Origin of the sequence: Winogradskyella costae, assembly GCF_013403865.1 — a bacterium.
Taxonomy (GTDB): Bacteria; Bacteroidota; Bacteroidia; order Flavobacteriales; family Flavobacteriaceae; genus Winogradskyella; species Winogradskyella costae.
In genome coordinates this window covers 57672-228058 of sequence record NZ_JABFDK010000005.1, presented here as the reverse complement: position 1 = coordinate 228058, position 170387 = coordinate 57672, and the positions used below count along the sequence as shown (strand labels likewise).

The following is a 170387-nucleotide window of genomic DNA, read 5'->3' as shown; positions in this document are numbered from 1 at the left end:
CAAATTCATTGTTTTTAAACTGATAATAATTACCATCAGAATCGGTGACATCGAAAACTAAATGACTAATGTCAATTTATTCATCTTTTATTATTTTATTAATAGGAATTCATGATGTGCTTCGCAGTTCAAAATATTTAATATCTTTATTCATAAGAAAATGTTTTTTTTGAAAGGACAATCTAACCGAGTTTCAACGACTTAAAATCGAGGTCTTAAAGCCTCATAGAACTGTACGAAATCTGTGTAGAAAAGAGAGGGGATTTTCAATGTTGACGAAGTCTTAAGCTTCTGAGTGTATATTAACCTTACTCCTCTCTTTTGTCTTTTCTGATTTATCCTTAAATTTAATGAATTGTAAACTTAAGACGTGTATAATTAATTGCTTTTTACGTGCTTACTTGCGAAAATTCTTGTGGAATTTTCACGGGTTCGTAAATGTTACTAACTTAGTTGCTTAACCACGCAACTAACCATACACAAGACCGTTGTGCATAATGCGAAAATCGTGCTAAAATTGAACATTTGAATTAAAAACCCCAACGCACAAATAGCACATCTATTTTTTTCCAACACTCAAAACCAAAAGAATGAACACCTTCAACGACATAAAAGAATTAGTTACCGCTCTGAAAAGAGAGGAAAAACTAATCTCTGAAATGTTTAGTAAAAGGAAATCCATTGATTACAGATTGAGTGATGCTCTAGAACTTGTCGATTATGAAGAAAGTCGTATTGATTTATTAATACAAAAATCTGTAATTAGAGAAAATGGAGGTCTTTTAGAACTTGATGGTCAATTTCTGGAATTTTTCGAGCAAGTACTTTATGTAAGTGAAGAAATCAACTTGTCTTATATTGATGAAAACATCAGAAAAATCAAAGAAAACATAGATTATTTTTTAAACGAGAATAACGAAAACAGAAAATATGGTTATTTAAGGTTTATAAAAAAGACATTTAGGAAAATGGGAGTTATTACACTTAGAAGTGTGGTTGATTTAAGACGAAATATAGAGAATACCTTTAAGAACGAAACGAATTACAAAAACAAACAACTAAAGTTAGAAAACCTTGATGAAAAAAGAACAGTAGTGACAAATTTGATTCAGCAAACATTGTCCCTCATTAACGAAGAAGAAATCACTTTTTTTAATAGAGCCTTAGATGAGGAATTAAATAGAATTATTATTGAATTAAAACATCAACTAGGAGAATGCTCGCACAACCTAATTGAAATAGAAAAACAAATAATTGATTATCTAAACCAAATAAAACAACAAGGAAAATTTTTAGAAAAATTACGAAAACTAAAATATCTAAAAGACAATTTTACTATTGAAGCAGAAACTGACATCAAACAAATTATATCAACTAGAAATCACGTGATTTTTGATGCAAGAACAAATCAACCTTTAAACTTATCTATTAATTTCCTTAGAGAAAGTGAGAGAGCTTTTGAAGCAATTAAAAGAATTGCTAAAAATCATAAAGATAGATTACTCTTAAAACCAGAAATAGCAGAGCGTATTTCTAATGAATTTCTTGAAAACAATATTGATGAAGAAATAATGATAAATCTAGAAGAAGTAAGAAATCGTTTCATTGCTACAAGTGATAATTTATTCAATTTTATCGTAAATTATGATTTTTTAAAAGAAGTAGATTTTAATGAACGAGTGACAATATTTTGTCAAATCATTTCACAATATGAACAAGAATTAAAAATAAAAGACAATTACCAAATCACCAATGGCATTGAATACGCCATGGTATTTTCAAAATAAATTTTAATGTTTACAAAATATACATCAGAAATATTTGACGTGCTACGCAAAGGACAATTCATCTGCTCAAACAGTCCTGATGATGAAATTCAAAAACTTTATAAAGTTCTAGAAGATGAGGAGACTTTTGAGGATTTACACGAATATTTTCATCAAATCAATTACGTATTAGAGCAAGGCAATGAATATTTCTATTTCAGTCGAACAGAAAATAATGTTGACTTAGACAGGAAACTAGAAAAAGCATTCAATTGGATTGACATACTAGACTTTTTTAAAACTTTTGATTCTTCTTTTGATGTAGGCTTTAGGTTTTCACCATCTGACATTATAAATCAACTAAAGAACAATGCAGATTTGAAAACCAAACTAGAGAAATTAAAGAAAATAGGAATTGACAAAAAAAGCTACTCAGAAAGAATAAAAAAATTAATTGAAAAACTTGAAAAAGATAATTTTATTACTTTAGAAAATGAGATTTCGGAAACTTATAAAGTACTTACCTCTTTAAATTATCTGAAAGATATTATAACAGCTATTAATATTCCCGAAGAAATAGAAAATGAGATACCTGAATAAAATAGTTTTCATAAATAGTGCATCTGTAAAATACGCTGAAATTGAATTAGACGGAAACGTTCATTTAATCGGGACACAAGGCGTAGGTAAAAGCACCTTACTACGTGCAATCTTGTTTTTTTATAATGCAAATAAAACTAAACTTGGGATACCGAGAGAAAAAAAAGGTTTTGATGATTACTATTTTGAATATCAGAACTCATATATTATTTACGAAATCATAAAAGACAACATTCCTTTCTGTGTCTTAGCATACAAAGTGAATGGAAAGGTTGCCTTCCGATTTTTCAATTCTGAATATAAACGAGAATTATTTATTGACAATGATAATAGAGCTTTTGAAAATTGGGATAAAATAAGAAATGCTTTTGGAAAAGAAATTTATTACACTCATTTAATAAAAAGTTATGAAGACTTTCGTAGAATTATTTATGGAGATAATGCTGGATTAAAGCCAGAGCTTAAAAAGTACGCTTTAATAGAAAGTAGACAATACCAAAATATACCAAGAACTATTCAAAACGTACTTCTAAATACCAATTTAGAAGCAAAATTCATTAAAGACACCATCATAAATTCTCTAAATGAAGAAGAATTTGTTATAGATATCGAAAACTACGCTAAGAATCATTTACGTGATTTTGAATCTCAGATTAACGATATTAAAATATGGTTCAAGGAAAATAGAAAAGGGCAAATTGTAGTTAGAAAGCAAGCCGACAAAATTATTGACAGATATAGATTTTTCAATTTCCTAAAAAGAGAAAAGAAAGAATTAACGTATGAACTAGCATCTAGGTTAAATTATATAGAAAACGAAAAGTCAATTTTACACTCTAATTTTTCAAAAGAAAACAACGAGCTAACCGAGATTTTTAAAAAAAGAGAAAACTTAGCAAAAACGCATCGAAGAAGAGAACAGGATATTGTTTCGGATATTAAACTTATCACCACAGATTTAGCAAAAGCAAAGCAAAAGAAAGAGGAATACGATATCCAAAATATCAATCAAATAATTTCAAAAGTTTCAAAGAAAGATTCTTTCATTACAGAGCAAAAGACTTTAGAAGAAGAAAAAAATCTGCTAACCTCTAAATTCGCAGAAATTAGTCAAAGATTCCAGGCACTCATTACCCAAATTCAAAATCGACATCAAGAGTTTGCTAATGGAAAGAATGCAGAAATCAATAAAATACAAAGTGCTTTTGCAGATAATAAGACTGGAGTTTCCGATACCTATCAAAAATTGATAAATCAAATTAAAGAAGAAAACAAAGATGAAGTAGATAAAGGTTACAATGTTTTAGAAAAAATAAAAGAAAATGAAAATAGCCTAAAGAGAAACAAATCAGAATTAAAACATAAAACCTTTTTTTCATCAGAAATAAAAAAATGTGAAGACGATAAAAAAGCTATACATAGCAAAATTTCAAGTTCAAAAACCATCATTCAAAATGCAACAAACCAAACGGTTATAATTCGTAAAGAATGGGAATTAGAAGCCAAGGAAGTAGAAAGGATTCATAACGCATCCGTCCAAAAAGAAAAAGAAAAAATTGAAAAATTGGTTTCAAAAATTGAGACCATTGAAAATAAAATCCAACAAAGTAAATCTTCTCTCTATGGCTGGTTAAACGAGAATATTGATGATTGGCAAAATAGCATTGGAAAAGTAATTGATGAAGAAAACGTTTTGTTCAACACAGAACTAAATCCTAAACTAATTGATAGCAATTCCACTACTCTATTTGGTATAGAGTTAAACTTAAACACTTTAAAAAACAGTATTAAAACGGTCAAAGAGTACAATCAAGAAATTGAGGAGTTTAAAGTTAAAATTATTGAAATTCAGAGTACTATTAAGCAACTTAATGTAAATAAAGAAGATAGTTTACAAAAACTTAAAAGAAAGTTCAGGAAACAATTAAACAGTTTCAAGGAAGTTATTGCTGAAAATGATTACACTATTTCTCAAAACCAAGAAAAATTAAAGAAAAATAAGATTGATTTAGATGAATGGGTTTCAAAAGCAAAATTGGAAAAAGAAACTATTTTACAAAAACTAGAAAGTGATTTAGATGAAATTGCGTCAAAGAAATTAAAAGCTCAAGAAGACCTTGAAGTTCTTAAAAACGGAATAAAGCGTAAAATAAGTTTAAAAGAAAATGAACGAAATACTGAAATTGAATCTTTGGAGGAGATTAAAAACAAGTCAATTTCCGAAATAAACATTTCTATTTCAAGTGGTAAAGACGAATCAGATAAACGAATTCAACAGCTAAAAAAAGAACAAACCTCAGAATTAGGCAACAAAGGTGCTGATACGAAAAGGCTGAATATTATTGATAATAGATTACAAGAAATAGAAAAAAACTTAGATTATATAAAAGGAAACGAAACTATTGTTATAGAGTACAACAAAGATAAAAGAGAACTCTTTGATAAAGTTCCTCAATTAAAAGTTGACAAAACGAGTTTAGAAAAAAAACAAACTTCAATAATTAGTGAACATAAAATTGAGTTGAATAAAATCAGTACAAAATATTCTAAAAAAGAAGATTTTGTGAAATCAATACAATCTAAAATTGATGAATTTGAAACTGACGAAAAGAAATTTATTGAGTTTAAAGAAAAGTCAGAAACTTATAAAAGCGTTCATATTTATTTTTCTGAGCCAATTAGAGAAATTATTGAGATAAAAACAGCAATCTCAATTATTACAGAAATAAATGATAAACACTATAAAGGAATTGAAACATTTAAAGAGTTACAACAATCTACAAATGCCTTTATTGGTAATTTTGGTGAACAGAATATATTTAGTTTTAAAGTAAAACTAAATGATGATAAGGAATATTTGGAATTTGCTTCTGACCTTAAAGAATTTATTGAAGTAGATAAAATCAACGAATATGAAAAACGTGTAAATGACCGATTTGCGCACATAATTCATTTGATAGGCAGAGAAACAACTGAACTAAATTCTAAAAAAGGAGAAATTGAGAAAATCATTAAAAAAATTAATGATGATTTTATTGGTAAAAACTTTGTTCAAGCCATCAAAGGAATGGAAATGAAAACTTTAGAAAGTTCCAATCCAATAGTGAAGTTATTGATTCAGATAAAAGAGTTTAACGATGAAAACAGTATCGCTTTAGGAGAAACAAATCTTTTTACTTCGTCTGAAAGTAATTCCAAAAATCAAAAAGCTGTAGAGTTATTAAAACAATTAGTGAAAGAATTAATGAAGTCAAAAAGCACAACGTTAACACTCTCAGAGTCTTTTGATTTACAATTCAGAATAATAGAAAATGATAATGACTCTGGTTGGGTTGAGAAGCTTTCAAATGTTGGTAGTGAAGGAACAGATGTTTTAGTAAAAGCTATGATTAATATTCTACTTCTCAATGTTTTTAAAGATAGTGCATCTAAAAAATTCAAAGACTTTAAATTACATTGTATGATGGACGAAATAGGAAGACTTCACCCAAATAATGTTAAAGGAATTTTGAGATTTGCCAACGAAAGAAACATTTTATTAATTAATGGCTCACCAACAAGTCAAAATGCTACAGACTATAAATACACGTATAAACTTGCAAAAGAACAATCCAAAAGCAACACTAAAAAATATATCACAAAAATTAATAGATTGGTTAAAGTAAATACCAAAGTTCTTAATTAATGAAAGTAACATTAAAAATAGCAAAAGTATTAGTCCGACTAATCAATGAAGAATCAATTCCAAATAGTTTTGCTCAAGGAAGATTAATAGATGATTTAGTTGCTGAGAATATTATTTACAGAAAAGGGAAGCATAAAAAGTCCCTAGAGCTAGTAAATAAATCAAGTTTACACACTTATTTAGCAAATCAGTTACAAATTAATGATTTGAACAATTATATTTTGGCTTTAGAAAATGAAAATTCAACTCGTGCTGAACTTGTAAAGATTACAACAGATTCTAAAAAATCAAAAGAGAGAGCCTTTAAAGGCTTTTTAGTGAATAGTTATAGTTCCATAAAAGCTGAGCTGAATAATGAAACCATAATCATCAAACCTACTAAAGGAAGCTTTGTTTTTGTATATGACTTCGAATCTTTCAAAATTCCAAAAGAAATAACAGTTATTGGAGTTGAGAATGCTAAAAATTTTAGTCAAATTCAAGAACAGAAATACTTATTTAAAAATATAAATCCTTTGTTTGTTTCTCGTTATCCTCAAAACCAAAATAAAGATTTTATAAGATGGATGAATTCTATCCCAAACAATTATTTGCATTTTGGAGACTTTGATATTGCAGGAATTGGGATTTACTTAAATGAATACAAAAAGCATTTATCAAGAAAAGCGACATTTTTTATTCCTGAGAATATAAAAAATGATTTAAGAAATAATGGTAATAGAGAACGATTTGACATCCAAAAAATTAATTTTAAGATTAGTGATATAAGTGAACCAGAAATCTTAGAATTAATTGAGATAATCCAATTAGAAAAAAAAGGTTTAGACCAAGAATATTATATAGAAACGAATTGCCAACGCTAAAAGCCATGCACGTTTACAGTCGCTACAGCCAACGCACCACCAAAACTGTAAAAGAATATGTCTTTGCCAACGCTCAATCCGAACTAATTATGAAACATCGGAAAATCAAGCTGAACATGAAAAGCACTATGCACAACGAAGTACTGTAGCAAAAAACATGTAAAAACTCATTAACTTTCAACTAAAGCACTTTTATAATCTCCATTAACTATTTTCTCCAATGTACCTATAGCCAAAGAAAACCACAACGCATCATACACAAGCCCCTTACCAATTTAAAGACATTTATTTCCTTCTTAAATTAAACCTTTAAGAAAACGACGTGTCAAAGAAAGAAATATATAGAATGAAAAACCACTGGGTTTTAATACTGCTTTTTTTAGGAACACAACTATTCGCTCAAAAAAACAATTCGCAATTAACAGCAACCATAATTGGTTCAGGATCTCCCAAATATAATACTGAACGTTCAGGGCCTTCGGTGTTAATCTCTTATAAAAACACCCAGATCTTAGTCGATATGGGTAATGGCACTCAAGCCAATTTAGATAAGATTGACACAAAAATTGAGGACATAGACGGTTTGCTTTTTACACACCATCATTTAGATCATAATGAGGAGTTGGCTCCTATTTTTATTCAATCGCTTCTTGGTGGTAACAACACTATTATTGCAGGACCAGAACAAACTACTTCCATTATAGATCACATCCTTAGCATTTATAAAGAAGACATTGATTATAGATTATCAAAATCAGGAAGAACTCTAAGCGATGTAACATCTAAGTATGAAGCTAAAAGCTTAACTGGAAATAACACCTTTAAAATTGGCGATATTACCGTGTCGTATACTCCCGTAAACCATACTATTGCTACCCTCGCCTATCGTTTTGAGGCCAATAATACGTCCATTGTAATTTCGGGTGATTTAACCTACTCTGAATCCTTACCCCTTTTGGCTAAAAATGCGGATTATTTAATAATGGATTCTGGTGGTGCTATTGCGCCTGGTTCAAAACGAAAAGGAACTAAAGCTAATGGAAAAAATAATGGTACAAAAGAAAAGGCACACGTTAATTTAGCGGAAAGCTCTCAAATGGCAAAAGAAGCCAATGTTAAGACTTTAGTTTTAACACATTTCAACGTTACAGTTATAGATGAAGACGCTACAACTGCAGAGCTTCGAAAAAACTATTTAGGAAATATTATATATGGAGAAGACTTAATGACGTTACCAAGCTCTCAAAATAGTGCGTCTAGCGCGAATTCAAATTTGAATATTAACTACCCGATTGTAGATACAGGAGTAATCGAGTATTATTCTGACACCGCAAAAATATCTAAACCCTCTACAGGAAATTCACTTTACGGACAAGATGCCACATATAATGGTAATCAGCCCTCATATACCGATAATGAAAATGGTACAATAACAGATAATGTTACGGGATTAATGTGGGAACAAGATATGGGAACGAAAATGACACTTGAAGAAGCCATCTTAAAAGCAAACACCTCTAAACTAGGTGGCTATAATGATTGGAGAGTACCGACTATCAAAGAACTGTATGCGTTAATACAATTCACCGGAAAAGTGAAAGGGGCAAAAGCCATAGATATGTTTATTGATACAAACTATTTTGAGCAACCTCTAGGAAATAGCAACAATGGAGAACGGGAAATTGATGCACAAACATGGTCGTCTACTGAATATGTCGGACGCACCATGAGAAATGATGAAACGATCTTTGGGGTGAATTTCGTAGATGGCAGAATAAAAGGTTATCCCAAATACAATCCTAAAACAAAAACTAAAAATAAGATGTATTTCCGTTTAGTGCGTGGAAATTCAGCTTATGGAAAAAACAATTTCAATGATAATGGCGATGGAACAGTAAGCGATTACGCTACAGGTTTAATGTGGCAAAAAGCTGATGATAGTATTGGTAAAGATTGGGAAGATGCCTTAACATATGCCGAAAATCTTGAGCTTGCTGAGCAATCGGATTGGCGTTTGCCTAATGCTAAAGAATTACAAAGTATTGTAGACTATACACGCTCACCACAAACAACCAATTCACCTGCAATAGACCCTGTTTTTGAGTCCACCGAAATTAAAAACCCCGACGGAAACCGTGGTCAATATCCATTTTATTGGACAAGCACAACCCATTTAGATGGCCAAAATCCATATGCAAGTGCCGTTTATATTGCTTTTGGAGAAGCAGAAGGACAAATGAATGGCAAATTGATGGATGTCCATGGAGCTGGAGCACAAAGAAGCGATCCGAAAAGTGGAGATAAAACAGATTATCCTGAGTATTTTGGACCTCAAGGAGATGTTCGCTATGTTTACAATTATGTGAGAAGCGTTAGAAATATAAACGGTTTACAAAAGCCTGATACTACACCGTTATCAGTTCCAAAAGACAAACCTTTAAAGCAAAACCAACAAGAAACTAATAGTCAGAATACAAAAAACAGAGCTCCTTCTTTCAGAAAAATGTTAGAAAATATGGATGTCAATAATGATCGTAAAATCTCAAAATCTGAAGCCAAAGGAAAATTGAAAGAAAACTTTAATAAGCGTGATAAAAATAAAGATGGTTATATAACTGAAGATGAATTAACTCGAGGAAATCCATGAAACAGCTGCAAATATTGTAAAAATGGCTAATGAGTCCCTAGTCTAAGTATCGTTTCCCCAATTAATGCGATGAGCTTAAGTCCATTTTTTTGTAATGAAAAATATAGAAGCCCATAACACCCATCTTATTTTCTATAAGTTAACCCAAATATTCAATTCATAAAAAAAAGGCTCTACCAACTAAGGTAGAGCCTTTTAAAATTTATAAGTCTCAAATTATTTAATCACTAACTTTTTAGTTGATTTAGCATTTAATCCGTTGAATTCTAATAGATATAAACCTGTATTTAAATCTAGATATAAGTCATTAGAACCTGATTGAAGCGTTTTTTGCATGATAAGTTTTCCATCAACACTATAAACGTTCATTTGATTAAATAACGTATTATTTGTTAAACTAAATTGACCAGAAGTAGGATTAGGATAAATAGCCATCTCATTATAAGCTAGCTCATCTACACTTAAAAAACCACAATTCACCGGATCGAATGTAACCAATCCTAATGTCCCAAAATCATTTTGGTGTACAATTACAGCTTCAGCATCAGCTAATGTATTAGGAACATTAGTTTCATCCCAACAGTTATGCATCGCTGTCAACGGGTTATCTGTATTATTGTAAACTGCATATATCACTCCATCATTACCATTTTCAGAAAATACATTTTGCCCAACATTATCAACATTGTCACCTAAGTTAATCATAGACTCTCCTTGAAGTGTAATTCCCCATAAATTCCTGCGAATTTCATTGCCACTAGCCACAATAACATTACCTTCTAAAGAGGCAACTAACGATATACCACTTCCACCAAGATTAGGATTTCCTTGGGTATTATTATCTTCAATCACATTATTTCTAATAAATGCAGAAACATTATTACTCTGTATAACCATACCATAACGGTTATTTGTTATGATATTGTCATCAATTACAGCATTTACACCACCTGCACTTATTAAGTCAGAAACAGAAACACCTCCCACTTGTGTTAAACTGCGATCACCTATTATCGTATTCTGAATAATTTGTGTTGGATCTTCTAATGTCGGTCCTAAATTAATCTGAGGACGGTTAGAATTGTCTTGATTATTCCCTTCAATATAATTGTTAAATATATAAGGCGACACTAGATTTGTAGCGCCAGATCCAATAGCAGTAGTTTGATTAAAAGTAATCGTATTATTAGTAATTTGAGGTTTACCTCTTGAAAGTCCAATAACACCACTTGTAGAAACTCCTGAAACATTATTGGTTATTAAGCAATTATCAATAGTAAATGTTTCTGTAAGCACACGTAAACCACCTCCGTATTGTATCGTTGCATTTTGAATCGTAATATCTGAAAATTCTTCAAAACGAAAACCATCATAAGGTAATGCTGTATCGATAGCAGTAAAAACGGCATTATCAGCATCTACATTAAAAATTCCGTAAATGGTTATTCGTATATCTCCTCCAATTTCTAAAGTGATATCATCACTAATAATTAAAGCGTCACTTGCAGAAATTGTAAGATCTTCCACTAATGTATAGGTCGTTCCACTCACCGAAATAGTAGAGGGACTTGCTGATACAAGATTATCTAAAGTATAGGTCATATTTGTATCTGGTGTTACATAGCCTTGAGCAGTGACCATACTAATTATACCGATTGTTGCAAAAAAATTGAGTAATAGTTGTTTCATAAATTATATGTTTGATTTTCTTTAAAATTAAATAATAATGTTAGCATTCACTATTAAAAAGAAGATTTATGTTAAAAAATCGCACATAATTCTTTAAAACATCTTAAGATAAACCAATTACATTTTTCCTTAAAAAGTTTAAATATACAGTGCAGATTTTACTTCAGATTAGGATTAATATCGAATAACCCCGATATGTTCATTTTTAGTAATGAATTAAACTATTAATATCATAAATAGATAGTTCATTTATTAGGAATGAGAACAAAAAAAGTCTCACTTCATAGTGAGACTTTTTTCTATATTATTAAATATGTATCTATTAATTGTGATTATTTCACACCCATTAACTCTACATCGAATATTAAAGTTGCGTTAGGTGGAATAACTCCTCCAGCACCTGCAGCACCGTAACCTAAATCACTAGGAATTACCAAACGTGCTTTATCTCCTACATTTAAAAGACAAATCCCTTCATCCCATCCTGCAATTACCTGACCTACTCCAACTTGAAAATCTAGTGGAGAATTTCTTTTGTAAGACGAATCGAAAACCGTTCCGTCAGCTAACTGACCTTTATAATGTACAGAAACTGTATTTCCTTTTTCTGCTTTTTTACCATCTCCTTTTTGGATGATTTGGTAACGTAAACCAGATTTAGTTTCATCAAAACCTACAGCTAATTTATCTAACTCTGCTCTTACAGCTTCGCGTTCAGCGGCAATACGCTTTTCACGAGACCCTTCAAATGTTCTAAAGGCTTCAATAGCATTAAACTTTTCAGCAGCATCACCTTGTCTTATGATTTCAATAGTTTCAATTTTATCACCTTGTGCAATAGCGTCAACAATATCTTGTCCTTCAACTACGTTTCCAAATACAGTATGCTTATTATCTAACCAATCTGTTGCAATATGTGTAATATAAAACTGACTTCCGTTAGTACCTGGGCCAGAGTTTGCCATAGCTAAAACACCAGGACCACTATGTCTTAAATCTGGATGAAATTCATCATCAAATTTATAACCTGGGTTTCCAGTTCCTGTACCTTGTGGACAACCACCTTGTATCATAAAATCTGGAATAACTCTATGGAATTTTAATCCATCGTAATAAGGACTTCCTTGTGGCTTCGCTGAATTTTCTAAATTTCCTTCTGCTAAAGCAACAAAATTACCTACTGTACCTGGAGTTTTCTCGAACTCTAAATTCACTAATATCGCACCTTTTGAAGTGTTGAATTTTGCGTATATACCGTCTTGCATTGTATTTTAATTTGTTTAAGGATGCAAAGATAAGAAAGTTAACTTGAAATCGAATCTGAAATTGAAATCGAAATCGAAAACAACTTCAAATTCAATTTCGGGTTCTGATTCTTTTTTTTAGTTTTGACAAAAAATAACATGGCATTTTTATCTCAACTTTTCGGTTCTAAAGCGCAATCTAATTCTGGCGACACTATTGAAGCCATCATTAACGATGTTGAAAACAGACCTTTTGGTATCGCTAAAAATAATGTTTTGTTTGCAGGCTTAAATGAATTAGGCGGCTATTTCTTTTTTCAAACTGTTATTGTAGGAAACCTCAATGTGAAATCTAAAAATGGAGCACAATTACACTTCATTGGTGATGATTTCAATTTAAAATTAGAAGCTGACATGCCTGAATTTGAATCTGAAAACTCAGATATAAAAGGTAGAAATATCACTAAAATTGATTTTCAGATTGAAGAAAGTGACGTTAAAAATTTAGAAAATGCAACACTTAGGAGTATTCAAATAAAAGTTAAGAAGCACGATATTCTATTTAGTAAATATGTTGTGATTGATACTTTTGATGAAGAGGAATAAAATTATTATTGCTCTAAATAATGAAGCTCTCTTTTAAGATTGAATGGTAAATACGTTTTTGTTAATAGTAGTCTAAATGTTTTATCTGAACCATCCGAAATAGATTTTGCCGTAATTTGGTAATACGTTTTATACGAATACAGTCTATTTATAAGATTTTCCTCTAATCTGTGACGTCCATCATTTTTTATTTCCTCACACTTAACAAACTCACAACCATGAGCTTCTAAAAAATCGCTTGCTTCTCCTTCTTTAAAATATGGAATAAAAAAACAAGCATTTAAAAATCCTGTGATCCAAACAAAAAAAGGAAACATTATAATTAAGAGAATAATTAAAAATGGGTTCACTAAATTGATTTTATAATTTAAAAAGGTGCATTCATTTCTTTTCAGAAATCCTAAATCAGAAATTCAATCTTTACATTAAATATAGACCACTGACCACTGATCTCTAAAAACTAATTCGCCACTTCACTCATAAACTTAATACGGTACAATCGTAATTCTTCATCATCATAATCACCGTCGAATTCCTCAATAGCATCATCTATTTTATCGCTTTCAGATTCCATAAAATACTCATGGATTTCTTCCTGTTGATCTTCATCTAAAAGATCGTCAATCCAATAATTAATATTCAGCTTCGTTCCAGAAAACACAATGGATTCCATTTCCTTAATAAACGTAGGCATTTCCATTCCTTTTGATGATGCGATATCAGTTAAAGGCAATTTTCTATCTACATTTTGAATGATGTATAGTTTTATAGCAGAATTGGTTCCTGTTGACTTTACTACCATATCTTCAGGGCGTAAAATATCGTTGTCATTTACATAATCAGCTATTAAACCTACAAAGTCATTTCCATATTTTTTAGCTTTACTTTCACCTACTCCATGGACGTTAGACAACTCCTCTATATTAATTGGATATTTTAAAGACATATCTTCTAATGACGGATCTTGAAAAATAACAAAAGGAGGCACGCCTAATTTTTTGGCATTTCGCTTACGTAAATCCTTAAGCATCCCCATGAGCTTTTCATCAGCAACAGCTCCTCCGCCTTTAGAATTAGTAACGATACCATCATTTGATTCTTCATCAAAAACATGGTCCTCTGCCATCATAAAAGATGTCGGATTATTTATAAAATCCTTTCCTTCTTCGCTTAATCTTAAAACACCATAGGTTTCAATATCCTTCTTTAAAAAACGCGCCACTAAAACCTGACGAATTAATGCCATCCAATATCTTGGATCTTTGGCTTTACCAACTCCAAAATGCGCTTGCAAATCCGTTTTATGCGATGAAATAAGTGCGTTTGAATTTCCGACAAGTACTTGTACTAAATCTTTAGCTTTATATTTTTCATTCGTTTTGGCCACTGTATCTAAAAGAATTTTAACATCATCTTGAGCTTCAACTTGCTTTTTGGGATGACGAACATTATCATCCATATCACCTCCATCGCCAGTTTCATTGTCAAATTCCTCTCCAAAATAATGCAAAATAAACTTACGTCGAGATACCGAAGTTTCGGAAAAAGCAACCACTTCTTGTAATAACGCGTGGCCAATTTCTTGTTCTGCAACAGGCTTACCTGCCATAAACTTTTCAAGTTTCTCAATATCTTTATAGGCATAATAAGCCAAACAATGGCCTTCACCACCATCACGACCAGCTCTACCTGTTTCTTGATAATAACTTTCTATACTTTTAGGAATATCATGATGAATTACAAAGCGTACATCGGGCTTATCAATCCCCATTCCAAATGCAATAGTAGCGACAACAACATCAGTATCTTCCATTAAGAACATATCTTGATGTTTTACTCGTGTTTTAGCATCTAAACCGGCATGATACGGCACCGCTTTTACACCGTTTACTTGAAGAACTTGTGCTAAACCTTCAACACGTTTACGACTTAAACAATATATAATACCAGATTTTCCTTCGTTCTGTTTTACAAAGCGAATAATATCGGCATCCACATTTTTAGTTTTTGGACGTACTTCGTAATATAAATTAGGTCTATTAAAGGACGCTTTAAAAGTTACGGCATTTGGCATCCCTAAACTCTTTAAAATATCTTCTTGAACTTTAGGAGTTGCTGTTGCTGTAAGACCAACAATCGGAATATCATCGCCAATTCGCTTAATAATCGTCTTAAGATTTCTGTATTCTGGTCTAAAATCGTGCCCCCATTCACTAATACAATGGGCTTCATCGACAGCCATAAACGAGATTTTAACCGTTCTTAAAAAGTCAACATATTCCTCTTTAGTTAAAGATTCTGGAGCCACATAAAGCAACTTTGTGATGCCATTTGTAATATCATCCTTTACGCGTTTAACTTCTGTTTTATTTAAAGAAGAGTTTAAAACGTGTGCCACACCTTCGTGCTCAGACACGGCCCTTATGGCATCTACTTGGTTCTTCATCAGCGCAATAAGCGGAGATACCACAATCGCAGTACCTTCAGCTATTAAAGCTGGTAGTTGATAACATAAAGATTTTCCACCACCAGTTGGCATAATAACAAAAGTGTTATTACCTGCTACGACGTTCTTTATTACTTCTTCTTGAAGGCCTTTGAATTCTGAAAATCCAAAGTACTTTTTTAATGCGGAGTGTAAGTCAATTTCTGCAATACTCATTAATCCCTATTGGTATTTTATATACATTTGCAACAAGTTTAAAGATAACAAATTCTTTAAACCTAGAAAACTCAATAAATAATAAGTTTTGAACAGTAAGCAAACTATCTTAAAAACTGCAGAGTCTACCATAAAATTAGAAAGCAAAGCTATAGACCATTTGGCCGAATTATTAACAGAAGATTTTGCTGATGCAGTAGAATTAATCTATAATTCTAAGGGTCGTGTTATCATCACCGGAATCGGCAAAAGCGCTATTATAGCTAACAAAATCGTTGCTACATTAAATTCAACTGGGACTCCAGCGGTTTTTATGCACGCTGCAGATGCCATCCATGGAGACCTTGGATTAATTCTTCAAGACGACGTTGTAATTTGCATTTCAAAAAGTGGAAATACTCCTGAAATTAAAGTTTTAGTACCACTTATTAAGAATGCAAATAACAAAATGATTGCAATTACAGGTAACATAGACTCCTTTTTAGGGCAGCAAGCCGACTTTATTTTGAATGCTTTTGTTGCACAAGAAGCTTGTCCTAATAATTTAGCGCCAACTACAAGTACCACCGCACAACTTGTAATGGGAGATGCTTTAGCAGTTTGTTTATTAGAATTAAGAGGTTTTTCGAGTAAAGATTTCGCAAAATATCATCCGGGCGGCGCCCTTGGAAAGCGTTTATATTTAAGAGTAAATGATTTATCCTCTCAAAATCAAAAACCACAGGTTGGTCTCGAAGCGTCATTAAAAGAAGTTATCGTTGAAATTACTGAGAAAATGCTCGGAGTAACAGCCGTAGTTGAAAATGACGAAATTATAGGAATTATCACAGATGGAGATCTAAGGCGAATGCTGAGCAAAAGTGACGACCTTACAGCGTTAAGAGCTAAAGACATAATGAGCGATAACCCAAGACGAATTTTAGAAGATGCTATGGCAGTTGATGCTAAGGAAGTTATGGAGGAATTTGGTATTTCGCAATTATTAGTAGAGCATGACGGTAAGTATTCGGGAGTAGTTCATCTTCACGATTTAATAAAAGAAGGCATTATATAATGGCAAAAAAGAATGTAGATGAGATGTCTTTTTTAGATCATCTCGAAGAATTACGATGGCATTTAGTTAGGGCTGTAATTAGTATTATGGTTGCGGCCATCTTAGCTTTCATTTTTAAAGATTTCGTTGTTGGAATTATAATGGCTCCTAAGCATATGGATTTCCCAACATATGTTGCACTATGTGAAATGTCTAAATTCTTCGGAATGGACATGTCGTTCTGTGCCAGCGAATTACCCTTTGTGATTGAAGTAAGATCTGTTGGCGGTCAGTTTTCAGCACATATTTGGACCTCCATATACGCCGGATTGGTCATTGCCTTCCCATATGTATTATATCAATTATGGAGTTTTATTAGTCCTGGGTTGCAAACCAACGAACGCCGAAACTCTAGAGGATTTATAATCATTGCATCACTACTTTTCTTTTTAGGTGTTGCTTTTGGATATTATGTCATTACTCCTTTATCATTAAACTTTTTAACAAACTATACGTTTGCAGAAGAGGTTTCAAACGCTTTTGATTTAAGCTCCTATAATTCTATAGTGAGATCATCATCTTTAGCCGCAGGTTTTGTTTTTGAGTTACCTATACTTATCTATTTCTTAACCAAAATCGGATTGGTAACACCGCTACTCTTAAGAAAGTATAGAAAATATGCTTTAGTTATTGTACTGATTCTATCTGCTGTCATTACGCCACCAGATATTGCGAGTCAGGTTATTGTAGCCATTCCTATATTATTGCTGTACCAAATAAGTATTTATATTTCGGCTATAGTGGTTAGAAAACAAAAGCGAAGAGCCGCAAGAGAAATTAAAAAATCAAAAGTTAAGCCCTAAATTATGTCTGATATTGTAAAGGAATTCAATGATTATCGTGCTAAAATGAACGATAAAATATTGGCTGATAATAATAAAATAGTAAAGCGAATCTTTAATCTAGATACTAATGCCTTTCAAGAAGGGGCTCTAGATAAAAAAACTAAAGAGCTTTTAGGCTTGGTCGCTTCAACCGTTCTAAGATGTGACGATTGTGTAAAATACCACTTAGAAGCCTCTTATAATGAAGGTATCACCAAAGAAGAAATTAGTGAAGCCCTTGGTATTGCTACTTTAGTTGGAGGTACTATTGTGATTCCGCATTTACGACGTGCACACGAGTATTGGGATGCTATAGCGGAACACAACTCACAAGGTTAAACTTTTAATAAATGATTAGCGAAAGGGAATAAAATCTATATGATTTTGTTAATTTTAGCGTTCTTACACCATATATGAAGTTACGAGCAGAACATTTAATGAAGTCCTACAGTGGACGAAAGGTAGTAAAGGATGTCTCTTTAGAGGTAAATCAAGGAGAGATTGTTGGTTTATTAGGTCCTAATGGAGCTGGTAAAACCACATCTTTTTATATGATTGTTGGGATTATTAAACCTAATGGTGGTAATATCTTTTTAGATAACACTAATATTACCAAATATCCAATGTACAAACGTGCTCAAAATGGTATTGGATACTTAGCTCAAGAACCTTCCGTCTTTAGAAAATTAAGTATCGAAGACAATATTTTAAGCGTATTACAGCTTACTAAGCTTAGTAAGAAGGAACAGCTACATAAAATGGAATCGCTAATTGAAGAGTTTGGTTTAGGTCATATTAGAAAGAGCAGAGGTGATTTATTGTCTGGTGGAGAGCGTCGTAGAACTGAAATTGCCAGAGCATTGGCAACCGATCCCAACTTTATATTATTAGATGAACCTTTTGCTGGAGTTGACCCAGTGGCAGTTGAAGATATTCAGCGCATTGTTGCTAAACTGACTAAAAAAAATATAGGAATTCTTATTACCGATCATAACGTACAAGAAACACTAGCGATTACAGACCGAACTTATCTCATGTTTGAAGGAACTATTCTTAAAGCTGGTAAACCTGAAGAATTAGCGAGTGATGAAATGGTGCGTAAGGTTTATTTGGGACAGAATTTTGAGTTACGTAAGAAGAAATTAGAATTCTAAGGACTTATCGTAAGGATAACTTACAAGGCTCTTTAAACTTTTATCTATTATAAATGAACATCAAATATTTCATTTTAAGCCTCTGTATTTTTCTCAAACTTACTCCAATTATTGGGCAAAATGAAACTATCATTACCGTTAGCGATCAATTAACAGCGCTACCTATTTCTTATGTAAATATCTCCTTTGGAGATGAAGATGGTATTTATACAGATAAAAATGGGCAATTTAACTTAAGTCTCATCGTGTCTGATAGTATGCAACTCTCCGCATTGGGTTATGAAACAAAAATCGTTTATGTAGACTCCATAAAAGAGCAATTTATAGGTTTAAATCCTGTAGCAACACAATTAGAGGAAGTTGTTTTATCTGATAAGAAGCGAAAGTTTAAAACAGAAAAAACAAAATCTATTAACGATAAAGATTTCTTAAATTCTTACCGAAATCCTATCGGTGGTGAAATTGCGTGCTTAATTGAGAATGATTATAGTGATAAAGAGGTTCAGATGAAATCTGTCACCATCCCAAGCTATAATAAAACTATGGATTTTGCAGGCAAAAAGGAACAAGTGCTAAAGCGTCACCCATTTGCAACGTTATACAGAATTGTTTTTTACACCAATGAGAATGGATTACCTGGAAAAGAAATTACGATGGAACCAATTGTTATCCTCTTCAATGAAAAAACGGATAAATTAAACATAGATTTAGAACAGCATCAAATTTACTTACCTAAAAACGGGTTTTATCTATCGTTATTAAACTTAGGTCCAGCAGATACTGAAGGAAACCTCATTCCAACCTCACCATTTTATGAAAAGGAAACTAAGGAAGGTTTATATCAATTCCCAAAATACATTAAACCCTATTTCCCTGTAAATTACCGAAAAAGCAAACATAGCACCTATAGACGCTCTAGCTTTGAAGATGACAAGTCATGGACGTTATTCTATCTAAAAGAATCAAAAAAGGATATAATTAACAACATCACTTTAGGTACTGAATTAAAAGTATTTGAAGATTAAATAATATTACTTTTGATATTCGATTTCAGCTATATGAAACACGAGTGGATTCCTGCCTTTGCAAGAATTACAAAACATGAACCTTCAATAAATATCATAATTATCAAAACTAAAAACCAACCATTTACATTTCAACAATGCTATTACAGAAAACTGAATTAAAACATACTGTCTTCTTAGAAACCTATAATTCAGAAGAGCATTGTAATTCCTACAAAAGCAAAAATCCACAGACCATAAACAAAACTTTAGCGCCATGGTCATTCCTGTGAAGACGGGAATCCACTTATGACGTCAATATTTTAATCAAAAGAAAACGTGTTTTGATTATAATAGTATTACTTACACTTCATAATTTTAATAGCTTTGTCATTCCTGTGAAGGCAGGGATCCACTTACAACAAAACCCTTTTAATGCTTACCTTCTTTTTTAGGAAGTAATAACTTCACACCATTGACTAAAAGTAAACAAACAGCACCTGCTGCAAGTCCCACAATAAAATCTCTTAAAATCGAAGGGATTTGTTCTAAGAAATGATGCATAAATTCAATATTATGAACAAAAATACCACCAGCAACTAAAAGCAATGCGATAGTACCAATCACCGATAAGCTTCTAATGATTATAGGCAAAGCTTTCACCAAAAACGTTCCTAATCCAAATAAAAATCCGCTTTCACCATTGCTTTTGCTAATAAACTTTAAACCAAGGTCGTCCATTCGTACAATTAATGCCACAATACCATAAACACCTATCGTAGCTATTAATGCTACAATAGATACCACTATAATCTGCGTCACAATTGGCTCATTTACGACCGAACCTAAAGCTATAATTACAATTTCAACAGACAAAATAAAATCTGTAACAACAGCTGACTTTATTTTGGATTTTTCTAAATCTAATAATTCTTCTGTAGTTAAATCTTTTTTAAGATGAACCGTAACCTCTTTTGGATGCGGTACAAAAAATTCATAAATTTTTTCTGCTCCCTCATACGCTAAATACAAGCCTCCCAAAATTAATATCACTATAACCGCCCATGGAATAAATGCACTTAATAAAAAAGCTAATGGCAATATGATAATCTTATTAAGCATAGACCCCTTAGTAATTGCCCATAAAACGGGTATTTCCCTAGAGGATATAAAACCTGAAGCCTTTTCCGCATTAACGGCCAAATCATCACCTAAAATACCTGCTGTTTTCTTTGTCGTAATTTTAGTCATTGCAGCGACATCATCCATTATAGCTGCGATATCATCTAGTAGTGCAAAAAATCCTGAAGCCATTAATTATATTAAGTTTAGTGAAATTAAATTTTAGATTGGGTCAATAGAGAAAGAACAATGTATAAACCAATAACAAGTGGAATTGCCGCAAAATGCAGCACAATTAAAAGTACAATACTTAATAATAGAAAAATATAACGTACAGCATTATCCTTGAATCCCCAGTTTTTGAATTTCAGAGCAAATAACTTAATATTAGAATTTAAAAGATAGCAACTAAAAAGTGTTAAACCGATGAGAAACCATTTGTTAATTATTATAGAATTCATTAGATCATTATTCTGGTATTCTAGAATTAATGGTAATGATAATATTACTAAAGTATTAGCTGGCACTGGTAAGCCTTTAAAATAAGATTGTTGATCTTCATCTATATTAAATTTGGCTAAACGGTAAGCAGAAGCTAAAGTTATAAATAAACCAATTAAAGGTAAGACCGACATTTTGAAACCTTGCCAATGAAAAATAGAATTCCAGCTGTCCGTATAAGCAGAATAATCTGGCGCGTCAATAGTCAATGAAATAAGTTTAAACATTATTATACCTGGCACTACCCCACTAGTTACCAAATCAGCCAAAGAATCTAATTGAATACCTAACGGACTCTGCACATTTAGTTTGCGGGCTAAAAGACCATCAAAAAAGTCAAAAAACACTCCTAGAAATACGAATATAGCGGCAACAATAAAGTTACCATTTACTGCGAATATTACTGCAATACAACCCGAAAACAGGTTAAGAAGTGTAACAAAATTAGGAATGTGTCTTTTAAAACTCATAGATGTATTTTTTGTAAAAATATAAAAGAATTTGTCTCTAATCTCATATTATTTTCAATTTACATGAAAAGAAAACAATAAGAACAGACTTATAGAGTTAAATAGATAGAAAAATATTATGCATCTTTGTAAAAAAATTTTGCTGTTGAAAAGTTACTATGTAATTCTCTTAACACTTGCTACGCTTTCGGTTTCTGCGCAAACAACCAGAAAATATTCTAACGAGTTTATGAATATTGGTGTTGATGCTGCTGCTTTGGGCATGAGTAATGCTGTGGTGTCTCAAACTGACGATGTTAATTCTGGCTATTGGAATCCTGCAGGATTGGTGCATCTCGAAGATACTCAGCTCGCTTTAATGCACTCTAGTTATTTTGCTAATATTGCAAATTATAACTATATCGCTTACGGCATGCCTTTAGATGACAGAAGTGCTGTCGGCTTATCGCTTATAAGGTTTGGGGTAGATGACATCTTAGATACGACACAGTTAATAGATGATCAGGGCAATATTAATTACGATAGAATAAGCACTTTTTCTACGGCAGACTACGGATTAACATTTTCTTATGCGAGAAAACTTCCGTTAGATGGTTTAAATTTTGGTGTGAATGCTAAAATCATCCGAAGAATCATTGGCGATTTTGCATCGTCTTGGGGGTTCGGTTTTGATGCAGGTATTCAATTTGAAAGCAGAAATGACTGGAAATTTGGAATTATGGCCAGAGATATTACAACTACTTATAATGCCTGGTCTATTGACGAAGAAAAGTTTGAACAAATTAGCGGTGCTGTAGACGGAGAAAACCAAGAGCTACCTGAAACGACTGAAATTACCATTCCTAAATTACAAATCGGGATGTCTAAAAAGTGGGTATTCCACTACGATTATTCCTTGTTGGCAGCAGCAAATTTAAATATGCGCTTTGCTCAAAATAATGATATTATATCAACATCTTTTGCCAGTATTAATCCAGCCTTAGGCTTCGAATTTGGTTATACCAATTTGGTATTCTTAAGAGCTGGTGTCGGAAACTTTCAAAATGAATTACAAATTGATGATTCCGATCAACTCACATTACAACCCAACTTTGGAGTTGGTTTTAAATATAGAGGTATTCAAATCGATTATGCGTTTACAGATATTGGAGACCAAAGCGCGGCATTGTATTCAAATGTGTTCTCTTTAAAAATAGATTTTAGCGTCTTTAGATAGTTTTACTTATGAAATTAAAGTTACTCACGTTTATTTTTCTGTGTACCATTGCTACGACATTCGCTCAGCAATTTCAACTCTCTGAAAATGCAAAAATATCAGTAATAACAATAGGGCCTGGTGAATCTTTAAATGATGCTTTTGGTCATAATGGTTTTAGAATAAAAGATACTAACTTAGGAATAGATGTTGTTTACGGCTACGGTGAGTACGATTTTGATGCGCCTAATTTCTATTTAAAATTTGCACAAGGAAAATTAAACTACCTCATTAGCAGACATAACTTTGATCGTTTCTTGTATGCCTATACTAATGCGAATCGCACTATAGAAGAACAGGTTTTAAATCTTTCAAGGGAAGAAAAACAGAATGTATTCAATTACTTAGAAAACAATTATAAACCTGAAAACAGACGGTATTTATATGATTTCTTCTATGATAATTGTGCTACTCGAATTAGAGATGTTGCACAAACCACAACAAAAGGTACTATCAACTTTAATACCCCTGAAAATTTAGAGCCTAAAACATTTCGAGAACTTATACATGATCAGGTCGGTCTAAATACTTGGGGAAGTTTTGGTATTGATATTGCATTGGGCTCTGTTATTGACAGGAATGCTACAGCACGCGAGTATATGTTTTTACCAAAATACATTCATGCTTTTTTTGAAACTGCAAAGACAAGTGCCCCTGAAAGCTTAATTGCAAATTCAACCGTATTATATCAAAAAAAAGAGACAAATGCAGCATCGAGTTTTGTATTTAGTCCTTTGGTAGTAATTGGTCTATTAGCCATCCTTATTTTATTTATAACGTATAAAGATTATAAAAACAAGGTACGAAGTAAATGGCTAGATATTTTATTGTTTAGCGTTACAGGAACTATTGGTATTGTTATTTTATTATTATGGTTTGCCACTGACCATTCGGCTACGGCTCAAAATTATAATGTATTATGGGCATTCCCGCTTAACATTTTTGCAATCGCTCAGCTGTTTAAGCCAAAAGTTAAAACGTGGTTTAAAAAGTATTTAAAGTTCCTAATTATAATGCTTTGTTTACTAACGTCGCATTGGATTATCGGTGTACAAGTCTTTGCAATTGGTTTAATTCCATTACTCATTGCACTGTTAGTAAGATATATCTATTTGGTAAAATTCTTTAATCAGAATTAAGCTAAAACACCAGACCATTTCATTCAATAACGTGCGATCAATAACTCATGAGATTTGAACTATAGAATTAACCAAATCACTACTATTTGATCATCCGGTTTTAAGAATTTACAAAATAATTTGAAGTAATCAGAACATATAGTTTCCACATTGAGGAATAGACAGTAATTGAATGGTTGAAGTCAAGTCTTGTTTCTTAGTTCTTCAAACTTTTCACTTTACACTTCACACTATTCACTTTTCACTCTTCACTATTCACTCTGAACTCAAAAACCTACTGTCCTCTATAATACAGAATAGTACTAAGTGTTTTAATAAAAATATTAAAGTCTAAAAATATACTTCTATGTTTAATATAAAATAAATCATATTGAAGTTTAGTGAGGCTATCATCTACAGATGAACCATACCGTGTTTTAACTTGAGCCCACCCCGTTAAACCAGGATTTATGATATGACGTGTTTCATAAAACGGAATAATACGCGATAATTCACTTACAAAGAAAGGACGCTCTGGTCGTGGTCCAATAATACTCATGTCGCCTTTTAGAACATTATAAAATTGTGGGATTTCATCCATACGAGAACGTCTTAAAAACATCCCAAATGCTGTAATTCGTGTATCATTTTTTTGTGCCCACTTTACTCCATCAGCTTCTGCGTTAACAACCATGGTTCTCAACTTAAGAATATTAAACAATTTACTGTTTTTCCCAACACGTTCTTGGGTATAAAACAAGGGCCCTTTATTCCCTATAAAATTTCCTAATAAAATAAAAGGCACTAAAAACACACCTAAGACCAAACCTATAGTAGCAAAAACAATATCAAAAGCACGCTGTACAAATATGTAAAGTTGATTCTCGTTACTTCGGCTAAAAGGAAAATACTTGTAGAAATCTTTACCTACTAATTGAATCGGAACCTTATGCAACAGTTCCTCATAAACTTGGGTATAATCTCTAATTTTAAACCCACGCTCGAGCAGCGAAATTAAATCATGATACACTTCTGCCATTATCGCTTCTGAGTTAAAACTAGCGACTAGAACTTCAGAAATATTTTCTTTTTTAATGATTTCTAAAAAGTCCTTAGCCTCAAATTCTGGAATCCCATTATATTTTACAGATTCTAAAGATGACGCTTCACTATTAATAAAACCAACTATTTTATAATTGGGATCGGACGTGTTTAAAGCTTTAACTAAACCATCAATATTAGAAATTTCACCAACTAAGAGCACACGCTTATAAAACCGTGGAGATTCTATTAAGTTAATGTAAAAGATTCGCCATAACAGTATTGAAAAAATAATGGCCAAATAGAGATACACTATTTGCAAACGTTCATTAGGTAATAAGGGAGATAAAATTGGTGTAAGCAAATAAAACAATACAACTGTAGAAGCCGTTATAACTATATTTTTAAAAGTACTATCGAATCGGCTAGCCTTTTGAAGATCGTACAACTCAAAGATGGTTCCAAAGAGCGTAACATAAACGCCTAATAAAATTATGGCTACGCTATTCTCAGTGTTAACTTCGACATATTCAAAATCAAAAAAAAGGCTTAAGACATAGACACCAATAAACACCATCAGTAAATCTATAATTCTGAGGAGAATTTTGCGCTCGGAAATTTCGAAATGAATGCCTTTTTTATTCGTCATTATAAGTGTAAACGGTCGTGTAAATATAAGAAGTTCAAGGGATTTTTAGCAATAACTTATGACAAAAGAGATTTCCATAAGGGTTTCACGGAAACCCAGTCAAATTGTTCACTTTTCTTACGAGCGTTAGCAATAAGTTTCATTCTAAGATTTGGATCTGATTGAAGCTTAATAATCGCATTTGCCATAGTACTTACATCTTTAAGCGGTACTAAAAGTCCATCCTCCGTATGAGAGATTAAAAAAGGTAAACCTCCCACATTAGTTGAAACTATAGGTAAACCTAATGCCATGGCTTCTATGACACTTATTGGTGTATTATCTACATTTGTAGTGTTAATAAATATATTGTAGTCATCTGATAGTGCAATCCATTCTGATTTGGTTAGCTTACCTGTAAATTTAACATCCAAGTTGAGTTCTAAAGCTAATTCCTTTACTGCTTTTAAAGTACCATCAGAATCAGGACCAACCATACACAAGGTAGCATTTGGATAGCTTTTTTTTAATTTATTAAATACCTGAATTGCCAATTTAGGGTTATAAATTTCTGAAAATGAACGCACCCATAGCAATCTAGGAGTATCATAAGTTTTGTTCTTAAAAGGATAATTTTCAATTTCAATACTGTTCGGAATATGAATAGCGTTATAGCCGTGCTGCTCAAATACCTCCTTCAAAAATGGGGATGGGGACACATTACATTTAGCATACTTAAAAAGAGAGGTACTTAATTTAGGACTCTTTTTTAAACGAGATGCGAGATTACCTCCATGCAAAATAGGAATATAAGGCAGTTTTAAAACGCGACACAACTGACTCACTAAAAGTGCATAATAAAAATTTTGAGTGCTATACGTATCAATGAGTACAAAATCAATGTTCTTCTGCAATCTTAAAACACTCCAAAGCATATCCAATAGTCTAAATAGCTTATTAGACTGACTTGACGCATAATACACACTAAATCCATCCCCCTCAAGCAAAGCACCAAGGGTATGAATTCCAGAAATATTAGACCGCTTGTTCTTTAAGTTGTTTCCTATGTATAGGACGTTTATCATGTTTTACATTTAATAAGGCTAAACCGTAAATAAAAGCAGGCATGGCGATACGCATAGACATATGATTTATGGTTAAAAACCAAAAAGCTAAAAAAGCGTAAAAATAATAATTACTTCTGTTTCTTGATCTCATTTCTAAAGGCTTAAACATTAAAATCAAAAGAATAATCACCCCAAGCATACCGTGTTCAGCTAAAGTACGACTGAACTCACTATGCGAGGTTACTCCTTGCCCTTCCTGTTCTATACGTTGATCTTTGGCCCGACTAGAACCAATTCCAAAAAAAGGACTATCTATGAAACCTTGTAATTCATGCTCAAATAACTCAGCTCTTCCTGTTGATAAACTTGCTTTTTCTCTCCCTAAATGATCCTTATTAGAATAGCGTAAACTCACTAATCCACCTGATTGATTAATACTAACAACCCAAGTAAATACTAAACTTAAACAAAATAAGCCAAACATAATAATTAACTCATTTCGTTTTTTCACACGAGACTGCCTGTAGTAATAGAACAAAAACACTAAGGTAGCCATTAATGCTGCTATAACACCACCTCTACTCATGGTAGTAACAGCTCTAAAAGCAATTAAACCTAGAATAGTAGCATTTAAAACTTTTAAACCAAAGGTAGGTGACTTTGTAAAAAAACGTATAGCCATTAAAAACATACCTAAACCTAAAGCTGCAGATACTTGATTTGCTCCCCAACCACCTGATGCAGATCGATTAGATGCAGTGCTTGACAATATTTCTTTTAAATCTGGAACGTACAAATAGATATATGCCGTATGAGCTATAATAGGCAATACCATAAAAAGAAGTATCTGAGACAACTGACTATTAGTTACACGTTTGTCGTAACAAAATAATGCAATTAAACCTAAACAAACAGGACCGCTTAATACAAAAGCTATATTTGTTCTAAAATTAGCATCAAAACTCAATGTGGTAGAAGCTACAAATATTGAAGGAATGAGAAACAGCAGATATATAAAATAAGGATAACCTTTACCTGAGAGTCCTTTATAGAAAATCCCCAGCAACGCAAAAAGTATTACTAAATATTTCCCTGCCTCATAGGAAATGGCACCTCTTGTAGTTCTAAAAAACACCTCAGCACCAACAAAATAAGCACATGCTTTTAATACTTCATAAGTTCTTTTATCATCAGCTATAGTTATGATACGGTAGATAAAATAAACAACTGCCGCAAAAAAATATAACTTCGAAATGCTTTCATTAAGATAAATCAAAATACCTAGAGCGGCATGAAAACCAACAGCGCTGATATAAGTAATATTGGTTTTCAATTTATGCAGTCAGGGTTTAAAATGAAAGAAGTCGTGTAAATAATTATCGATTAACCTCAGAGTTAAGAAAAAATAATTTTATAATTATCTAATGGAAAGCGGTAATGATAACTCTTTCTTAAAACATACAAAACAAAGTGTGTTATAAAAACAGGAATATAAGGACGTGTATATTTTAAAAACACATCGTATGTTTTATTATTATAATTACAAATTAAAAAAGGAACCGTATCTTTATTTAAATAATTTCTATAAACACTATCTTCTTCTAGTGGTTTATTCTCATTAAACGATTTATAGTGAACTGTTTTCTTATTGCGAGATAACTGAAACAATTCAATAACAGATAATGGTACTTTATCTTCATTAAAAAAAGTCAAACCATTATAAACATCAATAAGCACCCATTTATTTAATTCCTTACTAAATACCTCATTAAAAGAATGGCCACCATACTCTGTGTTAAAAGGTGCTCTTGTAGTTCCCCATTCTCTGACTTTGATTGAATTAATCACACAAAAATTATTAAAAATCTGTGCCATATCACTACAAACACCTCCTTTTCCATCTAGCATAATACGTAACGCTTTTTCTGAAGGCTCACTTAATCCTGGCCCACCTTTAATATTATTCTGTAGCCAAATACTCAGTTTTTTAATTAAACTTAAATCAGACTCTGGTGTAGAATCTTTAAAAACTGATTTATTGATTTCTTTATAATAAGCAGGGATATCCTTCTTTCTGTTAGTTTTATTATACGTACAATCACTTACATCACTAATTTCTACATTTTTAGAAAGTAACTTAAAGCGGGTAATATATAAGATTGGGTGACGTTTAAAAACCCAAAACAGTTTTTTCAAGATCATTTAGAATAGCTCATTTTTTAACATCGGCTAAATGTAATTATTTTTTTTTTACTAGGCATAATAAATCAATTTTTAACCAAAATAAAGTCAGCATCTTACACCATTAACTGCTAATTTCAAATCTCACAATAAATCTATTTTAATCCGCTGATTATAATACGAATATGTGAATTTTGAAATAGTTGTTTTTTTTGAATCTATCATAGTAGAATATGTTGATTCTGATAGTCCTAATAGTTTTTCAATTTTGGTTAATAAACCTTCTTTTGTAATTGAAGGCAGTAAAAATCCGTTTTGATTATCAACAACATAATTAGAAATCGAAGACACATCAGAAACAATAGGTAAACAACCATAATTCATAGCTTCAGCTATTACTTTTGGAAAACCTTCAGATGCAGATGGTAAAATAATAGCATGAGAAATCTGATAAATTTGATGAACATCTTTACGAGATAAATAGCCATGAAAGATAAAGTTCAAAGCACTATCTAATGTTTGCGCTTTATAATAATCAACTAATTCTCCATCTCCTACTAGATGAATAGCTCCTATACACGCTTGTTCTTTAGGTGAAAGTGATTTAAATGCATTTATAAATAAACCTAATCCTTTAGCCTCTTCTAATCTCCCAACGAAACAAAAATTAATCGCTTCTTTGTTTAATTTTTTATTTTGAGTAATAAATTGTCCATGTATTATCTCTTGCTCTGTTAAACATGGGTTTTCAAATGTAAGACAGTGTTTTTTCTGATTTTCCCACCTCCCATTTATAGTAACATTTCTATTCTGTTGTTTTAGTAAATAACGTTGAAAGCTATAGGCCATCGGTGCATTCTCCTGTTTCCAATTTCCAGCATATTTAAACCATCCTTTTTTTGAACTTAAAAAAACTAAATAAGGAACAACAAAAACTCCAATTCCTGTTGGTGCCCTAAACTGAAAATAATCTGATTTATTTAAAGCTTTTTGAATCGTTCTCAATATTTGAGGCGTTTTCCATATTATAGCAAGTTTATCTAATGTCTTTGTTCCGCCAACAGCTGGTAAAGGAACAAAAGTTATAGTGTTAGACGTGTAAGCTAATGCACTTGATGGCGCAGGAATATCATGCAACATAGCCACATGAATAATTGAATCGAAAACCTCTACCAAATTATTAACCTCAGTAACAGTAGATCCTAATCCTACAATAGTACCATCTGCTTTTTTGTAATGCTCTGTATGAGATATAATAGTTAATGTGCTCATGTTAACAAAGCTATATATTTTTTAATAATGGTGGTCCAATTATGCTCTAAAGCCCATTTTTTTGATGCTTCACAAAAGGTTTCTTTTGATTTTAGTATGCTATCAATAGCGTTTATAAATTGACGAGTATCACCCGAATCTACCAAAATACCCGAAACATTAGGTTTAATTGCATCTTCAATACCACAATTTTTAGATCCAATAGCTGGTACACCTAATGCATTAGCCTCAAGAATTGCAATACCAAATCCTTCAACATCTCCGGTTTTACTTTCACTACTCAACATTACAAAAATAGTAGTACTACTTAAGGTCTGTTTTAATTGTTCATCGTCTAAAGCTCCATGAAATGTTATATGTGAATTTACACCTAAATCTATTGCTACTTGAGTAAAATAATCTGCCTCAGTTGGAATACCTACACAATGGTAATGTAGGTCAGGATAATATTTTAGTAATTCTGGTAAATGTTTTATAACATTGAGTTGCCCTTTTCTTGAACTTACACGACCAACTGTTGTTAGTACAGGATTACCTTTTAAGACTACTGAAGTCTTCTTATCAGAATTCCATTCGTTTACACGTATACCGTTTGGAATCACCTCAACGTCTTTATTTAAATATGATATTAAACTTTTAGTATAATTAGAAACAGCAACTATATTATCCATTTTATTTAAAGAATAATCTATCGATTTTTTCAAAATAAAAGTCTTAAAGTTAACTTCTGTTCCGTGAACAACAGCTATTGTTTTTGCTTTTTTAAATCTGCTTATAAAAGCCACATTCCATAGCGAGAATTTACCAGTTGCAATAACATGCGATGTCTTTGAAAAATATTTATAGGTCACAGCAATTCTATTTAAATACATTTTAAACCGATGCTTGTGGCGCTTTATTCGTATCACTTTAAAAGGTAATGCTTTGTCAAAAACAATTTCTTCTTCACCTATAATTGATCGTTGATCTGCAATAACGGTAATTGAATAATTGTTTTTAGATAATTCCAAGGCTAATTGATAAGCATGATTACCTATTCCACCTGGTTGGGGTGGGAATTCTGAAGTAACAATTAATAACTGCTTGTTCTGTAAATGCATTATAAAGTTTCTATTAAAGGCCCTTTATTTATTTTCTGACTCGCTAAACTCCAAGATTTAAATACCTGATAAAATACTATAGGAAGAATAAGCAGTGTTAGAAAAGCCCCCAATATCAATAAAGGTTTATTTTTTTTAAATTGATAGGGAAATATGGATAATGGCACCATTCGCAAGAGAGCTATTCTTGCCGCTTTTTTTCCAAAATACCGTCTAAAATAATATAATACACTAGGTATTGGTCTAGGAGCAAAAAAGTTAGAGGGTCTAAAAGCATCCCAACTTCCCATTTCGCGTAAACCACCTGTCCCTGCTTTTACATCAATGCAAGATGCTACTGGGTTAGATACACTTTTTATACCATCGAGATAAACGCGCATACCAAACTCACCATCTCCCATACGTTGTTTTTCAAATTGCCGATCGAATAAGCCTACGCTTTCAAAAACACTTTTATAAAGCATAGCATTTCCTGTTGCAAACTGAGACGCTACTGCAAAAAAAGATCTGTCTTTAGGTATATGTTGTCCTTGTGGATAAAAAACACCTGCTGAGACTTGTGCATCAAAAAAAACCAAACACTTTAAATGAGAACTAATCCAATTAGAAGCAATACGAACATCGTCTTCAGAAAGAGCAATTAAATCGCCTGTTGCGTGTTTAACAGCTGTATTACGCGCTAACCAAAGTGCTTTCTCTTCTTGTCTTATAAGATTAATATCTAAATTATAATTCTTATAAAATTCTGAATTAAAAGGTTCGGATTGATCTACAACTATAACTTCAAAATTAGAATAATCTTGTGTTTCTAAATCCTTTAAAACATCGTGTAAATAGGTGTATCTATTCAATGTAGGAATAACAACACTAACTTTAGGACTTTCTTTTAGTAATGACGAATTAAAAGCATCCCAATCTTTGTAAAAAATAGGGCTAGTACCAACAGAGACTCTATTAATAGATCTCGTTTTTACCCAAGCTCGTATTTCCCTGAATGGGTTATGACATGAAAAAACTCTTAATAATAATACATAAAAAACCCAAGCTGAATTAAAATACTTTCGGATAAAATGGTAATTATCCTCAACACTAAAGGTTTCAAAACGAGTATACGTAGGTGCATTTCCAACATAACCATTTTGAATAGCTTGCCAAGACAAATCATAGTCTGCTGCTAGTTTAGATGAGTAATTAGTATCTCTACTTAATTCCGACAAGACAAATTCTGGTAAATCTTTAACATTCGGAAAAACAGAACCATTTGCTTTTGTTAATCGTTGAAAATAATGCGTAGGTTGTAAGTATTTTAAAAAGGAGAATAGCATTAAACTTTTTTTATAATTTTAAGTATTTTTTTAAAAATAACGTCTTTATTAAAAGTACTTGTATAAAGGTGATTAAAATAATCACTTTGCACTCCTCTATTCTCTAAATAATTCTGTAAACTACATATTAAATCAGTTACCGAGTTGGGATCAAAAGTAAAGTTTTTTAATGGAAACTGCTTTTGATCAATAAAGTCGAGAGCTCCAAACTTCGAAGATACAATAACTGGTGATCCTAAAGCTATAGCTTCAATAAAAACCAAGCCAAAAGCTTCATTAAAACTTGGTAAAACAACCACATTCATACTTTTGTAAAAAGCAATCATTTCTGTTACAGATAAATCACCTAAAAACACAACGCTATCGTTCATGTCTAGTTGATTGACCAATAACTTTAAAGATTCTTTATAAGCACCATCTCCTGCAAGATACAATTGTATGGAGGTTTTGTTTTCTGCCTTTAATTTATTTACAGCTTCTATAACAGTTTGGTGGTTTTTATCAGAAACTAAACGGCCAGGACAACCTATTTTAAAAACATTCTCCTTATCTAATCGACTTAAGGTTTTAGAACAAGGTTCGTAATTATTAATATTTGTCCAAAAAGGTATGGAGTTTGTTCGCTCTCTTGGTACTTTATATACCGTATGCATCTCATTTTGTAATTGCCTAGAATTGGCCAAGACTATTTGAGCCATATTTAAATATAAAGTCTTATTCAAAACTTTAATAACACTAGGTTTTGTATGTCCATAAGCAGAATGAAACCAAGCGATATTATGCTCAACACCTAACAACCTACCAGCCAAAACTGCAGGATTTATATAACTAAAATTAGAAATAACCACATTAGGTTTTTCTTTTTTAATAAGCTTAAAGATTTTATAATAATTATTAAAATACCCTTCATTTTTATCAATACAAACTGAGACCCCGTTTTGAATAAAAGATTTCTTATTATGTTTTAAACAGAAATTAAGAACTTCACAACCTTCCTCATAAAGTTTTTCAGATAGTTCTTGAAAAAAATTAGAGAGTAAGCCTTTATTATGTGAGTATAGGATTATAATTTTCAAACTAATCTCTTCAATTTTTAATAATTATTTTATTTCAATGCTTTCAAGAAACATTTTAAAAATCATATTTTTATTAAAATTATCTTGATATAATTTTTTAAAATACATTTTTGGTAATCCCTTTTTTTCTAAATAGGGAATTAATTTTTCTTTAAGATCTTTTACGGAATTAGGATTAAAAGTCACATTAGAAAACGTTTCGTTTTTATTCTTTATAAAAGATAAGGCTCCAAACTGCGAAGACACGACAACTGGTGTACCCAAAGAAATTGCTTCTATGAAAACCAATCCAAATGCCTCATGTAAACTTGGCAATACAACCACATCCATTTGATTATAAAAAGTTAACATCTCATTTGCAGATAATTGCCCTAAAAATGTAACCTGATCTATTAAGTCTAAGTATTGAACTTTCTTTTTCAACTTAGAAAGTGCATTTCCAACTCCTGCAATGTAAAGATGAAAATCATAATTATTTTCACTTTTTAATTGAGAAATTGTTTCTATTATTATATGTTGGTTTTTATCATCAGTTATCCGACCTGGGCAACCAATTTTAATAATCTGAGAAACAGTTTTAAATTTTAATTCAGATGGCATCAACTTTTGCTCGGAAATATTACTCCAAAAAGGTATAGCTTGTGTCTTTTGCTTCTGAACACCATAAAGCTCATGTAATTCTGTCTTTGTTAGAAACGAATTAGCAATAACTTTATTTGCTAATTTCAAAAATTGTTTTTTTATAAAAATTTGAGTTTTACTCGATTCTAACTGTTCATTTAATGAGTGAAACCATACCAAATTCTTTTTTACTCCAAACAGCTTACCAAATAACAATGCGGGATTAGCATAACTGAAATTAGAGAGAACAACATCTGGTTTTTCCTTTTTAATAATCTGATACACATTGCGATAATTCACCAAATAGCCTTGCTTTCTTTTTATAATGACTCTTACACCATCTTTCTCTCGCTCACTTACAGAACCTTTCCAAGAAAAACTAACAACATTATGCTCTCTCTGAACAAGCTTTGCAGATAGTTCATGAAAAAAACTAGAAAGATACCCTTTATTGTAAGTATGAAACACTAGAAATTTCAATAGTTTATGTTTTAATAATTCTTCTTGTAATTCCAATACATAGAACGCAAATCTCTATATAATTTATAGTTCGGTAATTTTCTTTTTTTATTATTTCTAGCATGAGGAAAGTCCGCTTGTGGAATATCTTCTAAATCTAAAAAAATTCCTAAAGCTTGATAATTAAAATTCTTACCCATTTCCATTATTAAGAAATTAGGCTTCTGTTCAAAAAATTCTATAATATCCTTATTATAATGATTATACAATTCAATATAGCGATCCTCATACCCTTCTGCACAAGGCACCCCATAAATTTTCTTATGTAATGGTACCCTTATACTAGCAAAATATGTAATAACACTTCTAATCCACTTATCTGTAGGTCGAATTGTTAATATAAACTTAGCTTCCGGATAAATCTCATAAAGTTCCTTATAAAATATTGGCCAAGGCATGTCTTGAACAGCATCCCAAGTTTTTAAAGTTTTTTTAATATAGGTTTTAAGTTCATCACTATCTGTAAATTTCATCAAGTTTTTATCACCACCATAAACATGATAACCTAAATGCTCCAAAGCATACTCTAAGGACGTCGTTCCTGTTTTTTGAAATCCAATGACAAATACTTTTTGTTTCATTATTTAATTATATCCTATTGCAATTAAATGGGCAGTTTCTTGTGATGTCTCTTCTAAGCCTTTAGATTGAACACGATTAATAATATTAGAACTTATAGACTTTACTACACTAAAAGGATTACCACTTTTATAACTCTTTAAACCGTTTACTCTGTGTTTTCCTGTCTTTACAGCATAGTGAACATCAACGTTATCAAAATATTTTTCTAATAAGGTTTTTAATTCTAATCTTGTATAATGTCTTACATGATCTGGATTTTTCCCAGGACCTTCATTTTTTATAAAATCCCCATTTGGTGTTGTAAAATAAGCCCAACCTCCTTTGCCAACAACTTTGGCTATATTTTTTATAAAAACATCATCTGCCTCCACATGCTCTATAACTTCTATACAAACTACTGCATCGTAGGATGCATCAGGTAACGTAGATTTCGTCATATCTTCAATGACAACGTCTTTTATATTACTTCGTTTTTTTTGAATTGTTTTTAGGATTTCTGATGTAAATCCTAAATTTAAAGCTTCTTTAGTCCCTTCTTCTTGAGGCACATCTAACAAAGTCACATACATTGGTAATTTGATGGTATAAGGAGATTTACGACCACCTACATCTAAAACGGAAGGTATGGTATTTCCTTTTTTATGCTGTTTTAATAGTTGTTTAATATCCTTTCTAACGGTTACTAAATGCGTTGTCATCACAGGAAATGTTAACCAACGCAAAAATTCATAATTTGTCATAATTACCTTATAGAGTATGTTGTGCTATAGCTTTCAGCTACAATAATAAAGATAAAGAATGAAAAAAGCATTGGGTTTTTATAAAAGGGGTCATTTTCTCTTATTTTCATAGAAATTTATAAACGCTTGATTTTGCTGCTCTAGATTAAAGATACTTTTTACCCGATATTTTGCTGTTGTAATAATCTTCTCTTTTTCATCAATACTTAAATGGTGTACATCATTTATTTTTTGGGCCAAAACTTTTGGCTGTCGTTTAGGAACTACCCAACCTGTCTTACCATCTAAAACATTCTCTGCCAAACCTTCAGCATCAGACACAATACATAACAATCCCATAGATTGGGCTTCTAGTACGGCGTTACAAAACCCTTCTTGTATACTGTATTGTAAATAAATCGACGCGTTTTCTAATGTTTTTCGTACTTGATCGTGAGGTAATTTCCCTGCAAAAGTTATATCATCTAGAATACCTAGTTGGTAGGCTGCAAATACTAAGCGCTCTCGCTCAATACCGTCTCCAATAATAGTATAATGAAAGTTAACTCCTTGTTCCTTTAAACAAGCTAAAGCTTCAAAGGTATATTCTAATCCTTTTTTCCAATGTAATCTCGCCACCGTTATTAATTCTAACGTATCAGTAAAAACCCTTTTCTTATGAAAAATGAAGAATTCTGTATCTATAGCAGGTGTAATAATATGAATGTGTTCTGAAGCAATATTGTAACCTCTTAAATCGTGTTTCATTTCTTGAGACAGAACATGATAATCAATAGTTTTTTCAAATAAAATATCATAACAGTTGGGATGCTTTAAAGGAGATAAATACAGATCAAAACCTCTAAAACTAACAGCCATTTTTGCCCCCATTGCTGCTGCTACATTTTCTCTATTAACGGCAAGCATACCAAAACCAAAATGCAACCAATCTACATGGTGACCTAGAAAAAAATGATTAAGAATAAGATTTCTAATATTTTCTTTGAAAGGTAGTCCATCCTTTTTATTTAATTGATATAAACGATACGCCCTTTTAGGATGTATAAAAAACAATTTCAATACGGCAAAAAAGCTATACCAAATGGCAGATAGAATACTTGCACCAAAAGGAGGAGCACTTACTACTTTACACGAAAACGAGGCATCATCTGCCCTTAAATAATCTACAAACAAAATGACTCGAAAACCATGAGCTTGTAAACCTTTTATTTTATTTCTAAAAAAGGTTTCCGAATAGCCGGGTACAGAAGACAAAACAATGCCAATCGTTTGAATATGTGATCTTGTTTTGGCCATATTATAGAGTTTGATATAAAGCCAACATTTGACTTACCATTTCCTCTTCACTATGCTGAGATGTAATAGTATCTAATGCGTTATTTAATAGACTGGTCTTTGCCTTTTCTTCAATTATCATGATGTCTATAATTTTTTTCGCAATAGCATCAGAATCACGAATAGGAACAATAAAACCACTGTATCCGTCTTGAATCACCTCTTGCATGCCGCCACAATCTGTAGTTAGTACTAATGTTCTATTCTGCATGGCCTCTAATACAACATTGGCAATACCTTCTTCTATACTTGGTAATAAAAGTAAATCTGCATCAACCATTAATTCTTGGACTTTGGCATAAGGCAATGTATCTAATAACGTGACTTCATTTTCTAACTTCAAATCATGTACTTGATAAGAAAACTCAATGTGGTTTGCACCACCAATAATTGTATAATGAAATTTAAAACCCTGACTTTCAAGTGTTTTTAAAGCATCTATAGCATATGTATAACCTTTTTTCCAATGCGGTCTACCTATAGAAATAATTTGGAAAACAGGATTCTCCTTAGGTAATTTCACACTCATTTGGTCTGGTCGCAAACCACTATAAACTACCTGAATTTTTTCTCTTGATGCATTATATTTTTCAGCTTCTAAACCAATCGCTATAGACACAGCATGAAAAGCATCTACCCTTGGGAAATTTTCTTTATACATTGCAGCTAAAGTAGCATCTGCAATAGGTGAGTAATTAATATGAGCGCCTCGCAAGCTTAGTACTAATTTAATACCAAAGGCTTTAACCCAAACCCAGTCCGCTAGTCCTTTTGCCCATTGCACATGAAAGATGTCTGGTTTATGCCATAATATAGGATAACATTTTACCTTATCTAATAAGAGGTTTTTAGATTGTTTTTTTAAAATAGCATCTAGTTTTCTTTTGTCTTTACCTTTAAAGAGTAACAACAATAAACTGTATTTTATTAAAAATAAAGTTTTACTAATTTTTGTGTTTTTATACGCAAAAACAGAAACAGATTTAGAATAAGATATTTTTTTCTTAGTAAACCCAAAAAGATAAATCTCACAATCTTTACGAGACAATCCTATAATAAGCCGTTCTATAAACGTAGTGCTAGGTATATCACCTGAGTAAATTGCTATTTTTAATTGATCTTTCATTACCTAAATATTGCTATTACTTCCATAAACTCTTCAAATTTCTAGCAAAAGATTCACTAGCAACTTGTCTCCCGTTAGTATTAACGTGTATAACGTCATAAAAAAGAGTATTATTCGTCAACAAATCACTATGGTTAATTATGGTATAATTTGCAGACTCAGCAATGACTTGACGTCCTTTAATTGGTGAGAAATAACAAATTAACTGTATCTTATTCTTTACACATAAGTCGTTTATTTTTTTTACAAATTTATTTTCAAAAAATACAGGCAATGCTTTAAATGTTGTAATAGCAATATCTTCATTGTTTTTTAAAGGATATGTATAATTGCCTTTAGCATCAAATCTATTTCTCTTTTCAGGCTGAAAAAACGAGAATATAGAGGGATAAAAAAGTTCCGTGTTAAAATAAGAAACACCTAAAACAGGAAACCATTTAGAATATGAAAGCAACTGTGCTGGTTGGCTAGAAAAGGATGAGTAATATCGATGTATATAGTCTACAGAAGCGTATGGCAAAAAACGATAATCGTTATCACTTATATCTTTATTTTTAGCATCAAAACTAACAGCGCTCGGTGCTAAAACACAATACTTTGTTTTTTTTCCTTGTGCTAAAAAGTGTTGTAACATTAAGTATTGGCTAGATAAAGCGGTATTATCCATAGATAAATTAATACCATCAATATCCAAAACAGAATCTATAACCTGAGTATTAAGCGTTGTTAATCCTGTACTAGATCCTAATATGATATAATCAAACTCTTTGTCTTGAACAGAATTAACTAAAAAAGAAGGTTTATAAAATGACGATTGCCGTAAAGACCATAAACTTCCTACTGCTACACACATCGAAATGCTAAAAAAAAGCAGTAACACAAATCCTATTCTTTTTAAAAACAAACGCATATTTAAAATTGAAAATAAATAAAATCAGATGGATTTTTAAACACTCCCATAAAACAGATAAGTAGCGCAATAAAAATTGCTGAATACCTGTTCAAAGTGACCTCTTTCTTATTGTCTTGAACAGACAAGAATTCAAACAAGAGCAAGGTAAGGATACTTAATACAATAACAGAACTAAACAATATCATTTTAGAACTTTTAATAAATACAGAGACCGAGCTTCCTTTAAAACTAAATATATCTATAATAAACTGATATGCTATACTCACCGTATCTGCTCTAAAGAAAATCCAAGCAAATGTCACCAATGTAAAAGTTACTATAAGCATAGGAATCTGTTGCAATCTAATTTTCGTGAATTCTAGATGTTTTCGGTTAGATTTTAACAATAATAACGGTAAAAATAGTATGGCATGAATCGCACCCCAAATAATAAAAGTCCAATTCGCTCCGTGCCAAAACCCGCTAACTAAAAATACTATAAAGACATTTCTTATACGATGCCAATCAGTACCTAGAGAACCACCTAGAGGAATATAAAGGTAATCACGAAACCAAGTAGACAAGGAAATATGCCAGCGTCTCCAAAACTCTGCTATATCTCTTGAAAAATAGGGAAAAGAAAAATTGGTCATCAAAGAAAACCCAAACAATCTTGACACACCAATAGCTATATCTGAATACCCAGAGAAATCACCATAAATTTGAAAGGCAAACAATACGGCTCCTAAAAACAGTTCCATAGAGCTGTAACTTGTTGCTCCATCGAAAATCTGATTAACAAAAAATGCACAATTATCTGCTACAACGACCTTTTTAAACAGTCCCCAAATAATTAAATAAAATCCACTAATAGCGAACTCGCTATTAAACACACGTTTTTCACTAAACTGAGGTAATAAATGAGAAGCCCGTTCAATAGGTCCAGCTACTAACTGCGGAAAAAAGGATACAAAAGCTGCAAACTGAATAAAATTAGAAGTTGGTTCAATTTTCTCTCTATAGACATCTATAGTATAACTCAAGGTTTGAAACGTATAAAATGAAATACCTACAGGCAAAATAATACTGAGCGTACTCGTTTGCATTGTGAAACCAAAAAATTGCCATGCCTCTACCCAACTTTCAATAAAAAAATTGAAATATTTAAAAAAGGCCAATAAACCCAGATTAAATATTAGACTCACTAAAAGAAGTGTTTTTTTTATTTTTTTATCCTTAGCTTTTTGGATATACTTAGCGACTAGATAATCTGCGACAGTACTCAAAATTATTAATCCTAAAAATCGATAATCCCACCAGGCATAAAACAAATAGCTTGAACAAACAATTAAAAGATTCTGTAAAGAAAGAGAGCGCTTAGTTACATACCAATAAAGTATAAATACAATTGGTAAGAATATTGCGAAGTCAATGGAATTAAATAACATTCTTAATTATTTTGAAACCATTTAGAATAAACCTCTTTTTTTATTAGGGCATCAAAACCTTGAAATTCGGTTTTAAAATAATCATCTAAAAATTGTATAGTAGCTTTTGATGCAGTGAATTTGATATCGCTTTTTAATGGATTTATTTTTTTATGAACCTTATCAATGATTCGATATTTCAATGGCATTTTACTTTGAAAACTTGGTTGAACAGGTAAAAACTTAGAATATCTATAATTTCCACTTTTTCTTAATAGTTTATTTCTAAAAACCTGTAAACCCATGTGTTTTGGTATTTTAGTTTTATTCGAGTGAGTATCAAATATAGAAATATCCAATCGATTAAAATCGACTTCTAAAAAATGACAAATCTCTTTAATGCAGTTTTGTTTGTCTTCTATTAAATCTTCAAACAAAACAATTTTAATTCTCTCGTGCGGAATATACTTATAATAAGCTTCTAACTGTTCCATATACAAACTTCTCCTAATAATACTGTTCGGATTAAACCGCAATGTATCTTCAAGAGAATAAATAGCCCTTCCTGATTTTAATAAGTGTAAATAATTAGAAATAGTACGTTTAGTTGGATGTCTTAATATAAAAATCAACTTTATGGGTTTGTCTTGTAATGCTATACGCTTAGCTGCAATCTCTGATGTAAGATATGTTGTAGAGTCTTCTCCTAAAAGTTTTCCTTTGTTCTTAATCGGATTAAATTGTGAATAATACCAATTCCATAATAATTCTGGTTGCTCTTGCATAGATTGTTTCATCCATTTTTGAGTATGAGCATCATAAAAATTAAAATCTGGATGTTGCAAAATATTATCTATATCAAAAAAACCGAGTTCATCGTGAGCCATTGCGATATCAGGATGGCTGTGTAAAATAGCATGCAAACTTGTTGTACCAGATTTCATAGCACCACCAATTATAAAGTCGGGTAAGCTTTCTGGTTGGTTAGATTTCCAGTTTATTGTTAATTGATCCATTACATTAAATTGTGTACATATTTAAATAGACTGTCGTAGATATAAATTACTTTTAAAAACGTCTAAAATACTATTTATTTGCTGGAATTCTTCTGCAGTCCACTTACTTATTCTTGTCTTCTTGGTTCTTATAACACTCTTTTTATGTGTTTTGGAAGATGGCTTTTTATATATGCTTTCAATTTGACCTACTGGTTTTAAATCAAAGTAATCACATAGGTCATAAAAGTTTTTAATGTCCTTAATTAAATCCTCATACTTTAGCACCCTACTTTTATTCTCATATAAACCGAAGACATTTAATGTTAGCTCATTTTCAATGCACCACCGGATGCATAATATCTGAATTGGTGAATATTGTTTGTAATCATTTAAATTAAAACTATAGTGCTTTTCAATTAATTCTACTAATTTATCCTGTGCAACAAAACGCGATAAATCATACAACCATGGAAAATTAGCACGTTGCTGCGATTGAATAACATCATAAGGGTTTCTTATAATATGTAAAATTGGTACTTTTAAAACAGTATTCATGTAATGTGCTGAAAGATTGCAACGTACAAACTTAATAACATATTTTTTTGCAACAAAAGGCCATAAATGGCGCTTGTATTTTCTGTTACTATTTTGCGCTATCCAATCTGAATCTACACGGTTTTTTAAAACTCTAGTAAAATATTTATAAGCGTTTTTAGAATCCTTTTTGTTGGTCAACCAAGTATCACAAAGTAAATGCCCCTTTTTTGTACGTGTTGCGTGCTCAGGCTCAAACAATAATCTATATCTATGTTGTTGTGCTAAGACTTCACTTAACCAACTAGTGCCGCTTCGTGCAGAGCCAACGACTACAATATGTTTAGTATATGACTTAGACATTTAAGATCGTATCATATAACGCTTCATGAGCTGCAATAAAAGTATCCATAGTAAAATGTGTCTCACAATAACCGCGAAGATTCTCACCTAATTCTACACGTTCTTTTTTGTCAGTTGCTATAAGTCCCTTTATTTTTTCAGCTAAAGCTTCAGTATTTCCCGCAGGAAATAACAATTCATTAAAATCCTTTAATACATAATTAATACCTGTAATATTAGATCCTAATACAGGAATAGACATACTCATAGCTTCTACTAATGCCATTGGCATTCCTTCCTTTCTTCCTTCATCTAAAGTAGGAATCACATATAAATCAGCCGATTTTATATAAGGCCTAACATCTAATTGTTTACCTAAAAACTGAACCTGATCTTGCATTTTTAACTGATCTCTTAAAGCCATCATTTTAAGCCCATAATGATTATCGTAATTACCTAATACACTTAATTTAATATTTTTATTTCCTACAAGATGCAATGCTTCTATCAATACTTGAATGCCTTTAACTGGCACTAAGTTGGCTACTGTGATAATATGAAATGTGGCATCACTTGGTTTTGTTTGACTAATTACTGCTTCTGGATTATAATAATCAGTTTCAATACCTAAAGGGATTAAGGCTTGCTGTTTTTTATTTGGGAAATAAGCACGCATTTCATCATTTATAGTCACTATAAAATCTGCTAAATAACTTTTTATATGCCAATGTTTATTGTTAAAGCCCATTGCTTTTTTTGTGTACATCCATTTTACACCAACTAATCGGGCTGCTAGAGCTTCTGTCCAATCACTACTCCACTGCCAAGAGTGCACAATATCATAACGTTGCTTCTTATAGAATTTTGAGATTTCCCAAATCCTAGACAATACGTTATAATAAGGTTTGTATGTTGTTTTTGTATCTATAACATGAACAGGAAGCCCAAGAGATTCAATAACTTTAAAAAATGCACCATCGCTGTTTCCACAAGCTATTTCTATTTCAAATTTATTAGCATCTAAGCCTTTTACTAAATCATAAACCACTTTACCACTTCCTGCTGTATTAAAATTAGAAATTGTAAAAAGAATACGTATTTTTTTAGAGCTCATCAATTTTTCTAATAATTTGTGCTGGATTGCCAGCAATGATACAATTAGAAGGTACATCTTTCACTACCACAGAACCAGCACCTACAACAACATTATCTCCTATGGTAATAGCACCAATAATGACCACATTTGCACCAACGGTAACGTCATTACCAATAATTGGCAGCAAGGTATTATTATTACTTTTATTACCAATCGTTAAACTATTTCTGAACTGAAAATTCTGTCCAATAGATTTTGCATTAATAACTGTAGCAAATGGATGATAGCACATTAAACCTCCTGAAATTTTTGTACTTCTAAAAATCTTGCAAGGAATATCACCAACAAACAAAGATTTCCAAGGATAACGTAAATTACTAATCCGCCAAAAAAAGATAAATGCATAATCAGGATAATAGATCATTAAATGATTAAACTGCTTTTCTATAGAGTCGTGTTGAACTTTACTTCCTCTAATCTGCAATGTTTGATTTATATCTTCTTGAACAACTAAATCACTTGCAACATGGCGTTTATACAAGATACGAATCAGTAACTTTTTTATAACATGTTTTATAAAATGATTTGGTTTCAATTGTACAATAATTTATTTTGTAAGTTGTTTAACTGCATTAGGTACTACATGATACCCATAAACCTTTCGTAATGGTTCTGATGGCAATATAACTAATATTGATAAATATAGTTGAATGGAAAACGGAATACTAATATCTTTAACTTCACCAAGTAGTTGATGCTTTAATCGCTTACGTTCACCTAATCCTTTGGTAAAAACCAATTGCCTACCCATAGACTGAAAAAGTTGACTAAATAATAAACTTTTAAATTTTTGAGGAGTCTCGTGTGTTAAATAAAAAGGTAGGTGTTCTTTTACTAAACGTGGCCATATCATAAAGGCACGTGGCATTTGACGTTTTGATTGTTGTATTGTAGAATCTTCATGTTTAAAATACAAATACACATATCGATCTATAAACGCTATTTGCTGTGTCATTCCTAATTTAATGTCTAGAGCAGTGTCCTCATTATTTTTAATAGATTCGTTATACATCCCAATTGTATCAAAAACCGTTTTACGATACAAAAATGCTGGAGGACCAACTACTGACTTCAAACTAGAAAACCAAAGTAATCCCCAATATGGAAATTCTTTTACAACAACAGTCCCTGTTTCATCATCTGGCTTTGTTGTTTGACCTATTCCCAAATGAGATTTTACCATTTTTCCAAAAACAGCAGCAACATCTTTATTTCCATCTAAAACATTAATCATTTGTTTTAAAGCATCTGGATAAATTTCATCATCTACATCAAAAACATAAATATAAGTTCCTTTTGCATTTACTATTCCTAAATTTCTAGCTGGTGCGGCACCCTGTTTTGATTGTATTAATAATTGAACTCTTGAATCTTGACTTACTATTTTATTTATTTCTAAAACTGAGGTATCTACTGAATTATTATCTACATAAAGAATTTCAAAATCTTCTAATTCTTGATTTAATATAGAGTTATAAGATTTCTGAATAAAATCGGCACCATTATAAACAGGAATAACTACTGATAATTTCATAATTTATTTAGTATAATAATGTTTGTGCCATAATGAAAACGTTAACAGAATACTTACAGGTGTTGAATAGAAAACGGTATTTACGTTTTTAAACTTATTATAAAAATCATCTACAATATCTTTAGGAATAAATTGAAGGAAAGCAGGATCATTCAAATATTTTTTTAGTTGAATATCATTTTCAGCACCTAAAAATTGAAGTTCGAAGTTGCGTTGGATATACGGATTACCAATAGCACTATTAATTTCTCTTTTTAATTTATTAACTATTCTATACGGTATATTGTAAGGACTTTTGTTGTAATGAAAATTATTTATATTAAAAGGTTTATGCTCGTGCCAAGTAATATTTGCTAGTTCATCATCTTTTTTAAGGTGGGCAATTTGCAAACGTCTATCTGCCAAATACTCTTCAGGGATTGTACAAATAAACTCGCACATTCTATCATCATAATAAGGCATGGTTATAGGATGTACAGATTCAAAAATACATAAATTTGTTGTTGTCCATCTATGAGCCCATTGTGAGGTTTTAAAAGCTCTAATTCTAGCGCTAATATTTTCAATTTTTATCTTGGCTAAAGATTTTTCTATTCTAGACACTAAATAAGGCTTAAATTCACCTTCTAGATTCCATGATTCCCAAAGCGCTTCTGCGAACTCCAAACCTCCAGGTTTTAGCATTTTTTTTAGCAGCAATTTGGTAACGTCTTCCTCTTTAGTACCCTCAGGTGCTCCTCGATCAAAAAGTACATCTCCCCAATGTCCTAATGAAAAAACACCTTTCATTTCTTTAAGTTCTTCCAAAACTCCCATCTGCCTAGAATGTGTAAATTCAGAATAACAGCCGTTTAGTTGGGCCAAAACATCAATACAATTCCATAAATAACTTTTAGGTATCTCGAATGCATCAAATGTAAAATCACAAACGCTAGCAATCTGCTTACTTATTTTATGCTCTGGATAACCGCCTGGAAACGAATAACTATAAGCATGTACATGATTGTTTAAATCTTTTAAAATTAAAGCCTGACTTCTACTATCTAATCCACCAGATAAGGGCAAAATAACAGGATGATCTCCTATTTGTTCTTGGATTATCGTCGTTAACAAATTTTTATATTCCTCTAAAGCATCATCAAATGAAATATTTCTTGGTGTATAATGCCAGTGAAAATTTGGTTTACTTTCTATTAATAAATCATTTTCATCAAAAGAATGATCGTGAGCTGATAATAAGCAAACCTCGTCTTTCCAATACGTATCACCATCTAAGAAGAAACCCGTAGCAGCAAATATACAGATGGCTTCTCTGTATACTTCGTGTGGCGCTTTTATTTTAGCAAACTCTTGCTTTGATGGAAGAATAGACGTTTTTATAATCATAATATAATTGAGTGCTAATATAATAAATCCCTAAATCATTAAAATTGTAATACAAATTCTTTTTCGCTTTAAACCAAAAATAGTTACAAGGTATTTGAATTATATCTGCAAGATTAAACACTTGCTTTATTGCCAAATGAATAAAATTTTAATTATTTTTCTTTTAGAACTTACTTAAAAGTTCCTTTACATAAGTGATTTTCACAACTGCTTTTTCTTTTCTTTTAAGAATATTTAAAAACCGTGTGCTGTAAAATTGTTTTAATTTTGTGGCATCTATAAAAATATTTTTTTTATAATAATCTTTTAAGTAGAGGTCATCAAATTGTGGATCATTAACCATATCTCTCCATATTTTTGGTAACTTTGGGAGTGATTTTCCATTTAAAAACACATCTGGTCGATGTTTTATATTTTGAAATTTCTTTTTGAAATCTTTAAAATCATAAAGTACATAATGTAATAAGTAGCCCATTGATACTACTTTTATATCTCGATTATCAATAGCTTTAAAACGATGAACATTTTTAGGCATGAGTTCGGAATTGACATTTATTGCACATTTTCCCATAGTATGACCTAGCCAAGCTGTATGGGTTATTGTTTCTGATGTATAAGGGTTATAGAAATCAAAATATATACGATCATTCCAATGTTTAAAACGACTTTGAGATTTAAATAATGTTTCTTCGGCCATAACATCATTATACTCAAATTGTCTGCCTAGAACTTCCATTGTTGATAACCTAACAACGTCTACTCCTTTACATTTTTCAAGAAATTTATTTAAATCAAGTTCCCCATTGATTGATGGTAAAAATAACTCATCTGCATCCATTGACAACAACCAATCAATTCCTGCTTTTTTACAACGTTGCAAAGCATCAAAAGTATTTAAGCATTGCCTAGCTGTATGCATTGTTGAGGCTTGTCTTGTAAATTTTTCTAAAAATAACTGATCCCTATATACATCTGCATCAACAGAATTAAAACAATGCACATCTTCTATATTTTCTATAGAATTACGTCCACCATCTGTTGAGTTATCAAAATAAACAAAAACACTTGCTATACCTAAGGCTTTATGATACATTAAGTTAGAGCGTAATAATCGTTCTTCATTTTTAACTGTAAGTACAAGACCTATTCTCATAATAATTTAATTCTTTTCAAGTGTCAGAATAATACGTGTAAAAATGTACGCTTCGTTCATAGATAATGTGATCCTGGTAACGCATTAATAGTTCTACTATTAACGATTAGAGGTTTTATTTCTTTCAAAAGAGACAACTCTTTCTGAATTCCTGTTGCTCTTAAAAAATTCAATTGTATTAACGCTTTTAAAATCTCTTTTTGAAGCTCCTTAACTTTAAAATCGAATTGCATATCCATATTAATATTTGCAAACTTAAGTTTATATCGTTTCTCCATCTCATTAAAATATACAGGGCTAAAATCAATTATCTTTTCCCGTTTTCTCTTATTTCGATCATGAATAACATATACATTTGGTAAAACCCCTATTTTAAAATCATGATAACACACACGTTGACAGTAATTTACATCTTCGGCGTAATGAAAAAACAAAGGATCGAAACCACCTACGGTTTCTAAACATCTTTTTGAAAGTAACCAAGCTGCAGCATTTACAAAAGGCACCTCGTAAACCTCTGCCAAAGTATTACCCAAAACAAAATCTGAATAAAATTGTCCTGTTTTATCTTTTCGTAAATAGTAAGAAAAATTTTTATCTAATTTTCTCTTATCTCCTGTAATATGTATTGGACTTAAGACTCCATATTTGGGATGTACTTTTTGGAAGGCAACCAAATTACCTAAAACAGAATTTACCAAGTAAGCATCTTGGTTAAGTAAAAAAACATGTTCGGCACCTTTATCTAATGCATAACGAATTCCTATATTATTAGCTTGGCCAAAACCTAAATTTTTAGTTTGCTTAAATAAATTGATATTAGGGTAATTAGACTCAATAAAGGAAACCGTATCGTCAGTTGAAGCATTATCAACGATAACAACAGGATAATCAATACAGCTTTTTAAGCATTTATCTAGCCATTGCATGCCATTATATGTCACAATAATTATATAAACACTACTTACCATTTAATTTTAACTTTGATTTCAATTTAAACAGAAAATTTATCCATTTATATTCTTTCTTCAATAACCTAATCCTAGTATTTGTATTTAAATACCAAAAATACTCTCGCAATAGGATTTTATTATATTTTTTATAATCATCTGTACCACTATGCCTATTAACGTTAGTGGCTTGATTTTGATGCAATCTAAACTTTACTAAATTTTCATTTATAATAGCAATTGGTTGTGTTTTTAATAAGCGGTAACAAAACTCATAATCCAAAATTTGTTTTAAATCTTCTCTATAATATCCTATTTTTTCTAAAATACCTTTTTTAAACATAATCACACAAGGCTCACCTATTTTATTCAATGGTGATCGCAGAAACTGGTTAGAACAAAACAGAGTATGATCTATAATTTGAATATTATTTTCGGACTTAAAGTTAAGCCCTCTTTGTAAATCGCTAAACTTTTCAATCCATTTCTTTATTGTTTCATTTAAAAATGTATCTTCAATAAGAAACTCTCGTTTAGAAGCTACCATGCCTAATTTAGGATTATTCTCCATAACTTCTACCATACTACTTATGCAATTAGGCATTAATACGTCGTCTTGAAATAAAAATTTAATATACTCACCTGCAGCCTTCGTAATAGAATAATTCCAATTAGATCCAATACCATTAGGCTTATGAGGATAAATTTTAATAGGAATAGCTGTTTGTTTTTTAAAATTTTCTGTAATTGTTAAAGTATCGTCTTTAGAAGCGTCATCTGAAATTATAATTTCTAGATTAGGATAATCTTGATCTATTGCAGATTGCATTGCCTCTGCAATAAACTTTGCTCCATTGAATGTTGGAATACAGATGGAAACTAATGGAAAATTACTGTTTTTCATATTACGGAATTCATAGAATAAATCTTATTAGTTATAAAAATTATCGTTTAAAAATCCTTTTCATTTTATTAATAATTATCTTTTCTATTGAAACTGAAAGTTTTTTCTTTAAGCGAACAGTCTCATTAAATAAACTTGGGTAAGCATCTATATATAATTGATAATGTTTTTCTTTTATAAAATTTATATTTTCTTGTAACATTTCTTTATCAAATGATTTAATCATAGAATTATTAGAAACTCTATAATCAAATGTAACTTCATTCATATAATGAAATTTATAGTCAGTTTTCATTACACTCAACCAAAAATCCCAATCCTCATGTCCTTGGTGTGGCAGATCCTCAACATAGCCACCAACACTTTCAAAAAGTGTTTTTCTTACAATTGCACAAGCATCTATATAATTATGATAAAGCATCTTCTTGATGTCAAATTCTCCAACATTCCATCTATTTTTTTCATCACCAAAATTCATGGCATCTCCATAAACTACACCAATATCACTTTCATTATCCAATATACTAATTGCATTTTTTACAAATTCCGGTCGTACCTTATTATCTGAATCCAATGGTAATATATAAACACCTAACGCTTTTTTAATACCGTAGTTTCTTGCACTGCCCAAACCACCATTAGTTTTTTTATAGTATTTAAATCTATTGTCTTTTTCTGTCCATTTTAAGGCAATTTCCTCCAAATTATCTGGAGAACCATCATTAACTATAATAGCTTCCCAAGCATCATAGTTTTGATCAAAGACAGATTGCAAGGTCTCATTAAGTGTACCTTCACTCTTATAACAGGGAATAATTATACTTACTTTAGTATGCATTTTCTCTAAAATTTTAAACGAAGATATCGATTATAAAACTTTTGAAACCATGGTCTATTTGGATATTTCAATTTGCTTATTCTATAAGTCACTTCTTTTATTTTTAATGATACTATTTGTTTTTCTTCCGCATTTAATGCTGGAAAAATAGTTCTAAAGAAATTTAAATAATTTTGTTCTGTCTTTAACGCGTTTAATCCTGAATAAACCCCATTATCATGAATGCGATATACACTCATTACTTCATCTATACATTGTATTTCTTTGTTTTCAGAAACCAACTTATAAATCCCTAAATCACCAAACGGTAATTTATAAAACCAGGTTGGGAATTCGAAACTTATTGGTTTTCTAAAAACAACACTACAAGTCGCAATGAAATTATAATGCTTTATAAGTTCAATATAATTGAAGGCACTATTGTAAAATGGCTTTGGAATATCATGCATACTAAACACCTCGTTCTTTAATAATTGTGCTCTAGTAAAACAAATATTTACGTCATGGTTATTTTCTAAAAAATCAACCTGTTTTTGTAATTTTAAGGGATCTGTCCAATAATCATCCCCTTCACAAAGAGCTATATAGTTTCCTTGGCAAGTTTTTAAATTCTCTATAAAATTAAACCGCCCTGTTGGCTTACCGTTGATTTTAATAACATCCTTTCTAGAGCGTAAAAACAACCTAATTTTGTCTGGAAAACGTTCTGCATAATTTTTACAAATAGCTCTAGTTCCGTCACTACTATAATCTTCCCCTAAAATAATTTCAAAAGGAAACGTAGTTTTTTGCATTAAAATACCATCTAGACATTGTTTAATATAATTAACATGATTATATGATACCACGCTTACACTAACAAGTGGTTTTGGTTGTTTATTCATATAAAAAGCGCTCTAAATTTGTCCCTTTTAAATTTTGAATAATTTCATCTTGGATATCTATGGCTATATCATTTTTATAAGCTTCATCATTAATTTTAACTCTAAAAACACTATTTGGGTGATCAACCTGTATCGTTTTACTTTCATTAATAAAATTTATACATTGCTGCCCAAACGTTATTTCTGCAAATTCATATAATGTTTTCGACACCTCTAATGTATTATTAAGCATCGACTTATATGTCACCAATTTTACCCGTTGTGGATACGTTTTTTCTAATGCTAAAAACATCTTTGTTGCCCTCTTCCATTTATCGAAGCCAAAATAATCAGCCTTATCTGTATTTTTTAGTTGTGCTAATTTCCATTCTTTAGCAAAATCCCAAGATGGATCAAATTCTCTTGGAGCATTTTTCCAAGAACTTAATACAGACAATGGATTTCTAATCATTAAAATTAATTTTACTTGACTATTGTTCTTCATTAAATTAGGTAGAACATAATGGTAACGCACATGCTTAAAAACCAAATGTTCTTGTTGTGCTAATTTTTGAAATTTAGGATAACCTTTAAGTAAGTCAGTATCCCGCATATTAATAAAATCGTCATCACTGTCATAAATAGCTTTAAAAAACTCTGTGATTTCTTTAGCAGAAGAAAATTCATTAAGGTCCTCTTTGAAAGCATATGAAAACAGAGGTTGAAACTTCAATCTTACTTCTGGAGATGCATTAAAAATTTGAGCTAGCCACGATGTTCCAGATCTTGGCACTCCATGAATGCCTGTTATTGTTCTCATTGATAATTAACTTTTTCTATAAATGACTGTACTTTTTCAACCTCATTAAACATTAACACATCTATAATGGATAAATTTTCTACAAATTGAAAATTAAATTGCTTATAATTAATTTCAAGGCTTTTTAATGTCCTTTTTTTAGCTTTAATTGGCTCCCAATATTTATATAGTTCTTTTGAGCCCGGTGGTAATATAATTTCATTGGCCTTATACGTATTTAAAATATGTTCAAGTTTTTCAACCTTATCGTTAATTTCATTTAATCCTTCAATTTCAGAACTAAATAAAAATTGATTCCGCATCCCTACATAATTACATATCAGAATAACAGATTCTGATGAGAAATCACTTATCTTATCATACTTTTTATTCTCTAAAAATTTCTCTAAAACCTCATAAATATCATCAAAAAACGGGGCTTTAGAATAAGTAAATCTAATTTGTCTTAGAAATTTAATTTTCCACTTATCATAATCACTTATCACAACCTCATTTATTTTCGTCCCTAAACTACTTTTATTCACAGGAACTGTAAAATACCGTTTGCCATCACTTGACAATAGGTTATTTCTATTGATATAGCCTCTTTGAATGTAATCTACATTATCGTAAAAAACAAATACATCACTGGCACTAACCATCTGAAAATATCCTATATAAGGAAATATGTATGGTTGCATTACAGCTATTTTCATATGTTTTCTTTTATTGATTTAACAATATATTGTATGCTATCAATATCTAAGTCATGAAAGAGTGGTAAACATAAAACACGTTTCGATATGGAAGCTGAATGAGGTAAATTAACAGCCTCTACATAAGGTAAAGTCTCCAAACTTGGATAAAAATAGCGCCTAGGAAAAATCGCTTTATTATTTAGAACCTCTATGACTTTTAGAAGTTGAATTTCTGTTTCAAAAATTATAGGGTAATAACAATAATTCCATTGTGTTTCCGAACGAATTACTAATTTCTTAATGGCCGAAACCTCTTCAAATAATTGATTATAGGCATTTACAATTTTTAGACGCCTATCTATAATTTCATCCATATAAGGCAATACGGCTAAGCCCATTGCCGCTTGAGGCTCACTCATTTTTGCATTTGTACCTAAACTTTGAAAAGCTTCAGGACCATCATGTCCAAAATTATGATGAGAAAATATAGCATTATAATAGTCTTGTTTACAAAACACCGCTCCACCTTCACCCGTATGAAATAACTTTGTAGCATGAAAACTACAAGTACTAACATCGCCATAATTAAAGATAGATTGTCCTTTATACGTTACACCAAAACAATGTGCCGCATCATAGATGACTTTTAAATTATGCTGCTTTGCAATATCCGCTATAGCCGCGACATTACAAGGATTACCAAAAACGTGAGTCGCAAGAATAGCAGTGGTATTAGGTGTAATAGCGGCCTCTATTTTAGTTTCATCAATAGTTAAATAATCAGGGGCAATGTCCACAAAAACCGGAGTACATCCTTCCCAAACAATGCTACTCGTAGTAGCAACATAACTAAATGGTGTGGTTATAATTTCTCCATGAAGCTTTAATGCTTTGATGGCTATTTGTAATGGCAAAGTCCCATTGGTCATAGCAATAATATGTGGAGTATCTAAATAGGCTGTTATTTTAGTTTCCAATTCTTTTACTAATATTCCTCTATTAGTCATCCACCCCGTATCCCAAGCTTTTTTTAAAATAGCTTGATACTCGGCCTGTGGTGGTAAAAATGTTTTCGTGACGTTAATCATTATTGGTTTTATTCAAATGAGGAAACTCTTCATGTAGCGCTTCTTTTTGTAAAAAATCAGCTAATAATTTATAGCTTCCTTTTTTGGATACATCTAAGCAAATAAAGTTTGGTTTATCCTTAAAAAAATGAAGAATATCTTCATTATGCCTTCTATAATTAGCGATAAACAGCTCTTTATTATATATATCATCTTCTGGCGTTTTCCATACCGCTCTATTGGCATCCCAAATAAACCCTGGATACCTATAGTTTGCATTTATTAAGTCCTCTTTTACAGGAACTCTTTTTCCTCCAGCAAATAATTTGGAATGAAATGATGTTATAGATCGGTACCAGTCCTCCTCATTCCTGATCGTAAGGATAAATTTAGCGTTCGGATACGTTTTATATAAAAACAACCAAGTATAAGGCCATGAAAATGGAACATCCTGAAATGTCTCGGCACTTTTACAAAATTTCACAATTTTATCCCAGTCATGTTCTCGATAAGCCGCTATAAGCATCTCTCCTTCACTCTGATTGCCCATCTTAAAACCAAATTCCTTTAATACTTTCTCTAAACTTGTTGTACCGGTTTTATTACGACCAATACAGAATACCTTATCATTTTTATTTTTTAAAAACATATATTAGCAATTTTCGTAAGCTGCTTTCAAAAGTAGTGGTGGCCAAATATCTTTTGAATGAATGACTTGGAATTTTAATGCATCGTTAATCCTTAAGATTGGCTCATTAGAGCCTTGATTAATTACAGAAACATTTAACGAATATATCCCCTTAGATAATTGTAGCTCCTTATGAGTTACTGTAAAAGACAATAAATTATCTTCTTTAAAAAATAATTGATCTTCTTGTTTTCTTTGTTCGAATGCTGCCACAGGTCGTTGCTCTTTATCAAAAATTGTAATTAAAAATTCAGGTACCTGTATGTCTTTTAAAACCTGAAACTCAAACTTTATCTTAAAGTCATCCATCCAGCGAACCTGAGGCAAGTCTTCATCTCCTTTAGCTTCTAAAATTTTTAAGCTTTTTAACTGAACTGAATGATCTGTAAAAACAATATTCGAGTTATTACTAGCAAAACGTGTATAATACAAATCAATTGCTTGACTCACATTTTCTCCTTGATATTGAGAACATCCTTGATCCATTAAAATAATCTGAGAACAAATACGTGAGACCATTGGCATACTATGAGACACAAAAATAACTGCCGTATCCGGTAAAATGGTATCTATAGTTTTAAAACATTTTAAAATAAAGCCCAAATCTCCAACTGCTAAAACCTCATCTATAATTAAAACATCAGGCTCCATTTGTGCAGCAACAGCAAAACCTAAACGCACTTTCATCCCAGAACTGTAATGCTGTACAGGCATGTCTATAAACTCTTCAAGCTCTGCAAAGGCAATAATCTCATCTAATTTACCATCTATATCTCTACGGCTAAAGCCTAAAATAGCTCCATTATTATAAATATTTTCGCGTCCACTAAGAATGGGGTTAAAACCAGCACCCAATTCTATAAGTGCACCAACGCGTCCTTTTATTGTTATTTTTCCAGCGTCTGGGTTAATAAGCCCATTGAGTATTTTTAACAAGGTACTTTTACCAGCTCCGTTATGACCTATTAATCCTAGACATTCGCCACGTCTTAATTCAAAACTAATATCTTTTACTGCCCAAAACTCTTTAGGACGCAACAACCGCTCTTGACCAGAACCGCTAACACCACTTATTAGATCTTTAACACCGTACCAAAGACTTGTCTTTAGATTTTTGCAAAACTTCTTGCTTAAACCTTCAACTTTAACAAGTACATCGTTAGTATTTGATATTATATGGTTTTTATCTGGCATGTTATTTATTGATCTTTAATCTATCTAATTAATTGTTATTTTTTATCCCAAATCTAAATCCTGCACTATTCACTATCCATTATGCACTTAAACGCTCCACTATAATTGGAATTGATATTCTATAGATAATTAATCCTAAAAACAATAAGGGGATACAAACTATTAGTACTAATAAAAAATAATTGAGATACTCTGGTGTAAACCCAACCACTAAATCTCTAGCGGTTAACAAAATAGGAGTTATAGGATTCCAGGTCATTATTGTTTTCATAATACCCGTCTTAGGAATAGCATAAACGACAGGTGTCACATACATTAAAAACTGCATACCAAAGGTGATAATTTTACCTATATCTTTATACAAAAGCCCTAAAGGAGTTAAAAACAATCCAACAGTGGTTCCGAAAATAATAGCTCCCAAAATAGCTACTGGAAATAGCAACAAACTCCATTGTAAACCAACACCATAAATAAGAACAAATACAACTAGAATGAGTATTTTAATAGACGTATCAAATAACAACTTATAGATACCTGATAGTAACAACGCCTCTTTGGGGAAATTAATTTTAGTTAGAATACCCTTAGCCGCTTGTGTACTAGTCATCGGAGAATTAATTGAAGCTACAATTATAGACCAAATTAAGGTTCCGGAAAATGCGTACACAGGGTACGGAATCCCAGTATCAGACAATTTAATAGTACCACTACTATTCAAGAAAATCCAAACCGCTGCAGTGGTTAATGGCATAATAAAAGCCCATACAATACCCAAATAAGATTGACGATACATCGCCTTAATATCGCGCTCTGCCAATTGGCGAGCTAAAAAGCGAGAACCGTACATATCTGCTAAACTCGCTTTTAAAAGCGCACCAAATTTTATGGTTCTTTCTTTTTGGTAAACTCGAGTTTCTAAAGCCATTTTTGTTAACTGATATTGAGGAAAATGCTCCTTTTTTCAATTGGGCTAATATACTAATTACATAGGGAATCGAAAACATAAGTAATAGAATTATTAACTACTTTTATATAGGAATACAATCTGAGCAAAGCGAAGAATCTTTCTATCCATTACCTGAAGCATTAATACAAAGCGATGGTCACTGAGCGAAGTCGAAGTGAGTAAAAAATCCTTTTCTCCAAAAACCATCAACCACCAACTAACAACCAAAAACCGTCAAGCCACATCATTGGTATTATCAATATCATCCGCATCCAAATCATTTTTCGAATCTTTCGGAGACATACAAATTTCAAAATCCTTATGATACAAATAATTAGTATAGCCGTCTTCTAGCGTCTTTTTTTGATACTGACTGCGCACAATCGCGTCATTAATAGGACACTTATTAAATATATTGGTATTTACATAATCAAACACAACGCTCACAGGTAAGTTAAAGACGGCACAAAAATCATAAATATGAATCAATTGCCGTGATCCTAAGTCGCGTTCATCACGAATAAACTGCATTATATTACGAGCAGTACGCATACTTAATCCTGTGATATGCTGAATATCAGTGGAGGTTAAAAATAGTTTCTTCTTTTCCATTTGAGGTAGATTTTAGGGTTCAACGGATTAATAATTACTCACAACTTACACAATACCCTGAAAAACAACCCACTAAATACTTTGATTTTCGATATAACACATTTATTTGAAAGAAAAAACTAACAAAACAAGAATACCCTTGCATTTCATCGATTTAAATACGTAAAACATCTTACTGATAAAATACTATAAATCAGACACTAAAACAAAAACAGCTTCATCTACCCTAACTAAAGCTAGTGTATGGATCATATATGGTTGGTGTATAGATAACGTATGATTACTGTATTAAGACAGAGTTACAACTTGAATGTACTGTTATAAAATCGGCAATAAAAGTCAAAATCGGAAACAAAAAGAAAACAAGTACAGTTTCGGAAATCTTAAAAAAAAGACCTAAACCCTCAACCTAAATTTATCGTATCAGTAGTCGAATTATAAACTTAGTGTTCAATAAGGCGCCAATGATAATCGAAGTTTTTAAAACGAATACTGATATAAATTTTTATTAATAATTTAAAACCCATTTCAAATGGCAAAATTAAGAAGCTTAATTAAGATCGAAGGAACTCTGGACGATCTTACCTTTTACAAGGGCAAAGAAGGGTATTTAGTTAGAACCAAAGGTGGTGTAAGTGCAAATCGTATTAAAAACGATCCCGCATTTGCGAGAACCCGAGAAAATGGTTCAGAATTTGGACATTGTGCAACAAGTGGTAAAATACTACGTCGTGCAATCATAAACTTATTAGCTGATGCTAAAGACAATCGGATAACTCCACGATTAACACAAGCGATGAGTAAAGTTAAAAATTCGGACATCACGTCCGTACGTGGTCAACGGCAAGTAGCCATTGGTCTGGCAACACCTGAAGTAAGAGCATGTTTAAAAAGCTTTGACTTTAATAGTAATGCACAGCTAAGTACGGTTTTAAGATCTGATTTCACATTAGACACCACAACCGGAGAAGTAAGTATCGTGGATCTAACCCCAAATCACGATTTAGGGGTTCCGGGAGGAGCAACACATGTGAGTTTCAATGTAGGGTTCCTAAACCTAGATTTTAGTTCAGGTGACAAAGAGTTACAGGTTAGTCCTATCATTAATTTACCAATTAATGGTATAACAGCTACAGTGACTTTAATACCAGAAGCAGTACCATCAGGTACTGGAAATCAACTCTACTTCTTAAAAGTTGCATTCTTTCAAGAAGTAAATGGAATACAATACGCCTTAAACAACGGAGCCTTCAATGCGCTTCAGTTAATAGAAGTATTGTAAACCCAAGTGTTCAAATTAAAAGCTGTCTGAAAAGGCAGCTTTTTTTTGTTATTTAAATTCAAACCCACCGTCTGAACCTTCTACGGCGGCCCATCCACCTCCCTTTGACTAAAGGGAGGAGCACATTTAGGATACCAAAATAGGTTGTATAAACGACAAACGTTATGGTACTATTTAAAATGAAAAAGAACTTTAAGAGTAACAGCAAACTATAAAACAAACCACCAGCCATAACTTTCTGCCTTTTTTTTTAAGAAAAGTATAGATGATAAAAAAGTCAAAATCCCGAAAACAATGCCAAATAGAACAACCTTATCCCGCTCTCCTCTTCTTTTGAAGAGGGGAGTGAATTCCCGAGGAACGAGGTGAAGAAAGGGGTGTTCCAGCTAAGTTAAAATTATTTTATACTTTTAATACATGCCAAAACAAAACACGCATACCAAAAAAGAATTACAAGACTACAGAAGAGCATTAAGAAACAACCTAACGCCTGCAGAAGCGCAGTTATGGAAACATCTAAAATCGAGACAACTCAGCAATAGAAAATTTCAAAGACAACACAGCATTGGTTATTACATAGTTGATTTCTACTGTGCTACTGAAAAATTAATCATAGAATTAGACGGAGAAATTCACAATAATCCAAAAGCACAAGAATACGACAAAAAACGAACGCAACATTTAGAAAGTTTAGGCTACAAAGTCATCCGTTTTGAAAACAAGATGGTTCTCGACTCTCTTCCATCTGTTTTAAGAGAAATACAAGATAATTTTAAGTAGTATAAATAAAATATCAAACCCACCGTCTAAACGGTCTTCGGCGGTTCAGCCACCTCAATTTAACTAAAGAGAAGAGCACATATAGGAAACCAAAATAAGCTGTATAAGCCACAAACTTTCTGGTTCAAATTATAAGAAAAAAGAATTTTAAAAGTAACCACCAGCCATAACTTTCTGCCTTTTTATTAAAAGAAAAGCATAGATGATAAAAAAAAGCAAATTCCCGAATACAATGTCAAATAGAACAACCTTATCCCGCTCCCCTCTTCTTTTGAAGAGGGGAATGAATTCCCGAGGAACGAGGTGAAGAAAGGGGTGTTCAACACGCACAAAAGCGTATATTAAGATTCAAAAGAATCCCAAGTAATCTTCAAACCCTCTCTAACCGTATATTTAGGCTGATACCCTAAAAGATTTTGGGCCTTAGAAACATCTGCCAAAGAATCCCTAACATCACCTTGTCTATTTGGGCCGTAAATGGCTTTCAAATCAGAGTTAGCAGCAATTCGTAACGATTCCCACAAATAATTGATTGTAATACGCTCTCCACAGGCTACATTAAAGACCTCATTTTTTGCTTCTATAGATGCAAAAAAGCCTTTGACATTAGCTTGTACCACATTATCTATAAATGTAAAATCTCGAGTCTGTTCTCCATCTCCATTAATTTTTGGAGCGACATTGTCTTTTAGCGCTTGCATAAATAAAGGAATGACGGCTGCATATGCACCATCCGGACTTTGCTTAGGTCCAAAGACATTAAAATAGCGTAAACCAATGACATCAGTATCATAAGTAGTTCCGAAAACATCTGCATATAACTCGTTCACATATTTTGTCACGGCATACGGAGATAATGGTTTTCCTATAGTATCTTCTACTTTTGGTAAGGCTTTACTATCTCCGTACGTTGAGCTAGACGCCGCATAGACCATACGTTTTACTGTTAGACTATCCTTCAACGCAATCATCATATTTAAAAACCCAGAAATATTAACCTCGTTAGTGGTTGCTGGATCATTAATAGAACGTGGCACCGAACCTAACGCCGCTTGATGAGACACATAATCGATACCTTCCATTGCTTTTTTACAAGTTTCTATGTCTCTAATATCACCTTCTAATAATTCGAAGGCAGGATTATCCATAAACTCCGTTAAATTTTCACGGTGTCCATTAGAAAAGTTATCTAAAACGCGTACTTTTTTAGCATTATACTTTAGTAAGTACTCTGTAAGGTTAGAGCCAATGAAACCTCCTCCCCCAGTGATTAAAAAACTTAATTTGGATAGGTCTGTGTTATGGTGAGGATTGTCGTACATTATAATCTGGCGTCTATAGTGTCTATTGGAAGTAAAGATTTTACATCGAAAACAACACCGGTTTGTGATTTTAGTTTAGTAATATCTAATTTTAAGAATTCATTATGTGAAACGGCTAAAATAACAGCTTCATAATCTGAACTTAAATCTTCAAAATCAGTAATTAAGTCTAATTTATACTCATGCTTAACTTCTTCAGCTGATGCCCAAGGATCATACACATCAACATTCACATCGTATGTTTCTAACTCTTCAATAATATCAATAACTCTAGAGTTTCTAATGTCTGGACAATTTTCTTTAAACGTGATGCCTAAAACAAGAGCTTTTGAGCCTTTAATAGTGGCCCCTTTTTTAATCATCATTTTCACCGTTTCGGTAGCCACATAGCTCCCCATACTGTCATTCATCTTACGACCAGCTAAAATAATTTCAGGATTATAACCAGATTCTATAGCTTTTTGTGCTAAATAATAAGGATCGACCCCAATACAATGCCCACCAACTAAACCCGGTGAGAATTTTAAGAAGTTCCATTTGGTTCCTGCCGCCTCTAACACTGCTTTAGTATCGATATCTAGAAGTCTAAATATTTTAGACAATTCATTTACAAAAGCAATATTGATATCGCGCTGCGAATTTTCAATAACTTTGGCCGCTTCAGCTACTTTTATAGAAGGTGCCATATGTGTACCTGCAACGATTACTTTTTTATATAAATTATCAACTTTTATAGCTATTTCTGGAGTAGAACCAGAGGTTACTTTTAAGATTTTTGTAACTGTATGTTCCTTATCTCCTGGATTAATCCGTTCTGGAGAATAGCCTGCATAGAAATCTTTATTATAAACCAAACCAGAGCTTTTTTCTAATACAGGAATACAAATATCCTCAGTGGCTCCAGGATACACCGTAGATTCGTAAACCACAATATCATCTTTAGATAATACTTTCCCAACAGTTTCACTCGCTTTAATCAACGGTGTAAACACGGGTTTATTTAAGGCATCTGTTGGTGTCGGAACTGTGACAATATAGTAATTGGTGGTAGTTAAGGCATCAATATCATCCGTTATAAACAACCCTTTGCTTGCATTTATATCTGTAGTTAAAACCGATTTCAAATGATCATTCTCAACTTCCAAGGTTTTATCTAGGCCTGTATTTAATTCACTGATGCGCTGTTTATTAATATCAAAGCCAACAACAAAGAATTGCTTAGCAAACTCTACAGCGAGTGGCAATCCTACATAACCTAATCCTATAATTGCAATTTTATCTTCTGAATGATTCATTTGTTTAAAATAGATTTTACAATGAGTGTCAAATCTAAGTAAAAACTGTAATTCTGTACGTATTTTTTATTGATTTTAACCTTATCGACCCAAATAATCGTTCTATTGTAGTGTTCGGGATCATTTTGACATTTCAACTCTTCTTCCTCATGCTTATATTTTAAAGAAGCGGGTCCAGTAATTCCAGGTTTAACTTTCAGAATAATACGATCGCGCCCAACTAACTCATCTGCAAAACCCTGCAAATCAGGTCTAGGCCCAACGAAGCTCATGTCCCCTATAAGCACATTATAGAGCTGAGGTAATTCGTTTAATTTTGTTCGTCTTAAAAATCGGCCTACGGAAGATGCGCTGCAGTCTAATTGTCCTAACCGATGCTCACCATCTGTTAAAGTTCTAATTTTATAAATCCTGAAAAGTTTTCCATACTGTCCAACTCGAAGTTGCGAGTAGACACCCCATTTTTTAGTATCTATAGTAGCAATGAAAATTAATAATAGAATAGGTAAAACTAGCAGAGGCAAAAATAGCATTACGATGGCAACATCAAAAATACGTTTAACCCAAAGCTGACTTTTACTAATCATAAGCATACAGTTAAAAATATTCAAATTCCTACGTCTCCGTCCTTAACTTCTAGAGAAGATAAATTAAATTTTCATGGATACTCAACAGCTAAAGGCTAATAGCCATCAACTAGATCCGATTTAAAAATCCTTTAACCCTCTTCAGAATAGACTGCTTATCCTTTTCATGATATGCATTACCATAAACGCCATAGCCGTAACCGTAGCCATAACCGTAACCATAGCCATAACCATAATTACTGTTATTTTTATGTCTATAGAAGTTTAGAACGAAATTAACATTTTTAAGCTCACCTGTTCTATGCTTTGCATTCACTAATTGCAACATACCTTTCTTAGTGTAATCTAGTCGTACCATAAAAATAGTCGCATCAGCATACTGCGTTAATTCTAAAGCATCCGTTACCAGACCCAAAGGAGGTGTATCCAAAATAATCATATCGTAATCTTCCTTAAGCTGATTGATTAAAGCTTTTAGATTATCACTCATTAATAATTCAGAAGGATTAGGAGGAATAGGACCAGAAGGTATCACATCTAAATTCTCGATATGTGTATGGGTTGTAATATCCTCCAGAGTATCATCTCCAATCAGGTAATTAACCACACCTTTTTCATTCGTAATATTAAAATCATCAAAGATTTTTGGCTTACGTAAATCCAATCCTAATAAAATGGTTTTTTTTCCTGAGAGCGCATAGACCGTCGCGACATTAATAGAAGTGAACGTTTTCCCTTCTCCACTCACGGAAGAGGTAACCATCAAGGTGTTAGCCCTAGTTTCTGAAGAATGATTTTTAAAAATAAATTGTAAACTCGAACGTATTGCTCGAAAAGATTCTGCTACAGCTGATTTCGGTTTTTCAAAAGCCACTAAGTTATTTTTATACCGGTACTTCCCGACTAACCCTAGTATTGGAATTTTAGACATTCGTGTAATCTCATCGGATCCATGAATTGTATTATCCAATAAATAAACTATAAATATTAATAACATAGGAATAAAGAACCCCATCATTAAAGCCATCATATAGTTCAAAGACTTGTTAGGCCCTATTATACCACCACCTATATCTTTAGCCTCATCAATGATGGTAATATCTGAAATATTAGCAGCTTTAACAATCGCAGCTTCACTGCGTTTCGCTAAATAAATATCATAAGCCTCTTGACTCATGTCTAATTGTCTCTGAATCTTTAAAAACTGCTGCTCGTCCTCTGGCAAACCACTGAGCTTCCCCTCTAAATTTGAAATCCTTTTATTCACAGACTGTATTCTCACGCGGATCGTTTCCTTCGTTGCATCTATAGTTTCAAGTAATACATTTTTTTCAGAATCGATACGACGGTCTAGCTCTTTAAAAAGTCCTGAACCTTCTTTGGTAGTATACTCCAGATTTTGACGTTCGGCTGCTAACGTTACAATTTTAGAAACACTACTAAGAATATTAGTTTCGTCTATACCCACACTAGTTGGAGCTGCAATGTTGGTATAATCCGTTTTCGTATTTAAATAAACCTCAAGATTGTTTAAATAATCGAGTTTAGACTCCTCATCTTGTTTTTCTAATTCAAACCTTCGTAATTCGTCTGAAATCTGAGTGATTTCAGCACTAACATCAATAATTTTATTTTCACTACGAAACTGATTCATCTCGTTTGTAAACCCTTCGAGATTTGTATTCACAGCAGCCAAACTACTATCTATAAATTTTATGGTATTGGTGGCATACAAATTTTTACGTTGTAGTTCCGTTTTACTGAGAATAACTGAAGTCGTATTCAAATAATCTACAATTTTAGCCTTATTATGTCCTGCCAATTGCAAACTTAAAATAGAACCCGATGACGTACCTACAGTACTAATCATAACACTGCTCTTATAATTATTAACCACTGCATCAAAATTGCTGAACTTAAGGAAATACTCAGCCCCTGCAACCATAGTGCGAGAGGGTTTCACGACAATTTGTCCATTCAGAAATGGTAATTCTATAATCTCATCATTTTTAAAGGTTTTTGTAAAAATCCCAGTAGTCACTTTAATTTGGGACTTTGTTTTATCGCCATACTTTTGAGCCATCGCCGTTGCTCCTTCAAATTCTGTAAATATTTCAAATTCGTTAGCATTTAAAAATCGTATACCTATAGGGTAATTAAGCACTTGGCTTTTAGACGTGTCAATTACAAACCTAAAAGGAGCTTTTTTATAAATGTCTATCTTACGATACTTTCCTTGCTCTAAATACTCCATGTAATATTGGAGCGAATCTACAACGATTTCATTATGAGTTCGCGTTTTAATAGCCGTCAAAATCTTCCCTACTTTTCCTGATGTTCCTCCCCAATTAAAGGATATACTGGTATTCGCCGTAAAAAAAGGATTCTGATCATTATCTACGGAAATCAAAGAGTCTAATTTGTAAACATTCTGCTTCCTAACATTAATAAAATAAGCGATCAGCATAGCCGCCCCTACACAAACTAGCACGAATTTCCAAAGGTTTAATACTTTAAATAAATAACCTCTAAAATCAAAACTTATACTTTGTGACTCTACGTCATCTATCTCGTCGTAATCTCTCATCTGTAATTATAATCTGGTAAAAAGTAAGACTCCAGTAGTCAATAACGAAAGTATAGAGGCTATCGCAGCAATACCAGAAATGGCCGTTGTACCTGTACCTATCGATTTCTGAACCAATGGCTTTACATAAATAATGTCATTAGGCTGTATATAATAATAAGGAGACTGCATTACTCTTATATCTGTTAAATCTAAATGATGTATTTTCTGTCCTTGCGGATATTGCCTAATAATTAAGACATCCTTTTTATTTCCTGTCACTGGGATTTCCCCCACATTAGCAATGGCTTCAAAAATATTTACACGTTCTGTAAATAATACTTGACTTCCCGGTGAGCCAACTTCTCCATTCGCTGTATAACGTAATCCCGCCAATTTTACAGTCACAAAAATATTAGCCGTCTCTTTAAATTGCTCGTCTAGTAACTTCTGTTCTATCGCTTTTTCAATCTCTTCCGTGGTAAATCCTAAGACATTAATATAACCAAGTGTTGGCATTCTTACATTCCCATGTACATCGACAGTAAACCCATCAAAGAAAGCTCGTTCCGCACTACTAGCATTTAAATTACCGTCCCCTGCAGGATTTAAAATAGAGACAGTTTCTTGGTCCAATGCTTTTACACGAATATTTAAAATATCATTAACTTGAACACGGTAAGGTTTCTGAATTTCACTAAGATTATTAGGAATAGTATCATTGATAGCATCCTCCTTAACTTGCAAATAAACAGTGTCTTTATGAGGGATACAAGACGATACAACAACACAACTCAAAACAATAATTAAAAGCCTAATATGCTTCATAAATACAATGGATCTTTGGACACAAATATAATGTATCAACACTAATATCAAAACTAATACGTTTCTTTTTGGTTTATTTCCGTTCTTTGCAAAAAAAACACCTTGAATTACCTAAACGTAGAAAACATATCAAAAGCTTTTGGAGAGCTAGTACTCTTTAAAAATTTGTCTTTCAGCATACATAAAGATCAGAAAATTGCTTTTGTAGCTAAAAATGGAAGTGGAAAAACATCCATCTTAAAAATGTTAGCTGGAAAGGACACACCAGATGATGGACAGATAGTCGCTAGAAAAGGATTGCGTTTAGCCTTTTTAGATCAAGAACCCGATTTAGATCCCGACCTTACACTCGAAGAAACCATATTTGCTTCGGACATCCCTGTTTTAAAAATCATTGAAGCGTATGAACAGGCTTTAAACAACCCAGAAGATGCTGATGCCTATCAAAAAGCCTTTGAAGGCATGGATCGTTATAACGCATGGGAATTTGAGACGCAATACCAGCAAACTTTATCGCAGTTAAAATTAGATGATCTTACGTTAAAAGTTAAAACACTTTCTGGTGGACAGAAAAAGCGTTTAGCATTAGCCCAAGCACTTCTAAGCAAACCTGATATTTTAATTCTCGATGAACCTACCAACCACCTTGATCTAGAAATGATTGAATGGTTAGAAGAGTATTTCGCTAAAACTCAGCAAACACTATTCATGGTAACGCACGACCGTTACTTCCTAGAACGTGTTTGTAATGAAATTATAGAGTTAGATCATGGCGAATTACACACCTATAAAGGAAATTATTCATACTATTTAGAAAAGAAACAAGCTCGAATCGAGAATCAAGCGACTGAAGTTGGTAAAGCCAAACAACTCTTTAAAAAAGAACTCGAATGGATGCGTCGCCAACCCAAAGCGCGTACCACAAAATCGAAAAGTAGAATTGATGATTTTTCTGAAATAAAATCTAAAGCACACCAACGTCGTAACGACCATACGATCGAATTGGATATTAATATGGAACGTTTGGGGAGTAAAATCATTGAGTTTCATAACGTATCAAAAGCATTCAAAGACAAAACGATTTTAAAGGATTTTGAATACACCTTTAAGAAAGGAGAACGTATTGGTATTATTGGAAAAAACGGAACAGGAAAATCTACATTTCTAAATCTTTTAACACAAAGTGCACAGCCAGATAGCGGTAAAGTTGTCTTGGGTGAAACCGTTAAGATTGGTTATTATACACAAGGAGGTATTAAAGCCAAACCCAACCAAAAAGTTATTGATGTCATTAAAGAGTTTGGTGAGTATATTCCATTAGCCAAAGGCCGACAAATTAGCGCTCAGCAATTATTAGAAAAATTCTTATTCGACAGAAAAAAGCAATGGGATTTTGTTGAAAAACTAAGTGGTGGTGAACAAAAACGATTGTATTTGTGTACCGTTTTAATTCAAAACCCCAATGTTTTAATTTTGGATGAGCCGACTAACGATTTAGACATCGTGACTTTAAATGTACTTGAAGATTTCTTAATGGATTTCCCTGGTGTTCTTTTAGTGGTGTCTCACGACCGTTACTTTATGGATAAAATTGTAGATCACATGTTTGTATTTAGAGGCCAAGGTGTTGTAGATGATTTCCCTGGGAATTATTCCGACTTTAGAGCCTATGATGAAAGTCAACCTAAACAAATCGAAGTCGTAGAAAAGGTTGTTGATACCAAAGCGGAAAAGCAAAACGAAGCCAACAAGTTAGATTACAACGAACAAAAGGAATACAAAAACTTAGCCTCTAAAATAAGATCTTTAGAATTAGATAAAACAGAATTAGAAGCGAAGTTTCATAATCCGGACTTAACCCAAGACCAAATCAGTAAACTTTCAGAAAAATTGCAAGTAGTTATAGATACTATTGAAGAAAAAGAAATGCGCTGGTTTGAATTGGCTGAGAAGCTCGAAGGTTAGATGGTTAGATGGTTAGATGGTTAGATGGTTAGAAAAAGTATCTGTTTAAGCTCACAGAAAATAACTAAGCGTTGCAATTAAATAATACGTACCAATACACACGACGTTTTATAAACTAATCTACGCAGCTTCCAAACTCTGAAACTCTGAAACTCTGAAACTCTATAACTTTGAGACTTCAAAACTCAGCAACTTTGAAACTCTGAAACTAATAAAGTGTACCAAGCAAAAGCATACATAAAATTCCTTTCAAAAGCCTCCAATCAACACGGAGTCCACTCCCCTTTTGTTTATAATTTTGTCACCAAATGCTTGTATGACAAAACCAACTATGATGCCTACGCTAAACTCAAACAGTATAAAAAAGCCTTAGAAAACTCAAACATTATTCTAGAAATCATAGATTTAGGTGAAGGCTCAAAGATTTTAGACGCTAATCAACGAAAGGTTAGTAAAATGGCAAAAACCTCGAGCAGTTCCAAAAAGGATTCGGAGCTCCTTTACAGAGTTTCCAAATACTTCGGGTTTAAGCGTATTTTAGAATTAGGCACATCATTAGGAATGGGTACCTATGCTATAGCATTAGCAAATAATTCCTCAAAGATTACGACCATAGAAGGCTGTTTAAACACCTCTACTTTCGCGCAATCGCAACTCACAAAACTTAAGATTAAAAATGTTGAATTCAAAGTCGGAAATTTCACGAATAAAATCCCTGGATTAAAACACAACAGCTACGATTTCATATTCTTTGATGGTCATCATAACAAAGAGGCTACCATTCAATATTTTGAAGCCTTATTACCTACTACTCACAATGATTCGGTATTTGTTTTTGATGATATTTATTGGTCTAAGGGCATGACAGAAGCTTGGGAATATATTAAGAACCACGATTCAGTCACAGTCACGGTAGATGGATTCAATTTGGGTTTTGTATTCTTTAGGAAAGAGCAAGCAAAAGAACATTTCAAAATTAGACTGTAATAAAATATTACGATACAATAAGCATAAAAAGTTGAATGCTTAGATTGTTCCCCTACGCGGATCTTAACGGTGTTTTAAAAATAAACTCTTAAAACATAAAAAACGACCTATACTGATTGTTTTAAAATTGAAAAATTTTAATCTTTTTAATAAGATTGTAACAACCCAACAACTTTAGCGTCTTATTTAGAGAACTGAATTTCAAATTCCATTATCTTGCAAAAGATTTAAACCACAATAGCTTTTATATATGAGCGGTAACGTCATCGAAATTAGAAACATCATTAGAGATTTTAAATTAGGACAAGAAATTGTTCATGTCTTAAAAGGCATCGATTTAGACATTAAACGTGGCGAATATGTGGCGATTATGGGACCATCGGGTTCTGGAAAATCGACGCTAATGAATTTATTAGGGTGTTTAGACACACCAACTGCAGGTTCATATAACTTAAATGGAAATGACGTGAGCCAAATGTCAGATGACGAGCTCGCCGATATTAGAAATACAGAAATAGGCTTCGTTTTTCAAACCTTCAACCTGCTACCAAGAACCACTGCTTTAGACAATGTGGCTTTACCTATGGTCTATGCTGGATTTTCAAAAAAAGACCGTATAGCCCGTGCTACAGAAGTTTTAACAGATGTGGGACTAGCAGACCGAATGGATCACAAACCCAACCAACTTTCAGGTGGACAACGGCAACGGGTAGCTGTTGGTAGAGCTTTAGTGAACAAACCATCAATCATCCTAGCCGATGAACCAACTGGTAACTTAGATTCTAAAACAGGAATAGAAATCATGAAACTCTTTGGTGATATCCACGCCGCAGGAAACACCGTAATCATGGTTACTCACGAAGAAGACATTGCAGCACATGCCAACCGTGTTATTCGATTACGCGATGGTGTTATTGAGAGTGATACGTTTAATCAGTAGGTAGTATTCAGTAGGCAGTGGGCAGTACTCAGTGGGCAGTCTTCAGTAGGCAGTACACAGTAGTTAGTGTTCAGTAAGCTCTTAGCTCAAATAAGTCATTTCTTAACTAAAAACTCTATTCTCTTTATTCTATTCTCTTTAATCTTGATTCTTGATTCTTGCATCTTGACTCTTACATCCTGTCTCTTTCCTACCAACCAGCAACTCTCAACTATTGCCTTTAGCCTTTAGCCTTTAGCCTTTAGCCTTTAGCTCAAACTCGTCATTCCTAACTAAAAACGCTATTCTCTATTCTCTTTATTCTATTGTCTTTAATCTAGACTCTTGATTCTTGACTCTTGGTTCCTGCATCCTGTCTCTTTCCTACCAACCAGCAACTCTCAACTATTGCCTTTAACCTTTAGCTTTTAGCCTTTAGCCTTTAGCCTTTAGCTCGAACTCGTCATTCCTAACTAAAAACACTATTCTCTATTCTCTTTATTCTATTCTCTTTAATCTTGATTCTTGATTCTTGCATCTTAACTCTTACATCCTGTATCTTTCCTACCAACCAATAACTCTCAACTATTGCCTTCAGCCTTTAGCTTTTAGCTTTTAGCTTTTAGCTTTTAGCTTTTAGCTCAAATTCGTCATTCCTAACTAAAAACGCTATTCTCTATTCTCTTTAATCTTGATTCTTGATTCCTTCATCCTATCTCTTTCCTACCAACCATCAACTCCATCCTCTTTCTTCTATTATCTATTTTCTCTCTTCTATTTCCTTCACTCGTCATCCTCAAATCTCAAAACTTTACACTTTACGCTTCATACTTCACACTTTCCCCTTTCAACATATAATTTTTAACTCATAATTCTCAACGTTTCGCTCATAACTCTTAACTTTGAAATATGAAAGTATACACAAAAACAGGAGACAAAGGCACAACTGCTCTTTTCGGCGGCACACGTGTTCCTAAGCATCATATAAGAATAGAAAGCTACGGTACCATCGATGAGCTTAACTCACATATTGGTTTAATCAGAGATCAAGATATCAATCAATTATATAAAAATACGTTGATGCATATTCAAGATCGGTTATTTACGGTTGGTGCTATTTTAGCGACAGACCCTGAAAAAGCGACTTTAAAAAATGGTAAAGCACGCTTAAATATTCCTAAGATATCGAGCGAAGACATAGAGAAACTAGAAAAAGAAATAGACCTCATGGAAGACAGCCTTCCGCCTATGACGCACTTCGTTTTACCCGGTGGGCATACAACGGTGTCATTCTGTCATATTGCGCGTACAGTATGCCGTAGAGCTGAGCGTTTGGCGTCGCATCTTAACGACTTAGAACCATTTCAACCTGAAACATTGATGTATATTAATAGACTATCTGACTACCTTTTTGTGTTGGCACGGAAGTTGTCACATGACTTACAAGCTGAAGAAATCAAATGGATTCCCAATAAAGAATCTTAATTAAAGCCTCGGTTCTAGTATTTCGATATTTTTTTTATCAGAATGTACCGAGAACAATGTTTCAAAAACAAGACAGATTATCGCTACTAATTTTATTTCCAATAGGTTATAAAATTCATTCGAATTGACAAACATTTTATTTCAAAAGCACAGGACTAAACCGCAAAAAGTAATCCGAAATTAAAAGTTAACCATTATACGTTCTTTTTATACTGATGAAACATTTATAAGTGACATTTGAATCCTTCAAACCACATAAATATAAATGTTCTGCAAGACCGATAAATTAATTTATATAAGTTAACAACTAATTAATGTGATTTTTTCTTGGATTGTTCAACTAAAAAATTATTTTTGCAAAAAATAAAATTACAACGCAATTATGTATTGGACATTAGAATTAGCATCTTATTTAAGTGATGCGCCTTGGCCAGCAACCAAAGATGAGCTTATTGACTACGCAATTAGAACAGGAGCACCTTTAGAAGTTGTTGAAAATTTACAAGCAATAGAAGATGAAGGAGATTCTTACGACTCTATTGAAGAAATTTGGCCAGATTATCCTACTGACGAAGATTACCTCTGGAATGAGGATGAATATTAACATATAAAATTATCACAAAAAAGTCTCTTGCGTTATCTTAACTTAAGAGACTTTTTTTATTTTCGGATGCTTTTTGATCAGAGATAAGAATCAAAAACCTGCTCTGCTGTCACGCAGAGACTAAACATAATAATTTTATCATCAATCAGTGATAAATTATAATCGTTTAGATTGTCCCCTTAAGGATGAGTAAAAAACATAATATATTATAGTTTAAAACTACCAAACGTCGCTGATTAAAGGTGTTTTTAAAACTAATAACATTAAAACAAACGAACTGAAATTAATACAAGGTTGAAACAATTCAACCTATTACAAACCTATCAATATGACATTTTTAGATAAAGTGCTTAAAGTTTTTGTTGGAGATAAATCCAAGCAAGACGTAAGTTCAATTAAACCTATTGTTGAAAAAATAAAAACTTTCGAAAAAGCATTAGAGGCTTTATCACACGACGAACTGAGGGCAAAGACAGCTGAGTTTAAAGCTAAGATTGCCGAAGCGAGGAAACCACTTCAAACTAAAAAAGACGAGCTTTTAGAAAAAGCGAAGATTACTGAAGATATTGACGAACGCGAAGACATGTACCTCGAAGTCGATAAAATAGACGACCAGATCTACGAAGTCACCGAAGAAGTATTAAACGATATTCTTCCTGAAGCTTTTGCTGTTGTTAAAGAAACAGCGAAACGATTTGTTCATAATACACAGATTCCGGTAACCGCAAATGCGTTTGACCGTGAGATTTCTGGAGCCAAAGATTATGTAACCCTTGATGGTGACCAAGCCATTTGGGCAAACTCTTGGGATGCCGCAGGGAAGCCTATTACGTGGGACATGATTCATTATGACGTACAACTTATTGGTGGTGTAGCAATGCACCAAGGTAAAATTGCAGAGATGCAAACTGGTGAAGGTAAAACGTTGGTAGCAACACTTCCTGTATATTTAAATGCATTAGCTGGTAAAGGTGTGCACTTAGTAACAGTGAACGATTACTTAGCAAAACGAGATAGCGCTTGGATGGCACCAATCTTTCAGTTTCATGGTATGAGTATCGATTGTATCGATTACCACCAACCCAACTCTGATGCACGTCGTAAAGCCTATAACGCAGATATCACATACGGAACTAACAATGAGTTTGGTTTTGATTACTTACGTGATAACATGGCACATTCGCCAGACGATTTAGTACAACGTCCGCACCACTACGCTATTGTCGATGAGGTCGATTCTGTATTGGTCGATGATGCACGTACACCATTAATTATTTCGGGTCCTGTTCCTAGAGGTGAAGAGCACGAGTTTGACGCTTTAAAACCTAAAGTAAATGCTATTGAAGAAGTTCAACGTAAATATTTAGTAGGTGTTTTAGCAGAAGCTAAAAAGTTAATTGCTGCTGGTGATACTAAAGAAGGTGGTTTTCAATTACTAAGAGCGTATAGAGGTATTCCTAAGAACAAAGCCTTAATTAAGTATTTAAGTGAGGAAGGTGTAAAGCAATTGCTTCAAAAAACCGAAAATCACTACATGCAAGATAATAATAGAGAAATGCCTTTAGTAGATGCAGAACTCTATTATGTAATCGATGAGAAAAATAATCAAGTTGAATTATCTGATAAAGGTGTTGAATTTCTTTCAGGTGAAGATGATCCAGATTTCTTCGTGATGCCAGAAATGGGAATTGAAATTGCTAAGATTGAAAATAAAGGTTTATCATCGGAAGAAGAAGCAAATCTTAAAGAAGACTTATTTAGAGACTTCAACGTAAAATCTGAGCGTATTCATACACTCAACCAATTACTTAAAGCTTACGCCTTATTCGAAAAAGACAATCAGTATGTTGTTATGGACAACAAAGTAATGATTGTAGATGAGCAAACGGGTCGTATTATGGATGGGCGTCGTTATTCTGACGGACTACACCAAGCGATTGAAGCTAAGGAAAGTGTAAAGATTGAAGCGGCTACACAAACTTTTGCAACCGTAACGCTTCAAAATTACTTTAGAATGTATCGTAAACTGTCTGGTATGACAGGTACAGCGGTTACAGAAGCTGGCGAACTTTGGGAAATCTACAAATTAGATGTTGTTGAGATTCCAACAAACAGACCAATTGCTAGAGATGATAGAGACGATTTAGTGTACAAAACAAAACGCGAAAAATACAACGCCGTTATCGATGAAGTTGTAAGTCTTTCTAATGCAGGACGTCCTGTTCTTATTGGTACAACAAACGTTGAGATTTCAGAACTTTTAGGTAAGATGTTAAGCATTCGTAAAATAGATCATAACGTCTTAAACGCGAAACAACATAAAAAAGAAGCCGATATTGTAGCACAAGCAGGTAATGCTGGGCAAGTTACTATTGCCACCAACATGGCTGGTCGTGGTACCGATATTAAATTAAGTGCAGAAGTTAAGAAAGCAGGAGGTTTAGCCATTGTAGGTACTGAGCGTCACGATTCGCGTCGTGTAGACAGACAGTTACGTGGTAGAGCTGGTCGTCAAGGAGATCCAGGAAGTTCACAGTTCTATGTCTCTTTAGAAGATAACCTAATGCGCTTATTTGGTTCTGAACGTATCGCTAAGATGATGGACAGAATGGGCTTAAAAGAAGGAGAAGTGATACAACATGGTATGATTTCAAAATCTATTGAGCGTGCACAGAAAAAAGTTGAAGAGAATAACTTTGGTGTTCGTAAGCGTTTATTAGAATATGATGATGTGATGAACGCACAACGTGAAGTCATCTATAAGCGTCGTCGTAATGCCTTACATGGAGAACGTTTAAGAGTCGATTTAGCGAACATGATTTTTGATACGTCAGAAGGTATCGCTGAGACGAATAAAGACGCCAACGACTTTAAGAACTTTGAGTTTGAATTGATTCGTTATTTCTCAATGGAGTCTCCTATTTCTGAATCTGAATTCGGAAAAATGAACGCCACAGATATTGCAGGTACTATTTACAAAGCGGCCTTTAAGCACTATAGAGAAAAAATGCAACGTGCTGCAGATTTAGCGTTTCCTGTAATTGAAAATGTCTATGATACACAACGCGATAAATTTAAGCGCATCGTTGTACCATTTACAGACGGAGTTAAAAACTTACAAGTTGTAACAGACTTAGAAAAAGCATACGAAACAAAAGGAACACAATTAATTAATGATTTTGAAAAGAACATTACATTAGCCATTGTTGATGACGCTTGGAAAGTACATTTGCGTAAAATGGATGAACTTAAGCAATCGGTACAGTTAGCGGTGCACGAGCAAAAAGATCCATTATTAATTTATAAGTTTGAATCTTTTGAGCTGTTTAAAGCAATGATCGATCTGGTAAATAAAGATGTGATATCATTCTTATTTAAAGGAGAAATTCCACAAGAAACAGCAAACACCATTCAAGAAGCTAGAGTACGTAAGCAAGAAAAGCTTGAAACTCAAAAAGACGAAATTCCTAACTTGGATGAACGTGCGTCTCAAAACAAACAAGCTGGTGAAGGCGCTTCTCGCCAACAACAGCAAGTCGTTGAAACTATTGTAAGAGACCAACCCAAAATTGGTCGTAACGATAAGGTGACTATTAAGCATGTTATGAGCGGAGAAGCTAAAGATGTTAAATACAAGCAAGCCATTCCTTTAATTGAAAAAGGAGAATGGGTAATTGTTGAATAACTCAAATTCCTGCGGACGCAAGAATTTCATTAATAGAATTAAACATCCTGATGCAACCCATCAGGATTTTTTTTGTGATACAAGCAATGTCACTAGTTTCTTTCGTCGTAATGTAATGAGACGCTTCAAAACACAGAAAATTATACGGACTCAAATTCCTAAATCTCATTAGATTTTAGTAACTTTAAAACAACCATCTAACAATCTAACAATCTAACAATCTAACAATCTAACCATCTAACCATCTAACCATCTAACCATCTAACCATCTAACCATCTAACCATCTAACATGAAACACCTCATCACAGCCATAATTTTCACAGGACTCTTAATGTCCTGTAATTCTACAGATAAGACAAAAACAACCGTTCAAGATTCAAGTATAACGGAAACAATTTCAACCGAAACCAATAAAAACTTAAAAGCAATAGATTCTGACGATGCCTTAATTGCCACCGCAGTAATGGCTGCGCCCGAAGCCAGCAGAGCAAATTGTAAGGTGATTGGCTATAATATGGCAGGTGAATTTGTAACTTTAAGAGAAGGTGATAATGAATTTATTGTACTTGCCGACGACCCTAATAAAGAAGGCTTTAGTGCTGCCTGTTATCACAAAGACCTCGACCCATTTATGGCAAGAGGACGCGCCTTAAAAGCCGAAGGCAAAAAGCATCAAGAAATATTTGACATCCGTGAAGAGGAAATGAAAGCTGGTAAATTTAATATCACTTCAGGTGCGACCTTGCACATCTATTCCGGACCAAAAGCCGAATATGATCCTGCAACAGCAAAAGTAGATGAAGCAAAACTTCGTTACGTGGTGTATTTGCCTTGGGCCACCTCAGCATCTACAGGCTTACCAGAAGCACCAGTAGCTTCAAACCATCCTTGGATTATGAATCCTGGTACTCATAGAGCACATATAATGATTTCTCCTTTGACAGAAGTTAGCAATTAGAACTCAATGCCATACTATGCCCCATACCAACCAATACCATAAAAAAAACCTGATGTATCGCATCAGGATTTTTTTTTATAGCATTACGAAAACAATAACCGTAAGCCTCATAACTACATTGTTTTTATTGAAATATACGTAACCTTACATACCAAACATTGTAAAGTTTTCCTTAGTTTTATAAACTAAGAATAGAGTGCTATAGCTTTTGTTATCCTAAATTAAAAAAAAGAATAGCGCGAGGGATTGTTCTCTTATAACAAGTTAGCAGCAAATTGAAAAAACCACGATTATAAATAATAAATTATGAAAATTGTTACCCATATAGCTGTGTTCTTTATTACTTCTATTTCTTGTTTTGCGCAGAAAAATATATCAATCGATTTTAATATTGAAAATAAAGAAAGTTTAAATACATATCTTACTGAAAAAGAAGTAAATTTTGAAAAAGATGATTTATATTCTATCAGAGATTTTAATAGTTTCGCCTATCTGAACAATAGCGACAAACTTCAAGTACCTGAAATTTTATTCTTCAATTCAAACGGATATTTAGTTAAAAATAGATTTAATGACAATGAATGCTCGCAGGTTATTAATGAAATTGAAAAAATAGATTCATTAAAATTCAATAAAAAAAGCACAATCAAAGATTGGTTAAAACATATTTCACCTTTAAACCAAGACTTAACTGAAAAAGGAAATATTTTTATTATAATAAATTGGGCGAAGTTCGTTGATAAATTTAATGAACAATCTTTCGAATGGTATAAAGAGTTAAAAAATCAAAATTCAGAATTAAAAGTCAACTGTATTTTATTGAATTTAGACATACAAGAAAACTGGAATATAACAGAACAACAGAAAAAAGTATTAAATATTGAATAAAATCTGCTGCTAACAATGGATATAAAAAATAGCTGTTTAATTGCTTAAACAAAAGAAATGAATTAATCAAAGGTCAGTATAAAGCCGAAAAGTTAGTGCAAAAAATCCGCTACCTTTCATACATAAAACCGGTGGCAGCAAGTTGACAAAACCCGAACTATAAAGAATGAGAGTAACTAGAATTACAGATTGGACTTTTGAATACGACGAAACCAGAATGGGTTGGTACAATATAAATGCTACTCGAATTACAGGAAATTTAATCGGAATTGACGGAACTGATGAATATAGTGGACTAGAAAGAATTATATGTGATATTGTTGACTTTGAACTAACTCAAAACCGAACTTACTCATACTGGAACAATGTGTTTTCTGAAATTTTCAAATCAAACAGGATAACATTTCAAAATGACTTGATTTTAGAAAACCCAAATGACCCTTTCAAAAGTTGGGTAATAAAACTATATGATGTTCAATTATACTTTAAAAGTTCTGAACCGGAAATTAGGTTGATTCGGAATGAGAAACGATTATACTCAAAAAAATGGTCTGAATTTAATGGAACTGAATTTTATAAATTAATAAACGAAATAAAACCAGCTGCCAACACCCGAACGCAGCCAACAGACGAAGTATACCATACGCAAAATCGTTAAGCAGCATAAGAAAAATGAAAATCAGATTAAGTGAATTGAATAATATGAATAACTGGAGAATTTTGATCTTAGGATTATTAGCAACATTAACTCTTAATAATTGTGCAAACGAAATAAAAGAAAATGATTGGGTTGAAGATAAATTAAAGAGTAAAGTTCTTTCATATAAAGAAACATCATTTAGTGCTAAGGATAGCTTTAACATTATTTCAAAAGGTGAACGAAAAAGAGAATCTTTTAATTCGGACTATGAGAAAAGATATAATGAAAAAGGAAACATTATAGAGGTAAGTAATTACGATTCAAATGGTCTTTTAAATCAAAAATCTAAATACGAATATAATAAGCTCGATTTACTAACCGTAAAAAAAGAATATAGTTCAGATGGCAGTTTAAATACTATTATTTCCTACAAATATGGTGACAATAAAACTATGACTGAATGGGATAATGGGGAAAATGGCACCGTATGTAAATTACACTATAACGAAAATGGGGATATTGAAAAAAACTGGTACTTGGATGGTGATTTGTACAGTAAATATTTATTCAAATACGATAAGAATGGAAATGAAGTTGAAATAATCAGTTATTCTGAAGATAATAAAATTGATAATAGTTGGAATTTGAAATATAATGAACTTGAATATATAGTTGAAAAACAACGGTATGATAAAGATAACAACTTAATTAGAGAGATAAAGTATAAATATGATTATGACAAAAACAATAATTGGATCAAAAGAATTGATTTTGTAGATAATTTTCCGTTATATGTATTAGAACGAGAATATGAATATTATAAATAAATATGTTGCCTAACAACGCATATAATTTATAGCTAATCCTAGCCCACTTACCAAAATCCTCACAGAATATAGCTTCACCAATTCGCTGCGCTCGGATCTATCTGTAACTTATGTACCAACGCACATAAAACCCACCCAAACCGTCACTTCGAGTGTTCCGACCTTTTTGTCAGAATGTATCGAGAAGCATTATAACCAAGCATCAATTTATTTAAAACAATCGTATCCATCACTTAGCCGTCTACAATAAAAACAAAGCATCACTTAGACAGCTTCAAAAACCACCCAACCCCATCAAACACCATCTAAAATGCTCAGCAATCGCTTAGTTTTTTTTTTATGCCATTACGAGAACAGTAACTATAAGTCTCATAACTACCTTATTTTTATGGATATGTACGTTAAGTTACGTACTAAACTTTGCAAAGTATTGCGTAGTTTTATAAACTAAGAAGGGAGTGCTATAACTTTTGTTATCTGGTATTAAGATAGGGATAACGTGAGTGATTGTACTCATATAACAACTTACCAACAAGCACTAATTTACATCGACAAATTCATTAACTTAAGGTAACAAATCAAAATTTTAGATTTTATAAAAACCACTAGTTTATCCTATCCTTAACAATAAGTGTTTTTCAATTCCAAAGAGATTCTGAGTCTTTCACTTTAAAAAAATATTTCACAACATATTGATTATCATCTGCTTACCATAATTAATTAAAAAAACCACTTTTTTTTGTTATATCTATATCCATTTTATCGTTATTAAGATATAATGAATAAAACAGAATTTAGACTTAAGGTATTTTCATTATCCGAACGTTTGTTTCCAATGGTTTCTAGAATACTAGGCGGTAGAGCAAACGCTGAAGATGCGATCCAAGACATAATGATGAAACTTTGGATAAAGCGAAAGCAAATTGCAGAGCATCCTAATATTCAAGGTTTAGTGTTTTCTACTGCTAGAAATCATTGTATTGATATGCTTAGAAAAAAGAAGTTAGATATTAATGATTCTTCTTTTCAGCTTGAGATCGTGAAATCAGAAAATGGTAGAGAAGCACTAGAATGGCAAGAGTTAAATACTATTATTAGAAAGATTGTTGCGAGTCTACCAGAGCAGCAAAGAGAAGTTGTAATAATGAGAGACTTAGATGGTTATGAATTTATTGAAATAGCCGCTGCTACAGAACTTAAAATTGAACATGTAAGAGTTTTGTTATCTCGAGCAAGAAAGCAGGTAAGTGTACAACTAGAAAAAACTTATAGTTATGAAAGAGGATAAAACTGAACGGTTAATCAAAAAATATAAGGAAGGGCAAAGTACTTTAAGTGAAGAACAATTTTTGTTTGACAGTACTGATAATTTAGAGCCTTCATTGGATGCATGGTCTGCTTTTGTAAAAAATAACAAAACGGAAACACCAAAAGATTTTAATAAGAGTTTATGGGAATCATTTCAAAATAGAAAAAACAGAAAACGTAAGCTATTTGTTTGCATCCTATCTGCAGCAGCCTCAGTTGTATTATTTATTTCTCTTTTTTTAGCGAATCCTAAACAAGAAGAATCGAATTATTCTGAGAAAGAAGTTCTGTTAAGTTTGGCTAAAGAAATGGTTTCTAATTCAGTTTCAGCAGAAATTGAACAAAGTATTATTTATGAAAATGAAATCGTAATTATTTACACTACTAAAGAACAATAAATCAAATATTTATTAATAATCAAACATTTAAAATCATGAAAAATTTAATTTTAACGGTATGTGCTCTATTATTCTCAATTTCGTTAATGCAAGCACAAGAATTTAAAATAGAAAAAAAGGATAACCAAAAGAAGGAAAAGCTGCATGTAAAGGCAAAAGAAGGGGCTAAACCAGATATTTATGTTGACGGAAAAAAATTCGATTTTAGTATGGACTTAATAGATACTGATATGATTGCTAGTGTTGTTGTAATAAAACGTGATAAAGCCATAAAAAAATATAATGCACCCAATGGAGTCATACTTGTTACAACCAATAAAAAACATGAATTAGACAAAACCAACGGAAAAACTAATTTTAAAGGCACAACACCAGTGATAATTATTGACGGTAAAGTATCTAATAAAGAAACGCTAGATAAATTATCACCTGATGATATAGAAAAGATAGAAGTTTTTAAAGATGAGAAGGCTATAAAAAAATACAATGCCGCAAATGGAGCTATAGTTATTACAACAAAGAAAGGGAAGAAAGAATAGGTTGCAGTATCACATTAACAGAGTAAGTCGAGAAAAAATAGCTTTGGTCATGGACCCAAGCTATTTTTTTTAATTTTAAATTCAAATATAGTAATGAAAAAAGTAGATTTATTATATATTTAATTTGTTCCATTCAAAATACTATAACTTAGGTCTAAAATTATGTATTAAATAAGAAGAGTTATTTAGAGTTCTCTGTTAGTTAATGTGACAAAACACCTGTTGGTAACACCGTGTATAATTAATTGCTAGGTACTTGCGACTCACGAACATTCCTTCGGAATATTCTATCTGTGATTTATTTGCTAAATTAGTTGCTGAACCACGCAACTAACCATACACAAACCGTTGTATGCAATTTGAGCACAAGCAACGAATTTAAGAATTGAAAATAAAAATTAGAAAATTTTGGGAATGGGAGTTTTGATTGTGTATGTGATAATTTTGCTACTTCTAATTTTGTCATCGATTATTTTTTTCGTGTTGCGGAAAAAGGGAAAGTCAAAAATCGGGCTTTTAATAAGTGGAATTATAATTTTCTTCTGCGTATATTTCTTATTTCTAAATACTATTGATTCATTTTCACATTCTAAAACAGATGTTAAGAAAGATCTGGACTATGCGAATATTGAACTTTTAGAAGATTTTGAAATTCTGGAAAACGAAGTTACAGGAATGCCTGAACGGTTTCAGAAAACGACTATAAAAATCGCTGAAAAAGATAAAAACCGTTTAATTCTTGAAATTGAAAACGGGAAAAATTTTGAAACAAGAAAAAGCAGTTGTGTTTTTCTATGCTATGAATATCCAAATGAACTTGTTAGCAATAAATCATACTATGTGAACTATAAGTTCAATGAAGAATTCATAAGAGAGTCATATTTTAAGAGAGATGAATACGTTCCAATTATTATGGTTGTTTCACTCTCAATGGAAAATAACAAATTGGAATATGAACGAATTGAAAATTAAAAAACTGCATACTTAAGCCGTGTATAATTAATTGCTTTTTAGAGCTTACTTGCGAAAATTCCTGAGGAATTTTCACGGGTTCGTAAAAGTTTGCTAAATTAGTTGCTTAACCACGCAACTAACCATACACAACAACGTTGTAAACAATGCGAGCACTCAAACGCAAAATAGAAATCTACCTAGCATTATCATTAATGATTTTGGCTTTAGCTTGTAACGATTATGATAAATCGGAAAACAAAGATATAGAATATGAGAAAGGGGAATTTGAATTCGAATTATATTATGCTGATACAATTCAAGTAAATAAAACTTATAGAGGACTTTTACTATACAATGCTGATAGCGATATTGACAGTATAACAAGCAAACTAGAACACGAGAAAGATACAATAAGAATACTTACCTTCTACTTGAACTATTCTAAGAGACCTATTAGAGATTCTTTGCAAGAAATAATTGATGACCCAAACTCTGAACTTTTTGGCTCGAATACGCCTGACTCAATTTATTATGAATATAAATTTAAAGAAACTGGAAAACAATTTATTGAGGGTGTTTTAGAGGATGATATTTTATATCCAACCATGGACAAAGATTATCCTTTAAATACAATAACTAAGCATATACACATTAGTTGTCCTGTTTATGTTACGGACGATACTAATTTCAAAAACAAAATAGGCAGCTTAGTTAGAAAAACTAAAGATAAAGAAAGTGAAACTTTACTCTACAACCTGAATAAATGATTGTAGAATATAAAATTAAAGCACTATTTACAACACCGTGTATAATTAATTGCTTGGTTCTTGCCTACTTGCGAATATTCCTGCGGAATATTCACGGGTTCGTAAATGTTTGCTAACTTAGTGGCTTAACCACGCAACTAACCATACACAACAACGCTGTAAGCAAGTTGAATACTCATATGAAAATTAGGAACTTTATAATAATCATTTCAATCGCCATTCTCTATTCGTGTGATAAGACGACTGAAAAAACAGCTAAAGGTCTTACTGAATTAAACGAAAATTGGATTGGAAAAGAATCCTCATTTTGGATAGAATCAAAAAAAGATAGTTCTCTATCTGAAATTAAAGCTTCTGATACTTTAATTTATCCAAATTTTAAAGTCAAGAAAAAGTTTGAATTAGAAACAAATGACAAATTGAAAATTGACAAAAATTTATTAATTAGCTCATTAACCAAAAATAAAGTATTTGAAACTGATATTTATTCAAAAAATATAAATGCAAACATAAAATCTAAATTATATCTGACCTATGATTATGAATTAGAAGAATATTCAATAATACTTTTTGACTCTTTAGCAACTGACGAAAAAAGAAAGTCAAATGAAATGAAACTTGACAGTATGTATAAGTACGCTGAAAAGAATAATTTATACTTATGTGGAACAGCTGCGAATGAAATTTTATATAAAGACATACCCGAATTTCCTTCAATAAAAGAAGTGAGTTTAGATTCAGCCTTAACAATAATACAAAAATGGAAAAATGAATAAAAACCAGCTTACAACACCGTGTATAATTAATGGCTTGTTCTCGCCTACTTACGAAAGTCCTCGCGGACTTTCTTGGTCAGTAATTATTTACTAATTTAGTTGCTTAACCACGCTACTAATCACACACACACGTTGGCAGTAATTCCCCACATTATAAAATTATGAACATACAATTTTTGAGGTTCTTTCTAACCATACTATTAATAATAATAGCAACAAATATAGTTTGTTCCCAAAATTTAGAAATAAATCTTTGCGATGATAATGGAGATGGTTATTCCAATTTCATCATTGAAGAAATTGAAAATTATGTTTTACAAACTGTTGGAGCAGAAAATGATTATTTTTTAGAAGAAGTTTTAATTTCGACCTCACAAGGTAATATTTACTCTGTTAATTCACCATCTAACAATCCGAATAGTACAATTTTATGTCAATCAGAAGGCGGTGGAGGTTTCACTGATATAGCAATAGATTCAAATCAACAAATATTTCTCTGTAATGGGGATATTATTTCTTCTTTAGATGATAATTGTAATTTCTTTTCCTCTAATTATTCCTATTTTAAAAGTAACGCACTATCATTTGATGATTTAGATAATTTGTACATTGGACTTGGAACAGAATCTTATGTTTTGAGAGTAAATATTTCTCCAACAGGAATATTTAGCAGTGAACATTGGCATGAATTTGGAACCGGAAGTTCTGGAGGAGATTTTGTATTATTAAATAATAAAATGTATATTTCTTGGAGGTTATCTAGAGATAATTACAGACTCTATGAAGTAACAGTAAATGATGAAAGAGACTATATTTCTCACATTGATTTAGGGCAACTTCCAAATGAAACTTATGGATTGGCGTCAGAGTTAGGAAAATTATATGGAATAACCCCAAATAAATTATTTCAAATAGACTTAACTAATTTCACTTTTACCGATATTATTCAAAATTCAAATCCGGAAGATGAGTGGTATGGAGCAGCTGGGCGACATGAAGCAATAGTATTTACTACAGCTACTTATATAACTCTTGATGATGCCCAAAATAATATAAATGAGATAAATGGAGATTGGACAAACACTATAGTTGGAGGCCAAACCATTTATATCAGAATAGAAAATTCATTAACAGGTGAGTACGATATTTTCCCATTAGATATTGTTATTACTACGTATCCAAATGCTAATCAACCAATAAATTTAGAAATGTGTTATGAAGACACATATAATATATTTGACTTGACTCAAGTATCAATGCAAATGCAAATAAATGGTAATGATAATTTATCCTTCACATATTATAATGTAGACCCTGAAGTTAATCCCACAGTAAATCCAATTTTAACACAATATCAGAGCACCCAAAATATTGAAACTTTATTTGTAAGTGTAGAAAAAAATAATAGTGGCTGTAACTTAATTTATAATTTTCAAGTAATTAATAATGTTCGTCCAAATTTACTACCCTTGTCTGATATTCAATCCCCTACACTTCTAGAGAGTTGTTATTTTGATCAAGACGATATTGGTTATTTCAACCTAAATGATATTGAAAATGACATAATTATAGATGAAGGAAGTTTTGAAACGTCTTATTATTTAAGTTATATAGATGCAGAGACAAGCAATAATCAAATATCTGAGATATACTATTTGCAGGATCAAATTCAGGAAATTTTCATTAAAGTTACAGATGAAAAAGGTTGCGTTGGAATATCCAATTTTTATTTAAAATTAGATTGTTTTATTAATAATGAATCATTAACAAGTATTGTATTTCCTAAATTTATTACACCTAATAACGATGGTATTAATGACTTTTGGAATATAAAAGGAGTATCTGAAAAAGTAAAAAGAGAATCTACAATAACAATTTTTAATAGATATGGAAAGTTACTATATACTTTCAAGCCATACTCCAATATTGGTTGGAATGGAACTTACAATAGATTACAACTTCCATCATCAGATTATTGGTTTCTCTTTACAACAAACTCTGGAATTAAAAAAACTGGACATTTTACTTTGAAGAGATAAGTATAAATAAGCAATTAAAACTACTGCCAACACCGTGTATAATTCATTGCTAGTTATAGCCTACTTACAAAAGTCCTCTCAGACTCTCTATCAGTGATTTATTTGCTAACTTTAGTGCTTAAAACACGCAACACCCGAGCGCAGCGAACAGACGAAGTAAACCATACACAATCACGTTGTAGCCAATTAAAAAAAAAGAAATGTCAATAACAAAGGAATCTGAATTAATCGGAATGAAAAAAATTAGTGAAGTTGTTGGAACTACACTAAAATTAATGAGGGAATATGCTAAAGTTGGAATGTCAACTAAAGAGCTTGATGAATATGGAGGTGAAATTTTAAAGAGTTATGGAGCTAAATCTGCACCTTATGAGACTTATGGATTTCCTGGTTATTCTTGTATAAGTATAAACAAAGAAGCTGCACACGGAATACCATCAAATAAAAAAATATTGAAAGAAGGAGATTTAATTAATATTGATGTTTCTGCGGAGCTTAACGGTTTTTGGTCTGACAATGGTGGCTCTTTTGTTCTTGGAAAGGACATTCATAATCACCAACCTCTTGTTGATGCTTCTAAAAGCATTCTACGTAAAGCTATAAACAATATCAAAGGCGGAGTAAAAATTTCTGAAATTGGATATTTAATAGAAACTGAAGCAAAAAAGTCAGGGTTTAAAGTTATTAGAAACTTGGCTGGTCACGGAGTCGGCAGGAGTCTACACGAAAAGCCTGAAAATATTTTAAACTACAGAGTTAAAAGTAACAGAGAAAGGTTCAAAAAAAACACAACAGTAGCAATAGAGACTTTTATTTCAACAAATTCAACTGTTGCTGTAGAACTGAATGACGGTTGGACTTTAGTCGGCAATAAAGGTGGATATGTAACCCAACACGAACAAACAATACTTGTAACTGATAAATATCCTGTCATTTTAACAGCATCGAATGAAATTTGGAATTAAATAACTGGCTACAACACAGTATATAATTTATAGCTAGTTCTAGCCTACTTACCAAAATCCTCGCAGAATTTAGCTTCACAAGATTTCTGCGCTCGGATCTATCTGCAACTTATGTACCAACGCATATAAAACCCTCCCACACCGTCACTTCGAGTGTGCCGACTTTTCTGTCGGCATGTATCGAAAAGCATTAGAACCAAGCATCAATCTATTTACAATGAGCGTATACAGCACTTAGACAGCTCCAAAAACCAGCCAACGCCTACAACCATCACCTAAAATGCTCAGCAACCGCTTCGTTTTTTTTATAGCATTACGGAAAACAGTAACCATAATTCACATAACTACCTTATTTTTATAGAAATATACGTAAAGTCACGTACTAAACTTTGCAAAGTATTGCGTAGTTTTATAAACTAAGAATGGAGGGCTATAACTGTTGTTATCTGGTATTAAGATAGGGATAACGTGAATGATTGTACTCATATAACAAGTTGGGCATAATTAACGCAACATCAATAATAATAATAATAATAACTGAAATTTAAACTTAATTCAAAATCATTATAATAATTGAAAGAAATAAATCAAATAAATCTATTTATATCTTGTCCTGGAGACATTAAAGATGAACTTAATTCCATAGAAGTTATAGTAAAAGAATTTAATAAAACTTTTGGAAAAATCAGTAACTTCATAATACAAATTGTACATTGGAATGAAGATACTTATACTGACATTGGTGAAGATGGACAAGAAATAATTAATAATCAAATTGACTATGATATATTGATTGGAATATTATGGATGAAATTAGGTACACCAACTAGAAGAGATAAATCAGGAACTGTAGAAGAAATTAATAGAGCCATAAAAAATCCTGAAAAGCAACAATTAATATATTTTAAAACTGCAACACCTAATAATTTAAATGCTATAAATACGTCTGAATTAGATGGTATAATGGAATTTAAAAAAGAACTTTCTAACAAACTTCTTTATAAAGAATTTGAAAGTATTGAGAATTTTGAAACTTTATTTCGATTAAATTTATCTAGTTTAATAAAAGATAAATTTATTGATAAACAAGAAAATACTGAAACTTCAACAGAAATATTTTTACCTAAGAAAGACACTAAATATCAAAATATAGTCTCTTTAATAGATGAAATTGAAAATTCAACAAAAGGCAACTTCGAAGATATTGATGTTTTTGAAATTAATGAAAATGGATATGAGTGCTTTAATAAAATTACTATCAATTTGTCAACCCTTACAAATTATCTTGAAAAACTAACAAAGAATTTAAATAAAGGAACAGAAGAAATTAATCAAGCAAATAACATAAAAGATACTAGACTAAAATTATCTAAGGCAAAAAAAGTAGTTAATAGACTCTCTAATGAATTAGATGAATTCAACGATGAAATAAACTCTGTATTACCTAATTTTTCTGACAATTTAAAAGAGGTTGGTAAAGTAACATCAGATTTATATTTGACCTTTAAATCTTATGGAGGTATTGATGAACATGACATAGAGTCAAATACTATAGCTTTTCGTGATTCTATGGAATATGCAATGAATTCAACAGCAGAAATGCTAAAAGAAATTATGAATTGGCCACCAATAAATCTTAAGTTCAATACTAGTAAAAGAAATACAGAAGTTACTTTAAAAGATTTAACAAAAGAAATTATGTTTGGATTAACATTAATAGACGAAACTCTTGATAATGAGAATTAAATAATAACTATGCCCAACACCGTGTATAATTAATTGCTTTGTTCTTGCCTACTTGCGAAAATTCCTGCGGAATTTTCACGGGTTCGTAAAAGTTTGCTAACTTAGTTGCTAAACTACGCAACTAACCATACACAAACACGTTGGCAAACAAAACTCACTCAAAACGATAAAAACATATGAATAAAAGTTACTTAATATTAATCGTAATTGGATTCATATTTTCAATGAATTTAAGTGCTCAAAATGACTTCAAAATTGGAATAAATGCAGGAATAAATTATCCAGATGTTAGAGGTCACGAATATGCAAAGTATAATAATTTTAAAGTAGGTTATTTATTTGGAGTTACTTTTGATTACTATCTAAAAGAAAACCTATCCATTAAGGCAAATATAAATTACGAAAAGAAAATTAAGAAACTGCAACTAACATACTTTAATTACGAAGCTGAAGAAACTGGAAAAGAAAGTTTTAGTGAAATTTATGAATACATAAATATCCCAATATTATTAAAATATGAATTTGGAAATTCTAAATTTTTTGTAAATGGTGGACCATTTTTCAACTATTTATTAAATAATGAAATTGATTCAGATTATCCAAATGACGATACTGATATTGTAACTGAACAAAAAAATATTGATTTTGGACTTTCTTTCGGAATTGGAACTAAAGTTTCAATTAATGAGAAAAATGACTTAACAATTGAAATAAGAGATGACTTTGGAATTATAGATACAGGAGATGTTCCAAAGCACGTTGGAGGTAAAGTAAAAACTAATACTATAAAATTAGTAGTCGGTTGGAATTTAGGAATATAATAACGATTTGCCAACACCGTGTATAATTAATTGCTAGATTCTTCTCTACTAGCAAAAATACCTAAGGAATTTTCACGGGTTCGTAAAAGTTTGCTAAATTAGTTACTGAACCACACAAAACCGTTGTAAAACATTTGAAACCAACCAATGAAAGACATTATTAAATCATTTTTAGATGCTTCTAGAGAACGAATAAAAAACCCTTTAATCGGAACATTTATTATTTCTTGGATTGCAATTAATTGGCGTCCGATAATGATACTCTTATTTTCTGACCAGAAAGTAGAAAATCGAATTGATTATATAATTACCCACTATTCTTCATTTCAAACTTACTTTTTAGTTCCTTTTATAATTGCTTTAATTTATGTCATTATACTTCCCTATTTTATGTGGGCAGTTGATGAATTGATTAGAAAATCTACAATTGGAAGAAAAAATAATTTACTTAAACAAACCATTTATGATTACGAAGGTAAGCACCAAATTGCAATAGCCGAAAGTAAATTAGAAGACTTTAAAGCAAGTTATAGAGATAAAGCAGATTTCAATAATCAAATTAAACAATTACGAAATCAATTAGATGAAAGAGAGGAAAGTCTACAAATTCAACAAATGGAAATTGACCAATATGAAAAAGAACTTAACGAATTTAAAAACTCTGCTAAAGAAAATAATTCTGAATTGAATATATCAACTTTAGAAAAGAAATTTAGCGAATTTGAAAAAACTGACCTTTTTGATTATTTTAAAGACGTAGGAGTTTCAATTAGAAATAATAGAAATTTTCCAAACGGAATAAACGAGATTATTAAGGAAAAGTTTTTAATGCAAGAAATCGTAGAAGAAGTTGTTGAGGAAAATGACTTTTATTACAGGTTTACAACTGTAGGAAATTATTATTGGAAAAGGTACGTAACAAATTTAAGAGTTGAAAAAAGAAATAATATAAAGGACGATATTAGTCCTGACGATTTACCATTCTAAAAAAACGTTTTACAACACCGTATATAATTTAAAGCTAGTTCTAGCCTACTTACAAAAATCCTTGCTGTTGTTCTATTCGATTTGTATTCCTCAAATTAGTTACTTAAACCACCTAACCATCCAAACCCTAAAACGCCAACCACACCTCATGAAAAAAGCACTAACAATCCTCATAATCCTTCTTGCTTCAAACATCGCAAGCGCACAGTTTGTAAAGGAAAAATCAATAAATGCCCTCATCGGATATGGCATTAGTGTCCCTTATAACAGCATAGATGACGTAGCTGATCGTGGTCTGCTGCTACAAGGAGAACTCGTACTAAAAGTCAGGTCTTGGTTTGAATTAAGACCTTATGTTGGTGTCATCATAACCAATTCCAATGGCGAAGATTTAAACAATAATCCCACCGATGAAATAGCAGAATCCAAAGCCTTTTTACTTGGAGGAAAAGCACGACTGAGAGCACCAATTCCTTGGGTAGCTCCCTATCTTGAACTAGGAATAGGCACGTCCATCGGTAAATTTCAAACCTTCACATACTACGATTATATTGATAAAGGCGGCATCATCTATCACATCCCGTTAGCATTCGGGCTAGAATTAGGAAAAAACAATAACGTAGATGTAGGATTCACCTATTACTTTCAACCTTCTGTAAAACAATTCGTTGGAGCCATGGCCGTTGGAATCACAATTCCCTTGAAATAATAGCATTTAGCAACAGCATACGGTTCTAAATCCAAGTTCCAATGCCATAACGTAACGCGTCCAATCAATATAGCGTTCCACCAAAACTCAACCCATTGTCATGCAAAAAACGCACATCAAAAAATACAGGTTATAGCGTGGTTATAGCGTGCTTATAATATGGTTAAAGCAAGGTTAAAGCGAGTGATACCAAAGGTTTAGAGCGGTTTCACCCCAAATCACCAATAATCCACCGCAACTAAGACGGAAATACAACCCATAAACCTACCGCAAAAACACAGAAGACTGACACTACCGTTCCATGCAATAGAAAAATCTTCTTAACTTTACACTTGCAAATAATTGAATGAGCCATTATGAAAAACACCCTCCTTATTTTCACATTAATCCTGACAAGCAACTTAATGATCGCACAAAAAACAATGACCCCAGAATTATTATGGCAAGTAGAACGCCTTAGTGTTATGGGTTTAGATAGCGGAGGAACAACCCTATTCTTCACCGTAAAAACACCTAATATTGAAGACAATAGTTACGATTCTAAGTACTTTAAAATGCCTGTAGATGGTGGTGCTATCGTAGAAATAAAAGAGGAAGACGTCAAAGCAACCGACAAAAACACCTCTGCAGATGGTAACTATCAGTTATTTAATAACGAGGTTCATATCGAAAACATAAAGGGAACAGACGCTTACAAGCATCTAGACAAGTCTGATGTGTATATATTTTCAGACTTAGACATTCGCCATTGGGATACCTGGAGCGATGGCAGCTTCAACCATTTGTTTTATAAAAAAGTCGGTGAAGAGGATACCTCAGCCATAGACATTATGCCTAACGAACCTTATCACACCCCTCAAAAACCGTTTGGTGGTGATGAAGATTATATCTGGTCGCCAGACAGTAAAGCCATTTACTACGTCAGTAAAAAGCTAAAAGGTAAAGCCTATGCTACCAGCACCAATACGGACATTTACAAATACACCTTAGCCACTAAAACCACGGAGAACATTACAGAAGATAACAAAGGCTACGATACCAATCCGGCATTTGCTTCAACGGGTGCATTGGCGTGGTTACAAATGAAAACCGATGGCTACGAAAGCGATAAAAACGACATCATAGTTTTAAACAACGGCATACAACAAAACCTAACCCAACAATGGGATGGCACCGTCAGAAGCTTTCTATGGAGTAACGATGGCAACACGGTGTATTTCACAGCACCTGTAGACGGCACCATTCAACTTTTTAAAGTGAATTATCCAGGTAAAAAACGTATCGCTCCGGTAGTAGAACAACTTTCAGAAGGGCAGTTTGATGTGACCAGTATTATCGCTCAAAAAGACAATACCTTAGTGGTAACCAGAACCGACATGAACCATGCGGCTGATATGTATAATTTCAACCTAAAAAAGAAAAGCTTTACCCAACTCACCAACATCAACAAGGATTTATACGATAGTGTCGATTTACCTAAAGTCGAAAAACGCTACGTCACCACAACCGATGGCCAACAAATGTTAGTTTGGGTCATTCTACCTCCTAATTTTGATGCGACAAAAAAATACCCAACCTTATTATATGCGCAAGGTGGACCACAATCACCCTTATCTCAGTTTTATTCGTACCGTTGGAATTTCCAGCTCATGGCGTCACAAGGCTATATTGTCGTAGCACCTAACCGTCGTGGTATGCCAGGACATGGTGTAAAATGGAATGAAGATATTAGTAAAGATTGGGGAGGCCAAGTAATGGACGATTACCTGTCTGCTATTGATGATATCGCAAAAGAACCCTATGTAGATAACGACCGATTGGGTGCTATTGGTGCCAGTTTTGGTGGCTATTCCGTATTTTACTTAGCCGGAATTCACAACAATCGCTTTAAAACATTCATTTCTCACGATGGTGTTTTTGATACCAGATCGATGTATGGCACCACCGAAGAATTATTCTTTGTGAATCATGATTTTGGAGGAGCGTATTGGGACAAAGACAATAAAACGGCACAAAAGACCTATAATGAATTTAACCCCGTGAACAAGGTTGCGGAATGGAATACTCCAATGTTAATCATTCAAGGTGGAAAAGATTACAGAGTGCCAATTGAACAAGGGTTAAGCGCTTACCAAGCGGCACAACTATTAGGCTTAAAAAGCAAATTATTATATTTCCCTGAAGAGAACCACTGGGTATTAAATCCACAAAATGCACTGGTGTGGCAACACGAATTTTTTAAGTGGTTAAAGGAAACCTTATAATAATTCATACCTTTAAATACACATAGCATTTATAATAACCACTAATCAATTGGAATAATGAGAAATGTATTAGCGACCATTATTGGCTTTATCGCAGCATCACTTACGGTTTACCTCATCGAAAATCTAATCGGTCATAACCTATTTCCTCTGCCAGATGGCGCAGACCCTTTGAATATGGACTGGCTGAGCAACAACATGAATAAGATTCCTGTGGGCATCAAAATATGTGTCGTCATTGCCCATTTCGTTGGAGTGCTAATTGGAATGTTTGTAGCAGCCAAAATATCTAAAACCAGTATCGTACCAAGTTACATCGTTGGGGTGTTAATGCTTGCGGCTACATTCTTTAATATCGTGATGTTACCAAAAGAACTATGGTTTACGCTTTCAGATGGCGTATTTGCGATTGTGGGCTTCATTTTAGGACATATTCTGACTAAAAAACAGATAAACAAGAATTTTTAATAGACGCGTACTATCAGAATTAGACGCTTATTTAAAACGTAAACCCAATTCTAATCCCTCCCCATTTGGCTGAGGACCCCGTTTCAAATTCTCTAGTGATGGCAGATCTGGTATATTCAAAATATAGGCTTTTCGTTTTTAATACGAGCCCGTAATTGAATTGTGCTGTAAATCGCTCCACATCACCAGAAGCAATCGTATATGGACTATCTGTAGTAATCAAACCGCCTTGCAATGTGGCATCATAACCAACTAAACTAACCATAGGATGTGCGTAGGCATAGAATTGAAACCCCTTTGTGTTTGGTGTGGAAGAAAACGCTGAGTTTATAATTCCAACGGTACTATGAAACCCTACAGACGCCTTTGTAAATAAAGTACCTAATTGTAAAGACGACTGCGCTTGAAACGTGAATACATCATTATAGCTATACAGCTGTTTCTCATAGTCGACTCTGTAGTTCAACACCACATCATTTTTAATCTGGTTATCCCAACCACCTGGGACTTTATTTCCTGTCGCTTCATGTATGCCAACTTGCATCTCCTTACCAAAAGCACCCGGACCAATTAACCCTAAGCTCAAAGCTTGAGATAGTTTGGTCTTACGACTTTGATCTGTGGCCATGGTAAAACTCTTCAACATAATGGCAGATGAAAAAGGACGGTCCCCAACTTGAATCGCTTCACTGACATAATCATTGGGTGTAAACCCAATATGTTCAATAGCCAAGCCGTATTTCGTAGTTACATCTTTAGGCTTATAAAATAAATGATTCACAGGATTCTGTTCTAAACCAGGCAACACCAATTCAAAACTATAACCTTGTGTATAATTCTCGTCGGTAGCAGCAAAATAATCATTGTCATAATGAAACCTGAAATAACGGTCTTTCTCTATAGTTCTGTATGAAACAGCATGGTCTATTTTTTGAGCAAACAGACCTAATGGAAGTAAAAGAAGAATGATAATTCGTAGTATATTCATACAAATACTTACGAGAATACAAGAACTACGGTTTTATCCTTAATTTTGATGTTAGTACAAACACCTTAGCACATTTACATGGCAGACAAAATAAGTTTAAAAGACGCGATTTCTATCGGTATCGGTGGCATGGTTGGTGGTGGTATTTTTGCCGTCCTCGGATTAGCCGTTTCTATCGCACATGGCGGAACACCTGTAGCCTTTTTATGTGCTGGACTTTTAGCATTAATCACGTCGTATAGTTATGTAAAACTATCTCAAAAATATCCAGATCGTGGGGGCACCGTAAAGTTTATTAATCAAGGCTTTGGAGTGTCTATTTTTAGTGGTGCTATTAATAACTTGCTTTGGGTGAGTTATATTATTATGCTTTCACTTTACGCTTCTGCTTTTGGGTCGTATGCCCCTAATTTGTTAGAACTGACACAGAACAAAACTATTGATTTTCATATCTACACTAGTGCCATAATCATCCTCGCCACAGCGATAAATTATTATAGTATTGCTGTCGTAGGAAAGATAGAATCCTATGCCGTCATCATAAAACTAATCATTTTAATTGGGTTTATTGGTATTGGTGCTTACGGCCTTATTGGAAACCCTAACCTATCACAACTGGCCATTTCCAATTGGGAATCACCCGTACAATTATTTGCAGCAGGCATGGTGATTTTTGTCGCTTATGAAGGTTTTGAACTCATTGCCAATGCAGCTCCAGACATTATAAATCCCGAAAAGAACATCCCAAAAGCCTACTATTACTCTGTAATCTTTGTCATTGTACTCTATATAATCATCGCTATTGTGACGGTGGGCTCATTGCCTTTTGACACCATTGCCACCGCAGAAGATTATGTTTTGGCCGAAGCGGCTAAACCTATGCTTGGTAAGGTCGGATTCACCATTATAACCATTGCGGCATTAATCTCTACATTCTCTGCGATAAATGCCTCTTTATATGGAGGCAGCCGTGTGAATTTTGAAATTGCCGAAGATGATGAACTGCCACATCATTTCACCTCTAAACTCTGGAATCAGCCGATAGGATTATTAATTACCGCAATAGCAACATTAGTTGTAGTCAACATTCTAGACTTAGAAAGTATTTCAACGGCAGGAAGCGTTGGGTTTATTCTCATTTTTGGAATTGTCAATTGGGTAGGTTTTAAATGTGCTAAAACTACAGGCAGCAATAAAATCATTCCAATAAGTGGCTGTATATTGTGCCTGATCGCCTTAGTGGTTTTAATTAATCAACAATACCAATCGAATCTTACAGGAGTGTTGGTCTCTCTTGGAATTATTGGGTTGTGCTTTATTGTAGAATGGATTTATAAAACTTCTGAAAAGAAAGCTTAATATAGCTTCAATAGCAAATTAGGATTAGGACAGTTGTTTTTATAAAAGGCTAAATCGAGTTGATTACACACTCCAGGATAATCACCACTAAAATCTTGAATATCTTTAATAATCTGAAAGTGTAAATGCGGAGGATAATCTCCATTAACCTCAGCGGTGCCGAGTTTAGCTATTTCAGTTCCTTGGGTTACTTCTACTCCAACGTCTAAATCTTCAATGGATGCCAAACTTAAATGGCCATACAAGGTATAAAATTCAACCCCTTCTATATGGTGTTTTAAAATGAGGGTCGGTCCATAATCGCCATGATTGGTATTGTTTTTAAAACTATGAATCGTTCCTGATAACGGTGCATAAATGGGTGTATCAGCCTCAATCCATAAGTCTAATCCTAAGTGAATGTTACGTTCGGTTTCAAGATTTGTTTGATTAAAATAAGTACTCCGTTGGTAAATCCCTCGTTTTTCGAGATAACCACCATAAGCTATTTTAGCCTTATTAGATTTCATATATTTCCAAATAAAGCGTTCTAAATCATCAGCATCTGAAACATTAACAGTTTGCAATGCCGTGTTATCAACGGATAAATCCAAAGACATATAGGATGATTTTAGTATTGAAGGAGCGACCAAAGGATGGGCTTCAACGGACTGTAAGAAACTTTCAAAAGAAGAAAATAGCATAAAAACAAAATTTCCATAAAAATAGGAAATCTATCTTATGGAAAACAGGAAGAGTAAACAGATTCTAAAAATATTAGATTCAGTAGTGGTTGCTGAGCAAAGGCAATGTTTTCCTCGCGATAATTGTGTTCTAGATGCGATTTCAGAAATACTTAAAATTTCAGATATTTCTTTATGATCGTAGCCTTCTATTAAATATAATAACACCACAACCTTATATTTTTCGGGTAATGTTTCTATCGCTAATTTTATAGCTTCTAGCGTAATGTCATCTTCCACAGCATAATCCTTATCAGTATCTTCTTCTACGACATTCAAATGAGAATCTTCTAAGGTCAACATATACTGATGTTTAGACTTTAAAACATCAATACATTTATTAATCACAATACGTTTTAGCCATGCTCCAAAACTCACTTCCGCTTTATACTGTTCTAATTTTGAAAATGCTTTAATAAACGCTTCTTGAACAATATCTTCGGCCTCCATCGTATCTTTTATAAAACGAAGTGCGACGACTAACATGCCATCACAGTATTGATTATACAATTGCATTTGCGCTTGTCTATCGTTCTGTCTGCATTTTTCAACAATATGAATTTGAAACGTGCTGATTTTGATTTGTTTTTTTTGATTGGTTACACCTTAAAGACGACATAAAAATTGAAGTGTTGCAAGAATCTTCAAAATATTTTCAATATTATAAGATTTCCATAAAATTCAACGTTTGACATCTATAAAGTTAGGGATTTGAATTATCTTTAAATCTTGAATGCATAAGTTTGCACTTTAATTTTAACCCAAATTATTTAAGATTAACAACTATGTTAAAACGCCTCCTTATTATCTTATCCATTTTAGCATTAGGCTTGCTACTATATTCTGCATTTGTAGAAAACATTTTTTCGCCGCGATTAAGCCCGAAAGATTCTGCAGAAATTTCGCTTAACGATTTAAATTTAAAAGTTCAATATAACAGACCTTCTAAACGCGACCGAGATGTTTTTGGAGCCTTAGTACCATTTGATAAAGTATGGAGAACAGGCGCAAATGAAGCAACCACTTTTGAAACTAACCAATCGCTTATCATTGATGGCTTAGAATTAAAAAAAGGAAAATATACGATTTGGACCGTACCCATGAAAGATAAATGGAAAGTAATGTTTAACTCTAAACAGTACGATTGGGGTGTTGACGAAAAAATGGAACCGATGTGGGATCCTAATTACGATGCGCTTGAATTCCAAGTTCCAACACAACAATTAGACGTTACTGTAGAACGTTTTACTATTGCTTTTGATAATAAAACTGGTCATCTCAATTTAACCATGGCATGGGATAATACGCTAATTGAAGTGCCTATTGAGATTAAAGAATCTAGAACAGAGAGATAAACGGACTTTAGGTGGTTAAAAAAAACAAGACATACAAATCTGCTTTGCATGAACAAGATGGTGTTCCATCACCAGATAGTTTAAGTCCTAATGTTGCCAAAATCATAAAAGCGAATCGGAAAAAAATAATTTCAGTCGATGATTTGGTTTCTGGTATTCTCTCGGGAAATATAACCGCTTTAAGTAGAGCTATTACCTTAATTGAAAGTACAAATCCTTCACACACTAAAAAAGCAAACGAGATCATAACCAAATGCTTGCCTTATGCTAATACATCTATTAGAATAGGGATTACAGGTGTTCCTGGTGTTGGAAAAAGTACCTTTATCGAAGCTTTTGGGATTCACCTCACATCTTTACAAAAAAAAGTAGCGGTTTTAGCCGTAGACCCTAGTAGTAGTCTAAGTCAGGGTAGTATTTTGGGAGATAAAACTCGTATGGAGGATTTGGTTAAGAATGACAGTGCGTTTATACGCCCATCTCCTTCCGGAAATTCTTTAGGAGGTGTAGCCAGAAAAACACGTGAAACTATTATTCTATGTGAAGCAGCAGGTTTTGATACCATTATTATTGAAACCGTTGGAGTTGGTCAAAGTGAAACCGCTGTACATAGCATGGTCGATTTCTTTTTGTTACTAAAATTAGCTGGCGCCGGCGATGAATTGCAAGGTATTAAACGCGGTATTATAGAAATGGCCGACGCCATTGTAATCAATAAAGCTGATGGTGATAATTTAAAAGCCGCAAAAATGGCTAAGGTAGAATTTAATAGAGCGTTGCATTTATATCCTGCTAAGTCTTCTGAATGGTCTCCAAAAGTATCATTATGTAGTGCACTTAAACGCGAAGGCATAGCTGACGTTTGGCACATGATTGAAGATTATACCAAAACCACGTTAGAGAATCAGTATTTTGAAACCAATAGAAATAATCAGAATAAATTTTGGTTACTTCAAACTATTGAAGACCGCTTAAAGTCTAATTTTTACAACGCCTCCAAAATTAAAATGGAATTACCACTACAAATCAAACTAGTTGAAGTCGGAAAAACAACGCCATTTGCTGCTGCTGAGTATTTGCTTTCTCTTTAATTTGCGCATCAAAACAACTACCCAAAATAATGAAACAGACTGAAATTAGTATTGGTTTAGCGATATTCCTATTAATGGTATTGCGATTATGCTTTACGTATCCTTATGCCGCTCTACTTATTACGTTATTAGCGCTACTATTATCAATGCTTTACTTTGTATTCGGCTTTGGGCTTTTAAATCAAATTAGATTTAGAAATTTATTTAAAAAGGAATCTTACAAAGACATTAGCATATTACGCATAATTGGTGCTATGGGAACTGGACTTGTTTTATCCATACTTTCAATAAGTATTCTATTTAAATTTCAAAGATGGCCTTATGGTAATATCACTTTACTGATAGGGTTAGCTAGTGTATTACCAATAGTTATTGTTGTCATTTTTAAATTTTTCACACATAAAAATAGATTTTACAGAACACTTTTAATTCGTCTTTCTATAATTTCTACGGTTGGCATCTCGTTTTTCTTCATAAAATCGGAAACACTTTTAGAGCTTAAATTCAGAGATTTCCCAGAGTATGTTAAAGCGGTAAAAAACGAAATGAAAGACCCTGAGAATTTAGAATTACAGAAAATAACAGATGACGCAAGACTAAAAATGGAATCTACAGAGTAATACCATTTACTTTAAATCATAAGATTTGCGCTGTAACACAAAAAAACGATATTTTTGTGCCGACAAAGCAATATCGCGCATGACGTATCAATTCACTATTATAGTTCCCGTTTATAATGAAGAGGAAAATTTAGAACGTGTAGAATCGGAACTTTTAAAATATATTAAAATCGCTACGGTTGAGACATCTATACTCTTTGTAAATGATGGATCTAGTGATAATAGCCAGACTTTAATTGAAGCTATTTGCGAACGTAACGACGCTTTTGAATACATATTATTTAAGGAAAATAGAGGTTTGAGTGCTGCTATAAAAGCAGGTTTTGACCACGTAGATTCTGAATTGGTTGGTTATATCGATTCTGATTTACAAACCGCTCCAGAAGATTTTAATATTCTTTTAGAACATATAGATTCTTACGAATTAGTTACAGGAGTACGCTCTAATCGAAAAGATTCTTTTACTAAGAATATGTCGTCTAAAATTGCAAACGGTATTCGTAGGGCTTTTACTCATGATGGCATGGACGATACTGGCTGTCCTCTTAAGGTTATAAGAACCGATTATGCTAAACGGATTCCTATGTTTAGAGGATTGCATCGTTTTTTACCAGCAATGATTATGCTACAGCATGGACGTGTTACACAGATTACGGTGCAACATTTTCCTAGAATGGCCGGTACGGCAAAATTTGGGGTTTGGAATAGATTACTTGGGCCTTTAATGGATTGTTTTGCATATCTGTGGATGAAGAAAAAATATATTAATTACGAGGTAGCAAAATCAAGCAAACAAAAACTCTAATTTGAAAGACTGGATAATTTACAGTATTGGATTTTTAGCCCAGATTCTATTTTCTTCTCGGCTTATTATACAATGGATAACTTCTGAAAAACAACGTAAAGTTATCACTCCAAAAACCTTTTGGACGCTGAGTTTAATTGCGTCATTTTTATTATTTATTTATGGTTATTTACGTTTAGACTTTGCCATTATGCTAGGTCAGAGTTTAACCTATTTCATATATATTAGGAATTTACAACTGCAAGGACAATGGCAAAAATTCCCAAAAATTGTACAGTATTTGCTTTTTATTGTTCCCATTTTAATTGTTGTATTTTATTACAATAACAATCAGATAGATATAGAGTTACTGTTTCAAAACACCAATATTCCGACATGGTTATTAGTTTTAGGAATTGTTGCTCAAATTGTATTCACATTACGTTTTGTGTACCAGTGGATTCATTCTGAACGCAACAAAGAATCGACTTTACCGATGGGTTTTTGGGTTCTAAGTTTAATTGGTGCGGGTTTAATATTAACTTATGCCACTATAAGAAAAGATCCTGTACTATTTGTAGGTCATTTATTTGGTTTAGTGATCTACGCTCGTAACGCATATTTAATTAGACACACAAATGATTAAGCTGATTGAAAAATATCCGATACCGAGTCTATTGCTTTTTGTAATTGTAATGCTAGGGTTCACTATAGATGCGATTCCGGTAACCATTATGGAAGCCCGAAATTTCATCTCTGCTAGAGAAATGCTCACCGATAACAATTGGATATTAACCACCCTAAACGGCGAAGCTCGTTACCAAAAACCACCATTACCAACATGGATAACAGCTGTTTTTGGCTATTTATTTGGTATAAAATCTATTTTGGCTTTACGCTGGCCGGCGCTACTATTTGTGGCTAGTATTGGAATTTCAACTTACTTGTTATCAAAAAAATTAGAATTAACGAAATCTCACAGTTTAATCAATGGGTTTATTGCGTTAACGTCTTTTTATATTTTAGGCATTACGATTGAGGCACCTTGGGATATTTATACACACGGATTTATGTTGATGGCACTATATCAACTATTTATTCTCTTTCAAAGTCAAAAAACCACAATTTTAAGGAGTTTACTCTTAGTATTATTTTTAGCAGCTTCGGTCTTATCTAAAGGACCTGTTTCGCTTTATGTACTTTTCTTACCTTTTGTAATAGCATATGGAATTGCTTTTAAATTAAAAGGAGGAGCGCTTCATCTTCTAAAATTATTTAGTCTTTTGGTCTTCGGAATTGTTTTAGGTGGTTGGTGGTACCTACATGTTAGAGTTGCTGATCCTGAAACCTTTTCGGCTATTGCAGAACGCGAAACCTCTAATTGGCACAGCTATAACGTTAGGCCATTCTATTATTATTGGAGCTTCTTTATTCAGAGTGGTTTATGGACAGTACCTGCATTTATTAGTTTACTGTATCCCTACTTAAAAACAAGAGTTATTAATCTAAAAGCATATCGCTTTACTTTCTTTTGGACAATTTTTGCCGTGATTTTATTATCTATAATTCCTGAAAAGAAATCGCGTTATCTAATGCCTGTGTTAATTCCATTAGCTTTAAATATTGGATTTTATATTGACTATATAATTCGTGAATTCAAAAATTTGAAGACTAAAAAAGAAAAGATTCCTGTATATTTTCAGTTTGGTTTAATAGGTAGTATCGGTGTATTATTTTGGATTACCAGCTTCTTTTTGGGACCGCTTTTAACCGGAATTGTCTTGATAAGGTTTATCGCTTCAAGTATCGTTTTAGCAATTATCGGTTTCTTTATTTTCAAACATCTAAGGGCTAAAAACATTAAAACGACATTCTATTTAATCATAGCCTTTATGCTCAGCGTAGGTGTTTTGGTTTTACCTTTAGCGCAAGTGCAATCACAACCAGATTACAAATCATTTACTAAATTAGCAACAGATAATATACCGCTCTACACTTTAGAAGGCGTGTCACCTGAAGCCATTTATAATTACGGTGATAAAATTCCAAGTATTAAAACTAAAGAAGGTATAGAACTTCCTAAAGAAAAACAATTTAGACTCTTAACGTCCACAACAAATCCTGAAAAGATTAACGAATTAGCGAAGCTTTATACGATTGAATTTGTAAATACATATGATCTAAATTTTTCTGATAGAGATCACAAATCGCGATTAGTAAATCAACTATATCTAGTTACTTTGAAATAAATTTATTTATAAGATACAAGTTTAGCTTATAAAACCCAAAGCCTGCAATAGCTCCAAAACTCAACCCACAGATTAAATCTAAAGGGTAATGAACTCCGATATAAATACGACTATAAGCTACAACTAGGCTCCAAATAACCATCACATAGATAAGATTCTTAAAATAGGGTCTCAATAACAAACCTGCAAAAATTGCGGTAGACATTGAATTAGACGCATGCCCTGAGAAAAAGCCATATTTACCGCAGCGTGGTGCAATATAACGAGCTACATCCATAACTCCTTCTGCTCTACAAGGTCTTGGTCGTTGAAACGAATCTTTAAACAGATTGGTCATTTGGTCTGTAAAAGCAATCATACCTGCAATTACAAATACCATTAATAATAGGGCTTTTAAGCCAAATTTCTTATAAATTACAAATAACAATGCAGCGTACAACGGTATTGAAGTAAGTTTATCGGTAATAACCAACCATAAACCATCCCATGTATCCGATCCTAAATTATTAAGGTATAAAAATAGTTCTTTGTCGTACTGTATAAGTTGTTCTAGCATTAATCGTCGTATCTCGCAATTTCTCTATCATAAAAGTCCGTAGCTTGCTGAATGTAATTTTCAGTTTCGGTCTCTAATTCCTTTTCATCATGCTGATCAAATTCTTCAAACCACTCTACTTCGTCATCTTCAAGATTAATAATAAAACGAGGAAATTCAGTATGTATAATAAATATGGCATTAGGATAATCTGTATTGTCTCCTAATATGAATTTTGGTAATTCCATTTGTTTTGAATTTTGTGTTTGAACGTCTGCAGTTTTTCAACTTAAGCTGCAAATATATAGATTTTGAATGAGCTACTCGATTAATATTGAAATATCAAAACACTCCTAAAGATTATACTTTATTTTGATGATTTAACAATCAGTTTCTTGGTCAGTACATTAAACCGAATAAACAGTAGAATCGCTGCTACAGTTAAACCTGCAATTAGTCCAATCCAAATACCAAGACTTCCATAAGCTTCTGCTTTCCCTAGATAATAACTAATGGGAAAACCAATAACCCAATACGAAACAAAGGTAATTATAGTTGGCATTTTTACATCTTGTAAACCACGCAGCGCTCCAAGTGCAATAACCTGGAGACTATCGCTTATCTGAAACACAGCTGCTGCTAATAATAACGTTGCAGCAATACTTACAACTTCTGCTGTATCAATTGCATTTTCAGGATCGTCTAAATCCACATACAAATCTGGAAGCAATTGATGGAACGCCACAAAGAGTAAGGCAAAAATTACAGCAAAAATAAAGCCAACAAAAAATATAGATTCAGCAATACGTTTTAAGGCTGCAAAATCCTTTAATCCTTTTTGATTCCCTACCCTAACCATGGCCGCAACACTTAATCCGGTTGCTACCATAAACGTCATGGAAGATAAATTTAAGGCAATTTGATTAGCAGCTTGCGCATTGGCCCCTAAAGTTCCACTTAACCATATGGCTGCGGTGAAAATACCAACTTCAAAAAACATCTGCATCGCACTTGGAAGACCTAAATTACTTAGCTTTCTCATGGGTTCTTTACTTAATTCAAAGAACTTTATGTTAGTTACGTATGCTTTTGATTTTTCGCGTTTAGCTAGTAACCACCATAAGTAAGCCACCATAACAAAACGAGACACTAAGGTTCCAACGGCTGCACCAACTATGCCCATTTCAGGAAAACCAAACTTTCCAAAAATCAGAACATAGTTAATGGCTACGTTGAGTAAATTAGCAACTATTGTAGCATACATTGGATATTTGGTTAGTGATAATCCATCACTAAATTGCTTAAATGCCTGAAAAATTATCAATGGTACTAATGAAAAGGCTACCAAATCTAAATACGGAATAGCCAAATCTACCACTTCTTCTGGTTGATCCATTATATACATTAGAGGCTTAGCAAATAATAAGATACCGAATAAAACCAATCCTAAAACTGTGCAAAGAAAAAGACCATGCTTAAACATTGATTTTCCTTTTTCAAAATCCCCTTCTGTATCGGCTTCTGCTACTAAGGGTGTAATTGCTGTAGAAAAACCTATTCCTATAGACATCGCTATAAAAATAAAGCTGTTACCTAAAGAGACTGCTGCCAATTCTGTTGCCCCTAATTGACCAACCATTATATTATCTATAAAACTCACAAAAGTATGACCAAGCATACCTAGCATCACAGGAGAAGCGAGTTTAAGATTGTATCTAAATTCTTTAGTGTAATTACTTAAAACCATGGCGCAAAAGTAATACTTCCATTTAGTTTTAAGAATGAATTATTTGGTAAATAGTAGGTGCCTTTTAAAATTTTAATGAGACGTTATAACCACCTGTAGTTAAAGGTTATTTATCAATTCTTTTAGCTTGTGTTAAAAAAGATAAACCTTGTTGACCTGATGTAGAAGTCATTACCCCTTCAAAAATTGGCTCAGGAGAATTTTTAGGGGTTTTCCAATCAAAAATAAAATTACCACCTGTACCTCCTGCGATATCAACTTCATTAATAACGATATCTAAAGTTTCCATTGGAGTTAAATACACCGGTTTATCAAAATACGTTTTTAATAAAGTACCATGTGTATCAAAATAATCTATTTTAGATAAGTAGAGTGTGTCTTTCGCACTTGTATTTCTTATACTTATCATAGCAGTAAGATTATACATCTTATGCTGTGAATAACTATAAATTTGAGAGTAAACCGACAGATATGACTCCCCTGATTCTAAAGAATCTGTAAGTTTAATAGTTGCTTGTCGTGCACTCCAGTCAATTTTTTCGTACCCATCATCATTAAATCTTTCGTCACAAGAATAGAAACCATAAAGTACTATAAATAAAACTATTACTCTTTTCATGATATGATAAATTAAGTCATTATAAACTAATCGATTGGCATTATTTTATACACTTAATAATACTGATAAATTTTAAAATTTCAAATAAAATTAAACATTATTATTTACTGCTGTAAAGTCCACAATTTTCCTTAACCGATTAAGGTTTTATTAAGTATTTCATTCACTTCGCTTAGGCTGTCTTCATTATCTAATAGAACGACTAAAGTATCATTTGCTTCAATAACGGTAGAACCACCTGGACGTACAAATTTATTATTTCGCTTTATCATTACAATAAATGCCGAGGTAGGAAAATGCAAATCTATAATTCGTTTATCTACAGCAAAACTATTTGGCGGTATTAAGAGTTCTTCCATTGCTGATTTAGGCAAATTAAGAATGTAGCGATCATTCTCTGCAATAGGTTTTACTTCTTCTGGCAGAGCCACATTTAACCATTTTGCAAAAAGCGATAAGGTTGTTCCCTGAATTAAAACAGAAGTCACTGAAATAAAGAATACGATATTAAATATCATATTTGCCTTATCAATACCGGCTAATAATGGATAGGTCGCAAATACTATAGGAACAGCACCTCGCAAACCAACCCATGAAATATAAAAGCGTCTTCTCATTTTCATTTTAAAAAACATGAGGCTTATTAACACCGCTGCCGGCCGTGCAACAAGAATAAGAAATACTGAGATTAACAAACCGATTCCCATATAAGGAATAATTTGAGATGGAAAAACAAGTAAACCTAATGTAAGGAATAATACAATTTGCATTAACCATGCGATTCCATCAAACATTTTTAGAATTGTAGATTTATGAATTAAATCTTGATTTCCTAAATAAACTGCACATATATAAATAGCAAGAAATCCATTTCCACCGACAAAATCAGTTGCTGAAAATGTAATAAACATCAGCGCAATAACTAAAACAGGGTAAAGACCTTCAAAGCCCAATTTAATTCTATTAATAATAATCCGACTCAATTTACCAAAGGCAAAACCCGCAATACCACCTAAGATCATCTGTTGAAAAAACATAAAAATCATTGTAGGAATACTCTGGTCTTGGTTAATAACCAAACTTAAACACGCTAAAGTTAACACATAAGCCATGGGATCATTACTTCCGCTTTCGAGCTCTAATGTTGGTCTCAAATTTGTTTTTAATGCTAAATTCTTAGAACGTAAAATTGAAAATACGGCTGCTGCATCTGTAGAAGACACAATGGAACCTAATAGTAAACTTTCATAAATAGTGAAATCTGTTACAAACCAAACAAATATACCGAGTGTTGCTGCTGTTAGAAAAACACCTAATGTGGATAAAATAAGTCCTTCCCTAAGAATGGGCTTTATAGCTTTGAAATTGGTATCTAGACCGCCAGAAAACAATATAAAATTGAGAGAAACAATACCGATAAACTGTGCTAATTTAGGATCATCAAAACGAATACCACCAATACCATCAGAACCAGCTAACATTCCTATAGCTAAAAAGAGTATTAATGTTGGTACTCCAAATTTATAAGATGTTTTTCCTACTATGATACTTATAAAAAGCAGTAGAGAACCTATTAAGAGGATGTTTTCGGTGGTTAAATTCATACGTTACTAGCTAAAATTAGCAAGTACAAATTTAGGTTTTTTATTAAAAAAAAGTAAGTAAATAAGCGTTTTAAAACGTAGTAACTCAATAAATTATCAACTTATAAAAATTAGGGTAAGATTACATCTTTATAATAAAACACAACGACTTTAATTACCATATTTATAGTTACTTAACTACGTCTTTATTATTTACATATAAAAAACGAACTATAATGTAAGCGATGCCTTCTTGGCGTCCTCAAATTCACTGACCATTTCATCAACAATCACAGAAACCGGCTTTATATCATGAATCAATCCGGCAATTTGACCAATCTCTAATTCGCCGTCATCTAAATCCCCTTCAAACATACCACGTTTGGCTCTAGCTCTTCCTAATAAGTCTTTGAGTTGTTCTGGTGTTGGCCCCGTTTTATAGAGCTCTTGTAAGTCCGTGTAGAATTTATTCTTTAATAATCTAACAGGAGCTAATTCTTTCAGAGTTAATTGTGTGTCTCCTTCTTTAGCTTCTACAACCACTTGCTTAAATGCTTGGTGAGCTGAAGATTCTTCACTAGCTACGAACCGACTGCCCACTTGTACTCCATCGGCACCTAATATCATACACGCTAACATGGCTTTTCCTGTAGCAATACCTCCTGCCGCAATTAACGGAATTTGAAGTTGTTCTTTCACCATTGGTATCAATGTTAATGTGGTGGTTTCATCTCTTCCATTATGTCCCCCGGCTTCAAAACCCTCTGCAACTATCGCATCTACGCCGGCATCTTGTGCTTTTAGAGCAAACTTTACACTACTAACCACATGCACCACTGTAATCCCTTTATCTTGTAACCATTTGGTCCAAGTCTTCGGATTTCCGGCAGACGTAAAAACTATTTTCACACCCTCTTCTACAATGATATCCATAATTTCTTGAACATTTGGATACAACATTGGGACGTTAACACCAAACGGCTTATCGGTTGCGGCTTTACATTTCTGAATATGTTCTCGTAACACATTGGGATACATAGACCCTGCGCCAATTAACCCTAAGATTCCAGAGTTACTTGCTGCAGAAGCTAATTTCCAACCGCTGTTCCAAATCATTCCTGCTTGGATAATAGGATATTTTATATTGAAAAGTGATGTGATTCTATTTGCCATAGTTTAAAATTATATCTGTTGTAAAAACGTATAAATTTCGGCAATTCAAGTGAATTTCACGATTGAAAATGAGGATAATTTTTATTGTACTAAGGGAATTAACGTTCCATCCATTTTCGATACGATTTCTCGCTCATCGAAATTACGCGAATTGACATTTAGCATTAATTAAAACTTTTGATGAATTTTAATATTTTTGAAATGTTCTGAGTCGAAAATTTAATTAAATAAAGTCCAGCTGTAAAATTTGAAACATCTATCGTTTTAGAATTTTCGGTTATCACCTGATTCAAAATTTCCTGACCTAATTGATTATAAACTGAAATCTCTAAGTGATTTACGGTTGCGGGTAAAACAATATTTAAGCTCGATTTTACTGGATTTGGATAAATTTCAAAATTTCCGAGCTGCTCCTCATCAATTGATAATGCTAAGTTCTTTGCTAAATCTAAATCCGGAATACCATACCCAAGAAAGTCATCTGGTGCAGTAAACTGTGAGGCCGATTGCCTAACGTAATCCTTTATTTCGGTTGGTGAAGCATTTGGTAATGCTTGCCATAATGACGCAATACCTCCACAAAGAATGGGACCACTAAACGATGTGCCATTATTTTGGACAATACTATTAAATTCACTAATAACATAGGCAGCTCCACCCCTAGCGACCACATCTGGCTTTTGATATCCTATTTGTGCTGCTCCTCCTTGTGAGCTGAACGCCACATAATTTCCATCCCCATCTACAGCGCCAATAGACAACACATCTGGAGAATCTCCAGGTGCACCAACAGTTTGCCAATCTGTAGCGCCTGCATTACCTGCACTGACAACAACTAAGATACCTTTCTCTGCAGCGATGGACGCTCCTTTTGAAATATAAGCAGTTTGCCCGTTCATGTCTCCTGGCGTATGGCTATAATTTGAGTTATCATAAGTGGTATATCCTAAAGATGTATTTATTAAATCTACACCTAAACTATCTGCACGTTCTGCTGCTTCTACCCAATAACTTTCTTCTATAGGATTTTCACTTCCAGCATCTTCTGTTCTAAACAAATAGTAGGATGCATCTGGTGCCGTCCCTACAAACTGATCTTGTACAAACGCTGCCATCGTACTCAAGACTTTTGTTCCATGATTACTAGCTGTATAGGCATAAATATCTGAAGTTCTATCTATAAAATCATATCCATTTAATAAATCATTATTATCTCGCAACCGCTGAAATGCCCCCATCGTATTTACATTTGGAAACCCAGAGTCCATAATTGCTATAGTAATACCTTCTCCTGTAAAATCGGCTAAGTGCAGATTATCTACATTAATCATTTCTACTTGATTTTGTGTACCACCATAAGTAAATGCAACAGTTTCATCTTCGATTTCTGTTTTATTTAATTGGGAGGCACTTCTTGAAGCAGTATTGAAGTTTTGATTAGCAAAATCAATAGTTTCAACAAATGTTAAATTACTTAAAGCGTTGATATCGTCTTCTGAGCCTCTGACATGAATAGCGTTAAACCATTTGGATTTTGCCAAGACTGTGATTCCTGCTTGAGTTTTTAAAGTTGCAATATAAACCTCATTAACGGGCACGTCGCGTTCATCAATAGCAATACTGTGACGCTGTTTTCTATCTAATGCTTTTTGTGTAAGAATACTAACAGGATTTGCTAGTGCAGCTAAAACATTTGGTTTGTCTGTAAGATAAATCCATGCGTCTTCTTGTGCAAAACTATTTCCAATTATAAAAAATAAGAATAATACTGTAAAACTGTTTTTCATAAGACTATATATCTAACTTGTTTTCGCAACAATTAGCATCTATAAAGATTAAAAATTACTCTCACTGATAATCTCTATTTCCCGTATCAGAGGACTAATCAGAAAGCAAGTTAAGAAATAACTCCTGATCCTAATAATTCGTCTTCTATATACCAAGCCACAAATTGACCTTCAGTAATAGCGGATTGTTTATTTTCAAATTCTACATACATCCCAGAAGCTACTTTATACAAAGTGGCTTTCTCTAAGGTTTGTCTATAGCGAATTCTTGCCATTACTTCCATGGTTTCTCCTTCGCTTATCGCTAAATCTTCGCGTACCCAATGCAATTCTTCGTTAGTCACAAACAACACATTTCTGTATAAACCAGGATGTTGTTTACCTTGACCTGTGTAAATTATATTGTCTTTTACGTCTGTATCTATAACAAATAAAGGCTCTACTGTACCTCCAACTCCTAAACCTTTACGTTGACCTTTGGTAAAATAATGTGCGCCTTGATGTCTACCGACTACTTTTCCGTCTGTTATATTATAGATTGGTTTTTTAGATAAAAATTCTAATTCATTTTCTTTTGAATCGAATTGAGGAGCCGATTGATTATAAATTTCAAACGTATCTGACACCTCTACAATATCACCTTCTTTGGGCTTTAATTGTTGTTGTAAAAATTCTGGTAATCTTACTTTTCCTATAAAACATAAGCCTTGAGAATCTTTCTTTTCGGCAGTAATTAAATCTTGGGATTTAGCAATTTCTCTCACTTCTGGTTTTTGCAATTCACCAATGGGAAATAAAGCTTTCGCCAATTGTTGTTGAGATAATTGACAAAGAAAATAGGATTGATCTTTATTATCATCTGCACCAGCTAACAACTGATGGATTTGTTTTCCATCTTTTTCGACGGTTCCTTTTCTGCAATAATGACCTGTTGCAACGTAATCTGCTCCCAACTCTAAAGCGATATCCATAAAGACATCAAACTTAATTTCACGGTTACAAAGTACATCTGGGTTTGGTGTACGTCCTTTTTCGTATTCATTAAACATATAATCTACAATACGCTCTTTATATTGTGCACTTAGATCGACCGTTTGAAAAGGAATACCCAATTTATCTGCCACCAACATGGCATCATTACTATCTTCTAACCATGGACATTCATCAGAGATGGTTACAGAGTCATCATGCCAGTTTTTCATAAACAGGCCAATAACTTCATATCCTTGCTCTTTTAAAAGATAGGCTGCAACACTAGAATCTACTCCTCCTGAAAGTCCTACGATGACTCTTTTCATATTAATTACCTGCCAAAGCAGGTATCTCTTTTAATTAATAACTAGTGCTTTTTGAAAAACACACTTAAAGTCCCGTCAAGGGGACAATCTAAAAACATGAACATTATATATTCATTATGTTTTTGTTCGAAAAACTTCGGCAAAATTACAAATAAAAAAGGCAATCCTATTAAGATTGCCATTCTGAAATTCTATAGAGCGCATAGCTTTAAGCTATTCTTTCATAAATAAGACTTCTTGTGTGGTATGGTCTATTTCTTTTGAAAGTTCACCCCCTTTATAATATTTCCAAGTACCATTTTTTTTGCTCTTAATATAATTGCCTTCGGATGTGATATTACCACTAGCATCATAGTTAATAGTTTCCCCCTCTAATTCACCGTCTTTATAATTTGTATGTCTTAGCAACGCACTTTGTTCAGAAAACCACTTTGATTCGCCATCAAGTTTACCATTCTTATAATTGGCACTTTCTGCAACTGCACCATTTTTAAAATACACAAAGCGCTCACCATTTAATAATCCATCGTCATTATAATTCTCTACAATCATTTTAGCTGTAGAATTTTTATGATAAAATGTCCATTTCCCCATAAATCGTTTACCATTCATTTTGCCTTCGCTAATCACTTTTTTATTTGAAGCTAGAAAAGTGACATCAGCAACACTATCCTTTTCATTAAAAACTTTTATAGCACTGAGTACACTTTTTCCTGAAGACAGCGTGTAGAATTTAAATGAGTCGATTTCCTTACCATGTTTAAAAGAACCTTCATAACGTTTCTGCTTGGTATTATGATAATCTTTAGACCATTTACCATGTCTTAAACCATCTTCATCAAATTGATTGACTGAATTTTGCGCATAAGCAGATGTTAAAAATAGTGTTAAAGTGAAAAGCGTAAAAACTTTTTGTTTAATCATTTCGTATTTTTATTAAACAAACCAATTAAGGTTTAAATGTTGAACAATATAAAAACTCAAAACAATGAAAATTATTTCAAAAAACTTCAAATTACTTACAGTATTTCTATTGGTTATAGGTTTTACGTCTTGTAGTGATGATGATGATAACACAACATCACCAACCCCTACAACTGTAGTTGACATCGCTTTAGAAAACAATTTAACGAGCTTAGCTGCTGCATTGCAAGCCACTGATTTAGTAACAACCTTACAAGGTGAAGGCCCTTTTACTGTATTTGCACCCAGTAATGCTGCATTTGCACAATTACTAGCCGATACTGGTTTAGATCTAAACAACTTATCTACCGAAGAAAATGCTTTAGTAAAAAATATTTTATTGAACCATGTAATTATCGGATCAACAGTAACATCAGCGAACTTAGTTGACGCCGGCTCTGGTTATACAAACACAGCTGCAACAGGCCCTAACGAAGCTAACTTAAGCTTATATTACACTACTTCTAACGGAGTAATGCTAAATGGTTCTTCTGCGGTAACTAATGCTGATAACCTTGCTAGTAATGGTATTGTACATATTGTTGATGAAGTCATTAGCTTACCAACAATTGCGACGTTTGCGACAACCAACCCCGCTTTATCAAATTTAGTAGCAGCATTGGAATTAGCTGATTCAGGAACACCAACAGTGCCATATATTTCTACCGTATCTGATGCTTCTGCTGGACCATTTACAGTATTTGCACCAACAAATGACGCCTTCGCTAATTTATTATTAGAGTTAGATCCTTCAGGAAATACTGCTCTTGGCGATTTAGCACCAGCAACAGTAGACGCTGTCTTAACGTATCATATCGTAAGTGGCAACATACAATCTAGTGGTTTACCAAATGGTGCTGTTATGACTCTAGGTGGAGAAATTACTGCTGATAATACTGCATTTACGTTAACTGATTCGAATAATCGAGTTAGTAATATTGTAACTAGTTTAGTGGATATTCAGTCGATGAATGGTGTAGTACACGTTATAGATACTGTACTTCTACCAATGCAATAAAACTAATAATATTAAGGTTGACAACCTTATTTTAATAATTTGTTTAATTAGTTAGATAAAGGCTTAAACTGTAAAAGGTTTGAGTCTTTCTGATTATAACACTTTTGAAAAATAAATACGTCGGTGACCCATCGGAAAATCCTTTATTTCACCAATAACGTCATAATTATGCTTCACATAAAAACCCTCTGCTTGAAAATCAAAAGTATCGACCATTGCTATACTTGCACCTCTTTTTTTTGCTTCATTTTCGAGATAATTTAATAGCTTAGTTCCTAAGGCCTGATTTCTATATGCTTTAGCTACCCAAAGAATTTTAATTTCTAAACCATTCCAATAATTGATGCCTGCTAAAACACCACCAATCACATCACCTTTTTCATTCTTTACACCAAACTCTAAAGGAGTCCAAACAGAGGATAATGCCGCTACCTTATCTAAATTATAAGCGTTTAGACCATCAACTATGGTTTTAATATCTGTTTTATTACAAATTTCAATTTTCATCTATATCCATGTATTTAATAAAAATAGCCTCAACAAAATGCTGAGGCTATAAGTCTTGTAAGAATGGAAAGCTGAAATAATTATTTCTTCTTCCCTTTTTGTTGTGCTTGTTTTTGTTGCTCAGCTTGCTCCATCATTTCAGCCATTTTTTTCTGAAACTTATTTTGTTTCTTAGGCTTCGTTTTGCTGACTTCAATTTTAGCTAACACTTTATTTTCATCGATAATGTAGTTTTTAATAACTAACATAATACCAATACTAATTAAGTTAGAGATAAAATAATACAAACTTAAACCTGATGCATAGTTGTTAAAGAAAATCAACATTAAAATTGGAGAGAAATAAATCATATACTTCATCATCTTAGCCATATCTGGCATCCCCTCTTGTGTTGGCTGTGTTGCCATTTGCTGACCAGTAGTCATTTTCATGTAAAAGAAAATAGCAATTGCAGCTAAAATTGGAAATAAAGCTACGTGATCTCCATATAATGGAATGTGAAAAGGCAAATCTAAAACCGAATCATAAGAACTTAAATCGTCTGCCCATAAGAATCCTTTTTGTCTTAACTCAAAAGCTGTTGGGAAAAACATAAATAAGGCATAGAATACAGGAATCTGCATTAAACCTGGCAAACAACCACTCAGCGGGCTTGCCCCTGCTCGGCTTTGAATAGCCATAGTTTCTTGCTGCGCTTTTAACTTATTGTCTTTGTATTTTTCTCTTACAGCATCTAATTCTGGCTTTAAGATTTTCATCTTAGCTTGCGATAAGAACTGCTTATACTGTACAAATGATAATACAATTTTCACTAAAATAGTCATCACAATAATTGCAATACCGTAAGATGGTAAGTGTTGACTTAAGAAACCAAATAATGGAATAAATAAGATTTTATTGATCCATCCAAAAATTCCCCATCCAAAAGGAATACTTTCTTCTAAACCTTTATCATAGTCTTTTAATGTTGCGTTATCTGTAGGTCCATAATACAAACCTAAGTTTTCGTTTAACTCACCACCATTAAAAGCTAATGGCATTTTAGAGGTATATAACTTAGTATACAAAGTATCTATTTCTTCATCTTCTACTAAATCTAAAGATGTAACTGTAACTTTTTTAAACGGGCTATTGTTAGCCACTAAAATAGAACTAAAGAAATGCTGTCTATAAGATAGCCACTCAACATCATCAACGGTTTCGTCATCATCACTAGCTTGTGATAATTTATCGACTTTACCATCATCGTACATGTACGTTAATCTCGTATAGCGATTCTCGTAGCTTATACTTTTAGAATGACGAATACTCTTTTGCTTCCAATCTAATTCAATCGGTTGCGATGTATTAAATACTCCACTTAAACCCTGAGATTTAATTGAAAAATCAATCATATAATCATTAGGTTTCAACTCATAACGGTATTCTAAAAAGGCTGTTTCAGAAATTTTAAGTTTCATAGAAACTATAGTGTTCTCTCCACTTTTAGTTACACTTGGTTGAAAAGGAAAGTCTTGTGTATTTAGTGTTCTATTATCAGACGTTCCGAAGGTGATATTAAAGGCACTGTTGTTATCCTTTACCATGTAGACTGGTACAGAATCGTAGTCTACAAAATTTCTCAGCTTTACTTCTGCTAAGTGACCACCTTTAGTATTAAATTTTAACTCATAAACATCTGTTTCTACAGTCGTAAATTTGTCTCCCGCATTTGGTAAGGTTAATGCATAAGCAAAAGAACCTACTTTATTTTGAAGTGCTACTTTTTGAGTAGAATCTAAAGCTTGTGTGTTTACGGAATAATCCGAAGCCGACGTTACTAAAGTTTCATTTTGCTTACTTTGATTTTTTTCAGCTTCAACCTGCTCTTGTTCTGCTATTTTCTGAGCTTCAAGTTCTTCCGGACTCGGTTGATTTTGGTACATTATGTACAATAGTATACCAAAAATAAGTACAAAACCTATTATAGATTTAACGTCGAATTTCTTTTCTTCCATCTTTAATTTTCAATTTTAGACCTGTCATGTATTTTACATTTGACAGGTCTTATAAGGTAACAATTGAACAACCCAAAAAACTGTCCAAAATTTATTTTACGCCAAAGTGGCATAGTATTGATTACTTTTTCTTCTTCTTGTATTTTAGAGCAGCAGCAACAAATGCTACAAATAATGGATGTGGATTTTTAACTGTACTCTTATATTCTGGATGGTATTGCACACCAACAAACCAATCGTTGCTAGGAATTTCTACAATTTCTACTAATCCTGTTTCAGGATTAAGACCTGTAGCTTTCATACCTGATTCTTCAAACTGAACTTTATAATCGTTATTAAATTCAAAGCGATGTCTATGTCTTTCAGTAATCGTTTCGGAATTATAAACTTTATAGGCTATACTATCTTTTTCTATGTTACAATCCCATGTTCCTAAACGCATGGTGCCCCCTTTATTAACAACACCTTTTTGCGATGCCATTAAATTAATGACAGGATCTGGAGTCTGCTCATCCATTTCTACAGAATTCGCATCTTTAAGGTTTAGTACATTTCTAGCATATTCTATTACGGCCATTTGCATACCTAAGCAAATTCCTAAAAATGGAATATTTTGTTCTCGCACAAAACGTACAGCATCAATCTTACCTTCAATACCACGCTCACCAAAACCAGGTGCAACTAAAACACCATCTAAATGCCCCAGTTTGAATTCGATATTACTTTCTGACAAGTATTCAGAATGAATTGGTTCTACATTAACCTTCACTTCATTTTCAGCTCCGGCATGTATAAAAGCCTCTAAAATAGATTTATAAGAATCTTGAAGCTCTACATACTTACCAATTAAACCAATGGTAACTTCACTTTTAGGGTTCTTATGTCGTTTTAAAAATTCATTCCAACGTTTTAAATCGGGTACATCACTTTTTAATTGCAACTGATTTAAAACTACTTTATCCAAACCTTCTTCTAACATTAAGTTAGGCACATCATATATTGTAGAAGCATCAATAGATTCTATTACGGCTTCCTTTTTCACATTACAAAAACGCGCTAATTTAGTTTTTATACCATCATTAAGTGGGTGTTCTGTTCTACATACCAAAATATCGGCTTGTACTCCACTCTCCATCAAGGTTTTTACACTGTGCTGGGTTGGTTTCGTTTTTAATTCGCCTGCAGCAGACAGATATGGAACTAATGTTAAATGAATAACACAGGTATTATGTTCTCCTAAATCCCACTCCAGCTGTCTTACAGCTTCAATATACGGTAAAGATTCAATATCTCCGACAGTTCCTCCAATTTCTGTAATGACAATATCATACTCTCCCGAGTTACCAAGGATCTGAATTCTACGTTTTATTTCGTCTGTAATATGTGGAATAACTTGAACTGTTTTTCCTAAAAACTCACCGCGTCTTTCTTTATCAATAACACTTTGATAAATTCTACCTGTTGTAACGTTATTGGCTTGTGAGGTTGGAACGTTTAGAAAACGCTCGTAGTGTCCTAAATCTAAATCCGTTTCTGCTCCATCATCCGTAACATAGCATTCGCCATGCTCGTATGGATTTAAAGTTCCTGGATCTATATTAATATATGGATCTAATTTCTGAATGGTTGCTCTGTAACCTTGTGCTTGTAGGAGTTTAGCCAAAGATGCTGCTATTATGCCTTTTCCAAGAGAAGAAGACACGCCTCCAGTTACAAAAATATACTTAGGGTTTGTGGTCATGATACGCTTTTAAACGCAGGCAAAATTACGAAATTTAATGAGTTATTCTCTATTTGTTTATGGTTTGTTAATATGTTATTATTTCCATAGGGCAACATATGTAAATAATGACCTTAGTTAGTGATTTACAAACCGTTATGAATTACTACAATACAGACATCACCATCCTAAGACCGACTTACTTCACTTTTAAACGCGAAAGGAATTTATACATAGAATCATTTAACAGATTATATAAGACATTTATCTTCTTGAAGAAACAGTAATAGCATCAATTTATTTTTAGTTATTAGCATACAAAAAACCTGGCTGCTCTAAACATCTCGCTTAAAAAGCTACAATTCATTTAAAGTAAATAAATGAGATTACCGATTGCAACTACACCTGTCAAACAACCTAATATGAAGTCCATTTTAGTTGCGAAAAAAGTTAGCTTATGTTCAATTCTACTAGCGACTGTGGCATACAATGCATATAGCGTAAACGAACCTATTGTAGAACCTAATGAAAAATAAAAACCATTTAGAAAAGAGTATTCGAAGTAATCTAACACTATTAAAAAAGAAATAGATGTAAAATAAAATGGAATCGCAAAAGTATTGAGTAGCGACATACCGATACCATGAAAATAAGCTTTCGACTTTTTTATTTTTATCTTTAATTTATGTTTTCTAGAAATAAAATGTAATCTAAAAAAATAAATAGATATAAGGAACAAAATTCCTGTACCGATCTTTTGAATGCTCGTAATGTATTCTGAATTTTTCATTAAAACACTAGATAAGTAAGCACCAATATTTGCTTGAAAAAACAGTACTGTGGCAAAACCACCAATTAGATACAACGCAGATATCCGACCACTTTTTAAACTGAATTTAACAACTGTTAAATTTAAAAAGCTCGGTACAATACTGCCAGATGCAGCAACTACAAATCCTAAAAGTAAGCATATAAAGAAGTTCATAATTTATGTCTTGCTACAAATAAACAATTTAGAGTGTTAGTTTATTACTGCGTTCCATTTTTGCTGTAACTCAAAAGGATTTTGTTATAAGATTAATGCTAATAATTACGAATTATCTGTTTAATCCTCTATTTATATGTGAGAAAAAACGTTAACATTGCTTTGCGAAATCTCAATAAATTTTATCATTGAACTATTCCAACTCATTGATTATCATTTCTCATATTTGAACTATAAAATAGACTTCAATATTAGGACATATAAAATCTTAGATTAAAACGCATAAAATATCTTCAAATTTTTGATGCGACTTCAGGCTTTTATTCGAAATTAGAGTGGTTGAATGTTTGAAAAATTTCAGCTATCTTCGTTATAAGTTGAGTACAAAACACCTATATACAACTTATCAAAGCAGGGAAACGCTTTTATATTCATCAGCCATTGCACACAAACTAATGAAAACCAAATTACACATTTTCAAAATTGTTGCGAAGCATTTAAGTTTTACAAAAGCTGCCGAACAATTATATCTTTCACAGCCCGCCATATCTAAAGCCATTAAAAATTTGGAGCAAGATTATAGAACCACATTATTTATAAGAAAGCGGAATTCTATAGAATTGACTGCAGAAGGAAAGTCATTTCTTGTTTACGCGAATAAAATACTGGCCATTTATACAGATATGGACGAGAAATTTCTTCATAAAAAAGACGATTTTCCTGATATCATAAATTTTGGAGTGAGTACCACGTTGTCTAATTATATTATCCCTAAAATAATTGCAAAATTTAGAGTTCAATATCCTGAAACAAAGTTTAACATCGTAAGTAATAATTCTGAAAACATTGAAAGCTTGATCTTAAATGAAGATATTGATTTTGGAATTACAGAAGGAAGTACTTCGAACCCAAAAATACAATTTGAAAAATTTATTAAGGATGAAATAGTCCTCGTAACTAATGTTAAGAATAATACGTTTCAAAAAGAAAGTATAGATATCAACATCTTACAAACCATCCCCATGGTTGAACGCGAAAAAGGTTCTGGAACAAAAGTAATAATAGACACTTTTCTAATGCAGCATAACATTACAAAGCTTAATGCTGTTGTATTTTTTAATAGTACTGAAGCTATTAAAAATTATTTGTACCACTCAGACCATTATGCACTTCTTTCCATTAATTCTATTTCTGATGATTTAATTAACAACAAACTAAAAATCATAGACATCAAAAATTTAAGTATCGAAAGGTGGTTTTATTTTGTAAAAAGGACAGGCTATATTTCTAATTCTTTTGAATACTTCAAAAAATTCATACGCCTAAACTATAACTTTTAGTTATACCAAAGAACTAATTAATTTGCTGAAAAGTTATTTAAGCATGTTACTTTTGTATAGATTATTAAAATAACATGACAGCTATTTTCTCAAAAACAGTTTACGTCTTTATCATCGTAATTATTCTTTTTGGATTTATAAACAGCCCAACAGCATTAATTCTCGGATTTATAGTTACGCTTATTTTAAAAAACCCGTTTCAGGAATATAGCCATAAAGCCATTCATTATTTTCTTAAAATTTCGGTTGTAGGATTGGGCTTCGGGATGTTTATTAATGAGACCCTTGAAACCAGTAAAGACGGCCTAAGCTTAACCATCTTCTCTATATTTTTAACAGTAACAGTAGGTTTATTACTAACAAGACTTCTAAAATTAGATTTAAAGTTAGGACATCTTATTACCTCTGGCACTGCAATTTGTGGCGGAAGCGCCATTGCTGCTATTTCTCCAGTTATTAAAGCCAAAAATAAAACAATAAGTATTGCTTTAGGCATTGTGTTTCTATTAAACGCTATAGCATTATTTGTATTTCCGGCAATTGGTCATTATCTAAATTTATCACAAGAACAATTTGGTTTATGGTGCGCTGTAGCCATACATGACACTAGTTCCGTGGTTGGAGCAACATTAGGTTATGGAGAAGAAGCATTGCGTATAGCAACAACGGTAAAATTATCTAGAACGTTGTGGATTATTCCATTATCTATTTTCTCAATGTTCCTTTTTAAAACAAAAGGTAAAAAAATTAAAATTCCTTACTTTATTCTTTTGTTTATTGCAGCTATTGTAATTAATAGCTTTCATATTCTGCCAACATCAGCGACTCATGTTATTGTCTTAATGTCTAAAAGATTACTTATAATAACCTTATTTCTTGTAGGAACATCTATCTCAATAAAAGACTTAAAATCGACCGGAATAAAACCTATTTTTTTGGCGTTAACGCTATGGATTTTTATTTCTATATTTTCATTAGTCTATATTCTAAATTAGACGCTTTGTAAAATACTCGAAATTAATGGTTGAAAGGTAGTCTGATCATTGTTCAATGCGAACAATTAAAATGCCTACTTTCTAAAATCTCTACGAATTGTATATATCAGCTCCTCTAAGCCATTGATTTTTATTTCGCACATTTGTGCCATCATGCGACCAAGTTTTCCTTCAGGAAATCCTTTTTGCTGATACCAGATGTAATAATGCTCTGGAACATCTATTAAGTATTGATTTTTGTATTTACCAAAAGGCATTTTATAATGTGCCAATTCAATTAAAACTGTACCGTCTAATTCCATTTTAATTAAATTTTAGTGTAGATAAAAACCGTTGAATTAGTGTGATTTGTAATCTTCAAATTTCTTAAGTTCAATTTGAATTGTTTTTTCCCATTCCTCTTGCATCTCTACATTCATAGAATGGTCAGTTTGCTCATCGTAACGTTGTTGAGTTTCATTTACAGCCTCATTAATTTCAGCATGTAATCTGCTCATCTGTTCTTTTACATTCTGATTAACAATCAACGCTGCTATTTGCGCTCTAAATTGACGTGCATAAAGTTCTGTAATATCAAAATGTAGTTGCTCATGAGCCAATATATGATGATTACCCTTCTCCTTTATATACCAAGATTTATTGGGATAAAAATGGGCTTCTACTGTAGTAGAAAAATCTACTATTCTTTCTCCAGATGTTTTTACTCCATACCCAAAAGTTATACCCGAAGCGGTAACGGCAGCAGCATTAGATTTTAAATCTGGCACCGCCTTAAAGTCAGCCCAAGTTAGCTTAGTTTTTTCATTCCAAGTTACAGAGTCTTCAATAGATGTACCCCCAATGAAAAATAGAGATATAATTATAAGTAGGTTTTTCAAGAGTAATTATTTCGAATTAAATGTAAAATCTTTTTCGATAGTAGACTACTAAATGCGTTGTAAGACTAGGAAATCACTATTAATGACCTTTTATTGCAACTTAGTCAGCTTTAACAATTCTAAGGTTATCATATTTAACTATGTAGACAGCTTCATTAACATACCCCCCCATTAAGGCTTTATTATACCTGAATTTATTTTCAATATATTCCGTTTCAATAGCATCGATTGAGGCTTCATATAAGTTTTCAGCAGAAGCCAAACGCATTAAAAGATCTAAAGTAATATCAAATCCGCGCGACACATATTTACTAGGTGACACCCCGTATTCTTTACGGTATGTATCCACAAAACCATTTGATTTTGTTTCGTCAAAATCCTTGTGTACAGATGGGTAATGAAACTTAAGGTTAGACAAGTTATTATTATCGATATCCTTTCCTTCAAATGCCTTCCCTTTATTGAGAGTTGCTAATACAATCTCAGTTTTATTTACTGCAAAGCCATTCAGCATACTAATAACACTAGAAGCCAACGATGTATTTTCAGTTTCTAAAAACACTATTGTTTTACCTGCATTAAATACATTTTGCAAGTTAGCATGGTAAATATAATAAGCGTCTTTTGATTTATCCTTCTTGTCCTTTTGTGTTAAAATTAATTTAGAATTTGGAAATTGTTTCTGTAAAGCTTCACTACTTGTTCTATGTAAGTGATCTGAAATAATTACCACTTTAGTCTTTAAACTATCTGCTTTTACAAAATCTATCATTGTCTTACTCAACAACTTATCTTCTGGCAAAGTTTGAAATACATTACCGTAGACCTGTTTTGGCTTATTCATAGCTGCAATTACAGGAATATTATCCGCTTTTAATGTCATTGCTACACGGTTAAAACTATTTTCCTCCATTGGGCCAATCACAGCATCATAATCTGAAAAATCATTTTCAGCTAAAATATCAGCTGTTCTTGAAATATGGTAACGCGTATCAAAAACTTTTAAATCTGTTGAAATCCCTAATTGCTTAGCAGAATCTAAGGCCATCATAACACCAACATGAAAATCTAAAACAACTGATAATCTTTTGTCTTCTTTAATCTTGTCTTTAGTTGCTTCAACCGCATCCACATCTATCCTATCGAGACGATATGGCAGCATCAAGGCTATTTTTTTAGTCTTAAAATTGGTTAGGTTACTCTTTAAATTTGTAGTTTCAACAACTTCTAAACTACTAGTAGTATCAACATCAGCTGGTACTTTTAACACCATTCCTGCTTTTAACCCTGTTTCTTTTAATTCAGGATTTAACTTTTCTAATTGCTCCTGAGTTAAATTTAGTTTAATCTTAAGTCTAAAAAAGCCTTCTTTAGGTAGTACTTCATAATAACCAAAAGTCGATTCAACCTGTTTTTCTTCAGTATCGTCAATATTTGGTACGTTTAACTCATCACCTGGCTGAATAGTTTCATTCATAAATGGGTTTAAAGCTTCTAATTCTGCAACAGAAATCCCAAATTTATAAGCAATTCGCCATTTACCTTCCTTAGGTTGAACCGTATATTTTTTTACGGTATTCATTAACGTTTGCTTAGAAACTACCGTTCTGTATTTAGGTATTCTAATTTTATCACCTTTTTTAAGATTTTCTGAATATAAAAAACGATTTGCCTTTTTAATTTCATCTTCAGAAACATTGTATTCTTTAGTTAATCCATACAATGTTTCTTTTCGTTTTACTTTATGATCTTTGTAACCAATTAATTCTCTGCTATCATCTACAATAGCATCATTCTTAACTTTAGAGTTAGGAATAATTAAAACTGAATTGGGTTGAAACTTACGTTTAGCATCAGGGTTTAGTGCGTAAATATCAAATGGAGTCACTAGATAACCTTTGGCAATACTTTCAATTGTTTCACCTGGCTTAACAGTGTGCTCTATATAGTCTTGAGCACTAAGTCCAATTGTAAACGCAATTAAAATGATGGTTAAGATATTTTTCATGAATTCTATTTTACTGCAAACAATTATTTAAAACCATTTACTTTTTTTACTTTATAAAATGACTAAAACTGCACTTCGATTACACTCAGCTATCAGCTATTTTTTTTTCTTTTACAGCTTATTGAGACTGTAAACTGACAACTTTTTTTATTCCCATTCAATAGTTGCAGGTGGTTTTGAGCTAATGTCATAAACAACTCTATTTACACCTTTTACTTTATTTATAATTTCGTTTGATGTTTTTTGTAAAAACTCATACGGTAAATTAACCCAATCAGCCGTCATTCCATCTGTACTTTCAACAGCTCTTAAAGCAACACATTTTTCATAGGTACGTTCGTCTCCCATGACTCCGACACTATTTACAGGTAACAACATTGCTCCGGCTTGCCATACTTTATCGTACAGATTCCAAGACCTTAGATTATTAATAAAAATAGCATCTACCTCTTGTAATATACGTACTTTTTCAGCGGTTAGATCTCCAAGAATTCTAATTGCTAAACCTGGCCCCGGAAATGGGTGACGTCCTAACAATTCTTTATCCATATTCATAGAGGCACCAACACGTCTTACTTCATCTTTAAATAATGCTCTTAGCGGCTCAACAACCTTCAGTTTCATGTAATCTGGTAATCCTCCCACATTATGATGACTTTTAATTGTTGCACTTGGTCCACCTGTTGCCGATACACTTTCTATTACATCTGGATAAATTGTACCTTGAGCCAACCACTTTACATCCTGAATTAAATTAGCTTCAACATCAAAAACATCAATAAATGCAGATCCAATGGCTTTTCTTTTAAGCTCTGGATCACTCAATCCTGCTAATGCATCCAAAAAGCGTGCCGAAGCATCGACTCCTTTTACATTAAGTCCCATGCCTTCGTATTGATTCAGTACATCCTCAAACTCATTCTTACGCAGTAGACCATTATTAACAAAAATACAATAGAGGTTTTCACCAATTGCCTTATGCAATAACATGGCGGCTACAGAAGAATCTACCCCTCCTGATAAACCAAGAACCACTTTATCATCACCTAATTGCTCCTTAAGACTATCAACGGTTTCTTCAACAAAAGATTGTGGTGTCCAATCTTGCTCAACCTTAGCAATCTTAATTAAGAAATTACTCAAAAGCTGATGGCCATCTGTAGAATGGTAAACTTCTGGGTGAAATTGTATCGCATAGGTTTGCTCACCTTCAATTTTATAAGCCGCATTCTCAACGTCGCTTGTACTTGCTAAAAGTACTCCGCCTGTTGGTAACTGCTTAATTGTATCGCTATGGCTCATCCATACTTGGCTGCCTTCATGAATATTCTCGAAGAAATCTTCGTCAGATTTTATAAAAGCTAAATTTGCTCTTCCGTATTCTCTTGTGTTAGATTCAGCCACTTGTCCTCCTGAAAAATGCGCTAAATATTGCGCACCATAACAAACGGCTAGCATTGGTTTTTTTCCTCTGATGTCTTCCAAATCTGGGTGAAGCACAGCTTCTCCTCTTACGGAATTTGGACTACCAGATAAAATAACAGCTTTAAAGCTCTCTGAATCTGAAGGAATTTTGTTGAATGGGTGAATTTCGCAGTAGATATTTAATTCTCTAACGCGACGCGCAATAAGTTGTGTGTATTGCGATCCGAAATCTAGTATTAGGACTTTGTTGTGTTGCATGCGCAAAAATAGTAAGGTTTTCGGAATTACGATTTATCAATTAGTATTTTTTGTATTAACTTTTTAACAAGTGAAGCCTACTTTTAAACTATTGAAAAAAGAAAAGCGTGATTTGGTTGATAAAACAGTACAGCAACCAACGAATTAAGCTAAACCATAGATTCTAAAATCATCTCGATATCGCGTTCTGTCGTATCTGGGTTTATAAAGCAAAAACGTGAGCAAGTTTCGTATGTGTCTCCATTTTTCCACTTGGTCGGTGTGACTAATGCAAAACCTTTTTCGTGGTTTTCATAAGTCCAGTGGGTGTAATCTTCGGGATCCCAACCTATCCTTCTATATAATACACAAGATAAACTTGGTTCTCTCACCAATTCTAAATTTGGGTGTGCTTCTATTAAACGACCAGCAATTTGTGCCAATTCTAAACCACGTTCCACGGCTTCTTTATAACGGTCTGTTCCGTGAGTTGCTAATGAAAACCACAAAGGCAAACCTCTAACACGTCTGGTTAATTGAATTTGATAATCCGTTGGATTAAATCCGTGAGCACCTTCATCTTTAAAAATCTCTAAATATGAGCCTTGTTGTGAATGTGCATTTTTAGCCAACTCCATATTTTTATAAAGTACAGCACCACAATCGTAAGGTGAAAACATCCATTTATGCGGATCTATAGTAATGCTATCCGCTTTTTCAATTCCTTTAAATAGGTGTCGTACAGAATCTGCAACTAAAGCCCCACCTCCATAAGCAGCATCGACATGAAACCATAAACTTTCATTTTCGCAGACTTCCGCTATACTTGATAAATCGTCAATGATACCAGCATTAGTTGTTCCGCCTGTACCAACAACCGCAAATAAACATTTTCGCTGATGCGTTGTTAAACTTGTTATTTTTTCTTTTAATGCTTCGCCTGTTAAATGTTCTTCAGAATCGACCAAAATAATGTCTACATCTGCAACTTTCGCCATTGCTTTTACGGAAGAATGGGCTCCCATAGATGTAATTATTAATCCTTTTTCATTCTTAAATTCTGGGTTTTCTCTCCAATGTTCTCTAGCGGTAACAATCGCTGATAAATTAGCTGCTGTACCACCACTTGTAAACACCCCAAAAGCACCTTCTGGCATGCCTGTTAAAGAGACAATCCAGCTCATAGCTTCGTTTTCACAAAAAATGCCTCCGGCACCCTCCATCCAATAAGCGCCATGTATACTTGATGCTGCTGTTATTAAATCGAACATTATAGCAGCTTTTGAAGGTGCTGCTGGCACGAAAGCTAGATTCCGTGGATGATCAACAGGCACGTTTGCTTTTGATAAGTGTTCTTTCCATAAATTAAAAGCATATTCTCCACCAACCCCTTTTTCTGTTACAGTATCTCCTACTAAAGCTTTTAATTCCTCGTATTTTTTAGGTTTTCCTATTTGGTGCTCTGTCGCTGAAACTCTTCCGATGACATATTTCATGACATCTAAAGTCATTTCAATAAGATCAATATCAATGTGATGCATTAATTATTTTAAATTTAATATTAGAAATTCTCCTTTTAATGGTTCTAAGGCTTTCATTATTTCAGGAATTAATTCATTTCCATATTCTAAATACAATTCCGAAAAATTAGTATTTCGTTCTTGTAAACTTTGACCAGGAAATAAGTCTTCTTGCAGTTCTGTACAGCGTTCAATCTGATCTGCAAGTTTTCTTTTTTGTGCTTTCAACAAACGTTTTTCAAGATGATTTAAACCTTTTATTTGTTTTACTTCTTGAGATTTTACTGCGCCTAAAAACGATTTATCTGTTTGTTCTGCTAAATCAAAGAGGTGTTTAAATTGTGATTCTAACTGTTGCCTCTGTTCTGAAAAGTCGATATCAATATTAGAAATTTTTCGAACACGCTTATTTATAAACGAATGACGATCTAAAAACAAATCTTTATTTTGAATATTTAAATTATTAAGTTTAGAAGCCTGCTTTTCTGATTTCACTAAAGCCGAATTCCTTAATAATAACATTGGAAATGTGACATTCTGAGCCTCAAAATTAGATTTTAATTGCAACCAATATATCATTTCTCCACCACCGCCAATATAACATAGGTTTGGTAGGATTACTTCTTGATATAAGGGGCGCATGATTACGTTAGGAGAAAATCGCTCAGGCGCCTCATCGAGGTGTTCTAGTAGCTCACTCTTACTCCAGGTAATATTAGTATCCAATACTGAATAAACTCCTTCACTTTCTATAATACGTTCACGTAAACCATCTTTAATATAAAAGAGGTTGATTTCTCTCGGATTTACCTGAATTTTTAATTCTAAATCTTCTAACTTCTTGTTGGTTTCAGAAACAGTTTTAAATGCCGTTTGCTCTAACATTTCTTTTTGCATCTGCGGAATAAACAAACGTTTCAATTCTCTATCATCTGCATCTAAAATAACTAAACCGTGCTCACCAAATAACTGGTTTGCCAAATAACGAGTTGCATCTGCGAGATTCGAATGATTGAGATATCCCTCCCTAAACCAACTTTTTAATTGTTCTGCGTTTTTTCCTGCTCCAAACTCTAATGAAATTACGTCAAAAACAGCATCTAAACCTTCGGTATCAAAATGACCAACGGCTCCTGTTTGCTTAGAATTCCATTGTATTTTTTTACCTCTAAAATTAAAGTAATTAATTTCTTCAAAATCATGATCTTCAGAAGCCATCCAGTAGACGGGTACAAAATTATATTGAGGATATGTTTCTTTTAACTGCTTAGTTAAATTTATAGTTGAGATTATTTTATACAAGAAATAAAGTGGCCCTGTAAAAAGATTCAATTGGTGACCTGTAGTAATTGTAAACGTGTTCTCAGCATTTAAACTTTCAATATTTTCAGCTGTTAATTCTGATGCTTGAAGATTTTTATATTGCTTTTTTAAACTCTCGACTAAAACAGCTCTCGATTGCGCTTCAACCGCTAATTGTTTTTCTACAATCTGAGCTTCAAAATTCTCTAGTTTTGGAAAGCGATGATAAAAGTCTTTTAATTCAGGTTTCTGATCTAAATAATCACATATAAAGTCTGAAAAGTAATGGGTTTCCCTAAACGGAATACAGTCGGTTGGCATACAAATCTCAAATTATGGCATAAATATAAGGCTCTTCAGTATTTTAATTCCTAATTTTTAGTTAATTCACTTATGCTGCGTATATTTACTCGCATTAAATTAAAACCAAATTCGATGCAAAAACCAGTTACTTTTCTTGTTGTTTTTTTCTGTTTTCAGCTCTCACTAATGGCTCAAACCATTGCATCTCCAAGTGACTTTTTAGGCTATGAAATCGGTACACAATTTAGTCGAAATCATCAAGTTATAGAGTATTTTAAAACTATTGAAAAACAAGTTCCGAATCAATTAAAACTAGAAACCTACGGAAAAACAAACGAGAGAAGAAGTCTGTATTTGGCCTATATTTCTAGTGAAGAAAACATAAAAAAACTTGAAACGATTAGAGAAAACAATTTAAAAAATATTGGATTATTAGACGGTGAATCTTCTGCTGACGATATTGCAATTGTTTGGTTAAGTTATAACGTTCATGGTAATGAAGCTTCGAGCTCTGAAGCATCAATGCTTACCTTATTTAAATTACTTACAGAAAAACAAGAGTGGCTTAAAAATACGGTTGTGATTATTGATCCTTCCATGAATCCCGATGGCCGTGATCGTTATATTAATTGGTATAACGAAACAGCAAGTCAGCCTTACAACATTGACAGACAAGCGAGTGAACACAACGAACCTTGGCCTGGAGGAAGACCAAATCATTATCTTTTTGACTTAAATAGAGACTGGGTTTGGGCATCACAAGTAGAAACACAGCAACGGTTAGAAGTATATAACAAATGGATGCCTCATGTGCATGTCGATTTTCATGAACAAGGAATTAATGAACCCTATTATTTTGCACCGGCTGCGGAACCATTTCATGAAGTCATCACGGATTGGCAACGCGATTTTCAAACCGAAATCGGAAAAAATCACGCTAAATATTTTGATGCTAAAGGTTGGTTATTTTTCACTAGAGAACGTTTCGATTTATTCTACCCGAGTTATGGTGACACCTACCCAACATTTATGGGGGCGATGGGAATGACCTATGAGCAAGGTGGCCATGGCATGGCAGGTCTAGGTATATTGAACGATGAAGGCCATGTATTAACATTAATTGAACGTTTAACACACCATACAACTACTGGGCTTTCAACCGTTGAAATAGCTTCAAAAAATGCTAAAAAACTAAATACTGAGTTTGCTAAATTCTTTGACAATTCCAACTTAAAATATAAAAGTTATGTTTTAAAAGGCAATGAAGATAAACTGAATAGTTTAAAAGCACTATTAAATAAACACAGCATCACCTTCGAAAACGCAACGACGTCTAAAGTTTCGGGTATCAGTTATGCTACCGGAAAGCAAGGTTCTCTAAACATTAACAGTAAGGCTTTAGTGGTACACGCCAATCAGCCAAAAGGTAAAATGGTGAAAGCCTTATTTGAGCCTAACGCTAAACTTTCGGATTCGTTAACTTACGATATCACCGCTTGGTCACTTCCTTATGCATACGGATTAGAAGCGATGGCGAGTATCACTAAGGTTCCGAGTGAAACCCTTTTGAGTAAAAAAGCATTGCAAGCGTTAACCGATACCTATGGCTATGTGAGTAAATGGAACTCTATAGAGGACGCTCAATTTTTAGCTGAATTATTGAAGTATAATTTCAAAGTCCGTTTTACAGAAAAACCATTCACCTCTAATAACAAAAAATTTGAACGTGGTTCATTAATCATTACTAAAGGAGATAATAAACACATTAAAAACTTCTTAGAAACCTTAAACACAATTGCTCAAGAACAGGCACAAACGCTGACGGAAATTAATTCAGGATTTTCACAAACAACACCAGATATAGGGTCGCCAGATATTAAACTGGTAAACAAGCAAAAGGTTGCTGTACTTTCTGGTGAGGGTACATCATCTTTAAGCTATGGTGAAGTTTGGCATTTCTTTGAACAACAATTACACTATCCTATAACCTCTATAAATACGGCTGATCTTGGAGACATAAATTTAGATAGGTACCATGTTTTAATTCTTCCGAATGGTAATTACAGAAAAGTATTTACAGACGACAACATGACTAAACTTAAAGATTGGGTACGTGCTGGTGGAAAAGTGATTGCTATTGATGGTGCCTTACGAAGCTTTGCAGGTAAAGATGGTTTCAGCCTAAATTATAAGACGTCTAAAGATTCTAAAGACGATGAACAAAAACAAAATCTAACGTCTTATGCAGATCGCGAACGCGAATACAGTAATAACTTAATTACTGGAGCTATTTTTAAGACTAAAGTAGATAATACACACCCTATGGCTTTTGGTTATGACGACCATTATTTTACATTAAAATTAGGGAGTTCGGCGTACAGTTTATTAGATAGTGGTTACAATGTGGCTTACTTAGATAATATCAAAGTATATTCTGGTTTTGCAGGACAAAATGCATTAAAAAGCTTAGATCAAACTTTAGTATTTGGCGAAGAACCGATGGGCAGTGGTAGTTTTATTTACATGGTAGATAACACGCTTTTTAGAAGTTTCTGGGAAAATGGAAAACTGTTTTTAGTCAACTCTATTTTTATGGTGAATAATAATGCTTATGAATTGTGATGAAACGAGATGTGAGACCACTTCGCTTACAAACATTAAAGCCAAGGCTTAATTCTTAAACCATAATGAATACGGATTTAATAATCGAATTTACACCATTGCTAAATAAAATATAAATAATGAAAACTTTAAAAGAACAAACTGACGCTAAAATTGCTGCTGGAAGAAAAGCAAAACCTGAATTCATGGAAGGTGTTGATGCCATCATTAATAAAGCAAAAGCATTTCAACAAGGCGCTGACGCCCTTAAATTAGGTGAAAAAGCAGTAAATTTTGAACTACCAAATCAAAAAGGAGAATTAATCTCATTATCTGTCTTACTAAAAAAAGGACCTGTAATTATTACATTTTATCGCGGCAGTTGGTGTCCTTATTGCAACTTGCAACTAAGAGCACTACAAGCAAAATTAGCCGACATCCATAAATTAGGAGCGACGTTAGTTGCCATTAGTCCTGAGGTGCCAGATGAATCTCTAACAGAAAACGAAATAAATAACATGGAATTTACGGTATTGTCTGACCAAGATGCAAAAGTGGCATCACAGTTTGGTGTGGCTTGGGAAGTTCCTGAATTTTTATTGGAACACATGCGCGTCGATAGACAACTTGATCTAAAAAAAGTCAATAATGGTAATGCTAGTGTTTTACCAATTCCGGCTACGTTTATTTTAGGAACTGACGGTATCGTTAAATGGAATTATGTTAATATCGACTACAGAACACGCTCTGAGCCAGATGACATTATCGAAGCGTTAAAAAAGATAAGTTAGAAAACTCTAGGCAAAGTTATCATGGGAAGTGGCTGCTATGTTCAGATCATATACTTATTAGTAGCTTTTAGAAAACAGTTTTAGATGGCATCAACCATCATCACTCAAATAAATAATTATGAAAAACTTTAAATCATCACTTTTAGTCTTACTCGTCCTTTTTACAATTTCATCTTGTAAAGAAAATGACACTAAAGAAACCACTCCCGAATTTAAAGTAGAGTTCGAAAAATTCACTTTAGATAATGGCCTACAAGTCATTCTTCATGTTGACAAATCAGATCCTGTAGCCGCTGTAGCCTTAACAGCACATGTAGGTTCTGCACGTGAAAAAGCAGGACGAACAGGTTTTGCTCATTTATTTGAACATTTACTATTCTTAGAATCTGAAAATCTTGGCAAAGGAGGTTTAGACCAAATGAGTGCTCGTATTGGTGGCTCTGGTGCTAATGGATCTACAAGTAGAGATCGTACTAATTATTTTCAAACCGTACCCAAAGATGCCTTAGAAAAAATGATTTGGGCAGAAGCAGATAAATTGGGTTACTTTATTAATACTGTAACAGATCCTGTTTTAGCAAAAGAAAAACAAGTGGTTAAAAACGAAAAACGTCAGCGTGTAGACAACCAACCTTATGGTTTTAATTCTAGTGTTATAAATAGTAATTTATACCCTGAAGGTCATCCTTACAGTTGGGAAGTTATTGGATCTTTAGAAGATTTACAAAATGCCACTTTAGAAGATGTTAAGGAGTTTTACAAACGTTGGTATGTACCAAATAACGTCACTTTAACCATTGCAGGAGATATTGATATTGCACAAACGAAAACTTGGGTAAAAAAGTATTTTGATGAAATCCCAAAAGGTGAAGACATCCTTGATGTAAAAAAACAACCTGTAACTTTAACAGCGACAAAACAATTATACTACGAAGATAATTTTGCGCGCTTACCAAGGTTAACAATGGCTTGGCCAGGAGTACCGGAATACGATAAGGATTCTTATGCCCTAAGTGTCCTGACAGATTATTTATCTAATGGAAAAAAAGCACCATTAAATAAAGTCTTAGTTGAAAAAGAAAAGCTTACCGATAATGTACAATTTTATCAAAACAATGCTGAAATTGCTGGACAATTAATGCTGAGCGTTACCGCTTTTAATGCTACTCATTTAGACACTGTAGCAGCAGCAATAAAAGAAGGTTTAAAAGATTTTGAAACTCATGGTATTTCTGAAGCTGACTTAAATAGAATTAAAGCAGGACAAGAAACTGATTTTTACAGAGGACTCTCTAGTGTTTTAGGCAAAGGATTTCAGTTAGCTCAATATGAAATTTTTGCAGGTGATCCTGGTTTTATTAATCAAGATGTACAACACATTTTAGCAGTCACTCCAGAAGATGTAATGCGTGTTTATAACACTTACATTAAAGGAAAGAATTTCATCGCAACTAGTGTTGTACCAAAAGGACAAGGTAACCTAATTTTAGAAAATTCTGAATTAGCAAATATCGTTGAAGAAGAAATTATAGAAGGTGCTGAAGCTACTTTTGATGCTAGTATTGCGGCAGATTATGAAAAAACACCAAGTAGTTTTGATCGCTCTCTAGAACCTGCTTATGGAGAAAGTCCGGATTTAATAATTCCTAAAGTTTGGAAACAAGATTTAGCTTCTGGAATTAAAGTTTTCGGTATCGAAAATACAGAAGTTCCTTTAGTAGAATTTGAACTTGAAATAAAAGGAGGTTTACTGTTAGAACATATAGAAAAGGTTGGAGTTTCTAATCTTATGGCTAGATTGATGAGCAAGGGTACAAAAAACAAAACACCCGAAGCATTAGAAAATGCTATTGAAAGTTTAGGAGCGCAAATAAACAGTTATGCGACCAATAACAGTGTCACCATTTCTGGAACTACACTAGCAAAACATTTTGATGCAACTATGGCTTTAGTGACTGAAATTCTGTTAGAACCACGTTGGGATGAGGAAGAATTCAACTTACTAAAACAAAGTACTATTAGTGCTATTCAACGTCAGAAAGCAAATCCAAACAGTATTGCTGCCAATGCCTTTGCGAAGCAATTATATGGAGAAGATAATATCTTAGCGTATAACAATAATGGCACGGAAGCATCGGTAAATGCGATTAACATTTCAGATTTACAAAACTTTTATGCGACCAAATTAACTCCAAAACTTACGAATTTGCACATTGTAGGATCAATTTCAGAAAGTGATGTGATTAGTGCTTTAGAAACTATAAATTCCACTTGGGAACCTAAAGAAATTGTGATTCCTGAATTGCCTCAAGTCGTAATGCCAGAAACCTCTAAAATTTATTTTTATAATGTTCCTGGAGCAAAACAATCTGTAATTGCCTTTGGGAATCCATCATTAAAAGCGACTGATGCCGATTATTATGCAGCGACTGTAATGAATTACCGCTTAGGAGGTGGCAGTTTTGCATCGCAATTAACGCAAGAGTTACGCGAATCTAAAGGTTATACTTATGGAATTCGTTCAGGATTTGATGGTGATGCGCAAACAGGAGAATTTTCAATTAGTAGTTCTGTTCGTACAAATGTGACTTATGAATCTGCCGCTTTAGTTAAAGAGATTTTAGAAAATTATGGTAACAGTTTTAGTGAAGACGATTTAGAAATCACCAAAGGATTCATGTTAAAAAGTAGCGCTCGTGCTTTTGAAACCTTAGAATCTAAATTAAACATGCTAAGCAATATTAGTAATTACGGTTATGCAGATGACTTTGCCAAACAGCGCCAAACTATTGTTAAGGAACTAAGCGTTGCTGATGTTAAAGGACTCGTTGAAAAATACATCAAACCGAACCAAATGATTTATGTTATTGTTGGTGACGCTAAAACCCAATTAGATAAATTGAAGGCCTTAGGCTTTGGAGAGGCTGTACTATTGAATTAGTAATTTATTTAAAGCATCTCAAATCCAAATCGTTCTGCTGCAGTTGGTGTTTACCATCAACTGCGGATACAGAGCATGACTGCATGTTTTGGTTTCAACTAGAAAATCAATTAAATTCACATTAAAATGTCTTGAATAAACGCGAACACACTGCACTATTCCATCAGGCATGGCATGCTTAAACATAAGGTGACATTATAGTGTGATCATGTCACACAGACTTGTTTACCTCATTAAGACCTCTAATTACATTCCCACAATTTATATGTTTATAAAGTAATTAGATAAATTACTAATTACGCGCTACAAACTTCACATTGTCCGGTTAATAAAATATCGGTAGAATCTACTATATGATTTTTTATAGATGGAATTTTGATCTCAACAGATAAGCACTCCACCTTATTACATTCCGTACACTGAAAATGCGGATGCTTATCAGAATGATGGCTCGCAGAACAGCCTTTACACTTCGCATACCACTTTAAACCATCTTTCCCATTAAAAGAATGGATAATTCCATCTTGTTCAAGACGATCTAAAATTCGATACACTGTTGTTTTATTCATCTTATCTTTTACAATTTCAATAAGGTTTACAACAGATTTAGCCTCTTGCTTTTCTTCAAATATTTGTAATACCGTTGTTACTGACTTTGTTTTTCTAATGATTCCCATAAAACAAAATTAATGCAATTAAGTTGCATTTACAAATAGATTTTTCTACTTTCGCTACTGAGTTGCATTAACAATTATAATTTTATGATACAGATACAAGATGTGAGTAAATCATTTAAGGGTGATTTTGCTGTTCAAAACTTAAATTTAGAAGTTAAGAAAGGGGAAATTTTAGGTCTTTTAGGCGCTAACGGAGCAGGAAAATCTACTACAATAAATATGTTATTGGGATTTTTAAATCCCGATTCAGGGAACGTCTATATTAATGAAATTGATACCAGTACTAATGCGCACGATACCAGAAAACTTATAGGTTACATTCCTGAAAATGTCAACCTTTACCCATATTTAACCGGTTTAGAGAATTTAGATTATTTCTGCAAACTTGCCGGTTTAAACTATACTAAAGATGAGTTAGAGAATTACCTCAGCACGTGTAGTTTATCGAGTGATGCGCATCATAAAAAAGTGAGTGGTTATTCTAAGGGTATGCGTCAAAAAGTGGGTATTGCTATCGCTTATGCTAAAAAAGCAAAAGTGTATTTGTTAGACGAACCAGCTAGTGGTTTAGACCCACTTGCAAGTAACGAACTATCAACACTACTGCAAAAACTCGCCTCAGAAGGTGCTTCAATTTTAATGGCTTCTCACGATATTTTCCGTGTAAGAGAAGTTTGTAATCGCATTGGTATACTAAAGAAAGGAATTCTAGTAAAGGAGCTAAACAGCAAAGATGTAAGCGCTAACGAACTAGAAACTTTATATCTACAATTTATGCAAAATTAATACTTCCATCATGTTTCAAATTATAAAAAATGAATGGCGATTTTTAGTGCGGAGCCGTATATTCTTAGGCATAACTATAGCCTTTAGTGCCATTATGTTACTTTCTATTTTTTTGGGAAATTATCAAATAAAAAAACAAGAGCAAACCTATCAAAATGCAAAAGACCATGTTCGGCAGCAATGGGTAAGTATTGATGAAATGAATCCTCATAGTGCGGCACATTACGGAACATATGTATTTAAACCTTCCAATTTATTAAGCAGTCTCGATGAAGGTGTAAATAATGTAACCGGAAATGTGCTTCGGGTTGAAGGCCATGTACAGAATGAGATTATTCACTCTGAAGCATCACAAATGCAAGCCGTCTCTAGATTTGGAAAATTAAAACCGTCATTATTACTTCAATATATTGTCCCTTTACTCTTAATATTTCTAGCGTTTAACAGCGTCAGTAATGAGAAACAAAGTGGGCGACTTAAATTATTAGTCTTACAAGGCGCTAAACCTATACAACTAATTTTCGCTAAAACCCTATCCGTTTGGTTATATGGCATATTGCTATTAACTTTTATAATGACGGCTTACGCCCTGTTTAATTCGCAAAACTTAAGCACAGATATTGTAATCCGAACGGGTCTATTTTTTTCAACCTATAGCCTCTACTATTTTATTATTTGCGGGCTCACCGTTTTCTTTTCTGCACGTTGGCAAAACGCGACCGTTGCTTTGACTTCAATGTTGGGTATTTGGATTATTTGGACGATGTTTATCCCTAATATTTTAATGAGTTCTGCCGAAAAATGGTATGCGCTTCCGAGCCGAAATGAATTTCAATCGGCAATGACCGAAGACCGTTCAAAAGGTTTAGATGGTCACAATCCTACCGACAAGCGAAGTATTGAATTAAAGGAAAAAGTACTTAAAGAATACGGTGTAGATAGTGTCTCTCAACTTCCTATAAACTTTGATGGTATGCGAATGCAAGCCGATGAAGATTATGGCAATAGCGTTTGGGACAAGCATTTTGGTAATAACAGAGCTATCTTAAAACAACAGAAACAAAGCTTTCAATTAGGCGGCATTGTCAATCCGTTTATTTCGCTACAAAATACAAGTATGGGCTTTATGGCTAGCGATAACTTACATCATCAAGCGTTTTTATTACAAGTAGAAAATTACAGGAGAGTATTTATTAAAATGCTAAACGACAAGCAAATTTTCGGCGGTTCTAAAACAGGTAACTGGAGCTGGAAAGAAGACAATGCCTTTTTTAAATCTGTTCCTGATTTTGAGTACAAGCCGACTCAAATTTCAGAAGTGCTTTCAAACTATATGTTAGATATTCTTTTAATGATTTTATGGTCAATTCTTGTGATTATACTTATTGTTTATGGAACCAAAAAAATAAAAATTATATGAGAAGTTTAAAAACATTTTTATTCGAATGGAAACATTTCGTTGGAAGTCCTTTTAAAATTTTAGCTGTATTACTTTTTATCATAGCAAGTATGTATGGTTTACATAATGGTGCCGATTTATATCATAAACAAAATGCTGAAATAGAACGAATCAATGAAGAAGTTGAAACTAAAAAAGCGACAATACTTTCTTATTTTAAAAACAATGAAAAAGGACCGAGTGAACATCCTTGGGTTGATATTACAACTCCATTTTGGGCGATTTATAACACACCAACTTATCACTTTAAGAATCCATCACCAACATTAGTTTATAATATTGGACAAACCGAACAATACGGATTTTATAAATTAATTACCACATCGAGTAGCGGTTATGATGCAGATATGACTAAGGAAATTGCTAATCCAGAACGCATACAGTCTGGCACCCTAGATTTTTCATTCGTCATCTTATTTCTATTACCACTTCTATTATTAGTCTTGCTGTACAACATAAAAGGCCAAGAATCAGAACATGGCTTTTTACCATTGATATTTGTTCAAACAGGATCAAAAAATTGGTGGCTACTATCAAGAACGGCGTTTTACACTGTTCTTCTTCTAATTGTAATATTTGGATTAATGGTTTATGGTGCGATGCTTACCAAAGTATTTGTTGCAGATACCATGTTTTGGAATCTTCTGCTTTGGGTGACGCTCTATCTTTTCTTTTGGATAACTCTATATTTTCTAATTTTAAAATATGGAAAAAACACAGTTTCCAATACACTACAAATGGTTGGAGTCTGGCTACTATTTGCTTTCATTATTCCTGCAACCGTACAACAGTGGATTGCGATTGAAAAACCGACCAATTTAATGGTAGATCTCATTGATGTGAGTAGAGACAAAAAAAGTGAAATTAATGCACAACCGATAGCGGTAATTGATGCCCAACTTTTTCAACTGTATCCCGCTTTAAAGGAAACTAAAGTCGCTAAAGACACCATTATTGTTCAGAAAGTGAGAGGTTATTCATCTGAAGCATTAATTAATTTAGAAATAAAAAAAGCAACTCAAAGCATCGAAGCCGATAATCGTATCAAAAATGAATTGATTTCAAAAACCTATTGGTACAATCCTATCACCTACTTTCAAAACAAACTAAATCAACTCACTCATACCGATTATAAGGACTATGAAGCGTTTAGAAATAACATTCGAAAAAGTGTCGATACGCGTATTAAAATGATGGTTTTTGATACTTGGAATGACATTACCATAGATAAAGAAAAATATTTAGAATATAATTCAACACTACCCAACAATGCATACTATTAAAAAACTACCCGTTACGGTATTGAGCGGCTTTTTAGGAGCTGGCAAAACCACCCTATTAAATCATATTTTACACAATAAGGCAGGTTTAAAAGTTGCCGTAATTGTAAACGATATGAGTGAGATAAATGTAGATGCTAATTTGGTTAGCAGCGAAAACGTACTATCTAGAACCGAAGAAACACTCGTTGAAATGAGTAATGGCTGTATCTGCTGCACGTTGCGTGAAGATCTAATGATTGAAGTAGAGCGTCTGGCTAAAGAAAACCGTTTTGATTACTTGCTTATTGAAAGTACAGGCATTAGCGAACCCGTACCTGTAGCGCAAACCTTTTCATTTGTAGATGAAGAAAATGGTATAGACCTTTCCCGTTTTAGCTATGTTGACACGATGGTTACAGTTGTAGATGCCTTTAACTTTTTTCAGAATTTCGGAAGTCCTGAAACCTTAGCACAACAGAAACTTTCAGATATTGAAGGCGATTTTAGAACCATCGTCAACCTACTCACGGACCAAATTGAATTCTGTAATGTTATCGTATTAAATAAAACCGATTTGGTTTCTAAATCGCATCTCGGACTTCTAAAAGCGACCATATGTCGTTTGAATCCATCTGCAAAAATTATTGAAGCTAGTTTTAGCCAAATAGATCCTAAGGAAATTCTAAAAACAGGATTATTCAATTTTGAAGACGCAGAACAAAATGCCGGATGGATTGAAGAATTAAAAAAAGATAAACACACGCCTGAAACTGAAGAATACGGCATTGGCTCTTTTGTTTTTAGAACTAAAAAGCCCTTTCATCCAGAACGGTTTTGGAATTATGCACAACACGAATTCCCGCAAAATATACTACGAAGTAAAGGCTTATTTTGGATCGCCTCGAGACCCGAACAAGCCCTAATTTGGGGACAAGCAGGAGGATCCTTGCGAGCTGACAATGCTGGTGTATGGTGGAGCAGCATGAGTTTTCAACAACGCATTGAGCAAATGGCATTTGTAGAAAACCAGCACACCATTGAAGCTGATTGGCATACCATATTTGGCGATAGAAAAAATGAAATTGTCTTTATTGGTCAGCATTTAGATGAACAATTAATCAGAAATCAGTTAGAAAGTTGTCTGCTTACGGTATCAGAACTCGAATCAATGGCATGGCAGAACGGATTTCAGGATAATTGGCCAGTCGAAAGCGTTTATCCTTTGGGAGAATAAGTATAACTAAAAACGCTAAAATTTAGAGAAATCATAACTAAAATGACTCATTCAAAAAAGATATATTGGGCATATAAATTAGGTGCTATTAGTGCTTTTCTCTGCATAGTTCACTGTCTTACTGTACTTATATTGCTTACACTCGGCATCGGCTTTATAAGCAATCCGATTATAGCCTATCTCTTAATTACTATTGCGTTTGTTTCAATTTATAAAACCACTAATATCCGCTTTTTAGAACCAATTAGCATTTTTTTATGGTTAGCTTTTATAGGGTTCTCTATTTCAATGCAATTAGAAGCTGAAGTTTTTGAATATACTATGTTTCTTTTTTCAACATTCATTATTCTCGGTCATTTTTATAATATGAAATATTACCGTAAATAATAACATCCAATAATATGAATAATTTTTTAAATATGAGAGATAAAGAACAAATTGAAATTATAGGAGACAATCATTTCACCTCGAATATAAAAACTCCTTTACGCGCGGATGCATTCGAAAAATCTGACGATGAAAAAATCAAAAATATTCAACATCATTTTAAAATGATCATGCATGAGATGGGATTAGATTTAACCGATGATAGTTTGTCTGGCACACCATATCGTTTTGCAAAAATGTATGTAAAAGAGCTATTTTATGGATTAAACCCAATAAATAAACCGAAACTTTCAACCTTTAAAAATAAGTACGGTTATAAAAAAATGCTTGTGGAACAAAATATCACCATTGATTCTGCCTGCGAACATCACTTCCTTCCAATAATAGGACATGCTCATGTCGCATATATCCCTAAAGATAAAGTTATTGGACTATCTAAAATAAATCGTTTAGTTGATTATTATGCACGTCGCCCGCAGGTTCAAGAACGATTAGTTCTTCAAATTTTAAATGATCTACAAGATGTTTTAGACACCAAGGATGTTATTGTTTCAGTAACAGCAAAACACCTTTGTGTTTCCACAAGAGGAATAAAAGACCAGAGTAGTTTTACGACCACTTTAGAATACGGAGGTTGTTTTTCCGAAACTGCAATCCGAAACGAATTTTTAAATATTATATCACATTAAAAAATTAGCCATGGAAAAATTATCAAGGCGAACATTTATTAAACAAAGTAGTTTTACGCTAACAGCTTTAGCGTTGCCTTTTCCTTTAATCTCACTTTCAAAATTAGATACTATGACAGCTAAAAATGCATTTGAAATAATTATCATTGGAGGAAGCTATTCAGGGCTTTCCGCCGGAATGACCTTAGGTAGAGCCTTGCGACATGTATTAATAATAGATAGTGGCAACCCCTGCAACCGTCAGACACCATATTCTCATAATTTTATTACACAAGACGGTAAAACACCAAAAGAAATAGCAACAAGTGCCAAAGAACAAGTGGAACAATACTCTTCTGTAAAATTCCATGATGGATTTGCTATACGTGCTGTAAAAACACCCAATGGATTTGAAATCACAACTCAAAACAACGTTAAATTTATAACAGAAAAGCTCATTTTTGCCACTGGTGTAAAGGACATAATGCCTGATATAAAAGGATTTTCAAAATGTTGGGGCATATCTATAATACATTGCCCATACTGTCATGGTTATGAAGTAAAGAATGAAGAAACAGGTATTTTAGCTAATGGTGATATTGCATTTCACTATGCGCAACTCATCAGTAATTGGACAAAAAAGCTCACCATATTTACTAATGGAAAATCGACTTTAACACAAGAGCAAATTGCTAAAATTAAGACCCATAACATTCCTATTATTGAAAAAGAAATTACAGCTTTAAATCACAAAAACGGCCATCTAAAAAACATCATTTTTGCTGACCATTCTACCTTTCAACTTAAAGCCATTTACGCAAGACCAGCATTTGTACAGCATAGCGACATCCCAAAACAATTGGGCTGCGAATTAACAGAACAGGGCCTTATAAAAGTAGATATGTTTCAAAAAACAACCGTAGAAAACATTTTTGCTTGTGGTGATAATTCAAGTCCGTTCCGAGCGGTATCGCATGCTGTTGCCTCAGGAACTACCGCTGGAGCACTTCTTAATAATGAAATGACTGAAGTAGAATTTTAAACTTAACAACATGTTTTATATATTATAAATTATTGGTGCAAAAATGCCAATAATAGTATCGTTAAATAACTACCATTATAATTTTCAACCCACTTGTTTTTGAATCTAAAAAAACATTATTTTTAATTAAGGAAACACTTAATATAAAAGTATATGATTCACCCAAAAACAGAGTTAAAATTTATAAGCCAAGAGATTGGTTATGGAGTTGTTGCCACTGAATTTATACCAGCAGGCACCATTACTTGGGCTTTAGATCAGTTAGATCGCGAATTCACACCCGAAATGTTCAACTCCATGGATTCTATTTATAAGACGATTCTAGACACCTATTCTTATAGAAATAATAAAGGCAACTTTGTATTATGTTGGGATAATGGACGGTTTGTTAATCATAGTTTTAATTCTAATTGCCTCACTACAGCTTACGACTTTGAAATTGCCGTTAGAGACATTCTACCCGGCGAACAACTAACAGATGATTACGGTTATTTAAATATTTCGGAACCCTTTGAAGCTTTTGATGAAGGCACAGAAAGAAAAATAGTATTTCCTGATGATTTGGTTAATTACCATAACATTTGGGACCTTCAAATTAAGTCTGTTTTCAATAAAATTTTAGATAACGAACAGCCTTTACAACCCTTAATAAAAAATGATTTATGGTTAAAAATTAATCGTATCGCTAAAGGAGAAGAAGAAATGGATTCTATTTTAAAAAATTATTACTCAGAAAGAAAATAAATGGCTCATTCAAACTATTGAAACCAGATAACAATGCTGAAGTCTCTTTATTCAATTTCTCTAACCAAGGACTCATGCATAAAACCCTGTAAGGTATCATTCAAGCGAACATGAAACCAACGGTCTGTTTTACCTAGAATTTTAAGTGGTCTTTCAGCAGCTATATCTTGAAGTTTTGTAGACCTCACATTGGCCGCCACTCTCAATTCATTTCTTTTAAGACGTGTTTCACCATTCAAAGCTAATGGAAGGCTTACAATCGCAATAGGATCAGACTGTTTTACAAACGGCAAAGGATCTACAGCTCCTCCACTTGTGTAAATCCCAAAATGCAAGTGCGGACTTGTCGTTATAGCATTTCCTGTATTTCCAACAAACCCTAAGGTATCTCCTATTTCAACACGATTGCCCCCAGAAACCGCAATACTATCTAAATGCGCATAATAAAGCGATTGTCCAAAAAGTCCATCACGGAGCCAGACTTGTTTACCGCCCAAGCCACGATTTCCTGTTTTTGAAATAAAGCCTTTTGTTGCGGCAACCACAGGCGTACCTCGTTTCGCAAAAATATCAATACCTTCATGTGAACGATGACCCCCACTCCGTGTGGCTCCCCAAAAACTTTGAATCGCTTTATTATCTTTTCCACTCACTGGAAATGCTAAAGTCGGTTCAGTGAAAAGTTTCAGGCCAAAATTTCGCTGTTGCTTTCGATTTGGAAGTATTACTATTTTATATCTCCCCGTTTGGGTCACATCAAACTCTAAATGATTTAAGCTCGATGTATTCGAAAGCATTGGCTTTTCTTCAACTACCGAATCATTTTTAAATGAAAACACATCAATCGCTAGCTGCAAACTATCGGCATCACTATCCGATTCAATTTTAAAACGTTCCCCTTGCTGTAAATTCAAAGTATAGGCTAAAATTTTAAAATCCGACGTATCCGATTTAGATTGTAACATTAACGGTAAATCCAATTCAAGATTATTTCGCTTGGCATTGCGATAGGCTAATTCATAACGTTGAAAAATACTATCGTTATTTTTAAAATCACGTTCAAAAATTACTCGTGCAGAAGGTTTTGTGATAACATCAGCAACGTCCTGCACTTGTTTACAAGATGCTAAAATTAAAAAAAGGAATACGAAAATAAGGTTCAATTTCATACTTAATAATAACCATAAATTATACCAAAAAGTGTTATAGAAAGTCTAAAATATAGTTATAAACATCATATCATTATAAGAATAAGATTAAACTTTGAAGTGTAAACTGGCACCTCAGTAGTAACAGCGTTTAATTAAAGGCTGCTAATTACAGTGCTAATAATCAATGTTAACCATATGTTATATCTCTATTTGAGTTCATTCGAATTTTAAATGAGTTAAAGAAAAACAACAAAAACTTTAATTTTGAACAAACCAAAAAATAACGATTATGACAACAAAAAATACTCTCTTAATTATAGCTCTTATGATTTCCATGTTATCCTGTAAATCTGAAAGAGAGAAAAAAATGACCGTATCTGATGATGAAAAAGAAGCGATATCAGAAGAATCCGCAGATACAGTGCAGACCACTATAGGCGAATTGATTCTACCTAAACCCTACACAACAGAATCTGTTAGAAAAGAAAATAGCTTAGTCGATTGGCCAGAAGGCAAAATGCCAGTAGCTCCTGAGGGATTTACGGTGACCAAATTGGCAGACGGGTTTAAAAATCCACGATGGACCTACATCGCCCCAAACGGAGATTTATTTGTTTGCGAAGCTAATACTAAAGATAGCGCAGGTCTTATTACCGTTCTACGAGATAAAAATAATGATGGCACCATTGAACTTAGAGAAACCTTTCTAGACGATTTAAAACAACCTTTAGGAATGCTTATTATTGACAACCATTTCTATGTTGCTAATACAGATGGACTCTATAAGTACCCTTATAAAACAGGACAAACAGCTTTAGATCCTTCAAAAGGTGAAAAGATAGTGAACCTTCCTGCTGGTGGTTATAATAATCATTGGACCCGAAATATTATTACTAACAAAGCACAAGATAAAATTTATATTTCAGTAGGTTCTGCTAGTAATGTTGCAGAATACGGCATGGATGAAGAAATTCGACGTGCTAATATCTTAGAAGTCGCTTTAGACGGCACGAATGAAAAAATTTACGCGAGTGGACTTAGAAATCCTGTAGGTATGGATTGGAATCCTGTTAATGGTGAACTTTGGACCGCAGTAAATGAGCGCGATAAATTAGGAGATAACCTAGTACCAGATTATGTCACTAGCGTTAAGCAAGGTGGATTTTACGGTTGGCCTTATGCGTATTTTGGGGCTATTGAAGATCCGAGATTAGAAGGTGAAGCACCAGACCTAGTCGCTAAAACCATAGTTCCTGATGTTTCGGTAGGTCCACATACAGCGTCATTAGGGCTAACGTTCTATGATGAAGGTAATTTTCCTGCTAAATATAAAAATGGGATTTTTGTTGGACAGCATGGTTCATGGAACCGTTCCGTACTTTCAGGATATCGTGTTGTTTTTATACCTTTTGAAAACGGAAAACCAACAGGAAAACCTCAAGATTTCTTAACTGGATTTATAAGTGAAGATAGTGACACTGATGTTTACGGAAGACCTGTTTGTGTCGCTGTTACACCATCTGGCGACCTATTAGTTAATGATGATTCTGGTAATACTATTTGGAAAGTGAGTTACAATAATTAATATAGCGGCATCTAAAAGAAACCAACCATTACAACTACTACATGAAATTTACACCTTTAAAACTATTGGCGGTTATTGCTTTAACCGCCTTTATTCATCCATTATATACTCAAAATATTAGTGGTCATGTAAATGATTATTCAAACAGCCCCATATCTGATGTTGCCGTTCTCTTAAATCATAAAATCATTGCTAAAACTAATGCGGAAGGTGTTTTTTCCTTACCTAAAGCCTATCTGCTACCATTATCTGTTGAATTAAAACACCCTAATTATTACATTAAGACCGTAACCTTAACTCAAAATAACAGTGTTTTTCAACTTTCTATTTTAGAAGACACTTTAAACCTTGAGGAAGTGACCATCTCTTCAACGTATCAAAAAGAAAGTCAAGTTATAATTCCAACAGCGAAAATTTCGTCACAAAAATTTGCCGAGTATAGTCCCGTAGATTTGGTTTCAGCTCTAAACGAAACACCTGGAGTTTATATTCAGAGTGGTGCCCTAAACACCAACAGAATTGTGATCAGAGGTGTGGGCTCTCGAACACTTTATGGTACTAATAAAATACGCGCGTATTTCAACGGCATACCCATTACAAATGGTATTGGAGAAACAGCCATTGATGCTTTTGATCCTGAGGATATTGGTAGTTTAGAAATTGTAAAAGGGCCAAAAGCAACTCAATACGGCACCAATTTAGGAGGTACTTTATTACTGAATTCAACACAAGCTTCAGAAGGAGAAACCTTTATAAAGAGCAATCTTACTATTGGGAGTTTTGGACTGATTAAAAACAATGTATCTGTTGCTACTGCAAATGAAAAATTAGCCATAAACTTGAATTATGACCATTTAAAATTAGACGGATTTCGTGACAATAGTAATTATAATCGAAAAGCCGTTTTACTGACTTCAAATTACAAATTTAATGCTAAGAATGACATTGGAGTTTTAATCAACTTCACTGATTATTTTGCACAAATACCGAGTTCCATAGGTGAAACTGCATTTAATGAAGATCCTTCTCAAGCTGCTTTTACATGGAATGCTGCCCAAGGTTTTGAAGATAATAAACAGGTCTTAATAGGGTTTAATTATACCCATCGCTTTTCGGATCATTTTAGTAATACAACGTCAATTTTTTACAACTATCTCGATCATTATGAACCGCGACCTTTTAATATTCTAGACGAATACACCAATGGTTATGGTATAAGAACACTCTTTGCCAAAGATTTTAAATTCTTAAATCAAACCGCTCAACTTAGTTTTGGTGGAGAACTTTATAAAGACGACTATAATTGGAAAACCATTGAAAATCTCTACGAGAATAACGCCAACAATGGCAGTTTAGAAGGTGAACTACTTAGTGATAATATAGAAACCAGAAATAACCTTAATGCCTTTGCTACCGTAACATTACCTTTTACAAAAAAATTAAAAGCCCAATTAGGTATTAATGTCAACACCACTAATTACGAATTTAAAGATGACTTTAATATGGGGGAAAACAACAAAAATGCGGATCGTGATTTTGATCCCATAATTGCGCCTAATTTGAACGTCTTATACCAATTTACATCAAACATAAACGCTTTTGCAAACATCAGTAGAGGCTTTAACTACCCTTCTATTGAAGAAACATTGACGCCTGAAGGGGTTATTAATCCAGACCTAGGCCCTGAAACAGGTATTAATTATGAAGTTGGTAGTGAACTATTTTTATTTAAAAGAAAACTGCGATTTCAGCTTACTGCATACTTATTAGATATTGATAATTTATTGGTGGCAGACCGCGTTGGAGATGATCAATATATTGGTCGTAATGCTGGTAAAACAGAACATAAAGGTATTGAATTATCTGCTTCTTATGTACAGAAATTTAAAAATGGATTTTTACTTTCACCTTACATTAATGCCGAAATTACAGACCATCGTTTTATAGATTTTGTTGATGATCAAAACGATTACTCAGGCCATCAATTAACAGGGGTTCCTAAGGTTAAAATGAATGGAGGTCTTCAGTTAGGCTTTAAAAACTTCAACTTAAACACTAATTTTATCCATATCGGAGAGATGCCATTAAACGATGCTAACACTTTATCTTCGGATGCTTATACCGTTTTCAATACCAAGTTATCCTACAAGAATTCTATTGCGAAGAACTTCGATATTGAAATTAATATAGGTGTTAATAATTTTACAGATGAACAGTATGCATCATCGGTATTAATTAATGCCGTAGGCTTTGGCAATTCAGAACCACGTTATTATTATCCCGGAATGCCTAGAAATTGGTTTAGTGGCATTAAGATTGCATACGCTATTTGATCTCAAAGCATGGAAACCACAATAAAAATAAAATTATGAAAAAGAATTTATTAATAGGGCTAACACTTTTAGTCGTCTTTCAAATTGCAAAGGCACAAACAGACAGTTTACAATGGTTAGATATTGAATTGGCAAATTACAAATATCCATATGCTGTTTCTAAGTTAGAGTTGACCATACAAGAGCAAGATCTAACGATAGCTTATATGGATGAAAAGCCTGATAATTATAATGGTAAAAACATCGTGTTATTTCACGGCAAGAATTTTAATGGTGCCTATTGGAAAACGACGATTCAAGCGTTAACTAAAGAAGGGTTTCGTGTTATTGTACCCGATCAAATTGGATTTGGAAAATCCTCTAAACCCGATCATTTTCATTATACGTTTCAGCAATTGGCACAAAACACCAAAACTTTATTAGATACTTTAAATATTGAAAAAACAACGATTTTAGGACATTCTATGGGAGGTATGCTCGCTACGCGCTTTGCTTTAATGTATCCAGAGACCGTTGAAAAATTCATCTTAGAAAATCCCATTGGATTAGAAGATTGGAAATTAAAAGTGCCGTATCAACCTGTAGAATGGTGGTATAAAAACGAACTCAAAAAGTCTTCTGAAGGCATTAAAAAATACCAACTAGAAAATTATTACGACAACCAATGGAAACCTGAATATGATCAGTGGGTCAACTTACTAGCTGGTTGGACGTTAAATTCCGACTATAAAACCATAGCTTGGAATGCGGCATTAACTTACGACATGATTTTCACGCAACCTGTTGTTTACGAATTTAAAAATATCACGGCTCCAACACTTTTAATTATTGGAACCAGAGATCGAACAGCCTTGGGCAAAGGACTTGTTTCAGAAGACGTAAAAGAGACCATGGGATTGTATGATCAGTTAGGCACAGCCACTCAAAAGAAAATCCCTAATGCCAAATTAGTTGAAATAGAAAACGTTGGACATTTGCCTCACATCGAAAAGTTTGATAGTTTCATAAAACCGTTAATTGTTTTTCTAAAACAATAGCATTTTTTTAAATTAGGTGAATAAATAGTGTTTGAGCAGAAGAATAGCTATTATCCTAATCTTACCCTTAAAGTGAATATCTAAAATTTAATGATATAAATTATGAAAAATCTAATTCTAAATGATGGTCATACCATTCCGATTATCGGTTTTGGAACTTATAAAGCTACGGAACAAGAAGGCATTGCATCTGTTAAGCATGCGTTATTAAATGGGTATAGACTATTGGATACCGCTGCCGCTTATAATAACGAAGAAGCTGTAGGAAAAGGCATTAAAGCTAGTGGAGTTCCAAGAGAGGAAATTTTAGTGACGACTAAGTTATGGCGCGAAAATTTAGGTTATGACATGGCTAAAGAAGAATTTGAAAAATCTTTGAAGAAACTGGGCTTAGATTATATAGACTTGTATCTTATTCATTGGCCAGCAAATGCTAAGAATTATGATAATTGGCAAAATGCGAATGCAGAGGCTTGGAGAGCTATGGAAGAATTACAAGCCGAAGGAAAAATAAAATCTATAGGTGTCAGTAATTTTTTTGAAGAACATCTTGAAGCTTTATTTAAAACTGCTAAGGTAAAACCAGCCGTTAATCAAATAGAGTTTCATCCAGGTTACTGGCAAGAAGATTTAGTTAATTATTGCAAAAAACAACATATTGTTGTTGAATCATGGTCTCCTTTAGCAAGAGGAAAGGTTTTTGAAAATGAAGTCTTAGAAGACATTGCAAAAGCACACAATACCACTATCGCAAAAGTTTGTCTTCGATGGATCATTCAGCACGATGTGATTGTAATTCCGAAATCAACCACCAAAGCGCGTATTGAAGAGAATATAAATTTAGATAACTTTGAATTATCCAATGAAGAGATGAATACCATAAATGAGCTACCTGAATTTGGATTTAGCGGAGAACATCCACTTTTTTGGCCAGACAGAATCTAAATTCTAATTACAAGCCTTTTTAAAAGCGAAAACGCTGATAGAAACAGCGCTTGCATTTTACAAATGATGGTACAAGCTAAATCACGAGAACTTGTACCATCATAAAAAACTTAGAACACTATTATAGTAGTGCATAAAAGTAGTTATGATTAAATCACTTCACCATAAAGATCAAAATCCTCTGCTTCTGTTACTTTAATCGTCGCAAATTCGCCTGTTTTTAAATAGGTTTTACTCGCATCAATTAAAACTTCGTTATCAACATCTGGAGAATCAAATTCTGTACGACCAACAAAGTAGTTCCCTTCTTTACGGTCAATAACCACTTTAAATTCTTGACCGATTTTAGCCTGATTCAATTCCCAAGAAATCTGAGATTGAATTTCCATAATCTGGTTAACACGTTCCATTTTTACTTCTTCAGGAACATCATCTTCTAAATTATAGGCATGTGTATTTTCTTCATGAGAATAGGTAAAACAGCCTAAACGTTCAAAACGCATTTCTGAAACCCATTGTTTCAATTCTTGAAAATGTGCTTCTGTTTCTCCAGGATAACCAACAATAAGTGTTGTTCTAATGGTCATTTCAGGAACAATAGCTCTGAAGTCGTGAATCAATTTAGTCGTCTTTGCTTTTGTCGTTCCACGACGCATCGATTTTAATAAGTCATCAGAAATATGTTGTAACGGAATATCTAAATAGTTACAAATTTTAGGTTCACGCTTCATAATGTCTAAAACATCCATCGGGAAACCTGTAGGGAATGCATAATGTAAACGAATCCACTCAATACCTTCAACTTTAACTAAGTTCTCAAGCAACTCTGCAAGATTTCTTTTCTTATAAATATCTAATCCGTAGTATGTTAAATCTTGAGCAATAAGAATCAGTTCTTTAACACCATTTGCTGCTAACTTTTCTGCTTCAATCACTAAGTTTTCAATAGGCGTACTTTTATGCTTTCCTCTCATTAGGGGAATCGCACAAAAACTACAAGGTCTATCACAACCCTCTGCAATTTTTAAGTAAGCGTAATTCTTTGGTGTGGTCGTTAAACGTTCTCCAATTAATTCATGTTTATAATCAGCACCTAACGCTTTTAATAAACCTGGTAATTCTGTAGTACCAAAGTACTGATCTACATTAGGTATTTCCTTCTCTAAGTCTGGCTTATACCGTTCGCTTAAACAACCTGTAACAAAAACCTTATCGACTTCGCCATCTTCCTTTTTCTGCATGTACTCCAAAATGGTGTTCACGCTTTCCTCCTTAGCATTATTGATAAATCCACATGTATTTATTACAACAACATTACCTTCTTCCTCATGTACAACTTCTTTGCCACTTGCTTTTAGTTGTCCCATCAACACTTCGCTGTCGTAAACATTTTTACTACAACCTAATGTTATAACATTGATCTTGTTCTTCTTAATGGTTTTTGTTCTCATGCTTTTATAAATCAGTTTGCAAAGATACGGAATGATTTACGATAATCGATTGCCGCTTCGCGAGATTAAACTTTTTCCTATTTTTATAGTCCAAATTAAAAACGAAATCATGAAATCTAGATATTTCTACATTTTAATGTTAGGGTTGTTATTTAACATTTCATGTTCTTCTGAAGATGATTCAACTCCGAATGAACCAGAACCTGAAAACATTTATTTTCCTCCTATCAATTCAGATACTTGGGAAACAACATCTATTTCTGAATTAAACTGGAATACTAATGCACTACAACCTTTATTAGATTTTCTCGAAGAGAAAAACACTAAAAGTTTTATGATACTTTATAACGGAAAAATTATAGAAGAACATTATTTTAATGGTCATACAAGCGCAACTCCATGGTATTGGGCAAGTGCGGGAAAAACATTAACTACAGCCATTACGGGTATTGCACAAGAAGAAGGATTATTAAATATTGAAAATAAAGTTTCTGATTATTTGGGCACAGGTTGGACGAGCGCTCCCTTAGAAAAAGAAAACCTTATTACAAGTAAAAATTTATTATCAATGAATTCTGGTCTAGATGACACATTAGGAGACGATGTATCTCCTAATAATTTGCAATATATTGATGATGCAGGAACCCGTTGGGCTTATCATAATGTGTTTGTAAAACTTCAAGATGTAGTCGCAGAAGCGAGTAATGTTACATGGTCAAACTATTTTGATTCAAAATTAAAAAATCGAATTGGCATGACAGGTTCTTGGATTCCTTTAGGTGATTTGAGTGTGTATTGGAGTACCACTAGAAGTATGGCACGTTTTGGCTTGTTAACTTATGCTGATGGTAAATGGGAATCAGAACAAATTATACCTAAAAACTATTTAAGCGACGCTGTAAATACGTCACAACCTATAAATGAAGCTTATGGTTATTTATGGTGGCTAAACGGAAAATCAACATATCATTTGCCTCAAACGCAATTTGAATTTACAGGTGAAATTACTCCAAACGCACCAAGCGATATGTATGCCGCTTTAGGCAAAAACGACCAGAAGATTTATGTGGTGCCTAGTGAAAAATTAGTGGTCATTAGAATGGGTGAAGCTGCTGACGATGAGAATTTTGCCCTCTCTAATTTTGATAATGAGTTATGGGAAAAAATTACTGCTTTAATTGATTAAGTAATCTAAATTTAATAACCTCTATTTTTTGATATTGAAACTTATTTAAACGGTAACGCAAGTTTTATTGAAGAATTACATCTAAAAACAAACAGTTCATAACTGACAATATTAGATTTAATTAAATAATATTACTTTGTATATAAAATATCAACTTCTACTTATATTTCTTTTTTGTTATTCATTTCAAACTTATGCGCAATTATGCGAAGGTAATTTAGGAGATCCTGTCGTTTCTATTGATTTTGGATCAGGCACAGGACGCGGAAGTGCACTAGGTAGTTCTATTACAGCATTTACTTACAGTTCTGCAGGTGAATTAGACGAAGGAGAATATACCATTTACAATACAACTAGCGGCTTAAAAGGGAATGCATGGCATGTTACTTCAGACCATACAGGCGACACCAATGGCCATATGATGGTTATAAACAGTGCCGTTTTAGCAAACGAAGGAGTATTTTATACGAAAACTGTAACTGGACTTTGTGCTAATACGACTTTTGAATTTTCTGCTTGGTTAATCAATTTAATGAATCCTTCGGTAGGCACTGATGAATACCATCCAGATGTAACGTTTAGAATTAGCGACACGTCTGGTAATATTTTAGGATCTTATAATACAGGAGATATTGCGCAAACATCCTCTGGAGTTTGGCAACAATACGGCTTCTTCTTTACATTAGAAGCAGAAACTGAAGTAGTAATAACCATATTAAATTCAGCACCTAGCGCACATCCTGGAAATGATATCGCTTTAGATGATATTGCGTTTAAACCATGTGGACCAACCATTACAAGCGCTATTGAAAACGAATCAAGTATAAGTCTAGAAATTTGCGAAGGTGAAAATGTAAGTTACACATTTCAATCCATTGTCTCTTCTGGGTATTCAGATCCTCAATATCAATGGCAATATTCAGACGATTTAGGCACAACGTGGATAGATATTCTCGGTGAAACTACTCCTGATTATATATTTACAAACACAGGTCAATCTGGCACGTTTTTATATCGATTAGCAGTTGCAAATGGAACCAATATAAACTCACTTTCTTGTCGGATTACTTCAGATGACTATACCATAGAAATCATTGAAACACCAGAAGCACTAACAGGCGAATCAAATCAAACGTTTTGTACCACTCAAAATCCAATATTAAGCGATATTGAAGTTAGTGATGAGGCTATTTGGTATGATGCTGCTACTGATGGGAGTGTTTTAAGCGAAACAACTAATTTAGTAGATGGAACAACCTACTATGCTGCCAAACTAACTATAAGTAATTGTGAAAGTGATGTCAGATTTCCCGTTTTAGCAACTATTATTTCACCTAGTTTGGTGGTTAACACTATAGCGACTACTATTTGTGATACATCTAATAACAATTCTGAATTTGTAGATTTAACGATTTACGAAACTGAAATTTCAAGCTGTAGCGATTGTATAATTAGTTATTTTATATCACAAGAGGAAGCCGAGAATTATTCTGAGGAAGGACATATTTATACACCTTCTAATTTTGAATGGACAGAAGACACTACCAGCATTTTTGCTCGCATCGATTCTTTGGATAAATGTTATCAAACTTCAGAAATCACATTGAGCTTAGGTGAGACTCCTACAATTCCAATTAATGACGTTGAAAGCATTTGCGAGTATGAGAATTATGTAATTATCGATGCAGGCTATGGCTTTAATAGTTATTTATGGTCTACCGGAGAAACTACTCAAACCGTAGTTGTTACTAATGAAACTATTGGTGATTATTGGGTTACAGTAACTGAAGATTACGGCACTTATAGCTGTGATACAACCAAAGAGTTTCAGGTTATTTTGTCTAACACAGCTGTAATTTCGAGCATAGATATTGATGACTGGACAAATAATAACAATTCCATTCAAGTTAATTTATCAGATTTAGATAATGGTGATTATGAGTATTCTTTAGATGATATCACCTATCAAAACAGTAATCTATTTACAGGATTAACAACAGGTGAATATACCGTTTTCGTTAGAGATAAAAATGGCTGTGGCACTACAGAAGAAGTAGTTTATCTCTTAAATTACCCTAAATTTTTCACTCCAAACGATGATGGACAGCATGACACATGGTCTATAAAGTATTCTAATGAAGAGCCAAATCTGACTATTAAAATATTTGATAGATACGGTAAAATCCTTAAAAGTCTAGACGCCAGGTCAGCTTGGGATGGCACTTACAATGGCAAAAGAATGCCTACAAGTGATTATTGGTTTGTAGTCACCCGAGACAACGGAAGAAATTTTACAGGACACTTTACGTTAAAAAGATAGGAAACACTATATGAGCTAAAGCATACATAAATATGTATTGCTCACCGTTAAAATAGATACTATTAAGCAAAAGGATTGACTCTCATTAACAATTCATAAATACTCCATTGCCATAATAAGAAAAAAAGAATCATACCTAACATCGCATATACGCTCTGAAAGTTATAACTATTATATCTTAGAAATCTAAGGCAAAAGAAAATAATGACGCTAAAAAAAGACATTATAATGAAACCTGGAAATGATGAATAGTAAAACAAATATTTCGGTATCAAAGGACTTTTAAGTGACATAAAGGTACTTAAAACTTTATATACCTGTTGTAGCACTTTTAAAGAAGAGATAATTAAAATAAGAATTGTAATAATCCTTAATATCTTTTGATCTCGACAATTGAAACTCTTTTTCATTAAACTGAAATTCCTACCTTGGAAGGAACTCTATTTAAAAAAGGAATCTACAAACTCATATTTATTAAAGACTTGCAAATCTTCAATACCTTCACCTACTCCAATATATTTCACAGGAATTTGAAACTGGTCACTAATACCAATCACGACTCCACCTTTTGCCGTACCATCTAATTTAGTTACTGCCAAAGATGTGACTTCAGTAGCTGCCGTAAATTGTTTGGCTTGTTCAAAAGCGTTTTGACCAGTAGAACCATCGAGTACTAAAAGCACATCATGAGGTGCATCACCAACCACTTTTTGCATAACGCGTTTTACTTTAGTCAACTCGTTCATTAAGTTCACTTTATTATGCAAACGGCCTGCAGTATCTATAATAATAACATCTGCATTTTGCTTAACTCCAGATTCTAAAGCATCAAAAGCCACAGACGCAGGATCTGAACCCATTTCTTGTCGTATCATTGGCACATCTACACGATCTGCCCATACTTGTAATTGATCAATAGCTGCAGCTCTAAACGTATCTGCTGCACCAAGTACAACGTTTAACCCTTTCTTTTTAAACTGATACGCTAATTTACCTATGGTTGTTGTCTTACCAACACCATTGACACCTACGACCATAAGAACGTATGGTGTTTTAGAACCATCGGCTTGTTTTGGTAATTCTGGAATGGTATATTCTGTTTCTTCACCAGACTTGGTTTCGGACAGTAAGGCCCCGATCTCTTCGCGTAGAATCTTGTTTAATTCAGAAGTTCCTAGATATTTATCTTTTGCAACACGTTCTTCAATACGCGTAATGACTTTTAATGTAGTATTTACACCAACATCGCTGGTAACTAAGATTTCTTCAAGGTTATCTAAAACGTCATCATCAACTTTAGACTTACCGGCTACGGCTTTATTTAATTTATTAAAAAATGAAGATTTAGATTTCTCTAAGCCTTTATCTAAAGTTTCTTTCTTTTCGGAAGAGAATATTTTTTTAAAAAAACTCATTTTGGTAGTTAGGTTATTAATCGCACTTCGATAAGCTCCGTGTGACAGTATTATTTACAATTATTACATTGCAACAACCTTGCCTATAACATTTTACTGTTAAGATGTCAGATGTTTTTCAAATATAAGCATAAAAAAACTGCTTTCAAATGAAAGCAGTTCCGCTAGTCTCTATATAAATAAAGATTATTTTTTGTTTAAAAAGTCATTGACAAATTCTGGTGCCATTACTGATTCTACGAACATGTATGCTCCAGTTTTTGGTGATTTCACCATTTTTATAGCTTTTGTCAAACGTTTTGATCCTGTCTGTAAAGACGCTACTGATTTCTTTGCCATGGTTTCTTATTTTATCTCTTTATGAACAGTCATACGCTTAAGGATAGGATTAAATTTCTTAATCTCCATACGATCTGGCGTGTTCTTCTTATTTTTCGTTGTAATATATCTTGATGTTCCTGGTTGACCAGAAGTTTTGTGCTCAGTGCACTCTAAGATAACTTGTATTCTATTTCCTCTTTTTGCCATTGTAAATTGACTTAAGCGTAAACGCTATTATTTGTAAAATCCTTTTGCTTTAGCTTCTTTTAACATCGCTTCGATACCAATTTTATTGATAGTCTTTAATGCTGATGTAGAAACTTTTAATGTTACCCACTTATCTTCTTCAGGAATATAAAAACGTTTTTTGATCAAGTTTGCATCAAACTTGCGTTTCGTTTTATTCATTGCGTGAGAAACATTGTTCCCAACCATCGCTTTCTTCCCAGTAAGTTCACAAACTCTTGACATTGTTTTCTTTCTTTAGGTCTATAATTTATTATTCTGCTAACTCTTATTGTATTTAAAGGAATTCCTTCAAATTAATCTCAGTAAGAATCTAAAATCCGAACATGGATATTTTAAACAGGGTGCAAATTTAGTAAAACTTTAGGTTTCAGCAAACATAAAAGTCTACTTTTTCAAAAAAAATTTCTGAAGCATTTCAAAAGCTTTATTTGAAGCCCTTACAATTACCTTCTCACGAAGGTTTCCGAAGTTAAAAACTTCAGAATAAACCCCCTCTTTTGAGGCAATGGCAATCCAAACCGTTCCGACTTCTGCTTCTGAATCTCCTTTAGACGGTCCGGCATTACCAGTAGTACTTATCGCATAATCACTACCAAATAATGTTCTCACATTCTTAGCCATACTTTCTGCAACCTGCTTACTTACCACAGAGTATTTTTTAATATCGTTCTCTGAAACGTTTAAAATTTTCACTTTAGATTCTGAGGCATATGTTACAACACTTCCTTTAAAATATGCGGACGCACCTGCATTCTCCGTAAATGATTTTGCAATTCTCCCGCCTGTACAACTTTCTGCGACAGCTAACGTTTTTCCCATTTCAGTTAACTGCTTACCAATTACTGCTTCAATAGACTCGTCTTCTTCATAACCGATAAACACATCTTTAATCTGTGGTAACAGTAGATTTATCTGATTATGTAATTCTGCATCCACCATTACTTTATCAAAAGCTTTTGCAGATAATCGCATACGTACGCGGCCTAAACTTGGTAAATACGCTAGTTTTATAAAACTAGGCAAATGATCTTCCCACGCAGCAATGCGCTCTGCTAATGCACTTTCTCCAAGACCATAGGTTAAAATGGTTTTGTGCATTATATATGGAAATTTAAATTTTCCGATTAATTTCGGAATGACCTGCTCTGTAATTAACGCTTTCATTTCAAACGGAACACCTGGAAGAGAGACAAAGACTTTTCCGTTTTTTTCTAACCACATACCAGGTGCTGTCCCATTGTGATTCATAAGCACTGTGGCTGTAGAAGGCACTAAGGCTTGTTGTTTATTAACTTCTAAAAGTGGTGCTGTACTGTATTTTAAAAAAATCTGCTCTACATTAGCTAGAACAGCCTTATTTTCTATTAGGGTATCATTAAAATATTCGCAAATAGTATGCTTTGTAATGTCGTCTTTTGTTGGCCCTAAACCACCTGTAATTATAATGATATCTGCATTTTCTTCAGCTTCTTTTAAAGCTTTAAGGATATGCATTTTATCATCTTGAACTGATGTAATTTGATAGATTGAAATTCCAAATTTATTGAATTCCTTGCCTAAAAATGCTGAATTCGTATCTACAATTTGACCAATGAGAATCTCATCGCCAATAGTAATAATTTCTGCTTGCATTTAGAGTCCGAAATCGGCTTTAATTTCATTAACAGCATTATCTACAGCGGTTAATACTACTATAAGTTGTTCATCAACAATTTTATCCGTTTGCTCCAACTTACCCCAGTCTTGCACTTCAATTAACGTATCTAAGACACCAAGCTCAAATAAATCTATAGTCGGCTTCATTTTATGAGCCGCTTGATAAACTTCTTTATAGTCTTTAGCCGGTACTGCAATTCTTAATCGTTGAGCATCTTCTGGTACTTCTTCAATAAAAGCGGCTGCTAAAGCTGCAACGAAATCTTCGTCGCCTTCAGCCATTTCTCGTACGCGATGTAATTTATAATGTTGTGACATTTATTTAATTTTAATTGAAAACATTTCTATACCCTCAAGATATCCTTTTAATTGATCTTCTCCAAAAACTTTACCAACTCCCGCTGGTGTGCCCGTAAATATAATGTCTCCAATTTTTAAAGTAAAATATTTTGACACATATTCTATAAGTTCATCAATTTTCCAAAGCATCAGTTCTGTATTTGCAGATTGAACGACCTCTTCATTCTTCTTTAAGCTAAAATTAATGCTGTTTATATTTTGAAATTCAGACTTTGGTACCCATTTACCAATAACCGCAGCACCATCAAAGGCTTTAGCTTTTTCCCATGGCAAACCTTTTGCTTTTAATTGCGCCTGAAGATCGCGTGCTGTAAAGTCTATGCCGAGTCCGATTTCATCGTAATATTTATGTGCAAATTTCTTATCGATATGCTTTCCAACTTTATTAATTTTCACTAAAACCTCAACCTCATAATGTACATCATCTGAAAAATCTGGAATAAAAAATGGTTGTTTCTTGAGTAGAATCGACGTATCCGGTTTTAAAAACACAACGGGATCTGTTGGTTTTTCGTTTTCTAACTCTTTAATGTGGTCGGTATAATTGCGACCTATACAGATTAATTTCATATTTCTATCATTCCTGCCAAAACAGGAATCTTATTAATTTAACCTTTAATTTATATGGATTCCTGTCGTCACAGAAATTGCAATTAACTTAACTTGTTATTAAATTGACTTAACTTAATAGCCGTTAAAACCTTCTTAGTATACAATGGAAAATCAGCATTTAACAACCAACCAAAATAGCCAGGTTCTTTATCTAAAACTTCTAAAACACGTTTCCCTTTATGCTTCCCGAAAGAAAAGCATTCTTCACCTTCTTTATTAAAGATTAAGAAACCTGCGAAATCTGCGAATTTTTTACGTGAACTGAACTCTGCTAAAAACTTGGTGTCGTTTTCTAAATCTTGGTAGCGATCTAACTGTGCTTTTAAAACTTCGTAAGTAGCTTTCGTATCTGCTTCTGCACTGTGTGCATTACTTAAATCCTTGTCACAGTAAAACTTGTAAGCTGCGACTAGCGTACGTTGTTCCATTTTATGAAATATAGTTTGCACATCAACAGATTGCGTATTTTTCATATCGAAATCTACGTCTGCTCTTAACATTTCTTCTGCCAACAATGGAATATCGAATCGGTTTGAATTAAAACCACCTAAATCCGAATCCTTAATAATATTATAAATTTCTTTAGATAATTCTTTAAACGTTGGTTTATCAGCAACATCCGCATCCGAAATACCATGAATTGCTGTTACTTCCGCAGGAATTGGCATCTCTGGATTTACAACCCAAGTTTTAGCTTCTTCCTTACCATCTGGATAAACTTTAAGAATTGAGATTTCTACGATTCTATCTTTTGATATATTGATTCCTGTCGTTTCTAAATCGAAAAAACAAATAGGTTTTGTGAGATTGAGTTGCATTTCTAATTAATTTTCTACAAAGGTACTGAGATTCTTTAAAATAGACCTGATGTCTTCGTAGCTAATTGTATTTAACTAACATCAAATCATTTCAGAATTAAATAAAAAAAGAATCCAAATAGATAAGTCCAACAACACAAGGAACGGATAACTTGTTAAAATAAATTTCATCATTTTAATAATTTAACCGATATTTAAACACCTTACCCAATTCAAATGCGATTTTTACTTCTTTCCCTAACGTTAATTTTGTTTCAAAGCAGCATATATGCGCAAAAAAATATTAACACGCGAGAGGCGCTACCAAACCTACCTAAGGACACCATAATAACACATATTGATTCTATTGAAAATTTGATGATAGCTGATTACTATAAGGAAGATTACAGTTCGGTTATTATTAAAGCAAATGACATACTCAAAATAGCAAAACTCAATAATTTAAACAATGAGATTAGTGGCATTCGTAGTTTCCTAGCAAATTCTTACCTCAACTTAAATGACTCTTTAAAATCACTAGAGTATGCTAGAAAAAACATTCAGTTAGCAAAAAAACTAAACGACAATACCTCCTTAGTGGGTTCGCTTATTGATATAAGTAACATTTATTATGCTTTTGGAGAACCAGACAAAGCCATAAACTCTTATAAAAAAGCGATTCCTATTGCGCAAAAAGGAAGTAACGACCTTGCTCTTTTCTTCTTAAATCATAATATAGCTCAAATATATTTTGAGCACTATAAAGATTATGAAAAAGCAAAGCCATATCTTGATACTGCTGATGTGCATGTGCCAAAAGATTTCAAGATAGGACTTGCTGGTCTTAATTTATTTAAAGCCCATTATGCTTTTGAAACTAAAGATTATGTTTTAGCTACAAACCTATATCAACAAGCCATACTTTTAGCAAAAGAAACAAATAATCTCGATGTATTAAAGAAAGCGTACAATGGCTATATTGAATGTCTTGCCGTTAAAGGCAATTACAAAAAAGTCTATGATATTGGAAAAATAAAAGATAGCCTCTTCATAAAGCAAAGTAAGGAAGATATTAAAAATTCTGCTAATAACCTTATAACCACTCTTAAAAATGCTAAAATCCAAGAAGAACTAAAAAATGAAGAACTGAGAAATGAAATTATTCTAGAAAAAGCTGAGGCGCAAAAGAACATATTAATCTTTAGTGTTTTGGTCTCCCTTTTACTCTTATGTTTATTATTATACCTTCTTAAGGTGGTTAAAATCAGAAGACGGCTTAACATCGATTTAAAGAAAAAGAATCAAGAATATTTAGAAGCAAAATTAGAGTCAGAAAAATTAGCACAAGCTAAATCTCGTTTTTTGTCTACTATGAGTCACGAGCTGCGCACCCCTTTATACGGAATTATTGGCTTAAGCACTGTACTTAATAATGATAGTAGCCTTAAATCTCATAAAACAGAGTTACAATCGTTGAAGTTCTCCGCAGATTATCTCCTTAATTTAGTGAATGATGTACTCACCTTAAATAAGATGGATTCTGACGAGAAAATTAAATTTGAATCAAAAGCTTTTCATCTCAAAGATTTTCTGAATAATATTAAAGAATCATTAGAATACCTAACTAGACAAACCAATAATGATCTTACAATAACTCTAAATCCTAATATTCCTAAATGGATAAAGGGAGATCAAACTAAAATGTCTCAAGTTCTTATCAACTTATTAGGAAATGCTTTAAAATTCACCAATAACGGGAAAGTAGAACTTATTGTTAGCTTATTAGATATTAAAGAAAATGAGTTGAAGCTTAAATTTGAAGTTAAAGACAATGGACTAGGAATTCCTATAAGTGACCAAGAAAAAATCTTTGAGGAATTTGGACAGCTTAAACATGAAGGTGATTTTCAAGGTTCTGGATTAGGTCTTACTATTGTTCAAAAACTTCTCATAGACATGAAATCTAACATACAATTAGAAAGCGTTGTTAACGAAGGTTCAAATTTCTTTTTTGAAATAGCATTTGGAATTGCAAAAAAGGAGCATGCAAACAAAGATATTCAAGATACTGTTTCAATTGCTAAAATTCGCGGAAAGAGGGTATTAGTTGTTGATGATAATAGGATCAACCTCATGGTGACTAAAAAGACATTGGAGAGCCATGATATAGTAGTCGATGTTGCCACTAATGGCCAAGAAGGTATAGATAAAATTATGCTAACGGATTACGATCTCGTATTGATGGATGTTCACATGCCTATAATGGACGGTATAGAAGCGACTAAAAAAATTAGAGAACTTCAAAAACCTGTAGTTGTTATCGCATTAACGGCCGTAACACAAGATGAACAAGATGATCGCTTTAAAAGTGCACAATTTGATGATTCTATTGTAAAACCTTATAAGGTTAACGAATTTATAAAGACACTTGCTTCAAATCTTATAGGTTATCCTTAATAAAATTAATAGACACCGTGAGTGCCTTCTAATAAAACGCTCTTGTTCGTCGATGTATTATTTTTTAATAAAAAAAGCACAGTTTCAAAACTGTGCTTTTTCTATAAATTAATTCTTCGTTTCTAAGTTACAAACAATATAACCAATGACACTAGGTAATAAAGAATAACAGAAGAAACAGCTATAAGAATAATACCTCCTATCCAGTACAATATAACTTCCCCTACTTCAAGAAGTTTCGCTTTCGTTTTGCTATCAATTCGTTTTTTAGAATTCATTATACCTCTCTATCCATATCCCAAGCTTCTAAATAATCTTTAACGGCTTTTACAAACTGACCGCCAAGCGCTCCATTAACCACTCTGTGATCGTATGAGTGCGATAAATACATTTTGAAACGAATACCGATGTAATCTCCATCTGGCCCTTCAATCACGGCAGGTGTTTTTCTAATAGCTCCTAAAGCTAAAATTCCGACTTGTGGTTGATTGATAATTGGTGTTCCCATAATGCTACCAAAGGTACCAACGTTAGTTACGGTATATGTTCCGCCTTGTATATCATCTGGACTTAATTGTCCTAAACGTGCTCTATTCGCTAAATCGTTTACACGTTTTACCATGCCGAATAAATTTAATTGATCTGCGTTTTTAATGACAGGTACAATTAAATTACCATCTGGTAAAGCTGCTGCCATACCAACATTAATAGCTTTCTTTTTAATGATTTTATCCCCTTGAACAGAAATATTCATCATCGGGAAATCTTTTAAAGCTTTGGTGATCGCTTCCATAAAGATTGGAGTAAAGGTTAGGTTTTCACCTTCACGCTTCATAAAGCCATCTTTTATTTTCTTTCTCCAGTTCCAAATATTAGTAACATCAGCTTCTATAAACGATTGCACGTGTGCAGACGTTTGTACTGAATCTACCATATATTTTGAAATGAGTTTCCCCATTCTAGTCATTTCAATAACCTCATCACCTCCTGTAACTGCAATAGGTTTATCTACAGGCTTGTCTACTTTTGGTTTTTCCTGAGCCGGAGCTATATCACTTTTAGTTTTTTCAATTGAATTTCGACTACGCTCAACGTCTAACGTTTTTGTATCTTCAGATTTCGTTGCAGAAACAGGTTCTGATTTCTGAGCAGGACTTGGTGCAGAACTACGAGATTCTAAATACGCTTTAATATCGTTTTTAGTAACGCGTTCGTCTTTGCCTGTTCCTGCAATCGTATCTAATTCGGCTTGAGAAATGCCTTCTTGTTTTGCTATATTTTTTACTAGTGGAGAATAAAATCGATCCTCCGTAGAAACAACAGGTTCTACAGAAGCTTTTGCTGCCACAACAGTCTGCGCAACTTCAGCAACTACTTTTGGAGCCGCTGGTTCGACTGTAGGTTCAGATTCGACTGCAGAAGCTTTAACTTCTACGGTTTCCCCCCCTTCGGTTTCTATTACTGCTATAGTTTGCCCAACTTGTACAACATCATCAACGTTAAATAATTTTTCAATTAAAACGCCATCCACTTCACTTGGCACTTCACTATCTACTTTATCCGTAGCAATTTCTAAAACTGCTTCATCTGCTTCAATAGTATCGCCAACATCTTTAAGCCATGAGGTTATGGTTGCTTCTGCAACACTCTCTCCCATTTTAGGTAACTTAAGTTCAAACTTTGCCATATCTTTAATTTGTAGGTCGTTATTTGCTAATCGCGTGCAAAATTACTAAAAAAATAGATGTTTTATTGGTTTTTATTCAACAAATACATTTTAGAAGTGTAGTACTTCCCCTCTATTTACAGCGCTATCGCTTCCGAGGATAAATTTACTATTTTTTAAAAGAAATCTAAAAACAATATTTTCTTGCGTTGATTTCTGTTTCATATCTGCGATTATAATGCTTGCAATCAACACTTTAAAATCATAAACGATTAGACTATTATTCTCAATATTCTCTTGTATTATATTTTTTATCTGGGTTGGTTTTGGTAATTTTTCCACCAAAATCGAATCAGAATCAACTGAATATAAATAAGATTGATTTGACTTTATTTCTACTGCAACCGGATTCTTTCGTAAAAGATGCGCCATTTTAATGCCCGTCCAAACCACAGCATTAAATAATAAATTCTGTTTAAAATGCTTTTTATAAAATATTTGCATGGCCCCGTAGAACCGCTTTGCGTACTTAGAGTCTTTTAATGTACTCTCTCCTTTAAAGTGAATTACAGTCGTTTCACCATAATAGAAATTATCATATCCTGCTTTTACGACTTTATAAGACAGATCAATATCTTCGCCATACATAAAATAGTCTTCATCGAAACCACTCACAGTTTCGTAAACGTCTTTTTTTAACCACATAAAAGCCCCAACCAAAATATCAACTTTGCCTATTTCTTCAATGCCGACATGATTAGCGTAATAGTCATTAGTATTCCCTAGCACTTTTTTTAAAGATACTTTTGGTGTTGGTACATTACGTTTACTTTCGGGAAGAAAATTTCCTTTTCCATCGATAAGTTGACATCCTACAATTCCGAGATTAGCCTTATTATCAGTAAAGTTAATAAGTTTTATAAACGTATCTTCAGCCACCACTGTATCTGGATTAAGAATACATAAATACTCCCCTTTAGCCTGAGCGACTCCTATATTATTTCCTTTTGAAAACCCTGAATTATCTTTATTTTCAATCAATTTTATAAAAGGAAATAGTTCCTTCACCATGGCACAACTATCGTCAGGAGAGTTGTTATCAATTACTATAATTTCAGCATCAATATCAGCAATGGCAACTTCGACACTTCTTAGGCATAACTCCAAAAAGTAGCGGACATTATAATTTAATATGATGACAGATAGTTTCATGTGCTAATATTCGTTGTTTTTTTTAAGGACACATAGAACGTCCTAAATAAAATAAGTAGACTTAAATAATATTTTGAGCTAGTATATTTCAAAATAAGATTAAGATTTTAAAGACGCTTCAAAAGGTACACGATCAATAATACTGCGGCCTAAAGTGATTTCGTCTGTGTATTCTAATTCATTCCCAGCAGCGACTCCCCTTGCTATAGTTGATGTCGCTACATTATATTCTTGAATTTGCCTAAAGATATAAAAGTTTGTGGTGTCTCCTTCCATTGTTGGACTCATAGCAAAAATCAATTCTTTTACTTTACCTGACTTTACTTTTTCTACTAAAGATGTGATATTTAAATCTTGAGGACCAATACCATCCATTGGGGATATTTTCCCGCCCAAAACATGGTACAATCCTTTAAATGAGCTTGTATTTTCTACCGCCATAACGTCTCTAATATCTTCAACCACACAAATTAACTCACTATTGCGTTTTGGGTTTGAACATATTTCACACAAAACAGTATCACTAATATTATGACACGATTTACAAAAATTAATTTCTGCTCTTACCTTTGTTAACGCATTTGCTAATTGAAAGGTTTGATTTTCTGGCTGTCGCAACATATGTAACACTAAACGTAAAGCCGTACGCTTACCTATTCCTGGTAATTGCGACATTTCGTTAACTGCGTTTTCTAAGAGTTTTGATGAAAATTCCATAGGCGCGAAGGTAAAGATTTTTGGACATAAAAAGAGGTTGTTTTAAAAGTCTATTTTTAAGTAAATTACCGATTATCATAATATTTTTAATAATTAATTCTCTTTAAAGACAGTCTTATTTTTTGAAATACATTACTTTCATAAATTATACTAAAACTTACTATCATGTCACCAACATCAATCCTCCTTTTAATTGTATGCTACTTTGGATTGCTTATTTTAATTTCTTATTTCACGGGGAAAGAAGATTCTAATGCTGCTTTTTTTAAGGCTAACAAATCTGCTCCTTGGTATTTGGTAGCATTTGGGATGATTGGCGCATCATTATCTGGCGTGACTTTTATTTCTGTTCCTGGTGCCATTGAAGCCAAACAGTTTGGATATCTACAAGTTGTTTTTGGGTACTTTTTTGGATATTTAATAATTGCGTATGTATTATTACCACTTTATTATAGCCTAAATCTCACCTCCATCTACACATATTTAAAAGACCGTTTTGGCATTGTCAGTTATAAAACAGGTTCTGTTGCTTTTCTTATTTCTAGAACTGTTGGTGCTTCGTTTCGTTTGTTTTTAGTTGCTAAAGTTCTGCAACTTTTAGTGTTTGATTTATTCGATATTCCTTTTGCGGTAACCGTAATTATTACCATTGCATTAATTTGGTTGTATACCTTTAGAGGAGGTATAAAAACCATTATTTTCACCGACACGCTTCAGACATTATTTATGTTAGTTTCGGTAGTTGTGACCATTGTGTTTTTGGCATCTGCTTTAGATTTAAATAGTATTGGAGACATCATTACGTATACCAAAGAAAGCAATCTTAGTAAGGTATTTTTCTTTGAAGATGGTAATGATTCTCAATATTTCTGGAAGAGTTTTCTATCTGGAATATTCATCACCATCACCATGACTGGCTTAGACCAAGATATGATGCAAAAAAACCTAACCTGTCGTAATTTAAAAGATGCTCAGAAAAACATGGTGACCTTTAGTGTGGTTCTCATTTTTGTAAACATCCTCTTTTTAGTCCTCGGTTTAATGTTAACACAGTACGCCGCTAAAAATGGAATTACAGCATCTAAAGACGATTTATTCCCAACCATAGCAATGCTTCCAGAAATAGGAATTGTAACCTCAGCCTTCTTTTTACTCGGTTTAATTGCGGCTGCTTATTCTAGTGCAGATTCTGCTTTAACATCGCTTACTACCTCATTCTGTTTCGATATTTTAGATATTGAAAACAAACCTGAAACTAAGCGAAGAGGTTTAAGGAAACGTGTACACATTGGCTTTAGTGCTGTACTCGTTTTCGTCATATTATTATTCGATATCATTTTTACTGATGTCTCTGTCATTTGGGAACTCTTTAAAGCCGCAGGTTACACTTATGGTCCATTATTAGGCCTATTTGCTTTTGGTTTAATTACCAAATTTCAGATTAAAGATAGATTAGTGTGGATTATCGCCTTAGTAGCACCACTCCTGTCTTATATCCTAAATCTGTATTCTAAAGAATTATTTAATGGCCACGAAATCGGATTCGAGATACTAATCTATAATGGTTTATTAATGTTCCTAGGATTACTTCTTATTAAAAAGAAGGCTTAATATTGTTCGGTGCTCAATAAAACTAAAGTACAAGCCACTTCATAATCAATATTATGCTGTTCTAGAATATTGTAAAATTCTGGGTTTTCAGTTCCTGGATTAAAAATGATACGTTTAGGGCTTAAACCAATAATATAATCATAGTATGGTTTTTGACGTTGTGGATTAAGATACAATGTTACTGTATCTATTTCTTTGTAAGGCATTAATTCTGTATCAATAGATACATCTTCGACTACGCCAGTTTTTAACCCAAAGGCTTTGACTTCATGGTTATATCTTCTTAATCGTTTTATGGCAATGTTAGAATAGCGCTCAGGTTTTAGTGACGCTCCGATAACTAATGTTGTTTTCTTCATAATGTTAAAATAATGTTAAGTGATTTTTTTAAGGTAACACAACATAAATATAGTCGTCTACTGTTAAACAAACTGTTAAAGCAATCCAAAAAATAACTAAAATTTCAATCAAAAATGAAGCATTTCTTACTCATACTTATAATGGTCTCATCAACCTTTATAAGTGCACAACCCAACTCTATCTCTGATATTAAAAACGGTTCTGTTTCAGGACGCGTCTTAGATGCGGAACTCAACGAACCTTTACCGTATGTAAATATTGTCATAAAAGATATGACCAATAAAATAATTACAGGAGGTATTACTAATGACGATGGAACATTTGAAATTACAAATATACCCGAAGGAAAAGTCATTGTGTCTATTCAATTTGTTGGCTTTAAGACCATAGATAAAAATGTCATTGTTGGTAAAAGTAACTATACTCCTAATCTTGGGGATATAAAGCTTGTAGAAGAATCAACAGGGTTAGATGAAGTTACTATTGTAGCCGATGTCTCTACCATTCAACAGCGCGTTGACAGAAAAGTAATTACGATAGGTAAGGATTTACAAACTGCAGGGGCTACAGCAAGTGAGATTATGAACAACTTACCTTCAGTTAGCGTCGATCAACAATCTGGTGCTATAAGCTTGCGTGGTAATCAAAATGTACGCGTTATGGTCGACGGTAAATTGTCTAACATTCCAGCAGAACAATTGTTAAAACAAATTCCGTCCACATCTATAAAAAGTATTGAATTAATTACCAACCCTTCAGCAAAATACAACCCTGAGGGGATGAGTGGTATAATAAATATTGTGCTTCATAAAAACACACAAATTGGTTTTAATGGGAATGTTAATTTTGGCTTAGCTTATGATATTGAACCAAAATTCAATAGCTCTATTGATGCCAATTATCGAAATGGTAAACTCAATTTTTACGGTTCTTACAGTAATAGCATTGTTAAGAATGCGAATGATGGTGGGTTTAACAGAACTGAACAA

At 33.0% G+C, this 170387-nt stretch carries 149 protein-coding genes (1 of these 149 only partly in view); 68 read left to right on the top strand and 81 right to left on the bottom strand.

What is annotated here, in order from left to right:
• Positions 1-590: 590 nt before the first annotated feature.
• The 5 genes from HM986_RS12405 (at position 591) to HM986_RS12385 (ending at position 9561) form a co-directional block, all read left to right on the top strand.
• On the top strand, positions 591-1787 hold the full coding sequence (locus HM986_RS12405; RefSeq protein ID WP_179335409.1) for a hypothetical protein: 1197 nt from the start codon (positions 591-593) through the stop codon (positions 1785-1787).
• Between the two features lie 6 nt (positions 1788-1793).
• The gene (locus tag HM986_RS12400; RefSeq protein WP_179335408.1) at positions 1794-2366 is read left to right on the top strand and encodes a condensin complex protein MksE; all 573 of its coding nucleotides are present in this window, start codon (positions 1794-1796) and stop codon (positions 2364-2366) included.
• Positions 2350-6051 carry an ATP-binding protein gene (locus HM986_RS12395; RefSeq protein ID WP_179335407.1) on the top strand — a complete coding sequence of 1234 codons (3702 nt, stop codon included), beginning with the start codon at positions 2350-2352 and terminating at the stop codon, positions 6049-6051. The genes HM986_RS12400 and HM986_RS12395 overlap by 17 nt, the downstream gene beginning before the upstream one ends.
• A complete protein-coding gene (locus HM986_RS12390; protein WP_179335406.1) occupies positions 6051-6914 on the top strand; it encodes a DUF7281 domain-containing protein in 864 nt (287 codons plus the stop codon). Before HM986_RS12395 ends, HM986_RS12390 begins: the two co-directional genes overlap by 1 nt.
• Before the next feature lie 346 nt (positions 6915-7260).
• Positions 7261-9561, top strand: a complete 2301-nt coding sequence (locus HM986_RS12385; protein ID WP_179335405.1) for an Lcl domain-containing protein — start codon at positions 7261-7263, stop codon at positions 9559-9561.
• A gap of 216 nt (positions 9562-9777) precedes the next feature.
• Here HM986_RS12385 and HM986_RS12380 read toward each other — a convergent pair whose 3' ends face one another.
• Together HM986_RS12380 and HM986_RS12375 are read right to left on the bottom strand one after the other, a co-directional pair.
• A complete protein-coding gene (locus tag HM986_RS12380) occupies positions 9778-11250 on the bottom strand; it encodes a T9SS type A sorting domain-containing protein (protein ID WP_179335404.1) in 1473 nt (490 codons plus the stop codon).
• Between the two features lie 332 nt (positions 11251-11582).
• The gene (locus tag HM986_RS12375) at positions 11583-12515 is read right to left on the bottom strand and encodes a peptidylprolyl isomerase (RefSeq protein ID WP_179335403.1); all 933 of its coding nucleotides are present in this window, start codon (positions 12513-12515) and stop codon (positions 11583-11585) included.
• A gap of 138 nt (positions 12516-12653) precedes the next feature.
• Between HM986_RS12375 and HM986_RS12370 the strand changes: the two genes are divergently transcribed.
• On the top strand, positions 12654-13100 hold the full coding sequence (locus HM986_RS12370; RefSeq protein ID WP_179335402.1) for a hypothetical protein: 447 nt from the start codon (positions 12654-12656) through the stop codon (positions 13098-13100).
• 5 nt (positions 13101-13105) lie between these two features.
• On the opposite strand, the gene HM986_RS12365 is transcribed toward HM986_RS12370, so the two are convergent.
• Both HM986_RS12365 and HM986_RS12360 read right to left on the bottom strand, forming a co-directional pair.
• On the bottom strand, positions 13106-13450 hold the full coding sequence (locus HM986_RS12365) for a hypothetical protein (protein ID WP_179335401.1): 345 nt from the start codon (positions 13448-13450) through the stop codon (positions 13106-13108).
• Between the two features lie 110 nt (positions 13451-13560).
• A complete protein-coding gene (locus HM986_RS12360; protein ID WP_179335400.1) occupies positions 13561-15762 on the bottom strand; it encodes a RecQ family ATP-dependent DNA helicase in 2202 nt (733 codons plus the stop codon).
• 88 nt (positions 15763-15850) lie between these two features.
• On the opposite strand from HM986_RS12360, the gene HM986_RS12355 reads away from it, so the two are divergent.
• From HM986_RS12355 to HM986_RS12335, 5 genes are all read left to right on the top strand, one after another.
• Positions 15851-16816 carry a KpsF/GutQ family sugar-phosphate isomerase gene (locus HM986_RS12355; RefSeq protein WP_179335399.1) on the top strand — a complete coding sequence of 322 codons (966 nt, stop codon included), beginning with the start codon at positions 15851-15853 and terminating at the stop codon, positions 16814-16816.
• Complete coding sequence (gene tatC, locus HM986_RS12350) at positions 16816-17658, top strand: twin-arginine translocase subunit TatC (protein ID WP_179335398.1); 843 nt, start codon at positions 16816-16818, stop codon at positions 17656-17658. The genes HM986_RS12355 and tatC overlap by 1 nt, the downstream gene beginning before the upstream one ends.
• 3 nt (positions 17659-17661) lie before the next feature.
• Positions 17662-18018, top strand: coding sequence for a carboxymuconolactone decarboxylase family protein (locus HM986_RS12345; protein ID WP_179335397.1), 357 nt, complete (start codon positions 17662-17664; stop codon positions 18016-18018).
• A 74-nt stretch (positions 18019-18092) separates the two neighbouring features.
• Positions 18093-18833 (top strand): LPS export ABC transporter ATP-binding protein, encoded by a 741-nt coding sequence (lptB, locus tag HM986_RS12340; protein ID WP_179335396.1) that lies wholly within the window; start codon positions 18093-18095, stop codon positions 18831-18833.
• Positions 18834-18886: 53 nt separating this feature from the next.
• The gene (locus HM986_RS12335) at positions 18887-19858 is read left to right on the top strand and encodes a peptidase associated/transthyretin-like domain-containing protein (protein ID WP_179335395.1); all 972 of its coding nucleotides are present in this window, start codon (positions 18887-18889) and stop codon (positions 19856-19858) included.
• A gap of 411 nt (positions 19859-20269) precedes the next feature.
• Here the strand turns inward: HM986_RS12335 and HM986_RS12330 are convergent, their stop codons facing one another.
• Both HM986_RS12330 and HM986_RS12325 read right to left on the bottom strand, forming a co-directional pair.
• Positions 20270-21151, bottom strand: a complete 882-nt coding sequence (locus tag HM986_RS12330; protein ID WP_179335394.1) for a DUF808 domain-containing protein — start codon at positions 21149-21151, stop codon at positions 20270-20272.
• 23 nt (positions 21152-21174) lie between these two features.
• Entirely contained in the window at positions 21175-21930 is a 756-nt protein-coding gene (locus HM986_RS12325; protein WP_179335393.1) for a CDP-alcohol phosphatidyltransferase family protein, read from the bottom strand.
• Between the two features lie 145 nt (positions 21931-22075).
• Between HM986_RS12325 and HM986_RS12320 the strand changes: the two genes are divergently transcribed.
• Both HM986_RS12320 and HM986_RS12315 read left to right on the top strand, forming a co-directional pair.
• A complete protein-coding gene (locus tag HM986_RS12320; RefSeq protein WP_179335392.1) occupies positions 22076-23146 on the top strand; it encodes a putative type IX sorting system protein PorV2 in 1071 nt (356 codons plus the stop codon).
• An 8-nt stretch (positions 23147-23154) separates the two neighbouring features.
• A complete protein-coding gene (locus HM986_RS12315; protein ID WP_179335391.1) occupies positions 23155-24324 on the top strand; it encodes a lipoprotein N-acyltransferase Lnb domain-containing protein in 1170 nt (389 codons plus the stop codon).
• Positions 24325-24598: 274 nt separating this feature from the next.
• Here the strand turns inward: HM986_RS12315 and HM986_RS12310 are convergent, their stop codons facing one another.
• The 33 genes from HM986_RS12310 to HM986_RS12150 all read right to left on the bottom strand — a co-directional run bounded on the left by HM986_RS12310 (position 24599) and on the right by HM986_RS12150 (position 57897).
• Entirely contained in the window at positions 24599-25993 is a 1395-nt protein-coding gene (locus tag HM986_RS12310; RefSeq protein ID WP_179335390.1) for an exopolysaccharide biosynthesis polyprenyl glycosylphosphotransferase, read from the bottom strand.
• A gap of 56 nt (positions 25994-26049) precedes the next feature.
• Positions 26050-27057, bottom strand: a complete 1008-nt coding sequence (locus tag HM986_RS12305) for a glycosyltransferase family 4 protein (protein WP_179335389.1) — start codon at positions 27055-27057, stop codon at positions 26050-26052.
• Positions 27008-28372, bottom strand: coding sequence for an O-antigen ligase family protein (locus tag HM986_RS12300; RefSeq protein WP_246288500.1), 1365 nt, complete (start codon positions 28370-28372; stop codon positions 27008-27010). The genes HM986_RS12305 and HM986_RS12300 overlap by 50 nt, the downstream gene beginning before the upstream one ends.
• 62 nt (positions 28373-28434) lie before the next feature.
• Complete coding sequence (locus HM986_RS12295; protein ID WP_179335388.1) at positions 28435-29241, bottom strand: transglutaminase domain-containing protein; 807 nt, start codon at positions 29239-29241, stop codon at positions 28435-28437.
• A 123-nt stretch (positions 29242-29364) separates the two neighbouring features.
• Positions 29365-30492 carry a glycosyltransferase gene (locus HM986_RS12290; RefSeq protein WP_179335387.1) on the bottom strand — a complete coding sequence of 376 codons (1128 nt, stop codon included), beginning with the start codon at positions 30490-30492 and terminating at the stop codon, positions 29365-29367.
• Complete coding sequence (locus HM986_RS12285; protein WP_179335386.1) at positions 30489-31592, bottom strand: glycosyltransferase family 4 protein; 1104 nt, start codon at positions 31590-31592, stop codon at positions 30489-30491. The genes HM986_RS12290 and HM986_RS12285 overlap by 4 nt, the downstream gene beginning before the upstream one ends.
• Entirely contained in the window at positions 31592-32917 is a 1326-nt protein-coding gene (locus tag HM986_RS12280) for a glycosyltransferase family 2 protein (protein ID WP_179335385.1), read from the bottom strand. The genes HM986_RS12285 and HM986_RS12280 overlap by 1 nt, the downstream gene beginning before the upstream one ends.
• Positions 32917-33993: a glycosyltransferase family 4 protein gene (locus HM986_RS12275; protein WP_179335384.1), complete on the bottom strand. Its 1077-nt coding sequence runs from the start codon at positions 33991-33993 to the stop codon at positions 32917-32919. Before HM986_RS12275 ends, HM986_RS12280 begins: the two co-directional genes overlap by 1 nt.
• 24 nt (positions 33994-34017) lie before the next feature.
• On the bottom strand, positions 34018-35094 hold the full coding sequence (locus HM986_RS12270; protein WP_179335383.1) for a glycosyltransferase family 4 protein: 1077 nt from the start codon (positions 35092-35094) through the stop codon (positions 34018-34020).
• A gap of 11 nt (positions 35095-35105) precedes the next feature.
• Entirely contained in the window at positions 35106-35714 is a 609-nt protein-coding gene (locus HM986_RS12265) for a sulfotransferase family protein (RefSeq protein ID WP_179335382.1), read from the bottom strand.
• Positions 35715-35717: 3 nt separating this feature from the next.
• The gene (locus HM986_RS12260) at positions 35718-36455 is read right to left on the bottom strand and encodes a class I SAM-dependent methyltransferase (protein ID WP_179335381.1); all 738 of its coding nucleotides are present in this window, start codon (positions 36453-36455) and stop codon (positions 35718-35720) included.
• A 90-nt stretch (positions 36456-36545) separates the two neighbouring features.
• The gene (locus tag HM986_RS12255) at positions 36546-37751 is read right to left on the bottom strand and encodes a glycosyltransferase family 4 protein (RefSeq protein ID WP_179335380.1); all 1206 of its coding nucleotides are present in this window, start codon (positions 37749-37751) and stop codon (positions 36546-36548) included.
• Position 37752: 1 nt separating this feature from the next.
• Positions 37753-38916: a glycosyltransferase family 4 protein gene (locus tag HM986_RS12250; RefSeq protein ID WP_179335379.1), complete on the bottom strand. Its 1164-nt coding sequence runs from the start codon at positions 38914-38916 to the stop codon at positions 37753-37755.
• A gap of 16 nt (positions 38917-38932) precedes the next feature.
• Positions 38933-39769 carry a hypothetical protein gene (locus tag HM986_RS12245; RefSeq protein ID WP_179335378.1) on the bottom strand — a complete coding sequence of 279 codons (837 nt, stop codon included), beginning with the start codon at positions 39767-39769 and terminating at the stop codon, positions 38933-38935.
• A 59-nt stretch (positions 39770-39828) separates the two neighbouring features.
• Positions 39829-41256, bottom strand: a complete 1428-nt coding sequence (locus tag HM986_RS12240; protein ID WP_179335377.1) for an MBOAT family O-acyltransferase — start codon at positions 41254-41256, stop codon at positions 39829-39831.
• A 2-nt stretch (positions 41257-41258) separates the two neighbouring features.
• Entirely contained in the window at positions 41259-42251 is a 993-nt protein-coding gene (locus HM986_RS12235) for a sulfotransferase family protein (RefSeq protein ID WP_179335376.1), read from the bottom strand.
• A 21-nt stretch (positions 42252-42272) separates the two neighbouring features.
• Entirely contained in the window at positions 42273-43130 is an 858-nt protein-coding gene (locus tag HM986_RS12230; RefSeq protein WP_179335375.1) for a sulfotransferase family protein, read from the bottom strand.
• Complete coding sequence (locus HM986_RS12225) at positions 43123-44223, bottom strand: glycosyltransferase (RefSeq protein WP_179335374.1); 1101 nt, start codon at positions 44221-44223, stop codon at positions 43123-43125. Before HM986_RS12225 ends, HM986_RS12230 begins: the two co-directional genes overlap by 8 nt.
• Positions 44213-44800 carry an LbetaH domain-containing protein gene (locus HM986_RS12220; protein ID WP_218841436.1) on the bottom strand — a complete coding sequence of 196 codons (588 nt, stop codon included), beginning with the start codon at positions 44798-44800 and terminating at the stop codon, positions 44213-44215. The genes HM986_RS12225 and HM986_RS12220 overlap by 11 nt, the downstream gene beginning before the upstream one ends.
• A 12-nt stretch (positions 44801-44812) precedes the next feature.
• A complete protein-coding gene (locus HM986_RS12215) occupies positions 44813-45799 on the bottom strand; it encodes a glycosyltransferase family 2 protein (RefSeq protein WP_179335373.1) in 987 nt (328 codons plus the stop codon).
• 3 nt (positions 45800-45802) lie between these two features.
• Entirely contained in the window at positions 45803-47185 is a 1383-nt protein-coding gene (locus tag HM986_RS12210; RefSeq protein WP_218841435.1) for an asparagine synthase-related protein, read from the bottom strand.
• Between the two features lie 163 nt (positions 47186-47348).
• The gene (locus tag HM986_RS12205) at positions 47349-48338 is read right to left on the bottom strand and encodes a glycosyltransferase family 2 protein (RefSeq protein WP_179335372.1); all 990 of its coding nucleotides are present in this window, start codon (positions 48336-48338) and stop codon (positions 47349-47351) included.
• A gap of 56 nt (positions 48339-48394) precedes the next feature.
• Entirely contained in the window at positions 48395-49309 is a 915-nt protein-coding gene (locus HM986_RS12200; protein WP_179335371.1) for a glycosyltransferase family 2 protein, read from the bottom strand.
• Positions 49299-50192 carry a glycosyltransferase family 2 protein gene (locus tag HM986_RS12195; protein ID WP_179335370.1) on the bottom strand — a complete coding sequence of 298 codons (894 nt, stop codon included), beginning with the start codon at positions 50190-50192 and terminating at the stop codon, positions 49299-49301. The genes HM986_RS12200 and HM986_RS12195 overlap by 11 nt, the downstream gene beginning before the upstream one ends.
• Before the next feature lie 40 nt (positions 50193-50232).
• A complete protein-coding gene (locus HM986_RS12190; RefSeq protein WP_179335369.1) occupies positions 50233-51030 on the bottom strand; it encodes a glycosyltransferase family 2 protein in 798 nt (265 codons plus the stop codon).
• A gap of 5 nt (positions 51031-51035) precedes the next feature.
• The gene (locus HM986_RS12185) at positions 51036-51914 is read right to left on the bottom strand and encodes a glycosyltransferase family 2 protein (protein ID WP_179335368.1); all 879 of its coding nucleotides are present in this window, start codon (positions 51912-51914) and stop codon (positions 51036-51038) included.
• Positions 51907-52713 (bottom strand): sulfotransferase domain-containing protein, encoded by an 807-nt coding sequence (locus HM986_RS12180; protein ID WP_179335367.1) that lies wholly within the window; start codon positions 52711-52713, stop codon positions 51907-51909. The genes HM986_RS12185 and HM986_RS12180 overlap by 8 nt, the downstream gene beginning before the upstream one ends.
• Entirely contained in the window at positions 52710-53408 is a 699-nt protein-coding gene (locus HM986_RS12175; protein WP_179335366.1) for a WbqC family protein, read from the bottom strand. The genes HM986_RS12180 and HM986_RS12175 overlap by 4 nt, the downstream gene beginning before the upstream one ends.
• Positions 53405-54478 (bottom strand): DegT/DnrJ/EryC1/StrS family aminotransferase, encoded by a 1074-nt coding sequence (locus tag HM986_RS12170; RefSeq protein ID WP_179335365.1) that lies wholly within the window; start codon positions 54476-54478, stop codon positions 53405-53407. Before HM986_RS12170 ends, HM986_RS12175 begins: the two co-directional genes overlap by 4 nt.
• A complete protein-coding gene (locus tag HM986_RS12165; protein WP_179335364.1) occupies positions 54471-55106 on the bottom strand; it encodes a sulfotransferase in 636 nt (211 codons plus the stop codon). Before HM986_RS12165 ends, HM986_RS12170 begins: the two co-directional genes overlap by 8 nt.
• A 3-nt stretch (positions 55107-55109) precedes the next feature.
• Positions 55110-56339: an ABC transporter ATP-binding protein gene (locus HM986_RS12160; protein ID WP_179335363.1), complete on the bottom strand. Its 1230-nt coding sequence runs from the start codon at positions 56337-56339 to the stop codon at positions 55110-55112.
• 79 nt (positions 56340-56418) lie between these two features.
• Positions 56419-57264: an ABC transporter permease gene (locus tag HM986_RS12155; RefSeq protein ID WP_179335362.1), complete on the bottom strand. Its 846-nt coding sequence runs from the start codon at positions 57262-57264 to the stop codon at positions 56419-56421.
• 255 nt (positions 57265-57519) lie between these two features.
• Positions 57520-57897, bottom strand: a complete 378-nt coding sequence (locus HM986_RS12150) for a hypothetical protein (protein ID WP_179335361.1) — start codon at positions 57895-57897, stop codon at positions 57520-57522.
• Between the two features lie 532 nt (positions 57898-58429).
• Here HM986_RS12150 and HM986_RS12145 point away from each other — a divergent pair.
• Both HM986_RS12145 and HM986_RS12140 read left to right on the top strand, forming a co-directional pair.
• Positions 58430-59179 (top strand): hypothetical protein, encoded by a 750-nt coding sequence (locus tag HM986_RS12145; protein ID WP_179335360.1) that lies wholly within the window; start codon positions 58430-58432, stop codon positions 59177-59179.
• A gap of 417 nt (positions 59180-59596) precedes the next feature.
• Complete coding sequence (locus tag HM986_RS12140) at positions 59597-59959, top strand: endonuclease domain-containing protein (RefSeq protein ID WP_179335359.1); 363 nt, start codon at positions 59597-59599, stop codon at positions 59957-59959.
• 341 nt (positions 59960-60300) lie between these two features.
• Here HM986_RS12140 and HM986_RS12135 read toward each other — a convergent pair whose 3' ends face one another.
• The 5 genes from HM986_RS12135 to HM986_RS12115 form a co-directional block, all read right to left on the bottom strand.
• Complete coding sequence (locus tag HM986_RS12135) at positions 60301-61281, bottom strand: SDR family oxidoreductase (protein ID WP_179335358.1); 981 nt, start codon at positions 61279-61281, stop codon at positions 60301-60303.
• Positions 61281-62576 carry a nucleotide sugar dehydrogenase gene (locus HM986_RS12130; RefSeq protein WP_179335357.1) on the bottom strand — a complete coding sequence of 432 codons (1296 nt, stop codon included), beginning with the start codon at positions 62574-62576 and terminating at the stop codon, positions 61281-61283. The genes HM986_RS12135 and HM986_RS12130 overlap by 1 nt, the downstream gene beginning before the upstream one ends.
• Positions 62573-63163: a sugar transferase gene (locus tag HM986_RS12125; protein ID WP_179335356.1), complete on the bottom strand. Its 591-nt coding sequence runs from the start codon at positions 63161-63163 to the stop codon at positions 62573-62575. The genes HM986_RS12130 and HM986_RS12125 overlap by 4 nt, the downstream gene beginning before the upstream one ends.
• A gap of 109 nt (positions 63164-63272) precedes the next feature.
• Positions 63273-65750, bottom strand: coding sequence for a polysaccharide biosynthesis tyrosine autokinase (locus HM986_RS12120; RefSeq protein ID WP_179335355.1), 2478 nt, complete (start codon positions 65748-65750; stop codon positions 63273-63275).
• A 6-nt stretch (positions 65751-65756) separates the two neighbouring features.
• A complete protein-coding gene (locus HM986_RS12115; RefSeq protein WP_179335354.1) occupies positions 65757-66557 on the bottom strand; it encodes a polysaccharide biosynthesis/export family protein in 801 nt (266 codons plus the stop codon).
• Between the two features lie 102 nt (positions 66558-66659).
• On the opposite strand from HM986_RS12115, the gene HM986_RS12110 reads away from it, so the two are divergent.
• The 24 genes from HM986_RS12110 (at position 66660) to HM986_RS11995 (ending at position 94257) form a co-directional block, all read left to right on the top strand.
• Complete coding sequence (locus HM986_RS12110; protein ID WP_179335353.1) at positions 66660-68522, top strand: ABC-F family ATP-binding cassette domain-containing protein; 1863 nt, start codon at positions 66660-66662, stop codon at positions 68520-68522.
• A gap of 216 nt (positions 68523-68738) precedes the next feature.
• The gene (locus HM986_RS12105; RefSeq protein WP_179335352.1) at positions 68739-69509 is read left to right on the top strand and encodes an O-methyltransferase; all 771 of its coding nucleotides are present in this window, start codon (positions 68739-68741) and stop codon (positions 69507-69509) included.
• A gap of 250 nt (positions 69510-69759) precedes the next feature.
• Positions 69760-70449 (top strand): ABC transporter ATP-binding protein, encoded by a 690-nt coding sequence (locus HM986_RS12100; protein WP_179335351.1) that lies wholly within the window; start codon positions 69760-69762, stop codon positions 70447-70449.
• An 888-nt stretch (positions 70450-71337) separates the two neighbouring features.
• A complete protein-coding gene (locus tag HM986_RS12095) occupies positions 71338-71913 on the top strand; it encodes a cob(I)yrinic acid a,c-diamide adenosyltransferase (protein ID WP_179335350.1) in 576 nt (191 codons plus the stop codon).
• A gap of 382 nt (positions 71914-72295) precedes the next feature.
• Positions 72296-72517, top strand: coding sequence for a DUF2795 domain-containing protein (locus tag HM986_RS12090; protein ID WP_008272287.1), 222 nt, complete (start codon positions 72296-72298; stop codon positions 72515-72517).
• A 328-nt stretch (positions 72518-72845) separates the two neighbouring features.
• Positions 72846-76202: a preprotein translocase subunit SecA gene (secA, locus tag HM986_RS12085; protein WP_179335349.1), complete on the top strand. Its 3357-nt coding sequence runs from the start codon at positions 72846-72848 to the stop codon at positions 76200-76202.
• 290 nt (positions 76203-76492) lie between these two features.
• Entirely contained in the window at positions 76493-77161 is a 669-nt protein-coding gene (locus HM986_RS12080) for a hypothetical protein (protein WP_179335348.1), read from the top strand.
• Positions 77162-77467: 306 nt separating this feature from the next.
• Positions 77468-78049 carry a hypothetical protein gene (locus HM986_RS12075; RefSeq protein ID WP_179335347.1) on the top strand — a complete coding sequence of 194 codons (582 nt, stop codon included), beginning with the start codon at positions 77468-77470 and terminating at the stop codon, positions 78047-78049.
• Positions 78050-78215: 166 nt separating this feature from the next.
• Positions 78216-78707, top strand: a complete 492-nt coding sequence (locus HM986_RS12070; protein WP_179335346.1) for a hypothetical protein — start codon at positions 78216-78218, stop codon at positions 78705-78707.
• Positions 78708-78721: 14 nt separating this feature from the next.
• Positions 78722-79516, top strand: a complete 795-nt coding sequence (locus tag HM986_RS12065; RefSeq protein WP_179335345.1) for a hypothetical protein — start codon at positions 78722-78724, stop codon at positions 79514-79516.
• A 778-nt stretch (positions 79517-80294) separates the two neighbouring features.
• Entirely contained in the window at positions 80295-80804 is a 510-nt protein-coding gene (locus tag HM986_RS12060) for an RNA polymerase sigma factor (protein WP_179335344.1), read from the top strand.
• A complete protein-coding gene (locus tag HM986_RS12055; protein WP_179335343.1) occupies positions 80791-81222 on the top strand; it encodes a hypothetical protein in 432 nt (143 codons plus the stop codon). Before HM986_RS12060 ends, HM986_RS12055 begins: the two co-directional genes overlap by 14 nt.
• A 35-nt stretch (positions 81223-81257) precedes the next feature.
• Positions 81258-81761 carry a hypothetical protein gene (locus tag HM986_RS12050; RefSeq protein ID WP_179335342.1) on the top strand — a complete coding sequence of 168 codons (504 nt, stop codon included), beginning with the start codon at positions 81258-81260 and terminating at the stop codon, positions 81759-81761.
• 414 nt (positions 81762-82175) lie between these two features.
• Positions 82176-82733, top strand: a complete 558-nt coding sequence (locus HM986_RS12045; protein WP_218841434.1) for a hypothetical protein — start codon at positions 82176-82178, stop codon at positions 82731-82733.
• A gap of 146 nt (positions 82734-82879) precedes the next feature.
• Positions 82880-83482: a hypothetical protein gene (locus tag HM986_RS12040; protein ID WP_179335340.1), complete on the top strand. Its 603-nt coding sequence runs from the start codon at positions 82880-82882 to the stop codon at positions 83480-83482.
• A gap of 179 nt (positions 83483-83661) precedes the next feature.
• Positions 83662-84258: a hypothetical protein gene (locus HM986_RS12035; RefSeq protein WP_179335339.1), complete on the top strand. Its 597-nt coding sequence runs from the start codon at positions 83662-83664 to the stop codon at positions 84256-84258.
• Positions 84259-84419: 161 nt separating this feature from the next.
• Positions 84420-86297 (top strand): T9SS type B sorting domain-containing protein, encoded by a 1878-nt coding sequence (locus tag HM986_RS12030; protein WP_179335338.1) that lies wholly within the window; start codon positions 84420-84422, stop codon positions 86295-86297.
• Between the two features lie 200 nt (positions 86298-86497).
• Positions 86498-87262, top strand: coding sequence for a type I methionyl aminopeptidase (gene map / locus HM986_RS12025; RefSeq protein ID WP_179335337.1), 765 nt, complete (start codon positions 86498-86500; stop codon positions 87260-87262).
• Positions 87263-87835: 573 nt separating this feature from the next.
• Positions 87836-89008, top strand: a complete 1173-nt coding sequence (locus tag HM986_RS12020; RefSeq protein ID WP_179335336.1) for a hypothetical protein — start codon at positions 87836-87838, stop codon at positions 89006-89008.
• Between the two features lie 176 nt (positions 89009-89184).
• Positions 89185-89829, top strand: coding sequence for a porin family protein (locus HM986_RS12015; RefSeq protein ID WP_179335335.1), 645 nt, complete (start codon positions 89185-89187; stop codon positions 89827-89829).
• A gap of 147 nt (positions 89830-89976) precedes the next feature.
• A complete protein-coding gene (locus HM986_RS12010; protein WP_179335334.1) occupies positions 89977-90816 on the top strand; it encodes a hypothetical protein in 840 nt (279 codons plus the stop codon).
• 148 nt (positions 90817-90964) lie between these two features.
• Positions 90965-91525, top strand: coding sequence for a hypothetical protein (locus HM986_RS12005; RefSeq protein ID WP_179335333.1), 561 nt, complete (start codon positions 90965-90967; stop codon positions 91523-91525).
• 356 nt (positions 91526-91881) lie between these two features.
• The gene (locus HM986_RS12000; protein WP_179335332.1) at positions 91882-93789 is read left to right on the top strand and encodes a S9 family peptidase; all 1908 of its coding nucleotides are present in this window, start codon (positions 91882-91884) and stop codon (positions 93787-93789) included.
• Positions 93790-93846: 57 nt separating this feature from the next.
• Positions 93847-94257: a hypothetical protein gene (locus tag HM986_RS11995; RefSeq protein ID WP_179335331.1), complete on the top strand. Its 411-nt coding sequence runs from the start codon at positions 93847-93849 to the stop codon at positions 94255-94257.
• Between the two features lie 31 nt (positions 94258-94288).
• On the opposite strand, the gene HM986_RS11990 is transcribed toward HM986_RS11995, so the two are convergent.
• On the bottom strand, positions 94289-95245 hold the full coding sequence (locus HM986_RS11990) for a lipid A deacylase LpxR family protein (RefSeq protein ID WP_179335330.1): 957 nt from the start codon (positions 95243-95245) through the stop codon (positions 94289-94291).
• A 78-nt stretch (positions 95246-95323) separates the two neighbouring features.
• Between HM986_RS11990 and HM986_RS11985 the strand changes: the two genes are divergently transcribed.
• Entirely contained in the window at positions 95324-96604 is a 1281-nt protein-coding gene (locus tag HM986_RS11985; RefSeq protein ID WP_179335329.1) for an APC family permease, read from the top strand.
• Here HM986_RS11985 and HM986_RS11980 read toward each other — a convergent pair.
• Both HM986_RS11980 and HM986_RS11975 read right to left on the bottom strand, forming a co-directional pair.
• A complete protein-coding gene (locus tag HM986_RS11980; RefSeq protein ID WP_179335328.1) occupies positions 96601-97287 on the bottom strand; it encodes a peptidoglycan DD-metalloendopeptidase family protein in 687 nt (228 codons plus the stop codon). The two genes, HM986_RS11985 and HM986_RS11980, sit on opposite strands and share 4 nt — an antisense overlap.
• A 30-nt stretch (positions 97288-97317) precedes the next feature.
• Positions 97318-97842, bottom strand: a complete 525-nt coding sequence (locus HM986_RS11975) for an RNA polymerase sigma factor (protein WP_179335327.1) — start codon at positions 97840-97842, stop codon at positions 97318-97320.
• 269 nt (positions 97843-98111) lie between these two features.
• Between HM986_RS11975 and HM986_RS11970 the strand changes: the two genes are divergently transcribed.
• The 6 genes from HM986_RS11970 to HM986_RS11945 all read left to right on the top strand — a co-directional run bounded on the left by HM986_RS11970 (position 98112) and on the right by HM986_RS11945 (position 103425).
• Entirely contained in the window at positions 98112-98681 is a 570-nt protein-coding gene (locus tag HM986_RS11970; RefSeq protein WP_179335326.1) for a DUF2911 domain-containing protein, read from the top strand.
• A gap of 11 nt (positions 98682-98692) precedes the next feature.
• Positions 98693-99772, top strand: coding sequence for a methylmalonyl Co-A mutase-associated GTPase MeaB (gene meaB / locus HM986_RS11965; protein ID WP_179335325.1), 1080 nt, complete (start codon positions 98693-98695; stop codon positions 99770-99772).
• Between the two features lie 29 nt (positions 99773-99801).
• On the top strand, positions 99802-100392 hold the full coding sequence (locus HM986_RS11960; protein WP_179335324.1) for a hypothetical protein: 591 nt from the start codon (positions 99802-99804) through the stop codon (positions 100390-100392).
• Positions 100393-100471: 79 nt separating this feature from the next.
• Positions 100472-101197, top strand: a complete 726-nt coding sequence (locus tag HM986_RS11955; protein ID WP_179335323.1) for a glycosyltransferase family 2 protein — start codon at positions 100472-100474, stop codon at positions 101195-101197.
• Between the two features lies 1 nt (position 101198).
• A complete protein-coding gene (locus tag HM986_RS11950; RefSeq protein WP_179335322.1) occupies positions 101199-101822 on the top strand; it encodes a lipid-A-disaccharide synthase N-terminal domain-containing protein in 624 nt (207 codons plus the stop codon).
• Entirely contained in the window at positions 101815-103425 is a 1611-nt protein-coding gene (locus tag HM986_RS11945) for an ArnT family glycosyltransferase (protein WP_179335321.1), read from the top strand. The genes HM986_RS11950 and HM986_RS11945 overlap by 8 nt, the downstream gene beginning before the upstream one ends.
• Here the strand turns inward: HM986_RS11945 and HM986_RS11940 are convergent.
• The 9 genes from HM986_RS11940 to HM986_RS11900 all read right to left on the bottom strand — a co-directional run bounded on the left by HM986_RS11940 (position 103412) and on the right by HM986_RS11900 (position 113091).
• Entirely contained in the window at positions 103412-103981 is a 570-nt protein-coding gene (locus HM986_RS11940; RefSeq protein WP_179335320.1) for a phosphatase PAP2 family protein, read from the bottom strand. The two genes, HM986_RS11945 and HM986_RS11940, sit on opposite strands and share 14 nt — an antisense overlap.
• The gene (locus HM986_RS11935; RefSeq protein WP_020896762.1) at positions 103981-104208 is read right to left on the bottom strand and encodes a hypothetical protein; all 228 of its coding nucleotides are present in this window, start codon (positions 104206-104208) and stop codon (positions 103981-103983) included. Before HM986_RS11935 ends, HM986_RS11940 begins: the two co-directional genes overlap by 1 nt.
• A 119-nt stretch (positions 104209-104327) precedes the next feature.
• Positions 104328-105707, bottom strand: a complete 1380-nt coding sequence (locus HM986_RS11930) for an MATE family efflux transporter (protein ID WP_179335319.1) — start codon at positions 105705-105707, stop codon at positions 104328-104330.
• Between the two features lie 106 nt (positions 105708-105813).
• Positions 105814-106326 (bottom strand): DUF3124 domain-containing protein, encoded by a 513-nt coding sequence (locus tag HM986_RS11925; protein ID WP_179335318.1) that lies wholly within the window; start codon positions 106324-106326, stop codon positions 105814-105816.
• 131 nt (positions 106327-106457) lie between these two features.
• Positions 106458-107930: a potassium/proton antiporter gene (locus HM986_RS11920; protein WP_179335317.1), complete on the bottom strand. Its 1473-nt coding sequence runs from the start codon at positions 107928-107930 to the stop codon at positions 106458-106460.
• Positions 107931-108140: 210 nt separating this feature from the next.
• A complete protein-coding gene (locus HM986_RS11915; RefSeq protein ID WP_179335316.1) occupies positions 108141-109082 on the bottom strand; it encodes an NAD(P)H-dependent flavin oxidoreductase in 942 nt (313 codons plus the stop codon).
• A 164-nt stretch (positions 109083-109246) separates the two neighbouring features.
• Positions 109247-110869 carry a S8 family serine peptidase gene (locus tag HM986_RS11910; protein ID WP_179335315.1) on the bottom strand — a complete coding sequence of 541 codons (1623 nt, stop codon included), beginning with the start codon at positions 110867-110869 and terminating at the stop codon, positions 109247-109249.
• Positions 110870-110979: 110 nt separating this feature from the next.
• On the bottom strand, positions 110980-112167 hold the full coding sequence (gene mnmA, locus HM986_RS11905; protein WP_179335314.1) for a tRNA 2-thiouridine(34) synthase MnmA: 1188 nt from the start codon (positions 112165-112167) through the stop codon (positions 110980-110982).
• A gap of 213 nt (positions 112168-112380) precedes the next feature.
• Positions 112381-113091, bottom strand: a complete 711-nt coding sequence (locus tag HM986_RS11900) for a toxin-antitoxin system YwqK family antitoxin (protein ID WP_179335313.1) — start codon at positions 113089-113091, stop codon at positions 112381-112383.
• Positions 113092-113155: 64 nt separating this feature from the next.
• Between HM986_RS11900 and HM986_RS11895 the strand changes: the two genes are divergently transcribed.
• The gene (locus HM986_RS11895) at positions 113156-114148 is read left to right on the top strand and encodes a fasciclin domain-containing protein (RefSeq protein ID WP_179335312.1); all 993 of its coding nucleotides are present in this window, start codon (positions 113156-113158) and stop codon (positions 114146-114148) included.
• Between the two features lie 93 nt (positions 114149-114241).
• On the opposite strand, the gene HM986_RS11890 is transcribed toward HM986_RS11895, so the two are convergent.
• From HM986_RS11890 to HM986_RS11875, 4 genes are all read right to left on the bottom strand, one after another.
• The gene (locus HM986_RS11890; RefSeq protein ID WP_179335311.1) at positions 114242-114655 is read right to left on the bottom strand and encodes a GNAT family N-acetyltransferase; all 414 of its coding nucleotides are present in this window, start codon (positions 114653-114655) and stop codon (positions 114242-114244) included.
• A gap of 80 nt (positions 114656-114735) precedes the next feature.
• Positions 114736-116652, bottom strand: coding sequence for a membrane protein insertase YidC (gene yidC / locus HM986_RS11885; RefSeq protein WP_179335310.1), 1917 nt, complete (start codon positions 116650-116652; stop codon positions 114736-114738).
• 121 nt (positions 116653-116773) lie between these two features.
• Positions 116774-118393: a CTP synthase gene (locus tag HM986_RS11880; RefSeq protein WP_179335309.1), complete on the bottom strand. Its 1620-nt coding sequence runs from the start codon at positions 118391-118393 to the stop codon at positions 116774-116776.
• 346 nt (positions 118394-118739) lie between these two features.
• Positions 118740-119357 carry a LysE family transporter gene (locus HM986_RS11875; protein ID WP_179335308.1) on the bottom strand — a complete coding sequence of 206 codons (618 nt, stop codon included), beginning with the start codon at positions 119355-119357 and terminating at the stop codon, positions 118740-118742.
• 455 nt (positions 119358-119812) lie between these two features.
• On the opposite strand from HM986_RS11875, the gene HM986_RS11870 reads away from it, so the two are divergent.
• Both HM986_RS11870 and HM986_RS11865 read left to right on the top strand, forming a co-directional pair.
• Entirely contained in the window at positions 119813-120697 is an 885-nt protein-coding gene (locus HM986_RS11870; protein WP_179335307.1) for a LysR family transcriptional regulator, read from the top strand.
• 74 nt (positions 120698-120771) lie between these two features.
• Positions 120772-121692: a YeiH family protein gene (locus tag HM986_RS11865; RefSeq protein ID WP_179335306.1), complete on the top strand. Its 921-nt coding sequence runs from the start codon at positions 120772-120774 to the stop codon at positions 121690-121692.
• Positions 121693-121766: 74 nt separating this feature from the next.
• Here HM986_RS11865 and HM986_RS11860 read toward each other — a convergent pair whose 3' ends face one another.
• The 6 genes from HM986_RS11860 to bshC form a co-directional block, all read right to left on the bottom strand.
• Entirely contained in the window at positions 121767-121994 is a 228-nt protein-coding gene (locus tag HM986_RS11860; protein WP_179335305.1) for a DUF3820 family protein, read from the bottom strand.
• 36 nt (positions 121995-122030) lie between these two features.
• The gene (locus tag HM986_RS11855; RefSeq protein ID WP_179335304.1) at positions 122031-122570 is read right to left on the bottom strand and encodes a DUF922 domain-containing protein; all 540 of its coding nucleotides are present in this window, start codon (positions 122568-122570) and stop codon (positions 122031-122033) included.
• Between the two features lie 100 nt (positions 122571-122670).
• Positions 122671-124578 (bottom strand): LysM peptidoglycan-binding domain-containing protein, encoded by a 1908-nt coding sequence (locus HM986_RS11850; protein WP_179335303.1) that lies wholly within the window; start codon positions 124576-124578, stop codon positions 122671-122673.
• A 147-nt stretch (positions 124579-124725) separates the two neighbouring features.
• Complete coding sequence (gene guaA / locus HM986_RS11845; RefSeq protein WP_179335302.1) at positions 124726-126261, bottom strand: glutamine-hydrolyzing GMP synthase; 1536 nt, start codon at positions 126259-126261, stop codon at positions 124726-124728.
• A gap of 149 nt (positions 126262-126410) precedes the next feature.
• Positions 126411-127781, bottom strand: coding sequence for a pyridoxal phosphate-dependent decarboxylase family protein (locus tag HM986_RS11840; RefSeq protein WP_179335301.1), 1371 nt, complete (start codon positions 127779-127781; stop codon positions 126411-126413).
• A 3-nt stretch (positions 127782-127784) separates the two neighbouring features.
• On the bottom strand, positions 127785-129383 hold the full coding sequence (bshC, locus tag HM986_RS11835) for a bacillithiol biosynthesis cysteine-adding enzyme BshC (protein WP_179335300.1): 1599 nt from the start codon (positions 129381-129383) through the stop codon (positions 127785-127787).
• 114 nt (positions 129384-129497) lie between these two features.
• On the opposite strand from bshC, the gene HM986_RS11830 reads away from it, so the two are divergent.
• From HM986_RS11830 to HM986_RS11820, 3 genes are all read left to right on the top strand, one after another.
• Positions 129498-131987: a M14 family metallopeptidase gene (locus HM986_RS11830; RefSeq protein WP_179335299.1), complete on the top strand. Its 2490-nt coding sequence runs from the start codon at positions 129498-129500 to the stop codon at positions 131985-131987.
• A gap of 119 nt (positions 131988-132106) precedes the next feature.
• Positions 132107-132757, top strand: coding sequence for a peroxiredoxin-like family protein (locus HM986_RS11825; RefSeq protein WP_179335298.1), 651 nt, complete (start codon positions 132107-132109; stop codon positions 132755-132757).
• 118 nt (positions 132758-132875) lie between these two features.
• Positions 132876-135698: a M16 family metallopeptidase gene (locus tag HM986_RS11820; protein WP_179335297.1), complete on the top strand. Its 2823-nt coding sequence runs from the start codon at positions 132876-132878 to the stop codon at positions 135696-135698.
• A gap of 296 nt (positions 135699-135994) precedes the next feature.
• On the opposite strand, the gene HM986_RS11815 is transcribed toward HM986_RS11820, so the two are convergent.
• Positions 135995-136375 (bottom strand): Fur family transcriptional regulator, encoded by a 381-nt coding sequence (locus tag HM986_RS11815; RefSeq protein ID WP_179335296.1) that lies wholly within the window; start codon positions 136373-136375, stop codon positions 135995-135997.
• 84 nt (positions 136376-136459) lie between these two features.
• Here HM986_RS11815 and HM986_RS11810 point away from each other — a divergent pair, with 84 nt between their 5' ends.
• The 7 genes from HM986_RS11810 to HM986_RS11780 all read left to right on the top strand — a co-directional run bounded on the left by HM986_RS11810 (position 136460) and on the right by HM986_RS11780 (position 143957).
• The gene (locus HM986_RS11810; protein ID WP_179335295.1) at positions 136460-137161 is read left to right on the top strand and encodes an ABC transporter ATP-binding protein; all 702 of its coding nucleotides are present in this window, start codon (positions 136460-136462) and stop codon (positions 137159-137161) included.
• A gap of 10 nt (positions 137162-137171) precedes the next feature.
• Positions 137172-138581, top strand: a complete 1410-nt coding sequence (locus tag HM986_RS11805; RefSeq protein ID WP_179335294.1) for a DUF3526 domain-containing protein — start codon at positions 137172-137174, stop codon at positions 138579-138581.
• Positions 138578-139903: a hypothetical protein gene (locus HM986_RS11800; RefSeq protein ID WP_179335293.1), complete on the top strand. Its 1326-nt coding sequence runs from the start codon at positions 138578-138580 to the stop codon at positions 139901-139903. The genes HM986_RS11805 and HM986_RS11800 overlap by 4 nt, the downstream gene beginning before the upstream one ends.
• Positions 139890-141116 carry a GTP-binding protein gene (locus tag HM986_RS11795; protein WP_218841433.1) on the top strand — a complete coding sequence of 409 codons (1227 nt, stop codon included), beginning with the start codon at positions 139890-139892 and terminating at the stop codon, positions 141114-141116. The genes HM986_RS11800 and HM986_RS11795 overlap by 14 nt, the downstream gene beginning before the upstream one ends.
• 419 nt (positions 141117-141535) lie before the next feature.
• A complete protein-coding gene (gene folE / locus HM986_RS11790) occupies positions 141536-142192 on the top strand; it encodes a GTP cyclohydrolase I FolE (protein WP_179335412.1) in 657 nt (218 codons plus the stop codon).
• A gap of 112 nt (positions 142193-142304) precedes the next feature.
• Complete coding sequence (locus HM986_RS11785) at positions 142305-143213, top strand: NAD(P)/FAD-dependent oxidoreductase (RefSeq protein WP_246288502.1); 909 nt, start codon at positions 142305-142307, stop codon at positions 143211-143213.
• A 153-nt stretch (positions 143214-143366) separates the two neighbouring features.
• Entirely contained in the window at positions 143367-143957 is a 591-nt protein-coding gene (locus HM986_RS11780; RefSeq protein WP_179335291.1) for an SET domain-containing protein, read from the top strand.
• A gap of 47 nt (positions 143958-144004) precedes the next feature.
• On the opposite strand, the gene HM986_RS11775 is transcribed toward HM986_RS11780, so the two are convergent.
• On the bottom strand, positions 144005-145126 hold the full coding sequence (locus HM986_RS11775) for a M23 family metallopeptidase (RefSeq protein WP_179335290.1): 1122 nt from the start codon (positions 145124-145126) through the stop codon (positions 144005-144007).
• A 271-nt stretch (positions 145127-145397) separates the two neighbouring features.
• On the opposite strand from HM986_RS11775, the gene HM986_RS11770 reads away from it, so the two are divergent.
• The 4 genes from HM986_RS11770 to HM986_RS11755 all read left to right on the top strand — a co-directional run bounded on the left by HM986_RS11770 (position 145398) and on the right by HM986_RS11755 (position 151008).
• Positions 145398-146693, top strand: a complete 1296-nt coding sequence (locus HM986_RS11770) for a PQQ-dependent sugar dehydrogenase (RefSeq protein ID WP_179335289.1) — start codon at positions 145398-145400, stop codon at positions 146691-146693.
• A 41-nt stretch (positions 146694-146734) separates the two neighbouring features.
• Positions 146735-149026, top strand: a complete 2292-nt coding sequence (locus tag HM986_RS11765) for a TonB-dependent receptor family protein (RefSeq protein WP_179335288.1) — start codon at positions 146735-146737, stop codon at positions 149024-149026.
• A 35-nt stretch (positions 149027-149061) separates the two neighbouring features.
• On the top strand, positions 149062-150063 hold the full coding sequence (locus HM986_RS11760) for an alpha/beta fold hydrolase (protein ID WP_179335287.1): 1002 nt from the start codon (positions 149062-149064) through the stop codon (positions 150061-150063).
• Between the two features lie 102 nt (positions 150064-150165).
• Complete coding sequence (locus HM986_RS11755; protein WP_179335286.1) at positions 150166-151008, top strand: aldo/keto reductase; 843 nt, start codon at positions 150166-150168, stop codon at positions 151006-151008.
• A 149-nt stretch (positions 151009-151157) separates the two neighbouring features.
• On the opposite strand, the gene rimO is transcribed toward HM986_RS11755, so the two are convergent.
• The gene (gene rimO, locus HM986_RS11750; protein WP_178984645.1) at positions 151158-152459 is read right to left on the bottom strand and encodes a 30S ribosomal protein S12 methylthiotransferase RimO; all 1302 of its coding nucleotides are present in this window, start codon (positions 152457-152459) and stop codon (positions 151158-151160) included.
• Between the two features lie 109 nt (positions 152460-152568).
• On the opposite strand from rimO, the gene HM986_RS11745 reads away from it, so the two are divergent.
• Together HM986_RS11745 and HM986_RS11740 are read left to right on the top strand one after the other, a co-directional pair.
• Positions 152569-153645 carry a serine hydrolase domain-containing protein gene (locus HM986_RS11745; RefSeq protein ID WP_179335285.1) on the top strand — a complete coding sequence of 359 codons (1077 nt, stop codon included), beginning with the start codon at positions 152569-152571 and terminating at the stop codon, positions 153643-153645.
• A 136-nt stretch (positions 153646-153781) separates the two neighbouring features.
• Positions 153782-155965: a T9SS type B sorting domain-containing protein gene (locus tag HM986_RS11740; RefSeq protein ID WP_179335284.1), complete on the top strand. Its 2184-nt coding sequence runs from the start codon at positions 153782-153784 to the stop codon at positions 155963-155965.
• A 440-nt stretch (positions 155966-156405) separates the two neighbouring features.
• Here HM986_RS11740 and ftsY read toward each other — a convergent pair whose 3' ends face one another.
• The 8 genes from ftsY to HM986_RS11700 form a co-directional block, all read right to left on the bottom strand.
• Entirely contained in the window at positions 156406-157380 is a 975-nt protein-coding gene (ftsY, locus tag HM986_RS11735) for a signal recognition particle-docking protein FtsY (RefSeq protein WP_179335283.1), read from the bottom strand.
• A 186-nt stretch (positions 157381-157566) separates the two neighbouring features.
• Complete coding sequence (locus HM986_RS11730) at positions 157567-157719, bottom strand: DUF4295 domain-containing protein (RefSeq protein WP_008271041.1); 153 nt, start codon at positions 157717-157719, stop codon at positions 157567-157569.
• Between the two features lie 6 nt (positions 157720-157725).
• On the bottom strand, positions 157726-157908 hold the full coding sequence (gene rpmG, locus HM986_RS11725; protein ID WP_020896723.1) for a 50S ribosomal protein L33: 183 nt from the start codon (positions 157906-157908) through the stop codon (positions 157726-157728).
• 27 nt (positions 157909-157935) lie between these two features.
• Positions 157936-158172 (bottom strand): 50S ribosomal protein L28, encoded by a 237-nt coding sequence (gene rpmB, locus HM986_RS11720; RefSeq protein WP_040757375.1) that lies wholly within the window; start codon positions 158170-158172, stop codon positions 157936-157938.
• 162 nt (positions 158173-158334) lie between these two features.
• On the bottom strand, positions 158335-159582 hold the full coding sequence (locus HM986_RS11715; RefSeq protein ID WP_179335282.1) for a competence/damage-inducible protein A: 1248 nt from the start codon (positions 159580-159582) through the stop codon (positions 158335-158337).
• The gene (locus HM986_RS11710; RefSeq protein WP_179335281.1) at positions 159583-159924 is read right to left on the bottom strand and encodes an Hpt domain-containing protein; all 342 of its coding nucleotides are present in this window, start codon (positions 159922-159924) and stop codon (positions 159583-159585) included.
• Positions 159925-160536, bottom strand: coding sequence for a fumarylacetoacetate hydrolase family protein (locus tag HM986_RS11705; protein ID WP_179335280.1), 612 nt, complete (start codon positions 160534-160536; stop codon positions 159925-159927).
• Positions 160537-160619: 83 nt separating this feature from the next.
• Positions 160620-161396 (bottom strand): 3'-5' exonuclease, encoded by a 777-nt coding sequence (locus HM986_RS11700; RefSeq protein ID WP_179335279.1) that lies wholly within the window; start codon positions 161394-161396, stop codon positions 160620-160622.
• Positions 161397-161612: 216 nt separating this feature from the next.
• Between HM986_RS11700 and HM986_RS11695 the strand changes: the two genes are divergently transcribed.
• A complete protein-coding gene (locus tag HM986_RS11695; protein ID WP_179335278.1) occupies positions 161613-163832 on the top strand; it encodes a tetratricopeptide repeat-containing hybrid sensor histidine kinase/response regulator in 2220 nt (739 codons plus the stop codon).
• 277 nt (positions 163833-164109) lie between these two features.
• On the opposite strand, the gene HM986_RS11690 is transcribed toward HM986_RS11695, so the two are convergent.
• The 3 genes from HM986_RS11690 to recR all read right to left on the bottom strand — a co-directional run bounded on the left by HM986_RS11690 (position 164110) and on the right by recR (position 167427).
• Positions 164110-165519 carry a dihydrolipoamide acetyltransferase family protein gene (locus HM986_RS11690; protein ID WP_179335277.1) on the bottom strand — a complete coding sequence of 470 codons (1410 nt, stop codon included), beginning with the start codon at positions 165517-165519 and terminating at the stop codon, positions 164110-164112.
• A gap of 90 nt (positions 165520-165609) precedes the next feature.
• Complete coding sequence (locus tag HM986_RS11685) at positions 165610-166710, bottom strand: glycosyltransferase family 2 protein (RefSeq protein ID WP_179335276.1); 1101 nt, start codon at positions 166708-166710, stop codon at positions 165610-165612.
• A gap of 99 nt (positions 166711-166809) precedes the next feature.
• Complete coding sequence (gene recR / locus HM986_RS11680; RefSeq protein ID WP_179335275.1) at positions 166810-167427, bottom strand: recombination mediator RecR; 618 nt, start codon at positions 167425-167427, stop codon at positions 166810-166812.
• Between the two features lie 165 nt (positions 167428-167592).
• Here recR and HM986_RS11675 point away from each other — a divergent pair, with 165 nt between their 5' ends.
• Entirely contained in the window at positions 167593-169038 is a 1446-nt protein-coding gene (locus HM986_RS11675) for a sodium:solute symporter (RefSeq protein ID WP_179335274.1), read from the top strand.
• On the opposite strand, the gene HM986_RS11670 is transcribed toward HM986_RS11675, so the two are convergent.
• On the bottom strand, positions 169035-169397 hold the full coding sequence (locus tag HM986_RS11670; RefSeq protein ID WP_179335273.1) for a CoA-binding protein: 363 nt from the start codon (positions 169395-169397) through the stop codon (positions 169035-169037). The genes HM986_RS11675 and HM986_RS11670 overlap by 4 nt on opposite strands.
• A 114-nt stretch (positions 169398-169511) precedes the next feature.
• Here HM986_RS11670 and HM986_RS11665 point away from each other — a divergent pair, with 114 nt between their 5' ends.
• Positions 169512-170387, top strand: the beginning of a protein-coding gene (locus HM986_RS11665; RefSeq protein WP_179335272.1) for an outer membrane beta-barrel family protein. Its footprint extends 1569 nt past the window's final position; only the first 876 of its 2445 coding nucleotides appear in the window; the start codon lies at positions 169512-169514; its stop codon lies beyond the right edge, outside the window.

Bases quoted from the DNA above. Each gene is read 5' to 3' on its own strand.
- HM986_RS12405 (WP_179335409.1), top strand. From the start codon at position 591: ATGAACACCTTCAACGACATAAAAGAATTAGTTACCGCTCTGAAAAGA.
- HM986_RS12400 (WP_179335408.1), top strand. From the start codon at position 1,794: ATGTTTACAAAATATACATCAGAAATATTTGACGTGCTACGCAAAGGA.
- HM986_RS12395 (WP_179335407.1), top strand. From the start codon at position 2,350: ATGAGATACCTGAATAAAATAGTTTTCATAAATAGTGCATCTGTAAAA.
- HM986_RS12390 (WP_179335406.1), top strand. From the start codon at position 6,051: ATGAAAGTAACATTAAAAATAGCAAAAGTATTAGTCCGACTAATCAAT.
- HM986_RS12385 (WP_179335405.1), top strand. From the start codon at position 7,261: ATGAAAAACCACTGGGTTTTAATACTGCTTTTTTTAGGAACACAACTA.
- HM986_RS12380 (WP_179335404.1), bottom strand. From the start codon at position 11,250: ATGAAACAACTATTACTCAATTTTTTTGCAACAATCGGTATAATTAGT.
- HM986_RS12375 (WP_179335403.1), bottom strand. From the start codon at position 12,515: ATGCAAGACGGTATATACGCAAAATTCAACACTTCAAAAGGTGCGATA.
- HM986_RS12370 (WP_179335402.1), top strand. From the start codon at position 12,654: ATGGCATTTTTATCTCAACTTTTCGGTTCTAAAGCGCAATCTAATTCT.
- HM986_RS12360 (WP_179335400.1), bottom strand. From the start codon at position 15,762: ATGAGTATTGCAGAAATTGACTTACACTCCGCATTAAAAAAGTACTTT.
- tatC (WP_179335398.1), top strand. From the start codon at position 16,816: ATGGCAAAAAAGAATGTAGATGAGATGTCTTTTTTAGATCATCTCGAA.
- HM986_RS12345 (WP_179335397.1), top strand. From the start codon at position 17,662: ATGTCTGATATTGTAAAGGAATTCAATGATTATCGTGCTAAAATGAAC.
- lptB (WP_179335396.1), top strand. From the start codon at position 18,093: ATGAAGTTACGAGCAGAACATTTAATGAAGTCCTACAGTGGACGAAAG.
- HM986_RS12335 (WP_179335395.1), top strand. From the start codon at position 18,887: ATGAACATCAAATATTTCATTTTAAGCCTCTGTATTTTTCTCAAACTT.
- HM986_RS12330 (WP_179335394.1), bottom strand. From the start codon at position 21,151: ATGGCTTCAGGATTTTTTGCACTACTAGATGATATCGCAGCTATAATG.
- HM986_RS12325 (WP_179335393.1), bottom strand. From the start codon at position 21,930: ATGAGTTTTAAAAGACACATTCCTAATTTTGTTACACTTCTTAACCTG.
- HM986_RS12315 (WP_179335391.1), top strand. From the start codon at position 23,155: ATGAAATTAAAGTTACTCACGTTTATTTTTCTGTGTACCATTGCTACG.
- HM986_RS12310 (WP_179335390.1), bottom strand. From the start codon at position 25,993: ATGACGAATAAAAAAGGCATTCATTTCGAAATTTCCGAGCGCAAAATT.
- HM986_RS12305 (WP_179335389.1), bottom strand. From the start codon at position 27,057: ATGATAAACGTCCTATACATAGGAAACAACTTAAAGAACAAGCGGTCT.
- HM986_RS12295 (WP_179335388.1), bottom strand. From the start codon at position 29,241: ATGATCTTGAAAAAACTGTTTTGGGTTTTTAAACGTCACCCAATCTTA.
- HM986_RS12290 (WP_179335387.1), bottom strand. From the start codon at position 30,492: ATGAGCACATTAACTATTATATCTCATACAGAGCATTACAAAAAAGCA.
- HM986_RS12285 (WP_179335386.1), bottom strand. From the start codon at position 31,592: ATGCATTTACAGAACAAGCAGTTATTAATTGTTACTTCAGAATTCCCA.
- HM986_RS12280 (WP_179335385.1), bottom strand. From the start codon at position 32,917: ATGCTATTCTCCTTTTTAAAATACTTACAACCTACGCATTATTTTCAA.
- HM986_RS12265 (WP_179335382.1), bottom strand. From the start codon at position 35,714: ATGAAACAAAAAGTATTTGTCATTGGATTTCAAAAAACAGGAACGACG.
- HM986_RS12260 (WP_179335381.1), bottom strand. From the start codon at position 36,455: ATGACAAATTATGAATTTTTGCGTTGGTTAACATTTCCTGTGATGACA.
- HM986_RS12255 (WP_179335380.1), bottom strand. From the start codon at position 37,751: ATGGCCAAAACAAGATCACATATTCAAACGATTGGCATTGTTTTGTCT.
- HM986_RS12250 (WP_179335379.1), bottom strand. From the start codon at position 38,916: ATGAAAGATCAATTAAAAATAGCAATTTACTCAGGTGATATACCTAGC.
- HM986_RS12245 (WP_179335378.1), bottom strand. From the start codon at position 39,769: ATGTGTGTAGCAGTAGGAAGTTTATGGTCTTTACGGCAATCGTCATTT.
- HM986_RS12240 (WP_179335377.1), bottom strand. From the start codon at position 41,256: ATGTTATTTAATTCCATTGACTTCGCAATATTCTTACCAATTGTATTT.
- HM986_RS12235 (WP_179335376.1), bottom strand. From the start codon at position 42,251: ATGGATCAATTAACAATAAACTGGAAATCTAACCAACCAGAAAGCTTA.
- HM986_RS12230 (WP_179335375.1), bottom strand. From the start codon at position 43,130: ATGTCTAAGTCATATACTAAACATATTGTAGTCGTTGGCTCTGCACGA.
- HM986_RS12225 (WP_179335374.1), bottom strand. From the start codon at position 44,223: ATGAGCTCTAAAAAAATACGTATTCTTTTTACAATTTCTAATTTTAAT.
- HM986_RS12215 (WP_179335373.1), bottom strand. From the start codon at position 45,799: ATGAAATTATCAGTAGTTATTCCTGTTTATAATGGTGCCGATTTTATT.
- HM986_RS12210 (WP_218841435.1), bottom strand. From the start codon at position 47,185: ATGATTATAAAAACGTCTATTCTTCCATCAAAGCAAGAGTTTGCTAAA.
- HM986_RS12205 (WP_179335372.1), bottom strand. From the start codon at position 48,338: ATGAGAATAGGTCTTGTACTTACAGTTAAAAATGAAGAACGATTATTA.
- HM986_RS12200 (WP_179335371.1), bottom strand. From the start codon at position 49,309: ATGGTAAGTAGTGTTTATATAATTATTGTGACATATAATGGCATGCAA.
- HM986_RS12195 (WP_179335370.1), bottom strand. From the start codon at position 50,192: ATGAAAAACAGTAATTTTCCATTAGTTTCCATCTGTATTCCAACATTC.
- HM986_RS12190 (WP_179335369.1), bottom strand. From the start codon at position 51,030: ATGCATACTAAAGTAAGTATAATTATTCCCTGTTATAAGAGTGAAGGT.
- HM986_RS12185 (WP_179335368.1), bottom strand. From the start codon at position 51,914: ATGAATAAACAACCAAAACCACTTGTTAGTGTAAGCGTGGTATCATAT.
- HM986_RS12180 (WP_179335367.1), bottom strand. From the start codon at position 52,713: ATGAGAACAATAACAGGCATTCATGGAGTGCCAAGATCTGGAACATCG.
- HM986_RS12175 (WP_179335366.1), bottom strand. From the start codon at position 53,408: ATGAAAATAGCTGTAATGCAACCATACATATTTCCTTATATAGGATAT.
- HM986_RS12170 (WP_179335365.1), bottom strand. From the start codon at position 54,478: ATGATTAACGTCACGAAAACATTTTTACCACCACAGGCCGAGTATCAA.
- HM986_RS12165 (WP_179335364.1), bottom strand. From the start codon at position 55,106: ATGTTTTTAAAAAATAAAAATGATAAGGTATTCTGTATTGGTCGTAAT.
- HM986_RS12160 (WP_179335363.1), bottom strand. From the start codon at position 56,339: ATGCCAGATAAAAACCATATAATATCAAATACTAACGATGTACTTGTT.
- HM986_RS12155 (WP_179335362.1), bottom strand. From the start codon at position 57,264: ATGGCTTTAGAAACTCGAGTTTACCAAAAAGAAAGAACCATAAAATTT.
- HM986_RS12150 (WP_179335361.1), bottom strand. From the start codon at position 57,897: ATGGAAAAGAAGAAACTATTTTTAACCTCCACTGATATTCAGCATATC.
- HM986_RS12145 (WP_179335360.1), top strand. From the start codon at position 58,430: ATGGCAAAATTAAGAAGCTTAATTAAGATCGAAGGAACTCTGGACGAT.
- HM986_RS12140 (WP_179335359.1), top strand. From the start codon at position 59,597: ATGCCAAAACAAAACACGCATACCAAAAAAGAATTACAAGACTACAGA.
- HM986_RS12135 (WP_179335358.1), bottom strand. From the start codon at position 61,281: ATGTACGACAATCCTCACCATAACACAGACCTATCCAAATTAAGTTTT.
- HM986_RS12130 (WP_179335357.1), bottom strand. From the start codon at position 62,576: ATGAATCATTCAGAAGATAAAATTGCAATTATAGGATTAGGTTATGTA.
- HM986_RS12125 (WP_179335356.1), bottom strand. From the start codon at position 63,163: ATGATTAGTAAAAGTCAGCTTTGGGTTAAACGTATTTTTGATGTTGCC.
- HM986_RS12120 (WP_179335355.1), bottom strand. From the start codon at position 65,750: ATGAGAGATTACGACGAGATAGATGACGTAGAGTCACAAAGTATAAGT.
- HM986_RS12115 (WP_179335354.1), bottom strand. From the start codon at position 66,557: ATGAAGCATATTAGGCTTTTAATTATTGTTTTGAGTTGTGTTGTTGTA.
- HM986_RS12100 (WP_179335351.1), top strand. From the start codon at position 69,760: ATGAGCGGTAACGTCATCGAAATTAGAAACATCATTAGAGATTTTAAA.
- HM986_RS12095 (WP_179335350.1), top strand. From the start codon at position 71,338: ATGAAAGTATACACAAAAACAGGAGACAAAGGCACAACTGCTCTTTTC.
- HM986_RS12090 (WP_008272287.1), top strand. From the start codon at position 72,296: ATGTATTGGACATTAGAATTAGCATCTTATTTAAGTGATGCGCCTTGG.
- secA (WP_179335349.1), top strand. From the start codon at position 72,846: ATGACATTTTTAGATAAAGTGCTTAAAGTTTTTGTTGGAGATAAATCC.
- HM986_RS12080 (WP_179335348.1), top strand. From the start codon at position 76,493: ATGAAACACCTCATCACAGCCATAATTTTCACAGGACTCTTAATGTCC.
- HM986_RS12075 (WP_179335347.1), top strand. From the start codon at position 77,468: ATGAAAATTGTTACCCATATAGCTGTGTTCTTTATTACTTCTATTTCT.
- HM986_RS12070 (WP_179335346.1), top strand. From the start codon at position 78,216: ATGAGAGTAACTAGAATTACAGATTGGACTTTTGAATACGACGAAACC.
- HM986_RS12065 (WP_179335345.1), top strand. From the start codon at position 78,722: ATGAAAATCAGATTAAGTGAATTGAATAATATGAATAACTGGAGAATT.
- HM986_RS12060 (WP_179335344.1), top strand. From the start codon at position 80,295: ATGAATAAAACAGAATTTAGACTTAAGGTATTTTCATTATCCGAACGT.
- HM986_RS12055 (WP_179335343.1), top strand. From the start codon at position 80,791: ATGAAAGAGGATAAAACTGAACGGTTAATCAAAAAATATAAGGAAGGG.
- HM986_RS12050 (WP_179335342.1), top strand. From the start codon at position 81,258: ATGAAAAATTTAATTTTAACGGTATGTGCTCTATTATTCTCAATTTCG.
- HM986_RS12045 (WP_218841434.1), top strand. From the start codon at position 82,176: ATGGGAGTTTTGATTGTGTATGTGATAATTTTGCTACTTCTAATTTTG.
- HM986_RS12040 (WP_179335340.1), top strand. From the start codon at position 82,880: ATGCGAGCACTCAAACGCAAAATAGAAATCTACCTAGCATTATCATTA.
- HM986_RS12035 (WP_179335339.1), top strand. From the start codon at position 83,662: ATGAAAATTAGGAACTTTATAATAATCATTTCAATCGCCATTCTCTAT.
- HM986_RS12030 (WP_179335338.1), top strand. From the start codon at position 84,420: ATGAACATACAATTTTTGAGGTTCTTTCTAACCATACTATTAATAATA.
- map (WP_179335337.1), top strand. From the start codon at position 86,498: ATGTCAATAACAAAGGAATCTGAATTAATCGGAATGAAAAAAATTAGT.
- HM986_RS12015 (WP_179335335.1), top strand. From the start codon at position 89,185: ATGAATAAAAGTTACTTAATATTAATCGTAATTGGATTCATATTTTCA.
- HM986_RS12010 (WP_179335334.1), top strand. From the start codon at position 89,977: ATGAAAGACATTATTAAATCATTTTTAGATGCTTCTAGAGAACGAATA.
- HM986_RS12005 (WP_179335333.1), top strand. From the start codon at position 90,965: ATGAAAAAAGCACTAACAATCCTCATAATCCTTCTTGCTTCAAACATC.
- HM986_RS12000 (WP_179335332.1), top strand. From the start codon at position 91,882: ATGAAAAACACCCTCCTTATTTTCACATTAATCCTGACAAGCAACTTA.
- HM986_RS11995 (WP_179335331.1), top strand. From the start codon at position 93,847: ATGAGAAATGTATTAGCGACCATTATTGGCTTTATCGCAGCATCACTT.
- HM986_RS11990 (WP_179335330.1), bottom strand. From the start codon at position 95,245: ATGAATATACTACGAATTATCATTCTTCTTTTACTTCCATTAGGTCTG.
- HM986_RS11985 (WP_179335329.1), top strand. From the start codon at position 95,324: ATGGCAGACAAAATAAGTTTAAAAGACGCGATTTCTATCGGTATCGGT.
- HM986_RS11980 (WP_179335328.1), bottom strand. From the start codon at position 97,287: ATGCTATTTTCTTCTTTTGAAAGTTTCTTACAGTCCGTTGAAGCCCAT.
- HM986_RS11975 (WP_179335327.1), bottom strand. From the start codon at position 97,842: ATGCAATTGTATAATCAATACTGTGATGGCATGTTAGTCGTCGCACTT.
- HM986_RS11970 (WP_179335326.1), top strand. From the start codon at position 98,112: ATGTTAAAACGCCTCCTTATTATCTTATCCATTTTAGCATTAGGCTTG.
- HM986_RS11960 (WP_179335324.1), top strand. From the start codon at position 99,802: ATGAAACAGACTGAAATTAGTATTGGTTTAGCGATATTCCTATTAATG.
- HM986_RS11955 (WP_179335323.1), top strand. From the start codon at position 100,472: ATGACGTATCAATTCACTATTATAGTTCCCGTTTATAATGAAGAGGAA.
- HM986_RS11945 (WP_179335321.1), top strand. From the start codon at position 101,815: ATGATTAAGCTGATTGAAAAATATCCGATACCGAGTCTATTGCTTTTT.
- HM986_RS11940 (WP_179335320.1), bottom strand. From the start codon at position 103,981: ATGCTAGAACAACTTATACAGTACGACAAAGAACTATTTTTATACCTT.
- HM986_RS11935 (WP_020896762.1), bottom strand. From the start codon at position 104,208: ATGGAATTACCAAAATTCATATTAGGAGACAATACAGATTATCCTAAT.
- HM986_RS11930 (WP_179335319.1), bottom strand. From the start codon at position 105,707: ATGGTTTTAAGTAATTACACTAAAGAATTTAGATACAATCTTAAACTC.
- HM986_RS11925 (WP_179335318.1), bottom strand. From the start codon at position 106,326: ATGAAAAGAGTAATAGTTTTATTTATAGTACTTTATGGTTTCTATTCT.
- HM986_RS11920 (WP_179335317.1), bottom strand. From the start codon at position 107,930: ATGAATTTAACCACCGAAAACATCCTCTTAATAGGTTCTCTACTGCTT.
- HM986_RS11915 (WP_179335316.1), bottom strand. From the start codon at position 109,082: ATGGCAAATAGAATCACATCACTTTTCAATATAAAATATCCTATTATC.
- HM986_RS11910 (WP_179335315.1), bottom strand. From the start codon at position 110,869: ATGAAAAACAGTTTTACAGTATTATTCTTATTTTTTATAATTGGAAAT.
- mnmA (WP_179335314.1), bottom strand. From the start codon at position 112,167: ATGAAAAGAGTCATCGTAGGACTTTCAGGAGGAGTAGATTCTAGTGTT.
- HM986_RS11900 (WP_179335313.1), bottom strand. From the start codon at position 113,091: ATGATTAAACAAAAAGTTTTTACGCTTTTCACTTTAACACTATTTTTA.
- HM986_RS11895 (WP_179335312.1), top strand. From the start codon at position 113,156: ATGAAAATTATTTCAAAAAACTTCAAATTACTTACAGTATTTCTATTG.
- HM986_RS11890 (WP_179335311.1), bottom strand. From the start codon at position 114,655: ATGAAAATTGAAATTTGTAATAAAACAGATATTAAAACCATAGTTGAT.
- yidC (WP_179335310.1), bottom strand. From the start codon at position 116,652: ATGGAAGAAAAGAAATTCGACGTTAAATCTATAATAGGTTTTGTACTT.
- HM986_RS11880 (WP_179335309.1), bottom strand. From the start codon at position 118,393: ATGACCACAAACCCTAAGTATATTTTTGTAACTGGAGGCGTGTCTTCT.
- HM986_RS11875 (WP_179335308.1), bottom strand. From the start codon at position 119,357: ATGAACTTCTTTATATGCTTACTTTTAGGATTTGTAGTTGCTGCATCT.
- HM986_RS11870 (WP_179335307.1), top strand. From the start codon at position 119,813: ATGAAAACCAAATTACACATTTTCAAAATTGTTGCGAAGCATTTAAGT.
- HM986_RS11865 (WP_179335306.1), top strand. From the start codon at position 120,772: ATGACAGCTATTTTCTCAAAAACAGTTTACGTCTTTATCATCGTAATT.
- HM986_RS11860 (WP_179335305.1), bottom strand. From the start codon at position 121,994: ATGGAATTAGACGGTACAGTTTTAATTGAATTGGCACATTATAAAATG.
- HM986_RS11850 (WP_179335303.1), bottom strand. From the start codon at position 124,578: ATGAAAAATATCTTAACCATCATTTTAATTGCGTTTACAATTGGACTT.
- guaA (WP_179335302.1), bottom strand. From the start codon at position 126,261: ATGCAACACAACAAAGTCCTAATACTAGATTTCGGATCGCAATACACA.
- HM986_RS11840 (WP_179335301.1), bottom strand. From the start codon at position 127,781: ATGCATCACATTGATATTGATCTTATTGAAATGACTTTAGATGTCATG.
- bshC (WP_179335300.1), bottom strand. From the start codon at position 129,383: ATGCCAACCGACTGTATTCCGTTTAGGGAAACCCATTACTTTTCAGAC.
- HM986_RS11830 (WP_179335299.1), top strand. From the start codon at position 129,498: ATGCAAAAACCAGTTACTTTTCTTGTTGTTTTTTTCTGTTTTCAGCTC.
- HM986_RS11825 (WP_179335298.1), top strand. From the start codon at position 132,107: ATGAAAACTTTAAAAGAACAAACTGACGCTAAAATTGCTGCTGGAAGA.
- HM986_RS11820 (WP_179335297.1), top strand. From the start codon at position 132,876: ATGAAAAACTTTAAATCATCACTTTTAGTCTTACTCGTCCTTTTTACA.
- HM986_RS11815 (WP_179335296.1), bottom strand. From the start codon at position 136,375: ATGGGAATCATTAGAAAAACAAAGTCAGTAACAACGGTATTACAAATA.
- HM986_RS11810 (WP_179335295.1), top strand. From the start codon at position 136,460: ATGATACAGATACAAGATGTGAGTAAATCATTTAAGGGTGATTTTGCT.
- HM986_RS11805 (WP_179335294.1), top strand. From the start codon at position 137,172: ATGTTTCAAATTATAAAAAATGAATGGCGATTTTTAGTGCGGAGCCGT.
- HM986_RS11800 (WP_179335293.1), top strand. From the start codon at position 138,578: ATGAGAAGTTTAAAAACATTTTTATTCGAATGGAAACATTTCGTTGGA.
- HM986_RS11795 (WP_218841433.1), top strand. From the start codon at position 139,890: ATGCATACTATTAAAAAACTACCCGTTACGGTATTGAGCGGCTTTTTA.
- folE (WP_179335412.1), top strand. From the start codon at position 141,536: ATGAGAGATAAAGAACAAATTGAAATTATAGGAGACAATCATTTCACC.
- HM986_RS11785 (WP_246288502.1), top strand. From the start codon at position 142,305: ATGACAGCTAAAAATGCATTTGAAATAATTATCATTGGAGGAAGCTAT.
- HM986_RS11780 (WP_179335291.1), top strand. From the start codon at position 143,367: ATGATTCACCCAAAAACAGAGTTAAAATTTATAAGCCAAGAGATTGGT.
- HM986_RS11775 (WP_179335290.1), bottom strand. From the start codon at position 145,126: ATGAAATTGAACCTTATTTTCGTATTCCTTTTTTTAATTTTAGCATCT.
- HM986_RS11770 (WP_179335289.1), top strand. From the start codon at position 145,398: ATGACAACAAAAAATACTCTCTTAATTATAGCTCTTATGATTTCCATG.
- HM986_RS11765 (WP_179335288.1), top strand. From the start codon at position 146,735: ATGAAATTTACACCTTTAAAACTATTGGCGGTTATTGCTTTAACCGCC.
- HM986_RS11760 (WP_179335287.1), top strand. From the start codon at position 149,062: ATGAAAAAGAATTTATTAATAGGGCTAACACTTTTAGTCGTCTTTCAA.
- HM986_RS11755 (WP_179335286.1), top strand. From the start codon at position 150,166: ATGAAAAATCTAATTCTAAATGATGGTCATACCATTCCGATTATCGGT.
- rimO (WP_178984645.1), bottom strand. From the start codon at position 152,459: ATGAGAACAAAAACCATTAAGAAGAACAAGATCAATGTTATAACATTA.
- HM986_RS11745 (WP_179335285.1), top strand. From the start codon at position 152,569: ATGAAATCTAGATATTTCTACATTTTAATGTTAGGGTTGTTATTTAAC.
- ftsY (WP_179335283.1), bottom strand. From the start codon at position 157,380: ATGAGTTTTTTTAAAAAAATATTCTCTTCCGAAAAGAAAGAAACTTTA.
- HM986_RS11730 (WP_008271041.1), bottom strand. From the start codon at position 157,719: ATGGCAAAGAAATCAGTAGCGTCTTTACAGACAGGATCAAAACGTTTG.
- rpmG (WP_020896723.1), bottom strand. From the start codon at position 157,908: ATGGCAAAAAGAGGAAATAGAATACAAGTTATCTTAGAGTGCACTGAG.
- rpmB (WP_040757375.1), bottom strand. From the start codon at position 158,172: ATGTCAAGAGTTTGTGAACTTACTGGGAAGAAAGCGATGGTTGGGAAC.
- HM986_RS11715 (WP_179335282.1), bottom strand. From the start codon at position 159,582: ATGCAAGCAGAAATTATTACTATTGGCGATGAGATTCTCATTGGTCAA.
- HM986_RS11710 (WP_179335281.1), bottom strand. From the start codon at position 159,924: ATGTCACAACATTATAAATTACATCGCGTACGAGAAATGGCTGAAGGC.
- HM986_RS11705 (WP_179335280.1), bottom strand. From the start codon at position 160,536: ATGAAATTAATCTGTATAGGTCGCAATTATACCGACCACATTAAAGAG.
- HM986_RS11700 (WP_179335279.1), bottom strand. From the start codon at position 161,396: ATGCAACTCAATCTCACAAAACCTATTTGTTTTTTCGATTTAGAAACG.
- HM986_RS11695 (WP_179335278.1), top strand. From the start codon at position 161,613: ATGCGATTTTTACTTCTTTCCCTAACGTTAATTTTGTTTCAAAGCAGC.
- HM986_RS11690 (WP_179335277.1), bottom strand. From the start codon at position 165,519: ATGGCAAAGTTTGAACTTAAGTTACCTAAAATGGGAGAGAGTGTTGCA.
- HM986_RS11685 (WP_179335276.1), bottom strand. From the start codon at position 166,710: ATGAAACTATCTGTCATCATATTAAATTATAATGTCCGCTACTTTTTG.
- recR (WP_179335275.1), bottom strand. From the start codon at position 167,427: ATGGAATTTTCATCAAAACTCTTAGAAAACGCAGTTAACGAAATGTCG.
- HM986_RS11675 (WP_179335274.1), top strand. From the start codon at position 167,593: ATGTCACCAACATCAATCCTCCTTTTAATTGTATGCTACTTTGGATTG.
- HM986_RS11670 (WP_179335273.1), bottom strand. From the start codon at position 169,397: ATGAAGAAAACAACATTAGTTATCGGAGCGTCACTAAAACCTGAGCGC.